The sequence below is a fragment of the Prosthecobacter algae genome (assembly GCF_039542385.1).
In the GTDB taxonomy this organism is placed as follows: Bacteria; Verrucomicrobiota; Verrucomicrobiia; order Verrucomicrobiales; family Verrucomicrobiaceae; genus Prosthecobacter; species Prosthecobacter algae.
Genome location: NZ_BAABIA010000002.1, coordinates 516,137 through 746,822, shown reverse-complemented (window position 1 = coordinate 746,822; position 230,686 = coordinate 516,137). Strand labels below are relative to the sequence as shown.

Genomic DNA, 230,686 nt, shown 5'->3' with positions numbered 1-230,686 from the left:
ATCAGCACCCCATTGTCGCGGGCTTCAAAGCCAATCGGCACCGCAACCTTGCCACCGGTATAACGTACTCTTTGGAAACAACCGTCCTTCGGTGTGTAGCTACCCCAGCCCTGCATGCCCGTGACGTAAAGCTGGCCGTCCTGGGAACGGAAACGCCCGGTCTGGGAGCCGGAATCAAAGCTGCCGGCGATGCGGACGGCAGCCCCCTGCCAGCGGCCCTGAACCTGCTGGCGCATGACCAGCCAGCCGGTGCCTGTGCCCGGGGAAAAGTGGGCAAAGTTGCCTTCTCCCTTGAGCGCCGACCAAGGCTGCCCCGTGATGAAACACTGGCCGCCGGAGGAGTTGTCCTCCCCACGCGGCAGATACATCAAAGGCGGCTCCGGAGGCTGGCCATTTTTAGGCCCTCCAGCGCCGAAATGGGCACCTTCATTCTTGCCCAACTCCACCTGGCAGATGGAAGAAGCGGGAGTCCAGTCCCCCTCCTGCACACTGGTGGTGATGAAACGACCATCGGTTGAAAGTCCGATGCCATTGGGGTTGCGGAAGCCCGTCGCCAGCACGTTCACCTCCGCATCGGCCATGCGAATGATGCCCTGATTGCCCGAGGCGGTGATGAAACGACCTTCGGCATCGGTTTCCAGCCCGGTGATGTAATCATGACCGCCGGGAGAAGTCTCCTGGGCATTCGTCATGCACTCATAAAAATCGGCCTCATCATCGCCATTGAGGTCATGCAGGCGGGTGATCTGGTCACGGCCTAACACATAAAGTTTGTCATTGACGATCTTCACTCCCAGGGGCTGGTGCAGGCCGGTGGCGTAGCGTTTCCAGCGCAGCTTTTCCAGCTTCTCATCAATGCCGCGCACCAGCCAGACCTCACCCGTCATCGTACTGATCGCTGCTGTGCCGTCTTTGAAAAAGTCATGGCCACTGATGAAGAAGAGGGTGCCATAGGGATTATCAAAAGGGATTGTGAGAGTGTCCGTGGTGAAGGGTTCACCTTGACCGATGACGCCCTTGGTTTCGATCCATTGCGGCCACTGGGCTGGACCGCCCTTCAGACAATTCTGAACCAGCTTGTCGTTAGGTTGGCCCACGCCTTCCTGGCCCAGGGTGAAATAGGACTTCTTCTTGTCGCCTGTTTGTTCCGCCACAAAAACCACCTGCGGGCCATGGCGATAAAATCCGCGATACTTTTGGTTGGCGGGTTTGGAGCGCTCGGCATTTTTGGTGATTGCTTTCCCATCCATCACACCGCCGCCCATGAAGCCATGGCGGGCATCACTGAGCTTGATGAAACCCCCGCTCCAGACCACGGGGAATGAGAGCGTTTCTGGATCAAAGACCGCCGATTTGTCTCCCAGCCGCACGCAGACGCCTTTGTTCACGGTGACACCCGCGCCCTTGAAAACGGTGCTGAAGACGGAGCCCAGATCTGAGGTGGCAAAGCGGCCATCCTTCCAGGTGACGGCATCGTTTTGATTCCCCCAGTGGCCCTGCTGGCCGCCATCCAGGCCAGGGAAGCCGGGCAGGAGATCTGGCAGCGGTTTGCCCATGAACTGCACGGCCTGCTTGGCGTAATAATCGAAAACACGCTCGCGGTTTACTTCGGCCTGCCAATGGGCGTAGTCGTCTTCGCGCAGGGGTTTGCGGTCAGGTTTGAATTCGGCAGGAGCCGGGGCCATGGCGATGCCTGCTAGGAGGCTATCTAGATCATCGAAGCTCCAGAGACCGAGGGTGTTGTCCATGCGCTGGCGCGGGTGGTCACCCTTACGCGGTTTCATGGGGCCACGGGAAAGTCGGGCATCGTCCAGCACACCAGCACAACCGACACCACCTTCAACGAGATCGCCAAAGGACAAGTCTCCCGGCTTAGAACTGCCCTGGAGCGGTGGCACGTCTTTCTCCAGCACCAGTTTGCCGTCCACATACAGCATCACTTTATCCGTCCCTATGCTGGCAATGAGGTCATGCCATTGGCCATCGCAGATGTTGACCTTCGTTTGATATTCGCCGCCGCGTCCTGGCAGATACAGGCTGAAAACGCCGCTGTCCTTGTAGCTGTAGATTTCCCAGTGGGTGGCGGAGCTCTTGGGGTCAGAGGCAACGAGGATGTTGAAGCTCTTGGCGCTGTTCAACTTGGCCCGGCACTCAATGCTGAGGGGTAGGGTGCGGTAGGCTTCCTGGCCTTCGATGCGCAGGCTGCCTTTCAATGCTTGGCCAAATTCAGGGCTTAGCGAAGGTACACTCTGGCCCATCATCACGAACTTGGTCTGGATCTCCGGGGCCTTCGCGGCAGTCATTTTCCAGGTGCGATACTTGGGCTTTTCACCCGCTGCTTTGCCTTCGATCTGAGGCAGCAGCCAGGCGAGGCCATCCAGGTTATCCAGCAGGCGGCCTTCAGCATCTTCGTTGGTGTGATTGAGGATGCCAATGACACCCTTGTAACCACTGGCGGCGATGATCTTCAGAACGCGCACGTCTTCGGTGCCAATGCCCAGGGGCAGGATCTTGCGGCCCTTCGCATCGCCCGCCACATCCATGCCATTGAGGTTCAGGCAGAGCAGGTGCGGCAGCATCTGGGGCAGCACTTTTTCCAGTCGGTCCAGGTGGCCGTGACCGTGATGTAGGTTGTAAACCATCCCCGCGTTGCTGAGACCCTGGGCCTTGAGCGCCTCGACGATGGCGATGGCGTTTTCAGGCTCGCCGTACCAGTTGCCGTGATTGTAGAGTGCGACCTGGCAGCCCAGGGGTGCTGCGGCTTCGCAGATGGGTTTCAGTCGTGCCACCTCTCTGGCGATGCGGGCCTGCTGATCGGCGGCGTCCTTCACTTCGATGGGGCCGCCGTTGCCATTGACCCAGAGCTGGGGTTTCACGCCGTGGCGTTTGAAAAGCTCCAGGGTCTTTTTCGCTTCCTCATTGTACGAGGTGGGGAACCACCAGCCGAAGAGCTCGACGTTATGCATTTTGAGGGCGGTTAGTTCCTCATCCCACTGCGGGATGTGCTCGGCACGATAATCATAGACGAATTTTTTGACGCCCATCTTTTCCAGCATGGCGGCACGTGCTTCAGGCCCTCGTTTCCCGGCATCAAAGGGGACGATGCACCAAGCGGCGAGGTTGCTGCGGTCAAACAAAGGCGCGGCATGGCCCAAATTGATGAGGCAGGTAAGGAGCAGAAAAATACGGAAGAACATCACAGGAAGGATTTAGCGTATCTCAGAGACCGTCTCTTTCAGCAAGGAGGAACAAGGGGGGACGAAGGCAGCGAAAAGAAAAGACAGTTTTCTCAAGGGTTTCGCGGCGCGGCGGTGTTGGCCCTGGTGACGGGCATCTCCCGGCTGTCTGTCACCAACCCTACCAACTTAAAAACCATTGTGAAATCCTACCTTTTGACGACCCTCGCGGTCACTGCCCTGTCCATGCTTTCGGGAACAGCCCTCGCCGGAGAGAGCCGCCCAGTGGCGGTGAAATCCCCACCTCCGGCCCCAGCCCCCACGCGGGTGAACATGGGCCAGGCGCATAACCCGAACCAGACGACCATCCTCCTGGATCATCTGGGCCAGGTCATCGCCGTGCTGCCTGCGACTTCACGCTGATCCGGCATGAGTTCTGCTGGCATGAAGGTGCGGCCTGTGAGGGCCTTCCTTTGAATCCACATCCGCCCTTTCCCCGCCACGGGGTGAGGGCGTTTTCTATTCAGCCATGACAGATCCACAGCTCGATCACCTCTTGAACAGCGCGGCCTCCCCGCCGGGCCTGTCGCCAGCTTTTGCCAGCCATGTCTGGCGGGAGATCCAGGCGCGGCAAAACCAGCGGAGTATTAGGTGGAAACAGGCTGTGGACTGGATTCTATGCCCACGTGCGGTGGCTTTAGCCGCCGCCTGTGCGGTCCTGATGGGTACGGTGTGGTGGGTGCAAAAAGAGGTGCCTAGTCAGCCATCAGCGGTGACACCAGAGACTCGCGCCAGCCTCGCCTGGATGCGCAGTGCCCGTGCCCTGAGCGAAGAGGAATTTGCCCGCGAATGTGCTCTACACGAAGGCCAGCGCGCCGAATGTGCCCGGCTGTGTGCCCAGCTACAAGAAGCACGCGAACGACTGCGTCTGGCCCAGCAAACCCATGGGCCGGGGGCTGCCACCACGCAGACCCATGAGCTGCATGTGAAGAGCTGCGAGCAGACTGTACTGCTGCATTTGAAAAAAGTGGCCACGGCCATGAATCCCCAGGCCGCTCAGGCCTACGTCCGGCAGATGCTGCCCCACCTGCCCGCCGATCACGAAACCCTGCAATTCATCACCTCAACCCGCCGCCAGCCCTGACTGATGTCCGACGCTGACGCAGCGGCCATGCAGAGACTGGCAGGGGGAGACGACCTGGCGCTGAATGAGATTATGGCCCGCTGGCAGGACCGCCTGGCCGCCTTTCTGTGGCACATGACTCATGACCACGCGGCTGCCGGGGACTTGGCGCAGGAGACCTTTGTGCGCCTCTACCAGCATCGTCATCGCTACCGCCCACAGGCGGCGTTTTCCAGCTACCTCTTCCGCATCGCCCGCCACCTGCTGGCCAATCACTGGCGCTGGAAAAAACGCCATCCGGCGGCCTCGCTGGATTCACTTCCGGAAGGAGGGCTGGACCAGGCGGCTGCTACTCAGGCCCCAGATGAAAGCCTGAGTCAGGCTGAAACGGCGCGTGAGGTGCGGCGCGCTATTGCCAGCCTGCCGAACGACCTGCGGGAGGCCCTGGTGCTCTTCACCTATCAGGATCTGGGGTATCGGCAGATGGCGGATATTTTGGACTGCTCTGAAAAAGCCGTCGAAACACGACTCTACCGGGCCCGCCAGCTTCTGAAGGAAAAGCTGGCGGCCCTGGCCCAGGGGTGAGTAAGCCTACTGTGTCAGACCCAATGAACGAAAGCGCTGGAGGCCGCGTTTAGCCCTACATGATGAACCTGCTCCTGCCTTTTTCCATGGCACTCACCGCCTGCACCGCCCTAGCTGCCGGGCCTATTCAGCTTACGGTCCATGGCGGTGAAAGCGTGCAGACTCGCGCCATCGTCACATTCACAGCACCCAAGGAATGGCAGGGAGAGCACACGCTTTCAGGCAGGGACGGCACCGTCGTTTCCATGCTACAGGTGGATGCCGAGGGACGGGCCGTGATGATCGTGCCGCAGATCGGAGTGGGGGAGAACATTCACTTTAAGGAAGCCCCGTCCAGCCCGCCTGTCGCGCCCTATGGCCTCACGGTGGAGAAGGCGAGCGACGTTCTGCATTTCACCCATCACCAGGAGGGCAAAAAAAGGCCCGTGTTTGATTACCAGATGGAGGCCGGACCCGTGCCGAAAGGGGTATCGGAGGTGTTCAAGCATGGCGCGCACCTGCACCCTGTTTTCACGCCTAACGGCAAGCTGGTCACGGGCAACCACCCGGCGGACCACCGCTGGCATCGCGGCATCTGGATGGCCTGGACGAAGACGGAATTTGAAGGTGGTCACCCCGATTTCTGGAATCAGGGCAAGGGGCCCGATGGCACCCTCACTGCCGAGGTCCAGTTTCAATCCCTGGTGAAAAGCTGGGGAGGTCCGGTGCAGGCTGGGTTCATCAGCAAGCACCGTTTTGTGGACCGCCCCGCTGGGCAGGAAAAAGCCGTGTTGGAGGAGACCTGGGAAGTCACCGCCTATGCCCTGACGAGCGGGGATTCGTCGGCTTTCATACTGGACCTCGTTTCTACCCAGACTTGCGCGGGTGCCTTGCCCCTGAAGTTGCCCACTTACCACTACGGCGGCCTGGGCGTGCGTGGCCATGCGCAGTGGGATCCGGTGGATCAGGTGACCATGCTCACCAGCAATGGCGATGACCGCAAAACGGGCGACTCCACAAAGGCCAAGTGGGTCCACATGGGCGGCGTGGTGGAGGGGCAGCCCGCTGGCATGGCCATCCTCATTCACCCCAGTAATTTCCGCTTTCCCCAGCCGCTGAGGCTGAACCCGAAGAACCCCCAGCTCTGCATTGCCCCTTCCCAAGACGGGGACTGGTCCATCGAGCCAGGCACGCCTTACGTCTCCAAGTATCGTTTCCTCATCACGGATGGCCCCGCCAAGGCGCGATCCATCGAGGCAGCCTGGGAAAGTTACGCCCAGCCGCTGAAGGTGACGCTGGAGTGAGAGTGATGCAGGCACTACGGCCCACCAAAACAACGGCAAAGCATTGCAAACAGCGGCAAACCACAGCAAACTTGCCGTCCTCCCCCAAACCATGCTACTCAACCACGGCATCCATCTCGGCTACTGCACCAATATCCACCGTGGTGAAACCTGGGACCAAACCTGGGCCACCCTGCGCGACTATACCCTGCGGGTGAAGGAGCGCGTGAGCCCGGACAAGCCCTATGGCATCGGTTTGCGCCTGGGCCATCAGGCCTCGCTGGAGCTGCTGGCACCCGGAAAGATCGCCGAATTCAAGGACTGGCTGGCGGCCAACAACTGCTACGTCTTCACCATCAATGGTTTCCCCTACGGCTCCTTCCACGGCACCCGGGTGAAGGAGCAGGTCTTCCTACCCGACTGGACTTCCAAAGACCGGCTGGAATACACCAAGCGCCTGTTTGACATCCTGGCTCAGCTCCTGCCTCCTGGGGCCAGCGGCAGCGTCAGCACCCTGCCCGGTTCGCACAAGACCTTTAACATCGGCGGGGACGAGATCAGTGCGATTTTTGAAAACGTACGCCTCTGCCGCGAACACATCGAAACAGTCTCCGCCGCCACTGGGCATGACCTCCACCTCGGTTTCGAGCCCGAGCCCCTCGGCCTGTTTGAGACCAGTGGCGAAGTGCTGAAATTCTTCGGCCTCTATTACGACCGCCACCCGCAGGACAAGGACTTCTTCAAGTTCATCGGCCTGAACTACGACACCTGCCACCTCGCCATCGAGTATGAGACGCCCAAGCGTGCGCTTTCCCGGATCTCCGGCGCCGGCATTCGCCTCAGCAAGCTGCATTTCAGCTCCGCGCTGAAGCTGAAACCCACGCCCGATATGGTGGCCAAACTGCGCGCGTTTGACGAGCAGGTGTACTTCCACCAGGTCATCGCCGACTACGGCCCCACCACCCCATTGCGCCGCTTCAAGGACCTGCCAGATGCACTCCAGTTCGCCCAGACGAATCCGGCGGAACTGGGAGACGAATGGCGTGTCCACTTCCACATCCCCCTGCACGCTCAGCCGACGGATGGCTTTGAAAGCACACGCGACCACATCGAAGGAGCCATGGACTGGCTTTCCCAAAATCCTACGAAGTGCCAGCACATCGAAATGGAGACCTATACCTGGGAAGTCCTGCCCGGCGAGCTGCGCACGGGCGATGTCGTGGACCAACTCGTCAAAGAGTATGATTGGACGCTGGGGGCCATGCGCGAACGCCAATTGGTGGAGTAAGTCCGCGCAGTCCTGACTTTGATTTTAAGAAAAAGATGTTCTAAAGAAGGGCTTCAGACATTTCTCAGCCGATGACCGTGAAACATAAACTGACAAAAATCTGAGCCCTCCTCAGAACAATCATCATCTTCCTTCCAGGAAGAGGGAGTGGCCATGAGTAAGGATACTCATTTTCATGGAGGTCTTGTGCCAGGGCCTCAATCTTTGGGCATTGCCCGAGTGGCAGCCGTGCGGGTTTCCACGCCGAGTTTGCGCAGGATGGCGTGTACGTGGTTCGTCACCGTACGGTAGCTGATGCCCAGAATGGTGGCGATTTCTCGGTCTCGTTTACCCTCCATCATCCAGGCAAAGACCTCGCTCTCGCGCCTAGTCAGCCCGGCCCGTCGCAGCGGGGTGTGATCCAGCGAAGAAATCTGGGGCTGCTGCTCCAGCGTGCGGCTCAGCACCCGGTCATTCTGATGGGCGATGACCACTTGGCGGCTGAACAAGCGGATGATTTCCAGATCCTCCTCAGCAAAATCCCGGCTGCCGCCGCGATTGAAAGTCACGCCACCGAGCTGGGTCGCGGACTGCACGGGGGTGACCACCTGATGGCGAATATCCAGCGGCTTGAAGCCGATGTCATAGAGCTCCGTTTTCTGAAACTCGCGTAGGGTGGTCAGCTCGGACAGCCGCATCAGCTCATTTGACCCCGCGGCGATGATGGGAAAGCCCGGGTGGTCCCGCTGCACCACTTCGCCGATCCTTTTCAGCCGCTCTTCCAGGCCCGCAGGCTCATAATCCACCCCGTAGGCCGCCGTCAGCGTGCCTGTCTGGCGGTCCCACAGTTCCAGGCTGCTGCAGCTTTCTGGAAACAGGTGTTGGCAGGCCCGGAAGACCCGGGTCTGAAAGGGGCTTCCGTCTTCCCTTTGGTGCATCATCTCCACGGCTTCCAGCAGCTTGCGCAACCGGGCCTCCATCGTCATTTGCATGATTGAGATATCAGGGCGTTTCAGGGGGCATTCCAGTCCAAATCTACCTGCCCTGCCTACAAAAGTGCCGAGTTTGAACTCACAGTTCGTTTGAGAATGCCACTGAAGCAGAAAGGGCCTTTGCCGCTGTAGCATTGACTAGCGGGGCAGGGGGGCTTTACAACGCTGACATGACTTTGACTTGGCACTTTCTGAGAGTGGCTCTAGGCGTGGTGCTCTTGATGGGGCAGGCCCTGGCTGCGCCAGTGGAGGTGGAACTGGTGATCTATGAGGTGCCGGAGTTGCTGTGGCAGGCGAAATTTGAAGGGCAGTTTCAAGAGCAACCGGCGCTGAAAAAGCGACTGGATGAGGAAATGCAGGCGGGCGGGCTGAAGCAGATTTTGGCCGTGAAAGGGGCTGTGGCAGAGGACCAACCCTGGATCTGGCGGCAGGGGCAGGAGCAGGAGTTTGCTGAAGGCTGGGAGACTCCCGAGAAGCCACCTGCCATCCCGGCGAGCCGGAAGAAGCGCTTTGTGGGTAGTGCCGTGGAGCTTCGGCACGAGGGCCTCACGGAAGGGGGTAGGCTGCTGGTGAGCCTGAAGCTGGAGCACCACCTTAACCCGCCGAAGATGCGCCGCATCAGCTACGCCAATGCAGCGACGGGGGCCGAGCGAGAGAAGCTGTCTGTGGAGTACCCGCAGTTTGATCAAATCGAGTGGGTAGGAAAGCTGGCCGTGTGGCAGCAGTGGCGAAAGGTGACCAGTGTGCTGCGCCTTTCCGGTTCGGAGGCCGGGTTGGGATCCGCCATGCGGTATGTGGTCTTTATCAAACGTCTTTGATCATGAAAGCACATCTAGTTAGTCTTGTTCTGGGAGTGGGTGGGGCAGCCTTGCCTGCGCTGGGGGAGCCGCTGCCCATGGAGGTGCGGCAGGTGGTGATCCGTGCGCCTGAGATGGAGGTGATCCGGCTCATGGTGGGACCGAAAAAAACGGATGCTGAAAGGGTGGTGGAGCTTCGGCGGGCAGTGAAAGAAGGCCGAGCCAGTGTGATCTCGGATGTCAGCAGCGCAGCAGATGACGGGGGCCGGGTGAGTGTGAAGAGCGGGCAGTTGGCCTGGATGCCGAGTGAGCTGGACCAGGAGATGGACCGGCTTTTCATGGTGCCTACGGCCTTTGAGGAACGCTTCATCGGCACGTCCCTGGAGTGCGAACTCCAAGCTTGGGGGCCGCCCGCCACGGAGTCGAAAATCTCGGCACAATGGGTGACCCGATATGCTCCGCGGGGCCCTGAGACCGTACTTTGGCCCACATCCTGGCTGGATGTCTATGACCGCAAGACGAACCAACTGACGGACAAGGCCGTGCATGGCTGGCTGGACTGGCGCGATCTGTTTGAGGAAAGCGTGGTCTGCGGAGTGATCCTGGAAAGCGGTGAACCTAAAATCCTGGCCGTGATGCCACCGGGGGACCAAGTGTGGCCAGGAGACCGAAAGGGGCGCTGGCTGGATGTTTTTATCGCGGAGGCACAACTGCCCGGCCTGCCGAAGAGACCTGTCACCGCCGAAAAAGCAGCGATGGGCAACCATACCTGGGTCTATGGCCTGGCCCTGGACTCAAAAGCGGCGCTAGCGCTGATGCGGGCACGCCAGCCAGCGGAGGATGCGGGTTTGCTGCAAAGGCTGATGGCCCAGGTGGAGGAAGGCCGCGCAAGAATGGTGCTGTGCGCGGGCTCCGCCCAGGTCCAGGGACAGCGCGGACAACTGGTGAGCACGCGCTGGCACGAATACCCGACGGAAATGCCGAGCATCCCCTCCGCGTGGGAGGCTAGGGCTGTGGGAACGAACCTGGAAATGGATGGTGGTGCGCTGTCCTTGCGGCAGGCGATCGCCGCCCCGGCGCGCAGTGAGTGGAAGCTGGCGCTGGATGTGCCTGAGGCCATCATGTGGCAGCCTCGGTTCCGGGATTTTCAGATTCAGACAGAAGCGGGTGCCTCTCCCGGCACCCAGCTGCTGAGTGTGATGCAGGTGCCTGAGGTGATGCAAGGAGAAGGTCTGCCTAAGGATGAAACGCTGCTGGTCTTTTCCCAACGTGAAGGGCCGGGCTGGCCGGAAGCGCCTGCCCCAAAGCCAGGGTATGAGGCGGAAATCATGGTCTTCGAAATCCCAGTCAGTGAGGAGGCGGAGTGGCAGGCCGCTGCCGTCGGCAAATGGGGGCAACCGGACACCCGGAGATTGCAGGCGTTGGTAGACAGTGCGCAGTCCGGACAGAGACCGCTGGTGGCGCATGTCATGCTGCAACTGCAAGGGGGGATGCAGGCCACGGTGGGCATCACTGAGGATTACCCGACGGCGACGGAGTTTGACCCCCCGCATCGCGATGGCTCCCCGCGCATGCGCCCCACGGCGCTGGAGACTTTGCCTGTGGGCAGCCGCTGGGAGTTGGATCTGAACGATGAAAACCTTTCGGTCGCCGAGGATCCGCATCTGCTGCTGACGCACACTTTTCTGCACAGCACCGCCCGGCCGCTGGAGCCGGGATTGAAGGAGACTCTGGCCATCTCCGCCGACCCCGAAGCCGAGTATCCAGGGGCTCCGCACTTGGTGGAGACTTGGTCGGAAGGCAGCCTGAAACTGGTTCCAGGGCAGGTGCGTTGCCTGGGCCTGCGCAGGCCGCCGGGCAGCGCCAGTAATGTGCGCCACGTGGCCTTCATCCAGGTGCGAGAGCTGGTGCCCTGAGCGGCCTAACAAAAAGCTTGCTAAAGCTCGCCGCTCCTTGCCATCAGGGCATCCGCCGGGGTGGTGGGGGGATGGGCGAAATTGAGCTCGAGCTGTCGGGGTGCGGGCAGGAAACGGGAGCGCAGTTGGTCACTTTCCAGCAGGGCGATCTTGGGCGCGTGGTCGGCAGCGATGATGAACGGCAGCACCTTTTTCAATCCCACGCGCATGCGCTGCAGGTCCACCAGCGTGAGCCGGGAGAAACGGCGCGCGGCGAGGATGCGGCCCACATTGGTCACGCCAAGGCCTGGGATGCGCCATAGTAGCTCCTGCGGAGCGCGGTTGATATCCACTGGGAAGAGGGCACGGTTGCGCAGCGCCCAGGCCAGTTTGGGGTCGATCTCCAGATCCAGGTGAGGGTTTTCAGCGGGCAGCAGTTCCTTGACGTCAAAGCCGTAAAAGCGCAGCAGCCAGTCGGCCTGATAAAGGCGGTGTTCCCGCACCAGTGGTGGCGGCTTGATAGGCAGCAGCACACTGGGCTCCGGGATGGGGCTGAAGCCGCTGTAGTAAACCCGGCGCAGGCGGTAGTCGCGGTACAGCTCATCGGCCCGACCCAGCACGACGGCGTCATCGGAGGCATCGGCCCCGACGAGCATCTGGGTGCTCTGGCCCGTGGCGAAGGCGGGCGGTTTGGCCCGTGGAGTGGCTTTGATCTGGCGTGCTTCTTTTTTGGCGGCGAAGGACTCATCAATGCGCTGGCGGATGCCGCCCATGGCGTGCTGGGTGCGCTTTAAATTTTTTTCCGGGGCTAGAGTGTCCAAGCTACTTTGAGTGGGCAGCTCGATGTTGATGCTGATGCGGTCGGCATAGCGCCCGGCTTTTTCGATGAGCTCAGGTGAGGCTTCCGGGATGGTCTTGAGGTGGATGTAGCCGCGGAAGTGATGCACCTCGCGCAACTGGCGGGCCACCTCAATGACCATCTCCATGGTGTAGTCTGCGCTGCGCACGATGCCGGAGCTGAGGAAGAGGCCCTCGATGTAGTTCCGCTTGTAGAAATCCAGCGTCAGTTTCACCACCTCCTCCGGCGTAAAGCGTGCCCGGTTCACATTGCTGCTGCGGCGGTTGATGCAGTAGTGGCAGTCGTAAAGGCAGACGTTGGTCAGCAGGACCTTGAGCAAGGAGACACAGCGCCCGTCTGGCGTGTAGCTGTGGCAGATGCCTGCCCCGCCGGTGGAGCCGACACCCGTGCTGCCGCGCGAATCTTTTTTCGCTGCTCCAGAACTGGCGCAGGAGGCATCGTATTTCGCCGCATCGGCCAGGATTTCGAGTTTGCGGTCCAGTTCCATGATTCAATCGAACAGTATTCAAAAGAACGGATTTGTCACGCCTCGGACTCCATCTTTTCCACAGATTGGCGATTTTCGAACAGCTTGCGGTGCTTCGTGACTCGGCCTGACACGCGTTTTCGCCACAGGCGAAAGCTGGAAGGTTTAAGCTCACGCCGCATGACAGCGATGACTTGAGGCTCGGTAAGGCCCGTACGTTCTTCGATTTCTTCGAAAGTCGTCCGGTCTTCCCAGGCGAGGCGGATGATGAGAGAGGGATCTGGAGTGGACATTTTAAAACCTTTTTGAAGCCCTTGGGTCTTTGTGAAGCCAGCCTTCGGGCGAAAGGCCATCAGGCTCTGGTGGGGACTTCCGTTCCCGGAGATCAATCCAAGGGCATTGCAGGATGGGTTGAGAAGACATTGTAACCTTTACGATCAGAAAGCTTCGGAGGCGACTCTCGGCAAGACGCACGATTTTTTGTATTGTCATTGTATGCGAGTTTGGTCATTATCCCACGTTGAGTCCCTCCCGGCTTTGTCTGTTCACATGAAAACACCCCCATTTAAACCCTTGGCCTCCCTCGTTGGAGCCCTGCTCCTTACGGCGATGAGTTCCATCGCTGATCCTATCGTCCTCAACCCGACAGATCCGCAGACCATCATCGTGCGGGATGGATTGACGGCGACGATGACAGTCACAGGAGGTAGCAATACTGACGAAAAAATCGGCTACCGCTGGTACAAGGTTAACACCGCAGTGGCAGGTCCAGAAGACGATGTGCGTGTGGTTGATGGAGGCGGGATCAGCGGATCTGCGACGGGCACTCTGAAGTTCACAGGGGCAAAGGGGGAGCAATCTGGTGATTATTATGCGGAAGTATTTGAAAGGGTGGAACCATTTCCAGAGATCTCTTCACCCATTTTCACCCTTCAGGTGAATGTGCGTCCAAAGATTGCCACACCTCCGGCGAGCGGCCAACCGCAATCAGCGACAGTCAGCCAGGGGGAAGGGGTGAGCTTGGCGGTTGTCTTGACGCCTGACACCACAACGGCAGGCCTGACCTATCAGTGGCAGAAAAACAATGTGGACATCCCTACGGCGGTGAACCCGACGGCAGATGAGGCCACGTTTGTCATTCCTGTGGCCTCCGTCGGCAATGAGACCACCGAAGGTGCCCAGTGGCCGGATGCTGCCAGCTACCGCGTGAAAATCGTCAGTTCCCTGACCAACACGACCTTGTTTAGCAAGGCCGCTGTTCTGAAGGTGAACAGTCAGCCCTTCATCCTCACCCAGCCTGCGGCTGCGACGGGTGGTACCCTTTATGTGGCCAACAAAGCCACTGGAAAGCTGAGCGTGCTGTCCGGGGGCAATCCCAAGCTGGAATACCAGTGGGAAAAAGTCAATGGCACCGCAGAAACGACGGATGACGATGTGCTGAATGCCAAGGCCAGCTCCCTCAGTGTGAAGGAAGAAGGCACGTATCGCGTGCGTGTGAAAAACTTCCTTTCAGGCACTCCTCTCGGCACCATCAGTAATTACGCCAACGTGGTCGTGCTGAACAAGCCGACGGAAGTGGGCACCATCGTTGCAACTTCTAACAAGCCTGCACAGCCGAATGCCAAAGGTGAGTTTGAGGCCAATGATGTCGGTGGAGACACTGAAGTCACTCTTACGGTGACTCCTAATGTGGATGACACAGGTGTGCTGGAATATCAGTGGCAGAAAGACGGCAAGAACATCTTCGACGAACCTGCCGGCACCGCCGGTGTGACGGGAGCCCAGACCGCCGCCATCAAGTTTGCACCCTTGAGCTGGACTCACCGGGGTGTGTATCGCTGCGTCATCAAAAACAAGGTGGGTGTTTACACCTCCAAGACCTTCGCCCTGAAGGTGAATTCCAAGCCTTTGCTGATCACCCCACCGACAGATCTTCTTGGCATCAAGGACAAGGCCGTGACGTTCAGCCTCGTTGCTGGTGGCAATGCCCCGCTGACCTATAAGTGGTATCGCGAAAGCCAGCCTGAAACGGTCCTCGGCACTGCTGCCAAATTCACTCGGTCCAAGCTCGGCGATTCCGACGAAGGCAACTACTACTGTGTGATCTCCAACAGCTTTGGCACTTTCACGACTGAGTTGGTTAACCTTCAGGTGGATGCGCCAGTGAAGATCGGCCTTCAGCCAGCGGCTGCGGCGGTGACTTCTGGTAACACGCTGACTCTTTCCATCAGCACCAGCCAGGGCGATGGCCCGATCAAGTACCAGTGGCAGCGCAACAATGTGAACCTGACTAACAGCCCCCGCATCACGGGTGCCCAGACCACGGTCACCGGGCCTGCAGGCCTGCGCGATACCGTGCAACTGGTCATTACGGATCTGACCACGGCGGATGCCGGCAGCTATCGTTGCATCGTCAGCAATGTGAACGACACGGTCAAGGTGACCAGCGCGACTGCCAAGGTCACGGTGCTGACAGCCCCTTTCTTCCTTGTCGATGGGCAGCCGCTGGACAAAGAGGTGTTTGAAGACTCCAACGTGAGCTTCATCGTCAAGGCCGGCGGATCTCCCACCCTCAAGTATCAGTGGGAGAAGGCTTCCAGCTTGGCAGGCCCTTGGACCGCTTTGGTCGGCAAGACTGCCGCCACTCTGACTCTGACCAATGTGCAGTTGGACCCCGAGATCGGTAATCAGGGCTTCTACCGCTGCGTGGTGAACAACGCCACGGGCGTGCCCGCCACCTCGAATCCTGCTCAGTTGACGATCAACCTGATTCCAGATCCGGTGATCACTTCCTTCACGCCCCACAAGGCGAGAAAGAACGAAAAAATCCGCATCTCGGGCACTAACCTTGAGTTTGTTAAGAGTGTCCGGTTTAAAAATGCGGACACTGGCACTCTGGTGACTCCTGTGAAAGAACCCGGCGGAACGATCCTGATCCCGGTTCCAGCGGCTGGATTCTTGGATGGTGAGGAAGTGGAGCTGTTTGCCATCTCGAAGAATGGCTCTGATGGAAGCGGTAGCGAAACCTTCAGCCGATCCGCTGCGCAAGTAAACGACCGCAACAATCCGACCATCATTGTGGGCTCGACCTTCCCTGCTACTCAGGGAGCGACGACGGCAGGGCTGGAAGGGGAGTCTCTGACTTTCAGTGAGCCTGAAGTGAGGGGCCTGCCCGCCACGGGCTTAGGCGAAGCCGTTTATACCTGGGTGTTCCCGAAGGCCGGACGTTATGGGGCTGTTGTGAATTCCAATTTCCAGGTTTGGCTTGGATATGATTTCGATGGCACTTATGACGAGGATTATGACTTCCTGAACCGCGTGTATCGCGTGGAGTTCGTTGTCGCCGATGACAACACGCCTGTGAAGTTTTATGTCTTCGGGGTGGATGGCACCGGGTTCAATTTGGAGGACTTTGGCAGCTACGCCTTGCAGGTGGTTTACCAGGGGCCTGTGCTCGGGCCTGCTCCAGTCCAGACCAGCGGTTCCGCTTCCTTGGCCAAATGGCAGACAGATGGTGAGACCGGTAACCTGAGAATGGTGCAGACCGATGAGGGCAGTGAGAAGAGCAGTTTCACCGGCAGCAGCGCCGAAGGTGCGCAGCCCACGGTGCTGTGGACCGATGCCAGCGAAGTCCAGGCAGGCCCGGACAGCGTGGTGCGGACAGAGTGGACGATGGACATCGACCAGGCCGGTGCTGGCACCAAAGGCCACTTTGGCTGGCAGGTCACCGGTTCGAATGGTTCCCCGCTCGGTCAGCTTCAGTTCTCCGTGGAAGATGGGGCGATCTACGCGGTGCAACCCAATGGCACCCGCACGGCTCTTGAGCCGGTGCTGGTCCCTGGGTCCAGCCACCGCTTTGAGATCACCACCGATCTGGGCAATGCCACCTGGCAGGCCCGCATCGATGGCGTGGCCCTCGGTGATCCGCTGCCGTTGCCTGCTAACTCGGGCTTTGGCGATGTGTCAGTGATCTGGTACCCTGCCAGCGGCAGTGCCCAGCCGACGATGACCTTTGACGGTGTGACCGTCACGGTGGACTGAATCCGCTGACGATTAAATGAAAAAGCCCGGTTGCGAAGGCAGCCGGGCTTTTTTGTGGGAACGGTCTCCGTCCAGAGTGGGACGGGCGTCGTTTTAGTGGAGCGTGACTACGCCTTCTCAAAGGCATCGGCCACACGCAGCACGGTCAGTTCATCCAGCGGTTTGCCGATGATCTGTAGGCCCACGGGGAGCTGCTGGCCACCTTCTTCAGCGGTGCCGCAGGGCACGCTGATGGCGGGCAGGCCGGCGAGGTTCACCGGGATGGTGAAGATGTCTTCCAGGTAGGCGGCCAGAGGGTTGTCCTTCAGCTCGCCCAGCTTGTGGGCCGGGGTGGGGCTGGTGGGGCTGATGATGACATCCACCTGCTCAAAGGCTTTTTCAAAATCCTGTCGGATGAGGGTGCGGGCGCGCTGGGCCTTGATGTAGTAGGCATCGTAATAACCGCTGCTGAGCACATAAGTGCCCAGAAGAATGCGGCGCTTCACTTCTGGGCCAAAGCCCTGCTCGCGGCTCAGCATGTAGTGCTCCAGGAGGTTCTTCGGGTCGGCTGCGCGGTGACCGTAACGCACCCCGTCGAAGCGGGCCAAGTTGGTGGAGGCCTCCGCAGGGGCGATGATGTAGTAGGTGCTCACGCCCACATCGGTGTGCGGCAGGCTGATCTCCACTGGGATGGCTCCCAGGGACTCCAGCTTCTTTACGGCAGCGTTCACACTGGCGGAAACTCCGGCGTGGATGCCGCTGATGAAGTATTCCTTGGGCAGGCCGATGCGCAGGCCCTTGATGTCGCGGCCAATGGCGGCGGTGAAGTCTGGGACCTCCACGTCTAGGGAGGTGGAGTCGCGGTTGTCCTTACCGCAGAGGTGGTTCAGCAGCAGGGCGGCATCTTCCACGGTCTTGGTGATGGGGCCGATCTGGTCCAGGGACGAAGCGAAAGCCACCAGGCCAAAGCGAGAGATGCGTCCGTAGGTCGGTTTGATGCCCACGCAGCCGCAAAGGGCTGCGGGCTGGCGGATGGAGCCGCCCGTGTCAGACCCCAGGGTGGCGATGGCCAGATTTCCAGCCACGGCGGCCGCGCTACCACCGCTGGAGCCGCCGGGGATGCGCTCCAGATCCCGGGGATTGCGCGTGGTGCCGAGGGCCGAGTTTTCGGTGGAGGAGCCCATGGCGAATTCGTCCATGTTCATCCGCCCAAAGGGGATGCCACCACCAGCGCGCAGCTTTTGGATGGCCCCGGCATCGTAGGGGGCGCGGTAGTTGGCCAGCATCTTGGAGGCGCAGGTGCAGGGCTCGCCCAGGACGTTCATGTTGTCCTTGATGCCGATGGGGATGCCGCCGAGCGGGTGGGAAAGATCGGCCTTGTCCGCTTCAGCAAGGGCTTTTTCCAAGTCCCAGGACAGGTAAGCACCAATGCTGGGGTTTTGTGCCTCAATAGCGGCGGCGACGTCTTGGACGATGTCGCGAGGGCTGATTTCTTTGGCGGTGAGCCGCTGGCGCAGGGCGGCGATGGTGGAAGTGGCGAGGGACATTCGGGAAAGGGGAATCAAAGGGTCATCGGTCAGCACGGGGCAGGGGGATCATTCCTCCCCTACCACTTTATTGATGCGGAACTGGTCCATGGCGCGCTGGGGTGCATTGGCCAGGGCCTCCTCCTGGGTAAAGCCGGGCCGGGCCACATCGGGGCGCACCACGTCAAAGACGGGCATCGCATGGGCGCTGGGCTCGGCATCCAGAGGGTAATTGCTGAGCTGGTCAATGTGGCCGAGGATCAGGGAAAGCTGGGCGGTATAGGCCGTGGCTTCCTCAGGCGTGAGGGCGAGGCGGGATAGCTTGGCAATGTGCGCGATGTTGATCTCTGGAGTCGGCATGTACCTTTTCTAAACCGCAGCGCCTGGGGTGCAAGATGTACAACCAATTTTCCACCGGGTTCTGTGGGGGAGAATCCGTCCAAAGCATGTCCGATCCGCTCTAAATCTTGTCCGAGAAGCCCCCTTCCTGATAGCGTTGGTCTGACCTGTCGCCCAACCCGCTATGAAAAGTCTGCTTCTGCTCGCCCTCACCAGCGCCTCCCTGCTCCAGGCAGAGACCCTCATCACCTGGAAGCGCGTCCAGTTGGCCGACCAATTTTATGCCGAAGGGGCCAATCATGCGGACGTGAACAAGGATGGTCACACGGACATCATCAGCGGCCCCTTCTGGTATGAAGGGCCCGATTGGCAAAAGAAGCACGCTTTTTACGAGCCGAAAGTATTCAACATCGTTGGTTATTCCGACAACTTCTTCAGTTACCCGCAGGACTTCAATGGCGACGGCTGGTTGGACATCTTGGTCCTGGGTTTTCCCGGTAAGGAAGCCCGGCTGTATCTGAACCCTGGCCAGTTTAAAACCGACACGCCCTGGTCCATGCACATCGTGGCGGACGTGGTGGACAATGAGTCGCCCGTTTTCACCGACATCACCGGAGATGGCAAACCGGAGATTGTGTGCAGTACGGGCGGCCGTTTTGGTTGGTTCGCACCGAATTGGGACAAGCCCACGGAGAAGTGGCCTTTCGTCGCTGTGACGGGTGATATGAAGGTGGCCAAGTTCACCCATGGCCTAGGCGTGGGCGATGTGAATGGCGATGGCCGCATGGATCTGCTGGAGGCCCGCCGCTGGTGGGAGGCTGGTGATGGGCCTAACTGGAAGCAGCACAATTTTGCTGCCGGTCTGGGCGGTGGAGCGCAGATGTTTGCCTATGACTTCGATGGCGATGGCCGCAACGATGTGGCCACGGCTCTGTCTGCCCATCGTTACGGCGTGGCGGTTTTCATGAATCGCGCAGGCAATGACGGGGCGCAGTGGGACAAGCGCACGCTGGTGGGCGAGCAGCCCTGGGAGAATGATTACGGCATCGTCTTCAGCCAACCGCATGCCATGGCCCTGGTCGATGTGGATGGTGACGGCGTGAAGGATCTCGTCACGGGCAAACGCTACTGGGCGCACAATGGCAAAGGAGACCCGGACGAGCACGGCGCGCGCGTGGTCTATTGGTTCCAGACCAAGCGCGATGGCAAAGGCGGCGTGGAATTCATCCCACATCTGGTGGATGCCGAAAGCGGTGTGGGCACGGATGTGCAGGTGAGCGATATGAATGGCGACAAGCTCCCGGACATCGTGGTGGGCAACAAAGCCGGGGTGTATGTGCTGCTGCAAGAGCGCCGAGAAGTGAGTGCATCCGTCGCCCAGCAGATGCAGCCCAAAAAGCTCTATGGCCCCTCCGGCCTCGCCCCGCAGAAGGATTACAAAGCAGGCCAGCCCGCTGCTGAGGCCCTGAAGAATCTGCAACTGCCCACCGGCTTCAAGGCCGAGCTCATCGCCGCTGAACCGGAAGTGGTACAGCCAATCGCCATGACCTGGGATGAGCGTGGCCGCCTGTGGGTGATCGAGGGCAACAGCTACCCGAAACCGCGCGAGCTGGGCGCAGGTCAGGATCGCATCTTGATCTTTGAGGATGCAGATGGAAACGGCAGCTTTGAAAAGCGCACCGTCTTCGCGGAAGGCATCAGCCTCGCCAGCGGCATCGAGATCGGTTTCGGCGGCGTCTGGGTGGGCGCGGCTCCTTACTTCATGTTCATCCCGGATGTGGATCGTGATGATAAACCGGATGCCATGCATGCCGGATACGAAGCCAACCAGACGCCCAAAGTCCCGGGCCTCAAATTCACCGCTTACGCCTTGCTGGATGGCTGGGGCAGCCAGGATACGCATGAGACGCTGAATAGCTTTATCTGGGGTCCAGACGGCTGGCTGTATGGTTGCCATGGGGTCTTTACACACTCAAAGGTAGGTAAAGTGGGCACGCCCGATGACCAGCGCGTGCCGCTGAATGCAGGCGTCTGGCGCTACCACCCGGTGCGGCATCAGTTCGAAGTTTTTGCGCATGGGACGAGCAATCCCTGGGGGCTGGACTATGACCAGCATGGCGAATTTTTCGTCACGGCCTGCGTGATTCCTCACCTTTATCACATTGTGCCCGGGGGGCGTTATCACCGGCAGGGCGGACAGCATTTTAACCCCCACACGTATGAGGATATCAAGACCATCGCCGATCATGCACACTTCGCAGGCAGCGTGAAGGACAACGCCCACTGGGGCGCGCGTAAGGATGGAGGCATCGTGGCAGACGATACGAACCAGGCCGGCGGCGGCCATGCCCACTGCGGCCTCGCCATTTACCAAAGCAACCAGTTCCCCGCCATTTACCGGAACCAACTCCTGTTTGGCAACCTGCATGGGCACCGTCTGGTGAACAATTACCTGGACCCCAAAGGCAGCACCTACATCGGTCGGCACGGCAGTGACTTCATGCGGTCTAACGACATGCATTTCATCCCCGTGACACAAAAGGTCGGCCCCGATGGCTCTCTGTATGTGAGCGACTGGAGTGACAAGCAGGTGTGCCACCGTGGCAGCAACGCCATCGAGATGTGGGACCGCAGCAATGGGCGCATTTATCGAATTAGCTATCGCGAAGGTGGCGTGGGCACTCTTGCCCGCATCGAAAAGAATGGCGGCGAAGCCGCGATATCAAACGAAGTGGACAAGAGTTCCGAAGGCAGCCGTAAGGCAATCCGCGCTCCTCTCAATGCCGCAGCACGCGAGTTCAACTTCCCGAAAGCACCGTTCGACCTGACAAAGGAAAACTTTGTGACGTTGACCAAACTGGCAGTGCAAACTGAAAACGAGTGGTTCTCAAGAATGGCGCGGAGGGTAATCATGGAGCGTGTAGCCGGAACTTCTCCGTTCATCGCTGGAGAGGACTTTCGCGAGGCGGAACAGGTTCTCTTATCTTCAGGGGCGAGCACGGCGGAATCACTTCGTTGTATTTGGGGTCAAGCTGCGTTTGGCTCGGAAACAACAACCGGGGATTATCGAGGCTACCTATCTCATCCCAATGAACGCACCCAGGTTCAAGCAATCAGAATGGTGAAAGAGATCCTTTTGAACAATCTTGTGTCCCCTGCTGGTTCTCCGCGAGAAGTAGCCGAGCCTTACAAGACCTGGTATGGCAGCCTTCGCCCATTGGCCCAAAATTCCCCTTCTGCGATTGTGCGACGGGAGCTCGCCTCGCTTGTCATCGCTCTTCCAACAGATCTGTCTTTAAAGACCGAACTCGCCACCGCCCTACTCCAACGAGCTGAGGACAAAGAAGATCCCTACATCCCACTGCTCATCTGGTATGGTATTGAGCCCGTGGTTGGGGCAGATGCGAAGGTGGGGCTAGAACTGGCGAAGGCATCCAAGATGCCGAAGGTGACGGAGTTCATCTATCGCCGTGTAGGAGCGGAAGAAGCCGGGCGCAAGGCTCTACTGAGCATCGCGGCTGAGTCAGCAGATTCAGCTCAGCGGGAGGCGCTGCTGCGCACCGTGGTGGAAGCAGCGCGGGCAGGCAATAAGGTGATGCTGCCCAATGAATGGGCTTTGATGAAAAGAAAATTAGGTGAGTCACTTCTCATTGCGGAGCTGGAGGCTTTCATGGGGGTGGAGGCGAGTGTGGCGGTGTATCGCCAAAAGCTCAGCTCGCAGGCCTCGTTGACGGAACGGGAAGCAGCGCTGCGCATTTTGATGCAGGTGCGAGATCCACAGACGGCGGGACTTCTGCATCAGGTGATCCAGAGTGGTGACAAGGCGATTTTACGCCGGGCCATTCAGGCGCTGGCCACACTTCCACATGAGGGCACTCCGGCCTTGCTGCTGGCGAAGTTTTCCAGCTTCGATGCCACAGCTCAAAACGATGCCATCAACACCCTGACTACCACTCCGGCTGGGGCGCGGGGACTACTGCTGGCGGTGAAGGACGGGAAGGTTTCGCGTTCCTTGCTTTCACCTTTCCTGGCTCGGCAGATGGATACGCTGAAGGATGAGCAGGTGAAGGCGCTGATCAAAGAAGTCTGGGGCGATCTGAATGCCCCGAAGGCGGACCTGGAGCAGCGCAAGGTGAAGTTCCGCACCACGCTTTCGCCGGCGGCCCTGGCCAAGGCGGACGCCATCAAGGGCAAGATGATCTTCACGGCCACCTGTGGAACATGCCATCGTTTGTTAGGCGAAGGGCAGGACGTGGGCCCGGATTTGACCGGATCCAACCGTGCCGATTTGGACTACCTGCTGGACAACGTGCTGGACCCCAATGCGGTCATCGGCAAAGACTACCAACTCAATGTCTTTGAGCTCAATGATGGCCGCATCGCCAGCGGGGTGATCAAGGAGGAAACAGCGGCCGCTTACCGGGTCACGCTGCCGGGAGGCATCGAGCAGATCGTGAAAAAGGCCGAGGTGAAAAAGCGCACGCTTTCCCCCATGAGCACGATGCCGGAAGGACTCTTTGATGCTCTGCCTGCGGACATGCTGCTGGATCTGGTGAAATACTTGCAAAGCGGGGCCACTTTGGCGAGCAAAGGCGGCTCAGAGACGGCTTTGGTCACGGGTGCCATTGAGGGGGAAAACCTGAAGGTGGAAGCCACAGACGGCAGCACTCGTTCCCAGAATATGGGTGCATTCAAAGGTGGCCAATGGAGCGGCGGCAAGCACCTCTGGTGGACGGGCGCCAAGGTGGCCAGCACGCTGAAGATCACGTTTCAGGTGGCCGAAGCAGGCAAGAAGAAAGTATATGCCGTTTTCACCCAAGCGCCCGATTACGCCGTCGTCAGTTTTAAGGTGAACGGTAACTCCAGCGCCCTCGGTCCCGTGGATCTCTACAATCCTGCGGTCGTCAATACAGCGGAACAACTCATCGGCGAATTTGAGTTCAAGCCCGGAGAACAGACGCTGGAAGTGATGATAGACGGAAAAAATCCGGCAGCCAAACCGGCGCTGATGTTTGCCCTGGATTACCTTCGGGTGGAGTGATGGCTGTCCTCCTTGCTGAGGGGCCCAGAATTCTCCCTGAGGTTTTTCAATGAAGAGTGAACGCCGTTGTGCCCTCAAGGTTCAATGTCTTCACTCTTCATGAAAGACCTTCAAAGCATCTCGGCGATGTGGCTCAAAGGAGTCCTATTCCTTCTCATCGGCATGATGTCAGGCGGGATTCTGCTGATTGATCATGGGAGCTTGCGCATGGCCTTGCTGCTGGGGCTGTGCGTGTGGGGCTTTTGCCGGGCGTATTACTTCGCTTTTTATGTGATCGAGCGCTGGGTGGATCCAGGGTACAAATTCAGTGGGCTGGGCCACTTTTTAACCTATGTGTGGAAGCGGCGAAGAAAGTGAGACACGGAAGGCTTGAAGTTTTGGCGAGATCCTGCGTAGAAGTCTGCCATGTCCCGACTTTCCAGCCTTCTCAGCCTCGCCCTTCTCGCCGCAACCGCTTTTGCTCACGCGGCAGAGCCCGCCAAGGTTCGTCTATGGCCCGAAGGGGCACCGGGGGCCAAGGGGCAGGAGGATAAGGACCAGCCGTTTGTGTACGTCTGGCCTGCGGCGAAGGAAAAGGCGAATGGTGCGGCCTTTGTGGTCTGCCCTGGGGGGGGCTACGGAGGCTTGGCAGCGGATCACGAGGGCAAGCAGGTGGCCAAGTGGTTCAATGGCATCGGCGTCTCGGCCTTCGTGTTGCACTATCGGTTAGGCAGCCAGGGTTATCATTACCCCACCCAGCTCATGGATGTGCAGCGCGCCATCCGCCATGTGCGGGCGAATGCGAAGGAATACGGCATTGACCCGAACCGCATCGGCATCATCGGTTTTTCCGCCGGTGGGCATCTCAGTTCCATGGCCGCGACGCTCTTTGATGAAAAGCCTGAGGGCATGACGAATGATGCCGTGGACCAAGTGAGCGCCCGCCCCGATGTGGCTGCTCCGACGTATGCGGTGATCTCCATGATCGACGACTTTGCCCACTCCGGTTCGCGCAAAAATCTGCTCGGGCCTAACAACACGGATGAAATGGCGCGCAAGGTGAGCACCAACTTGCAGGTGACGCCGAAGACCCCGGCGACTTTCCTTTTCCAAACGGATGAGGACACCGTGGTGCCTGCTGAAAATGCTGTGAGCTTTTACCTCGCCTGCCGCAAAAACGGCGTGCCTGCGGAGCTACACAGCTACCGCCCCGGTCCCCATGGCGTGGGCCTTTTCCTGGGAGACCCCGTGCTGGGCACCTGGAGCGGTCACCTGCGTGACTGGCTGCGCAATCAGGGTTTCCTCAGCCCAAAACCGAAGGCGGCCGTGAGTGGCAAGCTGAAGGTGAACGGCACGCCCGTGAGCTGGGGCAGCATCGTTTTTACTTCGGATGATCCTTCCGCGCCTGTGGCCTGTGCACGGGTGATGCATGGCAACTTCAAGCTGGATGAGAAAACCGGCCCGGTGGTGGGCAAGGTGAAGCTGCGCGTGAGCTACAGTGCTGCCGATGTGGCGGGCCTGAATACCCCCGACGGCACTGCGGCAACGCATGAGCAAAAGCCCGGCAGTGGTGACTGGGTGCTGGAGATCCAGCCCGGTGACAATAAGCTGGAATTGAATGTGGAGCGATAGCGTTCGTAGCTTTGGGGGCTTGTCGCACGCCAATTGTCATAGATGTCTTCTGAGCTTAATGTTTAGCCAGAGAAGGTCTCGAAGAGCTTTTGCAGCTTAGTATCAGTTCAATAATTTGCATTTTGCTTACGCATTATTGCGAGGTTATTTTTGCTAAGATTGTCACATCTTTGGCAATTGCGGGTATAGAACGGGCATATGACCCGTTCATTAACCGATAAGTTGTTAAAATCCGTCTTTTTTCTGTTACTCATGGCGGGGGCGCTGCATGGGCAGGTGCCCACCTTTGTTGTTAGCAATGGCAATAATAGTGGTGCTGGCTCGCTACGTCAGGCGATCGCTGATGCGAACGTTGCGGGTGGTAATCCCACCATCACCTTTGATGCCGCAGCATTCGCCACACCTCAGGTCATCACGTTGGCCTCCAGCTTATCGGTGACCACTTCCATGACCGTTCAGGGGCCTGGCGCTGGCTTGGTGACGATTTCCGGCAACAACTCAGTCCGTGTTTGGGTGGTGAGCGGAGGAGCTTCCTTCACGCTGCGGGATGTGACGGTGAGCAATGGTTCCGACACTGGTGGAGCGGGCCTGTTGATCGGTTCGACCTGTAATCTTACGCTCTTCCAGTGTGTGATTTCCAACAACGTCAGTAGTGCCACGGGTGGTGGAATTTTGCATCAGGGCGGTGGAGGGACAATAACGATCGATAGATCGTCGTTCATTGCCAATGCCACGAGTAGCTCGACTGGCGGTGCCGGGATTGAATCAGCCGCCGTGACCAACAGGATCTCGAACACGACTTTCAGCGGCCAGCTCGCCGATACATCCGGGGCTTGCTATCGCAATTCCGGTGCAGGCGTCGCCAGTTTTTTCACGAACTGCACCTTCTCAGGCAATACCGCCGCAGCCACTGGTGGTGGTGCTATCCGGATTCAAACGGGTATCGGGAATCTTCTGGTGCTGAACCATTGTACGATCACCAATAACCGGGCCGTTACCGGGACAGGCGGGGGAATCAGTGTGGCCTCGGGTGTTCCTTTGCTTCTGAACAACTGCTTGGTGGCTGATAACTACATTGGTGGTTTTCCTAGCACGACCCGTTCTGATGTTAACGGCCCGATCCTTGAGGCGAGCTCCAACAACCTGATTGGCTCAGATAGCGATATCACAGGCATTTCGAATGGGACGAATGGGAACATCCTTGGAACCGCTGGTGTTCCTGTGGACCCACTCGTCGGCGTGCTCAGTGACAATGGAGGGCCCACACAGACTCATGCTTTGTTGCAGGGCAGCCCAGCGATCAATGTCGGCGCGACCCCATCAGAGACCCAGAGCGTGTTTTTGAGCAACAACTCAGGGGGCACCTTCACGCTGACGTTTAATGGCCAGACCACTTCTTCGTTGTCTGGCACCTCCACAGCAGCGGTCGTCCAGGCTGCACTTGAAGCTCTCCCCGCCGTGGGCCTTGGCAACGTTGTGGTGCAACGAATCGGTACACGCTATGTGGTCACTTTCACCGGTATTCTGGCGGCTGCCAACCAGCCTGAGCTGATTAGCAACACCGTAGGCGGACTCACGGTCACGGTTTCAACCTTCGCGGAAGGGGAACTGCCCGCCTTTGATCAGCGCGGCAGCGGCTTTTTACGTGCTGTAGGTGTTGTGGACATCGGTGCCCTGGAAGTAGAACGCGGGTTCAACATCCTTGCGAATACAGTAACTGCCGATGAGGGCACGGGCGGTACGAGCACCGCCTTCAACTTCACCGTGAGCCGCATAGGCTCCACGGTGGGAGCGACCACGGTGGACTACACCGTCATCGGCTCCGGCGTGAATCCGGCCAATGCGGCTGACTTTGGTGGCACTTTCCCCAGCGGCACAGTCACGATTGCGGATGGGCAAATCTCGGCCCCAGTCACGGTGATCAATGTCAGTCACGACTCCCTCGTGGAAAACAACGAAACCTTTGAAGTGGTCCTCAGCAATCCGGCTGCGCTTTACACCATCGCCACTGGCACGGCGACCTCCACCATCACCAATGACGACACGGCGACCGTCAGCATCGCAAAGATCAATGACGGCGGCGAACTGGCTGTGCCGCAAGATGGTCTCTTGCGTGTCACCCAGTCCGTGGTCAGCGCCAGCGACACCGTCCTCAGCTACAGCGTGACTGGCACGGCGACTCCCAGTACGGATTACACCGCTCTTTCCGGCAGCGTCACCATTCTGGCTGGTCAGCTCACGGCAGACATCGTGGTGGATGTGCTCAACGATGCGAATCCCTCAGAAGTTCTTGAAACGGTGATCGTCACTCTCACCGCCGTGACAGGTGGCAGCCCAGGGGTGGCCCTCGGTTCGCCGACCTCCGCCACGGTGGACATTGCGGCAGAAGCGAGTTCCGGATCGGTGACGGTGCCAGTCAGTTCGTTGCTCGGAGATACGGTGACGGGTAATGGCGCTCCAGGAACGGATGGCACAACCAACATTGGCAACTTCGACATTCTTCGTCGCGGGGGCTTCTTTGCGGAAAACGGTGATCTGGTTTTCCCTGGCTCTCTGCAGGTGGGCACGGGGTTGCCGGCAGTGACTTTGAACAATTCCCAGGGCATCTGGAAGCGCACCGGCAGCGGCTTGAGCCTGATAGCCCGCACGGGCACGGTGGTGCCAGACATTGTAGGGACCGTTTTTGACTATCTGCCTATCGTCCCTGCCATCACAGATGCGGGGGAGATCACCATCCTGGCCAGCCTGCGCATTGGCGTCGGCGGTGTGACTGTGAACGACGACACGGGCATCTGGAGTGAAGTCGGAGGCGGCGGGCTTAGCCTCGTCCTTCGTGAAGGAGATGCGGTTCCAGGTCTGGCGGGCGTCCTGGTGGGCCGTCTGGCCACAGGGGCTTATGCCACGGCTACCACGGGTGCGACGACGGGCGAAACAGCCTTCTCCGTTACCTTCAAAGGAGCCAGCACGGATACCGCCATCCTTCGCGCTAGCATCAGTGGCGCTGCGGTCTCCGTTCAGGTGGTGGCCCGCGAAAACAGCCCGGCTCCTGGCACCGCCCTGCAGTTTGGCAACATCGCCGGCAGCTATTCAGACCCTGCTCGCATGGATGCTACAGGGAACCTGGTCTTTGCCGCACTGACAAAGCCTGGCAACAAGGAAGGCCTTTGGTACCAGCCAGTCGGCGGCAGTTTGGCGAAGGTGCTGAGGGCCGATGACATCGCCCCTGGTACCGGTGGAGCTACCTTCAGCAGGATCCAGCGCCCTTCCATCGGCAGCAATGGCCGCATCGCCTTCCGCGCGATGCTGAATGCGAATGGCGACAACAGCGCCAGCCTCCGCAATGACGGTATCTGGTTCGGCGATGCGGCCAATCCGGCCAGCTTCACCTGCATCCTCCGTCGCGGCGATACGAATGCCACGGTGACGGGCCTCACGGCGACACAGAAAGTTGGCAACGTCTGGGGCGGCTGGCTGAGCAATGGCAACCGCGGGGCCTGGAAGGGCTGGGTGGACATGGATGGCAATGGCACCAGTGCCGCGCCTACGGACGTCCACGGTATCTATGCCAACACTTCAGGCACGATGGAGCTGATCGTCAAAGTAGGCGATGCAGCTCCGGGTGTCGCGGGTGCGACTTTCACTGGTTTTGACTTGCCACTCGTCGGCGGTCAGGAGCAGGCGGCATTCCTGGGGATCATCACCGGTCCGGGGGTCACCAGTGCGAATAACCAGGGCCTTTGGTGCGAAGGTGCCAATGGTGGCGGGCTGTCCCTGGTGCTGCGCTCTGGAGATGTCATCACCACCACCCAGGGAGCCAAGACGATTCAGGCGATTGACTTCCCAGGCTCAGGCCAGACGGATCGCCGCTGGGAACAGCCAGTGATGGACAGCAATGGCCGCATCCTGATGAACGTCATCTTCACCGATGGCAGTAGCAGCCAGCTAATCTCGCCTTGATAAGCTGAATTGATGAGTGAGCGCGTTCTGCACCTGGTGTGGGGCGCGCTTTTTTTCTCCCTGGAAGTCTGTGAATGCGGGTGTCTGAAAGGCTTTCGTCACAGGGACTAACAGAAAGTTTCGAAGCGTGTCTCAGAGGTTCAGCAGTTTCAGCGCCCAGGCAATGAGGATCGGGGCGGTGGCCAAGCTGACAATGGTGGTGGCCAGCACGCACTGTACGGCGGTGGGCGCGTGGCCGCCGTAGTGGCGGGCGATCATGATGCTGAACACCGCACTGGGCATGGCCCCCTGAACGATGAGGATGCGTTTGAGCTGAAGCTCCAGCGGCAGGTACATGGCAGCCGCAAGGAAGGCCAGGGGGATGATCGCCAGCCTAAGCACTGGGGCCATGACGGCGATGGACCAGCGCATGCGCTCCTGCCCCCAGATGTCCGCAATGGAGGCCCCAATGATCATGACCGCCAGTGGCACGGCACAGGCCCCCATCATGCCTAGGGTGAGATGCACCACCTCTGGAATGTAACCATGCAGGCCGCTGAAGTTCAGCAGCAACGCGAGCAAAATGGTGATCACGGGCGGGTTCAGCGCCAGTTTCCATGGGGCCTTGTCCAGACCGGTGAGCAGGCCAACACAGGCGGTCCAGCAGGCCAGTTCCACGCCTAACGTAAAGGTAAACATAACGCCCAGCGTGCCCTTCTCAGGAAACAGGGCGGTGACGATGGGGATGGCCACAAAACCATAGTTCTGTAGACCGCAGGACACCGCAAAGGTGCGGCGGCCCTCATGCAGCTTCAAGCCGATGAGGGGGGCGACAAAATAAGAAATCGCGAGGCCCAATACGACAAGGCCAAAACCCAGGCTGGCGGCCACGATGACCGGGCCGGGTTTCATCACCGCCTCATTCCCCACCACCCGTTCCAGGATGAGGCACGGCGTGAGGATGGTGATGGCAAGCCGCATCAGCCCGGCATCCGCTTCTTGAGGAAGGATGCGCAGCTTTCTCGCCGCCGCGCCCGTGGCCATCGTGAGGTACACGGGCAGAACGACGGTGAGGATGCTGGCAAAGTCGAGCATGGGGGGAGGCGCGAAGGTGCCCTGCGGCATCGGGTTTACTCAGCCGCGGGGGTATCCAGGCGTGGGAAGAGCGGCACAGGCGTGCCGAGCTGGTGACCCTCCTTCAGCATGCCCCACTTCAGGTCGCTGAACTGGAAGCCTTCCGGCATCTGCCAGCCGATCTGGGCGCGGGCAGCAGCCATGGCATCGGGCATGATGGGGTTCAGCAGGACGCTCACATGCACCCAGGCCTCAGCCAAATGATACAGCACACTGTCCAGGCGGGCCGCATTCGCGGGATCCTTGGCCAGGGAGAAGGGCTTGGTGCTGTCCACATACGCATTCGCGGCGGAGACGATCTTCCATGCGGCGGCGATGCCGTCGTCCATGACCCAGCCTTCCATCTGCTTGACGTATTCCGGTGTGGCCTGCTCCACCACTTGGCGCAGCGCGGCATTCTCCGCATCGTCATAGCTGCCTGGGGACAGCACGCCGTTGCGGTATTTCTGCGCCATGTTGATGCTGCGGTTCAGCAAGTTGCCCAGGCCGCCGGCGAGCTCCTTGTTGTACGACATGATGATGCGCTCATCGCTGAAGTCGCTGTCATAGCCGGTGGAGATGTCGCGCATCAGGTAGTAGCGCAGACCATCCGGCGTGAAGGTGCCCGCGAGCACATTCGGGTCAATGACATTGCCCAGGCTCTTGCTCATCTTGGATCCCTTCACATTCCACCAGCCGTGGACGATGAGGCGCGGGATCTGCTCATCGCTGAAACCGAGGGCGTGCAGCATGATCGGCCAGTAAACGGCGTGAGCCGGAACCAGGATGTCCTTGCCGATGACGTGGGCTTCCGAAGGCCACAGCGTGCTGAAATCCGGCAGGCCCTGGTTGCCACACTCGTCCGCCATGTAACCGGCGAAGCTGATGTAGTTGGTCAGGGCATCGAACCAGACGTAGTTCACAAAACGCTCGTCGAAGGGCAGGGGGATACCCCAGCTCAGGCGCTCGATGGGGCGGCTGATGCAGAGATCCTGCGGAGTGCCCTCCAGGGCGTTCAGCACATCGTTGGCGCGGTGCGCAGGGAAGATGAAATCTGGATGGCTCTTGATGTAGCCTTTCAGCCACTCCACGTGCTCACTGAGGCGGAAGTACCAGTTCTCCTCTTCCAGCTCCTGCACTTCGCCCCACTCCTCGCCGAATTTGCCATCGGGGCCGCGTTCCTTGTCGGTCAGGAACTGCTCCTGACGCAGGCTGTAAAAACCGGTATAACCTTGTTTGTAGAGTTGGCCGCAGTCGTGCAGCTTTTGTAGCATGGCCTGCACCACACGCTTGTGTACGGGATCCGTGGTGGCGGCCCAGCCGTCATAGCGCACGTTCAGTTTGTCCCAGAGGGCCGTGAAATGCTGAGTAACTCCATCCACGAAATCCTGAGGGGAAAGTCCGGCTTTTTCGGCGCTCTTTTGCACCTTCTGGCCGTGCTGGTCCACCCCGGTGAGGAAATACACCTCGCGGCCGTTTTGCCGCTGAAAGCGGGCCATGACATCCGCCAGCACCTTTTCATAAGCATGGCCGATGTGCGGCGGTGCGTTGGTGTAATCAATGGCGGTGGTGATGTAGTAAGGCTTCACGGTCGGAAAAAAGAGAATCTCAGTGTTAAGCCCAGACATCTCTGAGGGCAAGCGAGGGTGTGAGGCCTGAACCGATCTTCCTGTCACACGCAGTTCGCGTGAAATCGTAAACCCCTTGCACTCCGTCGCACAGCCCCTACCATCGCGGCCCCCTTTTTTCTTTATTCAATGGAACAACCTCTCCCTGGACAACGCTGGGTCAGCGATAGCGAACCTGAACTCGGACTCGGTGTGGTGATGAAGGCCGAATTCGGCCGGGTGGAGATCTTTTTCCCGGCTGCAGGCGGGCATCGCCAGTACGCCATCAAGACCGCCCCTCTCCGCCGTGTACACTTCATGGCCGGTGACACCATCAAAACCCACGACGGCAAAACGCTGGAAGTGGAGTCCGTGGAAGACCGCAAGGGCATGCTCTTTTACATCGGCACCGACCGTGAAGTGAGCGAGGCCGAACTTTCTGATACCATCAGCTTTAGCAAGCCTGAGGATCGTCTCATGGCTGGGCAGATCGACGAGCTGCGAAATTTCGACCTGCGCATCGAGGCCCTGAAACGCCGGGCGGCCATGCGCCAGTCCACCGTTCGCGGTTTCTGCGGGGGCCGTGTGGACCTGTTGCCGCACCAGATGTACATCGCCAATGAAGTGGCCAGCCGTTTGGTGCCACGCGTGCTGCTGGCAGATGAAGTGGGCCTGGGCAAGACGATCGAGGCCAGCCTCATCCTGCATCGCCTGCATCTTACAGGACGGGCCGAGCGCATCCTCATCCTGGTGCCTGAGCCGCTGGTGCATCAGTGGTTTGTCGAGCTCTACCGTCGCTTCCACCTGACCTTTTCCATTTACGACGAAGATCGCTGCGACGTGCTGGAGACCGAGGAAGAAGGCATCAACCCCTTCCTGGAAAGCCAGCTCATCCTTTGCAGTACCAGCTTCTTGGCCAATTCCGAAAGCCGGGCCGCTCAGGCCGCCGAGGCGGGCTGGGACCTGCTGGTGGTGGATGAAGCGCATCACCTGGAATGGAGTGCGCAGGAGGTCAGCCCTTCCTACTCGCTGGTGGAAAATCTCACCTCGAAGATCCCTGGACTCCTGCTCCTCACCGCGACGCCGCAGCAGCTCGGACCTGAAGGGCACTTCGCCCGCCTGCGTTTGCTCGACTCAAATCGTTATGCGGACCTGGAGCAGTTCCTCGCCGAGTCCGGTCACTACGAAGAAGTGGCCAAGGCCATGGATCGTCTGGCCTCGGGCAAAAACCTCACGGCAGCGGATGAAAAACTTTTTGTTAGGAAGTCGCCGCACCTGAAAGAGCAACTCACCGCCCTAAAAAAAGGCGCTGAAGATGCCCGCGAAAAACTGATCTCTTCCCTGCTCGATGAATTCGGCACGGGCCGCGTCATGTTCCGCAACACCCGCGCCGCTCTCACCGGTTTCCCTGAGCGTGAGGCCAAACTGGTGCCGCTGGCAGGTGGGGACGAGCCTTTGGAAGCCAAGGTCAAATGGCTGGCCAAGCTGCTGAAGGAACTGGGCGAAGAAAAAGTCCTGCTGATCTGCCGCACACGCAAGTTGGCCGAGCAGGTGCATGAAAAGCTGCTGCATGAGATCAACGTCAATGCCGCCCTCTTCCATGAAGGTCTCACGCTGATGCAGCGCGACCGCCAGGCCGCCTACTTTGCCGAGGAAGATGGGGCCCGCATCCTGCTGTGCTCGGAGATCGGCAGTGAGGGGCGCAACTTCCAGTTCGCGCATCACCTTGTGCTTTTTGACCTGCCGGAAGATCCAGAATTGCTGGAGCAGCGCATCGGCCGTCTGGACCGCATCGGACAGACCACGACCATCCACATTCACGTGCCTTACATCAAGGCCAGTGGGGAGGAAGTGCTGGCCCGCTGGTATCATGAGGGGCTGAACGCCTTCGAGAAAAACCTGCATGGCGCGACGGAGATCGTCGAGTCCCTGCGCGAAGAACTGGCCCCGCTGCTGGCCTCCATGAAGGCGGCTCCGCTGAAGGCCTTCATCAAAAAATCCCAGGAACAGCGCAAGCTGGTGACCGCGAAACTGGAAAAAGGTCATGACCGCCTGCTGGAGCTGAACTCCTGCAAACCGGAGCGTGCCGAGGCCGTTATCGAAGCCATTCGCGCCCAAGATGCGGACACTGAGTTTGAAGAGTTCTTCATCCGTCTTGTGGACCACTTCGGTCTGCATGTGGAGGAGCATGGCAACCGCAGCTACGTGCTGATGCCGGCCCACCTCACCACCGACAAATTTCCTGCCCTGCCGGATGAAGGTCTCCTGGCCAGCTTTGACCGCACCCGCGCTCTGTCCCGTGAAAACATGGCCTTCCTCACCCAGGATCACCCCATGGTCCGTGGTGCGTTGGATCTTTTGTTAGGCAGTGAAAGTGGCAACAGCAGCTTCGGCCTCTGGCGCAGCGCTGGTAGCGAAGGCCTGATTTTGGAGACTCATTTCGTCGTCGAATGCATCGCCCCCACGGCTCTGCATGTGGACCGTTTTCTGTCTGCCGTGCCCATCCGCATCGTGGTGGATCATACCAACAAAGACCGGGGTGACGACGCGGGCTACATGCACGCGAAGATCGAAAAAGGCAGCCCCACGCGCCTGCTGGAAAACGCCGGCATCAAACGCAAAATCTTCCCTGCCATGCTGGGCAAGTCCCGCAAGCTGGCCGAAGCCGAAATGGCCAAGCTCATTGCCGAGGCGACCGTGACGATGAAGGCTCAACTCCAGGCGGAAGTCGATCGCCTGGAAGACCTGCGCCAGATCAACGACCACGTGCGTCCTGAGGAAATCGAAGCCGCAAAGACCCAGATGACCGCCCTGGAGGAAGCCATCGCCTCCGCCCGCCCCCGTCTGGATTCGCTTCGGCTGGTGCTGCAGAGTACGTGAGAAGAGCTTTGATCCGACCTTTGGGTTAGGCTAGAGTTCTTCCATGACCTCCATCGAAATTGAAGCAACTTTTGCTCTAGGGCATCGGTTGCCACCGCCGGTCGTTGATATATGTGCTTTCTTGGATGTGCAGGGCTATCCGATCAGTGGATGTTTTGAACTTTCTAAAATCGGTGTCGAGTCTTTGAAAGGCTGGTTTCGAAAGGACCCGCTTGCTTATCAATCATTCCTCCCTTTTGGCCGAGGGGCTTGTGGCGATGTTTATGCGTTGTGGCTGACGGAAGGATTGTCTCCCGATGCAGCCCCTGTTGTGATGTTTGGTTCAGAGGGGGCCTTGGTTGTTATAGCCACAGATGCCAAGGAGTTTTGCCGTCTCCTCTGTCTGGGTTATTCGGAAATTGGTCTGGATGATCCGGCTTCATGCCCGGCTGCTTTCGATGAAACTGAGCCGTTTCGCCGTTTTATGCAGGCTCGCTACGGGTTCCAACTTCCCGCTACAGCCGAGTCTATAATGTCCGCCGCCGCAGGGCGGTTTCCAGCTTTCAAGGACTGGGTTTTGGAAAGGCAAGATTGAGGTGTTCTTCTTTGAATTGCATCTCTGGATTACTTTGTGGAGGTTTTCAGCGTCTCCACCAGGATCGTGCGGATATGTTTCCGTTCGGATTCACCGAGGTAGTCGTAGCGCTCGCTGGTGTCTTCGCCTTTTAAGATCGCTTCCAGCCGGGTCAGTACGGCCTGTTTTAAATGGGGCTGCATCTGGGTGAAGGTGCGGCTGTGGATCATGTAGCTGCAGCGGTATTTGAACAGGCGATTGAGGAGCTGAAAGTCCTTCAAACTGCGGCCATCGGCGCTACGTGGAGCCTCTTGAGCAAAGGCGGCCTGGAAGGCTTCGTCGCCTTCGATGCCACCTTCAGGCAGTTCGGCTTCATCTTTGAAAAGCAGGGCATCCAGCACGTCTTCGGCGCTGTGGCTAATAATGCGCTGCGCCGTGCCGACCGGCTGCGGCTGCACGGGTTCGCCTAACTCCTTTTGCAATGAGTGCTGCATGTGCAGGGCGCGGAGCGCCGTGTGGTGAGCCTTGGTCAGCACGTTTTGCGTGGCGGTCTGGTGCTCCAGGACCATGAGGGCGACGATGTCGCTGCTGGCTCGGGGGTAAGGTCGCGTATCGAAAAAGTTGGTTAGGCTGGTGATGTTGGCCCCCTGCTCCTGGGGCATGTCGCAGGTGTTGTCTGCATTTTCAGTGGCGATGACATTGCCACGATGGAGGGCGCTGCCATGTTTGCCCGTGACGTACCAGCCGCCCCAGCGGTTGCTGAAAGGCGTGGTGCTATCCACCACAGTGCTGCCCTGGCTGAGGATAGGGTGGCCGCTGGCACTGGGGAAAACGGAGCGTACCAGGACCCCCGGCACTCCGGGTGTGAAGGGACCGCCGTGGCAGCTCATGCAGCTTTGGTCACGGTGAAATTGCAGCGGCTTTTCCGGCTCGGTCTCGGGTTCCAGCAGATAAAAAATGGGACCTAGGTGAGGATCCACCGCCGCCACCTCGATGGAGCCGCCGAGGGTGTAGCCCACGTAAGCCTCTTCACCGAAATAGATGACGCGAGGGGTCTGCGGCGTGATACGGTCGTTCTGCTTGCTGGTCTTGGAGAACACCAGCACCTGGGATTCCTCGGGGATATGAAAATGCTTCAGCAGATCCCGCAGCAGCGTCCAGGTATCCGTGCGGTTCACCTGGGCCTTGCCTACTTGCATGCGGCGCAGGAGATCCTGCACCACGTCTTTTGGCTGGGTGGCGGAGTAGCGGATGGGCGGCAATTCATACTCCTCCTCGGCCACGGCCAGGAGCGGCAGCAAGGTGAGGAGCAAAAGGAGGCGCATGATAGGAAGTGGACGGTCTTTTAAATAGGCTTTTAAAATACTTATTAAACCAACGCTCCCACGTCGTGGCTTCTTCACGCTGAATTGTCCGTGCCTTAGCCTGCATTGCCCCTCATAAGGCAGCCCGGAGGATATCAAGGAGCTCGTCATGCGTCAGAGGCACCGGATTGCCCTTCATGCTGCTGGCCTTGGCGGCCTGCGTGGCGATGTCGTCCAGGTGGCTTTCAGTGATGCCATGGCTGCCCAGGCTGGGGATGCCGAGGCGCTGGGCCAAACCCTGAAGATAGTCGGTCGCTTGGTCAGGCGTGGCGGCCTCATCCTTCAGGAGTAGCCGAGCGACGGTTTCAAACCGGGCACGTGCAGCAGGGTGCGCCCCCTTTTGAATCACCGCCCAGTTCGCTGCCCAAACCGGGGGCAGCAGGGCCGCACAGACCGCCCCATGGGCTGCCTTGAAACTGCCACCGATAGGCGCGGCAAACCCGTGAACGGCCCCCAGTCCCGCATTGGCCAAGGCCATGCCACTGTAAAGAGCGGCCAGCGCCAAGTCCTCTCGCGCCTCCAGATCATCGCCATGGGCCACGGCTTTTTCCAGGGAGCGCACCGCCCGGCGCATGCCATCCACACAGAGGGCATCCGTCAGCGGCTGGGCCTTGCAGGAGACGTAGGCCTCCAGGCATTGAGTGAGGGCATCCATGCCACTGGCGGCTGTGACAGCGGGCGGGCAATCGCGGGCCAACTCAGGATCCACCAGGGCCAAAGTGGGCAGCATGGAGGCATGGCGCAGGCTGGCCTTCACCCCATGCTCGGCACTGACGAGGACGGCATTGCGGGTGACCTCGGCCCCCGTGCCTGCGGTCGTCGGCACCGCAATGTAGGGCAGGGGTTTTCCCTCCAGGGGCAGACCCTTGCCCACCACCTCCAGATAATGCAGCAGATCATGCGGCTGCCGGGCCAGGGCCGCGATGGCTTTCCCAGCATCCACCGCGCTGCCGCCGCCCAGGCCGATGACCACCTCCGCCCCGCAGCTCAGGGCGCTGGCAGCTCCACGGCGTGCATCGTCTACCGTTGGCTCCGTGGCGATGGGGAAAATGGTGACCTGTAGCCCCGCCGTCTCCAATTGCGTGAGCAGCGGCAAATGGCGCTGTGGATCGCATCCCGTAACGACGAGGACTTTTTTACCGAAAGCGAGAGCCTGTGCAGGCAATTGCGCAGCCGTTCCCCGGCCAAAGAGGATCCGCGTGGCGGTGGCGAATTCGAAGGTCATGAGCGCATTGTTTACGTGGACTCTAGGGACTGCAATCAGGGAAGTCTTGGTCATTCGAGAGCCGAATCTTTCACCAAATTGCCCTTTCACTGGCGGGCTGGCATTCTAACGGCTAGAATGAAGTTCCCGCTGCGCGGCGGGCAAAACGAACACTATGTGCGGAATTGTTGGCTACATCGGCAAGCGGCAGGCCAGCCCGATCCTTTTGGATGGGCTGCGCAGGCTGGAATATCGCGGCTATGACTCAGCGGGCATTGCCCTTCTGAACGGCGGTGACACGGTCGAAATCATCAAGCGGGCGGGCCGCATTGATAACCTGCGGCAGGCCGTGGCGGAGATCGCCCCTCAAGGCTGCACAGGCATTTCCCACACGCGCTGGGCCACCCACGGCGCTCCCACCGATGAAAACGCCCACCCGCATCGCGACCAGGGCGGCAAGCTGGTGCTCGTCCACAATGGCGTCATTGAAAACTACCAGACGCTGCGTGATCAATTGCTCGCGCAAGGTGATACTTTTGAGTCGCAGACCGATACCGAAGTCCTGGCTCACATGGTGGGTCGCTACTTTGATGCCAGCGATGAAACCGATGGTCCTACCCGCCTGCGCACCGCCCTGAAACAGGCCTTGGCCAAGGTGAAAGGTACCTACGGCATCGCGGCCATGCATGCCGAGGTTCCTGGCGTCATCGTCGGTGCCCGCCTGGGCAGCCCGCTTGTCGTCGGCCTGGGCGATGGAGAGCACTATCTCGCCAGCGATGTCTCCGCCATCGTCGCCCACACACGCGACGTGGTGTATCTGAATGACCACGACATCGTGAGCCTCACGGAAGGGCGTTATGACGTCACCTCCATGGATGGCGGCACCGCGCAGGTGAAAGTCAGCCGGGTGGAATTCACCGCCGATGACGCTGAAAAAGGCGACTTCCCGCACTACATGCTCAAGGAAATCTTCGAGCAGCCGAACTCCCTCCGCAACGCCATGCGCGGTCGCCTTTCCCGCGATGACGGCATGGCCATCCTGGGTGGGCTGAACATGACTCCGCAAGAGCTACGTGGCATTGACCGCATCATCCTCAGCGGCTGCGGCACAGCCTTCCATGCCGCGATGGTTGGGGAATACGTCATCGAGACCCTCGCTCGTGTGCCTACGGAGGTGGAAATCGCCAGCGAATTCCGCTACCGCAACGTGCCGGCGGACAAGAACACCCTGCAGTTCGTCCTCAGCCAGAGCGGCGAGACCATTGATACCCTGGCCGCTATGCGTGAAGCGCGGCGCAAAGGCATCAAGTGCCTGGGCATCGTCAACAGCGTGGGCAGCACCATCGCCCGTGAAAGCGACGGCGGCTGTTACATCCATGCTGGCCCTGAGATCGGTGTGGCGGCGACGAAGACCTTTACTTCTCAGGTGATGATCATGACCCTTCTCGGCATGCTTTTTGGCCGCATCCATCACCTCTCCACCGCCGATGGCATGGAGATGATCGACGAGATGGAAGCCATCCCGGACAAGATCGCCAGCATTCTCACCCAGACGGACCGCATCAAGGCCATCGCCGAGAAACACGCGAACGCCGAAGGGATGCTCTTCATGGGCCGGCAGGCAAACTACCCCGTCGCCCTCGAAGGCGCGCTGAAGATGAAGGAGATCAGCTACATCTACGCCAGCGGTCACCCGAGTGCCGAGCTGAAGCACGGTGTCATCGCCCTGGTGAAGCCAGACATGCCCTCCATCTTCATCGCTCCGGATGATGCCGTGTTCGATAAGAACGTCAGCAACATCGAAGAAGTGCTGGCCCGCAAAGGCCCGGTCGTCTGCGTCACCACCGAAGGCCGCACCGAGCTGGAGCGCCTCACCGACGATGTGATCTACGTCCCGGACTGCCCGTCCTACCTCAGCCCGCTGCTCACCGTGATCCCGCTGCAGTTGCTCTCCTACTACACCGCCGTCGCTCGCGGTTGCGACGTGGACAAGCCGCGCAATCTGGCGAAGAGCGTGACGGTGGAGTAAAACCCCAACTGCCGAAATCTCAAAGCGTGGGTGTGGAAGGGTTCCGCGCCCACGCTTTTTTAGAGTGAGGGCACGTAGGTGATTCCACTCGTTCAGTTGAGTGGCACAGACGAGAAGATTCGAGCGGCCTCAATGATGCCGGATTTGCCCAGGCTTCGTTGAAACCCCCTTGGAATAGGCAAGCTTTGCCAAGCCAGTCGGTATGAGTTGCGCTCAGAGGTGCTAGTTTTACATGCGGATGTGATGTGGACAAAGGGGCAAATCTGGCGAAGAGCAGGTGAGTCGAATTATTTTGGTGTTGGAAAAAGAACAGGATTTTGAACAATCCGTTCCTTTCAGGCATCTTAACAAGTCCGACCAAACCCCCACCGTGATTCCATTTTCGAACGTGCTTGTCCTCAGCACGGCGCTTGCCGTCGTGCTCCCGGTCCACGTCTGGAGTCAGGAGCCAGTACCGCCGAATTCCATCGCCGCCAGTGCCGGGGAATTTGTGGCTCGGGTCATTTTCTGGACGGAGGACCAGACGCCGGCGGACTTTTTGGAGATGGCCGGGCAGCACACGAAGGCGCGTTGGCGCACCATGTACCGGCCGCAGCCGCCCTCACCCACGGCGGATCGGAACAAGGCCGCCTTTACCCTGGGCAGCCTGATCGGGGAAACGTTTCTCATCTGGGAGGCTGGAGATTCCCAGCAGTTCCGCAACAACAACCAGGACATCGTCACCTATTGCCGCATGCTGGGCCTGGGAGAAAAGATGAAACCCCGCCTCATGGCCCAGGCCAAAATGGCGGAGATGGATGAGTGGAAAGACCTCCGCCAGGAGATTGTGGACGGCCACCAGGAACTCCTGCGCCTGCTGCGCGAGCAGATGGACGACGACCTCGCCGTGCTGGTGGACATCGGGGCCTGGATGCGCTCTCTGGAGATCGTCTCCAAGCTGGTGGTGGAGATCCCGGATGTGGACAAGCGCCCGCTGTGCATCGGCTCCCCTGCCTTGCTGGCGGACCTGCGGCAAGATTTTGCGACCCTGGGTGAAACGACCCGCCGTTCTGCCCTGGTGCAGCCGGTGATCGGGGTGCTGACGGAGCTGGAAAAAGTCTGGAATGACAAGAACACCGGCCCGCCCACGCAGAGCATGGTGGCCCGCACGCATGATCAGCTCCGTGGCCTGATGGAAGAGCTGACGCTGAAGTAGAAGCCGCACGTGTGGCCTGCATTCAGGCGGATGCTTCTGATTGAGCAAGGACCAGGGTGGTGCCAGAATGGGTGCAAGTTCATCCAAGAGCCTGGCTTGGCCGTTTCCTCTTACATCATGTCCCCCGCCGATCGCATCGCCCACATTCGCCAGAGTTTTCCAGAGGAGGGCATGTTCCGCGACAAGGAGTGGGTACTTTCCCCTGAAGCCTTCGCGCTGGATGCCGCGACGGTGGCGCTGATCGAGAAACTGGGGCCTGCGTTGCGGGCCTTTCAGCGAGCCAGCAACCGGCTGTATTTTGAGAGCCTGGAAAAACCGGAAATCGCCTGGGTGGCCCAGTTGATGGACCAGGGCAAACCCGCCCACGTCATCGCCCTGGGGCGGGAGGCCCGGTGGCGGAATGATCTGCCCGGCGTGCTGCGGCCCGATCTGGTGCTGACGGAGGATGGTGTGTGCATCTCGGAGCTGGACTCCCTGCCGGGGGGCATCGGCCTCACCGGCTGGCTGAATGAAACCTATGCCGCCCTGGGCCAGCCCGTGCTCGGCGGTGGGGCAGGCATGGTGGAAGGGTTTGCCGCCGCATTTCCGAACGAGGACATCCTCATTTCCCGCGAGTCGGGTGATTACCAGCCGGAGATGGAGTGGCTGGTGGGCAAGCTCAACGAGCGCGGCGGCGGTTTCCCCCGCAGTGTGATGAATCCGTGGAACCTGACGCCGCGCGAGCTGGCGGGCTCCAGCGTGTACCGTTTCTTTGAGCTGTTCGATCTCGACAATGTGGACCTCGCCACGGAGATGCTGAAGATGGCGCAGGAGGGGGAGCTGCAGTTCACCCCGCCGCTGAAGGCCTTCCTGGAGGAAAAGCTGTGGCTGGTGCTGTTTTGGTCACCCCCGCTCCAGGACTATTGGCGGGAGACGCTGGGCCAGGCGGACTATGAACTGCTGCAGAAATGCATCCCCCAGGGGTGGGTGGTGGATCCCGCGCCGCTGCCGCCCTTTGCGGTGTATCCGGGGCTGAATATCCAGTCCTGGCAGGAGGCCAAAAAGTTCGGCGGCAAGCAGCGGGAACTGGTGCTGAAAATCAGCGGTTTTTCTGAGGTGGGCTGGGGCTCCCGCAGTGTGTCCATCGGCCATGACCTGTCGCAGGAGCAGTGGGCGACGGCACTGGATGAGGCGCTGGCCAGCTTTCCCACGAACCCCTTTGTGATGCAGCGCTTTCACCGTGCCCGGGTGGTGAATCACCCGGCCTGGAACGAGGAACGGCAGGAGACGGCGATGATGAAGTCTCGCGTGCGCCTCTGCCCCTACTACTTTGTGCCGCAGGGCACGGAGGAGACTCACCTGGGTGGGGTGCTGGCTACGGTGTGCCCGGCGGACAAGAAGATCCTCCATGGCATGCGGGATGCCATGATGCTGCCCTGCGTGGGCTGACGACTTTTCTGAAGCTGTTGTTTCCACTCTTCGCCGCTCAGGCGTAGCCTCAGGCTCCATGAACATTTACGAAACCCGCCGCCTGCTCGATGAATACCTGCTCTTTCACTACGGGGCCGCACAAGAGGTGCTGCCATGGGCGGACGGGCCGCAATCGGCGCTGGGCTTTGCCGTGCGCACGGTGACGGAGCTGGCGGATTTTTCCCGGCCGGTGGAGACGGCCCTGGATCTGGGCTGTGCGGTGGGCCGTTCCTCGTTCGAGTTGGCCAAACACGCCGCTTCCGTCCTGGGCATGGACTACAGCCACAGCTTTGTGGAAGCTTCTGCCCAGTTGATCCGGCAGGACCTGCCCTACCAGCGGCTGGATGAGGCCGCCGCCACCACCCCCCTGGTGGCCCAGGTGCCGGCGGATTGCCCGCGCGACCGTGTCCGTTTTGAGCAGGGCGATGCCATGCACCTGCGGGCGGACCTGGGCAGTTTCGACCTCGTCCATGCGGCCAATCTGCTGTGCCGCCTCACGGATCCCGCACTGCTCATCGCCCGCCTGCCCGAACTGGTGAAACCGGGCGGCCAGCTTTTGCTGACGACCCCCTGCACCTGGCTGGAGGAGTTCACCCCTCGGGGCCAGTGGCCCAAAGGGTCCACCCGCGACTGGCTGAAGCGGGAACTGGCTGCGCACTTCGATCTCGCGGAGGAAAAGGACCTGCCTTTCCTGATTCGCGAGCACGCTCGCAAGTACCAGTGGAGCGTGGCCCTGGGCACCCGCTGGATCCGCAAGGTGGCCTGAGGCGGTTTTTGGCCTCCCTGGCCGGGGAAAGCCGTCTAAGCGCTTGGCAAGAGGCCGGTTCGCACAGACAATGGCGGCTGCCAATGCCACTCCGCGACACGCTGCTCAATCTCGCCATCACTGCGGTGCTGGTGCTGATGGTCGTGCTGGGAGGCATCCTGCTGAAGGAAAGCCGGCCGGCACCGCCGCCTGCTGTGCCGGTGAAGGTGGCGGGCATGCCTGGCGAAACCCTGCCCGATGAAGGCGGCGGAGCCAAGGGCGTGGCAGACAAATTTCTGGTCTTTCCCCGGGCCGTCCTGGTGGAAAGCCGCGCCAATGAGGCGGATACGCTGCGCATCCGCATCGGCAATGACGAGCACATCTTTGTCCTGTATTTTGTGGATGCGCTGGAGGCCAGCATGAACCATCCGCAGCGGGTGGCGGAGCAGGCCCGTTATTTTGGCCGGACGAATGAAAAGGTCATCATCTCCACCGGGATGGAGGCGGCAGCCTATGTGGCGGAACTGCTGAAAACGCGGCCCTTTGAGGTCATCACCCGCTGGGAACGTGTGCCCAATACCCTGCGTTACTACGCGCTGATCCGCTTTCTGCGGGAGGACGGCCAGCCCGTGTACCTCATTGATCTGCTGTTGCGCAAAGGTTATGCGCGGCTGGATGGGGTGGATACGGAGCTGCCGGGAGATTCGCGGGATCTGCCCACTTATCTGGCGGAGCTGATGGCCCTCTCCCGCAAGGCCCGGGAAGAAAAGCAGGGTGTCTGGGCCAAGGTGGCTTTTTAATAAGCCGGGCCTTCGAGATTACTGCGGGGTGTCCACGCCTTCAGTCATTTTGCCCTGCTTCAGGCGCGTGCGCAGTTTGGACCAGAAGTCCTCGTCATCGGCAGAGGGGCCGGATTCCGGCAGATTGGGGCGGGTGGTAGGCAGCGTGGGCACCTTCACGGTGTCTTCACCATCGCTGCGGGCATCGGCCAGGGAGCGGCCATAAGGGGCGAAGAGGCCCATCGGCACCGGGTACTTTTGAAAGCTGGTGGGCAGCACGCGGTGCTTGTTGATGAAGTCCGTGGGGCTGTAGTAATTGGTGTTGTCGCGGGCAAACTGGCTGCGGTTCATGCCGATGCGCAGGTTCTTCCGCATCTCGAAGTGCAGGTGTACGAGGTACATGCCGTTGTTGCCACCCATGGTGCCTATAAGCTGGCCCTTTTCCACGGTCTGCCCCACTTTCACCAGCCGCTGCTGGAGGTGGGCAGAGAGGCTGTCCACCATGGCGATCTTGCCCGTTTCATCGCGGTAGGGATGGCGGATAATGATGCAGTTGCCCCAGCCGACACCGACATTTTCCGAGATGATGACCACGCCGCGACCGGAGGCATAAATGGGCGCGCCGAGGTCGCTGTCGCCGCCGCCTTTGCCGTTCCAGTCCTCGCCCAGGTGGCCATTGGGCCAGTAGCCGCGGGATTTGTAGTAGTTGTCGCCGTTGGGTTTGCCCACGGGGAAGTCAAAACCGTCGGCAAGCTGGCAGCGCACCACGCCATCGGCCTGGAGCAGGCCGGAAAACAGAAGCAGGCCCAGGAAAACAAACAGCCCAGCACACCATGAGACACGGCGTGATGGGCTGGAGTGAAATGCTGAGCCGCCGTTTTTCATGGGGCGGTCAAAGACCAGGTTGTGCTCGAGAATGACGAGCTGGGATTAAGGGTTGGGGGCAGCCGGGGCTGCAGGCGCTGGAGCGGCCGGGGCTGCTGGGACGGGAGCAGCAGGGGCCGGGGCGGCAGGCTTAGGGGCCTCCACCGCTGGGGTGGTGGCGGCGGCGGGTGTAGGGGCAGCCGGGGCTGCGGCTTCACCTGGCTCTTTCATGATCGGTTTGGCAGGTTCAGGGGCCTTGGGGGCTTCCGTGGCTGGCTTCGGTGCGGCTGGGGCCGTGGCGGCAGGTGCTGCCGGAGTCGTGGCCGCAGCCGGGGTGGCTGGGGTCACTTCCACTTTCGGGGCTTCAGCAGGGGTCACAGCAGCCGGGGCGGCGGCAGGTGGCGGGGCATCAAAGATGCGGGCGTTGGCCTTCTGGGACTGTTTGCGGGTGACCAGCAGGGCCAGGCTCAGCGTCAGGACAAAGAGGGCCACGGCGAGGTACACCGTGAACTTTTGCAGGACGTTGGTCGTCTGCGCGCCAGCGATCTGGGACATCATGCCGTCACCGAAGGAAGCGCCCAGGCCTTCCTGTTTCGGACGCTGCATGAGGACGATGAGAATGAGGAGGAGGCAAACGAGTACCTCCACCACGGTAAGGGTGCCAATCAAAATGTCGACCATAAGGGGGCGCGAATATGAGGGATGTCCGCCTTTTGGCAAGCGCGTTCTGGCGGGGAGCTTTTTAAGGTGCTCTCAGAGTCTTGCGGGGAGGGGTCGAAAATGTTTCAAAAGGAGGCTCGGTGACCAGCCCGGAGGCAAGTTATTCACAATGCGTTGGCTTTGAAGGGCTTCTCTACTTTTTGCGAAGATTCTCATAAATGGACATCCCGTTCGCGATTTTAACGCCCAAAAAATTTAATCGATGTGGAACGCTTGGCGCTGCGCTGTGAAACATGATCCAACCCCATTGGATGGCAAAATTGACTGGCTGGCCACAAGATGTAGTGCATAATCACCCCCGGCCCGCGCAACATCTGGTAGTTCGTTCGTTAGTCGATTAATCTCCCAATCCCTCTAAATTCAACCGTTCCGCTCATTTCAACCCGATTCTGACACCTCATGGATAAAATCTACAAAATTGGCAATCGTGAGTTTCCTCTGGACCAAGACAAGGCTGAAGAGGCCTTTGCCGCCAAGAAAGTGATCAATGGACGGCAGACGATGACCTTCAATCTTCTGCCCCTGAAATATCAGTGGGCCTATGATCTTTATCGCATCATGAAGGCCAACCACTGGGAGCCGGAAGACATCCAGATGCAGAAAGATGTGGAGCAGTGGCGCTCCCACGACGTCTCGGAAAACGAGCGCTGGATCATCATGATGGGCATCGGCTACTTCAGCGCCGCTGAAGGCATCGTCGGTGACAATGTGCAGCACGTCGTGCGCGAGCTCGTCACCGCGCCGGAGTTGAAACTGGTGTTAGGCCGCCACGCGCATGAGGAAAACATCCACGCGGATTCCCTCCTGTACATGATTTCCAGCCTGGGCATCAACCCGCATGAGTGCGAGGCCATGTTCGAGCAGATCCCCACGATCGTGAAGAAAAACGAGTTCGTGACCAAGCACTCGAACAACCTGCGTCGCGATCTGGACCTCACCAAGCTGGAGAACAAGCAGCTCCTGGCGAAAAACATCTTCGTCTTCGGCCAGTGCATGGAGGGCACCCAGTTCTACGGCCTCTTCGGCATGATCCTCAGCCTCTACCGCCAGAACAAGTTCCCCGGCATCGGCCAGATGTTCCGCTACACGCTGCGCGATGAGTCCAACCACATCGAAGTCTTCCGCAATCTGTTCATGGACCTCATCGAGGAAAACCCGGACATCTGGACCGCCGACTTCCGCCAGGACCTGGTGGAGACCATGCGCGAGGCCGTGGCCCTGGAAAAGGAATTCATCCGCGACTGCCTGCCCGTGAACGCCGTCGGCCTCAGCGCCGCCGAGTTCGAGCTCTACACCGACTTCATCGCCGACCGTCGCCTCGCCGGTTGCGGCCTGCCTGCCCTGAACCCGGGCGTCACCAATCCGCTGCCCTGGCTGGCGGAAATGATGGACGTGCGCAAGGAGCAGAACTTCTTCGAAGGCAAAGTCACGGACTACCAGAAGTCCTCCGCCCTCGCTGTCTGCGACGACGACGACCTGTAATCTTTTCTCCCTTTCCCGAAGGAACGGACGTTTTCGCTGGAGCCCTCCAGCGCGGATTTCTTATCCTCCAAAACGCCTCGCTGCTCCTAGTCAACCTCATCTCCCGCTCCCGCCATGATCCAGGACCTGCTCCACGAAGACAAAGCCCTCAAAAAAGTCGCCCACACCCCCAAAGACCAGAAACCGCGCTTCGAATGGAGCGCGCTGACGGTCGGCGGATCCGAGTCCTCCTCCGCCATCAAGGTGAAGGTGGGCGGGGACGAACGTGACTTCGACATGGGCGAAATCGCCGATACCGTGGGCAGCGCCCTGGCGGATCTCTTCATGGCCCGCCAGAAGGAGAGCGACATTTACAACGAGAAGAACCAGCAGCTCGTGCAGACCATCGCCCGCGCCGTGGCGGATGAGCTGCACCAGCGCACCGCCCAGATTGCCGAGGGAGCCGGCAGCGCCCTGAGCGGGAAGGACATCTATCACTGCATCGAGCGCGCCCTCGTCCGGCACAATGCCCATGACGTGGCCCGCAGTCTGGCGGAGCGCCGCAAACGTACGGAGTACGACAGCCTTGCCGACAACACCCTGCCCCAGCCGCTGATCGTGAGCACCAAAGTCATCCGCCGCAGCGGCCAGCTCGTCCCTTGGAACCATAACAAGATCGAGATCGCCGTGCGCAAAGCCTTCCTCTCCATGGAGATGGATTCCTCCCCCGCCGTGCAGGTGGCGGAGGCAGCCAGCCGCTTCGTCGCGGAAGAGGGCAAGCAGTTCATGCACATCGAAGACGTGCAGAACATCGTCGAGGAAGAGCTGATGAAGCAGGGCTTCTTCAAGGTGGCCCGCGCCTACATCCAGTACCGCGCCCTCCGCTCCAAAATGCGCGAGCATGACGAAGAAGTGGCCGAAAGCCTCAGCCAGGAGGACCACGATCAGCAGGCCCTCATCGTCGTCCGCGCCAGCCCCACGGAGACCTTCTTCTGGGATGGGCAGGACCTGAAAAAGCGCATCGATTTTGCCATGCTCGGCCTGGATCTCTGCCTCACCCGCAATGAGATCGAGATGGAGCTGCGCCGCTCCCTGAACTCCGACATCACGCTGGAGCACCTGAAGCAGACCGTCATCCTGAATGCGAAGACGCTCATGCAGAAGGACGCCGACTTTGCCCGCTTCGCCGCCCGCATCCGCCTCAGCTACATTTATGAAGAAGTCCTCGGCTGGGACATCGTCCGCGACGGCATCGAGGCCCTGCGCGACTTCCATCGCCGCGCCTTCCGCCGCAACCTCGCCCGTGGCGTGGAGATCGACCGCATCAGCCCTCGCCTGCTCGAGTTCGACCTCGACAAACTGGCCGAGGCCCTGGAGCCCACCGCCGACATGGACTTTGACTTCCTCGGCATCCAGACCCTCTACGACCGCTACCTCATCGTGGACAAAAAGGTGAAGCCCAGCAAGCGCCTGGAGGCTCCCCAGCTCTTCTGGATGCGCGTGGCCATGGGCCTCTGCATTCAGGAAAAGGAGAACCCGGAGGACAAGATCATCGCCCTGTACAAGCTGTACAAAGGCCGCCGCTTCTGCTCCAGCACACCCACCCTTTTCAACAGCGGCACCCTGCACAGCCAGCTCAGCTCCTGCTACCTCTACAAGGTGGACGACAGCATCGAGTCCATCATGATCCGTGGCATCGCGGAGAATGCCTTCCTTTCCAAGTGGGCCGGCGGTCTCGGCGGCTCCTGGACGAGCGTGCGCGGCACGGGCGGCTACATCAAAGGCACCAATGGCGAAAGCCAGGGCGTCATCCCCTTCCTGAAGCTGCACAACGACCAGCTCATCGCCGTGAACCAGGGCGGCAAGCGCCGTGGCTCTGGCTGCGCCTACCTGGAAGTGTGGCATAACGACATCGAGGACTTCCTCCAGCTCCGCGTGAACACCGGCGATGAACGCCGCCGTACGCATGACCTGAACACCGCGAACTGGATCCCCGACCTCTTCATGAAGCGCATGGAGACCCGTGGCACCTGGACGCTCTTCCGCGCCAATGAAGTGGCCGATCTGCATGAGCTCTACGGCAGCGCCTTTGAAAAACGCTACGCTGAGTACGAGGTCATGGCTAAGGCTGGCAAGATCTTCGGCCGCGAAGTTGAGGCCCTGGACCTGTGGAAGAAGATGCTCAAATCCATCTTCGAAACCGGCCACCCTTGGATCACCTTCAAGGACCCTTGCAATGTCCGCAGCCCGCAGGACCACGTCGGCGTCATCCACAGCAGCAACCTCTGCACCGAGATCACCCTGAACACCAGCGCGGATGAAACCGCCGTGTGCAACCTCGGCTCCGTCCTCATCGACAACCACCTCGACGACGCTGGCAACATCGACCACACCAAGCTGCGCGAGACCATCCGCACGGCGGTGCGCATGCTGGACAACGTCATCGACATCAACTTCTACCCCACCGTCGCCGCCAAGACCTCCAACGAGCGTCACCGCCCCATCGGGCTCGGCGTCATGGGCCTGCAGTACGCCCTCTACCGCAAAGGCATCCCCTTTGCGTCCAAGGAAGCCGTCGAATTCAACGACGAATTCATGGAAGCCGTCGCCTACTACGCCTATGAGGCCAGCAGCGACGTGGCTGCCGAAAAAGGCACCTACTCCACCTACAAAGGCAGCAAGTGGGATCGCGGCCTCCTCCCGCAGGATACCGTGGACCTCCTCGCCCAGGAGCGCGGCATGGAGATCGACGTCCCTCGCGGCGGCAAGATGGATTGGAGCGCCCTGCGCGCCAAGATCGCCAAGCACGGCATGCGCAACAGCAACGTCCTCGCCATCGCCCCGACGGCCACGATTTCAAACATCATGGGCTCCAGCCCGTGCATCGAGCCCCTCATGAGCAACATGCTCGTGAAGTCCAACCTCTCCGGCGACTTCATGCTGCTGAACCCCTACCTCATCCGCGACCTCAAAAAGCGCGGCCTGTGGACCCCTGAGGTGCAGAACAAGCTGAAGTACATGGACGGCGAAATCGAAGGCATCGAGGAAATCCCTGTGGACCTCAAGCGCCGCTACGCCACCGCCTTCAGCATTGACTGGAGCTGGCTCATCGATGCCGCCGCCCGCCGCCAGAAGTGGATTGATCAGTCCCAGTCCGTGAACCTCTTCTGCGGTGAGAGCGACATGCGCACCCTCTCCCACATGTATCGAGGAGCCTGGAAAAAAGGCCTCAAGACCACCTACTACCTCCGCACCCGCTCCGCCTCCAACATCGAAAAAGCCGATGTCGAAGTGAAGAAGGAAATGCGCGGCATCGTCGGCCAAGACCCCACCAAAGCCGCCGCTTACACGGAGGAGCAGATTCAAGCTTGTTCCATTGAGGCGATGCGGAACGGCGGGACTTGTGAGGCTTGTCAGTAGCATAGCTCATTTGAAGCAGGCCCCTCTCACCTACCACCGAGATGCCCGCCTCACCAGATCCCTCAGGCCGGTCTGACAAGTCCGATTTGTCAGACCGGTCCAACAAGAAACCCGCTCCCGACCCCAACAGCCCTCTTCTGCCCCACGGCGGTTACGAAAACCTCCGCAGCTATGTCGTAGCCGAAGCAGTCTATGACGCCACCGTCGTCTTCTGTAACCGCTTCATTGAAAAAAGCAGCCGCACCCACGACCAAATGATCCAGGCTGCCCGTAGCGGCGTGCGGAACATCTAGGAGGGCAGCGGTGCCGCCGCCACGTCTCGGAAGATGGAAATGAAGCTGACTAACGTCGCACGCGCCAGCCTGAACGACGAACTCGCCAGAGACTACAAAAGCTTCCTTCTTCAAACGGCCTCCGTCTCTGGCACAAAGACTCCCGCCAATGCCTCGCCATGCGCGAGCGCCTCAAGCACGACCTCTTCCCCAGCCTGCCAGCCGCTCCGAAAGGCAAAGTCATCCTCACCGGACTGGCCGGCCTCGCCGAGTTCGTCGCCAAAGCCGACCCCGAATTTGCCGCCAACGCCATGCTCTGCGCCATCAATCAGGCGACCTATCTTCTCAAACGCCAGCTTCAGAGTCAGGCAGAGAATTTCAAAGAAAACGGGGGATTTACCGAACGCCTCCACACCACCCGCATCCAGTCCCGGGCCGAACAATCCGGCACCCCTCTCTGCCCCCTCTGCAACCAACCCATGCGCCGCCGCACCGCAGGAAAAACCAGCCGCCAATTCTGGGGCTGCCCCGCCTACCCCAACTGCAAAGGCACCCAGGACATCGAAACTTAACCTCCCCTCATCCAACCTACCCACTCCCCCCGACAAGTCCGAAACGTCCGCCCCGTCAGACCAACCTCCGTGCTCTCTTGACCTCTCCGTGGTTTCGATAAGATTCCAGGAACACGGTAAAAACGCCTGCCTTAACCTCAGAGAACCAACGCCTTCTTTTGGACGCCCGTTTAAAAATAGCCCCACTTTTCCCGACTGAGGCCACTCAAAAGCACATTGTCGATGAACTTGGGGACCCTCAGGATCACGGTAAAGGAATGGGAGGCATGACCCTGCTGGCCTACCAGGATAAATCAATTCAGTTCAGTTTCTTGGACGAACGACTGTTCATGTTGTCCTTTTACTTTCGTTCATCTAATGAAGAAGCGAAGTGGCCTCCATGTTTAGACGCACTCCATAACTTTCACGGTAGGACCAGGCCATGTGAGGTGGAGGTTTGGCTGTCGCAAAGCGGCATCCCATGTCGCCTCATCTCAGTCGATGGCGGTGATGTCATCGAGGCACCTGTCGGAGTTCAGTTCTGTTTTGAGTCTGGTCACTTGACTTCGATCCATATCGCCTCGTAAGCGCTTTCCCAGTCTTTCTTGGGCGCGCCAATCCCCGTCAGCTCCTCCCAGCCCCAAAGGGGCGAGACAACCAAGCCCAGGGCATCGCCCTGGGTACCCAGGCCCCCCACCCCACGCTCAAGGAGCCCTAAAAGGGCGAGACACCCTGGCCCGCGTGAACCCCAGACTTGCCTCCTCCTGCCAGAGTCATTACAATCCCCAGCATGTCCGCCGCTGCCCTTCGCCAAGCCTTTTTTCAGTTGCCTGAATCAGAGCAGGCCGCTCTGCTGGACGACCTCATTGTCGGCTCCTGTGATGCTGCCTGGGAGGCACGCTTGGCCCCAGAGATGGAAGACCGCATTGATGCGGTGGAGCGCGGCGAGATGAACCTTCACGGGGCCCATGAAGTCCTGCATGAAATGCGCTCCCGTCTGCGTCCATGACCGTCCTTTTCACTGACGCCGCACGAACGGAGTCTCTGGAGGCGTTCGATTATGATCATGACCGCTCGGAGCAGGCCGCCAGTCGTTTCCTGGAATGCCTCGAAAAGGCCACCGACTGGCTTTCCCGTCATCCTACTACAGGTAGATTGCTGCGAGGTTCAGCGCCTGCCCAATCCGTAGTTGGGATGTCGTTTTTCATGCTTCACGACAGTAACCCGGACCCGGTCAGGCAAGATGCGGTACAAAACCAGGTAGGGGAAGCGGTGCAGCCGGATACGTCGTTTGACCTGGTTGCCCAAATAAAAAGGGAATCTGTGCGGATGCTCCAGAATGTCTTGGAAACGGGCCGTCAGGTCTTCATAAAACCGATCCGCCAAACGTTCTCCGCCCTGCTCGTCATAATAAGCCAGGATCGCGTTGACGTCAGACTGCACGCCTGGATGGAAACTCAGCTTCATGCGGCCCTGCCGGGACGTTGAATGCCAGCGAGGAATTCTTCATAGGACAGCTCTTTGACCTGCCCAGATTCGATTTCAGCATCCCGACGCAGGGCCTCGGCCAGGATCTCATCTGGCTCCATGGCGTCATCCGGCAGACTGTCCAGCATTGACAGGGCAACCGTCGCGCGATCTGAACGGTCGAGTTCCAGCGCAGCCTGGATGATGTCGCTGACAGTGCTCATGCTGAATAATTTACCCGACTCGTCCTAGAAATCCAGATCTCTTTCAAGGGGGATAACAGGCCGCCGTCAGAAATCCGGCACGCTCATGCGGCGGCCTTGGCTTTGAGGCTGAGGTAAGTCAGTGGTTCCGCAAGATCGACGAGCCCTTCGGCCTCGCACCTCTCGGGGGCGGTGAGGCCTGTTTCAGTGTCCTGCTTGTCCAAAAGGTCCGTCAGGCGTTCATTGACCCCCGGAGGCAGCTTGAACCGTGTGAGATCCTCAGGCTTGCTCTCTCCTTCCTGGATCACTACCCTGTGATCAAGAATAACCCGAAGATATGCCCGCCCAAATATACCTCCTTGCATGGCTGCTTGTTGCCTCGCCTCAGCTTGGGCTTGCGGCGGACGTCAACGTGACGCCGCGCCTCGCCCATGTCATTTGCCACAATGGCAAGCCGGGTTCCAGCGGTCACTGCCGAATGGGTTTGGGAACGAGCGGTAAGTTGACCTGCGGAATCGTGGGCAAGGTCTCCGAGATCACCTGGAAATTTGTGGGGCAGCGCCAGGGCAAGGACGTCTATAATTTTACTCGGCGTTTTCCGATTGAGTCAGAGAGCGTCGCCACACAAACCAAGCAGGTGGAGTTTGCAGGCGAACGCGTGGTCCTCTTTGAAGACAAAGATCAAGTCATCGCGGTTCAAAGCCCGAAACCCTGAATGAGACCATCCCATGAAAACCCTCGGATATATCATCGTCGTTCTCGCTTTCGTGTATCTCCTTTTGATGTTTTTCACACCTTTGGGATTCAAGATCTGAGACAACGAGAATGGCGTTTCAGGAAAGGCCGCCGCACTCATCTAAAAACGAACTCCTGGAGCACCCAAAACCCAGCATACGATTTTCATCGTGAAGTGTTTTCTTCCAGGGGATAACCTACCTCGACCAACTTGGGAGTCAGAGGGTTTCCATCCATGTTTACGACAGCGAACTGAAGAGTCTTTTGATCAAATTGAGGTTGAGGGTAATCTTTGTCAGCCGACCGGAAAGGATGGCGATGCCGATCAAAGCCATCAGCCAATATTTCAAAGAGCTAATTAGGATAAGTGTCTTTAGGTTTGGAAATTGCTTCAGCAAAAGTTTGGGAAACATCACCAAGAGCGTGTATCTAATTCGTTTGATGGCCATTTTATGCCAGGCTTCTGTCGATGGAAGGTAAAGTTTTTGTTCAAAACCGATTTTTTTAGCGAACTCAAAGTTCTGGTTCCTAATAGAGGTGATGAGTCGACTCTCAAATATAGAAATGAGTATAAGAAACAGAAGCAATAGAGATATATCCATGTTTAGTTAATTCTGCTTGGCGTAAGGATAAGGTACATCGCCATATTCATTGTCACAGATAACGATAAAATACCTGGGATGAATGGGCAACCACTGTTCGGCACGCCGTGCCCACACGGGACTGAGTGGGCGGCCTCATTTCTCGTTTCCATTCTGTCGCCTCTACCCGTGCGGAATGGAAACGAGGAGTGAATGAGGCCCCGATGCCTGAGGGAAAGTGCAGGCTCCTATTCTCGTTGTTGCATGCATTTCCTGGGGGTGTGAATGCAACAACGAGAACGGGAGGGCGTCTTTCGCGGATGTGACCGGGCCGCATTCCCGCCCGTTCGTTTCTCGTTTCCATTTCGTTTTCCTGACCCGTGAAAAATGGAAACGAGAAGTGGGGGAGGCGATGGGGCTTCCGTGGTCAGGATTCAGCCCCAGGGGAAAGGTGCCGTCTCGTTGTTGCATGCATTTCCAGGGGTGTTGCATGCAACAACGAGATGAGGAAAGCCCGCGAAAGGTAGCCCGCTCAGTCCCTTGAGCGGTGGGCAGCCTCGAAGCTCCTTGGTATGCACCTTTTCCAGGCTTACCGTGCCGATGGCACCCGGTGCGTGCGTCTTCATTCAGGCGCAGGTCTGCCACCTTTCGGCACGGCCATCCGCACAAGGGACTGTGCGGGCTACCTTTTGTCTGTGACTGTTCGACCTTGCTATCCGCTCAGGGACTGAGCGGGCTACCTTCTTGCGCGGGCTACCCTCTGGTGCGGGCGACCTCAATTCCTCGATTCCATTTCGTTTTCCTGACCCGTGAAAAATGGAATCGAGAAAATGAGGGGGTGGGTGGAGCATTTCACTGGCATCTCACGGGTGATGGTTTATGATGATAAATATCCATAAGCACTGATAGTGTTGTGCATCTGCCGCGAGGTGTCGTTAGGCGGCAAGACGGGAGAGGTGGGCCGTAAGGGGCATGAGGGGCTGGCTTTTGAAGACTGGGTGGAAGACCTGGAGGGGGGAGGTATTGTCCGCCCCTGGATCACAGGGGGTGGACCTGGAGCTGCCAGTGCCAGTGCCCAGGCAGGGCTGCCTGCGCCCCTCCAGGGCAAGGCTTGAAGAATGAGCTTCGGCTTCCTGGCCTGAATGTGGGCAAGAGTGGCCACACGCCCTTTTTGGGGCCACGCTGGCTCCAGCACGGGCGTGGTCCCAGGGGCCACGATCTGGAAAGGGGTGTTCCAGCCTGTGCCGATGACGTAGCCGCTGAGGTCGGTGATGGCCTTGGCGTGATCAAGGCCGCCTTTGAGGTGGCGCTTTTGGATGGGCGGGACTGAGGGGGCGTGGATGCTGCCGGTGACGATTCCGGTGGTGACCTGGAGTGCCAGCACCGGTGTGCGGGCGGTGGAACGGAAGATGCATGGGTGCGCCGTGGTGAAGCCGAGGGCCTTCATAAAACTGCCGCCCAGCTCGCCTCCGGCCTCGGTGAAGACCCTCTGGCTTTCTCCATTCCATTTTTCACGGGTCAGGAAAATGAAAGGGAATCGGGGAATCGAGGCCGCTCCGTGCTTGAAGGTAGCCCGCACAGTCCCTTGTGCGGATGGCCGTGCCGAAAGGTGGCAGACCTGCGCCTGAATGAAGACGCACGCACCGGGTGCCATCGGCATGGTGAGCCAGGAGAAGGGGATGATGCCAGGGGTTTCGCGGCTGCTGACCGCTCAGGGGACTGAGCGGGCTACCTTTCTGACCGCTGAGGGGGTCGTGCGGGCTACTTTTGGCATTCCTCGTCTCGTTGTTGCATTCACACCCCCTGGAAATGCATGCAACAACGAGATGGCACCTTTCCCCCTGGGGCTGAATGCTGATCACGGAAGTCTCATCACCCCTGCCGTTTTTCGTTTCCCATTTTCATGGGTCTAGGAAACGTGAGGTGAAACGAGAAATGAATGGCGAGAAGGAGGCCGGGGACCTCCCCCACAGGCGGCCTCTTGTTCTCGTTGTTGCATTCACACCCCCAGGAAATGCATGCAACAACGAGAATAGGAGCCTGCACTTTCCCTCAGGCATCGGTGCCTCATTCACTCCTCGTTTCCATTCCGCGCGGGTAGGGGTGGCGGAATGAAAACGAGAAACGAGGGGGTCCAGCAGAGGCTCCTAGATGAGGTGGGCGGAGGGATATGCGGAAGGATTCGATGCCAGTTGGCTTGCATTCGCGGTGAGATCCCGCAGGCTGGATCCATGCTGGGGCGAATCATAACTATGGGTGAAAACGGCCCTGTCAGGAACATTGACCTGCGGTTTGAAAGCGGCCGCGTGGAGAGTCCTATTTCGATGCCGCGTGGCGAGGTGGGGGCGCGGGAAGTCACGGGCTTTGAGTTGGTGGCCACCTCCCTGAGCCCGCTTCTGTGGGTGGGCTGTTTAGGGTCGCTGGTCATGATGGCGGTGGTCTGGAATGCCCCCTCCGTGCCAGCCATCGCAGGCCTAACGATGGTGGCCGGGGCCACCCTAGGGCTGCTGAAAAATAGGGTGCGGGTGCTCTACACCCTGAACCTCCTGACGGATCATCCACAAAGGCCCAAGATCTTCTTTTACCGCACTCTTTGCCAGTTGGACCTGATGCTGGTCTTGGACGCCGTGACCTGGGCCTTGGGAGATCATCCCAGGCACTGCAAAGGCTCCGGGTGGAAGCCGCAGGGGCTGCAAGAAGTGTCCCCAGTCGACAAAGCGTGAATCCGTGGAGCCGTGAGGGCATCAGGCTGAAAACAAGCTCTCACAGCTAAGGAGCCTGCCTCTGATCCCGAGTGCCTTCAGCCCTCGTTTCTCAGTTATGTCTGTGAAATGAGATATCAATCGACCCCGCAGCGGATGAAAACGAGAAACGAGGGGGTGGGAAAGGTCGTCGCCGTCCCAGAAAGGGGGCGGCATTTACCAAAGCCTAAAGGTAGGGCTTACATCGGCTTTTGACCGATATCGCTATGGACATGACCTATGTTTTGGCCATGCTTGTTGCCCCCCCTTTGGATTTCCCCCCTTCCATGTTTGCGCGTTTTTTCATTCTCTTGGGTGCTTCATGCACGGCTGGCTTTGGCTCGGTGACGCTGCAGCAGGCGGATTCGTTTTGGAAATTTGATGGCGCGGCGAGCGGTGCGGCCAGCAATGCGCAGATCGTGGATTTCACGGGCAATCACACGGCCAGCAATGCGACGCGGCTGTCCTGGAATACCTCGGTGCCAGCCACCAGCCCGGCGGGCGGTGCGCCGCAGGATACGCTGGGGCGGGCGCTGAGCTTTGACCCGTTCGTGACGGTGGTCGGGGCGGGTACGGCGGATGATACGACGGCGGCGGCGACCTTTCAGGTGGCGAACGGGACGGTCTCCGGCAACTTTTCGGTGCTGACCCGGGCGATGTGGGACGGGCCGGTGCTGGGCGCGGATGGCGTGACGCCGAACGATGTGCCGGGCAATTACTGGCTGATGAACAATGGGCTGGGCGGCAATGGCATCGGCTTCCTCTTTGGCCTCCTGGGCAATGCGGATGGGCAGACGGCGCGGCTGGCGTATTACACCAGTGCCGGCGGCAGCTTCACGGGCACCCGCACCTCCACCTCCACCCTGGCGATCACCAAGGGCGTGTGGTATGACATCGGCATGGTGGTGGACATGGGGGATGGCAATGCGGCCACGCCTGCGGACAATTCGGTGACCTTTTACCTCCATGGCCCCGGCGGCCTGCAGACGCAGACGGTGACGGGCATGTACATCAGCGATGCGACCACGACCGCGCCGAGCAGCACGCTGACGGTGGGCTCTGAATCTGGTGGTGTGGGGACGAGCAATCAGCGCAAGTCCTTCGATGGCAGCCTGGACTACCTGGCGATGTTCGATGAAAGCCTGACTCAGGCAGAGGTGCAGGCCATCTTTGCCGCGCCAGAGCCAGGCCGCGCCCTGCTGCTGGGCCTGGGCCTCGCCGGGATGCTGCTGCGCCGACGCCGGGCCTGAAAAGGTAGCCCGCTCAGTCCCTGAGCGGATGGCCGTGCCGAAAGGTGGCAGACCTACGCCTGACCGAAGACGTGCGCACAGGGTGCCATCAGTACGGTGAGCTGGAAAGGAGAGTGTGGGAGCGTCGAGGCTGCTGACCGCTCAGGGACTGAGCGGGCTACTTTTCTGACCGCTCAGGGACTGAGCGGGCTACCTTCCTGCGGGCCGGGGGGGGCGTTCATGTGGGAAATTGGATCTGCCCAAGATCACGTGCTGAATGCAGGACACGGAGCACCTGGATACCTTCTTAGGCAGGCCGGAAGTAAAAGCAGTATTTACCGAAAGGGTAGCTGCGGCAGTCCTTGAGCAATTCGGGGCGGGGCCGCCCGAGGGTCCTCCATCGCGCCAGGTGCTCAAGCTTTAAACGGAAGCGTTCCAGCAGCCGGTCGGCCTGCAGCGGGCTGTCTTCGGCGATGTAATGCCAGATTTCGTCGAGGTCGCGGTCAGCCTCGGGTGAAAAAAGGATTTTCGGCATGGGGGATCATGCCGGGTGACGGGCGGCATGGTCGCGATGCAACCGCGCCCGCTTGGCCTCCCAATCCATTTCGATGCCTTCACCCCGGTCGAGCTGATCCGCCGCTGTCTGGATGTCCTGACGGAGTCTTTCCAGCTTGGTCGCATCGGCTTCACGGAACTGGGATTCGATCTGGTCCTTGTAGATCGAGACGGCATGAATGAAAAACTCATCAGCGGTGGGAAAGTCCCCCGCCTGAACCGACTCGTTCACGAACTGACTGAGGTCGTCCGGAAGTTGAATGGCTACCTGTGTCATGACGTGGCCAGCATAACCATCCGATTCCGACTTGTCGAGCGCCCCCTTTCACGCCTTCAGCCGCTGGACAAACGCGGCAAAGCCGGTGGCCTGTTTTTGCAGGCGGGCGAGGAGGTCCGCATCCTGGATCTCGCCGTCTTTCAGCACCTGGCCGACGCCGGGGATGAAGACGCGGTTCGGGTACAGGTGGGCATTGCGATAGCCGAGGATGTGCTGGAGCTGCTCCACCGACCGCAGGGCGCCCCACATGCCGGCGGCGAGGCCGACGAAGCAGACGGGCCGGTTTTCAAAGCTGGCGGGGAAGGGCAGCATGTCGATGAAGTACTTCAGCACGCCGGGGAAGCTGCCGTTGTACTCGGGCGTCACGATGACCACGCCGTCGCTGGCCAGGATGGCCTCGGCAAAGGGGGCAAAGGCGGCGGGTTTTTCCGCATAGGACGCGGGGTTGAAGATCTCCGGCGGCAGGTCCGCGAGATCCAGCACCTGGCAGGTCACGCCTGCTTGGGTGTACAGGCGCTCGATCAGCGTGGTGAGGAGGCGGGTGTTGCTGCCGGGGCGGTTCGTCGCACTGAGGAGGGTGATCATGGGGCCAATGAAGCTGCTGCGCGTGCTCACGCCAGCAACTTCGGCACCAATTCGCCATGCACATTCGTCAGCCGCATGTCCAGGCCCTGAAATTTCACCGCCAGCTTCGTGTGCTCAAAGCCCAGCAGGTGCAGCAGCGTGGCGTGGAGATCATGCACATGCACGGGATCCTCCGTCACGTTGAAGCCGAACTCATCCGTGGCGCCGAGCGTGAGGCCCGGCTTTAGCCCGCCGCCGGCGAACCACATGGTGAAGGCGTTCGGGTGGTGGTCGCGCCCGTCGCTGCCGCCCTGCACCATCGGCGTGCGGCCAAATTCGCCGCCCCAGATCACGATGGTGTCCTCCAGCAGGCCGCGCTGCTTCAAATCCCGCACCAGGGCCGCCGCAGGCTGGTCCGTCAGGCCGCACTGGTCTTTCAAACCTTTGGTTAGGCCGCCGTGGTGGTCCCAAGCCTCATGGAAGAGCTGCACAAAGCGCACGCCGCTCTCGATCATGCGGCGGGCTAACAAACAGTTGTTGGCAAAGGAGGCCTCGCCCGGCTTGGCCCCATACATGTCCAGGATGTGCTGCGGCTCCTGGGAGATGTCCATCACCTCCGGGGCTGTGCGCTGCATGCGGTAGGCCAGCTCAAAGCTGTTGATGCGGGAGGCGATTTCCGGGTCCCCCATCACGCCCAGGCGCTCTTCATTGAGCTGCTTCAGCACATCCAGCGTGTTGCGCTGCGTGGTGTCGGTGACGCCCTTCGGGTTGCTCAGGTACAGCACCGGCTCCCCACTGCTGCGGAAGGGCACGCCCTGATAGACCGTGGGCAGGAAACCGCAGCCGAAGTTTGACATGCCGCCGCTGGGCCCTTTCTGCCCGCTTTGCAGCACCACATAGCCCGGCAGGTCCTGGTTGTCCGTGCCCAGGCCATAGAGCGTCCACGCGCCAAAGCTGGGCCGCCCAAAGATCTGCGCGCCTGTGCTCATTAGGATCTGCGCCGGGGCGTGGTTGAAGGCATCCGTCTTCATGGACTTCACGATGGTGAGGTCATCCGCCAGCTTCGCCGTGTGCGGCAGCAGCTCGCCGATCTCCGCCCCGCTCTGCCCATGCTTGGCGAATTTGTACTTCGACCCCATCAGCTTGCTGTTGGGATTGATGAAGGCGGCGCGGTAGCCTTTCAAAAGATCCGCCGGGGGCAGCTTGCCATCCCACTTGGCCAGCTCCGGTTTGTTGTCGAAGAGCTCCAGATGGCTCGGCGCACCCCCCATGAAGAGGTAGATCACCCGCTTGGCCTTGGCAGGATAGTGCGAACGCTTCGGCAACAGCGGGTTCACCGCCGTGGGGGACGCCCCCGCCGCCGGGGCCAGCAGGTGCGCGGCTGCCAGGCCCGCCATCCCCACGCCGCATTCTTTGAAGAACCAGCGGCGGGTGCAGTAGCGGGCGTATTCCGCGTGTAGCTCACTTTCCAAATTCATGTCAGGGAGAGTAACGTCCGCCAAGGCCCCCGGCTAGCATCCGGGTGTGCAGGACATGAAATCAGGCCGGATCATCCATGGCCCCTCACTCCGGCTTCACGGAAAAGTCGCTGTCGTCCAGGGAGCGCAGCACCAGCTCGCGAGGCACGCAGAAGTCGTCCATCTCCAGGCAGCGCAGGATGCCATCGGCGATGTGTTCGGGCTTCAGGAAGAGCTGCTTGGGCGCTTCACGCTGGGAGGCATCGTCCCAAAAGGCTGTGTCCACACCGCCGGGAAGGACAGCGGTGACGCGAATGCGGTGGGCGGCGGCTTCTTCGGCCAGGCCCTGGGTAAAACCACGCACGCCCCACTTGGCCGCGCAATAGACCGTCTCGCTGGGGATGCCGCGCAGGCTGGCGGTGGAGATGACGTTGACGATGTGGCCGCTGCGCCCCGGAATCATGGCACGCAGGGCGGCCTGGGAGCCGAGGATGGTGCCCTTCAGGTTCACGTCCAGCATCACGTCGATCTCGCCCTCCGTGTAGTCGGGGATCCAGCGATGGCGGGCCAGGCCGGCGTTGTTGATCCACACCGTGGGGCTGCCCCAATGGGCCACCGTTTCCGTCACGATGCGGGCCACGTCATCGCCCCGGCTGATGTCTGCCGTGATGGCCAGCGCTTGGCTTTCAGGCAGGCTGTTCAGTGCCTGGGTCAGCGCGGCGAAGTCCAGGTCCACCAGCGCCACCTTGGCCCCACGGGCGATGAGGGCCTGGGCGGTGGCGAGCCCGATGCCGCGCGCGGCCCCGGTGATGACGCAAATCTGTCCTTGGAGGTTCATGCCCGGACCTTGCCCAGTGATGGACTCTTGCCAAGCCTGCCTTCAGGTGAGCAGCGTTTCCGGCAAAAAGACGCCCTGATTCACCATGCCCAGATTCGTCACCGTCACGCGGGCGAGAAAAGCCAAAGGTAGCCCGCTCAGTCCCTGAGCGGTGAGCAACCTCGAAGCCTCAAGAACTCTCCTTCCAGGCTCGCCCCGCCGATGGCACCCCGCGCATCCATCCTCACCCAAGCGGAGGTCTGTGACCCTTCGACCCTGCTATCCGCTCAGGGACTGAGCGGGCTACCTTTGAGTGCTCTTGTGCTCCTCTACAGCCGCGTTTCCGGCAAAAAGACGCCTTGATTCACCATGCCCAGATTCGTCACCGTCACGCGGGCGATCTCGCTCAGCGCCTCGCGGGTGAGAAAGGCCTGGTGCGAGGTGACGAGCACATTGGGCAGCGAGAGCAGCAGGGCCAGTGTGTCGTCCTGCAACACCGCGCCGGAGTGATCTTCAAAGAAGATGCCTTCCTCTTCCTCATACACATCCAGCGCCACACCGCCGAGGTGGCCTGATTTCAGTGCCTCGATCAGCGCGGCACTGTCCACCAGCTTGCCCCGGCTGGTATTGATCAGGCAGGCCCCCGGTTTCATTTGCGCCAGCGTTTCCCGGTTCAGCAAATGGTGCGTGCCTGCTGCCAGCGGCAGGTGCAGAGACAGCACATCGCTCACGCGCAGCACCTCCTCCAGCGAGGCATAACGTATTTTGTGTTCAGTCGCCCAGGCCTCCTGGGGAAAGGGATCGTGCGCCAGCACCTGCATGCCAAAGCCCCGGAAGATCTCCGCCGTGCAGCGGCCGATCTTGCCCGTGCCCACGATGCCCGCCGTCTTGCCGTGCAGGTCAAAACCCACCAGCCCCGCGAGGGCAAAATTGTGCTCCCGCACGCGGTTGTAGGCGCGGTGGATCTTGCGGTTAAGCGTCATCAAAAGCGCCACCGCATGTTCCGCCACGGCATGGGGGGAGTAGGCCGGCACGCGGGTGACGGCGATGCCCAATTCCCGCGCCGCGGGGAGATCCACCTGGTTGAATCCGGCACACCGCAGCGCCACCAGCTTTACCCCCGTGGCCGCCAGTTTTTCCAGGCAGGGGCGGTCCAGTTTGTCATTCACAAACACGCACACAGCCTCCGCCCCCGCTGCGGTGGAGGCCGTCTCCGCCGTCAGGCGAAAGTCATGAAATGTCCACTGCAAGGCAGCAGCCCCTTCAGCCGCCAGTGCGGCCTCATGGTCATAGGGTTTGGTATCGTAAAAGGCGACTTTGATCATGGTTGTAAAGGGAGTTATTCAGGGAGGGTGTCTTTGCCACGGCCACCGCCAAAGCGGATCCATTTTTCAAATTCCACGGCGGCAAAGGAAAGCAGGGTGACGATGAGGATCTTCCCCCAGGAGCCCGCGCCCAGCGGCTGGGTGTGGAAGAGCTTGTTCATCACCGGGGTGTAGGTGAAGAGCATCTGGGCAGCGATCATCCCCAGGGCTCCGAGGATGGCCAGGCGGTTGGTCCACAGGCCGATGGAGAAGAGGGAATGGTTCAGGGAACGGCAGCTAAACAGGTAGGCGATCTCCACCATGACGATGACATTGATGACGGCGGTGCGGGCGGCGGCCTCCGTCTGGCCCGGCGTCTGCATTTCATCCATGAACAGCCAGAAGGCCCCGAGGATCATGATCAGGGAGATCAGGCCCGTGCGCATGAAGAGCGGAAAGGTCAGCAAGGGGCGTTTCGGATCGCGCGGTGCCCGCTGCATGAGATCCGGCTCATTCGGCTCAAAGACGAGCATGAGGCCCAGGAACACCGCCGTGGTCATGTTCACCCACAGAAGCTGCACCGGCAGCACCGGGAGGGTGAGGCCAAAGAGGATGGAGACGAGGATGATGGACCCTTCGCCCAGGTTCGTGGGCAGCGTCCAGACGATGAACTTGCGCAAGTTGTCAAAGACGCCGCGCCCCTCCTCCACGGCGGCCTGGATGGTGGCAAAGTTGTCGTCCACCAGCACCATGTCGGCGGCCCCTTTGGCCACATCCGTGCCGGTGATGCCCATGGCGATGCCGATGTCTGCCTGCTTCAGCGCGGGGGCATCATTCACGCCGTCCCCGGTCATGGCGACGACGTGGCCATAGGTCTGCAGGGCCCGCACGAGGCGTAGCTTTTGCTCCGGAGCCACGCGGGCGAAGACTTCCACCCGGTGGGCCACTTCGGGCAGATCTGCTTCGCTGATTTTTTCCAGCTCCTGCCCAGTCAGGGTCTGCACCCCGTCCCCCGTGGCGATGCCCAGCTTTTCCGCGATGGCCCTCGCCGTGAGGGCGTGGTCCCCCGTGATCATCTTCACCAGGATGCCCGCACGGCGGCAGTTCGCCACCGCAGCGATCGCCTCCGGGCGCGGCGGGTCGATCATGCCCTGCAGGCCCAGGAAGGTCAGGCCTTCCTTCACATGTTCGTGCGACAGGTCGCCCTCCTCCGGCACGCTGTGGCTGCGGGCGCAGGCCAGCACTCGCATGCCCTGGGAGGCCATGTCTGCCACCGCCGCACGGATGGCTTCCCGATCTAGAGGGAGGATCTGGCCCTCGCTGCCCAGCATGTCCGGGCAGCGTTCCATCAGCCGCTCCACCGCACCCACCTTGTAGATCACCCGCCCGCTTTCATGCTCATGCAGCGTCGCGCGGAACATGTGCTGGGATTCAAAGGGGATCATGCTGTGGCGCGGTGCATCCTTCACGGAGGCCGCATGGTCCAGCCCCGCCTTGGCCCCCGCCACCAGCATGGCCGCCTCCGTTGGGTCCCCCTGCATGAAATGCCGCCCGTCCTCCATGACGAGCTGGGAATCGTTGCACAGCACTCCGGCGCGCAGGCATTCCAAAAGGGCCGGGTGCGCCGCAGGGTCCAGTTGGTTTCCTCCCGCATCCAGCACGTCCCCGCGCGGCTCATAGCCCACCCCGGAAAGCTGGTACTCCACCCCGCCCGCATGCACGCGCTGCACGGTCATCTGGTTCTCGGTGAGCGTGCCTGTTTTGTCTGAGCACACCACCGTGGTACTGCCCAGGGTCTCCACCGCAGGCAGCTTGCGGATGATGGCGCGGCGTTTGGCCATGCGGCTGACACCGATGGCCAGCACGATGGTGACCGCCGCAGGCAGCCCCTCCGGGATGGCCCCCACGGCCAGGGCGACTGAGGCCATGAACATCTCCACCGGCGGCTCGCCCCGCCCCACCCCCACGGCAAAGGTCACCACGGAGAGGCCTAGGATGACCCAGAGCAGCAACTGGCTGAAGGCGGATATTTTGCGCGTCAGCGGCGTGGAAAGCTCCACCGTGTCCGCGATCAGCCAGGCGATGCGGCCGGTCTCCGTTTTGTCCCCAATCGCCGAGACCAGCCCCTGCGCCGTGCCATAGGTCACGGCAGTGCCGGCAAAGGCCTGGTTCTTCCGGTCCGCCAGGACGACATCGTGGCCCAGCACGTCCGCATGCTTTTGCACCGGCAGGGATTCCCCCGTCAGGGCAGACTCATCCACCTGCAGGCTGTGGACCTCAAACAGCCGCAGATCCGCCGGGGTGCGGTCCCCGCTTTGCAGCAGCACCACATCCCCCGGCACCAATTGGGAGGAGGGCACGCGCTGCTTGCGCCCTTCGCGGCGTACGGTGGCCTCGGTGATGACCAGGCTGTTCAGCGCATCAATGGCCTTTTCGGCCTTGGCTTCCTGGATGTAACCGATGATGGCATTGGCCAAAACCACGCCAAAGATGACGCCCGAATCCACCCACTCCTGCAGCAGCGCCGTGATCACGGAGGCCGCCACCAGCAGGTACACCAGCGGCTGGTGGAACTGCTGGAGGAAACGCCGCCACCCCGGTGTGCCGGCGCGGGCGGAGATGCTATTGGGCCCATACTTGCGTTGCCGCCGTTTCACCTCCTCCTCCGTGAGGCCGTGCTGGCAGTCCGACCTCAGCAGGCGGGTAACTTCCGAAGTTTCCAGCTTGTGCCAGTCAGGTGATTCAAGGGTGGAATCAGATTTCATCGTGGTCATGCCCAGATTTCAATTCGCTCGTGCGCCCATCGTCTAACAAAGTTTGTGCTCAAGTGGCCAAAGCCGACGGGAACATGATTACATGCTCGCGACCCATGTCCGGGGCAATGCACAATCGCCTGTTGGGCGAAAGGGATGCGAAGTTATGACAAGGAAGGCCTGCTGGAACTCAAGATCGGGTTGATGACTCCGGGGAATGCCCAGGGTTTGTGTCATCAGGACCGGCCTCATGATTCGCAGGTGCTTCGTCATCCGGCTGTTCAAAAGGTTTGAGCAGGGCTTCGCGCACTTGGTCCTCATCCACGATGCGGGCCAGGACCGTGACCTGATCCCAGCCTTGGAGGCGGGAGTTGCCTTTGGGGGTGAGGACCTCGTTGTCGCGGGTGATGAGGGTGATGACCGCGCCGGGAGGAAGGTGAAGATCACGGATTTTAGGGCCGGGCCTGCCCTTGGGATCTGGCAGATCCACCACCACCAGATCCAGCTCGCTTTTCGCCATGGTGACGAGTTCCAGCCCATACCGCTGCATGGGGCGGGAAGGCGTGGAAAGCCTGAGCCAGCGGGCGACTGAGCTGAGGGTGGAGCCCTGGATGGAGATGGACAGGATGACGGCGAAGAACACTAGGTTAAAGACATCCTCCCCCACCTCCATCCCGGCGGCGAGCGGATAGGTGGCGAGGACGATCGGCACGGCCCCGCGAAGCCCCGCCCAACTGGTGAAGAGCTTGCTTTTGGCATCCAGCCCCATGCCCAGAGTTCCCAGCCAGACGGCCACCGGGCGGGCGATGAAGGTGAGCACGACAAAGAGGATGATCCCATCCACCCACAGGCTGGCCCAGCGGCTGGGGAAGACCAGCAGGCCCATGAGGACAAAGACGCCGATGTTGGCAATCGTCGCCAGGGCGGCGGAGAAATTGCGCACGCCCTGTTTGTAAATGAAGTGGCTGTTGCCCATCACAAAACCAGCGGTGAAGACCCCTAGCATTCCGCTGGCATGGCACATTTCGGTGACACCATAGGTCAGCAGCACCACCCCCAGAAGCAGCACATAATAGTAGCCGCGATCCTGCGGATTCAGCCGGTTGAAGATGCTGAGGGCCACCCGGGCCAGCACCCAGCCCAGGACGGGCCCCGCCGTGAATTTCCAGATGAACATGCCGATGGTGGCCAAGCCCCGGCTCTCACCTGAGGTCAGGCTTTCAATCGCAGCCATGGTCAGCAGAATGGCCATAGGGTCATTGGCCGCGCTTTCGATCTCCAAGGTGCCGGAAAGGCGCGGCGGGAGAGACTGACGGCGTAAAATGGAGAAGATGGCCGCTGCATCTGTGGAGGAGATGATCACCGACAGCAGCAGCGCCTTTTCATACGACCAGCCCAGCACGCCCCACAGGCAAAGGAAGGAGGCGACAGCCGTGAGAATGACGCCCCAGGTGGCCAGCCCGCCCGCCATGAGGGCCACGGCTTTGAGGTCACTGTGCTTGGTGGCGAAGCCGCCTTGGAAGAGGATGAAGACCAGCGCCACATTGGCCACCTGATTGGTCAGGGAGACATCCTCAAAGTGCCAAAAATTCAGCACATCGCTGCCAAACAAAATGCCTGCCCCCAGCGCGACCAGGATGACGGGCACGCTGAAGCGGTCCAGCCACACGGAGGCCAGCACCACGAGGATGAGCAGGGAAGGAATGAGGATGTAAGCGATGTCCATGAAAGTCAGTGGGGAGCCTCATGCACCCTTACCTCCCTGCGCTGCACCTGACAGCGCCAATTTGCACCCCGAGGCGGATCTGCCGATGGCCGCGCCGCCTCAGCCATCCGTGCGGATGTCCGTCGGCGAGCGGCCGCTCCAGGCCTTGAAGGCGCGGGAAAAATGCGCCGCGCTTTTGTAGCCCAGCTCACTGGCCACCGCCTTCACCTGTGCATCCGGCTGGCGCAGCTTGATGGCCGCCTGGGACAGCTTCAGCCGGGTCAGGCAGGCCAGCGGCGTCTCCTCATCGTAGCGTTTGAAAAGGCGGGTCAGATACGCGGCGGAGACATGGCAATGGCGCGCGGCTTCCTCGATGTTCGCCAGCACCGGGTAGTTCCTCAAAAGGTGGCCGCGACAGCGCAGGTAGGTGGCATAGGCCGGGTCCAGCTTCGTCGCCGCAGGCTGGCGGCTGTCTGCACACAGCACCAGCGCGTGCTCCAGCGCGGCACTGGCCGCCCGCAGGCCCAGGCGGCCCCCGCGCAGCGCATGGTCGATCACCTCTTCCAGCAGGCCGATGACCCGGCTGGCATCCAGCACGCGGATCAGCGCCCCCGCATTCAGCCCCAGCTCCTCCAGCAGCGCGGTGGCACGCGGCCCGGTGAAGTTGAAAAAGTACTTCACCATCGGGTCCTCCGCATCGGACCGGATGACGTGCGGCGTGTGGGGATCAAAAAAGTACGCGTGGCCGGTGCCCAGCTCCTGCATCCGGTTCGCCAGCGTCACGTGGCCCTTGCCGCGCGAGACGAACTCGAAAGCAAGAAATGGAAAGCTCTGGCGGTCCACCACAAAGTCCGGCGCACACCACTCGCAGCCTCCCCCCACCAGGCACAAGCCGCCGCGCTCTCGCTGCCTTTCCTTCCAGTCCGGCAGGTAAAAGCGCCGGGTGCGCATCACCTGGGTGGAAAAGTAGTCGGCTTGTTCAGTGGCGGGCATGAGGGTGGTGGAGACCAAAGGCGGAAGTTCACGGCTTCTTGCGGCCAGAGTCAAGAATCGTCATCCGCCTGCCAAAGATGGGCACACGCAAAATCTTGCCTCTTTGCCCGCCTCTGCGCCAAGCTGCGAGACAACCCCATGTCCTTGCCCCAACCTCTTCGCGGCATCATCCCGCCCCTGGTCACCCCTTTGTCCGGTCGCGACACTCTCGATGTCGCCGGTCTCGAACGTTTGGTCGAGCACCTCATCACCGGGGGCGTGCATGGCCTCTTCATCCTGGGCACCACCGGCGAGGCCCCCAGCCTGAGCTATCGCCTGCGCCGCGAGCTGATTGAGCGCACCTGCCAGCTCGTCAAAGGCCGCATCCCCGTGCTCGTTGGCATCACCGACACCGCCTTTGTCGAAAGCGTGAACCTCGCCCGCTACTCCGCCGATCAAGGCGTCAGCGCCGTGGTCACCGCCCCGCCTTATTACTTCCCCGCCGCCCCGCCGGAACTCCAGCAGTACATCGAGGACCTCGTGGCCGAAATGCCGCTGCCCATGTTCCTCTACAACATGCCCGGCCTGACCAAGGTGAGCTTTGACATTGATCTCGTCCGCCGTGCCTTGGACATGCCCGGCATTTGCGGCGTGAAGGACAGCTCCTGCGACATGATCTACTTCCACCGCCTCATCGAGGTGGCCCGTCAGCGGCCCGAGTGGAGCATCCTCGTCGGCCCTGAAGAGCTCACCGCCGAAGCCGTGCTTCTGGGCGGGCATGGCGGCATCAATGGCGGGGCCAATTTGCACCCCAGCCTCTACGTCAAAATGTACGAAGCCGCCGCTGCGCAGGATCTGCCGCTCACCCGCCAGCTCCACGCCGAGGTCATGCGCCTCGCAGGCAGCATCTACACCGTGGGCCGCCACAAGAGCGCCATCATCAAGGGCATCAAATGCGGCCTGTCCCTCCTGGGCATCTGCGACGACCAGATGGCCGAGCCCTTCCAGCGCTTCCGCGAACCCGAACGCGAGATGATCCGTGAAAGACTCAGCGCTCTTGGCTTGATTCATTGACCGGTATGTACAACCACGGAATACACTGAATACACGGAAAGGATTGAGGAATGGATATGCCTGACTTTTCTTTTCGAGTGTTTGTAGCTTTTCACCACCCCGAGATTCCGGGTAAAGGAGTGCTTATGTCACTCGTTTATGAACAGGAAAGTTACTCCATCCGTGGGGCCGTGTATGAAGTGTACAAGAACAAGGGCTGCGGTTTCGTCGAGCCTGTTTACCAGGAGTGTTTGCAAATCGAGTTTCTGCTCCGTGATCTGCCTGCCGTGCCCCAGCCACGCCTTCAGTTAGACTACAAAGGTCATCCTCTGAGATGCGAATACATTCCGGATTTTATCTGTTACGGAAAAATCATCGTTGAACTCAAGGCCGTCTCAAAGCTCGCGGATGAGCATCGAGCCCAAGTCCACAATTACCTCAAAGCCACCGGTTACAAACTCGGGCTGCTGATCAACTTCGGTCATTACCCCAAAGTCGAACTGGAACGAATCGTCCAATAAATCCAAGCCATCATGCTCCGCAAATCCTTCTTCCTCCTTCCGTGTGTTCTGTGTCTTCCGTGGTTGTCCCTCTCCGCTTCTGAACCCGCCCTGCTGAAGTCCGAGTTCATCTACGATACCGGGCCGTATCCGCAGATCCACGCCACCACGATTGTGGAAACCCCCACGGGCCTGGTTTCGGCCTGGTTTGGCGGAACCCATGAGAAGAACCCGGATGTGGGCATCTGGGTGTCCCGTTTGGTGGAGGGCAAGTGGACGACGAGCGTGGAGGTGGCCAATGGCGTGCAATACACGAAGGCCGATGGCACCGTGGTGCGCCACCCCACCTGGAACCCCGTTTTGTTTCAGCCCAAAGAAGGTCCCCTCATGCTCTTTTACAAGGCCGGGCCCACGCCTGAAAACTGGTGGGGCATGCTCACCACCTCTGCCGATGGCGGCCAGACCTGGGACCAGCCGCACCGCCTGCCCGAAGGCATCCTGGGCCCCATCAAGAACAAGCCGGTGCAGCTTCCTGATGGCAGCATCCTCTGCCCCACCAGCAATGAAACCAAGGAGAAGATGAGCAAGTGGACCGTCCACTTTGAGCGCACTCGCGACCTGGGCAAAACCTGGGAGCTCATCGGTCCGGTGAACGATGGTGTGGCCATCCAGGCCATCCAGCCCAGCATCCTTTTTCTGGGGGGCGACAAGCTGATGGCCCTGGGCCGTTCCCGGCAGGACAAGGTCTTTGAGGTCACCTCCGAAGACAATGGCAAAACCTGGGGCGAGATGCGCCTGGGCACCTTGCCTAACAACAACTCTGGCACCGATGCCGTGACCCTGAAGGACGGCACTCACCTCATCATTTACAACCACATCGGCGGCACCCCCGGCAAATGGGGAGGCAAGCGCACCCCGCTGAACATTTCCGGCTCCAAGGACGGCCGCACCTGGCAGGCAGGCCTGGTGCTGGAAAGCGACCCCGGTGAATACAGCTACCCCTCCATCATCCAGGCTAAGGACGGCCTGGTCCACGTCACCTACACCTGGAAACGTCAGAAGGTGAAGCACGCCGTCATTGATCCTTCGAAGCTGGTCCTCCGCGATCTCGTGGACGGCCAGTGGCCGCAGTAAAAGAACGCGTTTTTTGTTAGGCGATCAAGCACATCACTGCATAAGTCATGAAAACCATCGTCCTCTTTTTTTGCCTCATGGTCTCCCTCTGCTCGGCGGATGAGGCCACCCTCGCCGCAGTCACCGCTGCGGATGACGCCCGCGTGGCCGCCATGAAATCACCGGACCGTGACAAGCTGGCTGCCGTCTTTTCCGATGACCTGAACTATGCGCATTCCAATGGCGTGGTGGATACCAAGGCGGGTTTCATGGACATCCTCACCGAAGGTCGCACAAAATACGCGGGCTACGACTATGAGGAGCGGAAGTTCACCTTTCCCGCCCCAGGCATCGCCCTCATGACGGGACGTGCCCGCATCCAGGCCATCACGGACAAAGGCAAGATGGACAGCGTGCTCAGCTTTCTGGGCGTGTGGCGGCTGGAGAAAGGCCAATGGCGTTTCCTTGCCTGGCAGTCCTGCAAGCTGCCTCCCGCGACCCCGGCGAAGTGAAGCTGCGATGAGAGCCTCCTCCACGATGCGCTGGCGCTGTCTTTTCCTCTTGGGCCTGCTCAGCCTCCCTTTTTGCCTTCAGGCCCAGTCGGTGGGCCAGCCGGTGCGGCCTCTCGCCCAGGATGAGGTGACGCTGTGGGAATCTCCGGATCCTCGCAACGTTTATGGTTATACCCCCGGCCTCTGCCGCCTGCCTTCGGGACGCCTAGTGGCCACGCATGAGGTCTCCTCCACCGGCAAGCCCGTCGGTCCCGAGGCCAAGCCCTTGCACGAGGCCCGCATCCTCACCAGTGACGATGGTGGCAAGACCTGGACGCACCGCGCCAATTTCGACATGAGCTTTGCCCGCCCCTTTGTCGCAGGCAAATCCCTCTACATCCTGGGTCGCCGCAAGAAGGTAGGCATCATCCGCTCCGACGATGACGGCGTCACCTGGAGTCAGCGCGTCTTTTTGAACGACGTCGGCATCTGGCACCAGTCCGCCTGCAATGTCCATTTTGCCAAGGGCAACGTCTATCTTGTCATGGAGAAGCACGCCCCGAAGCGCGGCATCCAGTCCTGGCAGGTAGGGGATCTCGCCCCCGTGCTCATGCGCGCCAAAGCCGATTCAGACCTCACCGATCCGAAGAACTGGACCTTCGCCAGCGAGCTCGTTTTTGAAGACATCTGGGATGCGGAGAAGAGCAACTACTTCGGTCTGCCCTTTCATCCGGTGGATCGTAAAAAGGCCACCTTCCTCGTGCCGCCCAAAGGTCGCAGCATCGCCCCCCTGGGCTGGCTGGAAACGAACGTCGTCCAGTTCACAGACCCGGATCACATCTGGCATGATCCGCAGGGCAAGACCTTCCATCTCTGGATGCGTGCCCACACTGGCTTAACCAATTATGCCGCCATCGCGCAGGTGAAGGAAAATGACGATGGCAGCATGACGACCTCGCTGGTGAAATCACCCGCAGGCCAGACCATGCTCTACGTGCCCTGTCCCGGCGGGCAGATGCGCTTCCACATCCTGTGGGATGAAAAGACAAAGCTCTACTGGATGCTCGGCTCCCAGTCCACCGACTCCATGGTACGGCCAGACCGCATGTCCACGGAACGTTGGGGCACACCCGACAATGAACGCCATCGCCTAGTGCTGCACTTCTCCAAAAACATGGTGGACTGGTGCTTTGCAGGCCTCGTCTGCGCCGGGGCCACCCCCAAGGAATCCCGCCATTACGCCAGCATGTGCCTGGATGGGGAGGACCTCTGCATCCTCAGCCGCAGCGGCAATGAAAAGGCCCGCTCCGCCCACAATGGAAACCTCATCACCTTCCATCGGGTGAGGAAGTTTCGCGATCTCGTTTACTGAATGGCTGGATTTAAAGAAAGTTACAGCGATTTGCACCTTTAGGATTAAGGCAGTTTCATCTAAACAACGCACCACTTTCCAAAATGAAAATTTCAAGATTCACTTGGTGTTTAGTTGCAATTTTAGCTCTGCTACAATCCACCCATGCCGCAGATGCCACGAGCTCATGGAACACCAAGCTGCTCAAACAAAAACCCGATTGGTATTATGGATCCGAAGCTCGTGCTGCGGCTCAAACGGTGTTGCTCTACCAATCAGCCGAAGGTGCGTGGCCAAAAAATCACGATTTATTGAAGCCACCTTCTTCGGCAGAAGAACTCGCCAAGATTCAAAAAGAAAAAGGCAATACCATTGATAACGGCTCGACAACTGCCCCCTTAAAATTTCTAGCTTTAATCGCAGAAGCAGGGGGTGGAGAGCTGTACCAGACAGCGGTCATTAAAGGAATAGATTACCTGTTAGCCTCACAGTACGACAATGGTGGTTTTCCACAGTTCTATCCCCTGCGCCCTTCTGGATATTACTCCCATATCACATACAACGACAACGCCATGATTAGCGCCCTCGAGTTGTTGCGGGACGTTGCAAGCCGAAGGCCTCCTTTTACTTTCGTCGACGATTTGCATCGTGAAAAGGCAGCTCAGGCAAATGAAAAGGGGATCAGTTGCATTCTGAAAACTCAGATTCGAGAGAATGGCAAGCTCACTGTCTGGTGCGCGCAGTACGATGAAGTCACTCTAGAGCCAGCTTGGGCACGAAAGTATGAGCCGCCCTCCCTTTCTGGTAGCGAAAGCGTGGGGGTGGTTCGTTTCCTCATGGAAATCGAAAAACCTACGCCTGAAATAATCGCATCAATTGAAGCAGCCATCAGTTGGCTAGAGGCCGCCGCAATTAAAGGAGTTCGGCTAGAAACTTTTAAAAATGCCGAAGGTAAACAAGACCGTCGGGTTGTGGACGACGCCACAGCCAGCCCAATGTGGGCTCGCTTTTATGAATTGAAAACACATCGTCCTCTCTTCTTGGGACGTGATTCTGTCTTTCATAACAGCATCAGTGAGATTGAGTATGAACGTCGCAACGGTTATTCCTATTACGGCACCTGGCCAGCCTCTTTATTGGAACGAGATTACCCCAGGTGGCGGTCTAAACACGGTTTCAAGTGAAGAGTATTAAGCTGTTTAAGCGCAGAGTGGCCGCTGCAAGCTGGACCTCTTTGACTGGAACCAGGACGGCCTGCTGGACCTGATCATCGGCACCGCCCGGGTGAATTCCATCCCTGACCGTGAGACCGGCCTGCCCATGCCCGGTATCGCGCCTAAGACGCTCGGCACCCCGCTGCTGATGCTGAACACCGGCACGGCGGAGAAACCCCGCTTTGCCCGCCCCGTGCCCTTTCGGGATGAAAACGGCACCCTCATCCAGCCCGGCGGTGCCCATGAAACCGGGGCCGTGGGAACCTGCCTGGGCGGTGCGGGGCCTAACCTGCTCATCTGCAACGAGGCCGGCCGCCTATTCCTGCTGCCAGGGAAGAAACTCCTCGTGAAGTGACGGAAGCGTCAGAGACACGCCCACGGCTTCACGCCGTCTGCATTTGCAAAAAGCGCAGTTTCCCCCATCTTGGCAGCCCTTTTATGCCTGAACTGCCCAAGACCTACACGCCGAGCGAAGCCGAAGAACGCTGGTACCAGCGCTGGCTGGACGACAAGTGCTTTGAAGCCGACCCGGCCCGCGTCAGCGAAAAACGTCCGGCTTACTCCATCGTCATTCCGCCGCCGAACGTCACGGGCATCCTCACCCTGGGCCACGTGCTGAATAACACCATTCAGGACATCCTCTGCCGCCGCGCCCGCATGCTGGGCAAGGAGGTGCTGTGGCTGCCCGGCACCGACCACGCCGGCATCGCCACCCAGAACGTGGTGGAAAAGACCCTCAAGAAGCAGGGTGTGATCAAGCATCGCGACGACCTCGGTCGCGAGAAGCTGGTGGAAAAAATCTGGGAGTGGAAGGAAAAGCATGGCGGCATCATCATCCAGCAGCTCAAAAAACTGGGCGCGTCCTGCGACTGGAGCCGCGAGCGTTTCACCTTCGATGACGACTACAACCGCTGCGTGATGCAGGTGTTTGTGGACCTCTACAAAAAAGGCCACATCTACCGTGGCAAACGCATGGTGAACTGGTGCCCCTCCTCCCTCACCGCGCTGAGCGATGAGGAAGTGGAGATGAAGCAGCAGAACGGCTTCATGTACCATTTCAAGGTACAGGTGGTGGAGGAGCCGGACACCTGGCTGACCATCGCCACCACTCGCCCTGAGACCATCCCGGGCGACACCGCCGTGGCAGTGAACCCGAACGATGAGCGCTACAAGCACCTAATCGGTAAACACATCCGCCGCCCGCTGCCGCTGGAAAACCAGGCCGCCATCCCGATCGTGGGCGATGAGCACGTGGATTTCGAATTCGGCACCGGCGTGCTGAAGGTGACCCCGGCGCATGACAAGGCCGACTTTGAGATCGGTCAGCGTCACAATCTGGAGATCATTGATGTGCTGCATCCGAATGCCGTGCTGAATGATCTGGCAGGGGTGGACCTCGCAGGGCTGGATCGCTTCGAAGGCCGCAAGAAAGCCGTCGAGATGCTGAAGGAGATGGAGGCCCTTATCAAAGAGGAGCCGCATCAGAACAACGTCGGTTATTCCGAACGTGCCGGCGTGCCCATTGAACCTCGCCTCAGCGAGCAGTGGTTCCTCAAGTACCCAAGCGTGCAGGCCTCCCAGGACGTGGTGGCCCAGGGCGAAATGAAGTTTTACCCCGACCGCTGGGCCAAGGTGTACGACCATTGGATGGGCGGCCTCCAGGACTGGTGCATCAGCCGCCAGGTGTGGTGGGGCCACCGCGTGCCGGTGTGGACGAAGCGCATCGCGAACTCAAACCCAATTAACTTTGGTCTCGGTGAAAATATTGGGAAAACTCTTTCCCAAAAACTTTCTTCTTCTGAAGATAAAGAGATCCGATTTGCGGATGCACTTACTTCCTCTGGAACACCCCTAACAGTATTTGACTTGAAGAAGTTGGAGGATGGTGGGTTGGAATTGAGCGTTGCCACTACTCAGCCGAGCGACATACAGGCTCTGGAGCACGCAAGCTTCACCCAAGACCCCGACGTGCTCGACACCTGGTTCTCCTCCTGGCTGTGGCCGTTTGCCACCATGGGCTGGCCTAACAAGACGGATGAACTGAAAGCGTTTTACCCGACCACCGATCTGGTGACCGGGCCGGACATCATTTTCTTCTGGGTGGCCCGCATGATCATGGCGGGTTACGAGTACATGGGTGAGATGCCGTTCAAGAACGTGTACTTCACCGGCATCATCCGCGACAAGCAGGGCCGCAAGATGTCGAAGTCCCTTGGCAACTCACCAGACCCGCTGGAACTCATTGCCACCTACAGTGCGGATGCCCTGCGCTTTGGCATCATGCGCAGCGCCCCGCTGGGCCAGGACATCGCCTTCGACGAGAAGAACGTGGAGCTGGGCCGCAACTTCTGCACCAAGTTGTGGAACGCCTCGCGCTTCCGCCAGATGCAGGGCGGCAGCACGGAGACGGAGATCAATCCAGAGCTGCTCAGCAGCGATGACAAATGGATCCTCCTGCGCCTGAACACCGCCATTGCCGAAGTCACCACCGCCCTGGAAGAGTACCGTTTCAGCGATGCCACCGGCACGCTCTACCGCTTCTTCTGGAGCGAGTACTGCGACTGGTATGTGGAGGCTTCCAAATCTGTCTTATGGAGCACAGGCGTCCCGCCTGTGGCTTCAGAAAACACAGGCGGGACGCCAGTGCTCCATGATCAGCGCAAGGCCAACACCCTGGCCGTGATTGACTTCGTGCTGGGCAACACCCTGCGCCTGTTCCATCCCTTCCTGCCCTTCATCACCGAAGAGCTGTGGCACGGCATGGGCTTCAATGAAGACCTGCCCGAAAACCAGGGTGGCAAGAGCATCATGTTCGCCCCCTGGCCGAAGCCTCTGGACGCCGATGAACTCGCCTACTTTGGCATCCTGCCGGAAGACGAAAAAACGGCCAACGAAAAGTATGAAGCCGTCAACCTGGGCCGTGGCCTGAAGAGCAGCTTCAACATCACCAAGAAGGTGCGCTTCGTCCTCAAGCCGAACAGCGAGCTGCCCGCGCACGAGATCGAAGTCCTGCGCATCCTGCTCAATGCCGAACCCCTGGATGTGGATGCCGCCTACGCCGCGCCGAAAGGCACGCCGAGCGCGCTCACCCCGCTGGGCACAATCTACCTGCCGCTCGACGGCCTCATTGATGTGGAAGCTGAACGCGCCCGCATCACCAAGGAACTCGACAAGGCCAACTCCGAACTCCAGAAAGTCTGCGCCAAGCTCGCGGATGAAAACTTCACCGCCAAAGTCCCGCAGAAAGTGCTGGATGAGCATCAGCAGCGGAAAGCCGACTGGAAAGAGAAGAAGGCGAAGCTTGAGGAGATGATGAGTGCGCTCGGCTGACGTGGTCAGCAGTCAAGAGGGTCAATGGTCAAGAGGTCAAAAAGGTGACGGGCATCCGCTCTCCCTCTTGACCTTCCCTTGACCCCTTGACCCCTTGACCTCCATCTCCATACCCAAGTAACCTCTCTTGACCCTTTCTTGACAGCCGTGCCTTGACCTCTTGACCTCCCTCCAAGCCTGCCTCATTTCGCACCCTCACCATCCCACCATGTCCTACCAAAAAAACGCCGAAGCCCAGGGAATCGTCTTTGAAAAGCAGACTCCCGGTTACCTCAATCTCTGCATCAAGTCTGGCAACCAGCTCATCACCTCCGGCCACGTCAGTGACCTCAAGGGCAAGCTGGGCGATGGCACCACCGTGGACGCAGGTTACCAGGCCGCCCGCAACTGCGTGGAGAAGATCCTGAAATCCGTCTGGAACACTCACGGTACGCTGGATGGTCTGCGCGTGATCAAGGTGCTCGGCTGCGTGAACTCCACCCAGGACTTCACGGATCAGCACCTCGTCATCAATGGCGCCTCCGATCTGCTGCACGTGATCTTTGGCAAGGATGGCGATGGTTACCACGCCCGCAGCGCCCTCGGCTTCGCCCAGCTTCCCACCGGGGCCGCCGTGGAAGTCGAGGCCATCTTTGAGATCGTCGACTGAGTTTAAAAGCCCGCCGTTTTTCACCCGCGTTCCTTCTCAGGGACGCGGGTTTTTTGTGGGTGGATGGTTCCTGCAAATTTCGATGTCAGGCCACCAAGCTAACAAGGTCGCTGCTTGATCGTAAGTCGGATGTGTCCGTCGCGGCCTTAAAGTAGCCCGCTCAGTCCCTGAGCGGATAGCAGTGTCGCTGGGTCACAGACCTGCGCCTGACCGAAGACGCATGCACAGGGTGCCATCGGCGCGATGAGGCTGGAAAAGAGTGATTGCCCAGGGCTTCGAGGCAGCTATCCGCACAGGGACTGTGCGGGCTACTTTTCGGCGAGATCGTCCTGGTCGCGTTTCGCTAAAGATGGTTAGGCGGAGCTACGCCTTAGCCTCGTCCTGAGTCTCTTCTTCACGGTCTTCTTCCCTTTCAGCAGATTCGGCGTCAGGGACCTCGGCGATTTCTTCAGGAGCGGAGTTTTCGTCTTCGGCGTCGGCTTCCTTCACAGCGTCTTCTGCCGGAGTATCGGAGGGTGCGGCGGCTTTTGTCTTGGCTTCGGGAGCGTCGGCTTTTTCCAGTTTGCCTTCCGCCGTGAATTTCATGCCGGCGACTTTGGCCGCCTCGGCCGCAGGGCCACCGAAACCGAGGAGCATGGCCACCTCGTCCTGCATCTGGGCCAGTTCGTCCAGCCGCAGTTCGGGGTCGCGGATCATGAAGACTTCGCTGGTCTTCTTGTTCTCGTAAAAGAGCATCTTGCCCTGCTCCGTCTCCTTGGAGGCCGTGGGGCTGAGGATGCGTTTGCGCTCCAGCATCAGGGCTAGGATGTAGCGGGCATCTTCGGTCTGCGGCTCGTCTTCTTCGACAAAACGCTGCAGCAGGGCCATGGCGCTTTCCTTGCTGGTGACTTCGGGCCGCTGCTCGGTGACGTGAGGCGTGTAGGTGGTGCGCCAGTAGGCGATGGGGGTGCGTTCGGCCAGCTCCGCCTTCCAGGCGTCCAGGCCCACATCGCGGCGCAGGTAGCCGCCAGTCTCAGGATCGAAGTAGATGGCGGTGTGGAACACCTCGCCTTCCACGAAAGGGCGCCCGGAGAGGGCGCATTGGTGGGAGCGTGAGCGGATGGACCAGTTCTGGATCATCGGGAGCGGAGAACGGAGTTAGGCGGCAGACCTGTTGCGGGGCCGGGCGAGCTGCACCTTGCGCTTGCTGAGGAAGCCCAGGGAAAGCTTGGGCAGGTCCTTATTCTGGGAGCGGTAGTGCAGCAGCAGCACGCCGAGGACGCCGAACAAAAGATGCGGAATCCAGGGGCTGAACCAGGGGGGGAGATGCCCTCCTTTGCCCAGGTTCAGGCACAGGTTGTTTAGGAACAGGATGCTGAAGAAAATGAAGATGGAGCCTGCGATGCCGCCCACTGCGCCACGGCGGGAGTAGGCGATGCCCAAGGGGGCTGCCACCAGGGCCAGGGCAAAGCTCTGCCAGGGCATGGCAAAGCGGTGGTAGTAATGCGCCTGGAAGGGGGCCAGTCGCTCGGGGCTGTCCTTCGGATGGGCCTTCAGGTAGGAGACGATTTCCGGCACGCCCATGTAGTCAGGCTTGAGAGCATAGCTGACCATGCCCCAGGGCGTCTCTTCAAAGTTCTTCACCTCCAGTGAATGGCGGCCTTCGGCATCCAGGGGGAAAGGTTTGATCTCGGTCGGCTTGTCATCGGCATAGAAGACTTCCTGGCCATCGTAAAAGCGCCACAGCCCGCCGGGCCACCACATGGCGGAGTCCGCATGGATGACGTGGGCCACTTTGCCATCTTTGCCCACTTCCCGCACCTGCACGCCGCGCAGGCGTTCGCCCCGGAGAGAGAAGGGCAGGGAGGCGACATACCACACGCGGTCCGTCACGGGATCCCGGTGCAGGACGGAGGAGGCCATGATGGAATCCTTTTGTTTCGCCCCCAGGGCGCGCATCACGGCTTCGCGATTGCCTTCGGCACGCGGGGCCCAGTGGTAATTGGCGGCCAGACTCATCGTCGCCACGGTGATCACCACCACAAAGATGGGCTGCAAGATCTGCCCCACACTGCGCCCGGCGCTGAGCATGGCCACGATCTCATTGGCGCGGGACATTTTGGTCAGCGTGTAAAGCACCGCCAGCAGGAGGGAGGCGGGCATCACCGAGACAAAAATGAAGGGCACGATGCTGAAGTAAAACTTCACCACCCGGCCCAGGCCCGATTTGGCATCCTGGAATTCCTTCAGGTTGTCCAGCAGATCCATAATGATCCACAGGGAGCAGAACGCGACAAAGCAGAAAACCAGGGGAGCCAGGAAGGTGCGCAGGGTGTAGCGCTCCAGCGCGCCGCTGCGCACGTAGTAGTGGATCAGCAGCGGCACACAGATGCAGGCGACGTAGATCATCACCATCTTCATCCAGTAGGCCGTCATGGCCAGGGGCTCGCCCATTTCCGTCATCTGCATGGCCCCGAGCTGGTGGGCAATGTCTGAACTGATGGCCCATGCGGCCACTGAAATGGAGGCCACCCATGAGGGAAAGACCAGCTTGGGCGGATTTCCCCACTGGCGGAGGAGAATGAAAAGATACACGGCACCGCCCACCAGCATCCAGCTATCCAGGTAGGGCAGCAGCAAGCTCACCGTTTTCAGCACCGGTCCGGCGGGGCCCACACCCTGCTGGGCGACAAGCTTGCCCGCCTGAATGTCGTAACCGGCGACTTCGGGGGGATGATCCAGGTGATGTCCCTGGGTGGCCAAGAGGATCATGACCAGCAGCGCCAGGGAAAAGGCCGACCGCCCCAGAAATGGCCACGTGCGTACCCGATGGGCGACTGCGCGGAGCTTTTTGAGAAATGGGTAGAGCCAGGTCATGCGTGCGGACCCTCAGAGATGGCGAGGATAAGCCCGGAGGCAAGGGCAGAGGCACACCCCCGGACGCATCTGAAGGGGCCTAGGAAAAAACGAAGGTCGGCATCCCGCTCTCAGGCCGTTTGGGCCAGCCTCTTTTCGACCGCCGCAGCGACCTGCTCCGGCGTGACGAGGGTCATGCAGTCGTAGTGGCCAAAAGGGCACTCGCGTTTGAAGCAGGGGCTGCACGGCACGTGGTGGCGGATGACGGTGTGCTGGGGGCCGAGTGGACCCGTAAGCACGGGCTCGGTAGAGCCAAAGATGCTCACCGTGGGCACGCCTAGGGCAGCGGCCAGATGCATGGTGCCAGTGTCGTTGGTGACCAGGAGCGTGCAGGTGCGCAGTTGCTCGATGAGGCCAGACAGCTTGGTTTTCCCCACCAGATTCACATGCGGGACCTGAGGGCCGACCATTTGAGAAAGCTGCTCCCCCATTGCTGCTTCACCAGGAGCACCGAAGAAGGCCCACTCGATCTGCGGATGGCCGACGGACACCTGTTTCATCACGGCGGCAAAGCGGTCCATGGGCCAGCGTTTGGCCTGGCCGTACTCCGCCCCGGCACAGATGCCGATGCGCAGGGGGCCGCCTGCGGGCAGGGTATTCACAGGCAGGACGGCATCCCAGCCATCCGTCTGCGCTCCGCAACTGCGTGCCACATGCAGGTAACGCAAGGTGTGGTGCATGGGCGGGCCTTCGACTTTCTTTGGCTCCTTGATGATCTGGGTCAGCAGGCGGGAGCGCAGGGAACCTTTGTAACCGACGAGGCGCGGGATGCCAGCGAGCCAAAACTCCAGGGTGCTGCGGGTGGAATTGGTAAGCAGGATGGCGGCATCAAAACGGACACCGGTCTTTTTGATGCGACGGGCCACGCTGAAGAGGCCCTCCTTGTTGTCTTTGCCAATGTAGCGATCCACCTCGGGCTGGGATTCCCACAGCTCGCGGAGTTTTTCCGGGCCAAAGACGGTCAGCTTCAGGTCCGGACGGCCCGCCTTCATGGCACGCACCGCTGGGAAGGCCATGCAGGCATCGCCCAGCCAGTTCGGGGAGCGCACCAGGAGCTCAAAGGGCTGCAGACGGGCGGGATCGTACCCGGCGGGGAAGGCGATGCCGCGTTTGTAGTCGTGCAGGAGGAAGCGGGGTTTCGGTAGCTTCCAGCGATTGTGCACCCAAAACCAGTTTTCTGGCTGGCGACGCACCATCTCCTCCACCCGGCGATTCATCTCCGTGGTGAGGCCTTCCACCGTCTGCTTGGCCTCAGGGGACACCACGGGGGCGCTGCACACCATGCGCCAGCGGCCAGGGCCGTCATCGTAGATGGCCAGGGGCATCAGCACCCCACGGGCGCGATGGGCCATCATGGCCGCGATGGGTGTGGTTGAGGCGAGCCGATCAAAAAACGGAGCCCACACGCCGTGGTCGCCCGCGTGCTGATCCACCAGCACGCCCAGGCAGCCGCCTTCCTTCATGTGTTTCATGGGGCCGGTGAAACCATCCTGGCGATCAAAAAGCGTGTAGCCCAGCTTGCGCCGCCGGCGGATAAGCAGGGCATTCAAAAACGGGTTCCGCAGCGGCTGGTAAACCGTGGCTGGCTGGCGACCGAACACAAACAGGGACGGCACCTGGGTGAGGATCTCCCAGCAGCTCAGGTGGCAGACGAGGTAGAGGATGGGCTTGCCCGCCGCCATGGCCTCATGCGTGTGGTGGATGCCCTCCACTGTGACCCGCTTTTCCACCTCGGCCTGGCTCATCATCGGCAGCTTAAAGCCACACAGGACATTGGAGATCAGGGACTGAAAGTGGGCCTTGGCCGTGTGATGGATCCAGTGCTCCTTTTTCTCGCGGCCAAAAGCGATGCGCAGGTTGTGCTTGGCCAAGTTGCGATACTTCGGCGAGGCGTAAAAGCCAATGGTGCCCAGGATGCGTCCCAGGTACCAGACCATCTCCACCGGCAGCAGCCACAGCAGGCATTCGATGCAGCGAAACAGCGCATACACCAGCCAGTGGCTGATCAATTGGAGCGTTTGGTTCTTCGGTTTCCTGGATTTGCCCATGCGTCGAGCCTCCTATGGCTCAACGCATTCCGTTGCGCAACCTCCGCGCACAGCCGGGCAGGGGATCAGCTCCACCCCATCCACTCTTTCAGCACCTTCAGGTCGCGCAGGTGGGCCTCGCGGAATTCCTTGAGCACGGCGGGGCTTTTGGCATCGCCTTTCAGGTACTCCACGTGCAGGGAGATGGGGCCGGAGTAGCCGTTTTTGACGACCATTTTAGCAAAGTCTGGACTCACCTGCCCCTGGCCCAGCGGGCAGCCTTCGGCCTTGCGGCCCTTCCATTGGAAGTCCTTGAAATAAACGCTGCCCCAGTGCCCTTCGGTGAGCTTGGCATTCATTGGCCAGGAGTAACCGCCCTCGAGAGTGGCGTGAAAAATATCAAACACGAAGGCGAACTGCGCCGGCGTGTACTCGCGCATGATGGAGTACATGTCCCAGATGGGCGCGGCCACGTAGTCCTTGCCGGAGTGGTTTTGAAACAGGGGCTGGATGCCCAGTTCGGAACTGAGCTGGACGAGGTCCTTGATCTTCGGTTTGATCTCCTGGAGCTGCGGCCAGATAGGCTGGGTGAGATCGTACTTGAAGTAGTTCATGCGGTAGCGCTTCACGCCCAGGGCGGCGGCGGTGCGCAGGACTTTTTCCGTGTGCTGTTCGGCACTCACTTCATTGATCCCGGAGGTCATGATGGTGAGTTCTAGCCCCTGCTTTTTCAAGGCCTCGACAAACTTCGGCAGCTCTGTCTCGATGGCTTCGGGCTCCACGTGGCCTTTCGGGCGGATGGGGGCCTCGATGCCGTCCATGCCCATTTCCGCAGCCAGACTGGCGATGTCATCATAGGACAGGCCCTGGAGGTGCTTGGTGAAAAAGCACAGCTTGTTCGGGCGAGCCTTGGCCGCCAGGGCCGGGGTGCTGCTGAGGGCGAGAGAACCGCCGATGAGGGCGGCATTTTTCAGAAAGGAGCGGCGGTCTTGCATGGTGGTAGAGGAAACCCAGGCCCAGCCTAAATCTTGCAACCCTTCATGCAAAGCTTTGCAGCGGGTAAATGCACACATCCACCCCCGCAGAGCCGATGATGTGGTCTGGCGGCGTGGCAGGCACCGGCAGGCCATTGAGGGCGAAGAGTTGCGCATCCCACTCGTCCAAGGTCACCTCCGAGAGAGGATACGGGCGGTGATGTACCCGCCCCAGGCGCAGCCCACTGGGTGTTTGGGAAAACAGCAGGTAACGCTCCGTCAGGAAGAAATCCAGGCTCCCAGGTTCAGCCTCGCGGGTCTCCTGTGACAGACGATAGCGAAAGGTCGCGGTGTGGTCCTGCCCCAGCCGCTGGGACGTGTAGGTCACGCCGCCATCCGGGCTCACGTGCTGGCTCATTCGCGCCCTCTGGTAAGGTAGGTGGAAAAAGGTGCGGGCGATCCACACGGCAATGGCCTGATGGCAATCTAGCGAATAGAACCACACCCCAGGCCGTCCCTGGGCATCGTGCACATAGGTGCGGAGATTCAGCTCTAAAAAATCGCTGAGGCCAGGTACCGTGGGGAGAAAACGCGGACGAATGCCGCGCATGAAAAAAGGCACCACCGCCACCCAGGCGTGGCCATCGAAGGTATCCACCGTCAGCCCCTCCGGCAGGGTCTTCTGGATCAGCGCCGGGTCCATTTTCCAATGCAGAAAAAGGAGCTGCTCCCACCGCTGGAACATGATCCTGGGTAGTGCTGGTGCCAGGCGCTGGCCGTTGCGGAGTTCCGGGGTGGGGGTCATAGCTCGCGACTCGGCCCGTTTTCAGCAGGAGCTAGGACAGCACCGGATTGCTTTCCACCAGGGCGTACACTTCCACGGGCTCAGGCTGGCCTTTAACGGCGTGGATGCCGACGTTTTTGTACTCTTTGGCACCTTCGGACCAGCCTTCAACGAAGGAAGAACCGGCCAGGACTGGGACCTGGAGCTTGCGGGTGAGGCTCTCGATGCGGAAGGTCACGTTCACGGCTTCACCGACGGCGGTGTTGACCCCACGGCCCATGGCACCCAGGGCCACATCGCCGATGTTCAGGCCGACGTGGCAATAGACTTCCATGTTCATCTCGTCGCGCATCATTTTACGCACGGGAGATTCGCTAGCTTCCGGGCTGCTCAGCAGGCGCGCGGCCTCGGTGGCTTGGCTGCGCATTTCTTCGCTGTCTCCCACCCAGTAGGCGAAGACGCCATCGCCGATGAATTTATCAATGATCGCCCCACGGGGTTTCAGGATGCGCTCGCAGTCCGCATACCATTCCCGCAGCATGGTGGCCACCTGCTCCGCACTGAGCTGGGCGGAGATGCTGGTGAAGTTGCGCAAGTCTCCCACCAAAAGGGTCGCCTTCACCGTGCGCATGGGCAGGGCGATGGTGTGCAGCATCTGGGTGCCGCTGCCGGTGTTTTGAACGTGGTCGCCCTCGTCTGTTTCGAAAATGAAGATGCAGGTGCCCAGCTGGATGCGGTCGCCATGGCGGAGGGCGCGTGCCGTGGTCACCGCCACGTCGTTGACGAAGCTGCCATTGGCGCTGCCGAGGTCCGAAACCCAGTAAAGATTGCCATCCCGGCGGATGGTGGCGTGTTGCCGGGAAACGCCTGCATCCGTGAGCCGAATCGTCGCATCCGGGCTGCGGCCCAGGAGAGTGAAGTCCTCGAGTGAGTACTCCACTCCTTTATCGTGAGCTCGGAGAAAGGCAGGCATGATGATTTAGTCGGACAACTGTTGAAGCAACTGGCAGGCGGGAAGTCAAGCCCGCAGGCGGAAGTTTTCCGAAATACGTCCATTCCCCGGCACTTGAGCCGTCAATGGACGCATTTCTGCTCAAAGTTGTTCGAAAAATCAGTCTCCAATCTTTATTTCGTGCCAGTAGGCGAACTCAAAGTGCCAGTCGGTGGCCTGGGCCTCCAACTTCACGGTGATTTTTTGTCCCGTGAAGGGGCTGAGATCCACCGCCACCTCCTTCCAGCGCGGCTTCTCATGGTCCACGGTCATTTCTTTGACCACCTGGCCGTTCACCCGGGCGACGAGTTTCCAGTCTCCCCGGTCATCCGCCGCCACAGCGAAACGCAGGCGCGTTTTTCCCGGTGCGACGTTGAGTATACGCTCAAAGCTGGCGGGTTTCTTGCGGTCCTCAAAGGGGTGAAACATCAGGACATTGCTGCGACCGTAGTAGTCCGCCAGTTTCACCGGAGTGCGCTCGAAATCGGGCGCGTCCACCTTCCAGTCCGGATTCCACAAACTCACGCTTTCCCAGTCAATCGCGCGCCAGTTAGTCTTGGGCTTGCCTGGGGTAGCCGGAGCGGCTTCGACCCCACGAGTGAGCAGGTCTTTTTTCTCTTTCGTCAGCGGACCCTCTTCGGGTGGCGCTAGGATGTACCAGATCATGTCCCGGAACATCTCATCCGGCAGCGCCCCAAAACCCATGGGCATGAGGCTCTGCTTCGTATTCGTCAGAGTGGCCACCTGATCACGCGACACCGTTTGCGCGGCCCCGCCTGCGCCCAGCAGCTTCACATGGCTGGGCGTATCCTCCACCATTCGTCCGGCGAGGGTGCGGCCATCCTTCGTCGCCACGATGATGTTTTCATAGCCGTTGCCGATGATCTGGTTGGGATCAATGACATTGGCCAAAAGGGCATCCAGATTGCTGCGTCCGCTGCCGATGAGGTCTGGCCCCACCTTTTGGCCACCCCCGTGGAACTCATGGCAGACCATGCAGGTGGCCTGGAACATCAGCTTGCCATTGGCTAGGTTCGGCTCGCCCGTCAGAGCGGCTTTTTTCTTCGCGGCAATGAGGGCCTTCACATCCTCCGAGGAGTCTTTCCACACGCCGATGACTTCCCCCGCGCGGGTTTTGATCTGCGGGTCTGAATGGTTCGTCAAAGACCGCGCCACCGTCATGGGCAGATCCCCGCGCGCCACCGTGCCTGCGGCCATGGCCTCCAGCAAAGCGCGCGACCACACGGGCCGCGAAGCCAGCGACTCCGCCGTGGCGATGCGCTCCTGCGGATTCAGCGCCTTCCACAAACCCAGGGCATCCTGGGCAAAGGCGTCGCCCCCCAGATCCACCGCCGCGCGCATGGCCTCAATCATGAGGGCAGGCGCAGGTTTGTTTTTCATCAGCGTCGCATAGCCTGCCTTGGCGGCCTCCGTTTTGACCTGACGCAAAGACTGCAAAGCTGCCCGACGCGCGCTGACAGACTGCTTGCCGTCGAGCAAGGTCTGCACCACCTGACCAATCGCTTCGGGGTCACCCCACAGAACGGAAAGCTGCTGCGCCTGGGCCTTCACCTTGTCATCCTTATGGTTACGCCATTCAGAGAGACTGGCGGAGGCATCCAACGTCGGTTTGATGATGCCGCCTTCCTGGCCTTTCACCAGGCCTTCGAGTGCCTGTGCCAGCAGTGTGTCATGAGCCGCGATCTTTTGACAGAACTCAAGGGCGAGATCGAGGTTCTCCGCCTTCCGCGTGTCGCACAGGCGGCGCATGGCCTTTTGATAAAGGATGGTCAACTTCATAGGTTCTTTCGCCAGCCAGTCGAGCCAGGGACCGGCCATGCTATCAAAGTCCCGTTCCATGGCCATCCAGACGGCAAAAGCTACGAGGGGATCTTTCTTTGCCGCCTCTGATTTGACGATCACAGACAAAGCTGGTTCAATAACCCCATAAGGCATGGTCCATCCGCGCCTTATTTGATTGGCAGTGGATTGACTGAACATGTATCGGGCGGCGTAGGCGACATTGTGCAATCCCGCCGCATCACTCTGCCGTGCTATCTCGGCCAGATTGTTGCTTTCCCATGGGCGATAGGCGTCCGCCAGCCAGCGGGCTACCCAATTGCGGATGACGGGATCTGGGTGCCTGACAAACGAAGCGGGAGTGCTGCCATCCGGGACCGTTCGCTTGGCCCATGAAAAGTCCTGGCGAATCATCAGGGTCCAGAAGGCTTCGCGAGTAAAGGGATCGCTACCACCCTTGGCAATGCGATCTTCCAGGAGTTTCCTTTGATCGCCCAAAGAATCGGCTTCCACCAGCATCCTCCTCGCCATCCGCCGCATCCAGTTGTTCGGATGTTCCAGGGTCTTCACCAGATCCGCCGTGAAGAGTTTTTTCAGGTCGAGATCCGTCTGAGGTCGGGATGAGTGATCGGAGCCGGCTTGGGCCCCGCCCACGTATTCGACCCGCCAGATCCGGCCCCGGTCCCGGTCCACGCCTTCAGGGTTCGCCTTGGCATTTTGGTAGCAGGGATACTTGTCGCACCAGTCCATGACCCACAGGTTTCCATCAGGCCCAGTCTGGGTGGAAACGGGACGGAACCAGCCGTCGTTAGCACGCAGGAAGTCGCGGCGGGGTTCGCACTTGAAGGTGGCACCCACAGGTGTCAGCACCTCCTCATGGATGGCGTTGTCATGGATGTTGCCAATGAAGGCATGGCCATGTGTGTCAGCCGGATAGACACCGCCCTGATAAATCTGCACGCCGGCATAGGCGGCGCGGAAGTGTTTGTGCTTCACGATGCTGGGAATCAGCTCATAGGAGTAGGGGTTCTCTGGTGCACCACCTTGGCGCACATAGATGCCACCGGGAGCCATGTGGAAGAAGTGGTCAATGACACAGGCGCTGATGAAAAAATTCCCCGCCGCATCGTAGTCGCAACCCCAGGGATTGCTGGTGCCATCGGCAAAGACCTCGAACTCCCAAGGTGAGGCGGGCACTCCTGCCTGCCCGTTTTCATGTTTGGTGGATGATGATGTCTGCCCTCGCAGCATCCGCGCGCGCCCAATGCCCGCATCAAATTTAAAGCCCTCTTTTTCCGGTTGCCCGGGGCGGCGCACCTTGCTGTTGGTGAAGACCCCGTGGGTCATGTAAAGCCAGCCGTCCGGGCCCCAGGTGAAGCTGTTCACCAGCTCATGAGTGTCTTCGCGGCCAAAGCCCGTGAGGCACACGCGCCAGGCCTCGGGTTTGTCATCGCCATCCGCATCACGAAAATGAATGAGGTGCGGTTGCTGGCCCACATAAATACCATCGTCCCCGCACAGGATGGCGCTGGCGAGGTTTAAACCCTCGACAAAAACCGTGCGCTTGTCCGCCACGCCATCGTTGTCGGTGTCTTCCAGAATGATGACACGATCCCTCGGGATCGCCCCCTTGGTCTGAGGCAGAGGATGGTATTTGTCATCTTTCACCTCACCGCCAAACGGCGCGGGATGTTCGGACCCATTCGGGTATTCGTAGGCTTCTACCACCCACAGGCGGCCGCGATGATCCCAGGTCATGGCCACGGGATTTTGCACCATCGGCTCATGGGCAAAACAGCGCACCTCAAAGCCCTCGGGAACGGTCATCTTTGCCCGTGCCTCTTCCGGTGTGGGGCAGATCTCGGAGGCCGGGGTGTAAGCCCCCACCAATTCCTTGGCATGGGCGCTGCCCAGGGTCAGCCCGGAGGTCAGCAGCAGTAAAAGGGACGTCTTCATGGTTGAATGGAAGAGTACCGACTTTCGCCTGAGAGCTAACAGACAAATTTTGGGACAAATCGGCCATTCGCATTCATCCCAACACGCTTTGTGCTGGCGCAGTGGGCGCGCGGCGTATGGTATCCCATGCGGTTTGTTTTCCTTCTTCCTCTTTGCGGGCTCAGCCTGTCGCCTTTGCTGGCGGCGGATTGGCCTCAGTTTCTCGGTCCTCAGCGCAATGGCATCGCAGCAGCGGAAGAGCCTGCTTTAAAAGGTCCCTTCAAGAGTGCGCCGGATCAGCTTTGGGAAAAATCGGTCGGGGCGGGATTTGCCGGCCCCGTCGTCAGCGGCGGCAAGGTGATCCTCTTTCACCGCGAAGGCAGTGACATGACCACGGAAGCGGTGGAGGCCAAGACGGGCAAACCCCTGTGGCGCACCACCTATGTGACCGACTACGTGGACAGCTTCGGTTTTGACAACGGCCCACGCGCCGTGCCCGCGGTGGTGGAGGGGAAGGTCTTCACCCATGGTCCCGAGGGGCGCGTCACAGCGCTGGATCTGGAGACGGGCAAGGAACTGTGGGCCTATGACACCGCCTCTGCCGTGAACTCGCAGCCGGGTTTCTTTGGCCGTGCACCCTCCCCTCTGGTGGTGGCGGGAAAAGTCATCATCGCCGCGGGTGGCAGCCTGGACGACAAACCTGCGGGCCTCATCGCGCTGGATACCCAAACGGGCAAACTCGTCTGGAACAGTGTGGAAGATGAAGCTGGTTATGCCTCCCCGGTGATGCTGGGCGAAACCGTGCTGGCCTGGATGCGTAACAAACTTTGGTTAATCAATCCAGAGACCGGTTTTGTGCTCGATTCCCTGCCCCTGCGCGCCAGCATGGAAGCCTCTGTGAATGCTGCGACTCCCGTGCCCTGCGGGGAGGGCCAGTGGTTTGTCTCCGCCGGGTATGGCGTAGGGGCGAATCTCTTCAAGATCACACCGTTTCAACAGCCTGCTTTTGAGGCGGTGTGGCAAAAACAAAAGACGCTGGACTGCCACTACAGCACACCTGTTTTTAAAGACGGGCATCTATACGGCTTCGAGGGTCGCCAGGAAACGGGGCAGACGCTGCGCTGCATCGAGGTGGCCACAGGCAAGGTCTGTTGGGACTCTCCGGGCATCCCCGGCGGCACGCTGCTTCGGGTGGCGGATCAGCTTCTCGTGGTCACGGAGCAGGGCGAGTTGTGGATCGTCAAAGCCTCCCCAGATAAGTTTGATCAAGTGGCCACCGTGCAGATCCTGCGCTCCAGCCACCGCAGCCATGCCGCCTTTGCCAACGGCATCCTGTATGCGCGGGATACGGAAAAGGTGGTGGCCATCCGGCTGGGTGCGGAGTGACAGCATTTGCCCTGCCGCCATCTCCGGCCAAAGTGCGACCATGTCTCTCAGCCGTTTTTATCTTCCCGCCTCCGAATGGAAGCCAGATGCCCTCAGCCTGACTGGGGACGAGGCCGCGCACTGCGCCCGGGTGCTGCGCAGGCAGGTGGGAGATGCGGTGGAAGTCTTCGATGGCGAAGGTCGCGTGGCCCAGGCCGTGATCACGGTGGTGAGCAAGAGCAGCGTCCAGTTACGCCCTACCTCCGAGACCCGGCATGAGCCCCTGCCCTATCGCATCCATCTGCTGCCCGCCATGATCAAGGCCGAGCCCTTTGAGTGGCTGCTGGAGAAAGCCGTGGAGCTGGGCGCAGCCAGCATTCAACCCCTCGTCACCGAGCGCACCGTGGTGCATCTCGCGGGCGAGCATCTGGACAAAAAGATGGCCAAATGGCGCCGCCACATGATCGAGTCCGCTAAGCAGTGCCACACCCCCTTCGTCACCCGATTGGAAAAACCCCGCCCCTTTGCCCAAGTGATCGCCAGCCTGCCCCAAGGTAGCCTCAAGGTCCTGCCCGCCCTCAGCGAGCATAGCCGCACGCTGCACGGCATCGCCAGCGGTCATCGCGAGGCCTACATCGCCATCGGTCCTGAGGGAGATTTCACCCCGGCCGAGGAGGCCCTGGCCCAGCAGCATGGTTTCATCCCCGTGACGCTCGGCTCCCTGATTTTACGCGCCGAAACTGCCGTGGTCTCTGCCTTGGCGGTGCTGGGGCATGAGTTTGGGAAATCTTAAAAACCTAGCTGCCAAAGGCCAAAAGCAGGCTTTGTTGAGGCACCTACCTCATTCATGTCCACACCCGCACTCGATTGGCTCTACAGCACGCAACTTTACGGCATCAAACTCGGCCTCGAGAATGTCCATAAGCTGCTGGAAGCCATGGCATTGCCGCAGGCGGGCATGAAGTTCATCCACGTGGCGGGCACCAATGGCAAGGGCAGCACCTGTGCCTTCATGCACGCCATTTTAAAGGAGTCCGACATCAATGCCGGCCTGTTTACTTCCCCGCATTTGATCCGCTTCAACGAACGCATCCGCGATGCTGAGCGTGAGATCTCCGATGAGGAACTGGAAGCAGGCCTGACCAAGATCCGCACCCTGGTGGCCGACTGGAATCCGCACCCGACGTTTTTTGAAATCGCCCTGGCCCTGGCGCTGGATTGGTTTCGCCTGCGCGGCAATGAATGGGTGGTGCTGGAGACGGGCCTGGGTGGCCGCCTGGATGCCACGAATGCCATCACACCCGAGGTCAGCGTGCTGACCCGCATCGGCCTGGATCACCGGGAGCAACTGGGTGATACGATCGCCAAGATCGCCGGTGAAAAGGCAGGCATCATCAAACAGGGCGTGCCCGTGGTTTCGGCCCCGCAGGAGGAGTCGGCCCTGAAAGTGATCGAGCGCACCGCCAAGTCCCTGAAGGCCCCTTTCACCCTGGTGGATGGTCCTTTGTCGAATGTGAAGTTAGGTCTCATGGGACCTCATCAGGCCTGGAATGCTGCGCTGGCCCTGGAGGGACTGCGGGAGGCAGGCATCCGCGTGCCCGCCGTCGTGCTAGAGTCAGCGCTGCAAAAGGTCCACTGGGCCGGGCGTTTTCATCAGTTGGAAGAAGGCCACGTCATCGTGGACGGAGCCCACAATGGCGATGCGGCCCTGGCTCTGGCCTGGACCTGGAAGACGGAGTTCCCCGGCAAAAAAGCCACCATCATTTTCGGCGGATCGACGGGCAAGGATCTGGTGGACGTGATGTGGCCCCTGGCCGAGATCGCGGAACGCTGGGTGCTCACCCCTTTTCAATCCCCGCGCTCCGTGCCCGTGGAGACCCTTTCCGAAGCGCTGGCCGAAGCCATGGCGGATGCCGAAGGCGACATCGAATCCATGGAGGCCCGCAGCCTGGACGATGCTTACGAGGTCGCGCGTCAATTCCCTGAGCGGGTGCTGGTCACCGGTTCTTTATTCCTGGTGGGTGAGTTTCTCAGCAAGGTCACCACCTCCGGAACTTACCAGCCCAGCGGCCAGTAGTCACAGCAGTTCCTTCAAGCCAGTCCAGCGTTTCCGGCTTTCCTGCCTGCCCACGGCCATGCCGAGGGCGCGCGCATCCCCCACCAGCACCACCAGCTTTTTCGCCCGTGTGACGGCGGTGTAAATGAGGCTGCGCTCCAGCAGCACGTAGTGCTGGGTGCTCACGGGAATGATGACGCAGGGAAATTCGCTGCCCTGGCTTTTGTGAATGGTGAGGGCGTAAGCCAGTTGCAGCTCATCCAGTTCCCCAGGTTCATAGTCCACCAGGCGATCTCCCTCAAAGCGCACACTGAGTTTCAGGGGATCTGTCTCGATGGTGACGATGTGGCCGATGTCTCCATTGAAGACTTCCTTGTCGTAGTTGTTGTGCGTCTGGATCACCTTATCTCCCACCCGGTAGATCGTTTGGAAGCGTTCCAGTTCATACTTCATCTCATGTGCCGGATTGAGGGCGGCTTGCAGAGCCTCGTTGAGGCTGCGCGTGCCTAACAAATGACGATTCATCGGCGTCAGCACCTGGATGTCCTGAATGGGGTCAAATTTGTACTTCGCGGGCAGGCGCTGGTGCGCCAGTTGCACGATGAGGTCGCGGGTTTCTTCGGCGGACTGAGTCTCCAGGAAAAAGAAGTCGCTCTCCCGCTGCGGTTTTAGGTCCGGCACACGACCGCGATTGATCTCATGCGCACTGGTGATGATGCGGCTGGTGGCGGCTTGACGGAAGATTTCCGTCAGTTGCACGCAGGGTACCTTGCCACTGCCGATGAGGTCATTCAGCACCATGCCGGGGCCCACGGAGGGGAGTTGGTCCGCATCGCCCACCAGCAGCAGGTGCGCCCCCGCTGGCAGGGCTGAGAGAAACTGCGCCATCAGCGGCGCATCCAGCATGGAGCACTCATCCACCACAAAAAGGTCGCCCGTCAGCGGATGGCCATTGTGCCGCCCCCAGTTGCCCAGGCCCTGATATTCTAACAAACGATGCAATGTCTTCGCCTCCAGGCCGGTGCTTTCATTCAGCCGTTTCGCCGCGCGGCCCGTCGGGGCAGCGAGCACCATTCTGACCTTTTGATCCCGCAGCAGCGTGAGGATGGTACGCAGAATGGTCGTCTTACCCACACCCGGACCGCCAGTGATGATGAGGCAGCGATTTTTCAGCGCTTCTTTGACGGCGCGCTGTTGGCTTTCAGCCAGCACCTTGCCCGTATCCTGGGCAGCCTTCGCCATCGCGGCATCCACATCCATTCGAGGGTAAGCGGGCGGGAAAGAAACCAGGGTGGCGATGGAACGGGCAATGCTTTGCTCCGCCGCACGCAGGTAGGGCAGGTAAAGAAAGCTCTGCCCATTTAGCGCATGGCGCTCCAGTTGCGAAGTGGTGATGAGCGTTTCCACCTCTGGCTGCAACAACGAATCAGCCGCGCCGAGGAGCTGCGCCGTCTGCTCCATGACGCGCCCTTCCGGCAGGCAGCAGTGGCCGCTGCTGGCCGCCGTCTCCAGCACATGCAGGATCCCTGCACGCAATCGCTCCGGGGCTTCTTTGGCCACACCCATCTGATGCGCAATGCTGTCCGCCGTTTTAAAACCGATGCCGTGGATGTCCTGGGCGAGGCGATAAGGATTCGTCGTCAGCACGGACAGCGCCTCTTCTCCATAGGTCTTGTGGATGCGCAGCGCCCGCGAGGAACTGATGCCATTCTGATGCAGAAACAGCATGATGTTATGCACGGACTTCTGCTTCATCCACGATTCGCGGATCTCCTGCCGGCGCTTTTTGCCGATGCCCTCCACGCCTTCCAGTTTCGAGGATTCGTTCTCGATGATCTCGAAGATGCCTTTGCCAAATTTCTTCACCAGCCGCTTCGCATACGCGGGCCCGATGCCTTCGATCAAACCGCTGCCCAGGTACTTCTCGATGCCCTCGCTCGAGTCCGGCCGTGTCAGCTTCAGCGTGTCCGCTTTAAACTGCTGCCCATAGTCCCGCGTGGCCTCCCAGCGGCCCTCGGCTTCAAACTGCTCGCCCGCCACCACGCGCGGAGATTTGCCGATGAGGCTCACGGCCTCCCGCCGCCCCTGGGGGATCACCTTCAGGATGCAGTAGCCCGTGTCTTCCGTGTGATACACCACCCGCTCCACCAGCCCACGCAGGGTCTCAGTGGGGGCAGGGTTGGCATCGCGGTTCATGTCCGCAGATTAACGTGAACAGTCGCAGAATCGCAAATCTTCAAATGCCCCTCAGCCTCGGTTTACCCACAGCCAAATCCCGGCCAGGATGAGCGCACCGAGAGCGATCAAAACCAGACGAACCTGAAGCTTCACCCGTTGTAGGCGCCGCTTTTCACGCGGATCATTGTCAATCTGCTCCAACTGCTCCATCACCGCGCGCACTTGCTCGTCCACAAACTGCGGCTTTTGCCCTGCCTGGATCTCCCGCGAAATCGCCTCCAGCGTGTCTGGCTTCAAGTAATGATCCGTCGTGATGAGATGCCGCGCCCGATCCTCCAAACCTTCAGGCACATGCCGACACCCCGGACAGGCCTTCCAGGCACCCGTTTTCATGCGTCCACATTCCAGACAAACAGCAGCGGTCATAGGTCTCTCTATAGCTCGATTCCGATCAGCGAAAAGTCATCCGGCAAAGTCGTTCCGCATCGGGTCAAGGTGGCCGCCCTTAAAACAGAAGCCACCTCAGAAAAGGCGTCTGCTTCGAGAGCGTTTTTGACGTTCTCGTGACCTGCATATTTCCACACGCCGTCCGTGACCATTAAAAGTCGAAGCTTCGGAAACAAAGGCCGCGTGAAGATTTCAAAAACTGCCTCAGCACTGCCTACGGGTGGATTTTTCCGCTGTTGGATGGTCAGCTCCTCCATGCTGCCTAGGCGAGTCGTCGCATACACTTTTGAATCTCCCGACGAACCCCCGATGAGGGAACTGTGATCGAAGACCACCGCAATGAAAGTGGTGAAACCTTCCGTCAAAGCGACCGCTTGATCCACTTGATGGAAGAGGTCTTGTTGGGTCTTTTCATGGAACAAGTCGCGGCTGGAAAGACGCGCCGCTTGCTCATAATAAGAGGTGCAGGCCGTCTGAGCTGCGACGGCCCCATTGAAGCGACCTCCCTGCCCGTCGGCGATGCAGGCGATCCATACTGAGTTATCCTGGGGGTGCGGGCGCATGAGAAGGAAATCCTCATTCTCCTCGTCGCCGCCTGCTTCAGTGTGGGTGTGATGTCGCATTGGCCAGATATTCATCCCATTCACGACCTTCGGTAAATCCAAAAAACATCCCGGTTGCGAACTCGCTGGTCATTACACATTCGGCCTTTGTCTGGAATCTGTGTGTCCCGCGTTGCCGTTGGCACAAGATGCGCTAGCATCGGCCCACCTCTCACTACCTATGGATCTCCTCCCTCTCCTCGCCGCCAATGTCTTTGACATGTCTTGGGTCTCCAGCCCGGAGGCATGGATCGCGCTCGCCACCCTCACGGTGATGGAGATCGTCCTGGGGATTGATAACATCGTCTTCATTTCCATCTTGGTAGATAAGCTGCCCATGGCCGAGCGCGCCCGCGCACGCTTCCTGGGCCTCGCCTTTGCGATGATCACCCGCATTTTGCTGCTGCTCTCCATCACCTGGGTCATGCAGCTCAAAAACCCGCTCTTTGCCGTTTTCAGCCATCAGATTTCGGGCAAAGACCTCATCCTCATCCTAGGCGGCTTGTTCCTGCTGTGGAAAAGCACGAAGGAGATTCACCACAAGATCGAAGGGGCCCACGAAGAGGCTCACACAGCCAGCAAGGGCCGCGCTGCCCTCAGCTCGATCCTTATCCAGATCGCCATTCTAGACATCGTTTTCTCGCTGGATTCCGTCATCACCGCCGTCGGCATGGTGGATGACATCATGGTCATGGTCATCGCCGTGATGATCGCCGTCGGCTTCATGATGGTCTTCGCCGGCACGGTGAGTGACTTCATCAGCAGACACCCGACCGTGAAGGTGCTGGCCCTTTCCTTCCTCTTGCTCATCGGCACCACGCTGATCGCGGAAGGCTTCCACGTTCACTTCCAGAAAGGCTACGTCTATTTTGCCATGGCCTTCTCCATCATGGTCGAGTTCCTGAACATTCGCATGAAGAGCAAGGCCGAGAAAAAAGCCGCAGCTCTGGCCGCAGGGAAATAATTTCCCCACTCACCGCCGCGTTTCTTTGAAAAACCCCGGGCCGATTTGGCCTGGGGTTTTTTATGCTTATTCACTGCGTCATTCTGACCATTGAGTGAGACAGGAGGTTTCTATATTAGTGCCAAATTGGCTTTAATAATGGCCACTCTACAAAATAGATTTCATTCAATCCATTGATTGCCAACAGATTAAATCCTGATGCTCCACTTTGGCACAGACGATGCACTACTCTCTAACCGTCTTAACCAGACACAATCAACAAACCCAAACTCATTCAAACCTATGAAACTCGCACGTTACACTCCTTCCTTTGATCTCGGTCGAGTCGCCGACTTTGACCAATGGCTGCGTCATCCGTTTGCTGGTTTCCCCGCCGTGGGCCAGCTCCTCGGTGAATTTCTCCCTGGCGCTGCCGGTCGCCTCGCTGCCGATGTCTATGAGGACCAGGACAACTACTACGCCCGTTTTGAACTTCCCGGCGTGAAGAAGGAAGACGTGAAGGTCGAGGTCCACGACCGCCTCCTCACCGTTTCCACCCAACGCCAGACGAAGGCCGAAGGGCAGGAGGAAGCCTACAGCCTCAGCCGCTCCATCTCCGTTCCGGAAAGCGTCCGACCCGATGCTATCGCCGCGAAGATGGAAGATGGCATCCTCACCGTGACCCTGCCGAAGCAGGAAGAGCGGAAACCCAAGCTCATCCAAGTCAACTAACCCTCACCCCAGGGAGCGCGGGCACACCGCCCGCCTCCCTTCTTCACCCAACCTCGATTCAACAAACGACCTGACCTTTTTATGAATGCTACCTGCTGCAACCCTGCCTCCACCGCCACTCAAACCACTCCTAGCGTGGGCGTGACCGAAAGCCTACAAAAACCCCTCTACAACGTCATCGGAAACACCGACGCCTACGAAGTCCGTGTCGAGCTGCCGGGGGTCGCCAAGAGCGGCGTCAAGATTGACTTGGAGGACAATGTGCTCTCCATCCGTGGCGAGCGCGGGTCGGCCACCCCCGAAGGCTGGAAAACGCTCCACCGCGAGCTCTCCGGCCTCGGTTACCAACTCCGCCTGCGCCTCAACACGCCCGTGGATGAAGACAAACTGACCGCCAACCTCGAAAACGGCGTGCTCACCCTGAAGCTCCCCCTCAAGGAAGCCGCCAAACCCCGCCGGATCGAAGTCCAATAACCTCGAGCATTTAAAACCCCAACCCCACAGCGCAGCATCGGTTTCGGTGCTGCGCTTTTGTGTTGCATCATGTGGCGCGCTTTCGGTTAGGCGTTCAGCGCTTCATCGAAACGGGTGATGAGATCGGCGATGTCTTCCAGCCCGGCGGAGACACGGATGAGGTGGCGGGGCACGCCGCAGCTTTCGGCCCAGTCCAGCTCCTCGTAGTGAGCCAGCAGGGTGTAGGGGCAGACGAGGGTGAAGTCCGTGCCCAGGCTGGGGCCTTTGCAGACTCGCAGGGCATCGTAAAACCGGGCGCTGGTGTTGGCGGCATCTTTCAGCACAAAGGAGAACAGGCAGCCGTAGCCAGCGCCTTCGCGGCGCACAAATTCATAACCGGGGCCACCTTGCTGCTTCGCATGCCACACGCGCTCCACCTTGGGGTGCTGGGCCAGATACTCGGCCAGGGCCAGGGCATTGCGGCTCATGGCTTCGGCACGCTGGACAAAATCGCGTGAGTTTTGCTCCAGCGCCACGGCGTCTTCGAACCACAGTTCATGGTCCGCATGTGCCTTCAGGAAGGCGGAAAAGGCGGCATGATGCGGGGAGGCACGGTTCAGGATGACACTGCCAGCCAGGACATCGCCCGCGCCGGAAAAGCTTTTGGTTAGGCTGCTAGTCACCACATCGGCCACGCGGCAGGCATCGGCATGGACGACGGTGGAAATGGTGTCATCCACAATGATGGGCACATCCGGCTGCGTCTCGGCACGGATGGCCAGCAGGCGCGGCAGGTCCACGCAGCGCAGCAGGGGGTTGCTCGGTGCTTCGCAGAAAAGTCCGGCCAAAGATTCACCCGCCAGGAGGATGCGCAGTTGCTCATACTCGCTCTCTTCAATCAGCGGCAGGAAATGAGCCCCGCTGCCAAAGGTCTGCTGCAGCTTCAGCACATCCACATAGGGAAAGTCGAGCTGCACCGTGCGGCAGCCTGGGCGCAGCGTGGTAAGCATGCGATGCACCGCATAGTTCGCCGCCATACCCGAGGGGAAAAGAAAGACGTCTTCCGGCTGCTGCCCGGCCAGATCAGCCAACCGTTGGCGGATCGCCGCACTGGCTGCAGCCCCGGCCTGGGCGGAGGTGCTGCTGGTCGTCTGGCCCAGCACATGCGCGGCCTGGCGGGTGCTCACCACCTCGCCACAAAAGCGCCAGAACTTGCGCGCTTTCACATAGGCCTCGGCAGGAAACAGGGCCACTCCCAGCTTTTGATCGCGCCACTCCGCCGCACGCCCGGAAAAACCGTCACGAGCGATGAATTCTAGACACCTCTGAGCATGAACCAAACGCGGAAAAACGATGGCACGCTCCCCGTCCTGCCCGATCTCCTTTTCCGCCTGCACAAACAGCGCGCCGATGGCCGGCGGGCAGCAAAAGCGTGGGTAGCCGGAGCGGAATTTCGACACAATGTCCGGGTCGCCCTCTTCATACCCCACCACATGCTTCCACAGCGGCAGCGAGACGCTGACACCGAAGTCGTTGTCGGGCAGGGGAGATCCCAGGGAATCAGCTTCCCAGAGAGGATGGCGCAAAAGGTCAGACATGGCGGGGGATGTCAGCTTTACCCCGCCCGGCGCGGCGCTCAACTGCAATCCTGGGTGTTGAGTGGGTTGGCCCCAAAGAGTGAGGACATTCTGGCCTCAGTTTGAGAATATTTGAGACTCTCACTCATGGCTACCATTGTGGCGTGGACCCATGCCTGATCTTGGGAGGCTTCGCGGCTGCGCTTAGAGAAGTGAACGCTGCGACGGGAAGCGTTTTTTAACGAAAAGGATCGTTGCCGCGCTGCCCTGCATTGGGAGAAGTCTGGGTAGGTGTGACGATTCGTTCCGTAACCAAGTTTTCAGGCACAGATTGTTGCAATCGCTTTAAGGCCTGGCTGGCTTCGTCACGAATGAGAAAGTGCCGCCTTTCATATTCCACGGAGGATCCGCCTGAATGGTTGAAACCTCGTTGTTTGACATAGCCAGGATGCTTTAAAAGGCGGTTTAGCTGAGTGATCAAGTCCGCTTGGCTTATCCCTTCTTCCAGCAGTTTAAAGTTATCCGCTGGAGGTGCAAGGAGGCTGAGGATGATACCAATTGAGTCATCTGATTTCATCTCAAACTCATCGGTTTTTTGATCTCTCTCATCTGCCTTTGCCTTGATGACTGGCAGTAGCTGCTGTTTCAAATACGGCAGGTAAGGAAGGTAAGCAGATCGTGTGGATAGTTGTTGCCATATTACAGCACACTGCACGGGACATGTGCGCAGGCAATGCTTCCAAAAAAGACCTTCATCGGTTTCACGATCCGGATCGCGTAGACCCCCATGGCCATCCATTCCACGGCGATTTTCGGCCTCTTCAGCTCTGAGCAAAGCATTCAGCACAATGATTTGACTGTCAGAGGAGAGCTTCCAAGCCTGCTCCACTAATTTCTGCCAGCGGGAGCGTCGGGAGAGTGCTTGGGCACCCGCTCTCACAACAGCTTTATTGGAACTGGCCAGATAGGATTCAAAAATGGCATCCCCCAGACATTCATCTGCGAGCGGAGCTTGTGCGGTCAGGATACGAAGCATCGCCTCCTGCTCTGCCTCAGGAGCTGTCATCAGACGATTGGCGGCCATTTCCAGAACGGGCTTCAACGATGCGTTAGAAACGGGTTTGGGAAGCGCGTAGCCTGTCCGGGCGGGTTCCGCGAGTGCAGCCATGGCCTGCCAAAGTAAATGCGGGATGGATTCAGGCGAACCAAAAATGGAAGGCTCGGAAGGAGGTTTGATCAGAGCCTGAAAACAATGGTTCAACAATCTTTCCCAATCCATTTCCTCCATCCAGGGACGTGCCAGCACCGCCTTGATTGAGGCCAGGGCTTTGGATTCATCATCGGTGAGGCTTTGTTTGGCAGACTGCCGTGCTACCCATTCCTCGGCCTTTCTTTTTGGGCTTTGGGTTCCCGGTCCTCCCAGAACCCTTAACAGTTCCAGGGAAGCAATTCCCAGTTCCTGGCGGAACACTTCATCTGGATGATCTGAATTGAGGGTATCCAGGTCTAGATGGCGGTAGAGTTCCTGAGGTGTTCCGCGCCACGTGATGCCATCCTTGTTCGCCGCCTCTACATCAGCAGGTGCATAGAGCCCTTTGCCGGTGTTCGAAATAACCTCCACACTCCCGTAACAGGCATAGCGGACGCGGGCTGAATGGCCTTTTTGAGCTCGATAGCCAGACAGTTTAAAATGCTGGCCTGGAGGCAGTACACGCACGCCATAACTGTTTCCACACCAGCTGCTTTGATGCGCCTGGGCGCGTTGCCATCTTCCGTCCGGCAGCTCATGTTCCAGCTTGATGTAAATGTCTCCATCCTGGGACTCGAAAGTCACGCTCGCTTCGGAACGATTGACCAGAAACAGGAGGTTGGCTTTTTCACTCGTCTGAGAAAAGTCGGCGTAGAGCGTCAGTTCGCCTTCAGCCGCGACCACCTGCTTAGGCAGTTCCACATTGGGAATTGGGTTACCTACTCCACCATGGAAAGAGGCTGAGGCATTCGGCTCTTCATTTCGCGACTGCCCCCAGAGCTGTGGGGAAAGCAGTCCCAAAACGAGAAAGAATAGGCGTATCATGCCTGCATGAGTATCCTGGAAGACTGGTTGCGTTCAATCCTCAGGCTTATCTCAGCACCAATCCCGCATGGTCACCATTTTGGCGTGGGCGGCGCCGCGGTCGAGGAGGGATTCGGCGAGGGTTTTGCCTTCGGCGAGGTCGGGGGTGATGCCGGTGATGGCGAAGCCAGCGGCGGCGTTCAGCACGGCGATGTCGCGTTTGGGGCCTTTGAGGGTGGCGCTGAGGATGCCTTCGATGATGGCGGCGTTTTCTGCGGCATCACCGCCCACCAGTTCTTCCAGCGCCCCGGGGCTAAATCCGAGGGTGCTGGGATCGAGGGTGATGTCGGTCACCTTTCCCTCATGCACCTCGCAGATGTGGTTATGGCCCAGGGTGGAAAGTTCGTCCATGCCGCCGCCAGTCTGAGTGGTGCCGTGGACGACCCACGCTTTTTTGCGCCCCAGGGTGCTCAAAATCTCGCCAAAGGAGCGGGTGAGGGTGGGGTCAAACACGCCCAGGAGCTGATAATCGGGCCGGGCGGGGTTCAGCAAAGGGCCCAGGAGATTGAAGATGGAGCGCTGGCCTTCGCTGGCCAGGATCTTGCGGGCCTCGCCCACGGCCTTGAAGGCGGGGTGGTATAGGGGGGCAAAGAAAAAGCCCAGGCCATTGGTCTCCATGCCGCGCGCCACGCGGTCCACCGGCAGGTCAATGCGGATGCCCAGGGCCTCCAGCACATCGGCCCCGCCCGCCTTGCTGGTCACGCCGCGGTTGCCATGTTTGGTCACGCACACGCCGCCCGCGGCCAGGATGAACATGGCGGTGGTGGAAACATTGAAGAGGTGCAGCTTGTCCCCACCGGTGCCCACCACATCCAGCATGGGGCCGGGCAGTTTGGCGCGGTCCAGGCCCGGGTCCACGGCCAGGCGGAGAAATTCCTGGACGAAGGCGGCGATTTCAGCCGGGGTTTCACCCTTTTTGGCCAGGGTGCGGAGGAAATTGGCCTTGGTTTCCGCAGACTCTTCCGCATCCACCAGAAAGGCGGCGGCTTCGCGCACTTGGGCTTCGGTCAGGCTTTTGCCTTCGGCGAGGGGAGTGAGTAAGGTCTGCATGGGACGCGGATGCTGACAGAGGAGACCCCTTTTGGCAATCGCCAGCGCGCAACGATTCCTTGTCTTTCGGCTAAAGGCATGGCTATGAGGAGGAAAGACATGCCTGACCTCTCCCCCATCCTCGGCATTGACCTCGGCACCACGAATTCCCTCGTCGGTGTGGTGGACAGCGGTTTCCCCATTCTGCTAGCGGATGAGGAAGGCCAGCGGCTGACCCCTTCCGCCGTGCATTTCAGCAGCGAGGGCGCACGCATCGTCGGGGCCCCGGCCCTGCGCCAGCGTGCCCTGGACCCGCAGCGCACCGTCACCAGTGTGAAGCGCCTCATCGGCCGCCGGGCGGGGGAGGGGGGCTGGCAGCCGCCCTATGACTTGCGTCAATTGGGCGTGACGCCTGTGGAAGTCTCCGCCGAGATCCTGCGGCGGCTGAAGGCCATCGCCGAAAGGGCGCTGGAGCAGCCTGTGTCACGCGCCGTGATCACCGTGCCTGCCTATTTTAACGATGCTCAGCGCAATGCCACCAAGCAGGCCGGGGAGCTGGCTGGACTGACGGTGGAGCGCATCGTCAGCGAGCCCACGGCTGCGGCCTTGGCCTATGGCCTGGACAAATTGGACGAGCGAAAAAAGATCGCCGTGTATGACCTGGGTGGCGGCACCTTTGACATCAGCGTTTTGGAGATGCGCGAGGGTGTGTTCCAGGTGCTCAGCACCGCCGGGGACACCCAGCTCGGCGGAGATGACATCGACCGCCTGCTGGTGGAGCATGTGCTGCAAGGTGCCAAGCTTTCCAGCCCGCCTGATGGAGCCCGGCTATCATCCCTTTTGGTCGCGGCGGAAGTGGCCAAAAAACGACTGTCCGCAGAGGACAGCACCCTCATTGAACTGCCCTTTTTCGATGGAGCGAACAGCCTCAGTCTGGAGTTGACCCGCGTGGCTTTTGAAAAGCTCATCCGTCCCTTGATCGAGCGCACTCGTGCTCACTGCCTGCGGGCCTTGAGCGATGCCGGGGTGAAACCGGAAGAGCTGGATGAAGTCATCCTGGTGGGCGGCAGCACGCGCATCCCGCTGGTGCATCGTTACGTGGAGGAAATCTTTGGCCGCGCGCCGAACACTTCACAAAACCCCGATGAAGCCGTGGCCCTAGGCGCGGTCATTCAGGCGGGGATTTTGAGCGGTTCTTTGAAAAATGTGCTGCTGCTGGATGTGACACCCTTGTCGTTAGGTATCGAGACCTTCGGCGGCCTGATGAACATCATCATCCCGCGCAATAGCACCATTCCCTGCAAGGCCGGGGAGATGTTTACCAATGCCGTGGCGAATCAGGCCGACATGCTGATTCGCGTGCTGCAGGGCGAGCGCGAACTGGCCAAGGACAACTGGGAACTGGGCCGCGTGGAGGTGCCTTTTCCCCCAGGGCCGAAAGGCAGCGCGCGTGTGGGGGTGCAGTTCTCCATTGATGCCAACGGCATCCTGCAGGTGCTGGCCCGCGATACCGCCACGAATACGGACACTGTACTGGAGATCCAAAACACCGCCGTCAATGTGGACGATGAGCGCGTCGAGCAGATGATCGCCGAGAGCGTGGAATACGCCTTTGAGGACATGAACGAGCGTGTGTGGACGGAGGCCCGACTGAAGGCCGAAGAACTCCTCCCCGCCGTGGCCGCCGCTCTGGAACAGTTCGGCGATGCCGTCACGGCTGAGGAACGCGCCGTCATCGAAACCGCCGCTGCCAAAGTCCGTACTGCTCTGGAGGCTCCCGGGCACGATGCTAAAGCCCTTAAAGCTGCGAACCAAGCCCTCGATGATGCCACCCAGGAACTCGCCGTGCGCCTGGTTGAACAGGCGATGGAAGAGTCGTTGGTACGGCGCGGCTTGATTTAAAGAAGTATCCGAAGTCTCGCGAAGCGTCCCGGAGTGCGGCGGCAGAGAGGCGAGGGCACTCCATGCCTCGGCGACGCCGCTTTCGTGCGCAGTGAAGAGGTGAAGTCACTCCAGAAGATCTCGAAGGTGGCTGCGCTCGTGTTCGGTGGGTGGTTAGGATGCGCGCACCCCGCCCGAGAGCGGTGTCGCCGAAGCCTCACGGCTCCGGCTTCTTTGCCACCGCACTCCGGGACGCTTTGCGACTTCTGGAGTCGCATTGCTCACATAACTTTTAAAGAAAAGAACCCTGCGGCCTGCGATCAAAGCTCGCGGGTCGCAGGGTCCAGGAAGACCTTAGGTTCTCGGAGGTTGAGGCTTACCCCACCAGCTTGCGGGCTTCGGCGAGGGCGGCGTCCACTTTGGAGACGTCCTTGCCGCCGCCACGGGCGAAGTCAGGTTTGCCACCACCTTTGCCGCCGACAATCGGGGCAATGGTCTGGATGATCTTGCCGGCCTGCACCTTGGCCTGATGCTCCTTGGAAACGGTGGCCATGAGAGTCACGTTGCCGCCGCCAATGGAGGCCAGAACAATGACGCCATTGAAGACGCCTTTGAGGGCATCGTTCACGGCCATCGCGTAGTCGCCATCCACATCGCCGAGGTTGGCGATGAGGACGTTGTTTTCAGCGGTGGCGAGGAGTTCCTTGGCCTTGCCGGAGGCTTCGCGCTGCTGGGCTGCCTTGAGGGCTTTTTCCAGCTCTTTTTGTTGGGCCAAAAGGTTGTCAATCTTCTTCTCCAGATCGCTCACGCCCTGGGCGCTGACTTTGCCAGCCAGTAGTTTCAGCAGGTCGGCATCGGCACGGGCGGCGTGGTAGGCTTCCAGTCCGGCGATGGCTTCGATGCGGCGCACGCCAGCAGCCACGGCACCTTCGCCGATGAGGCGGAAGAGGCCGATCTCGCCCGTGTGACGGGTGTGGGTGCCGCCGCAGAGTTCCATGCTGTAACCATCCAGGGCCAGCGGCTTGCCGCCGATCTGCACCACGCGGACATTCTCCGGATACTTCTCACCAAAGAGCTGCATGATGCCCGTGTTGTTCTTGGCTTCCGCATACGGAATCTCGTTCCAGGAAACAGAGTCATTCGCCACGATGCGCTCATTCACCAGCTTCTCGATGTCAGCAAGCTGACCGGCGGTGAGGGCGGCGTTGTTAAAGTCAAAGGTCAGCTTCTCAGCCGTGACGTTGGAGCCTTTTTGAGTTGCCTCCTGGTTCACGACTTCATGCAGCGCCCAGTGAAGAAGATGCGTTGCGGTGTGATGACGCTCGATGGCGTGACGGCGCGGGCCATCTACAGCCAGGCGGACGAGAGCACCTTCAGCAGGAGCTTCTTCACCTTCAATGAAATGTAGCCAGGTATTGCCCACCTTCGTCGTGCTGCTGATCGGGTAAGTATTGGCCCCCAGGATGATCTGGCCACTGTCACCGATCTGGCCACCCATCTCGGCATAACAAACACTGCTATCCAGAATGATGGCCGTCTTGTCCTTCATCGCCACGACTTCCAGCACCTTCGCTTCGGTCTCCAGTTCGTCGTAACCGATGAACTTGGTGGGTTCCTTGGTTTCGATTTCGCTGACAGAAACGACGTTCTTTTTCATGGCGGAACGGGCGCGCTCGCGCTGTTCGGTCATGAGTTTTTCAAAGCCTTCAGTATCAACAGTTAGGCCACGCTCGCGAGCGAGGAGTTCGGTGAGATCGAGAGGGAAGCCGCAGGTATCGTAAAGGAAAAAAGCGAATGCACCACTAACCTGAGCAGGCAAGGATTTGGAAGCCATGATCAGGCGCTCCAATTCAGTGACTTTGTCTTGTTTCCTGCTCATTTCTTCAGGGGATGCACTGTCACGATGCTGAAAATTTCCTGGCTGAATGCCATTGGCAAACCTCATCGCACATTCAGCTAAAGAATCATCCTCGCGAATTCCGACTCGCTCGCAATTAAGCTTCAAGTCGAGAGCTGCCTTATGAAGCTGGTCTGCAATAGACCTCATCGCATCAACTTCGGCATCTTCAAAGACAGCAGTCCTGAGGACTTGAGGTTTAAGTTTACGGAAACTTTCCTCAATAATTCCAATTCGAGGATTTCTTTGCTCTACTTCATAGGCGTAAAAATCGAATTCGATCACGCCCTTATCTAAGGTCCGGTTGAAACTCTCTTCTTCCACCTTCAGCACCGCCTTGATCTGGTCTTTGCGGGCGCGCAGTTCTGGGAACACTTCGCCCATGTGCAGGGCCAGGACGTCCACGAGTTTGTAGAAGAAGGGCTCCTTGAATTCCAGCGTGCGTCCATACTTCACGGCGCGGCGCAGAATGCGGCGGAGGGTGTAGTTGCGGTCGCTGTTGCCGGGCTGGATGCCGTCGGCAATGGAGAAGCTGAGCGTGCGCAGGTGGTCGGCGATGACGCGGAAGGCCACGTCCACTTTCTCCTGTTCCGTCACGGGGATGACGTGGCCCTGTTCATTGGGCAGGGGCAGGGTGCTCTGGTAGTGCTTGCCGCTCAGGCGGGTCAGCTCATCAAAGATCGGCTTGAAGACATCCGTGTCGTAGTTGCTGATCTTCGCGGTCTCGAAGTCCGTGAAGTTCTTCGTGCCCTGGATGATGGAGGTCAGGCGCTCAAAGCCCATGCCGGTATCCACGTGCTGCGCAGGCAGCGGGGTGAAGGTGCCGTCGGGGTTGGCGTTGTACTGGATGAAGACGTTGTTCCAAATTTCGATGCAGCTCGCGTCGCTGCCGTTGACCAGTTTGGCACCTTCGCGCTGACGTTCTTCGCTGAGCTCAATCGGGCCGGGGGTGAGGTCAATGTGGATCTCGGTGCACGGGCCGCAGGGGCCGGTATCGGCCATCATCCAGAAGTTGTCCTTCTTGTTGCCGTTGACGATGTGGATCTCGGGATCAAGACCCACCGCGCGGAATTTTTCGGCCCACAGGTCCCAGCTTTCCTGGTCGCGATCCGCCGGATCACCCTTCTCTTTGTTAGGCTGGTAGATGGTGGCGAAGACACGGCTCGGCGGGAATTTGAAACGCTCGACGATGAGCTCCCAGCTCCAGGAGATGGCCTCCTTTTTGAAGTAGTCGCCAAAGGACCAGTTTCCCAGCATTTCAAAGAAGGTGTGGTGGTAGGTGTCCAGGCCCACGTCTTCGAGGTCGTTGTGCTTGCCGCCGGCGCGGATGCACTTCTGCGTGTCGGCAGCGCGGGTAGGCAGGCCTTTGGAAAGCACGCCCGGCCAGGTATCCACATCGGCACTGCGCTCGCCGAGGAAGATGGGAACGAACTGGTTCATGCCCGCATTGGTGAAGATGCGTGCGCCGTCGCGGCTGGTGTAGCCCACGTTGTCACTGGGGACGATGGTGTGGTCCTTGGACTTGAAAAAGTCGAGGAACGTCTGGCGAATCTGGGCGGCGGTAGGGACGGCGGACATGGCAGAAAGGGCGCGCACTATGGCGGAGGATTGAGCCTTGACCACGGAAAAGAAGGGGGCTGCGTGGGAAGCACGGTCTTGATCCAAACGCTGGGAGGTTGGCGAAGAGGGCGCTGAAAAGTCCTTAAACCCTAAAATGAGAGGGAAAAAATCCAGGTTTTGAATCTTAGGAACGTAAAAAACTTGTAAAATTATCGTACTTAATTAGAATTATCAGAGTGAATATCGGGTCTCATCTTCCAACGACATCCTTGCGCCGGGCTGGATTCAGCTTGGTGGAGATGTTGATAGTCATTACCATCCTGGGCATCATGAGCACCATGGTGATCATCGCCTTTGGCGGGGTGCGTCAGGGGGCTGAGAATGAAAAGGACAAGCGCAATGCCCAAAACATCGCCAGCCTTGCCGCCGTGGCCAGTGCAGCGGATGCGGACTTTGCCGTGCCTGGGAATAAGACCGCCTCGGTAGAAAATCTGCGCGATGGCTGCAGCCCCTCCACGGGGATCTTTAAAGGGCATGTGTACCAGCTTCCCTCGATGACCCGCCATGACATCCAAGGAGCCATCCGCTATCTGCATTTGAAGGGAAACGAATTGGTTTACCACCAAGTGGAGGAATAAGGGCGGTTCCATCCACGCTTTTTCCTCCTGCAACTTGCACAGTCCTGCATCTGGCGGCATCAGCACAACCATGCTCCGTGGCGCTGAACAATGGCTCTGGTCTTACCTCACTCGTGAACGGCACTCTGGCCGCATCTCGCCGGGTCAGCCTGTGCATGCCTGCATCGCCGTGTGCGATCATTTTGAGCCGCTGCACCATACGGACAAGGCGGGGGCCCTGCGGGCCATCGCCGACTGGCAGGCGGCCTGGCCCAGCCTGGTGAAGTCCCACCCGGACAGCGGCGGGCGCGGCCCCCGGCACAGCTTTTTTTTCCCGGTGGAGCAGTATCAGTCGGACCTCCTCGCCCCTGTGGCCGAGCTGTGTGGGGAAACCGGCAGCGAGGTGGAGATCCACCTGCACCACGATAATGATACGGAAGAGAGTGTGACGAAGCTGCTGCTGGATGGCGTGCGCGACCTCGCTAGTCACGGGCTGCTAACCCGAGGTGCCGATGGGCGACCCGGCTACGCCTTCATACATGGCAATTGGGCCCTGGACAATTCGCGCCCGGATGGCCGCTGGTGCGGCGTTTCCAATGAACTGACCGTGCTGAAGCGCACCGGCTGCTATGCGGACCTGACGATGCCCAGCGCGCCGGACCCCTGCCAGACGCGGGTGATCAATTCCGTCTATTACGCCCGTGAAGACGGCTGTGCGAAATCCCACAACACCGGTGTGGCGGTGGAGGCCGGGAAAACGGCGGCCCTGCGGGAGAAAGACGACCATTTGCTGCTGATCCAGGGGCCCCTGGGGCTGAACTGGAGCCGGAGAAAATGGGGCCTGCTGCCGCGCCTGGAAAATGGCGATCTCACGGGAGCAAACCCGCCCACTGCCACCCGCGCCCGCCTGTGGCTGGAGCTCTGCCCCCGGGTGAAAAACGGGGCCCCCTGGGTCTTCATCAAGCTGCACACCCACGCTGGCATCCCGAAAAACTATCGGGCGCTCCTCGGTCAGGCGGCCCAACAATTTTATCGGGGGCTGGCGGAGCTGGCGCAGGCGATGCCTGGCTTTCACTACCATTTTGTCACCGCCCGGGAACTGGTGAATCTGGTCCATGCGGCGGAAGACGGCCACACGGGTTCCCCGGCGGAGTGGCTGGACTATCGTTATTCCAAACCGCCCGTGCTGGGCTAGGCATCCTCAGCCGACGAGGCGCAGGAGGTAACGCACCTCCTCCTGCCAGTCATCGCCTGCTACCATCTGCTGGACGAGGCGCTGGAACTCATGGGCTGCCTCCTTGCGCAGTCGGTGCAGGCTGACTTTGAAGTCAACGATGCTGGGCAGGCCTGCTTTCTCGGCGAGCTCCACCGAGGATAGCGGCTGGTTTTTCATCTCGCACAGGATTAGCGGCTGTAGCGTCTCAAAGACGGTCAGGCGCTGTCGGTAGGTGTAGGCGCAGCGCAGGCTGTCCAGCACCTGCTGCCAGAGTTGGCGAGCAAAGGCGCGATCAAAGGCGCGTTCAGGATCGTTTTGATCCTGCTCGGCATGCTCCTGGTAGCTGGATTCGGCGAGGACAAAGTCCAGCGACACATGCTCCACACCGCCTCCACGGATTTGGGTCTGCTGGCGGGCGATGCTGCTGGAGAGTCGGCGGCGGAAGATGGTGATGATCCAGGTGCGCAGGCGGCCCTGCTGGCCGTCGTAGTTGGCAAAGCCGTCGACGTTGGAGACGATGTGGTGGAAAAAGTCCTGCACGGCATCCGCTGCCGCAGGTTCGCTCATCCCGGTGCGGCGGGAAAAGTCATAGAGCGGCAGCCAGTAGCGCCGGGCGACCAGACCGATGGCCTCTGCCCGCAGGGAGTCATCCGTGCTGTGCAGTCTCCTCACTAGGGTGAGGCTGGTTTCGGGGAAACCTTCGTTGGTCGAAAGGAGGGACATTAATGGATCTTAATCATGAGGGAATACCCATTTGGCACACGATAGGTACAGTTTTTCTGCTAGAGGTGGGTGATACTTGCGTCCTGATAAGCCAATGAATCCGGAATCGTCTCCTCACTACGAAGATGAGATCCCCTCATTTCAGTCCATTGTGGAGAATGATCTGGGGTTGGCTGAGGCCCCGCAGGTCAAATGGCAGGGGCCGAACCTCATTTCGGACGAGGTGCTGGTGCATCTGCTGCCACACTATGAGCGCTGGGTGTTTCTGGGTGCGGGGGGCATGGGGGTGGTGTACAAGGCCTGGCACCGCGAACTCCAACGTTGGGCAGCGATCAAGTTCCTCACGCCCAGGCAATGCTGCGACCCACGGGCCGTGGCGCGGTTTCAAAACGAGGCCAAGGTGCTGGCCCAGCTCCGCCACCCGAACATTGTTCCCGTCCACGATTTCGGCTGCCAGGGGGACCTAGCCTGGCTGGTGATGGATTTCCTGGACGGTGTGCCCCTGCAGGTCTGGGCGCGGGAAAAAAACCGCAGGCCCAGCGAAATCGCCCGCATGATGGCCAAGGTGGCTCGCTCCGTGGGGGTGGCCCATGCCTCGGGTATCGTGCATCGCGACCTGAAGCCCGGCAACATCATGGTGCTGGGTGAGGAACCTGTGCTGCTGGACTTTGGGCTGGCCCAGAAGCACACCTGGCAGGAGGACATCCGCCTGACCCAGGAGGGGGAGCTGGCGGGGACCGTCGCTTATCTTGCACCCGAGCAGGTGGCCCCTGAGCTGGGAGAGCCGTCTCCGGCCACGGACGTGCACGCCTGCGGGGTGATGCTGTATGAGATGCTGGCCGGCCGGCTGCCGAGAGCTGGCCTGGCCTCCCAGATCATCACCCGTCTGCATGAGGATGACCAGCCGCCCCGGCTTCGTGCCGCGATGAAGCCCGTATGCAAGGAGCTGGACGCCATCTGCTGGCACGCCATGCAAAAAAAGCCTGAGGCCCGGTATGCCAATGGCATTTCGCTGGCGGAAGATCTGGAGCGGTTTTTGGACGGCCGCCCCATCCGTGCCAAGAATCCGGACCTGGTGGACATGGCCTATCTTTACCTCCGCCGTTATCCCTGGGTGGCGGCGGCGGGTGCCGTGGCCCTGGCGGCCTTGGCCCTTTCCGCCTGGTCCACCCACCGCATGCAGTGGAGCCAGAACAAGGCCCGGCTGCTCTCCCAGATCAATCGCCAGCTCACCGAGGCGGAATGGACGCCGGATCGGCTGGCCCTCACCGACGGGCTGCTGAATGAGATGCACCGGGTGGACACCGTGCTGGAACGGTACCTGAAGGAGAACGTCCTCAAACGCACGCATCGGCGGGTGGTGGATTTGCTGGAAGCTCCGCGACTGACGGAGGACGAGACGGCGCAGGTGCCGGTGCTGCTCCGTGATCTTATTGCCCGGGGCCATCCGGAAAGCTCGGCCTTGCTGAAGCGCTGGCGTGCCCGGGAATCCGCCTGGCAACCGCTGGCCAGCCTGCGCCCGCCCATCACGCAGTTGGCTGGCGAGGTGATTTTCCAGGCAGGGGCCTGGGATTCCCGGCTGGGGGAACTCCGCGCCCAGCCCAAAGTTCCCGGGCAGACGTGGACTACCCTGATGGGCAAGTTCGATATCGAAGGCTCGGTGGAACTTGAGGCGGAGTTTCATGAAACCTGGCAAGAGGCGAAAACCTGCGGGGTAAACCTGATCCTCCCGGTGCTGGGAGACATCCGTTTCCAGGTCTTTCACCCGGCCCGCTTTGCCACCCACCTGCCGAAATTTGAGAACCCGGGGAATGCGCCCGTCATGGCCATTTTGTCGGGGAAAATGCCCTTGGCTTATGCCTTTCTACCCCAGGAGGTCCGCGCCAGCCCGCATCTCATCCTGCGCTGCCGGTATGAGAACGGCGATCTGTCCTTCTCGGTCAATGGAGGTGAAGCATTGCGCCACACGCGCATTTTCGAACTCACGCGTCCCTTGTCCAAAGCGCAGTTCAGCGTGCTGCTGCCGGTGGAATCCAGCCTGGCCCGCTTTGCACTGCGGGGCCGGGACGTCAAGGCTGCTGCCTCACCCCTTGCCAAGGCGGATGACCTCTTCAGCATCGGCAAACCGCAGGAGGCCCTGGCCATCTATGAAAAATACCTGAACCGAGCCGACGTCAAAGCCGAGTGCCTCTACAAATATGCCGCCTGCCTGGAGGCCCTGCAAAAACAAGCGGATGCCATCGCCACCTGGGCTCAGGTGGCCCAGAACCAAGCAGAGCCCTGGAAAAGCCTGGCCATGTTTCAGATCTGGCGCAGCCATCTCATCCAGGGGGACATGGACAGTGCCAATGCGTGGTTTGACCTGCTGATGGGCACTCGCCCGCCTGAAATCGTCCGCATGGGCATCCCAGCGAGTGATTTGCAGCTACTCAACGAGCATTACCAGCCCATCACCCGCAGCCTCAACTGTCTCAAGGTGGGGCCTGAGGACATGGCGGCATTGGACCGCGCCGTACGGGTGCAGCACTTCCTCGGGGCGGACGACCGCCAGACGGCCGTACGCACCGCCATGGCTTTTCATTTTGCTGGTCGTGACCAGCAGGCGCGCAAGCTGCTGACTCAGGCCGTCACCCAGGTGCGCCCCTCTGCCGCGCTGCCCGAGATGGAAATGCAGCGGACCCTCGCCTGCCTGGACCAGTGGGCTGCCCTGGGCCAGGGCGAGGCGGACCCGGTGCTGCGGGCCACCGTTACCTCCTGGCTGCATGCCCTGGAGGGCAGCCAGAGCTCCAGCCGTGCGATCCCCTGCCTGGAAGATCTGCGGCATGAGATGCGCACCCGCCCGCCCCTGAAAGCAGCGCACCTGGACACATTGCGCCAGCTCACCGCCACCCCGTCCCTGCACGCCCGGCATCGCATTGAGGCCTGGCTGCTCACCGGCCTGGTGGAAACGGACCCCGCCCTGCGCAAGCAAGCCTGGCTGGCGGCGGCGCAGGTGGAGGATGCGGAATCAGCCACTGCCGACAACACCCAGCAAAGGCTGCACTCAGAATTCGTCGCCCGTTGCCTGGCTCAAAATTGGACGGCGGCCAAGGCCATCGAGTGGATGTCCACTTTGCTGGGCAAATCCCGCCCCCTGGTCACGCGAGGCCGCTGGATCGGCCCCATCGTCCAGGCCCTTGCCGGAGATGCCCTGGCGCAGGCCTTGAATCAGGTTTTGCAAAGCGGGCGCGGGCAGCAACTGGCCAAGGACTACATCCTGCGCCGCCGGGCTGCGCGGGAACTCGCCCATGAGACCATGGAGCTTTTCCTCAGCGCCTTGTTTGCTCAGGGCAGTCAGTGGCCAGTAGAAAATCCGCACGTGCAGAAATGTGCGCAGGAGATCGTCTCCGCCTTTTGCCGCCGGGAGTTTTCTGAGGTGGCCCTCATGCAACTATTCAGCCTCTGGAGCGGGGTGAAAAACCAGGCCACTTGGGACCTTCTAGCCGGGGAGCTGAAACCAGCCCTGCGCGAGCCGCTGGCCACTCTCCTGGTCCGGCGCTATGAGGTCCTGGGTCAGCCTCAAGCCGCTGCTGAATTCCGGGCTGCTCCTGCTGAAAAAGAAAAACCCGCGCCGAAAACGACGCGGGTCACACCGGAAGAATTTCCGGACTGAGGCTTACTGGATCTCCAGACACACGCCTTCCTGCGTGCTGCGGGCAAACAGGCGGTTGTAGGCCAGCACTGGGTAGCTCCACACCTTGCCTTCCAGCACATCATTGCGCTTCAGCTCCACGTATTTTTCGGGGTTGGCCTCGACGACGACGATCTCGCCCTTGTCGCTGAGGGCGATCACCTTGTCGCCCGAGAGGATCACCTGACCAGGGCCGAATCCGGCTTCCTTCCACACGTCCTTGCCCGTCTTGATATCCACACAGGCCAGCGGGCCCGCACCGTATTCCTTGAAGCTGAACATGCCGTAGAGGTAGCCGTCCTTCACCACTGGAGTGCTCCAGTGGTTGAAGCACTCGTTCTCACGGCGCCAGATCTGCTCAGCGCTCAGGCCGCTGCCGCTTTTGCTAATCTTGAAGGCACCTGCACCCACCCCATAACCGGCGGAGCAATAGACGATGTCTTCATAAACCACCGGACTGGCGGCCGTGGAGATCTTGAAAGGGAAGTCCCCGCGCCACAGCACCTTGCCATCGGCAGGGTTCACGCCCACGAGACCCACCTGCGTAAAGAAGATGGCCTGGTGCACGCCATGGATGTCGGCGATCACCGGAGTGGCGTGGGTCATTTTGTCGTTCTCGCCTTTCCACACGATTTTGCCCGTGTCCTTGTTCAGACCCAGCAGTGCCTGGCCCTCGCCACCGCCGCACATCATGAGGATGTCGCCATCAATGACGGGAGAGGCGGCATTCTGCCACTTGATCTGCACGCCAGCGTTCTTCTTCATCACGTCGTGGCTCCACACTGGTTTGCCGGTCGCCGCTTCAAAGCAAAATACGCCCAGGTTGGCATCAATCGCATACACCTTGCCCCCATCCACCACCGGGGTGGAACGTGGGCCATCGCCACCTTTGTTATCTGGGGCACCAGCATCACCGCCGCCATCGTACTTGCCGATGACAGTCAGGGGTTTTCTCCAGACTTCTTTGCCGGAGAGCACATCCAGGGCCACCAGCACCTCGCCCGTGTTGCCATCCGTTTCGCCCGTGACGATGGTGAAGGCCTTGGCCCCTGCCACGGCAAAGGAGCTGAAGCCGGTCGGGGTCTCCGTCTTCCACACCGTCTTGATGGTGGCATCTTTCCAGTTGGCGACCTTGGCGGCCGGCGCGGTGCCGTCATTGTTCGGGCCGCGGAATTTGCCCCATTCTGCAGGGGTCTGGGCGGAAAGGCTGGACGCCGCGAGGAGCGAACCACTGACGAAGGTGAGGGTGGGGCGATTCATAAGATGAAGTTGCAGGGCCGTGTGTAACGGGCACGGGCGCATGAGTCTTGCGAAACCCAGCCCTCACGGCAAGCAAAGACGTGGGGAAATCACAGTCCGTCCAACTGGCGGAGCACCCCGCCATAATAGCCCTGCACCATCGAAATGATGCGATAGACCACAAACATCACCACCAGGCCATAACCGATCTTGGGCAGCCATTGGGAGGCGCGCTCCATGGCCTGGGCGGCCTCCACCGTTTCCGCTGCCGCCCAGCGGGTCATTTCCTCATCCAGCTTGCCCACCTCCTCCGCCGTGGCGAGGGCATTGACAAACTGCGGATCGAAGGTGCCCGACTCCGCCAAGGATAGGGCCAGCGGTTCGCCTTCGGCCTCGATCCGGGCCGCAGCACTGGAGGCTCCCTGCCTGAGCTGGCCAGACTGCGAGGCCTCCCCAGCCAGACGGCAGATGGCGGACATGCGTAACGCCGCCAGCAGTCCGGCGTGAAAGACCTGGCAAAAACGCGCCAGTGCCCAGTGATTTCGGGCCTGGCCGATCCAGGGGACTCGGCCCAGCCACCGATCCAATGCAGCGGAGTCCACCGCCTTTTTTTCGAGCCACCGCCAAAGCAGCCAGATGCCAGCCAGTCCCGGCCACAGCACCACGAACCACACCAGCACCCGTGACAGAAAGCCCGGACCTTCGGTGGCGACAAAGGCTGTGGGGATCTCTGGCAGCACGATGGCCATGTGCAGGAGCACCATGGGGTAAATCATGGCGCTGCGCATCTGCCTTGCTGCGGCTTCGGCGGCTGCATAATAGCGGGCCAGATGGGTAAAGGCGGCACTCAGCCTGCCGCTGCTTTCGCCCGCCTCGATAAGGCCCAGTTCCAGGCCGCTGACGAGCTTTTGGTTATGTTGGCGGATGGCTTCGGCGAGGCTCAGACCCTCCGTCAGGCCCCGCTGCATGCCTTCCAGATAGCTGCGCCGCTCCGGGCTGCACTTCTGGGACAGCAGCAGCGCCAGTGAGCGGTCGAGGTGAAAGTCCGCCTGCGTCAGCTTGGCCAGCTCGCGATACAGCACGGTCTTTTCCGCAGATTTCATCGCTGCATCATCGTTAGAGGCAGGAAAGAAGCGAGCTTAAACCGGGCTGCGCCCCCCCATGGCGTGCTCATAGGTGCGCAGAAGTTGTACCACGCTGCGTTCCCAGCTCAGTTCATGGGCCAGCCGGTTTTGGCCGATCTGGCCCATCTCAGCCCGCCGTGGCGCTTGATCCAGCAGTTCCAAAATGGCGTCGCCCAGCCTAGCGGCTGAGTTTTCCATGACATACAAAGCAGCTTTGCCTGCGGAGTAGCGGCCCTCCCGGGTGCCGAACATGACCTGGGCTTTGCCAAAGGCCATGTACTCCAGCGTCTTGTTCATCGTGCAGTGATCGTTGTAGTTGTTGATCGGGTCGCAGGCCACGCCCAGGTCCATCGTTTTCAGCGCGGTAAAAAGGTATTCATTGGAGACCCTGCCCGGCATGGCCACGCAGTCCTGCAGTTCCAGGTCATCGCGCAGTTTCACCAATTCCGCATGCTCCGGCCCGCTGCCCATGAGAACGAACTGCACCTCCTGGCGCCCGCGCAGATTCACGATGTGGCGGGCGGCCTCGATGAGGTAATGCACACCGTCCGCATTGCCCATGACACCGATGTAGCCCACGAGAAAACGCCGTCCGTTCTTCAGCTTTGGGTCGGCCGGCACATCGGTGGGCAGCTTGTTCGGGGCCGTGCGCACGATGAAGACCTCCTCGTCTTTTTTACACCCGCGTTTTTTCACGGTGGAGAGCACGCTCTCGTTCGTCGCCATCACCGCATCGGCCAGGGCCAGGGTGCAGCGCTCCGCCAGGCGGACGGCGCGATAGAGAAGGCCACGCCGGCCAAACTTGGCTTCAAACATTTCCGGCCACAGGTCGTGGACATCGTAGATCACTTTGACCCCGGCCAGCAACTTGAAAGGCAGCGCCACCAGGAACAACAGGTCCGGTGGGTTGCACAGGTGGATTACATCGAACCCGCCACGCCGCCAGGCTTTCAGCGCGCAGCCAAATTCGCCCCACAGTGCCGTGGCGTATTCGTAAATGAAGCCCCGGATGCCGCGTGCCTCGTCACTGATCCAATGCCGGTAAATCCGGATGCCATCCAGCACCTCTTCGGGTTCTGTGTAACCGCGCATCTGCGGGCAGATGACGGTCACCTCATGGCCCGCGTCTCTCAGGGCGCAGGCTTCTTGCCAGACACGCCGGTCCAGCGGCACGGGCAGGTTTTCGACTAGGATCAGGATGCGCAGTCGGGACATCGGGCGCAAGCCTTGCCGTGTCTGGCCGTTTCGCAAGCGTTTGTCCTGGTCAGCCCTCCAGGATGGAGGCAGAAACGCGGGCGATGATGTGGCCCTGCGGGTCCCGAACGATGACCTTGCCATGTTCGACCACGGGGGAATCGCCCATTGCTTCCACGTAGTCGGTCGCCAAATCCTTGCCACAGCCCAGCAGCTGACACAGACGGGTGACGCGGGCTTTGAATTCGGATTCTGTCATAGAGACCTCATCTGTAACCCTGTTCCCTCGCACGCGCTAGCCAAAAGCAGCGGGACCTTTGGCATCCTTGCCGCTTCCGGGCCACGGCGTTTCACCGCCCACCCCCGGAGATGGGCAGCAGGTAGCCTTTCGCCAGCGTCTCATAGTTGCTGACCTGGGCCTGTTCCCAGCTTGCATCGCGGCCCAGTTCCTTGGCCATCAGGCTCGCGACAACCGGGGCGGCCTCCAGGCTGGACCGGGCATCCAGCAGCAGGGCGCGGGTACGGCGTGACAGTACATCTTCCACCGTGCGCGCCATCTCATGCCGCACATGCCAGATGACCTCGGCTTTGAGGAACTCCAGTTTTGGATGGATGACTTCCCCCAGGGTGGGATCATTCAGAATCAAGGCACGGATGCCGGGTGCATCACTGCCGTAGTAGTGCAGGTGGCTGGTTTCCGCCTCGGTGACGTCGGCCCCATGGATTTTCAATTCATGCGTGGCGCAGTAGCGATGGTCCAGCGCACCGATCATCTCCGCGTGATCAATCACATCCTCGGCCATCTTACGATACGTGGTCCACTTGCCACCAGCGAGGGTGATGAGCCCGGAATCGGAGATGGAGATGAGGTGGTCCCGTGAGAGCGCGGCCGTGGAACTGGCGTCCGATTTGATCAGCGGGCGCAGGCCAGCATACACACTCAGCACATCTGCCCGTGTGGGATCACGGGTGAGGTAGCGGGTGATCTGGGTGAAGATGAACTCGATCTCCGCCTCCAGCGCCCGCGGTTCCAGGGAGGCATTCTCGACAGGGGTGTCGGTGGTGCCCACCACCACACGACCATGCCATGGCACCGCGAAAAGCACACGCCCGTCATCCGTCTTCGGGATCATGATAGCGGTATCGCCCGGCAGAAACTCGCGTGGCAGCACAAAGTGAATGCCCTGGCTGGGGCTCAGCATGGTCTTCGCCTGCGGGTCATCCATGCGGCGAACTTCATCGGCAAAGACGCCGGTGGCATTGATCACCACCTTGGCTCGCACTTCAGCTTCTTCCCCGGTTTCCTCATCACGCAGCTTCACACCTGCCACATGAGGGCCTTCTTTGATCAGGCCTGCACAGCGCACGTAGTTCAGCACCACGGCACCCTGTTCAGCCGCCGTCTGGGCTAGATTGATCGCCAGTCGCGAGTCATCAAACTGGCCGTCATGATAAATGATGCCACCCGTGAGGTCCTGCTGCTCAATGTTAGGCAGCAACTCGATGACATCCTCACGATTCAGGTAGCGGGAAGGTTCCAGCCCCAGCTTGCCCGCCAGTCCATCATACACCTTCATGCCGATGCCGTAAAAAGGCCCTTCCCACCAGTGGTAGTTGGGGATCACAAAGGGCAGGCTGTGCACGAGGTGTGGCGCATTCCGGCACATCAGGCCGCGCTCGCGCAGGGCCTCCAGTACCAGGGAGACATTGCCCTGTTTCAGGTAGCGCACCCCGCCGTGCACCAGTTTGGTGCTGCGGCTGGAGGTGCCTTTAGCAAAGTCGGACTGCTCCACCAACAATACGGAGTGGCCACGCACCGCGGCATCCACGGCCGCTCCGAGGCCCGAGGCACCTCCGCCCACGATGACGACATCAAAAGGTTCCGACCGGGAAGAAAGCTCAGTGAGTGAGGCAAGACGGTTCATGATATTTTCAGGTTAACGAATGATGGCAGCTCTGCCGAGCACAATTCCTCGCCTCATCCATTCCTTTCATGCCAGGCACTTACTCAGGCCTCAGGCAGTTCTTTGAGGCCTGCTTGCTCAGCCGCCTGCAAGACGAGTTTTTTAAACCGCGCTTTAAAGTCATAAACGAGCCACATCGTATAAAGACAGGCCATCATCAGGCCATTCCGTGCTAAGGCATACCAGGGCCATGCTGCCCAGTGGCCCGCGATCAATAGTAAAATGACGCCCGCGTAGAGGGCCAGGACTGAATAACGAATGCGAATCAGTGAACGCACCTTCAGCAGTTCCCGCTGCCTGGAGTGATACTCCACCACAGACACTACGGCGCAGGAAACGCACCTTTGCGGATCCAGCTCGATATCAAAAAGCCGCCAGCCATCATCGGTGCGCTGGCTGTATTTTTGCTCGGTCAAAAGAGCCTGCAGCTTCTCCAGAAAGGCCGTGCGTGCCTGGCCGGTTTCACCCCAGAAGCTCCATTCTCCGGTGCGAAACCCTGTTTTTCGTGGCCTCGCCGGTGTGGGGCGCTGGTGCGTCGACTTTCGTCCTGCTGGCCAGGCCTTCAGGCGGGCCATGCCCCGCAGGCGTTCCCATTCCCGCAGCACCGGTTGCAGCCAGCACAGGCCTAACAAAAGGCATGACTCAACCAGATTTAGGGAAAACGGTGCGCGGGTCTGATTCCTCAGCCGGTAGGCTGCCAGTACCAGGGATAGGCTGAAGATGACGGCTGCGGAGAGGGGGGCTCGCAGTAAAAGGGCGAGCAAGACCAGAGCCACCCAGAGCATCCCGCCCATCAAGTCTAACCAGCCACGTGGCCCTTGCCGATAGATGCCCTGAAAGAGCCCTTCCCCCATGGGGCCGTGAAAGATGCTGCCTTCACCCAGATGAAGGGCGGTGGCGCGATCTCCATAGATGCCACCGAACCAGCGGGCTCCGCCCAGCGGCCCGAACCGCTCCGGGTGGTCCTTCATCAGCAGGGCCTCCGCCCGCCCATAACCGCGCTGCTGGCGGAGATAGGCGCTCACGGTGTAGCGGCGGTGATGCCACACCATCGCTCCCGGGATGAAGTGCAATTTGCCCCCAGCCTCGCGCAGCCGCCAGCACACATCCACATCATCTCCCGCCACGCGGTATTGTGGCCGAAATCCGCCGATGGCCTCCAGGGCGCTTTTGCGAATGGCGAGATTGCAGCCAGGCAGGTGCTCTGCCTCGATGTCGGTCAGCAGCACATGCGCGGGTGCTCCAGGGGCAGCGGCGACAACGGCCTCGGTGCGGTTTCGCGGCGGGGGAGGGATGTTCGGTCCTCCCGCAGCCGTCCATTGCGGATTTTCAAAGCCTAACGAAAGGTGTGTTAACCAGTCCTCATCCACAAAGCAGTCATCATCCGTGTAGGCCAGGATCTCTCCCGTGGCTAAAGAGGCCCCCAGATTGCGCGCCACGCTGAGACCTGCATGCTCCTGCCGCACATAACGGATCTCAGGGAAATCTTGGGCAATGCCGGCGATGTCCTTCGTGGAGCCGTCATCAATCACAAGCACTTCAAAATCTGGATATCGCAGCCTTGCCAGGGACTCCAGGCAACCTCTCAGCGTGGCGATGCCATTGTAAGTGCAGACGATCACCGAAATGCGTGGCTGGGGATGCAGCGAGTGTGCTGGAGCCTCCACCTTTAAACGGTCGCAGACGGGTCTTTCCTGCCTAACAGAATCCACCAAACCAAAGCGCCACTGCGTGATGGCTTCGCCGCCACGGAACCATTCGTCGGTGTAGCTGAACCAGACCGTGCCTGCTACAGCAGCCTGCTGGCAGATGGCCTGAAACCAGGCCCAAGTCTGCGCCTGTGCTTCCTCGCCATGGGCCGCCACATCCAGGCCGAATTCGGTGATGACCAGAGGTTTGTCCCCCGCCAGATTTTGTAGGCGTTGCAGATAGGCGGCCAGGGCCTCGGGCTTCTCCAGGTAGAGATTCACCGCCAAGAAATCAGCCTGGGCGGGGATTAGGTATTCCGTGCTGGGATAGTTGGCATAGCTGAAGAGCTGATGCGGAGCCACAGCACGCGCCGTTTCAATCAAGTCATCCAGGAAATCACGCACCCGGCTCGGCCCCATCCAGCGCACCAGCGTTTTCTCGATTTCATTGCCGATCACGAAACCTGCTACGCAGGGTTCGTCCTTCAGGCGTGAGACTGCCCCGACCACAGTCTGCCGGATTTCTTCTTGCTGCGCCTTGCTGCGGAGGAAATCCACATGGTCTGTCCAGGGGATGCCCACCAACAACCGCAGGCCCAAGGCTGTCGCGGCCTGGATCACCGCTGGGGACGGCAGTTCATACAGCCGCACGGTATTGAATCCCAGTTGAGCGATGTGCGTTAGATCCGCTCTCAAGGGTGTGTCTTCGGGGAAAGGTTCTCCGCGTGAGTTGGGCCGGAAGGGGCCGTAACTCACACCACGCATCCGCCATTTTTCTGCACCTTCGCGCAGCCATTTCCCACCCACCGTGAGGCGGGGAAAGGAGAATGAATCTGGCGGGGTGTCGGGCATCGGTTAGGAATCAAGCATGGACGCATGGCCGGGGAAAGCCATTCGCCTGATTGGGGTGCCAGTATTTTCTGCTTGGCCTGCCTGAAGGCCGAAGCCTGGGAACCTTACAAGTTCTTCATGGTGCTGCCGATCTCCCTGGACAGCCCCTGGATGATCTCATTGTGATCCCAGCCTTCCTTTTCATGCAGGGTGACTTTGCCGGGATGCGCTCCCGCGAGTTCACGGCTCATCTCGACAGGGATCACGTTGTCCGCTGTGCCATGGAAGATGACGACTTTGGCCCCTCGGTTCACCACGTGGGCGAGGTGCCTTCGATTGTCAAAGCGGTGCATGTTCACGTAGCAGAGGGGCCAGCCGATGACGCGTTTGCCCATCTCGGTCAGCGTGGTGAAGGGGGAGATGAGGAGCAATTTTTGAATGTGGAGGTCGTCTGCCGCCATCAGACCTGCCGCGCAGCCGATGGAATGGGCCAGGACGTGCAGGCGGGGCTGCATTTCTTCAGGGCTCAGCCGGAGATGTGAGGTGAGGGCCTGAACAGCGGCCTTGGAGCTTTCGCGGATGCGTTGGGGACTGGGCGTGCCTTTGCAGTCACCATAGCCAGGATAGTCCACCAGCAGGTAGGCAAACTCCGGATCCCAGGCATCGTGGTAGTAGAGCCAATCAAAAGCGACCGTGCCATTGCCGCCAAAGCAAACCCAGATTTTTTTGGGAGATGGATCCCCGTTCCGGGCAGGGATGTAATTCGCCACCTGGCGGCCCTGGCCCGTTTCATACGGCAAAGCGACTCCGCGATGGCTGGTCAGCAACTGCCGATACCCTTCATCGTAACCCCGCGGATAGTAGATCATCTTCGATTGGCAGCCGAGCAGCAACAAAACGGGCGTCAGTAAAAGCAGGAAGATCAAACGAAGAAGTCGGGTAACAAGTCTCACAGGCGTATGATAGGCAGGTGCCGGGTAAGATAAACAAATCAAAAAAGCAGCCAACGCTGACAGAGACCGTCTCCGTCCTCTCCGCGTTGCATCCTCGTGTGCAAAAATGGGTGGCGGGTTCCTTTGGCCAGCTCACCCAGGCCCAGGAGCTGACGCTGCCGCACATACAGGCGGGACACTCTGTTTTGCTTTCGTCACCGACGGGAAGTGGTAAAACATTGGCGGGTTTTTTGGGTATCCTGGATCATTTGGTCCGTGCTCATGAGGCGGGAACCTTGGGTAGTGGCATTCATGCCATCTATGTGTCCCCTCTACGGGCGCTGACTTATGACATTCAAAAGAACCTCATGGCCCCGCTGGAGGGGATGGGAATGGCGGAGGATATCCGCATCGGCCAGCGCACGGGTGATACCACCGCCACAGAACGTGCGAAGCTGAAACGCAAGCCGCCGCACATCCTGCTGACCACCCCGGAAAGCCTCGCCATTCTTTTGCCCCAGGCAGGCTGGGCCGAGGCCCTGCAAAGTGTGCGCTTTGTCATCGTGGATGAGCTGCATTCACTGGCAGAAAACAAACGTGGTGCCCACCTCATGCTCAGTTTGGAGCGTCTCCAGCATCGTCTTTCGTGCCCGCTCATCCGCATCGGTCTCTCGGCGACTGCAGCGCCTTTGCCCCTGCTGGCGGAGTTGCTCGTCGGCACGGGGCGTGAATGCCAGATCGTCGAGGCGCGCATGGAACGTCGCCGAAGAGTGGAGGTGCTGTCACCCGTTCGGCGGAATCCCTATCCGCCCTCGGGCTACACCGCGCAGAGGGTCATGCAGGACATCGCGCAGATCGTGGAAAGAAACCGAAGCGTCATCGTTTTCTGCAACGCCCGTAGCATCACGGAAAGCATCTCCATCCGCCTGAAAAATGCTTTGCCGGATCTGGCTCCGAAGATTGAGGCCCACCATGCCTCACTGGACCGGGATGTGCGCCTGGAGGTGGAGGACCGATTGAAAAACGGCGATCTGCGGGCGGTCGTTTGCAGCACCAGTTTGGAGATGGGCATTGATATCGGTAGTGTGGACTGCGTCATCATGATCTCCACGCCCAAAGGCATCAGCCGTGCGCTCCAGCGCATCGGTCGCAGCGGGCATAACATCCACATGGCCAGCCACGGCATCCTCGTCGCCACGAATGTGAACGATCTCATGGAGTGCATCGTCTGTGCAGAGATGACGCGCGCCGTGCAACTGGATGCCGTGCGCGTGCTGGAAAAGCCGCTGGATGTCCTGGCCCAGCACCTGGTGGGCATGGCCATGGAGGGGGGCTATACCCGTGAGGCGGCCCTTGCTACTTTGCGCGCTGCGTTTCCCTACCGTGACCTCACCGAGGAAGAGCTGGACAGTGTCTTGAACTACCTGGAAGGCGGCGGCCGTTCCTTGGAAAAGCAGTATCGCGAAAACTTTGGCAAGATCATCTGGGTGGATGATTGCCTGGCGGTGCCTAACAAAAAGGTGGAGCGCGAGTATCTGGCCAACATCGGTGTCATCCACACGGAGGGCATGGTCACTGTGTATCTGGGGAAAAGGCGGCTGGGCCAGATCGAGGAAAGTTTTCTCAAGAGGCTCAAAAATGGCGACATCTTTGTCCTCGCGGGTCGCATGGTGCGTCTGCTGGAAAGCGGTGTGGGCGAAGCCAAGGTGGAGGATGCCATGGGCCGCCTGCCCACCGTCCCCTCCTGGAATGCAAACAAGATGCCGCTGACCTCGGGCCTCGCCCATGAAGTGGCGCGGTTAAGAACCGAGCTAGCTGCACGGGTGGGAACGGACAGCCACGAAGAAGTCTGCGAATGGCTGGTCGAGCGGTTTGAAATCTCGAACAGCAACGCCCTGGCCATCGTGCTTCATTGCCAAAACCAGCTCCGCGTTTCCCGCATCCCCACGGAGCACACGCTGCTCATTGAGCGTTTTGTGGATGATCGGGAAGGCAGTGAGACCGACCTGGTGCAGTTCTTTTTTCACACGCTCATCGGCCGCAGTGCCAATGATGCCCTCAGCCGCATCATCGCCTATCGGGTCAAAGAAGCCGTGGGCGGCAATGCCATGGTGACCATTGATGATTACGGCTTTTTGCTCACCCTGCGTTCCTTTCAAAGCCTGGGACTGGAAGAGTGGAAAGTCATTTTTGAAAACGGGGATGCGGAGGCGGATATGAAGGCCTCTCTGCAACACAGCGAACTGGTGAAATGGAACTTTCGCGGGGTGGCTCAGACGGGCCTCATGGTGCCACGCAACCGCCCAGGTCAGGACCGCAAGATCAAGCAGTTGCGCTGGAGTTCGGAGATCCTCTTTCGCGTGTTGTCGGAGCACGAGCCCGACCACCCATTGCTCGTCCAGTCCTACCGGGAGGCCACGCACACTTTCCTGGACCTGCCTCGGGCCATGGAGTTCCTCCAGCATGCTCCTACCCTGGAGTGGCAGCTCGTGGAGGTGCCTGTGGTTAGTCCTTTTTCCTTCGGTATTTTCGCCAGCAAGATCAAGGAGGGCCTCATGCTGGAAAACCCTGAGGAGGCCATCGAGCGCCTGTGGCGGGAGTATGAAAAGAAGGTCGGCGGGGCTGGCGATGCCCACTTGCCATAAGCCCCGGCTCCGGCACATTGCTCATCATGTCCGATTCCCTCACTGCCGATATCACCCTGCTGGGCCGCTCCGAGCACCGCCTGCCTGCCTCCCCAGATGAGGCGTCGCTGGAGACTTTCCCCAATCGCACGCCGGGCCGTAACTACACCATCCATCTTAGCGCTCCTGACTTCGGCTCCCTGTGCCCCGTCACTGGCCAGCCGGATGCCGCCCATGTGGAGATTCTCTACATCCCAGATGAGCGCTGTGTGGAGACCAAGTCGCTGAAATTCTACCTGGCCAGTTACCGCAATCATGCCTCGTTCAACGAAGCCATCGTCAATCGTATTCTGGATGATCTTGTCGCGGCCTGTGCGCCGAAGCAGGCCATCGTCCGTGGCCGATTTGTTCCGCGTGGTGGCATCCAGCTCACTTGCGAGGCCCGGCACCCCACCCGTGATGTGCCTCTTGAATGGCCTGCCGCCTCTCTGAGCACGGCTCACTGATCTTATCCCCGTATGTCAAAAGCCATCATCCTTCTCAGCGGCGGTCTTGATTCGACCGTCGCCCTTTACTGGGCGCGCCAGCATCATGAAGTGGTGGGGGCGGTGAGCTTTAACTACGGGTCCAAGCATAATGACAAGGAGATCACCCTCGCCATCTGGCATTGTGGCCAGATGGGCATCCCGCATGACACGGTCTCCCTGCCGTTTGTGAATGATCTTTTTGAGTCCGACCTGCTGAAAAGCGGCGGCGAAATTCCTGAAGGCCACTACGCCGATGAAAACATGAAGCGCACCGTGGTGCCCTTCCGCAACGGCATCATGCTGGCCATTGCCTGCGGCATTGCCGAATCCCGCAAGGTGGATGCCCTCGTCATCGCCGCCCATTCGGGTGACCACGCCATCTACCCCGACTGCCGCGAGCCCTTCATGAAAGCCATCGGCGATGCCATGCGTGAAGGCACCTACGCCCGCACGGAGTTGATGCGCCCTTTCATTGACATGGATAAAACGTCCATCACCAAGCTCGGGCATCAGCTCGGTGTGGATCTTGGCAAAACCTGGAGCTGCTACAAAGGCGAAGACCTGCAATGCGGTGTCTGCGGCACCTGTGTGGAGCGCCGGGAGGCCTTCATCCTGGCTGGGATCGAAGACCCCACCGTGTATTCGCACGACTGGCCATTGCCCAAGGCACCGGGGGCGTGACACCGTTTTTTGGATTCACTCAAAGTTGAGTTCCCTAGCCCATAGGGCTGGCTTTGACGTATGATTCCGGGACAGCTCACCCTACTGCATGATCACCGCCTCCATTCAGCCCACTTTCACCGCTTGGCGTAGCAAGGCGCGTGAGCTGCTGAAGCAAGGCGTGCGGCCAGAGCAGGTGACTTGGGGGGATGTGAATGAGGGGGCGGGTTTGCTGCTGGAAGAGGCCCCTGGAACCTATGCTTCCACAGTGCCGCTGGAGATCAAGGTGCCTCCGGACTTTTTATCCCTGGCGGCCAGTGTCTGCGCCCACACCGATGCGCGGCGCTGGGCCATTTTATATCGTTTGTTATACCGCCTGACGTTGGGAGGCGAGCGGCATCTGCTGCACCTGCCGAGTGATCCGGATACGCGCCTGTGTCAGGTTTGGGCCAAGGCCATCGGGAGGGACATTCATAAGATGCACGCCTTTGTCCGCTTCCGCCTCATCGGCCAGGATGAACAGACCGGGCGGGAACAGTTCGTGGCTTGGTTTGAGCCCACGTATCGCATCGTTCGTCTGGCCACCCCCTTTTTTGAAAAGCGATTCGCAGGCATGGACTGGTCCATCCTCACGCCGGATGAATGCGCGCATTGGAATGGTGAAAAGCTGTTTTTCACCCCAGGGATGGACCGCAGCCAAGCCCCGGCGGCAGATGCACATGATGATCTGTGGCGCACCTATTACCGCAGCATCTTCAATCCCGCCCGCCTGAAGGTGCAGGCCATGCAGTCGGAAATGCCGCAGAAATACTGGAAGAACCTGCCCGAAGCACAAATCATCCGCGAACTCATCGCTGGCAGCCAGGACCGGGTGCAGGAAATGCTGGATACGCCAGAGCGACCTGCGAAACCCATCCCAGACAATGAGTACATCCGTTCTTTGCATGAGCGGCGGGAGGGTTCATAATCCCGGTCCTACCATGAAAAGACGCTTACTCCTCCTCGCTGCCCTCCTGGGTTCTTTCACTTTCTCTGCCGCTGCTGAAGACGGCTTCGTGCCGCTGTTCGATGGCAAGACCATGACCGGCTGGCGCAATGCCTACGAGTGGGGCAACATCGAAGTCGTCAATGGCGAGATCCACCTCACAGGTGAGAAGAAATTCTTCGTCGTCACCGAGAAGACTTACAGCGACTTCGTTTTTGAAGGCGACATCCTGCTGCCCGAAGGCCAGGCAAACAGCGGTTTCATGTTCCGCGCTCATGTGCAGCCGAACAAAGTGTTTGGTTACCAGGCCGAAGTGGATGGTGATGCCAAGCGCAAGTGGTCCGGTGGCCTGTATGACGAAGGCCGCCGCATGTGGTTCATCAGCCCCATCAAAGGGAATAAAGAAAGCGAAGAGGCCTTCCGCGCTCGTGCTGGAGATGCGTTCAAGCGCAACGACTGGAACACCTACCGCATCACCTGCAAAGGCAACAAGCTGAAGATCGAAGTCAACGGCGTGGTCACCACGGATGTCGAAGATGCCACGGACGCCAGCGGTGTCATCGCCATCCAGCATCACGGTGAAAAGGGCGCGACTTACAAGTTCCGCAACCTGCGCATCAAGGAGCTGAAGTAATCTTTTTCGGCGTCGCGGCGGTGGGAGTGTTAGCCTGCCGTCGCGATGTCTTCTTCTTTCTGGGCTTCAGGAAAATGTCCTGTTTTGGCAAAGCGCTGCGTGCAACTGCCATTGCCCCCGCTGAGACGCATTTCGATGCCTGCAGCCTCTCCCATCGCGGTGCTCACGTGGTAACAGTGCTGGCAAAAGAAGGGTGCGATTTCCCGTCCATGCTCGCGCAAAAAACGGATGGCCGGACAAGTCTGGACCTCGACCACCACTTCCTGGTCCACTTCGCTCACTTCCACCTGCGCTCCGGGTTCGGCTGCAAAGAAGGCGCGCCAATGAGCGGCCACGGCACCAAGGCCTCCGGCTAACCAACGTTGCGTCACAGGCGCGTAGTAACCTCGCCCCAGCTCGGCCCAATAGCTCCTCAGGCCTTTCTGCCCGAGCTTTCGTTCGATGAAACGAAAAGTGGCATTCACTGCCGTGTAAAAATCTGCCGCACCGACGGGTTTCACGTCGGTGTACGGCAGCACGGATTTGGCTGGTTCAGCCGAGGCGGTTTCGGAGCTGTTCTCCATGGTTTTGAGGTGATCGCGAACGGCCCAGAATTCCTACTTGCGCTGCGCCATCATTCGGTAGCCTCCAAATACGGTCTCACGGACGGAAATCTCCCAGGTAGAATCCAGCCCCAGAGAATCGGGCAGTTCCTGTCCCCGGAATCCTGCACGGACGCTCACCTGCATGTCGTACCGGGTCACCCAGTTGAGCTGCGCGAGGCTGCAAAAAAGACGGCCCATGTAGGTGTGGATACGGCGGCGTGCAGGCTCGGCGGCAAGGATCAGTCGGGTCTCCGGGGCGATGCGATCGCCCAACAACCGGAGTTGATCTGGTTGAAAGTGGTGCAAAAAAAGATTGGCGATCAGCACCTCTGAACCGGGAAGATTTTGGGCAAACAAGTCGCCTTGTGTCCAGGATGCATCCAGTGGCCAGGAAGTGGGGCGTGGGGCCAGATCAAAAGCATGGAGGTCCTGCGTCTTGCACAGCCTTTGCTGGGCCAGCTTTAGCGACAGGGCCCCGTCCCCTGCGCCCAGTTCCGTGACTCGCCAGCCGGGCTGGCAATGCTGCCGCATCATGCGTGCGATCCAGCGGTGGTTGCCCATGATGCCATTGACCAGCAGCAGGTCCTGGCGGCTGCGCAGGCCGGCCGGGTCATCATGTGCCAGTGTTTCGAGGACCTCCGGCTGGACGCTGCGTGTTTGCATCCCCCTGTCTGCCACAGGCAGCCTCAGCGCACAAGGCGCACCCGGGCAAAGCGGCGGCTTTTGGCCGGAGCAAACGGCACATCTTCCACCGCTACGGCCTGGTAGCTGCCATCCGTGGCCAGCACCGTCGCTGCCTGCGTGGCATTGGTCCAGTTGATGAGGTCACTGCTGAACTGCACCGTGTAGGAAAGGGTGGTGTCGCCAGTGCGCCGCGTGTGTTCCACTCTCAGCTTGCGCTGATTGCCGCTGCCCACCACCCGGACCTGCGGCAATCCATACTGGGTGATGCTGCCGCCCTGGACCTTTAAGTGGGCATGGGAGGCCTGCCGTGGGTTCATTCCCAGCGCGAATTCGGTGAGGTTGGTCAGGCCGTCATGGTCGAAGTCGGTCTCCGGCGTGGCTTCCGGACCCGTGAGCGAGTTTTCCGTCACCCAGAGGGCATAAGTATTCACCGGAGTGGTGTTTTGGACGTTGAGAGTCTTCACGGCGGCTCCCGGCAGGGGCGTCAGCGCCTCCCATCCATAGGTGCTGTTTCCGGGGAAGCTGCCGCTGCCGTTCATCTGCAAATTCCAGCGATACACCCCGGGCGGACTACCTTGTGGGAGGGTCACGCCTACCTGGTACGTCCCGCTGGCGATGTTGCCACTCACACGGTGGGTTTCCCCCCGGAACGGCACGATGACGACTGGGACGCCCGTGGGATTGTACAGGACAAACTGACCCGAGCTGATCTCCTGGTTCGCCTCGATCTCCATCGTGGCGGTGAACACGGCATCGGCGTTGCTTACGTCCACGGTCGCTGGGCTGAAGGAGGCACTCCGGACCTGGGCAAACGGGGTGATGGCCACCGAGGCCCGCACGGCCACCGATCCCTGCTGCGCGGCTGCTCGGCCAGCCACAGCGACTTTGTAAACGGTGAATGGATTGGCGAGAAACCGAATGCGGCTGCTACCCCCTTCGGTCGCCTCGTCATTCACATGGATGAGCGACAGCGGACTGAGGTAGTCGTCACCAGTCCACACGGAAAGCACGGTGTCGAACGAACTACCCACCGTTTCGATCTCGTACCAAGTCTGGTCTGGCGCTGCCAGCTCCAGCCCCCACCAGGCGGTGGCCGTGTAGCTTTGCGCCGTGAATCCTGGCGGGAGGGGCTCGCCCGGCTCCAGCGTGGCACCGATATTGCTGCCCACAGTGGCAGGTCCGCTGGGCGGCAGTTCCACCCAGTTGGCCAGATCATCATTCGGCGGGGCCGCCTGGACTGCCTGAGCCAGAGACCAGGCAGCCAGTGCCAGCAGTCTCATCGCGCACGGCTTCAGCTTCATCCGGCAGCTTTAAGGGCATTTCGGGTAGTGCGCCAGCTTTTCGGAGGGGCTGTTTACTTATTTGCGTTGCGGAACATTTCCATGCCGTTTTTGGTGATGGCCTTCATCTGATCCAGATAGGTTTTCAGGGTCTGCCGTTGGGTCTCGGTCATGAAGGTTCCTGCCCGCTCGGTGATGATCCGGTGGTTGGTATCCAGTTGCTCCATCTGCCTCTGAATGACCTGGTCATTCACTTTCGATGGGTCACCCCCCGTTTGGTCATTCAGGCCGCCGATGGAGTCGGGGCTGCGGCGCACTTCCGCCATCAGGCTCAGTAACTGCTGCTCCTGGGAGCCGGAGAGAGGCTCGGCGGATGCTGCGAACAGGTTGCGGCCCATGGTATCGAAGGCCGTGCGCTCAGGCTGCGTGTTGTCCCATTCCTGGAAGGTCTGGTAGTCCTGTGGTTCATTCAGGAAATCCTTGATGGACGCTTCATAGACAGCGGCCTGCTTTTTGGCTTCGTCGGAGATTTGCTGCCGCCTTTCAGGGGTCAGGTTCGGGTCCATCATCTGCAGGCTCAGATCCGTCTGCACCTTCTGGCGCGCGATCAGCAGCTTTTTGAAGTTGTCCTTGTCCTCAGGACTCAAGCGCAGGATTTCAAACAGCTTGCCGTAGCCCAGCTCCACCTGGGCTGCCTGTTGGCTGTCGATCATCTGGCGCATGGCCGGGCTGGACAGCATCTCCTTCATGTTGCGCGTGTTGGGCATCACAGGGGCCGCTGGCGCAGCCGGATCGCTGGCCGTGGGCGCGGATGAGGCGGTCGCCACAGTTTCGGCCGCCGGTTTGCGGGCCAGTTCCGCCTTCAATTTCGCGATGGTCTGGCGGGCCTCTTGAAGTTCAGACTCCAGTTTGCTTGCCCGTGGGTCCACCGATGGCGGCGTGGCCAGGAGCCAAGCCACCGCGCCGGTGGAGATGATGCTGATGGCACCGAGAATGGGGACGACGATGTTTTTCATGGAAAAAGGGGGGCTGCTAGCCATGACAGTCCCTTTTCTAGGCAGGAGCGTTCATTTTGACCAGCCGAAAAAATGAACGACCTCCTTCGTCTAACCTCACTTGGCCGCAGGGGCCTTTAGCTTAGCGATGAGGTAGTCGTGGGCCTGCGGGTGCTTCACCTCGGTGGCACCAGGGTAAACGAGCTCACAGGGCACCCCCACACTCTTCAGCTTTTCCTCCAGCTTCACGCCAAAGTTCGCGGAGTGAGTCGGGTCCTTCTGCTCCTGGCCTAGGGCAGGCGGGGCGCTGTAGTAGAGGTAAATCGGGCAGTCATCCGCCGTGACGTTGGCATAGGGGGAGTACTCCTGGATCCAGGGTAGGATGCCTTCCCGCCCGGCCAGGAACTCGGCAAACTGGGTGTCTCGCTTTTTGGGATCGGGAGAGATGAAACCGAAGGCGTGGCCGCCATAGCGGCTGTTGGGCGTCCATTCCTTCATCTGCTGAGGATCGAGCGTGGTCTGGGCACCCATGACGGCGGCACACCACAGGCGGGTGGATTCACGGGCGATGGGGTCGCTGCTTTGGGGATCTGCCAGATCGTTGTGAAAGGCTAGCCACAGGCTGGAGCAGGCCCCGGCAGAGCCGCCGGATGCTCCGATACGGGCCTTGTCGATGTTCCACTCGCCCGCCTTGCTGCGGACAAATTGTAGAGCACGGGCCGCATCTTCCAGCGGCGCTTTCACGGGTGGTTTGACCCCTGCGGCATGTGCCTGGGACACGTAGCGGTAATTGATGGAGACGACGGAGATGCCGGCGGCGAGATACTTCTCGATGTTCGCCACACGGCCCTTATCTCCTCCCATCCAGCCGCCGCCGTGGATGAAGAACAGCAGCGGGGTGGGCTGGGCGGATTCAGCTTTCCAAAAGTCCATCACCTGCCGCTCATGTGTGCCATAGGCCACATTCGCCATGGTGGGCGTGGGCATCGGTGGGGCCTTGGGCTTGGCTGGCTGGGCAGTTTTTGGCTTGGTGGGCGCCTTGGCTGGAGTTTCCGCGGCGAAAATCGCTCCGCCAAGGAGGCCGAGAGCACAGAGGGTGAGGAGGGTGGGACGCATGGTCAGGTGGGGTTGGCGGCTCAAGAAACGGCGGGGAAAGACCGTTTCTTCTCCGCAAACACCAACCTGTAGGGAGCCGGGTTACTTCGCCGGGGACTTCCAGTTGCCATCCAGGACGCCCAGATCGGTGATGACATTTTTGCCATCCACCTGCTTCACCAGCCACTTTTTGCGCTGGAAATCCTTCTTGTAGGACCAGCCTGCCTCATACTCCCAGGTATCTGCCGCTAGGGCCTTCATCAGCCGAACCTGGATAACATAGACAGCAATGCGCTGGTCAGGGTCCACAATCATGTTGTCCGGCTGGGCCGTGGTCAGCACACTGGCGCTGATAAGCCGCAGCTTGAGGTCATCAAAGCGCTTGAGGAAGGGAACGCTGGCTGGAGTGTAGTCGCGGTTCGGCACGATCTCACCCAGGGCGATAGAGTAGCTCTTCGGCACGCCGGGATTCGGATCGGGCAGCGTGCGGATGATTTCGCGCACCAGGGCCTCCGTAGATTCCGTTTCGTAGTGGTCCAGCCGCACGCCCTCACGGTCCACCGGTCCGCAGGCGGTAAGGGTGAAAAGGCAGAGGTAGGCGAAAAGACGGCGGATCATGATGTGGGTCATTGCCACGGAATACGCGCCGGAGCAACTGGCGGTGCTTGGCAAGAGGCCTTGCCTCGCTATAAGTGGCCGATGTTCGATATTCGTGAAAAGCCCCAGAACGTAGACCGTGCGTTTCTGGTGGGCGCCTATTTTGACCGCCGCAAAGCCCAGGAATCTGCGGATCTGTTGGAGGAATTGAAAGAACTGGTGGAGACGCTGGGCATCGAAGTGGTGGGGAGTGAACTGGTTTTTGCCCGTGAAATGACCGCCCGCCACCTCATCGGCAAAGGCAAGGCGCAGGAGCTGATGGAAGCCGCCCGCAATGCCGGGGCGGAGTGTATCGTCTTCGACAATGAATTTTCTCCCGGTCAGCAGCGTGCCTGGGAAAGCGAGTCCAAGCTCTGTGTCATTGACCGTCACGAAGTCATTTTGGACATCTTCAACATGCGCGCGAAGACTCGCGAGGCCCGTCTCCAGGTGGAGCTTGCCCGCATGGAATACTCCATTCCGCGCCTCACCCGCATGTGGGCTCACCTTGACCGTCAGGGCGGTGGGGCAGGCGGCGGTGTGGGCGGTGCCGGGGCAGCCCGTGGTGAGGGTGAAACCCAGTTGGAAGTGGACCGCCGCATGGCCTACAAAAAGCTCGACCGCGTGAAGGCCGAGCTGGAGGAAGTGAAGAAGCAGCGCGACACCATGCGCAAGGAGCGCAGTCGTGTGCCTCTTCCACATGCCGCCATCGTTGGTTATACCAATGCAGGGAAATCCTCCCTGCTCAACAAACTGACCGATGCAGACGCCTACGTGGAGAACAAGCTTTTCGCCACGCTGGACACCACCACCCGCCGGATGGAATTGCCCGATGGGCAGGCCATGCTGGTCACCGACACAGTGGGGTTTGTCCGCAATCTCCCGCATGATCTTGTGCAGAGTTTTCGCGCAACTCTGGAAGAGGCCGTGCTGGCGGATTTCCTCATTCACGTGGTGGATGCCAGTTCCCCTCATGCTTACAGCTTTTATCAAACCACCACCGAGGTGCTGGCGGAACTGGGTGCTGGAGATAAGCGGGTGGTCCTAGCACTGAACAAGGTGGACCTCACCGATGACAGCCGCCAGATGGAGCTGCGGCGTCAATTCCCGGAGGGGATCTTCATTTCTGTGAAGACAGGGCAGGGGCTGGAAGACCTCTTCCATCGAATCCATGACATGCTCATTGATCGTGTGGTGCGGCTGGACCTCAGTATTCCGCTAGACCGGATGGACCTTGTGGCCCTGGCGCATCAGGAAGGGAAAGTCCTGGCGGAATCTTATGATCGCGGTGTGGCTGACATTCAGTGCGTGGTGCCCAAGCGCTTTGAATCTCGCTTCACCGAGTTTGTAGCGAAGAAAAAGAAGAGTGCCAAAAAATGAGTCGAGGGTGCTAGTCACCCTTTGACGTTAGCGGCTTGCCGTCGGTTTCGGAGCTTCGGCAGGTGCCGCTATGGGCATGGCATCCGTGGAGGCCAGAATGGTTTGCATCAGGTCCTCCGGTTTGATCATTTCAAATCGGCCCTGGACCCGCAGGTGATCCGTGATGCGGAAGGCGGTGGATTCGGAGCTGGACTTGGCCACCCGGCTGCTCTGCATCATGATGGGGCCTCCGTAGAGCATGGCTTCATCTATGCTGATTGTCGCCTCGTCGCACAGGGCCGTGGCACGGTCTGGGAGATTGATCTCGACAAAGACGTGTCCCTTGGCCTTTACCTTCAAGGCCTTACCTTCATCGTCTTTTTTCAGCACTTCCACGCTGTCTCCCGCCACCCGGTATTGGCCCACCTCTGCATGCTGGGGACTCAGGGCTTTGGCTTCATCAAAAGACATTTCCAGCAGGGACCACTCGGCCATGCTCACTTTGGGTGCAGGCGCCGCAGCGATGGCGGGTTCCTCAGATGGAGAGGCTTCTTCCTTGGGGCTGCCACAACTGGCCAGCGCTCCGGTGACTCCTAGGACTGCCCAAGCACGCATCGTGACCGATGATTTCAGGAAGGAGGGGAGAAAGCACATCATGGAGTTATCTATACACGGAAGTAACGCCACTTCAGGCTCAAAGTGTCTCAGTCTCTGCTTCTTCTCGTCCTACTTCAGCGGCAGGCCGTGGCGCTGCCAGAAGCTATGTAGCGCGGCGGGGGAACCATTGAAGACATTGCGCTCCACCGGGCGGTCCAGGTTGCCAAAGAAAGGACTGAAGCGCCAAGGGCCGTGGTTGTAAACCTTGGGGCGGGAACGGCCACCTTCCCAGTCGACGCCGCCGTATTGCCACAGAGTCCAGTCAGACCACACACGGTATTGGTTTACGAGACCCTTGGGATTGCCAGGGGCAGGGAACTGCGGGCCTGCGCCGCTTTCATGGGAGTAAAGCGCTAGCCAGTAGGGCATGCGGCGGAGTTTGGCCTTGGTGGCCGCATCGGCATTGCCCAGGAGGATCTTCAAATGCGCGCTGTTTTCCAGGTAGGCCACAGGCACAACGCCGGTGCGGGCTTCAACCCGGTCCATGAACCTCAGGATATCGGAAAGACGGGAGTTCGCATCAAAGTCACCGCACAGAAGCAGCGAAGAAGCATTCCAGGAACGGCTGCGTGCCAGGGACTGGGCACGGGCGACGAACTGGTCCGCCTGGGCCACGGCATCCACATGGGTTTGCAGTCGGTAGTAAACGCCTACCAGCATGCCCTGGCGATCGGCGGAAGCCAGGAAGTTAGCGCACTTCGTGTCTAAATTGCCGCCTTTGCCTGCCCGGGCGATGAGGCCGCTGGCTCCATTCGCACGAAGAGCGGAAACATCGTTTTCCGAGTAGCTGCGTCCTTCCCGCTGGCGCTCCTTCGGGTCATAGGCGGAGACATTGACGATTTGCGGCAGACCCCGCGAATTGGGTGGCAGGCTGCTAGGGGTGCTTCCGGGCTGCGGGGAAGTGCAGTGGGCCAGCAACACAATCAGGGGCAGTAGAGAAAGTCGGGTCATGGGGGGCGAAAACGAGGTCAAAAGGAAGGAGGATCTAAAGAACCTCACACATTCCCAATGTGCCCATCCGTTTACAGGAAACGGAGAGTTTTCACGAGAGAAATTGTGCGGTTGAAAAAGGCTCGGGCATTTCGACCTGCACGGCTGGGTAGATTGGTAGGCGTATCCAGCCAGCCGCATTCGTTTCTATGGAGTTATGTCCACGGTCTCAGCTCCATCGCTCGCTCGCAGGCTGCGCGTGCCCCTCATCGTTCTCGCTGTGGTGGCGACTGTGTTGTGGTTCGGCTGCGAGTGGCTAGTCAGTCGCGCCCAGGTGCAGGTGAAGGAAAGCCTGGCGGCCCGTGGTCTTTCGTTGACTTCCAAGAGTGAGTCTTGGTCGCTCTGGGGTGGCATCACGTTGCAAGACGCCGTGCTGAGCCAAGTCTCTGGGAACCGACCGCCCCTGCTCCAGATCAGCGCCCTGCATGTGGATGTGGAGTGGGGCCAGTCCTGGGAACACGGCACTGCCATCACGCGCTGGCTTGCGGAAGACGCCGTGCTCACGCTCCAGGATGAAGAAGGTGCCATCACCGTGAACCCTTTCACCCTCGATTCCGTGGTGCGTGAAGGTCAGGTGGACGTGGCGCACCTACGATTGGGCCAGGGGGCTTTGCTTGTGGATGTGAAAGGCGAAGTTCTCACTTCTACTTCCCCGTCTGAGGGCCGTGACAAGACACCGTTTACTCCCGATTGGCAGTCTCTACGTTCCGTCTTTCGCACGCTCAGCTTCAATTCAGAGGCAGGGCCATTTCAGATCACAGGCGAGTTTGCTGTGGATCTGAGAAACAGCCCGGTCATCTGGAACGCGGACCTTCGAGGAGCGGGCCAGCAGGTGGAGTGGCGCGGTGTGCCCTTAAAAAATGCGATGGTGGAGGGCCAGGTCTCCCAAGGTGGGCTGCGGCTGAGCGGCGACTTCCAGCTCACGCAAGGCAGCGCGCTGATCGAAATGAGCCGTGAGGGCTGGTCGCAGACCCCGCTCAATCTCAGCGGCACCCTCACGGACAGCGCCAACCGCAGCGATGAATTTGAGGCCGCCTATTTGGGAAGAGCTCGCACCCTCACCATCGCCCGCCTCAGTGGGCCGGCGGATCTCCTGGAACTCGCCCGCAATTATCCGTTGCTTGGATCTCAACTCCCCACTGCGCTGACGGTCAAAACGTTTCCAGACATTCTGGCCAAAGACTTTGTTTTGGACCTGAGCCAAGAGCCGCCAGTTTGGACGCTGACCAGTGCCCAGTTACGAAAACCCGCCGCCATCATCGTAACTGTGCGGGATCAACCGTTGGCGATTGAGGGCATCACCGGCCAGATTTCCCGTCAGGGTGGCCAGTGGCACTTCGATGATTTGAAGGGGCAACTCTTGGGGGGACGATTTATGCTGGATGCCAGTTATGATGGGCGCATTCTCACGGATTCGCAGGTTTCCCTCCAGGCTCTGCGGCTTGCACGGCTGAAACCTTGGCTGGGGAAAATCAGTGCTAGTTTAGATGATTCGGATCTATCGCTCACTTACCGCGGAGCCATCTGCAGCAACCCCATCCGCTCCACCGGCAGCGGCAGCCTCATCCTCTCAAACGCGCCTGTGGTCCACATCCCTTTGTTGGAACAAACCTACGCGCTGTTTCCCAAACTGCTGCCAGATCGTGGTCGCGCTGGGGCTGGCGAGTTTCAGGTCACCTTCTCCATGAACAAAGGCGTGGCCACCATTGATCCGTTCAAAGGCCGCAGCGAAGCTGTCACCGTCACCGCCACCGGCACGGTGGACTTGGTGAAACAATACGTTCAAGGCCGCGCCCGGGCGAATCTGCGTGGCGTTGTTGGCCGCATCACTCTGCCGCTCAGCCACGTCCTGACCGACATGGAAATCAGCGGCCCGCTGGATGACATCCGCGTCTCTCCCGAAGGCCCGATCGGCGGTGCCAAAGGCCTCTTTCAAGGCACGGCCAAGGCGGCCAAAGGCAGCGTGAAACTCAGCGGCAATGTCCTCAAAGAAGGACTTACCCTTCCCTTCGAAGCCCTGGGCATGTTCGGAAAACAGAAGGCCGGTGAGTGAGCGGGAATTTTGCTATTTTGCCCGTGGGTAAGTGGTCAAGAATGATTCAGGCGTCATCGCTGGAATCAGGCAGTCGGAAAAGTCGGCAATATTTCAAGTGACGATGATGTCTGCCATTCCCGAAATGGCAGCAGCCACTTGCAGGGCATCTTCAAAATCAGACAACCCGTGTTCTCTCCATCTTGTCGCTTCGGTATGGCCGACGGTGGGCACTTCTAGAAAGCCTAACAACATGTCAATCATGTCTGCTGTCTCTTCCTTTGAGTGCTGCCTGCCATGATAATAGGCGATGATGGGCAAGGTGTGCCAGGCAACCAAACCTTCGTGCATCCCTGTGTCACATAGTCCTAAAACCATGTTGCTAGCCTGTTGTCCGGTTCTCGGAAGCCCCGAGGCTTCCAGAATTAGGCAATCTAGCAGCACATTGGCATCTATGAGAAGCCGCATGTTCAACGAAGGTGCTTCTCGTTGATGTGGGAAAGCCAAAGATCGCTGGAGTCCTCAAGCTTTTGCACGGAACCGCTCCATTTCTGAACAAAACCCGTTGGTTTCCGCACCGATAAAAGCGGCTGTGTCGGGGGAACGGAAGCTTCGACGTTGAAGGAGATCAAACCGTCTTCAACATGGAAACGCACCCAATGGTCACCACTGGGCAATCCAAGCCTTTCAAGGGGGGCAGAAGCTTCCAGTGTCTTCATAGTGACGTGTAGTTTACGTCATGAAGACCACAAATACAAGCCCTCGCTGGGTGTAGGCTCTTCCGCCTATTTCCCCTGCTGCGCCCAGAAGGCTGCGGGAGGGAGGAGATCACTGCCGGTTTCGTCAAAGCGGGTTCCGATTTCTTTCAAGGGCAGGGTCTTGGCGGTGTCCAGGCCGTGGGTGATGGAGGCAGGGGTGAAGACGAGCCGCGTGAGGCCCATGCCTGCGAGTGGAGTGAGATCTGTAAGGGGAGTTTCACCGATGTGCAGCCGCTGGAGGGCGCTGCCACTGAGCGGTGACAGGTCCTTCACTTTGCTACGATGCAGGGTCAGGGAGACCAGGGGCATGCCTTTGAGGCCGGTGATACTTTCAACTGGCGTGCCGCTGAGCCAAAGCATCTGGATCGGACTTTTGGAGAGGGGTGTTACATCGGCGACCTTGGTGTCCACAATGTTTACTTCCGTGAGCGGTGCGCCTTCCAGGGCACTGAGATCAACGACAGGGGTGCGGCTAAGGTAGATCTTTTGCAGCGGCATGCCGCGTAGGGGGGACAGATCCGTGATGGGGCTGTCTTCCAGGTAGAGCTCGATGAGCTTCATGCCCCGGAGTGGGCGGATGTCCTTGATCGGGGTTCCGCTGAGGTCGAGGGCCAGCGGCTTGAATTTTTCCAAGAAGACGAGGTTGGTCACTTTGGCCTCCCGCAGACTGAGGGCTACGGGCTGGCCGTCCTCTATGCTGAACTCGCCATTGCCAGCGTATTCGTGGTTGTGGTACTTGATCTCGGTGTGGAGCTTTTCGGCGGTCCAATAAACGGCCTTGGCAGCTTCGGCGGTGGGTGCCGCCGGAGTCGGGGCAGGAGATGCCGGAACGGCAGGCGCTGGCGTTGCAGGGGCACGGGTGATTTTCTTTTCTTCACCGCAGGCAGTGAGTAGAAGGGCAAGGGCGCAGGCGGAAAGAGGAAGGCGGATCATGAGCACATGGGGAACGCAGACAGCAGGAAAGGATTTCAGCGGGACAGAAGAAAGCCACTTTAATCCCGCAGGGCCACAGCAGGGTCCACGCGCGCCGCAAACCAGGCAGGGATGAGAGCGGCCAGAAGGCAGAGCACGATGGCCAGACCGCAGATAAAAGAGAGGTCCACCATCTGGATGTGGGCGGGGATTTCGCTGAGGAAATAGATGTCCTTGGAGAAGAAATCACGACCGGTTTTTTCAGCGATCAGGTCGCGCAGATCGTTGCGGAAATGCAGAACAGTCATGCCGCCGATGATGCCAAGAATGATGCCAAAGACGGCCACAATTCCCGCCTGTACCAGGAAGATGCCGATGATCTGCTGCGCCCGGCTGCCAAGCGCGGTGAGGATGCCGATCTCACGTCGCTTTTGCACGGTGACGGTGATGGTTGTGTTCATCACGCAGATGGCGGCCACAAGCATGATGAAGAAGAGCAGGAAATACATCAGTGACTGCTGGTTTTCCACATCCCGCAGCTTGGAACCGAGGGTGTTGATCCAGGTGCGCGCATTCCAGTCCATGGGCAGCGCATTGGCCTCAAAAAGCTGCTGCACGAAGTCCTCGGCCTGGTCCGGATTGGCGAGCTCAATCTCCAGGCCGCTGACATCGCCTTCAAGGTTGAAGAGCTCCTGGCCGACATTGAGCGGCGTGTAGCAACGATCCCCGGCCGTGTCCGCCCGGACGATGGCGACGACCGTGAGGTCTCGCGGCAGGACGACGATTTCTTCGCGGGCGGCGCTGGCCTGGGCGGGGTCGGTTGTTTCTTCCGCCTCGCGGAGGTTGCGGATCATTTGACGGATCGTGTCGGAAGCGAGAATGGAGAGCACATCCCCCACTTTGACCTTCAGCTTTTTCGCCAGCTTGTCGGTGATGATGATGTTGTCCTCCTTGAGGTTAAACTCGCCCTCGAGGAGATGTTTGGAGAGCTTTTTCAGCAGGTCGTTGTCCGCCTCATCTCGCAGCCCCAAAAGCTCGGCTGCCTCAGGGTCGGAATCGCCATTGCGGGCAGCGATCATCCCTTCGGCGATGGGGGTGGCGGAAAGAACGCCCGGGCGCTGTTTCATGTCCTTCAGCACCTCACGCCAGTTGGAGCGGAAGGGCTTCGGGGCGCCTTCAGGGAGTTCCCCCACGAAAGGGCTGTCCTGCACCAAAACCACATGCGGCTCAAAGCCGAGGAGCAGTTGCTTGAACTCGACCTGCCAGCCTTTGAAGACGGACATCACCACCACCAGCACGCCCACGCCGAGCATGACGCCAAGCACCGAGATGAGCGAGATGATGGAGACCAGCGACCGCTTGGGCCGGAGGTAACGCAGAGCCAGAAAGAGAGGGGCGTTGGAAAGCATGGGGAAGGTCAGTCTCGCAGGGCCACGGCAGGTTCCACCCGGGAGGCAAACCAGGCGGGGATCAACCCGGCGACGACGCACAGGGCCACGGAAATGAGGCAGGTGAGGGTGACATCCCAGGGCTGGATGTGGGCCGGGATGGTGGAAAGGAACACTCCCTCCACTGCATGTACCTGCCCACCGGTGGCCAATGTCAGAAGGGAACGGATGTCATTGCGTAGCCAGAGCACGATCATGCTGCCCGCGAGACCGACAAAGGTGCCGATGACCCCCACCACGATGGCCTGGAGGAGAAACACATTCACGATCTGCCACGGGCGGCTGCCCAGGGCGGCCAGCACGCCGATCTCGCGCCGTTTCTGTGTGGTGACGGTGATGGTAGTGTTCATCACGGAAAAGGCGGCGACCACAGCGATGATGAGCAGGACAAACTTCATCATCGTCTGCTCATTCTGCATGGCAGCCAGGCGGGATTCGCCTGCATCTGTCCACAGCGTGAAGGTCCAGCTCGGCAGCCCAGGCTTCATTCCGGCGGCGAACTCCTTGGCCTGCTGAGGATCCTTGATTTCCATAGCGATTCCAGTGACCTCCTGGCCTAACTGGAAGAGTTTTTGGCCGGTTTTCAGTGAGACGTAGCCGTTGTAGCCGCCTGTCTCGGACCGTAGCACGCCAGAGACACGCAGGGTCTGCGGGTTCAGCTTGATGGCATCCAGGATCGCCTTTTTTTTCTCCTCGGATTCCTGGTCTTCAGCCAGGCCGTATTGCCGCACGGCCTGGTTCACATTTTGGGAGGCATAGACGCTGATCTCCTCACCCACACGCACACCGAGCTGCTGGGCGTGGTAATCGCTGATGACGATGCTGTCCTCAGGAAGGTCGAGGCTGCCGTCCAGAAGGTGGCGGGTCAGCTTGTTGAGGTTGGCGGCCCCTTCGTCGCGGGACAGGCCAAAGACCTGCGTGCCTGTCTGGTAGTCATCCCGGGCCATGTAGAGAATGCCGCCCGCGTAGGGTGCGGCGGAAACGGTGCCCGCTTGCGCGCGGGCCGCTTTAAGCGCTTCCTGCCAGGGTGGGGCGTTTTGGGCGCTGCTGTCCTTGGCCACCAGCACGTGGGGTTCCGCCCCTACAAGGGTGTCTCGGAAGTCCACTTCAAAACCGAGCATGACGGCGCGCACCACCACCATCATCAGCACGCCCACAGCGACTCCGAGGATGGAGATCGCTGTGATCACCGAGAGAAAGGAGCGTTTGGGGCGCAGGTAGCGCAGGGCTAGGAAAAGGGAGGCGCGGTTCACCATGGGCAAGGGCCACTTTGGAGTCCCCAGCGCAAAGGTCAAAGGGTCTCCTGGGGAGCTTTAGATCTGTTCACCCGATGGGGTCTGCCCAGGTGTAACCTGACCGTTGGGTTCGTAGCGTACCTGTCCATCCTGGATGGTAATGTAACGGGAGGCGGCTTCCAGTTCCTCTTTCCCCAGGCCAGGAAGCTGGAAGGTACGACCCTTCAGGGCACCTTTTTGAATGGTGACGCCTTCCACCAGTCGGCGCAGAACATCCAGCGCGGTCGATTCCTCCGCCGCGAGGTTGATTCCCGCAGCCTCCACGGATTGGCACAGGGTGCAAAGCGTCTGGGCATTCCGCTGGTCACGGGCTTGCCTCACTGCCCCCACATCGCCGCCGAACCAAGCCAGCGCCAGGCTGGTCATGATCCCTAGAATACTCAGGGTCATCAGCATTTCGATAAGGCTGAAACCGGAATGAATGTTCTGGGAATGGATCGCGGCTTTCATGCGCAATAGGATAACACCGTGAATTTATGGAATTTTTAACCCCAAGACAATCCGGAATTTCATAAATATGAGACTCGTTTGAGTAAATTATTATCATTATTGATAATATGATGATCAGGGTTCTGGTAACCTTTGTGTCCACTGACTTCATTGATGGAGAAGCCGTTTTGGTCGCCTTTTACCTTCTGGAAGAACATGGAGCGTGGTATGCTCGTATTCCTCACGACACATGCAGGTTGTCCTCCGCAAAAAAGGTCTGAAACACCGCCTTCCTCTGGCGGTGATGTGTGTGGCATGCCTCATGGCACCGCTGACGGCCCAGGAGCCGCCGAAATCGTGGACGGCCAGGGAAACGCGTCTGGCCAATGAATATCTCTCCCTGCTGGTCAGCCAGCCGGACTATGGCCGCGTGGTGGAACTGCTGTGGGCCCTGTACGAAAAGCACGGGGCTACGCCCTTGCTGCTGGAGAACATTTCTGCCCAGGCGGCAAAGACGCGCCATCCCACTGTCCTGCTGGTGCAAGGGCACCTTTTTCGCCGGGCGGGGAACCTTAAAAAGGCCGCCCAGCTTTATGACGAGGTGCTGGAGACCACCCCGAAAAATGCCGTGGCCCTCCGTTCCCGTGCGGATCTTGCCCGGGAAATGGCAGACCCTTCTCTCGCCTACAGCCTCATCCAGCGCTGGGTGGAAGGGCTGGCTGATAATGATTCCACACTCCCCCAGGCCTGGATTGAACTGGGCACACTGGCCCTGGCCGCCGGTCGTCCTGAAGAGGCGGCCAGGGCCTGGGAAAAAGCCGCCCGGCTGCGGCCTGGGGATGCGGATCTGGCCCGGCAGGTGGCCGAGCTGCTATTGCGTGCAGGCTTTGCAGACCGGGCTGCCACTTTTTACAGCACGCTGGCCGAACAGGGGGACCCGCAAAAGCGCCTCGGTGCCCTTTACGACCTCGCCAGGATTCTGGAGCAGGCCGACCAATTTGCCAAGGCGGATGCGGCCCTGCTCAAAGGACTGGCGCTTCTGGACTTCCGCGATGGGCGTTATGCAGAGTTTTTTCGCCGTCGGGTACGGCTGCATGAACGCTTCGGCAATCTGGACGATCTGCGCCAGCAGTTGCAGGCGACGGTTAACCAAAAGCCCGTCAGTGAAGCCGCTTTGCGGGATCTCGTCAGGTTCTTTGAGATCACGGTGGATCTGGATGAGCAACTTTCCGCCCTGCGCGCCCTGGTCAAGGAAGTGCCCCAGGTGGATGACTATCGCTGGGAGTTGGTGCGGGCACTTCTGGACCATGACGGTGCTGCGGAGGCCGCCACGCTGCTGGATGAGCGTATGAAGGGCGATGGCAGCGACCTGCCCGCCATCGTTTTCCTGCGTTGCGAGGCCGACCTGCGCCAGGGGAAACCTGCCGAGGCGACACTGCGCCTGCAGCAGTTGTTAGGTTCCCAGGGTCAGACGCAGGAAGTGGAAAAGCAGGCCCTTCATTTTGCCCAGACGCGGGCTCTGGATGTGGTCATCGAGCTGATCCTCAAATCCAGGGTGGAGCGGGACCCTGGCAAGGCCGAGGCGGTGTTTGAACTCGCGGGTTTTTACCGGGCACGAAAAGAACTGGCCAAGTCCGAGACCCTGCTGCGGCAGTTCACGGGGCAGGCCCCGACAGAGGTGGAAAAACAGCGACGCCTCAACGATGCGGCGGCATTTCTCGCCTCGGGCAGTGATCTGGATAGCGCCATCATCCTGGCACGTGAGGCTGCAGGGAAACCCAGTGCGGGCCGTGAGGAGTGGCTGCGGCTGGCGGACCTTTTGGCCGAGCATGGGGACAGCGATGAAGCTGCGAACCTGCTCGAAAAAGCCTGGCAGGCGAGCACTACAGATGAAGACCGCTTGGATGTGGATGAGCGGCTTTTCTCGGTGCTGATGGGGGAGCAGAAGACCGAGGCTCGTCAGGTTCAAGGCACCGCAGGCGACTTCAGGCTGCCCGATGCCTTCACTGGCAAGGGCTTTGCCAGCAGCGGAACAGAAGAGAAAATGGAGACGCCCCTTCCGGCAGCAGTCATCGGGCAGGCCAAGCGTTTATTCGACCCCTTGGTTCAAGAGGCGGATTCGCCCCAGTTGAAGGCAGTCGGCCGGGACGAGGAAGTCTTCCGTGCCGCTTGGTGGGCCATCCGCACAGAAAATGTGCCCATAGCCTACGTCTTATTCAGGCGTTTGCAGACGGACCCCGTGACGGGACTCTTGCGCGAGCTTTCGCTGGAGGCGGAAAAGCTGCTGTTGGACCTCGCTATCACGGACAAAAACAATGCCCTGGCCATGCGCTTGCTGCGGCACCTGCTGCAGCGAGATGCTTCCGGCAAAGTTCGTTATACCCTGCGTCTGGGCGAGCTGCTGATGGAGGCGGAGCAGTCAGCCGTGGCCGTGACGCAGAACAGCCGCTGGCTCTACGGCGGGGCATCCATCCCGCCCGCCACGCAGGCGGCAAAGCTGCTGGAAGAGGCCTACCGGGAGATGCCCGAGTCGGATCAGCTTCTCTCGGCCCTCACCCAGACCTACATCCTCCAACGGCGGATGGATGATGCGCTCAAACTCTGGCGGGAGGCCGTGAAAAAGGCCAGTGGCACGGCGGCGATTCCCCTCCTTGAACGGTATGGGGACCTTTTGCTGCGGCAAAACAGGCTGGAGGAGTATGTCCAGGTGCAGATTCAGATCGTCGAACGTGAGACGGATGTGAAGCGCCGCCGAGAAGCCTTCCGTCGGTTTGCGGACCGTCTGCTTTGGTCGGCTCAAGGAGGGGAGCTAGCGCCGGATGTCTCCAAGGTCCGGTTACAGCTTCTCCAAAAGGCTCTCACGGAACAAATGCGAAAGCACCCCTTTGATGGCTTTTACCATGAGGCCCTGGCTCTGGTGTATGAACGGGATGGTGATGATGCCCGCGCTTTCCAGGCCATGAAGCAGGCCTACTACACCTCACCGGAGACACCGTTTTCGTTAGGCCAGCTCCGTGAGGCTGCTTTACGGGTATCGGACCTGAAGGCGGCCATTTATTTCCAAAAGCAAATCGCCGCCACCGCACCGGCCGCGGAGTTGGCCGCCGAGTCGCGCCGCCTCGTGGAACTGCTGGAGCAGACCTTCCAAATTGCCGAGGCGGATCGCGTGCGCCGCCGTCTGGAAAGCCGCTTTTCCCAGGATGCTGCCGCCTTGGAAAACTTGGCGGAACACTACAAATCCACCGGGCAGGATGAGGCGGAGCGGCGGGTGTATGAGCAGGTGGCCCGCGTCCGTCCCTGGGATGCACGGTCGCGGCTGCGCATTGCTTTGAAAAGCCTCCGTCTCGCCGATGATGCGGCGGCTGCGAGAGATCTGCGGGAGATCCTGGAGCGCACCCAAGCCCTGGCTCCTCCGCTACAGGCTGGCAGTCCGGAGCGGCTGCCCTGGCCGCTTTCAGACCTTCGTAAATCGGGCACACCCGGCCCCGTCTCGGAAATCACGGGCCTATTAGACACGGTGCCAGGCCTGGACACCCCGGAAGTCAGCCGACTGCGCGCCTTTTTGAACCTGCCTCGGCCTGAGTTCATGGAACTGCCGGAACCGGTCGAACTGGTGCGGCTGCGGGCCATTGAAGAAATGGGGAGGTTGCTGGTCCGGCAGAAGGATGAGGCAGCCTTGCAAGTCTGGGTGAAGGAATGGAGCCTGCCGGAGAAGCTGCCAATGGAGCGTCTGTGGGCCCTTTATTATGCCGAGGCGGGACCCGACTTCCGCAGCCTTTTGCGCCAGACCTTCAAGGATACGCCGACGCTGGAGTCGCGCTTTTGCCTGCTCTGGCTCACTCTGCGTTCTCATGGGATGGAAGATGCCATCGCCTGGACACGGCAGGGCGGGCTGGCGGCTGGTATGATGGATGAGCGCAAACGGCTGATGCTGGCTGTGGTGGCGATGCTGGGAGATCTGGACACATTCCGTTTTGACAAGGGCGAGCTGGCAGGACTGGGAGCGGCACGGCTGCTGATGAATGCTTCCATTCTTGAAATCACCAGGGATTTGCAGGACCAGCAACGCTACGCGGAGGCGCTGGAGCTGGGCGAAAGCCTGCGGCGCAACTCCACGGCCCTGGCCGATGATTATGCTTTCTTCCTTTCACGCATCGCGGAATCGGCGGAACGCTGGGACCTGGCCCGCCAGTATCTTGGCATGGTGGTTCGCGGGCCTGTGCTGCCTGGAAACTATCGTGGCACCTACGATCCCTACCTTTACAGCCTGAGCACGGCAAACCGTCTGGCCAGCTCTGGCCCGGAAAGGGAAGAAACGCTGCGTGTGGCGTGGAAGCGGCTGCAGAGCATCCCGGATTCGGCCCTCACCAGATTGCGGAAATCGGCCGTGGCGGGCCTGGCCGGAGCGCAAGACACCGCGGCCAGTGAGCTGCAGGATTTCATCGCCGGAGACTTCCTGGGCGCACGGCGTATGGGGGAAACGCAGGGCCTGCTGATGCCGCAGGGATCCACTCGCAACGAAGAGCCGATGCACCTGCGCGCGCTGTGGGAGGAGACACGGGAGATCCAGGCCAGCTTCGTGCAGCAGGGGCTGGCAGGCGTGGTTCAGCAGGCCAATGAGGGGCTGGCAGCCACCTGGGGTTCCGTGGGGCTCAGCTCCCGGAGTGGCATGGAGTTTGGCGAGTGGCGGCTGGGGCACCTGATGCGCCAGCTCCGCGAGGTGGACTATCCCACACGGCTGCGGATGATCCGCGAATTTCTGGCCAGCGTGGATATGCGGCTGGAGGTCTCGGTGGATACGCTGAGCGAGTTGGGCGGTCGTCTCGAATCCCAGGGAATGGCGCGTGAGGCCATTGATGTGTATCGCCTGCTGCCGGATCGCGCGCCGGCCAATCCCGAGTATGCTCAATGGCTCATCCGTGCCAGCGAGTCGGCGCGGGAAACCCAGATGGGGCTGAAATTTACCCTTCAGCTTCTCCTGGCCGAGCCGCCCATGAAGCCGCCACAGCCAGGGAATGAAGTGCTGAGGGAAAAACATGCGTTCTTTTTGGCGCAGGACTTTGATGTGCCGGAGTTGCACCGTCGCGGCTTTTTGCCGGAGGTGACACGTGTCTTGCAGGGGCGTATCCCACATGAGGTGCCCTACCTGCGAGAACTGGCCTTGTTGCACGAGCGGTTAGGTCAGGACAAGGAGGCCCTGGCCGCTTGGGACCGGTTGCACCTCGCTTTTTCAACGAATGCGGAAAGCGGCATCTTGGCCGATGCCGAAAGCTGTCTGCATCGGGCGCGTCTCCAGCAGAAGATGGGGCGGGCGGGTGCCGCCTTGGAATCTCTGCGCATCGTGCCGCTCACGGAATCTTCAGGGGCTCTGGGGCGGGAGGTGCTGAAGCTGCGCGGCACGCTGCTGGCGGAGCAGGGCGCGTGGGAGGAATTCAACGGTCTTATGGCGGTGGCCGTGGAGCGAAAGTCCCTGGATTCCATGGCACATCTGGCTGAGCTGCTGCGTGCCCACGGTCGTGCGACCGAGGCCCTGAACCTGCTGACGCAAGGCGAGCGCCGAGTGCAGGAAAACGGCGACCGTTTTTACCTGAGGCTGGAGATTCTGAAACTCCTGGCCCACGAGTCCACCTGGACGCCGGAACGGGGACGTGCGCAAGTGGCCTCACTGTTCCGTGTGCGTAGCCGGGACCGCGAAATCCTGAAGCAGTTCACCGCCTGGATGGAAGCCCAGGCCAAAGGGGCCAATCAAAAGAACTGGGTAGCCCTCCTGCGCGCAGAAGCACGGGCCGGGCTGGACCGTCCTTTGGCGGCTCTGGCGCTCTGTGCGCTGGCTTCTGCCCTGCCTGAGACGGCAGGTGATGACATCGCCTATGGCTGGGCTGCGGCTGCGGAGGGTGACCGAGTTTGTTTGGAGTTGGGGGCGGAAGCTTTGCTGAAAGGCGGCCGTGCCCGCTGGGCTTGGGATGCTTGTCTGGCTTTGCAGGATCTGCCTACGCTGCGGCTGGATGGCCGCAAATTGCCCCTGATGGTGCGCGTGGCGCATGCCATGGGCGAGAGGGTGATCGTGCAGGAATTCTTTGCGGAAGTCATTCGCAGGAGTGTTCCTGGGGGCGTACAGCCGGTGGAGTGGGCGCAGGCGTTTGAGGATGCCGGCGAGCCTGGGCTGGCCCGAGAGCTTTACCAGGAGGCTTTACAAAAACTGGAGAGCACGCAAAGCATGCAGCCCGATCTCAGCGTGGCCTGGGTGCGTTTCCTCATCCGTCATCAGGAACCTGAGATGGCGGAGATTTATCTGATGAAGCATCACTGGGCGCTGGTGAATGATTCGGCCAGCCTCATTTTTGAGCTTTACCAAGCCTGGGGTAAGCTGGCATCAATAGAGACGGAGCTGCCAAAGTTCCACCTGCCGGTGGGTGTGGAGAAGGAAGTGCTCTTTCTCAGCCGCCGTGCGCAGGGCCTGCCTCCCCCCACCCCCCTGCCATGAAGTCACGTCTCTGCCTGCTTTTCATCACTGCCCTGATGGCCGCCTGCTCCACTGCTGAGGAGAAACAGACGCCGCCTGTCATGTCCCAGCGCATGTCAGACCGCATCGCCTCATCGCGGCGGCGGATGCAGGACCAGAATGACCGCAGTATCTATGACAAGGCCATGCAGTCCAGCATCACCAACGGCAAGGACACCGGTGGCTGGCTGGGGCGTAAGAACTACAAGTCGAACCAGTTTTCTGGCAGCAAGGCCTACACCAACACCAAGGACTTCAAAACGGGCTCCTTTGCTGGATCCTCCAGCCAGAGCAGCATGGGCAGGCAATCGTTTGCGCAGGCGGGCAAAAAATCTTCGGTGGCAGACACCACCTTTAAGACGGACTCGAGCCGTTTTGCCGGGCAGAAGGCCCGCGAGGACAGCCAGATGTTTTCAGGGTCGGACGATGTGTTTAAGACAGGCTCCGTCCGAGATGCCCTGCGCAGCCAGCAAAAGAACGACACGCCGAAATTCATCGAGCTGGAGGAGCATAAACGGGACCCGGCCTACTCCGAGGCCCAGGTGCGTCGTTTGTTAGGCCGCGAATAGCGGTTCCTGGGAAGTCCTGGCCAGCCTGGAGTCGTCATCTGCATGCGTCGTCGCCGTCGTTCGTTGCCGCTTTCGTGGCTGGGCCTGCTTCTGCTGGTAGCCTTGGGAACCCAGGCCTGGAAAGAAGTGCAGAAGCAGCAGCGGCTCCCAGAGATCCGGACTGGCAAAGCGGCTAAAGTTTTCGAAGTGATGCTGGGTGCCCAGCTTCTGGACGATAAGAACAACGACGGCGACAGCTTCAAGATCAGATACCGGGGCAAGGTGCACGAGCTGCGGTTGTATTTTGCGGACTGCCCCGAAAAACGTCGGCATGCCTACAATGCAGAACGGCTGCAAGAACAGGGGCAGTACTTTGGCGGCCTAGATGAGGCCCGCACTGTCGCTTTGGGGCAACAGGCCCAGACCTTCACCCGCCAATGGCTGCAGGGGCGTCCCTTCACGGTCTATACCAAATGGCAGAGCGTCTTCGACAGCGGCCGCCATTACGCCTTTGTCGTTTTTCCGGATGGAGAGGATCTTTCGGCCAAGCTGGTGCGCGAAGGCTTGGCGCGCATTCACACCACGGGCACCACGCTGCCCGATGGCCGCAGTGCCACAGCCTATGTCCAGCACCTGCGGGCGATTGAGTTGGAAGCCCGAGCCGCCGGACGTGGGGGCTGGGCCCGATAGTGGGCTTCAGTCACGGCCTACCTGGCGGATCAGCGCCTGCATCACGCCCTGAATCAGGAGTTCGTTGGCAGGGATCAGGTCCGGGAAATCAGGATTTTCAGCCTGGAGATAGGGCTGTCCATCTTTGACCACAAAACGTTTCAGGGTGGTTTCACCATCAATGAGAGCGGCCACGATGTCGCGCGGACGCGGTTCTTTGGCTTCCAGAATTACCATGTCCCCATCGCAAATGTTCGCACCGATCATGGACTCACCGCGAACTTTGAGGGCGAATGCCTTGGCATTGCGGCCCAGTCCCAAGGTGTTCACATCCACGGCAATGGATCCATCGGCTTGCTGTTCCTGCGGGCTGGCATAGCCTGCGGGGATCATCCCATACAGAGGAATGTCTAGGATCTCGGCCCGTTCCAGGTCTTCTGGAAACACTACGGCACGGGCCTTGTGGGAATGGCGCTGGATGACTCCTTTTTTCTCGAGAGCCCGGAGGTGACTCATCGCCGCCGTCTGGCTGGAGAAGCCAAAATGACGCTGAATGTCACGCGTGCTGGGCATGACACCGTTTTCGCGCTGGTACTGGCGCAGGTATTCCAGCAATTCGCGCTGGCGGTCGGTGAGTTTGGTGCTGAGGTCGAACATAAAAGCGTTTGTTCGCCTGAACACTTAATCCTAACAGCAGAGGACGCAAGAAGATTTCCTTATCCTTCTTTTTGTCAGGAATCTTCCACATCTGGCACATCCAGTGCATCGAATCTTTGCACCCGTGACGTTTTGCATGAATCTTTCGCCTGTGCCCGCCCTTCACTCCATCCGTTTTCTCCTTTTGCTCTCGAGTGCTGCGTTTGGCCTGATCGCCCAGGAACCTGCAGCCCCTCCAGCCCCGGCAACGCCGCCTGCAGCTCCAGCTTCTCCTGAGTCCCCAGCACCCCTGCCACCTGCTGCGGCACCTGAAGCCTCTGCCCCGGCTGCCAAGCCGCCGATACCTGCTGCCGTGCCCAACATGACCCTGGTTCCCCCCGGGAAAACGGTCGGATTGCCAGACAACACCACCGTTTTGGCGCAAAAGGCTGCCACGGCTTTTGGCGAACAGAAATGGGAGGAAGCCCGCGCTGCCTATGAAGAGATGCTGAAGCTGGACGAGCGCAATGCGCTGGCCTGGGCCAACCTAGGCGCGGTGGAACAGCAGGCGGGGAAAACCAAGGAGGCGCTGGAGTGCTTTGAGAAGTCGGTGATCATCAATCCGAATCTGGCGCAGTCCTGGAGTGCGTTGGGGCTGATCTATTCCTCCAACGGCGACACTTATCGGGCCATCTCCTGCTTTACCCGGGCCATTCATGAAGAGCCGACCGATGCGCGTGCGCACAACTATCTGGCCATCGCATCGAAAAATCTCGGCTGGATTGATGCCGCGCAAAATGAACTGCAGCGCGCCATCGAACTGAATCCTCAGTATGGCATTGCCCATTTCAATCTGGCCTTGCTTTACCTGGACCAGAAACCCCCTGCACTGGAGCTGGCCAAACGGCACTATGAGAAAGCAGTCTCCCTGGGGGTGGAAAAGGATGAGATCGTGGAGCGGAGGCTGAAGGAGTGAGCTGGGAGATCCAGCCGCAACTGGATCAGCTCCGCGGAGAAGGGCTCTGGCGTGAACTGCGAACGATGGATTCGCCGCAGGGACCCCTGCTGGAGCATGAGGGCCGGGAGTTTCTCAATTTCTCCTCCAATGATTACCTGGGGCTCGCCACCTCGGCGGAGCTGAAGGCAGCCTTGCATGAGGGCGTGGAACGTTATGGAGCGGGCTCGGGTGCCTCGCGTCTCGTCTGCGGCAGCCTGCGTCCCCATGCAGATCTGGAGGCGGCACTGGCGGACTTTAAGGGAGCTGAAGCCGCGCTTACTTTTTCCAGCGGCTTCGCTGTCCCGGTCGGCACTTTGCCAGCCCTAATGAGTCCAGGCGACACCATCCTGATGGATAAGCTGAGCCATGCCTGCCTGGTGGATGCGGCACGTCTCAGCGGGGCCACCTTGCGCATATTTCCGCACAATCATCTGGGCAAGCTAGAGCGCCTCCTGAAAACGGCCCAGGGCCGGGTGCTCATCATCACGGAATCCATCTTCAGCATGGATGGAGATGCCGCGCCTCTGCGTGAAATCGTGGAACTGAAAGATCGCTATGGCGCTTGGCTGCTGGTGGATGAAGCGCACGCGGTGGGAGCACTCGGCCCGCAGGGCAGGGGGCTCGCCGCAGCCCTGGGGCTGGAAGGGCGCATCGAGCTGCAAATGGGCACGCTGAGCAAGGCCTTGGGCCTCAGTGGCGGTTATCTGGCCGCTTCTCGGCAGGTGATTGACCTGCTGATCAATCGCGCCCGCAGTTTCATCTACACCACCGCCGCGCTGCCAGCCGTGGCCCATGCGGCACTCCGGGCTCTGGAATTAATTCGTGGTGCCGAGGGGGATCGCAGACGCAGCCTGCTTCATGCGCATGTGGAGAAAGTACGCTCTTCTCTGGGGCTGGAGCATACCTCCTCCAGTGCCATTCTTCCTCTGATTCTGGGCGATGAAACCGCCGCTATGGCCGCCAGTGCGACCCTGCGTGACGCAGGACTGATGGTGCCGGCGATCCGTTTCCCAACGGTGGCCAGGGGCAGTGCAAGACTGCGAATCACGCTTTCTGCTGGCCATCAGCCGGAGCAGGTGGCCAGATTGATCGAGCAGCTTAAGCTGTTAGGGAGTTGAGCCTGGCTCGCCCCGCAGAAGCTGCTTGCCATTGAAGCGCTCACCGGGATGGAAGAGCCAGCCTGGAGAAGTGTTTTTGACCTCGTAACGCTGGAGCACAAATTCAGGCAGGGACAGGTTGCTGTTCGGGTCATAGACACGGCGGCCAGAGTAGTGGCCCCACATGCGATATTCGCGGTTGTGGTCGCTGCCAAAGGCCGGGCCATCGCCCTGAGGGAGCTCTGGGTAGCGGTCTGGCTGGCGCATGAGCTTCTCACTCATCATGACCAGCTTGGCCTCATGCCAGGGCTGCCCCGGCTTGCGCAGGTAGCCCCAGATGTGGGTGCGTTCGATGTGGAAACGGCGGGCGATGTAGTAGTCCCCTGGCGTCTCGGCTGCGATCTCCATACGCCGATAATCAATGAGCTGCTGCTGGCGCGGGCTGGTGGAAGAACTGCAGGCCGTAAGGACGACAGCTAGACCCAACAAAAGGAGGTGAGCAAGACGGGACATATGACAGCGAGAGTGAAACACGAATGCCTGCACGCAAACGAAACCTATCAGAGAGCCTTCTTCTTGAGGGCCTCGACCTGTTTTTTCGTCGCCTCTAGCTTCTTTTTAGTGGCTTCCGAACGGAGACGTACTTCTTCCAGACGTTTTGCGGCCTGGGCGGCGGTACTGTTGGGGTTCGCCGGATCGGTGATCATGGGGAAGTCATCGGTGCGGAAGGGGTTCACGGGTAGGCCCTCGGCGGAATAGACATTGGCCACCGGATTGTCCGCCCAGGCAAAGCGCACGGCCACAGGCTTGGCCACTTGTTTGCTGCTCACGGCAATCTGGTTGCCCCGTGGGGTGCGAGGACTTTGCTTGTTGTCTGGCAGGATCACCGCATCCGCCGCCACCCACTGGCGGTCTTCACCGCAGATGGCAAAACCGCGCACTTCATCCACATCCACCACACGCAGGCCAGACTCGGCATGGTCAAAGGTGAGGATGGCTTGTCCGTCTTCAAACTTCACGCTCTTGTAGGTCGGGCTGCGGTAGGGGAGCTTGAATCCATAGTCCTTCACCAGCGCCCAGCGGGCGAGGCGCTCGGCCACGTCGCGTTTATTTTTGGGGTGGATGTCATTGGCTTCACCTAAATCGGTGATCACGCACTCACCGGTGTTAGGCAGCTTGCTCATCGTCAGCGTCTGCGCTTCACGCAGCTCGGCCCACTCACTGTCGCCAGGGGCGGTCACATAGTCTTTGAAATCGGCCAACTGCACCCAGTAGAAAGGGAAGTCGCCCTGCTTCCACTCATTGCGCCAATGCTGAATCATGAAGGGGAAAAGATCGCGGTATTCCTTGGCGCGGCTCGCATTGCTTTCGCCCTGGTACCAAATCACGCCCTTGATGCCGTAGCCGATGGTCGGGTGGAGGACGCCTGCGTACAAATTGCCGGGGCGGTGTTGGCCCTTCATCGGATTTTGTGGGGCACGGGAAAGCGGGGGTGGCAGCGGCTTGCCTGCTTTGATAGCTTCTTTGCGCGCAACGGCCCAGGCCTCAGCTTTGGCCTGATGAGCAGCCACTTGTTTGTCGAAGTCTTCCTGAGTGAAGGTGGACTCAGTCTTTTGCCAGCGCTCAATGATGTCTTTGAAACGCGCATCTTTTTCCAGCAGATCACGTTTCACCCAGGCCTCGGCGGCGCTGCCACCCCAGGCGTTGTCAATCAGGCCCACTGGCACGCCTAACATCTCATGCAGCACGCGGCCATAGTGATAACCCACCGCGCTGAAGCTGCCGACCGTGGCAGGGGAGCACTCCTCCCACTGACCTTGGAAGTTATCTTGAATATCTTGCGTGCCTACCTGTGGCACGGAGATGAGGCGAATGAGTGGATATTTGGCCTGGGCCATGTCCAAATCCGCCGTCCAGGTGCGGTCCACTGTAAAACCCATGTTGGACTGGCCGGAGCAGATCCATACTTCTCCCACCAGCACGTTTTTCAGATCTTTGGCCGTCGTGCCTTGGATGGAAAGGGTCGCAGGTTTGGCATTCGCAGGCACGCTATCCAGCTTCACAGTCCACTTGCCCTTGTCATCTGCCTTTGCGGTCTTGGTTTGGCCCGCGAATTTGACGGTGACCTCGGTTCCTGGTGTGTCCCAGCCCCAGATGGGGTTGGCTTGCTTTTGCTGTATCACCATATTGTCGCCAATGACGGCGGGAAGGCGCAGCTCAGCGTGTAGCGACAGCGTGGATAAGAAGAGAGAAAGACTCGGGGCAAACTTCATGGCAGAGCATGAACGTGATCACCTGAGCCTTCATTGCGAGGAAAACCTTTAGCGCGCGGCCACGCCCGCCTCTTTGCGGATTTTTAGCAGGACGGGAAAGCTGGTGACCACCCCTGCACTGTCTTGTTCCGCTCGGGCAGAGGCCATGGCCACGTGACAGAGACGATCCTGATCCGCCACCCAGTTGGAACAGCGGAAGTAAATCGGCCGCTCGTTTTCCTTCGCCCGCACCTGCACCCCATTGAGACCGATATCGTCAATGATGACGCCATGCGGGAGGTTGTGGACATCGAAGTTGATGAGGTCGTCAAAGCTGTTTCTCTCCACGCGAATCCACGCCTTTACCGTCTGGCCCGGAACAAGGGTAATCTCCAAAGGCTTGGCCTCCTGCGTGTCTTCCCGCTTCACGGGCTTGCCATCCACTTCAGGCTCCAGGTATACGATGAACTTTGGCGCAGGACCCAAAGTGAGTTTGCCAAAGTTGGGGATGTTGTGAGAGACAGCTTTGCCTCCGATGTCTGCCGTGGCGGTCACCGTGACCTTGCTCCAATCCGCATCGGCCTTCGCCGTGGGTAGAGCATGCAGACTGCCCGTGGCGAGGGTGTGGCCTTCTTCAATGAAAACCGGTGACGAGGCGTAGTAACCCTCAGGCACATTAGCGATGTCCACACGGATGGGGCCTTCGAAGCCATCTTGGCGGTCTGCCTTGACGGCAAAACCGATGGAGGAGCGGGCAGGGATGGCAATGACCTTGTTTGTATCTACGGTAAGGGTGAAATCAGGTGCGGGTTGGCGGATGATCAGTGAATACACAAAGCGTTCGCCTAACAAACTGCGTGTATCCGTGACGCGGACGATGTAACGGCCATCCGCTGGGGCTGTGAAGGTGAGTCGTGAATCGCGACCCAGCTTGCGGGTGCCTTCATCGTCATTGCTGTAGTTCAGGGTGAAGACAGGCAGGCCATTTGGGACCAAGGCGGTGCCAAGAGGGTGTGGGAGGACGGTATAACAAGCCTCATCCAGCGCATGACTGGTGGTGCTGGTGTCAAAGTAGGAGCGGCGCTTGCCGTCGGTCGAGTAGAACAAAAAGCCGCTGTCTGGTCCGCGCGGCATGCGGAAGGTCTTCATGATGTCGCCATTGAAATAAACGTACTCGTTGAGCTCCATCTCCTCCCAGTTTTGCAGGCGGATGTCTGGGTTATTTGCATCCACGCTGCGGAAGTTGTTGTAGCTGTCGCGCACCGCCTGCATTAGCATGCGTGGCACGGGCTGTCCTTGGGCGTCCAGCACTTCGATTTTCGTGTCAGCGGGTGAGCCTGCCATGGCAGCGAGGGTTTCAATGATCCAGGACTCCCCTTTCTTTGCCTCGAAGACAAAGTGATCCGTGTCCCCAAGAGGGTTCTTGGAAAGCAGCCGACCGTTCATTATACCAGGGGCAGTTAAAGTTTGAGCCTTGGCAAATTCGTCATTCGGTTCTGTCTCTTCAGCCTGCGGCAGCGCCTTGACCTGCACGCTCGGCGAGACTCGCAAACGCACGCCCTGTGAAGGCATGGGCACGCTGAGTGATCCTACGGCTTCGCCTTTCACCTTGATCTCGGGCACTTGGTCCAGATGGTGTCCTGTCAGTCGCACGGATGTCTCTTGATAGAGTGCCACTGAGAGCGGCTGCCAGCCTGTGACATAGGGTAGGGTACCCACGGTGAGGCGATAGAGATGCCCCGCACTGCCATCTAGGGTGGTGTTGCTGACACGGACCAGATAAGTACCATCCTTCGGCGCTTTCCAGGCGATGAATGGATCGCTGCCGGGATCCAAACCGCGATTGAGCAGCAGCACGTTGAGGTCAGGATCCAGAATCTCCAAGCGCGGAGATTTGGCCGTGCTGCCGATCTGCTGAACGGCGAGGTCAAAGACGAGTTCTTCCTCTGCCTTGACGCTGATCTGATAAACATCCTGTTGGCCCGTTTCCGCAAGCGTTCCCCACAAGCTGGCGGGCAGTTGGCTCACGGTCAGCGGTCCCTTTTCAAAGGTCGTGGCGTTGGTGGCGACAGGGGAAAGATCATCCGCATAAACCTTCATCCGGGCGGTCTCACCATGCGTCGTTTTCAGCCACATTTCATAAACTCCGCGTGGAAGCGTGGCAGGCGCTGTGGCGCGGATTCGCAATTGAGTGGGCTTGATGGAATCAGCCACGATGACACCCTTGATCTCAGGGTGATTAAACAGTACCTGCGGGTTGGCTTCGAGGTTCTTGCCCTGCACATTCAAGGTCACTGTGCCGCCGCTTTGCAGCGCGGGCATCAGGATACGGGTCAGCTCAGACTTGACGGCCATCTTGGGTTTGGCGGCAGGCTTTGCCATCACGATGGGTTGACCTGTGGCGGTGTCATACACCCCAAGGCTGCCATCGGCGCGACCGCTGAAGAGTTGCCCGTTTTCTGCAAAGGCCAGTGCGGGTGTCCAGTCAGGCTGTTTTTCCAGCACCTTCTTTTCGGTTAGGCTGGCAGCATCCCAGACTTTCATGGAGCGGTCCGTGGCACTAGTGGCCAGGGTCTTGCCATCGCGAGATAACGTCAGCCCAAGAATGCCACCCTCATGAGCAAAGCGAGAGGTGGTGATGCTGTTGCTGCCTTCCTTCGCCTTGGTGCTGATCTGCCACACGCGAATGCGGCTGTCCATGCCGACTCCAAAAATCTCTTTGCCATCCGCACTGAAAAGTACGGCGGTCTGTTCCTTCAAGGGCTGAGAAAGGGTATCCAATCGAGCGCCATCGGGCATGCTCCAAAGCTTTACTGTGCGGTCCGCACTGGCGCTCGCCAGAACCTTCCCGTCCGGCCGAAAAGCCAGGCCATTGACACTGCCATTGTGACCCTTCAGCAGCTTGATTTCAGATCCGTTGGCAACATCCCAAAGGCGGATCTTTTGATCATAGCCCCCTGTCACCAAGACTTTGCCATCGGGAGATAAAGCGAGCGAATAGCAGGCATCTGTGTGGCCGACAAAAGTTTTTAATTCAGCGCCGTCCACTGTTTTCCACGCACGCACATCGCCTGCAATCCCTGCCTCACCACCGGCGGCATAAAGGGTCGCCCCATCGGCTGAAAAGGTGAGGGCATTAACTCGACCTTTGAAGCCTGCCAATTTCCGAATCACTGCCCTCGTGACTGGATTCACCAGTTCCACCTCGCCATATCGGCCAACGGCGATGAGCTTTACCGCATCCGAAAAGGCCACCGCTTGGATGGATCGCTTCGGAGCCACCTGAGGAGCAATTTTGGGCGTGATGACTTCACGGGGTGCTGCTGGTTTATCCGCTAAGATCGGTCCTTTGGCCCCTCCATTGATCCAAGCTTTGATGAGGGCGATTTCTTCTGCCTTCAGCTTGTCGCGCTTGCCTGGAGGCATGAATTCATTCTTGCCACCACGTCCCGAACGACCTTCCAGAAACTTCACCAGCAGGCTCTCATCCGCCTTGCCTGCCACCACGGAGACTCCTTCCTCGCCGCCCTTCATCAGGGCCGCAAAGGTGTCCAAGGCAAAGCCTCCATCTGGATCATCCGCGCCATGGCAGTCCATGCAGTAAGCATCCCAGATCGGCAGGATTTGCTTTTCATAGGAGATGGGTTCCTGGGCGAAAACTGTGCTGGAAAAGGTCAAAACCAGCCCTGAAAGCAGCAGTTGAAAGTGGAAGAGAAAAGGGAGATATTGAGTCATGACTCTGGCTGACTTCTCACAAGTGCGTGCACTTCCAGTGCGCGAAAAGCTTTTGCTCGTGGATGAAATTTGGGAATCCATGATGGATGTTGAATCAGAACTGGAAGTTTTGGATGCCGAGAAGCGAGAGCTGAATGCACGCTGGGAACGTTTTGAAAAAGATCCTTTGCGTGCGCTCACATTGGAAGAATTCCAGGCTCGGATAAATGCGAAGCGCATCTGATGAACTTGCGCATTCTTCCTGAGGTCTTGGAGGACATCGAACAAGGGGTCGAGTGGTATGATCACTGTGGGGGCAAAACCCTTGGAGATCGTTTCCTCGCCTCGTTTTACAGTTATCTTCCCGAGATTTTGCGGGATGCTCCTATTCACAGACCCGTCTATCGTCAGTTCAGACGTATCCTGATCAAGCCATTCCCTTATGCGGTTTACTTCCGCATTCATGAGGGATGGGTGGTCGTGGTTTTGGTCTGGCATACGGCGAGAAATCCAATGGATTTGAAAGAGCGACTGGATGAGCGAACTCCAGACGAGGGGGCATGATTCAGTGATTGAACAAAAACTCCTTCGAGCTCATGAGGCTCCAGAAGAGATCTTCGAGAGTGGCGCGACGGTCGGTGGGGGGCGCGCTAGCGAGGAGCTCAGTGGCTTTGTTTTTCTCGGTGTCGGTCGGCTGTCGTGCCAGGGCAATGAGGTAAGCGTCTTGAACCAGCTTCTCGTTAGGCTGCTGGGAGTTTAGCAGTTGGTCCACACGGTTGTCCTTAGCGGCAAGTTTGTCATTCAAGGTGTCGCCATTGGCGATGTGCAAGGCCTGGGCCATGCTGGGTTCATTGGTGCGTTCGCATTCGCAGGTGGCGATGCGGTCGGCGCGGCCAAAGCTTTTCAGGAAGTAGCTGGCGATGTTGGAATCGGGAAGCTGCAAGGCACGGAAACCCATGGGATAGGTGTCCTTGGTGCCTTTGTTGGCATTGCGACGGTCAATGTTGAAGGTTGTGGGCACAGCGGTCACCTGGGCCACCGAATCCAACAGGATTTCAGCTTTCAAACGACGTGGGTAGAAGTGGCTGTAATAGCGGGTGTCCTTCTCGTTTTGATAAATCGTCTCGCTGCTGCGCTGATAGGTCTCGCTTTGCAGGATGACACGCATCAGTGACTTGAGATCAAACTTGTGGTTAACCAGGTGATCACATGCGGCATCGAGAAGCTTTTCATTGCTGGCAGGATTGGTGATGCGGATGTCGTCCACAGATTCGACCAAGCCGACGCCGAAGAAATTCGCCCACACGCGATTGGTGATCGTCCGCTTGAAGAGCCGGTTGTCGGGAGATGTCAGCCAGGCCGCCATGGGCACACGGCGATCTTCAGGCGCGGTCATGGAGACTGCTTGCGTGACTTCAAGGGCTCGCGGCGGCTGAGGTTTGCCTGTGAGAGGCTGTACCAGATCGCCCTCTGTGGCACTGAAAACGACTCGTTCATCGGCGGTGGCCCCATTCTTGGTGCGGACCCGTGAGAAGAGATTGGCAAAGGCGAAGTACTCATCATTGGTCCATTTTTCCAATGGGTGATTGTGGCATTTGGCGCAGTTCATGGCCGTGCCGAGGAAGGCGACGGAAACGGTTTCAGAAAGGCGCGTCGGCTCGTCATGCAGCAGGAAGAAATTGCCCGCGCCATTTTCCAGCGTGCTGCCCGTGGCGGTGAGCAGGCTTTTGACCATGACATCCCAAGGGGTATTCGCGGCCACACGGCTGCGAATCCAGTGGTAGTAGGCCCACATGCCTTCTGGAGTGAGTTTGTCACTGTTCACCAGCAGCAGATCACTCCAGCGGTGCGACCAGTAATCCACGAACTCTGGGCGTTTGAGCAAGGATTCGATCAGGCGATCTCTTTTGTTAGGCTGGGTATCCGCCAAGAAAGTGCGAGTTTCTTCGGCGGTGGGCAGCACACCAATGGTGTCAAGATGCGCGCGACGGATGAATTCGCCATCCGTGCAGCGCTGAGACGGGGGGATGTTTAGAGCGCGTAGTTTTTCCAACACCAACTCATCCACAAAATTCCGCGGCTTGAGCTGGGCGAAGAGCGTCTCATCCGCTGCACCTTCCTGCGGCACGCTAACGATGGCGATGTCCAGCCGGCTGAGGTACCACGCGCTGACGGTGCCTTCACCGGAGCCCGTGACTTTCACCAGCCCCTGATCATCCACGGTGGCCACGCTGGCGTTCACCGCATTGAATTTGGCCCAGCGGGTCACGTCTTCGCTGCGACCATCGCTGAATTTGGCCAGCACCTTGAGCTGCTGTTGGCTGCCCGGTTTGCTAAGAACTTGTTTGGGCGAAACTTCAAGAGAGACCAAACGCGCATCTTCTTTCTTCGGACCGGGTGCCCCATGGGCAATCCAATTTACCAAAGTTTGGTAGGCCTCGGAGTCCATATCAAAGCGTTTGTCACCCTTGTGCGGCACGGTTTTGATCGCCTTCAAAAGCAGCAGGCTGCGCGCTGGATCATCGCCATTGATGCGTCGGCCCATGGCTGAACGAGTGACGGACAGGTAATCGCCTTCATCATCAAAGCCGCGTAGGGAAAGCCGGAAGCCGCCCTGGCCTGCTGCTGCACCGTGACAAGCCCCCATGTTGCAGCCAAAACGGGTCAAAATGGGCTGCACCTCATTGCGAAAGCTGGGCGCTTCGGCATGGCAGATCATCTGCCCGGCGGGGGCGATCAGTGACAAGAATAATAGACGCTTCAAAAGCATAACGGAACAGTCGGAGACGGGAATGAATGAGGGCGTTCCTTGGGTTAGGCGAACAGCTCCTTGATGCTCTGCTTGCCAAAGTCCACGACGGGATACGGCCTGCCTTGCGGGCCAGGGAGTTCCGTGTGGAGGTCAATGCCGAGGCTCTCGTAGATCGTCGCGACGATCTCACCTGGGTCCACCGGACGCTCCGCAGGATAAGCGCCGATCTCGTCGCTTTTGCCGATGACCTGACCGCCTTTGACACCGCCGCCGGCGAAGTTGACGGTCCAGCAGTTTGGCCAGTGGTCGCGGCCACCCGCAGGATTCACTTTCGGTGTGCGGCCAAATTCAGCCAAGCAGGTCACCATCGTATCATCCAGCATGCCGCGTTGAAAAAGGTCCTCAATCAGCGCTGTGTAGCCCTGGTCATACATGGGTGCCACGATGTCGCGCATGCCTTCGATGCTGGTGAAGGGCTTGCTGCCGTGGATGTCCCAGGTGATCTCGCCAAAGACCGTGATGAAGGTGTTCACCGTCACCATGCGCACGCCACGTTCGACGAGGCGACGGGCGAGAAGGCAGCTCTGGCCAAAACGATTCAGGCCGTAGCGTTCGCGCACCTTCATCGGCTCTTTGGTCAGGTCAAAGGCCTCACGTGCCTGTGAACTGGTCATGATGCGGTAGGCCGAAGCAAAGTTTGAATCCATCAGCTTGGCCTGTTCGCTGGATTCGAAGTTTTTCACGGAACTGTCCACCAGTTCCCGCATCTGGCGTCGGCGTTCCAGGCGCACCTCGCCGATCTCCTTCGGCGGCAGCAAGTCAGGCACTTTAAAGTCGGCGGTGGAGGGATCGGAGTTCAGGACAAAGGGATCGTAGGCCTTGCCCAAAAAGCCGGCGTCCTGGCCATGCGGCATGTTGCCTCCCGTGGGGCCCATGGTTTCTGGCAGAATGACGTGTGCGGGCAGGTCGGAACGGCGGCCTAACAAAAACTCCGCTGCGCAGCCAACGTGCGGTGTATTCACCCCACCGGTAAAAAGGCGGCCGGTCTGCATCATCTGATGGCCCGTGTCATGTACCGCCGCCGCATTGTGATAACAGGAACGCACGAGGCTGAATTTATCCGCGATCTTCGCATGCATGGGCAAGATCTCCGAGACCTGGAAGGCATCGTTGTTCGTGCGGATGGGCTTGAAGGGGCCGCGAATTTCACTGGGCGCATCCGGTTTCATGTCCCAGAGATCCAGTTGGCTGGGAGCCCCCAGGTTAAAGATCATGATGCAGGCGCGTTGGCTCTTTTTTGAGTCCACCTTGCCTGCGGCCTTCAGGGCCTGGAACCTGGGCAACGTCAGCCCCAGGGCACCGAGCATGCCGACTTGTAAAAAGTCGCGCCTTGTCACACCATCGCAGGTGGTGATGGAGCCATCGCCGGAAAATTTAAACATAAGGTTAGATCGTGCGTTCCAGAGTTATACGCTGCCCATTGAAAAATCTAAATGGACAATCCTGCTATGGGTTTGGGATGTTCTGATTCCCTGGATCACTGGGTTTCAGGAATCGAGATGGACTAATGAACCATGGATATAAAGGCTTCGGAACGATCTCTCACAGGCCGGTTTACAATCGGGCGGATTGCCTTCACACTTTCCATGCCCATGAAATTCCTCTTTTTCGCCCTCTTGTCCTTGTTAGGCAGCGCCTCCGCCATCGCTCAAAACAGCGCCCCGGCCACCCCCGCCAGCCCTAACCAAGAGGAGGTCACCCGAGACGGGCTGTGGGATGGCAAACTGTCGGGTGGCAGTTACCTCGTTCGCTGCACGCAGATTTTGGCACTGTCCAAACACGAGTACGTGGCCGATGGCACCGCCCGTGTGGTGGAGGTGAATCTCACCATGAACTCCAACATGACCGTGCGCTTTTATTACCTCGAGCCCGTGCGCCTGGAGGGCGGCGGTGTCATCGGGGCTGGGCAGCAGGCCATTGATAAGGCGCGTGAGATGATGAAGGACGCCGCCTCTCGCGTCTCCCCCACTTTGACCACGCCCAAGGTGGTGAAAAGTTACCCCATCTCCACCCATGCGCACACCGTGGAGTTCGTCTTGTCCAGCGAGGAACGACTGAACTCTCTGCACGCCAGTCTGGAGCGTTCCTTCCGCACTGGCCAGGGACGGCTGTGGCGCGAGTAGGCTCTCACTCCTTGCTGCGCAGATCCTGGATCAGCACAAAGCGGAACTTCGCATCATACTGGCCGCCATTGTACTTGCCGCAGCACTCGCGACAGGCCGTGTAACGGCTGAATTTACGCACCCGCTGGACGGTGAGGCCACAGTGGGCGCAGGCATAGGCGTAGTTCCTTTTCACCTCTCGGCGGGGTAGGGGCAGGCGATGGCGCGCACTTTCACCGGGGATGCCCAGGTCAGCACAGGCCTGCTGCCACTCTGGACCGTGAGGTTCGATGCGTCGGCGTCCTGCCCGGTGATAGGCCACCAGATGGGCCAATTCATGCCGCATCGTGCGGTCTACCTGGCCCTCGAATTCCTGCAACTTCGGATTCAGCTCAATCTTCCAAGAGGGAAAGCTGGCGTAACCGGCGGTGCTGCGCAGCCGGCTGTTCCATTGTACGGAGACCAGCTTGGCCGCGCCCGCGAGATCAATGCTGTGCAGCAACTGCTGGCACAGTTCCGTCAGCTCAACGTCCCGCAGATTGCCATTTTCTTCCTTCACTGGGGCAGCCGGGGCCTCGGGTGCAGGCTCTGCATACAGCGGGCGGGCCAGGGCACGCTCGGCTAGGCTGCCGCGGATGCCGGCTTGAAAGTCGAGAACGAGCTGGGAAAGGTTCAGCATGGACGGGGGCATCAGGCCTTATCAGAATCGGCCGTTTTAGGCACTTTGGTCAATGGTGTGTTCTTGCGGTCGCGGATGCGGTGCTCCTGGTCACCCAGGGCGTAGATCATATCTTCGGCCACGCTTTCCATCAGGAAAACGTTCGCGCCGATGGTGCTGCGGGCACCCACCACCGTATCTCCACCGACAATCGTGGCCCCAGCGTAAATGGTGACGTTATCTCCGATGGTGGGGTGGCGTTTCTTCCCAGCCAGCGCTTGCCCTTGGGCCAGGGAGCGCGCCACGAGACCCACGCCTTGGTAAAGCTTCACCCGGGTGCCGATGCTGCACGTCTCGCCGATCACCACACCCGTGCCGTGATCGATGAAAAAGTGGCTGCCGATCTGGGCCCCGGGGTGGATGTCGATGCCTGTGCGGCCATGGGCCCATTCCGTCATCATGCGGGGGATCAGCGGCACGCCCATGCTGTAAAGCTGGTGCGCTGTGCGCTGGATGGCGATGGCCTCCAGGCCTGGGTAGGCCAGGATGATCTCCTCATAGCTCCGCGCCGCAGGGTCGCCTTCATAGGCAGCCTGCACGTCCGTTTGCAATAGCCGCCGCACCTCGGGCAGCTTCACCATGAAATCACAGACCAGCTTCATCGCCTCCTCGTGGTGATTGCCCGTCTGGTCACGCAGGCGCAGACTTCGGCGGATCTCCGTGCGCAGCCGCTCCCGCGTGCTGGCCACCAGCTCATGCGTCATCAGCTCCAGGTCATGGGAGGAGACCGCATCTTGAGAGTAAAACCCCGGGAAAAGCACCTGCAGCAGGTCTTCACAGAGCGTGGCGATCGCCTGTTTGGACGGCAAAGCCCCGCAATCCACGTGGTTGATCCCGCCGACCTCCTTGTATGAGGTCATGAGGCTCTGAACGATCTCTTCCTGTCGGCAATCCATGTCTTGTCCCCGAGATTAGAGGCGAAAGGCCTCTCTGGCAAATGGCGGGGTGGGGGAAAAGAGGTCCATCTCCCTGTGATTGGTGAGGAGACTCATGGGGAAGAAAGCTGTGAGGTAATCTGCAAACAAATTCGCCGCTACCGCTTGCGGGGCTTTTTAGGTAAAATGGAGATCGAATCGTGCTATGAAAATCCTCCGCATCTCAGAAACCGCGCAGGGGTGGATTGATTTTTTTGCAATCGCCGGACCTTGGCTGTCATGCCTGATCCTGGCTGTGTCGATGAATCCCATGATCGTTTGTGGACGCGGCCTAGAAGCCGATTCGATATTGAACTTAATCACCGTTTTTTGGCTAGCTTTGCCGGGATTGCTCCTGGGGGTGCTGTGCACCAAGCCCCTGGAACGTTTGCTAGGTTGGGCAGGCTTTGCTTGGATGACTTACATGGCCGTCCTTGCTTTAAAGCAAAATTTCCCAAGAATGTCACCCTTCTGATTTACCCCCTCACCACCCACCCCCCAGTGCCTTGATAAGGCGGACGGTGGAGATGTGGCGTTGGGCGGAGATTTGGGCGGTCTGGCGTTCCGTCTGGAGGCGGGTGCGTTCGGCGTCGAGGTACTCGAAGTAACTGAGGGTGCCGCGCTCGTAGGATTCCTGGACGAGGCCGGTGGCCTTGGTGGAGGCGGCGAGGGCTTCGCTGATGGCACCGGCTTGCTCGCGCAGGTAGCGGGTTTGGGCAAGGCTGGTTTCCACGTCGCGGATGGCGCTGAGCACGGCCTGGCGGTAGTTGGCGATGGCTTCCTCACGCGCGGCCTTCTGGCGGCGGACGTTGAACTTGATGACGGTGAGGCCGCTGATGGGCAGGCTGACGCTCGGGCCGAGGCTCCAGACGCGGCTGTCGGCTCCTAGCAGGGTATCCACTTCATTGCTGAGGTATCCAGCCGTGCCGGTGAGCTTCACGGCGGGGAAGTAGGCGGAGATGGCCACGCCGACATCGGCATTGCGAGCGGCGACTATGCGCTCTGCGGCGGCGATGTCAGGACGGCGCTCCAGCACAGAGGCGGGCAGGCCTGCGGGGACCACAGGAGGGGCCTTGGCACCGATGGGGTTTTCCCGCACGGTGAAGCTGCTGGCGGGTTGGCCGCAGAGGAGGGCCAGGGTGTCGCTGGCCTCCTGGCGCTGGCGTTTCACATCGGCCAATTCGGCCTTGGCGGTGGCCACCTCGGTGACGGCGCGGGCGTAGTCGGTTTCTGGGATGGCTCCGGCCTTGAACTTGTCATTCAGGAGATTTTTAAACTTGTCCCGCAGGGCGATGGTGCGGCGCAGGGCGCTCAGTTCGGCATCAGCAGCGCGTAACAAAAAGTATTGCGCAGCAACATCGCCAGTCAGAGTCAGGATGGCATTATGATAGCTGGCGGAGGTGGAATCGGCCGTGGCGCGTGCGCTTTCCACTTCGCGGCGGATCTTGCCCCAAAAGTCGATTTCATAACTCAGGTCCAGAATTGTGCTGAAGCTATTCACCCGCCCGCGTGGGATGTCCACCGGGATAGGGGTGGGTAGGTTGCCGGAGGTCTGCTCGCGCTTGCCGTCACCATTGAGGCGCACATCCGGTAGCCAGGAGGAGGTGCTGATGCGGGCGGCGGCGCGGGCCTGGTCCACCCGGGCGGCGGCGGCCTGCAGGGAGGGGCTGCTTTGCAGGGCGAGGGCCTCTAGGCGGTCCAGCTCAGGCTCGCGGAAAATCTTCCACCACTCGCCACGTGGGGCGTCGTCACGCGGCACGGCGGTCTGCCAGCGCCACTTGGCGGGGGTGATGTCCGTGAGGTCCGGCGGAGTGTGGTCGGGCCCGACGGTGCAGGCGCTAAGGGTTAGGGCGGCAATGAAAAGCGAAGAGCGTTTGAGCATGGCGCTGGGGGTGAAAATTAGACGGAGGCGGTGCCTGAGACAGGCGCGGCGGACTTCGCTGCCGCTTTGGCCGCGCGTTTATTCCGGCGATTTTCGCGGAAGTGGATCATGTCATCAAAGAGCGAATAGATGACAGGCGTGGCCAGCAGGGTGAGCAGCAGGGAAAGGCTCTGTCCGCCGAGGATGACGCCAGCGGTGGCGTTGTTATACGCAGCGCCCACGCCTGTGGCAGTCATCATCGGCACCATGCCAGCGACGAAGGCGAGGGTGGTCATCAAGATAGGGCGGAGACGTTCCTTGTTGGCCAAAAGAATGGCTTCCAGGCGATCCATGCCTTTTTCACGCAATTGATTCGTGTGATCAATCTGTAGGATGCCATTTTTCTTCACCATGCCGAAGAGCACGAGAATGCCGAGCATGGAAAATATATTCACGGACTGGCTGAACAAAATGAGTGACAAGATGGCGAAGGGCAGCGTCAGCGGCAGCGCCAGCAGGATGGTGAAGGGGTGGATCCAGCTCTCAAATTGGGCAGCGAGAATGAGGTACATGAAGATAAAAGCCATCAGGAACGCGACGCCAAAGGCTTTGCTAGCTTTGGCAATTTCCTTGGACCTGCCCGTGCTGCCGCTGGCATAGTCAGCTGGGAGATTCAGACGATTCACCGCGGCGGAGATGCCGTCCATGATCTGGGTTTCACCCACGCCAGGGGCGTTGTTCGCGGTGATGGTGACCTGGCGGCGGCGGTTGAGACGATTGATCTGTGAGGGGCTATCCGTATCGTCCAGGGTGAGCAGGTTAGAGATGGCCACTGGGCCTGCTTTCAGTGAAGGCACGGTGAGCAGGTTCAGGATCTCACTGGTGTTGCGGTAAGTTTCTTCGGCCTGAAGATGAATGTCATACTGCTCGCCACCATCGTCATAGGTGGACACGTCCACACCTCCGACAAGCAGGCGCAGGGTGTTGGAAATGTCGGCGATACTGGCCCCCATTTCCCCAGCCTTGTTGCGGTTCACCGTGCCGGAGATTTCGGGTTTGCCCGCGATGAGGGAGCTGTCCAGATCTCGCAGACCGGGCAGGTCCTTCACTTCTTCCATCACCTGCTGAGTGGCGCGGGTGAGCACGTCCAGATCTGGACCCGCAATGAAATACTGTACGTTAGCGCTGGAGGCCCCTGTGTTGAAAGGCGGCACGGCCAGCACGCTGATGCGCCATTCTTTGGGGAAGTTCGGCACGATCTCCTGACGCACACGATCCATGAGCGTCTGCTGGTCTTGGCGCAAAGCGGGGTCATTGAGGCGGACAAAGATGCCTGCTAGGTTGGGCGTGCGCTGGTCATTGTCACCGATGGTGAGGAGGGTGCCATCCACACCGGGCAGCTTGCGCACCTCACGGGCAAAGCGCTCCACCATGAGGTCCGTCGCGGCGAGGCTGGTGCCTTCGGGCGTGCGGATGTTCACCACGAACTCGGCCTCTTCCACCGGCGGCAGGAAGCTCTTCTGCACGGTCTTCATCAGGATGGGCATGCAGGCCAGGATACCGATGCAGGCCAGCACGATGACCCAGCGGTGGCGCATGGAAAAACGCAGCAGCACCATGTACACCTTTTCCACGGGCTTGTAGAAGATATTCACCAGATGCTCCAGCCAGCGGTCAAAACGGGTGCCGTGACCGTTCTTGAACATGCGGGCGGAAAGCGAAGGCGTGAGGGTGAAGCTAACCAAAAGTGAGACCGCGATGGCAAAGGCCATGGTCAGGCCGAAGCTCTTTAAGAACATGCCGACGATGCCGCTGAGGAAGGCCACAGGGACAAACACGGCGAGCAGAGATAAGGTGGTGGCCATGACGGCGAGGCCGATCTCCTTCGGCCCTTCAATGGAGGCCGTGTACGAGTCTTCCCCTTTGTCCTCCATGTGACGGAAGATGTTTTCCACCACGATGATGGCGTCATCAATCACGATGCCTACCGCTAGAGCGAGGGCGACGAGGCTGATGACGTTCAAGGTTACGCCTTGCGCCCACATGATGCCGAAGGCGGCAATGATGGACGTGGGAATGGCGAGCGCAGAGATGAGGGTGGCGCGGGAGTTGCCCAAGAAGACAAGCACCACGATGGCAGCAAAAAGGGCCCCGAGAACCAAATGCTCTTTCACCGCATGGACGCTGGTGCGGATGACGGTGGAGGTATCTCGCACGACCTCGACATTGTAGCCCTCCGGCAGCAGTTTTTTGACATCGGCCAGTTTTTCATTCACCGCATCCACCACCGCCACGGTATTGGTACCGCTCTGCTTACGGATGGACAGGACCACGGAGGGAACGCCATTGTTGCGGGCGACGGTGAGCTGTTCTTCCGCCCCGTCTTCCACGCGGGCGACATCGCGCATGCGCACCAGGCCGCCACTGTTTTCGGTGACCACCAGCATGTTGATTTCATCCATGCTGCGCGCCTTTCCCAGCACGCGGAAGCCAGCCTCACTCGCGGCGTTTTTCACGGTACCAGCAGGGATCTGCACGTTCTGTGCGCGCAGGGCCCGCTGCACATCCGTCGCGGTCAGGTTGTAGGACCGCAGCCGCATGGGGTCTAACCAAACATTGATCTGCCTCAGGCGACCCCCTAACAGGGTGATCTGCCCCACGCCGGGAACGCTCTCAAGCTGGCGGCGCAGGATCTTATCGGAATACTCGGTGATCTCGCGCACCGGTTTGTTGGCGACCAGGGCGATGTTCAAAATGGGCGCGGCATCGGGATCCAGTTTCTCGATGATGGGTGCATCCACATCCTCCGGCAGTTCCGGAATGACACGGGCGATGCGGTCACGCACCTCCTGGGCGGCCACATCGATGTTCTTTTCCAGAACGAAGGTGACGAGCACCTGGGAGATGCCCTCACTGGAGATGGAACGCAGCTCGTCAATGCCTGCTACGGTATTGACGGCCTCTTCGATCTTGTCGGTGATTTCTGTTTCAATTTCCTTCGGCGTCGCGCCGTCCTGGCGCGTGACGATGCTGACCGTGGGGAAGTCAATTTTGGGGAATCGGTCCACCGGCAGTTTCGTGTAACCCAGCACACCCACGACCACGAAGACGAGGATGAGAACGCTGGCGAAGACCGGGCGTTTAACAGAGATTGCGGCGAGCCATTGCATGGGGGGAGGGGGCGCTAAGTTTCAGAGTCAATCTCAAGCCTTCGGTTGGAAGGGCAGGCCATCGGTGGCTTCGGCTGGCGGTTTCACCAGCACGGCTTCGTCCTTCACCACGCCCTTACGGATCTCAGTGAAACCTTCGCGGGTATCGCCCACTTCCACGAGCCGCTCGGACAACGTATTGGATTCTGGCGTCACGACAAAAACCTTGCGGCGTGAGCCTTCAATGCGCAGGGCATCTTCGGGCACAGCCACGGCCTTTTCCTCGCGCATCTGAATGCGCGCATCACAAAAGAATCCCGCGCGCAGCTTGCCATCCGCATTGTCCACAGCGGCCTCGATGACGAGGTCACGCGAGGCCTCGCGCATGGCCGCGCCGAGGAACTTGAGTTTGCCCTTAAAAGTCTGACCGGCAAAAGCAGCCGTGGTGAACTCCACCGTCTGGCCGATCTCCAGCCCGCCCACCTCCGTCTCGGGCACATTCAGCACCAGGCGCATCGTGGATTGATCCACCACACGCGCCACGGCGGAATCCACGCGAACGTATTCGCCCGGGTCCACCATGCGCTCCGCCACCACGCCGCCAGCCACCGCGCGGATGGTGCAGTCGTCCAGGGTCTTTTGCGCCTGTTCCTGGCGGGAAACAGCCCCCGCTAACTCTGCCTCACGGGCGGAGACTTCGGTCAAAAGTTTTTGATAATCCGCATCGGCCACGGCCTTTTTCTCCGCCAGAGGTTTGTTGCGCTCCTGTTCGTTTTTAGCCAGGGCTAAACGGGACTTGGCCAGCTCGGCGGAGGCGTTGGCTTCTGCCAGGGAAAGCTTGGCCTGGCGGTCATCCAGAGTGGCCAAAACATCGCCCGCTTTCACGATGGATCCACGCTCCACCGGGGCTGTCATCACTCGTCCGGTGGAGTCCGCCGCCACCACGGCATCACGCTGCCCGGTGAGCTGGCCCGTGACTCGCAAAAAGCGCGGGAAACTGCGCTCGGTGGCCTTGACGGTTCTGCCTTGGATCGGGGGAGGCGCGGCTTTGGGCGCAGGAGCCGCCGCGGGATCGGGGGTGGTCTTTTGGCAAGCTACCACGCAGTATGCGGCGGCCATCAGGAGGATGAGGGAGGTCCTTTTCATGCAATGGGGGGAGTCTTTTTGGAAAGGGCGGTGCGTGCCTTCGGCGCGGTAGATTTACCGGAGGCTGGGTTGGCTGTGGCAAGCGTTTTGTACTTGTTTCCGGTTAGGCCATACAGGGCCATGTCGGCGATGCTATCGGCCAGGCGTGCGAAGTCAGCCTCAGTCTCGGGCGCAGGGAATCCCAGCAAACCCACCACTTCACGACTGTGGTCAAAGTGCACGCACATCGCGATGATCTGATGGGCCGCCATTTCGCACTCGCCTTGAGTTCTTGTGGGATCGGCGACGGCGGTGACGAGGCCGATAAGGTCGGCGAATCGGGGTTTGATGACCAGTCTCACCAGTTCGCCCAGCGCCGCTGTGGGTTGATGCATCTCATGGGCCATCAGGCGGCCCAGAACGGGGTGAGCCTTGCGTTTCATCAGGACAAAGCGCAGACAAAAGTGAATCCATTCGCGCAGGGCTACTTCTGGATCTTTGGAAAGATCTGGTAGCACCTGCTGCTCCAAAGCGTGGGCGTGAGCCGCCAGCAACACTTCCCGATACAGGCCTTCTTTGCTGCCAAAGTAGTAATTGATGGAGGCCACATTCACCTGAGCGATCTGGCTGATCTCACGCACGCTGCCATCGGCAAAACCCGTGCGGGCAAAGACTTCGCCCGCCGCAGCCATGATCCGCTCTTTCCGCGCATCAGGATCACGCTCGCGGGCAGCAGCAGAGGGGGGAGGAGTCTGGCGTGACTTAGGCATTGGAAGTTAAACGACTGTTTAAAACGAGCGTTTAATAACGGGCGAAGTTGAAGCCGTCAATCACGATCTCTAGCATTTCGTGTCGTGAGCAAAGTCTGACCGCGTCTTGTGGCACGGGACGTTTTCACACCCTCTTATTCATGAGAGCGCACTCTTGGGTCGGTGGGAAACAGACAACCTAAATGAGTAGGCTACGCAGATAGGGGATAATCCGCCCCTCAAAAAAGATCTCCCGTTCTGCTTCTGCACCTCCGCTTGTAAAATCGACCAAGACCAAGCGGGGGTGCAGTGCAGTAACTAGGAAAGTTGGCCTTCAATCAGATCACACACGTGAAGAGCTGAGAGTCAGCAGACCGTATATTGAATTGGATTCCTAGCCCTTAGAGGACGTTCAAAAGATTTTCAGAAAAAGAATCTTTTTTTCAGGCCCTGGGATGAAATTGCCGATGCACCTGCTTCAGACGCTTCTGATCCACGTGGGTGTAGATCTGAGTGGTGGCGATGTCGGCATGGCCCAGCATCTCCTGGATCACTCGCAGATCCGCCCCGTTATTGAGGAGGTGGGTGGCAAAGGAATGACGAAGGAGGTGGGGGTGAATGTGAGAGCCCAGTCCTGCGAGTTCGGCCCGTTTTTTGACGATCTGCCACACCCGTTCCCGGGTCAGGGGACCGCCCAGTTGAGAGAGGAAAATGTGGCTCTGGGTCTTTTTGGTCTTTACCAGAGTGGGCCGTGAATGGGTGAGATAGGCTTCCAGGGCCTCCCGCGCGGCTCCGCCCACTGGGGAAAGGCGAGTTTTGGCCCCTTTGCCTGTCACGCGGATCCAGCCCTCCTCCAGGCTCAGGTTTTCCAGACGAGCGGTGATGAGTTCGGAAAGCCGCAGACCGCTGGCGTAAAAAAGCTCCAAAATGGCGCGGTCCCGGCGGTCGAGGGGATCATTCCCCGTGATGGATTCCACCAGCGTCCGGGCATCCTGCTCATTCATCGTCCCTGGAAGGTGCTTTTCCATGCGCGGCGGCAGGATGGGTTCCGCGGGATCCCCCACGCGCTTGCCTCGGGCCGCCAGCCAGCGGAAGAAAATCTTCACCGCCACCAGCTCCACCCGAGCGCTGGAGGCCGCCAGCCCATCCTTTTTTCGTCGGGCGAGGTAGTCCGTCAGGTGCAGCGTGGTCACGGCGGCTGCTTCTTCGATCTGCTGATCCTGCTTCAGCCAGGAAGCCAGGGCCTCCAGCACCCGCCGCACCAGCAGTTGGTAGTTCGTGGACAACCCGCGCTCGGTGGCCAGATAAAGAATAAAACTGTCTATGGCATCGAGCATCGGTTGAGTGACTGTCATGCAAAGCTAAGGACCTGTCATCTCCTGCGTTTGATTGCATGACCCCTTGCATGAAATTTCTGCCTGCCCTCCTTCTCACCGCCTCTGCTGCGGCCGCTGCCGACTTCAAAAAGGACATCGCCCCCATTTTTGAAAAGCACTGCTATGAATGTCACAGCGACAAGACCGGGAAGAAAAAGGCCGGTTACGTCTTCGATGACCTCGCCACCCTGAAGCTGGATATCAACCCCAAGGGTGGAATCGTCCCCGGCAACCCTGGCGAAAGCCACATCTTCAAAGTGGTGGCCGATCCCGAACACGAGGCCCACATGCCACCGAAGGACAACCTCTCCAGCAAGGAGATCGAGACTCTGCGCGAGTGGATCACCGAAGGAGCCCCGCTAGACAAAGATGCCCCCAAACCCGCGATGGCCCCCGTGCAGAAAAAGCTGCCGCCCATCCTCACCTGGACCAACTTTGAAGGCAAAAAGATCAAAGCTGGTTTTGTGAAACTGGAAGGCGACACCGTCTATCTGCGCATGCCCATCAACGCCCAAGAAGTGCCCTACCCGATGAGCAAACTCGATGCCGCCAGCCAGCAACTGGCCAAGGAATGCGCGGCTCCGTGAGGGGTTCGCGACCTTTGGTCCGGGGCAAAACGCAGAAAGGGAAACCCCCGATGGGGTCTCCCTTTCTTGGACTCTTTCAAAACCTCCAGCTCACTCCACCGTGATCGTGTGAGTCACGGCTTTCAGGCGCTTGCGGACGTTGGCGTCATACTGTTGCTGTTTAGCCATGCTTTTCTTTTTCAGGACATCGAGGGCAGCGGAGAATTCGGGGTCGCCTTCGGCTTCTTTGCCCAGGCTGCGGAAGTGGGTGATGAGGTTTTTGATCATCGTGGTTTCAAAGGACTGCTTGCTGCCGATGGCCCCCAGGAGATCGGCAAAGTCGGCGTCGAAGGGGGTGGCGGGGAATTCGGCGGCGAGGTTGATGCCGGCTTCCAGTTGGGCCTTGGTGAACTCCTTGCTTGCCGCGCCCCAGGTGACTTTGGCCTTGTCCTTGGTCAGACCTTTCACCACTAGCGTGTAGCGGTTGAGGTCCTGGTTAAAAGCAGTGAAGGGGAGGATGCTGCGGGTGCTCCAGGAGGTCTTTGGATCGGCGTCAAAGCAGAAGGGCCAGGTGGTGCTTTCCAACGTCACGCTGCCGGCCTTGCTGGCGGTGATCTTGTGGCCCGTGCTGGCCGTGGATTCGCCGCCGACGTTGATCGTGATGGTGCCGATGTTGCCATCCAGCTTCAGGCCTTTGAGAAAGGCTTCGGCCATCAGCAGGTGACCGTTGGGGCCGGGGTGAAAGCCATCCGCACCGCAGACATCGTAGTTCTCGCCTAGCACAGGTTTGGCCTTGGCCATGGCGGCGGTCATGGTGTCGTGCACGTTGGCAAAGCTCTGGCCGTATTCACCCGCCAGCTTTTTGGCAATGTCACGCAGGTGGGCGAGGTTGTCGTTGTAGATAGCAGGCTCAAAGCGAGTGAAAAACTTGGTGTCCACTGCGCCTGGGGAACCGACGGCGATGTTCTTCACGCCCACTTCCTTGAGGCCGTCCAGCACCAGGCGCATGTTCTTCTCATACTCAGCGCCGATGGCGTCGGTGTAGGCCACGTAGCTGCCGTCATTCATGCCATAGCAAGTGGTAGCTACGGTGGGATTGAAGACGCTGAGATCGTTCTTCAAACGGGCAGCAAAACCGCCAGCGCGCTCGCCGCTCCAGCCAAACTGAAATACGGTGATGTCCTGGCGGCCCGTGCAGGCGAGGAGGTAGGCCTCAATGTACTTGGAGTACAGTTTCTGCTCCGTGATGCTGTCGCCAATCACAGCCACGCGAGCATTGGCAGGGAGGAGATTTTCAGCGCGGACCAGGGAGGCGGCGAGGGCGAGAGAAACAAAGAGGCTGCGAAGGATCATGAGGGTCGACAGATAGCACCACAGTTCAAAGACTGATGTCAACTCCTCCTGATTGTTCACAAATAAATTAAAAATGAATTATTTGTGAATCATATTTGACATGTTAATTATTTCATTTATGAATTGTTATGGCCTAGCTGCCACCATTACACATGAATAAAATCGAAGAACTCATCAACAGTCGGAAACTCAGCACCTCAGATTTGGTAGCTACAACGGTAAGAATCTCACCGGAAGTGAACTCGTTCGTCGAAGAATTGGCTGAGCAACTTGGACTTTCAAAACAAGAGACGCTCTCCACTTTTATTTCGGATGGAGTGGCTTCGGCTAGGAAGGCTCTAAGGTTGGATATCCAGGAGAGTGCTTATCCTGAATGCAATTTTCATCTTCTTAACACCAACAAGAGGCACAACATTAACGATAGCGGCATCATGTTAAATGAGGGAATTGCTGCCGCTTTCTATGAGCCATGGAAGCTTAACATCGACCGGATCCAGGAAGGTGATGTTGTCTTTTTGTATGACAACGGTGTTGGAATCGTCGCCTATGGGAAGGCCACTGGAGATACGTTGAAGAGGGACTACGCAGGTGACAAGAATGAAATGCACTACCAAAAGCTCAATGATTTCGTCGCCTTGAAGACTCCTCTGAAAGCAAAGGAAATTAAAAAGATCCTTGGTCGCGAGGTTGTCTTTCTGAAGACTATGACATCCCTTCCAGACGGAGAAAAGCTGATGGATGTTTTGAAGCCTTAACCCAATCACCCCTGAATCAGCCACACTGCGGCGACGAGTGTGAGAACAAAGAGCGTCCACTCGAAGGGCTTTTGTGGGATGCGTTTGAGGATCTGCCAGCCGAGCACGATGCCCAGCACGACACCTGGTAGCAGTACGAGGTTGGTCATGAGCGAGCGCGGATGGATGATGCCCAGATCGGCAGAGAAGGGGACTTTGAAGAGATTGATGAACAGGAAAAAGCGGCTAAAGACACCCAAATGCTCCTTTTTCTCCAGCTTTTGGGAGAGGAGGTAAACGGTCATCACCGGCCCGGCGGCATTCGCCAGCATGGTGGTGATGCCCGCGCAGAGGCCCATGGCCCAAGAGAAAACGGGGTGGCCGGTGAGGATCTCTAAAGCTCCCTTGCTGGCATCCAGCAGCAGCTTGAACGCCAGCAGGCCGATGATGAGCCAGCCGATGACGGTGCGGGCGGAGGCATTGTCAATTTCTCCCAGGAGGAAGTACCCGGCGATCACGCCCGCAATCGCCGGTGGGGCCATGGGCAAAACGCGCCGCCAGCTCCCGCCGTGGCGGTTCAGGTAAAAGCCCATGAAATCGGCCACGATGAGCAGTGGCAGCACCAGCCCCACGGAGGCCTTGGCCCCGAAGGCCTGGGCCATCAGCACCACGTTCAAGGTGGCAGTGCCTGAGAGACCGCTTTTCGACAAACCGATGCACAAGGCCGCCAGGGCAGCCATGAGGAAGATCTGCGGATCTGCCGTGAAAAGCGTGGTCTGCTGCAGCCAGTCGGGAATGCTCAAGCAGAAAGCAGACTAGGGGACAATGGTCACCCGGGTACCTGTAGGGGCGACGGAGTAAAGCTGCTGCGCCATGGTGTAAGGCAAGCGGATGCAGCCGTGAGAGGCGGGGGAGCCAGGATTCGGGATTGGCCCCGCGTGCATGCCCACACCATTGCTGGTCAGGCGCATCCAGTAGGGCATTTTGGCCCCTTGAAACCGGCCCCCTGAGGCACTGTGTACCCCGGCGGTGGCACTGCTACGCAGCACGCGGCCATTGGCATCCACGATGCTGCCATATTTGTTGGATCGCTTGTTCACGACCTTCTCAGAGATAACAAAGGTCCCTGTAGGAGTGCGGAAGCCGCTGCGGCCGGTGGCCACATAGCTCCAGCCCACATTTTCACTGTTGCGGAAGATGTAGGCCTTCTGCTCACTGAGGTCGATGGTGACCCGCACAGGGCCTGGCTGGCCGCTGCCATGCCAGACATAGAGCGGGCTGCTGGAAGAATTGACCGGCTGAACCAGGATGGGTTTGCGGATGACTTCCTGCCGGACAAACGAAACGGGCATCTGGCAGGCACTGAGAACACAGCCCGCGAGCAGGGCAAAGATGAGTCGTGCAGTATTCATGGCAGGTTCCATCTTAGCGAAAACGACCGTTTTGCAACGCGGCTTCGAAAAAAGACGTGGGTGTTTTGGCTGCTGATTATTGCCGTAAATTCCAGTAAATCTTGATATTCTTGGTTCCTCGACCTGCTGCGATAAGGTCGGTGTCCCGGTCGCCATCCAGATCGGCCCCCATGAGGTCTTCACAGGCCATGGTGTTGTCGTCCAGAAGCTGCTGCTGCCAGCCATTGCCATCCTCCTTGGTGGTGTAAAACAGTTTCACCCCCACCCGGGTCCCAATTTTGTGATGTGCCCGCCAGCCAACGGCGATCTGGCGATTGTTGAGGCCCAGATAATCATAACAGGCGAGGGCATGCCCATCCACGAGGGACTCATCGAGCACTTTCCGCTGCCAGAGGCCATCTTTAGGGCCCTCTGGCGGGGGCGTGTAGATCACGACCTGGTTGCCATGCATGGGCTCGATGGTGGCGACGTAAGGTTGGCCACCAGCAAAGGCGCCCCAGCGCAGTTCGCCCACGCCTTTGAGTTCCGGGGTGTCATGGCGGGCCACCCAGTGGGCCTTCCAGCCCGCATCGCTGGGGGTTAGGCGCACAATGCCTTCGCGGCCACCCAGCAGCAGGGGCTCGGCCTCATTGGCCGGGCTGGGCACGACTTCGAAGTTATGGGTCATGTGCATGCCGTCGTAAACTAGGGTCGTGTTCCAGGGCCGGGTCACATCATCGGGCTTGTGGTAAGCTAGGATGTGGACACTGGCACCTTCGCCATTTTTGTTTCCACGTCCGTGGAGGGGCGCGACGATGAGGTCATAACGGCCTGCACGGTTGCGCACCCAGCGCATGCGGTGGGTGGTGGGCTCGTGGGTGAGCTGTACGGGTTTCCACCGTTGGGTGCGGTCCGCCGGGGGCTGAAGGTAAAAAACGGCCCCGCTGGTCTCCGTGTCTCCAGGGTTCCACTGGGCCCCCACGGCGATTTCGGCCTTGCCATCGCCATCGATGTCTCGGGCCGCGATGCAAACGTGGTCTTTATCAGTGAGTTTTTCGGCGATCACGTGCTTGGTCCAGGAGGGGTTCTGGTACCAGACGATGGTGTCCTTGTCCGCCAGCAGGATGTCCGTTTTACCATCGCCATCCACATCTGCCGTGGCTAGGCCGTAGCCTATTCCGACTTGGGTGTCGATTTCCTGTTCTCGGAACTGCGGGGTGACCTGGGCCGCGAGAGGGAGGGCGGCGAGGAAGAGCGGTAGAAGAACCTGAATTCGCAACATAAAGCCGGATTTTGCGGCTTTGCGGTGAAATGGGCGAGCAAAAGCTGACACGGGATCGCAAATAGATTGACGATGTAATGACAAAAAGGCTATTTTTGTCGAACAAACTTTGCCCTTAGAGACTCTGTACTACAGAGCCATTCTTGGGTTCCTCCATCTTCGCCTTCACCCCTATGCTGTTTTCCCCCAATTCTCTTGTCTCCAAGGCCCGCGCCTGGGGGCTACCGCTGATCGCACTCGCGGCCAGCATGGCGGTGCCAGCCTTTGCCACCCCCCCGAAGGCACCGACGAATCTGAAATTGAGAACGACGCTTTTTGCAGAGCCTGGACTTCCACCTCCCGCTCCTGCGACAACCACAGCGCGTTACTACCAAGTGACTTGGGATGACAATTCCTTGGACGAGTCAGGCTTCCGCATTGAGGTCCGTTTTGGCAACGTCGGGGGGTTCAGCTATTTGGACGCGGTGGCGGCTGATGTTGAGGAATACGTCATCCCTTATGATTTTGGTGACAACGTGCTGGTTCAGTTCCGTGTGGTTGCTTACAAGCACAATGGCAGTGCCATTGAATCAACCGCCAGCACCAGTCTTGGCGAATTTGTGAGCACATTGAAGGCATCCACCCTCAATGCCCCTTCGAATTTTCGGGTCGCAGAAGTGAATGACGGCCAATTGAGATTCACCTGGAAGGACAACAGTACGGCCGAATGGTACTACCAGATTTTCTACAAAAAGAGCGGGGATGCAGACTCCACCTACGCGACACTGGGTAGCCTGCACTTGTTTGACAACAAGGAAGGCACCGCCGCGACGGATCTGACCTCGGTGACGGTGAAGCATAACCTCCAGCCTGGGCAGTCTTATCATTTCCGTCTCCGGGCGACGCGCAAGACAGACGGTACCTTTGCCACAGCGGTTTCCGCCAGTCACAGTGCGATTGTCGCCCCTGTTTCCTATCCGGTGGCGGCGTCGACCTCCTACATCGTGCCGCGTCTGAACGCCCCAACAGAACTTTCTGGAGAGGCTGTGGACACCGAGCGCATCGTGCTCCGCTGGAAGGACAATTCCTTCAATGAAACGGGCTACGAGGTGGAGTACCGTGCGGCAGGCAGCACCGGAACTTGGCAAAAGCTGACTCTGGGCGCCAATAGCAACAGCTTCACCATCAGTGTGGGCCCTGGCGGAACCTATGAGTGGCGAGTGCGCGCCGTGGTGACCGGTGTCAGCGATCCTGGCGACTACTCAAACGTCCATACAATTGTGATGAACTTCGTCAAGCCTCAGGGGCTGGTGGCGACCACATCGGGACTGTCGGGAGCCGTTGAACTGACCTGGCAGGACACTTCCCTTTCGGAAACCCATTATGACATTTACACCCGCTTGGCTGATGAGGAGACCACGAATGACCAATGGTTTTTTGCCCAGTCCATGCTGGCTGATACTACCCGTGCGACCGTCAAGACCCGGGTGGAAAACAGCGCCGAGGTTCCCCTGGCATTGAACGTTGAGCATGAGTTTGTGATCGTGGCGCGTTATGCGGGCACGGGGGCAGAGTCCGAGGAAAGCAACATCGCCAAGGCCTTTGTCCGCCATGGATTTACCAGTCGCACTTACCAGCCCGCCAAAAAAGGACAGCCGTTCACTTACACCATGGCCGTCTCCAACGCTGTCGAGCGAGTCTCCTGGGGTGTCACGGGTCTCCCTGCTGGTCTCACTTTCAATGCCGAAACAGGGGTGATCAGCGGCACCCCTGAAGTGGATGGCGTGGTGACCTGCCCCATGACGGTGACCTACCAGACAACTTCTGCCATGGTGCCCCTGACCCTGCGCATACTCAAAGAGGCCGCACTGCCTACCATCGTCAAAGACATCCCCGACATTACCATCGGCACAGGTGCGCAGTTCCCGGTCATTTTGAATGACAAGTTTGCCGATGCAGATTCCGAAATGGCAGTGCGCCTGCGGACGAACCGGGGTGACATTGACCTGCTACTTTATCCGAGCCTGACCCCAGAAGCGGTGGAGAACTTCATGGGCTATGTGGAAAGCGGTGCCTACAACGGCGTCATCTTCCATCGCTCGGTTCCGACCTTCATTGTGCAGGGCGGAGCTTATGTGCCTGTGAGCGCACCGAATGTCTTTTCCTCCTTGTTGAAGCGGCCCGCCTCCATCAATGAGCCGGGTATTTCTAATGTTCGTGGCACCGTTGCCCATGCCAAAGTGGGGGGCAACCCGGACAGCGCCACGCATGATTTCTTCTTCAACCTCGAGGACAACAGCCTCAAGGCAAACATCGAGCTGGATAATCAGAACGCAGGTTTCACGGTCTTTGCCCGCGTGGCTGGCAGCGGCATGAGTGTGGTGGATGGCATCGCGACGCTGCCCATCGGCGTTTACAAGGACTACAACACCTCCGGTGGGACGACGGCAAGCCTGGACCGCCGGGTAGTGCTGGACGGCAGCAAGGTCGCCTTTGAAGAAGTGCCCATGAATGTCACGAACGGGACCGCCCCTACCGATATGGATGTGAGCCGCACCGTGCAGATCCTGGATGCACGCCAAGTGAGCCCATTCAAATACGAAGTGGTGGATACTCCAGAGAGCAACGAGACCGTGGTGCGGGCCACCGTCATGAATGATGGCACCCTCCGCCTGGAAGGTCTGATAGCCGGGACCAGCACCATCACTCTGCGTGCCCGAGATCTGGATAACAACCCGGTGGAGCAGTCCTTCAATGTCACCGTGGTCAAAGGTCATGCCGCACCTGTGATCACCCGCCAGCCGGTTTCGGTGGCTGTGCTACCCGGTGGCAAGACCTCGCTGACGGTGACGGCTACTGGCACCAATCTGGAATATCAGTGGCGGAAAAAAGTGGCTGATGCTTGGGTGCCGATTGCCGGTGCCAATCTCAAGACCTACAGCCTCACCAATATCCAGGCTGAGGATACAGGAGCCTTCAGTGTCCTGGTTGGTAATAGCACCACCACTCTCACCAGTGCCGAGGCGCGGGTGGACCTGCGGACAGCGCCCGAAGTCACCGCTCATCCAGTGGCCAAGGTGGTGGAGGTCGGCCAGCCGCTCGTGCTCGAGACGACTGTCACCGGAGCCCCTGCGCCTGTGATTTCCTGGCTGCGGTCTGGCAAAGCTGTGGCAGGGCAGAAGCTGGCAAAGTTGGATATTCCCGCTGCTAAGGTCACCGATGGCGGTACCTACGTGATGCGGGCTACCAATTTGGCTGGCAAGGATGACAGTGATCCGGCCAATGTCATCGTGGTGGACAAAGCCACCCGACTTATGATTGCGCTGCCGGCAAAGACGGTGGTGCTCAAGGCTCAGGCATCCGGCCCAGCCATGAATTACCGGTGGCTGCGCAAAAAGCTTACCGATCCCCAGCCTGTTGATGTGACAGATGAACTCGACCGCATCACCGGGGCCACAACAGCTACCCTGACCATCAAGCTCCTCACTCCCAATGACGCAGGAGACTACACCTGCTATGTGGAAGACCAGTCCAATCCCGCGCTGAACGGGACCACCGGAGCCTGGAAAGTAGGCATTGCCGGGGGCGTTCCTTCATTGACTGCCTTTACGCCGGACTCCGCTTATGTCGGCATTGAATATGGCTACACCATCCCTGGGGGCGGCAGCAGCAATTCGACGATTTCGTCCTTTGCCATTTCCGGCTTACCACCCGGTCTGAAGCTGGATGTAACGACCGGGCGCATCAGCGGTTTTGCCACCAAGCCAGGTGAGTACAAACTGAAGGTGACCGTCAAAAACCCGAAAGGCAGCTCGACCCTGAGCAATGTGCCTTTCACCGTGCTGCCTTTGCCTGAGGCGGTGGTGGGAGCCTTCATCGGTCAAATCGGAAATTCCGCAGCGCTTAATGGCAACAAAGGCGGCCGCATCGACATGACCGTGACCGAAGGCGGGCTCATCAGTGGCAAGCTGACTCAGGGCAAAGACATCTTCAGCTTCACAGGCAAGATGGATCAGAACCCAGGCAGTCTCCGCACCTCCGGCCAGGCTACCGTCATTCGCAAAGGCAACACCCCTCTGCAAATGAGCCTCACGGCCTTGGCTCCGTCCGGCTACAGTGACAGCGGAAATGTCACCGGCTCTCTTACAGATGGCTACGATGCTGTGGGCTTCACGGCCTACCGGAATGTTTACAGCCTCTCCAAAAGCCGTCCTTCACCCTACATCGGCCGCTTTCACATGGCCTTTAATCTGACCGATGAAGACAAAGGGGACGACGAAACGCCCCAAGGCACGGGTTACGCCGTCGCCTTGCTGGATAACAACGGCATCGCCAAAATCTCTGGACGTTTGGCCGATGGCACCACGCTGACTGCCAGCTCTTTCCTGGGCGGCCAGCAGCAGTTCCTGGTTTACCAGTCTCTTTACAAAAACACGGGCTCCTTTGTGGGGCTGGCTTATCTGCAGTTTATCCAGGCTATCACCGAGGATGAAAAGAAGCTGCCGAACCGCTTCCGAGTCGAAGGCCAAATGAACTGGACTCGGGATGCCCAAGCCTTGGCCACGGAGCGCAGTTACAAAGCTGGCTTTGGTCCGGTGGCCCTTTATGCCCTTGGTCGCAACTATCTGCCAACGGACGCCCAGCCGCTGATCATGGGGCTGCCACGCATCCCTCGCAATGCCAGCCTCATCTTTGCAGAAGGCGGTGTGGAGGAATCTGATACCAATCCCAGCGTGGCTGCGCTGTCTATCGGCAGTGTGTCCGTGATCCCTTCTGGAGTAGCTAATGAAGGCGGCATTAGCCTCATCACCAATGGGGCGACGGGACTCTTCAGCGGCAGCTTCAAGCTCACAGATCCTGAACTGCCGACACCGCGGTCGGCCAGTTACTTTGGCATCATCATTCCGCAAATTCCTGCCCGCACCTATTCCGATGGCAGCGGGTTCCCGCAATCGGATGCCGGCGGCTATGGCTTCTTCACTCTCGCGCAGTTGCCTTCGGCTGATCCACCGACGACGGCGAAAACTTCGCCCATCCTGTCGGGCAGGGTGAACTTCAATCCAGTGCCGATCAATATCACCCAGCACCCTCTTTCCCAGACGGTGAATCCGGGGGTGAGCGTCACCTTGACCGTGGCGGCCTCGACGTCCGCCAGCACACCGATCACCTATCAGTGGCGTAAAAATGGCGCGAACATAAGCGGACAAACCAACACCAGCTATGTCATCAATCCGGTGACCGAAGGTGCCCAGGGTAATTATGACGTGGTGGTCAGGACCACTTACTCGACCGTGATCAGTAACAAGGCCGTTCTGGATGTGAATGACCCAGTGAGCGGTGTGACGGTGACTCGCACCCCCTCCGCAAACCCTGTGGGGGTCGGAAACAATGTGACGTTCACGGCCACCTCCCAGGGGGTGGGTCCGTTTACTTATCAATGGCGGAAGAATGATTCGGACATTCTGGATGCCTCTGCCACGGGTGCTTCCTACACCATTAATTCAGTCGGGACGGAAGCTGCAGGAACCTACAGCGTGCGTGTCAGCAGCGCGATCACACCTGCGGGGGTGACAAGTGCTGGCAATGTGCTGACGGTGGCCAATCCGATCAGCGCCGTGGTGGCACAGCGCACACCGACGACTGAGTCCGTCAACATTGGTGGCAATGTCACCTTCAGCGTCCCCACGATCTCCGGCAGCGTGGGCCCCTACACCTATCAGTGGCTGAAGAATGATCAGAACATCGAAGGTGCCACCGCCTCCACCTACGTCATTGACTTTGTGAATGCGGTGGACATCGGCGTTTACACCGTGCGGGTGAAAAATGCCATCACTCCTGAAGGAGTGCTGAGCAATACGGTGCCTCTGGATGTGAGCACGGCCGTGGCGAATGTGAATGCTTCCCGCAATCCATCCGCTGAGGGTGTGGCGCTGGGCACGCCGGTGACATTCCTTGTCAGCACCCAGGGGGCAGGACCGTTTTCCTTCCAGTGGAAGAAGGGCGGGGTCAATATTCCGGGGGCCACCCTGGCCAGCTACTCCATCAGCGCTGTCACAGCGGAAGATACTGGCAGCTACACGGTACTCGTTTCGAATGCGACCACGCCTGCAGGCGTGCTGAGCAACATCGTGCTGCTGTCCGTGCAGTCCCCAGTCACCGCCGTCGGCATCAGCATCAACCCGAACACGTCTGTCCTGGAAGCGGGACAGTCCATCGAGTTTACCGCCACGCCAAATGCACCGGGCCCATACACTTACCAATGGTACAAGAACAATGAGCCCATCTCGAATGCAGTGGATGGAACCTACCTTATCAACGGACTTCAGGAGTCCGACAGCGGCAGCTATCGGGTGGATGTCGGCAACGCCGTGACTGCATCCCCGGTGGCCAGCCAATCGATTACCATCTCCGTGGTGACTCCTTGAGGCCCTGAGTTTGAAGCCGTCCGCTGATCCTGAGATCACGGGCGGCTTTTTTCTTGTCTGAAGGTGAGGGGCTCGGCATCACAGGATCCATGCTGCCCCATTGCAACGTGGTCGAAATTCCCAAATGCAACTCAGGGAACCAGCTTCGCCTTGGCGAGGGATCTTGGAGATAGGGGCGGAATTATGCCCGGCTCATCATGGTCACCACGCGATGCACGATCTGGGTCAGTTCACCGGCCTCGTAGGGCTTGGGTAGAACACCGACGAAACCTTTTTCCAAATAAGTGAGCTGGACGTCTTCATTGACGCTGCCACTGGTCACGACCAGTCGGGCTTCGGGATCAAAGCGCAGGATTTCTTCGGCGGTTTCGCCGCCGTTCATGCCGCCGCGGAGGGTGAGGTCCATGAGAACGACATCGGGAGGCGTGCCAGTTCGGGCGAGGCTGTGGTAGATCTTCACCGCGTCCTGGCCGTTGTCGCATTCGACAACATCATAACCGCAGCGTTTCAGAATGAGGTTGGCCACTTTGCGAAGGTCGTCTTCGTCATCCACGATGAGCACACGGCCCCGGCCTTTTTTCAGGGGCACAGGCGCGTGATCTTTTTCGCCGCTTCCGGCATGGGCCGTCATGGCGGGCACGGCCGGGAGATAGACGGAGAATTCGGTGCCTACATTGAGCCTCGAAGACACGCGGATGTCACCTTCGTGCGCCTTGATGAAAAGCTTGCAGGTGGTGAGGCCGATGCCGTTGCCATCGGGTTTGGTGGTGAAGGTCTCTTTAAAAAGGCGCTCCATGTTTTCCGGTGCAATGCCGCAACCGCGGTCACGCACGGTGACACGGACGTAAGGGCCGGGTTTCAGCACCTCATCCTGGCCGATGCCGATGTCCGTATTCTCCGCATCCACATCCATGTAGCCGCCCTGGGGCATGGCCTGGATGCCATTGAGGATGAGGTTTTGCAGCACTTGGCTGATCTTGACACCGTCTGCCACTGGCCAGCGGAGGGCGCTGCCCAGCCGCACCCGAAGCTGTGCATTGGATCCCGCGCCGGCAAACTTGACAGTGTCATGAATGATGGCGGCCAGATCAATCGGCTGCTTTTGGTTAGGCTTGGCCTTGCAAGCGGTGACGACCTGGGAGGTGAACTGGCGCGCGCGCTTGAGTCCGCTGAAAATGAGCTGAAGCTCCTCCTGAAGGGCAGGCTGCCCCTGAACCTGCTGGAGCAGATCAGACAGGCGCATGGTCACGGGGCCTAACAAATTATTCACATCATGGGCGATGCCCTGGGCCAGTGCCGCCAGGTTGTCCTGTTTGAGCTGGTCGGACTGGGTGTCCAAATCTTCGCCACGCAGGGGCACTGTTTTTTGTGGGGCGGGAGCTGCAACAGCCTTCAGGGGAGTGATGACCAAGGTGAAGTTGAGGAGCTTGCGGAGGCTGTTGAAAACAGCACGGACACGCCAGTTGCAACGCTGCGGGGGATGGCCGTAAAAATTCTGCACGAGGGCCTCGCACTCATAAGCACCGCCGTCTTCTACAGCGCGGTTTAGGCTGTCCAAAAGAGTGGCGGCATCCAGATCACCAGCAGCCAGATCTCCAATGCCCATGCCACGCAGGCCCTTTTCTGGCTCCACGCCCACCAGCACAGCAGCGGCGGCATTGCTGAAGAGCACTTTGGGCCCTGAGTTTTCCGTCTTTTCAGCCTCGAGGATCAGCACCGCCTCCGGCACTTGATCCACCGCAACTCGGAGGAAGTAGTTGGCCGTTTTCATCTGGTGCAGGCTTGCTTCCAGTTCGGCCAGTGTGTCAGGACGCAGTGTATCGGGAGAAAGTGTCATGGCAGCCACAGATAATTATGGCCCCATTTAGCTATCTTAAATTATTAAGTAAACTTTAATTTTCGGGAAACCGATCTTTTGTGCATCTCATTTTTGAAACTCTCAAAAATTTAGAGCCCACCTCCCTGGGAATTTAAGACAGACAGGCTTCGGATGCGGATGGCTCACAGATTGGTCTGTAGCCAAGCCGTGCTACGCTGAAGTTCAGCCTTTTGGTAATTGATCTCGGCGTCCTTTTTACCTGGGCCATCCGGGGCCTTGAAGCTGGGAATGGCCTTGCCCTTTTTCGACATTTCCACCCAGGCTTTGAAGGCAGCGGTATCGCGGTACTCTGGGTAGGGCTTCCAGAACTCCTCATTTTTGTAGTTCATCGGGCGGGCAAAGCCAGAGATGGTCTCCACTTGGAGAGGGACGCCCGGGGCCAGCTCGGCAAAGCGTTTGGCGTAGGCTTTGAAATCCACCAAGCCTTCACCCACGGCGGTCCATTGTACCACAGCCCCTTCTTCGGTGTCCCACACCATGCTGTCGCGCACGCTGGAGCAGACTGTGAGAGCCCCCAGAGCTTCGAGATGAGCCATCGGCTCTTCCATCGCCCAGACGGCATTGCCGGGGTCAATGTTAGCCCCGACATAGCCCTTGCCTGCTGCCTCAATGAGAGCCTTCAGTTCGTGGGATTGCATGTCGCCAGCGTGGTTTTCGATGGCGATTTTGATACCCTCAGCTTCCGCGCGGGACTTGTTCGCCTGGATGACCTTGAGGGTTTCTTCAATGTGCTTCTGAATGCCGCCATCCGTCGCACGGTCCTTGTTATTGCCCAGGTAACAGCGGGCCACGGGCGAGCCCAGGGCCTTAGCCACACGGATGGTCAGCGCCAAATGTTCCTCCGGTGTGCCATAGGTGTCCTTCCAAGTATTCGAGGTGGGGCAGACGGAACCGGTGCCCACATATAGCTTGAGCCCGGCTTTGTCGGCCTGCTCTTTCAGGGTCTTGAGGTAGGTCTCTTCGAAGTTTTCAAAGATGTGCAGTTCCGAAATGAAGCAGGTATCCAGCTTCAGGCTCGCGGCGTGGTCAATGTACTGGCCCGCCTTCCAACCCGTAGCGCGCACGGAAAAGTGATCCATCCCGATCAAAGGGCGCGAGTCCGAAGCCTTCAGCTTGGAGGCGGTGAGGGCAGCAGTGATGAAGGCGGACTGGTGAAGAAAGGCGCGGCGGTTCATGCAAACGGGAGTGAAGAGAGTCTGACATCAACGGTCAAGCCCACACTTCCCTGTCAGACATCCTGAATGAAAGCCGCCTTGTCTGCCGGGACAGGGCGCGTTATGAAACAAGCTAGCCATGCCCGCCCTGAACCCCGAATCCGACCTCCACTGGATGAGCCTCGCCCTGGAGCAGGCGCGCCAGGGCATCGGCTTCACCAGTCCAAATCCAGCCGTAGGGGCGGTGATCGTGGCCGATGGCGAGCTCATTGGCCAAGGGTTCCATCGTCAAGCAGGGCAGCCCCATGCGGAGATCGAGGCGCTGAAGGATGCCCACATTCGCGCGCCGGAGCGCATCGCGGGCTCCACCATTTATGTCACGTTGGAACCGTGCAGCACGCAGGGTCGCACAGGCCCCTGCACCTCCGCGATTCAGGCCGCAGGCATCACCCGCGTGGTGTGGGGCGCGCAGGACCCGAATCCCAGCCACGTCGGCCGTGCACAGCAGCTTTTAGAAAGCGCAGGTATTGCCGTGACCACTGGCATCCTGGAAAGCGAGTGCCAGGAAATCCTGCGTCCCTTTGCCAAGTGGATCACCACGGGTCTGCCCTACGTCATTGCGAAAGCCGGGCAGAGCCTGGATGGCCGCATCACCCGCCCACCCGGTGAAGGCCCCTGGATCACCAGCGAGGCCGCCCGTGCTCATAGCCAGGGCCTGCGCGCTCGGGTGGATGCGATCCTAGTAGGAGCGGAAACGGTGCGGCAGGACAATCCCCGCCTCACCCTGCGAAACGGCAGCCTCAAGCAGCAGCCCTGGCGCATCATCCTCAGCCGCAGCGGTCACCTGCCCCCTGATGCGAACGTCTTTACCGATGCCTATCAAGACCGCACGCTGGTGCTGCGTGATTTGGCCTTCCCCGAGGTCCTGCGTGATCTCGCCGCCCGTGGCATCACCAGTGTGCTTATTGAGGGCGGTAGCAACGTGCTCGGCCAGGCCTTTGCCGCACGCTGTGTGGATGAGGTATGCTGGTACATCGCCCCGCGTCTCTGTGGTGGCGGGCTGCCGGTCATTGGCGGCCCGGATTGGAAAAGCTCCGTCGCGTTGGAGAACGTTACCCTCTTGCCGATTGGCGATAACCTCTGCCTCACGGGCCGTCCCGTGTGGCCTAACATAGAATCTGATCACGCATGAGCCGCCCGGCTGTTTTTTTTGACCGCGATGGAGTCGTAAATCTTTCCCCAGGCGCCGGATACGTCCTCCGCTGGGCAGATTTTCATTTCAGCCCAGGCATTGTCGAGGCATTGGCCTTTTGCCGAACTCGTGGTTATGCCACCGTTTTAGCCACCAGCCAGCAGGGCGTGGGTAAGGGGCTCATGTCCCAGGCCACGCTGGATGACATCCACGCCCGCATGCAGGTAGAACTGGCTCTGCATGATGCTGCCTTTGATGGCATCTACGCCTGCACCTGCCTTTCCAAAGATCCCGCCTGTACGTGCCGGAAACCCAGTGCTGAAATGCTTCTGCGCGCCGCCCAGGAGCACGATCTCGACTTCAGCCGCAGCTTCATGATTGGCGATGCCGACCGTGATATCGAAATGGGCATGAACGCGGGAGTCTCCGTTACCATCCGCATCGAAAGCGAAAACCCTCACCTCGTTTCAGCGACCCATACACTGCCCGATACACGCGGGCTGAAGGCACTGCTGGAAACTCTCCTTTGAACGAATGACTTCTGTTACCATTTACACCGACGGAGCCTGCAGTGGCAATCCAGGCCCAGGCGGCTATGGGGTGCTGTTGCAAGCTGGCACGCACACCAAGGAACTCTCTGAGGGTTATCGTCGCACAACGAACAATCGCATGGAGTTGATGGCTCTCATCAAGGGACTGGAACTGTTGAATCGCCCCTGCACGGTCACGCTTTTTTCCGATTCCAAATACGTGGTGGATACCGTGCAAAAGGGTTGGGCTAAGAGCTGGAAAGCTCGGGGCTGGGTGAAGGCGGACAAGCAGCCTGCGGTGAATGCCGACCTCTGGGATCGCGCCTTGAAAGTGCTGGAAAAACACAAGGTCACCATCCGTTGGGTGAAAGGCCATGCTTCCAATGCGGGCAACAACCGATGCGACGAACTCGCCGTCGCTGCTTCTAAATCCGGTGGGCTTCAAGCCGATGATGGTTATGAACTGGCGAAGGCGAAACCTGCGTCGTTGCTTTAAACGAAAAGGTGAGGGTTTCATGCCCTCCGTATCTGCCATTACGAGCGATACGGTGTCACTACACATCCATCGGGATGTTATCTCCTCCGAGCCCGCAGGGCTCTCCATTAATAGCCAGAGGTGAAGCGAGCTTTGGCGAGCTAACCTCTGGTCTTGGATAAAGATCCTGCTATCCTTATGCTACCCGGAGGGTAGGCCCATCGCCTGCTTTCCTCATGAAGATAATGAAGATGCCCCTTGCTGGTCTGAACCGGTCAACTGGCGTAGGCTCTCCCAGAACACGTTGACTTCTAAATACGGGTGTACCACTCATAATAATCGACGACACGTGGCTACCTACACCCAGATCCTTTACCATATTGTCTTTTCGACCAAACATCGCGAGCGAGTCTTAGACCAACCACGCCGCGAGGAGCTTTTCCGGTTCATCTGGGGTGTGCTGAAAAATCGCCAATGCCATCTCTATCGGATCGGAGGAGTGGAAGATCACCTGCACATGCTGATCAGCCTCCACCCAAGTGTGGCTCTTTCGGATTTGGTCAAAGAAGTCAAAACGGCTTCATCAGCCTGGATCAAGGGCCAGAAGGTATTTCCTGCCTTCACTTATTGGCAAGAAGGTTATGGTGCCTTTACCTGCTCGTTGGACCAGAAGTCGGCCTTGATTGACTACATTCGAAATCAAGAAGCCCATCATCGGCAAGAAACGTTTCGGCAGGAATACGAACGTCTCCTGTCTGAAGTCGGTTTATCCATCCATGAGCGTGACAAAGAATGGCAGTGGGCTGAAGAGCAAACAGGCTGATGGGGCAACCCTGCGGCTTGTCTCCAAATTGGGCATCCCAATGGATGTGCGTCCGGAGGTTGGCTCGCCGAGGCTCGCGGCACCTCCGGCTATTCATGGGTAGCCCTACGGGCTGAAGAATGGGAACCTGCATCGCCATCAGTGGGGATGGCCTCACGCCATGAGTTAAGGCTCTTTGTGGAAAAGTCCTCCGAGCTCCACCTCTCTACTCCTTCCACAGAATCCTAGCCGCATACACGCTATTGTCGGCACCAAAAGCATTTTCCTGTGGGATGATGATGTTTGGGGGCGTGTTTTGCATCCACTCGGCCACGGTGACCCAGGTCTCGTTTTCACTGACTTCGGTGATGGCAAAGTTGCCCAGGCGCACGCCGCGCTCGGGCACCAGGATATGCTCGGTGGAGCGAATGACTTTAAGCGTCTCAGGATTGACCTGGGCCATTACCAGCGGGGCCCGGTGGCGGACGATGTGGTCGTTGTGCAATCCTTTGCGGTTGTAAACGAGATACAATCCCTTGTTATGCGTGACCCAGTGCTGCTGGGTGTTGTAATTGCCCAGATCACTGCCGTCTTCGAACTGCCAGGGCTGGATGGGGCCGTAGTTCAGGCCATCGGTGCTGGTGGTGACATAGGCGGCGGTGTCGTTGCGCAGGGTCAGGTAAAACTTCCCCTGGTAGCGGGTGAGTGAGGGCTCATACACACCCCGGCCTGATTCCAGCTTGAGGTCGTTGCCTTGGCCGAGGCATTTTAAAGTTTTCCCGTCGAAGCTGCAACGTAGGACGGTGACGCTGTAATACCTGTCACCTTCGCCCTTGAAATAAACGGGCAGGAGGATGTCGCCATTTTCAAGATCGTAACGCTGCACGCAGCCCGCACCGGAGTTGAAAAACTTGGCCTCCTCGGGCATTTCAAGCGAGGCCCAAGGCGACCAGGTTCGGGTCTTTTCATCATAGACGGCATAGCTGGTGCCGCGCTTTTGGTCATGCATCACCTTGTCATTTTGATAGTGAACGGTATGGCCCGTGCCTAGCAGCTTGCCAGACTTGGCATGCCACTTCGGAGTGAAGTCACAGGCCGCCACGATGATGTCTCCCGGCAGGTTTCGGCGGCCTAACGTTTCATCATGTTGGGTGATCTGGCTCCAGGTTTTCCCCAGGTCATCTGTGTGTAAATCATTGAGGGCAAAGAAGACATCGCTGCCAGTGAGCAACAGCTTTTGCATGGTCATCACCACGGTAGGAGTGGGGCCTGGGATAGCGCCAGCACGTGGATGCACCCAGCAGGTTTTGCCATCGTAACCGCTGGTCACCGTTTCCAGTTTCACCTCATAGGGAAGTCCTTTCGGGGGTGGTGGCAGGAGTTGAACATGCTCGCGCAGCTCAGGAACTTCACGCTCTAGACCTTCGGCCACAAGGCGTGCGATCATGCGCGCGCCTTCTTTGTTAAAGTGGGTGCGATCAGTGTCGGAGGGGGCATAACGCAGGCAGAACTTTTCACCCATTTGATTGCCAAACCAAAGGCTGCGCTGATGCAGATCAATGACGGGCACTTTCATCTCTTGGCCCACCGCCTTCACGGCCTCCACATAAGGCCAGAGGGTGGAAACCAGTTTGCCCTTTTCATACACACGGCGCACGACGGAGGTAATGAGCACAGGCTGACCACCAGCGGTGCGGACTTCTTCGATGAAGCGACGCAAATTATCCCGGTAGTCGCCTTTGGGATCGGTGGTGCGGTCGCCCTTACCGGGCTGGTCATTGTGGCCGAATTGGATCAAAACGTAGTCAGGCTTTTCTGTGATGACCTTGTCCCACAGGCCCAGGCTGCGAAAGCTTTTGGAGCTGGCTCCACCACGTGCGTGGTTGATCACGGTTGCCTGCGGCAAGAACTCGGGCAGCATCTGCCCCCAGCCTGCTAGGTCCGGTCGGTCCTTCTTGGTCTGTGTGACCGTGGCGACGGTGGAGTCACCTGCCAGGACGATGCGGGGGGCGTTCTGGGCAAAAGCCAAAACGCTGGAACCCAAGGCGAGAGCGAAGATCAAAAAACGCATGGGCCTATTAACGTTCACCAAAGGTTGTTGCTCTCAGCGACGTCGGTGGCTTGGTCGCCAGAGTTGATACTTTTTATACTGATGAATGCTTTCAGTTGCTTCGTCTTCGGGCTTCTTATGATCGTGGGTGGGCCTATTACCACCGTGGCTGCCGATACGCGGCTCGTGCGTGAAAAGGAGGCTCTGACACCTGAGCAAGAACGCGCCGCACTGCATGTGCCCGAGGGGTTTGAGATCCAGCTCTTTGCCCGTGAGCTGATGATCAACAAGCCCATCACATGAGCACCTGGGGTGTGGTTTTCTCCTCCTGCAAATAAGTCCTTCCCTGATAAAACCTAACGACAAAGACAAATAGCACAGTCGTGACAGCCATGCATTTCACAAAGAACCAGTAGTAGGCAGGCCCGTTTAGGTTGCTGGCCAGTCCCGTTTTCTCAATGGACCAATTGACGGCTGCGGTGAAGACATTGCCCAGAAAGACGCTCGCGTAAAAGAGACCCATGATGAATGACTTTAAACGTGCAGGGGCCTGCGTGTAGCTGAACTCCAGTGCTGTGATGGAGATCATCACCTCCGCGCCTGTGAGGAGAAAGTAAGCGAGCACCTGCCACCAGATGGAAGGTTTTTCACCCGCTAAGATCCAGGCTTCCACCCAGGCAGGAATCATAAAAGAAGCGGCGGCTAAGGCAAACCCAAGACCGATTTTTCGCAACGGAGTCACCGCCATTAGCCGACCCAGCAACGGATAGATCACCAGAGAAAAGATGGGAATCAGAAGCATGATGAAGGCGGGGTTCACGCTTTGTAACTGGTCGGGCAGCACCGTCACCCCGAGCAGATTGAGATCCATGCGAGAGGCTTGAGAAACCCACCGAGAGGCGGTTTGGTCGAACAAAGACCAGAACATGGCGATGAAAAGGTAGATGCCCAGTAGCCCCACCAATGATCTCAGCACCTGAGGCTTGCGGAGTTCGTCCAGAAACTCGCGCGGCTCCGGCGGAATATGGGCAAACTGATGACGCCCCAGCCAAAAAATAAACGTCGCCAACGCCATGAAGAGACCTGGAACAGCGAAGGCCACATGCACGCCATGATGGTGTCTCAACCATGGAGTGAGTAAGATGGAGAGAAACGAACCGACGTTGATCGCAAAGTAAAACCAGTAGTATATGCGTGGCAGTAACCGAGCATTACTGGTTCCGAACTGATCCCCAACATGCGAAGCAACGCAGGGCTTCATGCCGCCCGCGCCTAAAGCCACCAAGGTGAGGCCCCAAAAGAGACCCTGGCGAGTATTGTCCAGATACAGGACCAAATGACCCAGACAACAGAGAAGTGACAGGAGGATGATGGCGCGATATTTGCCTAACCAAATATCTGCTAATAAACCTCCCAAAAGAGGGGTGAGATACACGGCAGCAACGTAGATGTGGAGCCACTTGGTGGCTTCGGCCTCACCCATCAGGTCAGGCGCACCCGCGTGATTCAGCAGAGCTGTGGTCATGAAGACGAAAAGAATCGCCTTCATGCCGTAGAAACTGAAGCGCTCTGCGGCCTCATTCCCGATGATGAAAGGAATGCCTGGAGGCATCTTGGAGGTGGCGACGGGAGCAGTGCGGTAGGGCATGGGACTGGTTTCAGTGTTAGCAGGCTTCTTTCCTTTGCGCCCATTTCTTTCCTGCAGCGAGTGCGCGCAGGGTTTCATCCAGGCGTTTGGCGATGGTCTCAGGCTGTTTCGCCGTGCCGACCCACACCTTGTATTCGCGCTGGTAGGTCGGCTTTAGTTGGTCATAAAACGCGGCGGCGGCCTTGTTCTTTTTCAGCCTGGCGGCCAGCACCTCTGGCATCGGCCATTCTTCGCGTGGGGGAGCAGGGGGTTTGCGCTGCGACGGCTCGGCATCCAGCAGCACGGCGGCGTGGAGCAGCTTACGAAGGGCCCGCTGGTTCAGCCCCTCCAATCCGTGAGGTAGGTCAATGCTGTGGATGGAGGCATTCTCCAGGCCATGATTAAACAGTCGCATCGGGTCGGGCAAATCGCTGCCCCGATAAAAGGTGAGCTGGGCGTGATCCTTAAACCCGCTGATGCCGCAGACCCGTTTCTTCAGACTGTAGCAAAGCATGTTCGAATTGATGGATTCCTTGAGGTCTGGCTCCCAACGAAAAATCAGTTCGCGTAATTCTTCGCACACGGCTTTGGAACCCTCCGGGCAGGTGGCGATCCATTTTTCGGGGTCAGTGGTGCGGGAGCGGCGGCAGTCCATGCAGATGCTAAAGAGGATTACAGGTCAAGCTGGGTTGTGTGACAAGACTTTCGTCGAGGCTGCGCCATTTAGGCTGGGCGAAGGGTGGGTTTTTGGAAAAGGCTGGGTCTTGCCTCACGTAGCAAAGAGGCCGCTGATTGCTCACCACCATGAAAAAACTCGCTCTGCTCCTGCTCACCGCCACGCCTACCCTCTGGGGTGCGGAGGTTTTTGAAGCCAATCTCGGGCGTGAAAAGGAACTGCCCGGAGGCAAGGAGGCGGATGGGATTCGTGGGGACTTTGTGCTGCGCAATGATTTGGTGGAGGCCGTGATCTCCCACAACGCACCTAACCGAAGGGCGAACATGAGCACTTTTTATGGTCCCGAGGGTATGTCACCCGGTTGCCTTTATGACCTGACTCTACGGGGGGCGGCGAATGATCAGCTCACCGCCTATTGCCCGGCAGGATACGGCCCCGTGTCCTATGTGCGCATCGTCGAAGGCACGCCGAAAGGCGAATCCGCCGTCGAGGCCGTGACCACGGCTGCGAGTCATGGTGGCATCTACAAACGGAACGAGTATCGCGTGAAGGATGGTCAGCAGGGCGTCTTCATCACCACCACGCTTCGCAATGAGACGGACAAGCCGCAGAAGGTGGGCACTAAGTCTGAAATGACACGGTTTAACAACAAAGGTGACACGGTGGATGGCATCTTTTGGGCGGATGCGGTGAACCCAGCGCATCGCTGCGGGTATGCCATCGCCAGTCTGAAAACGGAGGGTACGAAGACATGGGGCGGCGATATCGAAATCGCCCCAGGTCAGGAAGTGGTGGCCACGCGTTTCTTTGCCGTGGGCAATTCCCCGGCGCAGGCCGTGGGCGAGGCCCTGGCGGCCCAGGGTAAAAAGGTGGGCTGGGTCAAAGGCCGCCTCAAGTCTGAAGAGGGCCCTGTCACGACGGCTACGGTAGCGGTGCCTTTTTCAAAACTGCCCGTGCCTGCGTATCCGAATGACCAGGGTGAGTATGCCTTTCGTGCTCTGGCGGGCAATCTGGAGCTGACCGTCGCCGACCTGGGCCGTGCCGAAGTGAAAGTGCCCGTGAAGGTCAAGGCTGGCGCAGACAGCCAGACGGAAACAATTCTCACTGCCGCTGCACGTATTCGATTTGAAATCGCGGATGAGGCCGGAGTCTCTATCCCATGCAAGGCTCACTTTGAGCCTCTGGACAAGGATGCGCCGAAGCTGGATCTGGGCCCGAAGGAGCGCGCCAACGGCTGTGTGGACCAGTATCACAGCGAGAAAGGCCAATTCACTGTTCAACTGCCTCCCGGCAAGTATCGTGTGGTGGTGGTGCGTGGGCCCGAGTATGGTCATCTGGCGCAAGAGGTCTCGGTAGAGCCTAACAAGGAGTCTGTTTTTAAAGGCGTGCTGAAGCGACTGGTGGATACCACTGGCTGGATCAGCGCGGATTTCCACAATCACAGCACTCCCAGCGGTGACAACGTTTGCGATACGGACGGTCGCCTCATCAACATTGCGGCAGAGCACTTGGAGTTCACGCCCACGACGGAACACAACCGCTTCTTTAATTGGGAGCCGACCATTGAGGCGCTGGGCCTGAGTCCGTTCGTCAAGACGGTGAAAGGGGTGGAAATCACGGGTTCTGGCCAGCACATCAATGCGTTCCCTTTTGAGCCGGAAGACTTCGTTCAAGATGGCGGGGCCCCCGCGTGGAACAAAGATCCGCGAGTTACCGCCTTGACTCTCCGCCGCTGGCAGGGGGAGCGAACCGACCGTTGGATCCAGTTCAATCACCCAAACCTCACTGACATGTTTGTGGACCGGGATGAGGACAACGTGGTGGACGGTGGTTTTGTCGGCGTGGGTGCATTGATTGATGGGATAGAAGCACAGAATGGCGGTAGCACAGACATCCTCTATGATGCGCCATTCAAGCTCGGGCGATCTGGCAAATCCCTGGCCACAAAAGTGACCCAGTGCCGCGAATTCATGTGGCGCCAGCTTTTGAATCAGGGGCACCGACTGGTGGCCGTGGGCGTGGCAGATGCCCACGCGGTGTATGGCAATGGCGTGGGCTGCTGGCGCGTCTACCTGCCTAGCAGCACGGATGATCCCGCCAAGATTGACTGGGCGGAACTGTCCCCGAAAGCGAAGGGTGGCAACATGGTGCTGACCACGGGGCCTTTCCTGCAAGTGAGCACAGCAGATGGCAAGATCGCCGGCAGTGATTTGACAGCCGCAGGTGGCGTGGAACTTAAAGTGAAGGTGCAGTGCACCGACTGGCAAGACATCAACCGCGTGCAGGTGCTGGTGAACAGCCGCCCAGACCCAACGCTGAATTTCACCCGCGAAACTCATCCCCAAATGTTCAAGGATGGCGTGGTCAAATTTGACCAGACCTTGCAAGTGCCGCTGAAGGAGGATGCCCACCTCATCGTCGTCGCCATGCATGAGACCATGGATCTGAAGACAGGCTACGGCACTAGCAGCTACGCCAGCATGCGGCCCTGTGCCTACAACAACCCCATCTATGTGGATGTGGACGGCGGTGGTTTTAAAGCCAATGGCGACAACCTGGGTTTTGACCTGCCGATGTCGAATCTGACGGTGGACCAAGCCAAGGTGCTGCTGGAAAAGAAACCATAAACGGGTCCGTAGGCACGCTGCCTCGCAGGCGGCTGGGAGTGAAGTCCCTGTCGTATTGAGGCAGCGCAAAAGTAGCCAGAGCTTTAGCTCGCCCAGGTAACCACCTTTGATTCGGCTCGTTATGTCTTCAGCCCAGCATAAGCGCAGGTCGAGTTCCTCAAAAGGTACGCTTTTTCCCGAACAGCCAGATCGTTTGGCGGTGGGTTTGGCCTGAATGAGACGGATTTTCCGTGCTCGTTGTTAGCCTTTTTCTAGCCGATTTGGGGGCCGTCATCCTTGCGCCATATTTTAGTATGCTGGCGCAAGGTGCATGCGAATCTTCGCTTACCAGCCGTTCTTCTTGATGACGGCTTTCTTGCGAAGACCTTCCATCCACTTATCAATGACGACCTTGGATTTTTCGTTGGAGATGGCGCGTTCAATCTCCTGCCGCACTTCGTTCATGGGCTTCGAATTGCCGTACTTGATGGCATCGCAGGCGATGATGATGTAGGCGGCTTCGTCATCAATGACTCCGCTGAGGCCACCGGTCTTCAGGTTGAAGGCCACGTTGGCGATGGAGGGCTTCATCTGGTCGCGGGGCATCCAGTCCCAGGCGCCTCCGTCTTCCGCATGGCTGTCCTGGGAATAGGTCTTGGCGGTGGTGGCAAAGTCAGCGCCCTTTACCAGTTTGGAATGGATTTCCTCGGCCATCTTTCTCTGGCTGGCCGGGGTGGCACTGGCCTCGCCGCTGAACTTGGCGATGGTGATCGTGCTGATCTTGATCATGTCCCCACTGCGCCATTTGGCGACGTTCTTCTTGTAGTAGGCTTCCACTTCTGCGGGGGTTGCAGGGGGCTGTTCGGCGGCCTGTTTGCCACGCATCGCCTGGACGATCATCATCTTCTCGCGCATGTCGCGGAACTTTTTCAGGGTCATGCCAGACTCCGCCAGTTCTTTGACGAAGGCTTCGCGGTTGCCCTTGAAGCTTTCACGAATGATCCCGTTCACATCATCATCCACCCACTGGCTTTTGATGGCGGCACCCATGCGTTTGAATTCTGCGAGGACCAGCTCCCGGTCAATCAGACCGTCCAGGGCGGTCGCCCGCATGCTGGAAAGCTCACGCTGGAGGGCCCCCGGGTCGTTTTGGTACTGCATGCGCAGCATTTGCTCCTGCGCATTCACGGCATCCCGCACTTCGGACTTGGTGATGACATTTCCGTTCACAATGGCTGCAATGCCATTGCTGGAGGATTGCGAAAAAGCGGGCACTGCCGAGAAAAGCAGCGCCGCAAGGCAGGTAAGATGGCGCAGGGAAACAGACATGTACTTGGAATTCAGCGCACGCTTAACCGCTGGTGCCCCGGTGGCAAGGGCAAAACCAGCGGGTTCAGGGGGCGGTCAGTTTAGCCAGCATGGGCTGGATGAGGGGTAAAACGTGCGAATAATGGGTGCTTCCACCTGCCCGGCTGAGCTGGGAGGCGATCAGATCCGCATCACTCACGACATCGGCCGGCAGGATCTCCTCGTGGCTGTGGCCTTCGCAGGACGCATGGGTGTGGACAAAAGCTGAGGCCCCATCCCGGGTGATGGACACCTCCAGGCAGGGGGCGATGAGGCGCAGGGACTGGAGCGCACAGCCCTCGGCCGTGTCGAGGAGCTTCACGCGGATCTTTTTTCCATCCGCCTTGGTAAAGGCGAGATCGGGTGCCGCTTCATCTAGGCTGGCCCCCAGGCGCTGGGCGATCCAGCCGCCGAGCAGAAGGGCCGCGCAGGTCTGGCTCTTGGAGTGGGTGATTTCGATGGTTTCCACCATCGGCAGGTGCTCACGGGCCTTCGCATCTTGAAAGCTGTTGGCCAGTGCGGTGCGCAGAAAGTGGCTGCGCGTCCAGCTCAGGTCGCGCACATCAAAGGAGGCTGTCGCACGGGCCTCCCGCAACATGGCAAACTCTGAAAGCGGGGCGGACCAGCGGCTGCTGTCAATGATGAGGGTGCCGATGCGGCTGTAAAAACGCTCCTCGAAGTTTTTGGTCAGGTCACCCTGCCACCAGATGATCAGCGGGAGATCGGAATCCAGGTGGGCGAAAACGATGTTTTGCACCTGGGCTGCATCGCCTCCTTCCAGGACAAAAGAAATCTGCTCGCTGCAGACGATCTGCTTCCCCTGGTACGGGCGGCACAGTGCATTGATCCAGGCGCGGGCACGCGGGGGTTTGGCCTCAGGCAAGCAGGTGATCAGCAGGGCGCGGCAGGCATTGTCCGCCGTGATGCGGGCCATTTGCTCATTGTTTTTCGCCACGCTGTCAGGGTCTTCGCTGTAAATGGCGAAATTGATCAGCGAGGCTCGCGTCTTGGCCTCATCGCTGGACCACAGGTCCTTGAGCGCACGGTCAATCTTCGGCAGCGGAACTTCGGTGCCGAGGCAGGAAAGGGTGTCTTCAGTGAGAGGCATGAGAGTTAAAGGGAGCGTTTGAGTTCGCGGCGAATCCATTGGGGGTCTCGGCGCAAGTCAATGACCCGGTGGATTAAAAGGTGATCGGATTCGACGGTGTAGTAGATACCTCGGTGGAATTTTTTCAGAAGCAGGCGGTAGAACCGGCCTTGGTGAGGATGAATCCCGTAAGTGTCAGGCAGGCCGCGAATGCCAGTGAGGGTGGATTGAAGGAAAAGATCGCCGGCCCCCTGTTTTTGATCTTCATAGAAATGCCAGCCGTCTTCGAGATCCATCTCGGCAGAACTGAGGATGATCAGCTTCATCGAGACTGAAGCTTGGTCTTGAGACGGGCCTCCACGGCGTCAATCTCATCACCCGTTTCGAGGCCTGCGTGGTAACGATCATTTTGTTCCTCAAGATCCTTCACTAGCCACTCAGGAAAGGCGTCTGCCTCGGCCGGCTCTGGGAAGAGCCGATCCACAAGGGCATGGAGCAACTCTTTTTGTTCCTCAGGGGTGAAACTGCGGATCATCAACGAGGCGTTCATGGGCACATGTTTCGTCCAAAAAGGGGTGAAAAACAACTCTGAGTTCCTACAGCGTGCGCCACTCGCGCCCGTCCTGGCGCAGGAGGTCGTCGGCTTCTTTCGGGCCCCAGGATCCGGCTGGGTATTCGCACATGGTCGGAGGGTTTTCCGTCTTGTGCCAGGCGTGCTCGATCTCATCAATGAACTTCCACGCGCTCTCGACTTCGTCGCGACGGGCAAAAAGGGTGGCGTCACCGGCCATGGCGTCCAGCAGGAGGCGCTCGTAGGCCTCCGGGCTGGCTTTGCCAAAGCTGCTGCTGTAGCGGAAGTCCATCTTCACCTGCTGCATGGACAGGGCCTGGCCTGGTTGCTTGGCAAGGATGCGCAGGGCGATGCCCTCATCCGGCTGGATGCGGATGACCAGGGTGTTTTCGCTGCTGCCGGGGAGACGCGCGGTGGCGAAGGGGACCTGCGGTGGCTTTTTGAAATGCACGCTGATCTCCGTGGCCTTTTTGGGCAGTTGCTTGCCCACACGGATGTAGAAGGGCACTCCCTGCCAGCGCCAGGTATCAATGTAGAGACGCAGGGCCACGTAGGCTTCCGTTTTGGATTCCGGATTCACTCGATCCTCCTGGCGGTAACCCACACGGGCCGCACCATCCACACTGCCGGCGGTGTATTGGGCGCGGATGACGTTGGCCCCCACGGCTTCGGGCCCCACCAGCGGGCGCAGGGCGCGGATGACCTTCACCTTCTCATCGCGCACGCTGTCCGCGCTGAGGTCGGTCGGCGGCTCCATGGCCACCAGGGAGAGGAGCTGGAAGAGGTGGTTTTGCACCATGTCACGCAGAGCCCCGGCCGTGTCATAGTAGCCACCGCGGCCACCTTCCATGCCCAGGTTTTCGGCGCAAGTGATCTGCACATGGTCAATGTAGCGGCTGTTCCAGTTCGGCTCAAACAGGGCATTGGCAAAGCGCAGCACCATGATGTTTTGCGCAGTTTCCTTGCCCAGGTAATGGTCAATGCGGTAGGTGTCCTTTTCTGCAAAGGTGCCCGCCACGGTTTCATTCAGCGCCCGGGCGGTGACCAGATCTTTGCCGAAAGGTTTTTCACAAACCACACGCGCCCACTTGCCATTCACACCTTCGTGCAGCCCGGCAGCGCGCAGCATTTCCAGGATGGGTTTGAAAGCTTCCGGAGCGGAGGCGAGGTAGAAAAGACGGTTGGCTGGGGCACCCCTCTCTTCGTCGAATTGGTTCAGCAACTCGGCCAGGGCCTTGTAGCCTTCCAGGTCCTCGAACTCGCTGCGGTGGTAGTGGATGCTTTGAGCAAAGCTGGCCCACAATTCGTCACTGTGGCCTTGGCGGCTGTTCTTGCGATTGCCTTCTTCCAGCTCCTTGCGAAAGACTTCGTCCGATTTGTCCCGGCGGGCAAAGCCGACCACCTTGAACTGGGGAGGCAGGTCTCCCTCAGCCGCCACATTATACAGCGCGGGGATGAGTTTGCGGTTCGTCAGATCGCCCGTGGCGCCAAAGATGACCACGGTGCAGGGCTCCGCACGGTGGCGTTGGAGCAGCGTTTCTTGAAAGGGATTTTCCAGTTCAGGCATGATGGGAAAGGGCGTAGAGAGTAGCGCACCCCCCACCGCTGGCAACTGGCGATGCAGTCTCTGGGCCAGGACATGGATGAAAAGCGTTCATGGATGGGATGAAACGCGTGACCCGGGAGGCGGGACTTTTTGCCCCGGATGGTTGCATAGATGGCCAGATGATGAGAAAAGTTCTCATCCTTACTTATGGCGACTCCTCAATCCAACGGCAATGAAACGGACGGTGCCGCCGTTCGAAAATATGCATTCATCCTGGTTGCCACCGTTCTGGCGACGGGAGGTTACGCCTTCTGGAAAAACCAGAAAAAGTCCTCGTCTGCTGAGAATGTGGCCACCCAGTCTGGCGACAAGGGCGCTCCACGGCCCGCTGCCAGCAAGCGCCCCTCGGTGAAGGCCACCTTCAAACTGGACGTCCCGGCGAGCGCGGTCACGACCGATTCCGTACGTCAGGAAGTCAAAGAGTGGTTGGACAGGACGTTCCAGTCAGAGGGGCTGACGCCCGAACCAGCGCACCTGCCCAAGGATCGCTGGGTGCCTTTTGTCAAAGGTGCCATCGCGCTGGAATGCGGTCTGCCGCAGGCTCTTTCTCGGCAGCAGGTGGCGGACATGGCGCGGGATCTCGTACCCGTGGCACATGAGCATCCTGTCAGCGCATTTCTGGTGGGGATGATCACCCTCCGGCAGGAAGGCAGTGAAGCTCTGCTGGAAAAGGCGTTTCAAGAACTGAGCGCACAACCCGGCATGGAAACGCTGGCCTTTCACGCGGCTGCGGGCCTGGCCCTGGCCACCGGAGAGGCGGCGGGAGCGGAAGCGGTGAAGAAACGGGTGGATCAGACCCTGAAAGCCCTGCGCAAAGCCCTGGATGCGGAGGCGGGTTATTCCAAATATCCAGACCGACTCTGTGCTTACCTGCTCATGAGCGGGCACATCAAAACCTTTTTCGAGGCCATGCACGAGCCCTTTTGGGACGAGGTGTCCAAGACAGAGGCCGCCAAACCCTGGGTCAAGAAATGGATCGAGGGCCTTCACTGCCTGCAAAAGGGCTGGGACGCACGGGGCGGCGGTTACTCAAATTCGGTCTCAGATGATGGCATGGCGGTCTTCAAGCACGAGTCTGAAAAGGCGCGCCGCCTGCTGGCGCAAGCCTGGGAGCTGAAACCGCAGGATCCCAGCCCGGCTGTCACGCTCATCTACAGCTCTCTTTCGATGAGTCGCAGTGTGGCGCCCACAGAAATGCGCCGTTGGTTTGATGAATCACTCAAGCTCCAGGTGGATGTGGCGGAAGCCTCCCAGCACATGCTTTGGGGCCTGCGCCCACGCTGGTTTGGCAGCCACAAAAAGATGGAGGACTTCGGCCTCGCCTGTCTGGAGACGGGACGCTTTGATTCCAACCTGCCCTGGGTGCTTCTGCAGGCTCATCGCGATGCCGCCTCCGAGTGGGACGTGCCGGATGAATACTTTCAGGAGATGCATTGTTATGACCGCCTTCAGGCTCTGTTTGAAGGGGCGGAAAATGAACCCAAGCGCGAAGCCTGGCGCAGCGTGGACCGCACGCATGCTGCCATCGCCAGCTTCAAATGCGGTGAGTATGCGGAAGCCCAGCGGTGGCTGAAAAAATTGGATTTCAAGCCTCATGCAGATGTGCTCGCCTCCTGGGGAGTGGAGGCGGAGTTCCTCCTGGGCAAGACCGCTGCTTATGCGGGGGAATCTGGGGCCCGGCTGCGGCAGGCGGAAGCCGCCGCCAAGAGCTTCGACTCAGCCAAAGCCCTCGACCTCTATCAGCAGGCTTTGAAGCCGGGCACTACGGAGATCTCCACGGCTGGTCATGACTACCTGGAAAAGCAGATCGCGGTCATGAAGATTGAAAAAGCCCTCCAGGCGGGTGAACCCGTTTCACTCATGCAGGAGGGGAACTTCCGTGCCTGGACCCATGAGGGCAGCGGTTGGAAGCTCGACAAAGGAGTTTTGGAGCATTTGGGCCGTGAAGTCATCCGCACCACGACCTGTCTGGCACGCGTGGGGCCATCTTTCACCCTGGAAGGTGAAATGGAGATCACTGATCCTGGAGAAGCCACCCAGGTCTGGCTTTCCTATGGTTATCCTGAACGCACTGACAAGGACCGCTGGATCGCCTTGCGTTTCGCCTATGATGGAAAACAGACCTTGGCTCTGCTCTCCAATGGCATGGGCCGTCCGTTGGAGCATCCCGCCATCACGGTGGAGTCCCGATTCAAATTCAAGTTTAGCGGCAGCACTTCTGGCATCAGCCTTTTCGTCAATGACAAGCCCGTCTTTGAAAACGCCCCTGTTCCCGAGGACTTTGTGGAGGAACGCTACAGCCAGGTCGGAATCGGTGCTGCGACAAAAAGTGAGAAGACCCGCGTGAAGATCCATGCTCTCAGCGTGAAACGCTGAGTTCAGTCATCCACGCCTTCCCCTCTCGCAGAAGCCTTTGGCAAGGCGCTGTTGGATCGTCACCAGACGGATTCGCAGATTCACTGGGGCAATGAAGGTTTCTGTGTGGATGTGGCCTGTGTTCACCCGCTGATGCCGGCGGATGTGACCGTGGGCGTGCTGACCGATTTCAGCCGCTTCCACAAAACGCCGGACCCCATCGAGTGGGACATTTTCCGCACCCGTGTTTTGCGCAGTCAGGGCTGGGAACTGCAACGGCTCTGGTCCCCTGTACTGTTTCGTCGGGCTGAGGAATTGCTACAGCACGTCAAGAACGAGCACTGCCAGCTATCTCTACCGCCAACGGACAAACAGGTGGCGGCGATGGTGGACCAGGCTCACCCACCCGGGGCAGTGAGGGGTCTGCCATTGTCCTTCGGTCCCAGCTTGATGAAGAAGGGCACCGCTGTTCGGGCCCACTCCTCGGGGGTGGGGTAGGCGTCGGCGGATTCGCCAAAGCAACTGCGCAGCATGCGGGTATCGATGATCCCCGGGTTCAGCGGAATCACGGCCACCTTTCCGCCTGTCTCTTGAGCCACCGCTTGCGATAGGCCTTCGATGGCGAACTTCGTTGCGCAGTAAGGGGCGACTCCGGGGGAGGTGCTGCGGCCCCAACCCGAAGAAAAATTCACCACGACGCCGCTACCTCGTTTCAGCATAGCGGGCAAAAGATGGCGCATCACGTTGGCAGAGCCTTTGACATTGATGTCCACTACCCGGCCAAATTCCTCGGCCGAAATCTCCCACAGCGGCGCATTGGCATTCACGATGGCGGCATTGTTCAGCACCAGATCCGGCACGCCTTGTTGATCCAAGACTCTTTGGCAAAAGGCCCGGACTTCGGCGTCATTTGCTACGTCACAGGTCGTGAAGTGATGCGGGGCAGGGAACTGTTGTTGCAGTTGCGCCACCTTTTCGGCATCACGCGCACAGCCCGCCACCGTCCAGCCGCGCGTTAAGAATTCCGAGATCATGGCGCGGCCTAGCCCACGGCTACAGCCTGTGATGAGGACAAGTTTTTGAGAATTCATGGCAGTTCCTGGGGTAATCCTCCATTGGATGCCTTAAAAATTGAAAAAGAAAAGCGCGCCCAGCCATTCGCAAAAAGCCGTATTCGCCTTTACCCAAACACCACATCCTCTCTATGATGAACGCTCCCATGCCCACCGTTCAAACGACGGCCAACGGCCGCAAATTCCCGAAGTTCGATCTCTATCGCCTTCTTCATACCGTTTTTCAGCCCACTTTTGGCTGTAAAATTTGTATCCTCATTGATCTCCCTGACCTGGCCGAGGCCAAGGACATGGCCTTTTTGAACAACCCCGCCCGCGCCGTCCAGCGCAATGCTCACAAGCACTTCTACCTGGGGCTGCAAAACGGCGTCATGGAAGAACTGGCCATGAAAGGCGGTGAAATTTACGCCTACACCCAGACCACTGGCAGCAATCTGGACCTGCCTGATGAATGCGTGGACATGGCGGGCAATCCGCTGAGCCTGGAGAAGGACATTTACACGAACTACGACATCATTCTCTGCATCTCCACCTTCTCCGCCACGGCACCTTTGACTGCCTTTGCAAAGCAGTATGGATTCCGCGGTGCGACGCTGCACGGTCTGAACGACATCATTTTGAATACCGGTCTGGCCGTGGATTACGATGAAGTCAGCCGCGACGCCGAAAAACTGCGTCTCGCCATGACCCAGGCCGATTCGGTGGAAATTGATTTCGCCCTCGAAACAGGAGAGGTGCTGACGGCCAAACTGGAACTCAGCGCTCAGGAAGCGCAGAAGAGCCATGGTCTCTGTCGCGGAACGGCCCCCGATGTGGCTAACCTGCCTGCTGGCGAAGTCTATTTCGTGCCGACCGGTGCGGAAGGCTTCTTCCCAATGAAGTATGAAGACGGTACCCTCGGTAAGCTCACCGTCACCGGTGGCTGCATCATCAAGAGCGAGCTCATCGCTGGCGACCAGGCCACCATTGACGCTCACAATGCCAAGCTGCTGGACGATCCGATGACGGGTGTTCTCGGTGAACTCGGTTTCGGCACCCAAGTGCTGCCCGTTTCCGGTGCCGACATCCAGGACGAAAAAGTCCTCGGCACCTGCCACCTGGCCACAGGTCGTGACGACCATCTCGGCGGTCACATCACCCCCGCCCAGTTCAAGCGCCACCAGAACGCCACGCATGATGACATCTTGTTTGCGCCTCACAAAACGCCGAACTTTGATATCAAGCAGGTGCGCATGAATCGCGGCGGCCAGCAGGAAATCCTCATCGAGCACTTCCAGCCTGCCAAGTACCTGCTGGATGCGCTCGCTGCTGAGTAATCCAGTCTAACAAACTTTAACGCCCTGCCTCCGATCTGGAAGCAGGGCTTTTTTGTTGGAGAACATTTTGTTATGGAGAGGTTAAAAAATGATTTAGCCCTTTTGTGCAGTGTGAATTTCTGGGTGGTTCTTACCTTGTTCGATCTCTCATCAAGAGCTTCCCAAAGCGCATTCCCTCTCCCCCAAGAATTGGGGGAGAGGCCAAGGTGAGGGGGTGGTCGCAGCACGCAGGAAGTTGCGTTCGCAAAAGGTGCACTCATCCAAAAAACGACGCTTTCTTCGATTCCCGAGACCACTCGACCACCCCTCACCACGGGCCCTTTCGCTTCGCGACTTCGCAACCCCGCAAGCGGGGCGAGGGACGTCTTTTCGCCCTCTGTGCTAAAGACTTAAAGAGAATTGAAAATGAACGAGGCTCGGCAATCCTGCGCCATTCGGGAATTCAGTTTTTAGCGTGGATTGCACAATGATTGAGACTGCTTTGATGGCCCGCGAACTCACGTCTCCGGAAACGAGAGCTTCAGATCCAGGGGGTCATCCATCTTTTGCTGGAGGGTGAGCAGCTGTTTGAAGAGATCTTTGAGACGGGTCTGTTGGTCGGGTTGGGCGGCGAGGTCGCGGAGTTCTTCCGGATCTTCGGCAACGTGGTAGAGGCGGAGCTTTTTGGCTTCAGGATAGGCGATGAGTTTCCAACCATCGGCCAGGATGGCGCGCTGGAGTTCCAGGTAGGCGCCATATACCGGGCTGGCCGTAGGCTGGGCGGACTGGCCACGGATCAGCGGCAGCAGGCTTTGGAACTCGACTTCGTCAGGCTTGCCGCCGGCGAGGTCCAGGCTGGTCGCCATGACGTCCTGAAGGTAGATGGGCGCGCTGATCTTGCCGGGCTTCACGCCGGGCCCCTTCACCAGAAAGGGGACACGCAGGCTGTGCTCATACATGTTTTGTTTGCCTAACAAACCATGCTTACCCACGGCGAGGCCATGGTCCGCCGTGAAGAAGATCCAGGTGTTGTCGCCCTGGCCGCTGGCCTCCAGGGCGGCGAGCACCCGGCCGATCTGGGCATCAAGGTGAGTGATGAGCGCGCAGTATTCGGCACGATGGGTCTTGATGGCGAACTCTGTGCGGGGGAAGGGGGCCAGTTTTTCATCCCGTAGGCTGGGGCCGCAGCCCATCTGCTTTTGATAAGGGTACTCGGGCTGGTAGCTGGCTGGAATCTGGATGCGGTCCAGCGGATACTTGGCCACATACTCGGCCGGGGACTGGCGGGGATCATGCGGGGCGTTGAAGGCCACGTACATGAAGAAGGGCTTGGCCTTGCCGAGGCCGCTTTGGAAAAAACCGATGGCGTCATCCGCAGTGACCTCGCTCCAGTGTTTGCCGCCTTGCCAGTAACCACCGAGGTCCGCATCAGACGGGCTCCAGGCATCGTGCTGACCAGCGATGGGGCGATGGTAACTGGCAGGCGTATCTTTGGGCATGCCGGAGCGGACGGTGCCTGTGCGGGCGAAGCACTTTTCCGCTGGCACGGCGACGTGCCATTTGCCTGTCATGAGGGTTTCGTAACCCCGTGCGGCCATAAGTTGCGGCCACAGTTTTCCTCCAACCTGCGCCTGGGGCAGGGCCACCTTTTGCGCACGCCACACGTGCTTGCCGGTGTTCAGCATGGTGCGGCTGGCTACGCAGACGGCACCGCTCCAGGAGCCCATGTTATAAGCGTGGGTGAAGACTTTGCCGCTTTGTGCTAGGCGATCCAGGTTCGGCGTCTCAATGTCCGTTTTTTCAAAGGCGCGAATGGCATCGTAGGTGAGGTCGTCGGCAAAAAGAAAGAGGATGTTCGGTTTCTCCGCCGCGCTGAGGTAGGTGTGCAGGAGGCAGGCGCAAAAAAGCAGGAGCTTCGATTTCATGGGAAGAGAGCAAACGAACGAGAATCCTGGTCATTTCAGCACATCGTTCTGGCGTGCTGTGTGCTTGTTTAAAGCTTGAACATCGTCTATCGGAAAACATGACTCCCCCGCCTACGACTGATACCAAGCGTCCAGAAGAAGTGGTGATCCTCGGCGGGGGGTTCGCTGGACTGACCTGCGCCAAGGAATTGAATGATCCGCGCTACCACGTCACCTTGGTGGACCGGTGGAATCACCACCTTTTCCAACCCCTGCTTTATCAGGTGGCCACCGCGGGGCTTTCCACCACGGAGATCGCCCAGCCGCTACGCTCCATTTTGGCCGAGCATAAAAATGTGACGACGCTCATGGATGAGGTCACGGAAATTGACCTGCCGAATAAAAAGGTGGTCATGAAAGGCCACACGCTGGCCTATGATCACCTCATTATTGCCCTCGGGGCCAAGACGGGATTCTTTGGTCGCAATGAGTGGGAGCCTTTCACCTTGGGCCTGAAGAGCCTGGAGGATGCCATGGAGATCCGCCGCAAGGTGCTGCTGGCTTTTGAAAAAGCGGAAGCCACCAATGACCCGGCGGAAACCAAGCGGCTGCTGACCATGATCGTCGTGGGTGGCGGACCCACAGGCGTGGAGATGTCGGGGTCCTTGGCTGAGTTGGCCAAAGTGGTGCTGCGTGAGGACTTCCGCCGCATTGATCCGACCCAGGCGCACGTCCACCTCATTGAGGCGGGACCCAAGCTGCTGCCGATGTTTTCGGAGAGCCTGATCACCTACACCCGCGAGCACCTGGAGGAGATCGGCGTCACCGTGCACCTCAATTGCCCGGTCAAGGAAGTGGGGAAAGGTTACGTCATCGCCGGTGAGCAGCGCATTGAGGCCGACATCATCATCTGGGCCGCTGGCGTGGAGGCCAGCCCAGTCACCAAAACTCTTGCAGGCGTGCCGTTGGATCGCGGTGGGCGTATCCAGGTGCAGCCAGATCTCAGTCTGCCGGGCTACCCGCAGGTCTATGCGGCGGGGGATCTGGTGGCCCTCACCGATGTCAAAGGTGTGCGTGTGCCTGGGGTCTGCCCCGCAGCCATTCAAATGGGGCAGCACATCGCCAAGGTCATCAAAGTAGGCGACCGCATCCCTTATGCGTATTGGGACAAAGGCAGCATGGCCACCATCGGGCGCAAGGCTGCGGTGGCGATGTTTAAAGGCATGAATTTCAGTGGGTTCTTCGCCTGGCTGATGTGGCTCTTTGTCCACCTGCTGTTCCTGGTAGGCATGCGCAATCGCGCCGCTGTTTTCCTGCACTGGGTGTGGGGCTACTTCACCTGGCAGCGCGGCGCGCGCATCATCTTGAACCGAGACGAATGACCTTACTTTTGCCGCATGGCCCGCACATGGGCCAGCGCCGCTTCGGTCATGAAGGCACTGGCTTCCGGGCTGCTCTTGTGGCCCGTCAGCGGCATGGTGTGTAGGGTCTTGGGCATCGTCAGCACATTGTAGGCTGCATAGACGCTGCTCGGTGGGCACACGGTGTCGATGAAACCGACGGTCACGGCGGCTCCTTGGCACTTGGCGCGTAGGGCAAAGTTGACGTTGTCAAAGTAACGCGCCGTTTGCAGCTCCGCTTCCACGGCTTTGCCGTCGGTGATGGTGACCAGCTTGGGCCAGCCATTGATGCGGCCTGCGGCGATGCCGGTGTGATCACAACCTGCCGGTACACCTGCGCAGAAAAACGTGACTCGTGGGTCCAGCCCCGCCGCCGCAAAGGCCTGAAAACCACCCTGGCTGCTGCCATAGACGATGAGCGTCTTGCCATCCCACTCCGGCTGCGCGGTGAGGAAATCCAGCGCGCGGATGACGCGCAGGAACATGCCTTTGAAATAGCATTTTTCGCGATCATCCCGGCCCTGAAAGCGGTAGTCCTTCAGAGCGCCTGCGGCTTGCTCATCGTAAAAGGCCTTCGGTTTGCCATTGGGCAGGCCGTGGGCATTGATGTCCATGGACAGCATGCCGCCTTCGCGTTCTGACCAGGCCACCGCGCCCAGGCTGGAGCCACCGACGCCTGCGCCATGGACAAAGAGGATCGCGGGGCAACTCTTGGCCTTCGCATCCTTCGGTTTGCCATAGTAGCCGGAGACAGGCGCGCCCAGGCAGGTGATCTGCGCATCATACACAGCCACCTTCGGCAGGGTGCTGGTCACCGGGGTGAGGGTGGATTTCATTTCTACTTGAGCGAGAGCAGCTTTTTGCGCTGCCCAAAAGGCATCAAAGTCATCCGGCACGGGCAGGCTCGGTTTGATCTCCTGCGGGCTGAATCCGGCGCTGGCCTGGGCGAAATCTTTTTGGCCAGCGATGCTCGCACGCAGCAGCAGGAAGCCCGGCTCGCCCAGTGTCCCAGTCAGCGTGGCCTTGCCATCTTTAATCTGTACGGTCTCTTCGCGCCTCGGCTCCACGCCATCTTTAGAGAGTGAGCACTGGATCTGCCCCTGGGCCAGCGGCTTGCCATCCTGGGTCACCGTGAGGTCAAACCGGGCGGTCTCTCCCGTCTGGTAGAGGGCTTGGGGGCGATCCGTCACGGCTTTGATCACCAAGGCGGGAGTCTGGGCAGCGGCTGCGCTGGCAAGAGCAAGGAAAATAAAGGAGCGAAACATGGGCAAAAACAACGGACGTACAGGTCAGGTTCTGTCTTTCCGGAGGGGCTCACGCAAGATCCCATGCCATTCTCGCTGAACATTTAACAAAGTTTTACAGTCAAAGCCCCGGCTTGACCCTTTCTCCCTCGCGTTGCAGGATTTGAGTTAACCGCGGAATACAGCGTTTTCCTTTACCATCATCATGACAACCCCTGCCGCACGCCTTGCATGAGTTTGCCGGATATCGCTGGACATGAATTGCAGGATCTGATCGGCAGCGGGCGCTGCGGAGCTGTTTACCGGGCCAGCTGTGGTGGCAAAGCCTGTGCGGTGAAGGTCTTCTCCTCCATGGCCATCAACCGCAAGGCCCTGGCCACGGCGCTGAGTGCGCTGCAGCAGATGCCGCATCATCGCGGGGTGCTGCCGGTGGAGAATTTTAATTTCGACCGCAGCCCCTACTACGCCGCCATGCCGTTGGTGGGCGTGATGATGAAGGATGCCCAGGGCCGCCGCCTGTGGCAGACGCCCACGCTGGAGTCACTTTGCAGCCAGCCAAACCCAGACCTGGCCTGGAACTGCATCTACCAGCTTTCGGATGCCCTCGCCTGGCTGCACAAGCACGGTATCCCCCATGGCAATCTCCGCCCCTGCAACGTGCTGCTGGAGGACGATGCTGAAGCAAGCATCCGCCTCACCGACATGGCCCAGGGCTGGGTAGGCGGCATCCATCATCTGGAGCTCACCGATCATTTTGTACATCTCTGCCCGGAGCAGGCTGAAAATCCCGAAGGTGTCTTCAATGGTTATGGGGCCAGTTGGGATGTGTACAGCTTTGGCGTTCTCGCCTTTCGCCTCCTCACCGGTCAGCTCCCCCGCGGAGCCCGGGCCTGGGCCGAGCAGGTAGCCTTTGTACAAAAGAAGGTCGCTTCCGGCCTCGCCTATGGGATCGACAGTGCGGCCCTCATCACCGCCGTCCGCTCGCAGCCAAAGATTGTCTGGCCGGATGCCTCGCAGTCCAAATGGGATGAACGCCGCCGCAACATCATCGAGCGGGCGCTGGACCTGAACCCCGCCGCGCGCTGGACCGACATGCGCGAAGTGGTGCGCGAATTCGAGATTCTCGAATCCGACTACCTCCTGGAAGAGTCGCGCGAGCAGACCACCCTGGAGCGCAAGCGTCAGGCGCTCAAGGTGAGCATGCTGCAGGTCACCGCGCTCAGCTTGCTCGCCACCTTGGTGATGTGCGCCATCTATGCTTTCACCACCTTGCGTCGGGCGCAGAAGGCAGAGGTCGTCATCGGCGAAAATGAGGTCGTCTTGCAACGGGAGATCCAGGCCCGTGAAGAAAAGATTTCCACCCTGACCGGTCAGCGGGACAAATCCATCGAGCAAAAGAAAACGGCGGATGCCAATCTCCAGCACTCGCAGACAGCGGTGGATCAGTTTCTCACCCAGCTTCTTCAGTCCCCCACTAGCAACGAACTGGACACTGAGTTTTCCAAAAGCCAGTTGCGCGATGCCCTGGCCTTTTGCATGGCAGGTCTACCCATGCTGGAAAAAGATCCCGCCCTCGGGGTGGAGCGTCTGCGGGCCTACGGCAACATCGGCCAGATCCACCTTCGCATGCGCGACCATGAACAGGCCCGTGTGTACCTGGAAAAAGCCCGCGACCAGGCCGCCCTGCTGCTGAAGGATGGCAAGTCCGATCCCAAGCTCCCATTGTTTCATCAATGGTTCGGCAAATACAGCTTGCTGCTTTCGGACCTCTCCAACCGCAAGGGCGACCGCGCTACCTCCCTCGCCTTTCTGCGGGATGCCACCACCAGCCTCACGGAAGGGTTGGCTGCCGATTCAAAAAATCGCCTCGCCCGCAATGAATGTGCCCGGGCCTGGATGGAGTATGGCCTCCGCATGCAGGAAAGTGGCGACCTCATCGAAGCCGAAAAAGCCTTGGCTCACGTGCCGGAAGTGCTCGACCCCAAGCTGCTTGGCGCCGAACCCATTCCCGACGAACGCTTCCTCCTCGCGCGTTCCAAATTTGCCAAAGGCCTTGCCCAGCGGGATGCTGGCCGTGTGCAGGATGCCCTGACCACCCTCATTGATGCCGTCACCGAAATGGGGGAACTCGTCATGGGGTCCTCGCCGCGCAATCAGGAGCAGGCCTTGCTGCTGGCCGATGCCTACACCGAGCTGGCCGAATTGATTGGCAAAAGCATCGGTGCCAAGGAGGCCCGCGAGGCCCACCAGCAGGCCATCCCCATCCTGCTGGAGCTGAACCGCCTGCTCCCAGAGTGGGCGGAGGTGAAATACCTGCTGGCCAAAAACTATGGTGGTCTTTCCCTTCTCGAGCGTGACGAGGGCAACAACAACGACGCCATCAAAAAGAAGCAGGACGCCATGGAACTGCTGAATGAGATCCTGGTGGATGAGCCGGACAACCTCTCCTTCGGCTTCCTCCAGGCCAAGCTGCGCGGTGAATATGCGGAGCTGATGTCCGACCTCGGCAAGCCTGCCGCCGCCCTCCCCATCGTCCAGCAGGCCGTTACCTCCCTGGAGGCCATTCTTTCCAAGGAGCCCGATGCACGTCTCTCCCCGCAACGCAAAGCCCAGGAGGTGCAGCTCGCCCAGCTCTATGGCGTGCTCGGCCACACCAGCCAGTCTCTCAGCAAAAAGGAGGAGGCCAAAAACGCCTTCGGTTTTGCCGTGAAACGTTGGGAAAAACTCGCCGCCCTCATTCCCGGGGATGACACCATCCAGCAAGGGCTCACCTGGGCCAAGGACCGTCACGCCAAGCTGAAATAACTCTCATGCCTTTCACCGCCTACGACCAGCTCCAATCCCTCGTCCAAGAGGTCAGCCTTCTCACTTCCACGGAGGCCACCCTTTCCTGGGATCAGGAGACCTACATGCCCGCCAAGTCCCTGGGCCATCGCGCCCGGCAGATGGCCTACCTGAATGGCAAGGCCCATGCCCTGGCCACGGGCACCGTTTTCCGCAAACTGCTGGAAAAGGCCGAGTCCGAAAAACGCCGTCAGCCTAAGGCCATCGCGAATCTGCGAGAATTGCGCCGCGACTACGACCGTGCCGTGAAGCTGCCGCAGAAGCTCGTCATCGAAGAAAGTGAAATCTGCGCCCATGGCAAAGCCGCCTGGGCCGAGGCGCGAAAGAAATCCGACTTCAAGCTTTTCGCTCCCCACCTTCAAAAGCTCGTCACGCTGGCCCGCAAAAAGGCCGACCTCTGGGGTTATGCAGATGAGCCCTACGATGCCCTGCTGGAAACCTATGAGCGTGGAGCCCGCACCTCCGAGGTGGCCTCCCTCTTCGCCAAGCTGAAGCCCGAACTCACCCAGATCGCCCGTCAGGCCGTGGAGAAGAGCGCTTCTGTGAAGCCTAACCTTTTGCGTGGTCATTACCCGATTGAGAAACAACAGATCCTCAATGCCGAAGTGGCCGCCAGTCTGGGCTTTGATTTTGAGGCCGGCCGCATCGACACCACAGCGCATCCTTTCTGCACCACTCTGGGTCCTGCGGATATCCGCCTGACCACGCGCTATGATGAGGCGGACTTCACCTCCTCCCTCTTCGGAGTTATGCATGAGGCTGGTCATGGCCTGTACGAGCAGGGCCTGCCGCAGGATGACTTTGGGCTGCCCTCTGGTCGCGCCTGTTCCCTCGGCATTCACGAATCTCAGAGCCGCCTGTGGGAAAACCACGTTGGCCGATCCCGCAGTTTCTGGGAAAAGTGGCTGCCCCGCACCCAGGAGATCTTCCCGCACCTCAAAAAGATCAAACTGGAGACCTTCCTCCGCGCCATCAACCGCGCCCAATACTCCTTCATCCGCGTCGAGGCGGACCAGGCCACTTACGATCTCCACATCCTTCTGCGCTTCAGCATCGAGCGACGCATCATCAGTGGTGAACTCGCCGTTAAGGACGTTCCTGCCGCTTGGAATGCCGAGTTCGAAAGTTTGTTCGGCATGGTCCCGCCTGATGATGCCCACGGCTGCCTTCAGGACATCCATTGGAGCATGGGCGGCCTCGGTTACTTCGCGACTTACACCCTGGGAAATTTGAATGCGGCCCAGCTCTTTGGCACCGCCCGCAAGCAGAAGAAAATCGCCACCGCTCTCGACAAGGCCGACTACGCCCCCCTCCTAGCTTGGCTCCGCGAGAAAGTGCACTCTCAGGGCGGCACACCGCTCCCTGGCGAGATCATGCTCCACGCCACTGGCAAACCCACCGATGCCAAATGGCATCTCAAGCACCTGCGTGATCGATTTGCAGAGTAACGGGCACCGTCGAAGATTTGGGTGGCCGGAGTGTTGAGAGATCATGCTGCTGCGGCGTACCCGGTTGCTTAGCCAGAGTCGCTCAGGACCTTTGATTGCTTTTTTGGAATGTGCTGCAACGCAAAAGGCTGGAGTACAGGCCCAACGGCGGAAACCTCGGAAGGCGCTGAAAGGTTTGTCTCGATGGGTATCGGGGAGGGGTGAGAGGCAAATTGAAGTAAAATTGAATAGGAGGGCCGACTGGTGCGTCGGATAGAGTGATGAAACTGAAACTTTTTTCTATGAATTGGGGCCCAGGTGTCGCTTCCCTGCTGGCCGCGTTGGTTGTGGGTCAGCCGATGGCTTCGATGGCCGCCCCTGAGGATTCACGTCGCGACCGGGCTCCGAGCCCGGCGCGTCCTTCCTCTTCCAGCCGCCCTGCGCCTTCCCGTGCGGCCCCTCCTGCCAGCCGGCCTGCGCCTTCCCGTGCGGCCCCTCCTGCCAGCCGGCCTCCGGCAGCACGTCCTTCCGTTTCACGCCCTAGCACGCCTCAGCGGCCACCGACCGTGACCCGCCCGAGCGTGCAGCGTCCGCCTTCGGTCACTCGGCCCAGCGTTACTACTCCTCAGCGCTCTGCCACGGTGACGCGCCCCAAGACCCCTTATGAAAAGGCCTATCCAGGGCGCAGCCCGCAGCGGCCATCCGTCACCACCCGCCCAAGTCCTGAGCGGCCTTCGGTGACCCGCCCTACCACCCCTAGCCGTCCGTCCGTGGTCACCCGCCCCACACCCAGCCGCCCTTCGGTCATTTCACGGCCAGATTCGCAACGGCCACCAACTTCGGTGACCCGTCCTTCGGTGCGGCCCAGCACCCGCCCTCTGACACCTTATGAAAAGGCCTATCCAGGGCGTCGCCCAGGTGTGGTGGCAGCCGCTCATCATCGGCATTTCACGGACTCATCCCGCTTCGCGAGGATTGACCGTCATGTGGCCTATCGGTCCTATCCCCGCAGCCACTACCGCCTGTGCCACGGGCAGGGCTGGCGTGGTCTGGGCTGGTACTTCGGCCCGCCGAACATGTCCTACTATTATGAGACACCCGGCGTGTCCTATTACAGCTCCCGTGACTATGCCCCTGCCAGCTATGTCAGCCTGACGTATTCGCCCACCAGCTCCCTGGACTACTCCGTGCAGGAAGCCCTGGCCAACCTGGGCTACTACGATGGCCCCCTGGACGGCGACATCGGCCCGATGTCCCGCTTGGCAATCGCGAACTTCCAGGCAGACAACGGTCTGGAACCCACCGGGATCATTGACGAAGTCCTGCTGGACTATCTGCAAATTCAGTAAAGTGCTTTGGCAATAGCCTGAGTTGACCTTTAAAGCACCCAGTCATCTCCGGATGGCTGGGTGTTTTTTTGTGTGTGGTGAACAAGCCGTTCTTTGAGTGTCGGGCGAAAGCTCTTACCTCACCAGGTCAAAGCCGCTTTGAGCCAGGGTTTCGCCGTTGATCTGGAGGTCCACTGCATGGTGGCCGGGATGGTGGAGGCGGGTGGTAAAGTCCTGGATGGTCTGTTGCCGGCGGAGGGTGAGGGATTCGCCGGGGGCGAGGGAGATCTCCTTCCATTTGAAGACTTTGGCGGAGGTACTGCCGTTCTTTTTCACGTAGTGCAGGCCATAGTCCACCACGAGGCGCTGCGGGGTGGTGGCCTGGGATTCGATGCGGAGTTCCAGGCTGAGCTTTTGGCCTAACTGAATGTTTGCAGGGCTGGCGGCAAAGTGATGGATTTTCACCTCCGGTTTGCCGCTGGCTCCGATGAGGGCGAGGGCACGGGGATCTCCTTTTTTGATGAGAGTGCGCAGGGCGTGGCGGGCGATCCAGGCGGTATGCGGGTTTTCCTGGAGAGGCCAGGTGTGGAGCAGATCCAGCACGAGGTCCGGATGGTCCTTGGTGATATCGTTGAGGTGGTTGGCGACGGATTTGCGGACGTAGAGGCTGGGATCGGTGCGGAGGTTTTCCAGGATGGGGAGGACGGGCGTCGGATCGGCGATGAGGGGCTCCAGCCGGAAGGACCAGGGGAGGCGTGGGCGGCAGCCTTCGCTGGCCAGGCGGCGGACGTGATCGTTCTCATCCCGCGACCACGTTTCCATGACGGCGAGTGTGCGCGAGAGATCACTCTTCAGGAAGTGACGGATGGCGAACTCCGAAGAGCCAAAGGGGGTGAAAAACTTGAGGGCTTCCAGGGAGAGATCGAAATGACGCTGACCGTAGAGGGCGATGTAGTCAGGCAAAACGAGGCTCACGAAGCTGTGGCCTAGACGAGGGGCGAGCTGGCGAAGGATTTCCAGCGTGCGGGGGTAGTCAGCCGGGAGGGTGGCATGAAGACTCTCCGTGGTGCGGCGGAGTCGCTGCATGAGGGAGAGGGAGTCGAGATCGACGAGGGCCTGCTTGAGAAATTTTTTCGAATCAAAGCCAGGGTGAATGGCGGCGACCTCCTGGGCGATGTGGCGGTAGCGGGCTGGATCGAACCAATCTTTGAGGGCAGGGGCGGGATCTGGCATGGGGCTGGGGGATGGAGGAAGAATGGGGGCGGCGACAGCCACAGGAAGCTGGTGACTGCGAGGGCCGAAGATGACGAAGGATAACATGTCTGCCCCAGACATTGTCGAGGGCACTGACAACCGTATGTCAGGAGGGTTTTCCTTGAAGGAAGTTTTTTGTGGGCACGCTTTTCACCCTGCTTCGTTCCCCTGTCTCCCGCATGACTCACAGGTCAGTCTTTGCGCACCTTTTCGGCGATCTGGAAGATGGCCAGAATGACCTCCATGATGACGCGGGCGGTGAGCACATAGATCACAAAGGCGACGGGGCCGGTGACGAGTGTGAAGAGGCCGTAAAAGAGACCCACACGGAAGCCGCTGAACATCCAGCCAAGGGCGGCGAAAACGGCGGCGATGAGGCTCAGGGCGTAGAGAATGCGGATGAGGTGCGGTGTCACAAACTTCTGAAAAGAGAAGTCGAGGACGAGATCCATGACCGCGCGGACCTCGGACCACAGGGAAGTGGCACCAGCAGCAGGTTTTTCCAGGGTGGGATCGCTCATCAGGAGAGGTAACGTGTCCCACAGACCTGTTTGCGCAAGAGAGTCTGTGAGGGGCTGGTGTGCAGCTACGGGTTGCCAGTTTCCAGATTCTGCGCCCTCCTTGGGCCGGGGGACGTTTACTCCCCACTGCTTCGTGTCAGACACTGTCCCGGCCAAAAAGGCGGCCCGCAAATCCGCCCCTGCAAAACGCAAACCCATCCCCCGTGCTGAACGGTCGGACAGGAAGGATGTGCATGCCCTGGTGGCTGCCGTTCTAGACACGGGTGAGTTTGCTAAAAAACTGAAAGGGCTCGGCGGGAAAAAAGAAGTGGTGCTGGATCACGTCACCCCTGAGGCCCGGGCCTTTGCCGTAGCGCTGGTGATGGGGCACATGGCGCAGGCCCAGCCTGGGCGTAAGCTGTGGGTGCTGTGCCCAGATGTGCGGACGCAGGACCAGGTGCATGCGGAGCTGATGGTGTGGCAGTGCCCGGCGCTGTATTTTCCCCGGCACAGTACTTCGGACTTGGAGGTGCTGCCGGACCCGGAAAGCCTAGCGGAGCGAGTCTCGGTGCTGAGCCGTTGGCGCGAGCTGGGACCCGACTGCCCACGCGCCCTGGTGATCTGCGCAGACAGCCTGGAGGAAACGGTGCCTGCCGCCCAGGAGATCGAAAACCAGCGCCGCACTCTGGAAGTGGGGGCAAAGCTGGACGTGGAGAAGTTCCTCGAGGACCTGGCTGGCGCAGGCTATGAGCGGGTGCCCGTAGTGATGGAGCGTGGCCAGTTTGCCCGCCGGGGTGGCATTGTGGATTTCTTTTCCTGGCAGGCGGAGGAGCCGCTGAGGCTGGAGTTTTTCGATGACGAGATCGAATCCATCCGCGCCTTTGACATTCATCACCAAGCCTCCATCCGACGGATGGAACGCGCGGGCATCATCTTGCAGATCAGCGAAGCTGAAGCCGATGAAGGCAAAGTGGCGGACTACTTTCAGCCGCAGGATTTCGTGCTCGTCATCGGCCATGATGAATCGCGGCCATGTCAGGTACGCATCGTGGAAGATGCCGCACCGGGGGAGATGGTGGAGGACTACGCCACGGCCATTCATGAAAATCCGCTGGGCATCTTTGATGCTTCCGATTTTGTGCTGCATGAGGCGCGGCGAAAGCAGTTCCAAATGCAGGTGAAGGAGTGGCAGGGGATGGGCTGGCGCACCTTCATCTTTTTCCACAATGAAGCGGAGCGTGAACGCTTTGCGGAACTGGCCAGTACGCTGACGGTGACTCCTCCGGAAAGTTTGTTAGGCCTGCTGTATCGCGGATTTACTATCCCATCTGCCAAGCTGGCGGTGCTGACCGGGGCGGAGATCTTTGGGCGTCACCAGCATACGCGGCGGGTGCGGGGATCGAAGCTGGATGATCCCGAGACATTGCGGAAGGCGCGCGATGTGCTGCGAGAGCTGAAGGATGGGGACCTGGTGGTGCACTCGGATCACGGCATCGCCCGCTATGCCGGGGTCTCCACCCGCATCAGTCCCGGTGGCCGGCGGGAGGAGGTGCTGGTGCTGCACTACGCAGATGAGGCGAAGTTCTTCGTGCCCGTGGCACAGGCGCACATGGTGACGCGTTACGTGGGCGTGGGCGGCAAGGCCCCGGCCTTGAGCAAGCTGGGCGGGGCCTCCTGGCAAAAGACCCGCAAGAGCGCGGAGAAGAGCGTGGAAGAATTCGCTGCGAAGATGCTGACCATCAGCGCGGAGCGACAGTCGGTCACAGGCTTTGCTTACCCCCACGATACGAAGTGGCAGGTGGAGTTTGAAAACTCCTTCCTCTACCGCGAAACGCCGGACCAACTGCGCTGCGTGGAGGACATCAAGCAAGACATGGAATCCCCCAAAGCCATGGACCGGCTGCTTTGTGCAGACGTGGGTTTTGGCAAAACGGAGGTGGCCATCCGTGCGGCTTTCAAGGCGGTGATGAGTGGCAAACAAGTGGCCATTCTGGTGCCCACCACGGTGCTGGCCCGGCAGCACTGGGTGAACATCCGCGAGCGCATGAGCGAATTCCCCGTGACGGTGGAGATGCTTTGCCGACTGACGCCGAAGAAGAGTGAAAAGAAGATCATCCAAGGCGTGCGCGAGGGCAATGTGGACATCGTGGTGGGGACGCACCGGGTCATCTCCAAGGACGTGAAGTTCAAGGACCTGGGCCTCGTAGTGATTGATGAAGAGCAGCGTTTCGGGGTGAAGCATAAGGAACGTTTCAAGGAGATGTTCCGCTTTGTGGATGTGCTGACACTCAGCGCCACGCCCATCCCACGCACCCTTTACCTGGCCCTCATGGGCATGCGGGACATGAGCACCATTGAGACGCCACCGCCTAACAAACAAGCGGTTCAAACGCTGATCTGTCCGTATGACGAAAGGGTGATTAAGCAGGCGGTGGACATGGAGCTGGACCGGGGTGGGCAGATCTTCTTTCTGCACAACCGGGTGATGACCATCGAAAAAGTGGCCCAGCGCATCCGCGAGCTATGTCCTCGCGCGAAGGTGATCATCGGCCACGGGCAGATGGATGAAGAACTGCTGGAGGATGTGATGCACACCTTTGTGGATGGGCGGGCGGATGTACTGGTGTGTACGACCATCATCGAGAGCGGCGTGGACATCCCGAATGCGAACACCATCATCATTGATCGCGCGGACCGCTTTGGCCTAGCAGATCTGTATCAGCTCCGGGGTCGTGTAGGCCGTGGGGGGCAGCAGGCGCACGCTTACTTGCTGCTGCCGCGCGATGCCGTGACAGCGGGCGATGCCCGCAAGCGTGTGAATGCCATCAAGCAGTATGCCGGACTCGGCAGCGGTTTCAAAATCGCGCTGCGAGATCTGGAGATTCGCGGCGCGGGCAATCTGCTGGGAACGGAGCAGAGCGGCCATATCGCGGCTGTGGGCTTTGACATGTACTGTCAGATGCTGAAGCAGGCCGTGAACAAGATGCAGGGGCGACGCGTGGCACGGCCAATCGAGGTCGCGCTGCGGGCTGATTTTCTCGTGCAGACGGAGGCCCTCATGGTGCAGGCAGCGCCTGGGGCGACCCCCGCGTTTTTGCCCAGCACCTTCATGGAAGACACGAGGCTGCGCATCACCGCCTATCGCCAACTGGGCGAGGTGATGACACGCAAGGAACTAGACGAGCTGGAAAGCCAGTGGCGAGATCAGTTCGGCGACAAGCTGCCCCATGCCGTGCAGAACCTCATCACCTGCGCCTCCATGCGCCTCGCCGCCGCCCATGCAGGCATCACCGATGTGGAAATCAAAGACCGCAAGCTGATGCTCACCCGCAATGGCCAGATGGTGATGATCCACGGCAAATTCCCGCGTTTAAACGAACGCCAAGGCCACAAGCAACTGGCTGAGGCCCTGACGATGCTGCGGAGTTTGTGATCTACATCATCGCATGGCAGCAACTCGGCACCGCCTCACTGCCGAAGTCCAGGGTGCCACGCAGACGCCAGGCCATGACCACGGCGGCGATGAGGGCGAGGCTGCGCTGCACCCGGCGCAGGGTGACGGGCTGGAGGCGACCGCCTAACCAATGAAGTTGCGTTTGTGCCAGCCAGAGGAGCGGCAGGGTGCCAAGGCCGAACGCGATGGCGAACTCGGCCCCTTTGAAGGAGCTTCCATTGGCCATAGCCAGGGCGAACATGACATACAAAGGCCCGCAGGGGAGTAAAGGAGTGGCCAGACCTAACAAACTGGCTCGCCACCCGCTTTTCATTCGGAAAGCGGCTGTCTGAATGTGGCGCAAGCCACGGCTGAGGACTTGGGGCTTGGGCAGGTATCGATCCAAACCCATGCCCACCAGGGCAAAGGCGATGACCATGAGCCAGGGCAAGACGATGCCTGCTCCGTGCTGAAACCAACTCAGCGGGATGAAACCTGCCGCACCTGCAATGGCCCCGACCAGCCCGTAAGACAACAGACGGCCCCCATGATACAGCGCGGTGTTTCGCAGGAAGCCTGCCGCGCCTGGTTTGGACGAAACAGCCCAGGAGCAGGACAGCGGGCCACACATGCCCACGCAGTGGACACTGGTGACAAGTCCGGCCAAAAAGGCGGCAGCGCTGGTATCAATGACAGGCATTTGGAAAACGGGGATCAGCGGGCCAGTTGCAAGACACGCTCCACTTCCTGCGGGCGGTTTTGGATGGCGAAAATGATGAATGCGAGCCAGCCCGTCACAAAGGTGACGAAGGCCAGCACCGGCAACAGCCAGGGCTTATTGAATAAAATCTTTCGGATTGAGAGGGGCATCGGATTGGAGGTGTGAATCGGGGCCGAGGAATTCCATGACACGAGTCGTCACAGTATCTCCACGGGTGGTATCGGTGACTTGGACCTGAAGCTTGAATGGCTGAGTGAAACTGGCTTCGGGCAGGGACAGCACGAGGGTCTTTTGCTCTTCGCCCAGGGGGCCTAGCGTCAGCGTTTCGGTGAGGCCGGTGATGCTGAGCTGCGGTGGTAGGGAGCCTACCAGTTTGAGTTGGTAAGAGGCTGGGCTGTTGCGCTTGTTGATCACCCGCACCAGAAACTGATTTCGCAGCGTGCCATCGGCCACATAGAAAGGCGCACCCACCATGCGAACCGCACTGGCGCGAACGGGCGAAAGTTGCAGGGCAGACACAGCGAAGGCACCGATGCCCAGAAAAAGAAGGCCCGTGTACAGCAGAATGCGAGGACGCAGCCACTTCGTTTGACCGCCCTGCAGGCCGACATGGGAATCGTAGCGCACCAGTCCGGTCGGACGCTTGAGCTTCAGCATGATGTCATCGCAGGCATCCACACAGGCTGCACAGCCGATGCAGTCGAGTTGCAGACCGTTGCGGATGTCAATGCCCGTGGGGCACACCTGCACGCAGCGGCGGCAGTCCACACAGGCTCCAGTCGTGCTGCCTGCCTTTCCGCGCGGTTCACCGCGCTTTTTGTCATAGCCGATGACCACGCTGTGATCATCCGTGAGCGCGGATTGAAGACGACCGTAAGGACAAAGGATGACGCAGAACTGCTCGCGAAACCAACTGAAGGCGAAGTACAAAGACCCCGTGAGGAAGGCCATGATGGCAAATACAGTGAGGTGCTGCGCGGGAGAGCCCTGCATCATTTGATAGAGCTTTTTCAGCGAGACGAAATAACTCAAAAAGATGTGTGCGATGACGGCGGAGATGAGCAGGTAAATGCCATGCTTCACCACCCGGCGCGTGATCTTACCCGCAGACCATGGAGCCTCATCCAACCTGCGGCGGGCCGTAGCATCCCCATCCACCCAGCGCTCGATCCGGCGATACACATGCTCCAGAAATACAGTGTAAGGGCAGGTCCACCCGCACCAGATGCGGCCAAAAAGAGCCGTGATGTAAAACAACGAAAAGGCCAGGCCCGTGATGAGGAAAAAGCCCACCCACAGATCCTGCGTGGCCAGGGTGAGCCCCATGAAATGAAAGCGGCGCTCCTGCACATCCAGAAACACAGCCGGGTAACCATTGATGGGAATCCAGGGCAGCGCGATGTAAATGACCAGCAGCAGCAAAGCAGACCAGCGCCGCCAAGCCGTGAAGCGGCCATGCACATCCGCCGGATGAATCGTGCGGTGCGATCCATCTTCGTGAATGGACGACAACGATTCCAAAGAGGGGGATTTCATGAGCTACTCACACCTTCGGTGGAAACACCTTCTTTGCTCCTCGCACCTTGCGGAGGGTAGGGCGGATTTTGTGAGGACTCTTCAGTTTTGGCCTGCGGCCATCACGTCTTCAGTGCCATAACCGTTTTAGAATCCTGCTTCAAAACTAACGTCTTTGAGCACCAAAGTTGGGATGACGTTTCTCGTGACGAAGGCAGAGGATTTTGATTCGGTCTTTCCTGATTTCGTAAAGGAGATCGTAAGGAAATCTTTTCAATTTTAACCGACGAACACTTTTAGACGCGAGCCAAAAACCACATCTTTCTGGATGTGCCTCGACCTGATTGAGACCTTCCAGAACTTTGGTGAAAAAATCGCTTCCTAGACCTTCGCTTTGTTTCTCATACCATTCCACAGCCTCGTTTACTTCACCCTGAACACGGGTGTGGAAGGTCAGTCTCATTGACGGGCGCGATGGATGTCAATTCCTGCGAGAAACTCTTCATGAGAGAGCTCGGTGGAGGAATCCGTCTCCATTTCAGCAGCCCGCCATTCGGCCTCCTCTAACCATGCTTGATCCACCGTCTTTTGCCAATCTTCGGGCACACTCGCATAGAGGCGATCTGCTATGGCCACCCGTTCGGCAATCGGTAGGGCAAACAGTGTCTCGGTTAATGTAGCCACACTCATGATGAATCCATCATCACCGATAATCCTCAAAAATCCACTCTCAATTTAGTCAACCGCTCCCAAAAGTTCCCCCTATAACTCAAGCCTCTTTACGGATTAGCCACCTTCAATGGCGAGTCGGTGGCCAGGGTTACAGGCTCGCCCTTTTGATGTTTGCTCAGGACGAAGGCGACGACTTCGACCACGCGCTGGAGGCCGAGCTGAGGTTCCCAGGGAGGCATGCCTTTGGTGACATCAGGCGCACCTTTGCGGACGATGGTGAGGAGTTGGGTGGGGGTGCCTCCATGCTTCCATTCCTGGTCATTGAGAGGCAACCCTGGCAGCTTGGCCCCAGCGATGTGGGCGCTCAGATCTGCGGCGTGGCAGGCGATGCAGGTGGTGCTGTAAGTGGCGGCCCCTGCAGCGACGATCTTCTCATCCTTCGACATTTCCCAGAGCTTGTCATCGTCTATCAGCTCCAGTTCCTTCTTCTGGTAGTCGGCGATTTTGGCCATAGCCGTCTCGATGTTTTTTTCATCGGACATGCCGAGCCCGAACTGGTAGTAACCCACCCAGGCGACGACAAAAAACACCATGGTGATGTACCAACTGAACAACCACCAGTTAGGCAGTTTTTGGTCATACTCCTGGATGCCATCGTATTCATGAGGACGGAGAATGGGGCCTTGATTAGAGGAGTCGGGAGGCATGATGAGGAAAGGCGGTTAGTTATCCAACGGCAGGCTGGAAAGGTGCTCTGCGCGGTCTTTGCGCATGATGAGGGCGTGGATGGAAAAGGTGATGAAGACGAGGGCGGTAACGCCAAAGGCGACGTAGGGCACCCAGTCGAGCCAGCTTTCGTAGATGACGTATTTGTACATGGCAGTGGCTGTGGGGGGTTATTCTCCGGTGGCGGTGGAACGGCCTTTGTCCGGATTGATGGGGCCGGGGATGAGCTCGGGCTTCACAGGGATGGGCGGCAGTTTTCCTTCCACCTCAGGGGTGTCGTATTTGCCCAGCTTCTGAAGGTAGGCGATGAGGGCGACGATCTTCGTGTCGGGAGAGGCGCTGATCTTGTCTGCCTTCAAGGTGTTGACGATTTCGATGCCTTGTTTGATGGCGTTTTCTTTGATCTCCACCGCCGTCATCATCGGGTAAGGCACGCCGAGTTGGACCATCGCGGCGATCTTTTTCGGCAGGGTCTTCTGGTCGAACTTTTCCGTGAACAGGTGCGGGTAAGCAGGCATGTTAGAGCCGACGGAGGTGCTGCGGGGTTCCATCATGTGATTGTAGTGCCAGCTATGCGGGTACTTGCCACCTTCGCGGGCCAGGTCCGGGCCCGTGCGTTTGGACCCCCACTGGAATGGGTGATCGTAGATGCTTTCGCCCAGGCGACTGTAGTCGCCATAGCGCAGCACATCCGGCAGCATTGTGCGGATCATCTGGCTGTGGCAGTTGTAGCAGCCTTCCGCCACGTAGATGTCACGCCCCGTGAGTTCCAGCGGAGTATAGACCTGCTGGATGCGGTCCTCCATGTTCTTGGCCCGGTTCACCATGACGGTGGGGATGATCTGAATGAGGCCACCGAGAGCCACCGCAATGAAGGTCAGCACGGTGAAGGGCAACCAGTTTTCTAACAAACGTTCATACCACTGCGACCAGGTGTGATGCGAGGTGGCAAATTTCCGCACTGCGATGGCCCCGAAGATAAGGGCACAGACCAGGGCGGTGATATCGGCCCCACGGGGGAGAAAGATCCAGCCCATGAGCAGGAACAGACCGCCAAAGAAATAGGTCACCGGATCGGAGAGGAAGGTCTCCTTTGCGCCCATATTATCTACTCTGCCGCGTTCGATGACGGCGATTTCACGGCTTTCATTCACCGGCTTGCCACTGCGGGCAGTCATCCAGAGATTCCACAGCATGAGCCCCATGCCCACCAGATACATACCACCGCCGATGGTTCGAAAGGCCATCATCGGCCGAATGGCGGTAAGGGTCTCGATGAAGTTCGGGTACGTCAGCGCAGTGCCTGCTGCGTTGGTAGAGTTCAGCATCAGGCCCTGCATGATGCCGGAGACCCACATGGCGGCGACGTAGAGGAGGATGCCGACAATGGAGATCCAGAAGTGGAAATTGGCCATCGCAATGGAGTGCAGCTTCGTTCCGTAAAGACGTGGGGTGAGCCAGTAGAATAGGCCGGCGGCCATGAGGCCGTTCCAGCCCAAGGCTCCGGCATGAACGTGGCCGATGGTCCAGTCGGAATAATGCGAGAGGGCATTGACCGCACGGATGGAAAGCAGCGGCCCCTCAAAGGTGGCCATGCCGTAAAAGGTCACTGCGGCGATAAAAAACTTCACCACAGGATCGGTGCGCAGCTTATCCCAGGCCCCACGCAGTGTGAGCAGGCCATTCAACATGCCGCCCCAGCTTGGGGCCCAGAGCATGAGGCTGAAGAACATGCCCAGCATCTGCAGCCACTTGGGCAGCGCTGTGTTTAACAAATGATGCGGACCTGCCCAAATGTAGATGAACACCAGCGACCAGAAGTGGACGATGGACAGGCGATAAGAATACACGGGCCGCTCCGCTGCTTTGGGCAGGAAGTAGTACATGATGCCGAGGATGGGCGTCGTGAGGAAGAAGGCTACGGCATTGTGCCCATACCACCACTGCACCAGCGCATTTTGCACCCCGGCAAAAAGGGTATAACTATGAGTCCAACTGGTGGGTATGGACAGGTGATTGACGATGTAGAGCATCGCCACCGTGATGATGGTGGCGATGTAAAACCAGAGAGCCACGTAGAGCGAGGGCTCATTGCGCCGGGCCAACGTCCAAAAGAAATTCACCGCAAAGACCACCCAGATGAGGGCCACAGCGATGTTGATAGGCCAGATGAGTTCCGCGTATTCCTGCCCACGGGTGAAGCCTAAAGGCAGGGTGATGGCCGCCGCCACAATAATGCCCTGCCAGCCCCAAAAGTGG

Annotated in this window: 180 protein-coding genes (2 of these 180 cut by a window edge); 79 read left to right on the top strand and 101 right to left on the bottom strand. The window is 59.5% G+C overall.

Features of this window, described 5'->3' with window-relative positions; translation table 11 throughout:
- A protein-coding gene (locus tag ABEB25_RS06390) for a plastocyanin/azurin family copper-binding protein (protein ID WP_345735553.1) crosses the window boundary here: on the bottom strand, positions 1 to 3,197 show its 5' portion. The gene continues 778 nt to the left of window position 1, outside the view; only the first 3,197 of its 3,975 coding nucleotides appear in the window; its start codon is at positions 3,195 to 3,197; its stop codon lies off the left edge, out of view.
- A 180-nt stretch (positions 3,198 to 3,377) separates the two neighbouring features.
- On the opposite strand from ABEB25_RS06390, the gene ABEB25_RS06385 reads away from it, so the two are divergent.
- From ABEB25_RS06385 to eboE, 5 genes are all read left to right on the top strand, one after another.
- Positions 3,378 to 3,599 (top strand): hypothetical protein, encoded by a 222-nt coding sequence (locus ABEB25_RS06385; protein WP_345735552.1) that lies wholly within the window; start codon positions 3,378 to 3,380, stop codon positions 3,597 to 3,599.
- A 106-nt stretch (positions 3,600 to 3,705) separates the two neighbouring features.
- Positions 3,706 to 4,320 carry a hypothetical protein gene (locus tag ABEB25_RS06380; protein ID WP_345735551.1) on the top strand — a complete coding sequence of 205 codons (615 nt, stop codon included), beginning with the start codon at positions 3,706 to 3,708 and terminating at the stop codon, positions 4,318 to 4,320.
- Positions 4,321 to 4,323: 3 nt separating this feature from the next.
- Complete coding sequence (locus tag ABEB25_RS06375; RefSeq protein ID WP_345735550.1) at positions 4,324 to 4,884, top strand: RNA polymerase sigma factor; 561 nt, start codon at positions 4,324 to 4,326, stop codon at positions 4,882 to 4,884.
- 59 nt (positions 4,885 to 4,943) lie between these two features.
- Entirely contained in the window at positions 4,944 to 6,167 is a 1,224-nt protein-coding gene (locus tag ABEB25_RS06370) for a DUF6807 domain-containing protein (RefSeq protein WP_345735549.1), read from the top strand.
- A gap of 91 nt (positions 6,168 to 6,258) precedes the next feature.
- Positions 6,259 to 7,434 (top strand): metabolite traffic protein EboE, encoded by a 1,176-nt coding sequence (gene eboE / locus ABEB25_RS06365; RefSeq protein WP_345735548.1) that lies wholly within the window; start codon positions 6,259 to 6,261, stop codon positions 7,432 to 7,434.
- Between the two features lie 197 nt (positions 7,435 to 7,631).
- On the opposite strand, the gene ABEB25_RS06360 is transcribed toward eboE, so the two are convergent.
- Positions 7,632 to 8,399 carry a helix-turn-helix transcriptional regulator gene (locus ABEB25_RS06360; RefSeq protein ID WP_345735547.1) on the bottom strand — a complete coding sequence of 256 codons (768 nt, stop codon included), beginning with the start codon at positions 8,397 to 8,399 and terminating at the stop codon, positions 7,632 to 7,634.
- A 176-nt stretch (positions 8,400 to 8,575) separates the two neighbouring features.
- Here ABEB25_RS06360 and ABEB25_RS06355 point away from each other — a divergent pair, with 176 nt between their 5' ends.
- Both ABEB25_RS06355 and ABEB25_RS06350 read left to right on the top strand, forming a co-directional pair.
- Positions 8,576 to 9,223 (top strand): hypothetical protein, encoded by a 648-nt coding sequence (locus tag ABEB25_RS06355; protein ID WP_345735546.1) that lies wholly within the window; start codon positions 8,576 to 8,578, stop codon positions 9,221 to 9,223.
- Positions 9,224 to 9,225: 2 nt separating this feature from the next.
- Positions 9,226 to 11,118, top strand: a complete 1,893-nt coding sequence (locus ABEB25_RS06350) for a hypothetical protein (protein ID WP_345735545.1) — start codon at positions 9,226 to 9,228, stop codon at positions 11,116 to 11,118.
- A gap of 20 nt (positions 11,119 to 11,138) precedes the next feature.
- Here the strand turns inward: ABEB25_RS06350 and ABEB25_RS06345 are convergent, their stop codons facing one another.
- The gene (locus ABEB25_RS06345; RefSeq protein ID WP_345735544.1) at positions 11,139 to 12,443 is read right to left on the bottom strand and encodes a putative DNA modification/repair radical SAM protein; all 1,305 of its coding nucleotides are present in this window, start codon (positions 12,441 to 12,443) and stop codon (positions 11,139 to 11,141) included.
- Positions 12,444 to 12,478: 35 nt separating this feature from the next.
- Positions 12,479 to 12,715: a TIGR03643 family protein gene (locus ABEB25_RS06340; protein ID WP_345735543.1), complete on the bottom strand. Its 237-nt coding sequence runs from the start codon at positions 12,713 to 12,715 to the stop codon at positions 12,479 to 12,481.
- A gap of 256 nt (positions 12,716 to 12,971) precedes the next feature.
- Between ABEB25_RS06340 and ABEB25_RS06335 the strand changes: the two genes are divergently transcribed.
- Complete coding sequence (locus ABEB25_RS06335; RefSeq protein WP_345735542.1) at positions 12,972 to 16,463, top strand: immunoglobulin domain-containing protein; 3,492 nt, start codon at positions 12,972 to 12,974, stop codon at positions 16,461 to 16,463.
- Between the two features lie 107 nt (positions 16,464 to 16,570).
- On the opposite strand, the gene gatA is transcribed toward ABEB25_RS06335, so the two are convergent.
- Both gatA and gatC read right to left on the bottom strand, forming a co-directional pair.
- Entirely contained in the window at positions 16,571 to 17,989 is a 1,419-nt protein-coding gene (gene gatA, locus ABEB25_RS06330; RefSeq protein WP_345735541.1) for an Asp-tRNA(Asn)/Glu-tRNA(Gln) amidotransferase subunit GatA, read from the bottom strand.
- A gap of 48 nt (positions 17,990 to 18,037) precedes the next feature.
- Positions 18,038 to 18,328 carry an Asp-tRNA(Asn)/Glu-tRNA(Gln) amidotransferase subunit GatC gene (gene gatC / locus ABEB25_RS06325; protein WP_345735540.1) on the bottom strand — a complete coding sequence of 97 codons (291 nt, stop codon included), beginning with the start codon at positions 18,326 to 18,328 and terminating at the stop codon, positions 18,038 to 18,040.
- A 163-nt stretch (positions 18,329 to 18,491) separates the two neighbouring features.
- Between gatC and ABEB25_RS06320 the strand changes: the two genes are divergently transcribed.
- The 4 genes from ABEB25_RS06320 to ABEB25_RS06305 all read left to right on the top strand — a co-directional run bounded on the left by ABEB25_RS06320 (position 18,492) and on the right by ABEB25_RS06305 (position 28,916).
- Positions 18,492 to 23,348 (top strand): PVC-type heme-binding CxxCH protein, encoded by a 4,857-nt coding sequence (locus tag ABEB25_RS06320; RefSeq protein ID WP_345735539.1) that lies wholly within the window; start codon positions 18,492 to 18,494, stop codon positions 23,346 to 23,348.
- A gap of 99 nt (positions 23,349 to 23,447) precedes the next feature.
- Positions 23,448 to 23,705, top strand: a complete 258-nt coding sequence (locus tag ABEB25_RS06315; RefSeq protein WP_345735538.1) for a hypothetical protein — start codon at positions 23,448 to 23,450, stop codon at positions 23,703 to 23,705.
- A 48-nt stretch (positions 23,706 to 23,753) separates the two neighbouring features.
- Positions 23,754 to 24,959 carry an alpha/beta hydrolase gene (locus tag ABEB25_RS06310; RefSeq protein ID WP_345735537.1) on the top strand — a complete coding sequence of 402 codons (1,206 nt, stop codon included), beginning with the start codon at positions 23,754 to 23,756 and terminating at the stop codon, positions 24,957 to 24,959.
- A gap of 198 nt (positions 24,960 to 25,157) precedes the next feature.
- Positions 25,158 to 28,916 (top strand): beta strand repeat-containing protein, encoded by a 3,759-nt coding sequence (locus ABEB25_RS06305; RefSeq protein WP_345735536.1) that lies wholly within the window; start codon positions 25,158 to 25,160, stop codon positions 28,914 to 28,916.
- 132 nt (positions 28,917 to 29,048) lie between these two features.
- On the opposite strand, the gene ABEB25_RS06300 is transcribed toward ABEB25_RS06305, so the two are convergent.
- Both ABEB25_RS06300 and metG read right to left on the bottom strand, forming a co-directional pair.
- The gene (locus ABEB25_RS06300; protein ID WP_345735535.1) at positions 29,049 to 29,990 is read right to left on the bottom strand and encodes an AEC family transporter; all 942 of its coding nucleotides are present in this window, start codon (positions 29,988 to 29,990) and stop codon (positions 29,049 to 29,051) included.
- Between the two features lie 35 nt (positions 29,991 to 30,025).
- Entirely contained in the window at positions 30,026 to 31,597 is a 1,572-nt protein-coding gene (metG, locus tag ABEB25_RS06295) for a methionine--tRNA ligase (RefSeq protein WP_345735534.1), read from the bottom strand.
- Between the two features lie 168 nt (positions 31,598 to 31,765).
- Here metG and ABEB25_RS06290 point away from each other — a divergent pair, with 168 nt between their 5' ends.
- Both ABEB25_RS06290 and ABEB25_RS06285 read left to right on the top strand, forming a co-directional pair.
- Positions 31,766 to 34,495, top strand: a complete 2,730-nt coding sequence (locus ABEB25_RS06290) for a helicase-related protein (protein ID WP_345735533.1) — start codon at positions 31,766 to 31,768, stop codon at positions 34,493 to 34,495.
- A gap of 43 nt (positions 34,496 to 34,538) precedes the next feature.
- Complete coding sequence (locus ABEB25_RS06285; RefSeq protein WP_345735532.1) at positions 34,539 to 35,069, top strand: hypothetical protein; 531 nt, start codon at positions 34,539 to 34,541, stop codon at positions 35,067 to 35,069.
- Between the two features lie 29 nt (positions 35,070 to 35,098).
- Here ABEB25_RS06285 and ABEB25_RS06280 read toward each other — a convergent pair whose 3' ends face one another.
- The gene (locus ABEB25_RS06280; protein WP_345735531.1) at positions 35,099 to 36,373 is read right to left on the bottom strand and encodes a hypothetical protein; all 1,275 of its coding nucleotides are present in this window, start codon (positions 36,371 to 36,373) and stop codon (positions 35,099 to 35,101) included.
- Positions 36,374 to 36,485: 112 nt separating this feature from the next.
- Positions 36,486 to 37,637, bottom strand: a complete 1,152-nt coding sequence (locus tag ABEB25_RS06275; RefSeq protein ID WP_345735530.1) for an iron-containing alcohol dehydrogenase — start codon at positions 37,635 to 37,637, stop codon at positions 36,486 to 36,488.
- Between the two features lie 154 nt (positions 37,638 to 37,791).
- Between ABEB25_RS06275 and glmS the strand changes: the two genes are divergently transcribed.
- The 5 genes from glmS (at position 37,792) to ABEB25_RS06250 (ending at position 43,834) form a co-directional block, all read left to right on the top strand.
- Positions 37,792 to 39,645 (top strand): glutamine--fructose-6-phosphate transaminase (isomerizing), encoded by a 1,854-nt coding sequence (gene glmS / locus ABEB25_RS06270; protein WP_345735529.1) that lies wholly within the window; start codon positions 37,792 to 37,794, stop codon positions 39,643 to 39,645.
- Positions 39,646 to 40,015: 370 nt separating this feature from the next.
- Positions 40,016 to 40,840 carry a hypothetical protein gene (locus tag ABEB25_RS06265; RefSeq protein ID WP_345735528.1) on the top strand — a complete coding sequence of 275 codons (825 nt, stop codon included), beginning with the start codon at positions 40,016 to 40,018 and terminating at the stop codon, positions 40,838 to 40,840.
- A gap of 117 nt (positions 40,841 to 40,957) precedes the next feature.
- A complete protein-coding gene (locus ABEB25_RS06260) occupies positions 40,958 to 42,268 on the top strand; it encodes a hypothetical protein (protein ID WP_345735527.1) in 1,311 nt (436 codons plus the stop codon).
- A 58-nt stretch (positions 42,269 to 42,326) separates the two neighbouring features.
- On the top strand, positions 42,327 to 43,055 hold the full coding sequence (locus ABEB25_RS06255; RefSeq protein WP_345735526.1) for a methyltransferase domain-containing protein: 729 nt from the start codon (positions 42,327 to 42,329) through the stop codon (positions 43,053 to 43,055).
- A gap of 83 nt (positions 43,056 to 43,138) precedes the next feature.
- Positions 43,139 to 43,834, top strand: a complete 696-nt coding sequence (locus tag ABEB25_RS06250; RefSeq protein WP_345735525.1) for a thermonuclease family protein — start codon at positions 43,139 to 43,141, stop codon at positions 43,832 to 43,834.
- A gap of 18 nt (positions 43,835 to 43,852) precedes the next feature.
- Here ABEB25_RS06250 and ABEB25_RS06245 read toward each other — a convergent pair whose 3' ends face one another.
- Positions 43,853 to 44,698 (bottom strand): M23 family metallopeptidase, encoded by an 846-nt coding sequence (locus tag ABEB25_RS06245; protein WP_345735524.1) that lies wholly within the window; start codon positions 44,696 to 44,698, stop codon positions 43,853 to 43,855.
- 45 nt (positions 44,699 to 44,743) lie between these two features.
- Complete coding sequence (gene secG, locus ABEB25_RS06240; RefSeq protein WP_345735523.1) at positions 44,744 to 45,358, bottom strand: preprotein translocase subunit SecG; 615 nt, start codon at positions 45,356 to 45,358, stop codon at positions 44,744 to 44,746.
- 438 nt (positions 45,359 to 45,796) lie between these two features.
- On the opposite strand from secG, the gene ABEB25_RS06235 reads away from it, so the two are divergent.
- From ABEB25_RS06235 to ABEB25_RS06215, 5 genes are all read left to right on the top strand, one after another.
- Complete coding sequence (locus ABEB25_RS06235) at positions 45,797 to 46,879, top strand: ribonucleotide-diphosphate reductase subunit beta (protein ID WP_345735522.1); 1,083 nt, start codon at positions 45,797 to 45,799, stop codon at positions 46,877 to 46,879.
- 114 nt (positions 46,880 to 46,993) lie between these two features.
- Positions 46,994 to 50,278 (top strand): ribonucleoside-diphosphate reductase subunit alpha, encoded by a 3,285-nt coding sequence (locus ABEB25_RS06230; RefSeq protein WP_345735521.1) that lies wholly within the window; start codon positions 46,994 to 46,996, stop codon positions 50,276 to 50,278.
- Between the two features lie 41 nt (positions 50,279 to 50,319).
- Positions 50,320 to 50,571 (top strand): hypothetical protein, encoded by a 252-nt coding sequence (locus ABEB25_RS24465; protein WP_425571979.1) that lies wholly within the window; start codon positions 50,320 to 50,322, stop codon positions 50,569 to 50,571.
- Positions 50,572 to 50,729: 158 nt separating this feature from the next.
- A complete protein-coding gene (locus ABEB25_RS06220) occupies positions 50,730 to 51,122 on the top strand; it encodes a four helix bundle suffix domain-containing protein (protein ID WP_345735520.1) in 393 nt (130 codons plus the stop codon).
- A gap of 769 nt (positions 51,123 to 51,891) precedes the next feature.
- Positions 51,892 to 52,110 carry a hypothetical protein gene (locus ABEB25_RS06215; RefSeq protein ID WP_345735519.1) on the top strand — a complete coding sequence of 73 codons (219 nt, stop codon included), beginning with the start codon at positions 51,892 to 51,894 and terminating at the stop codon, positions 52,108 to 52,110.
- Positions 52,111 to 52,268: 158 nt separating this feature from the next.
- On the opposite strand, the gene ABEB25_RS06210 is transcribed toward ABEB25_RS06215, so the two are convergent.
- The 3 genes from ABEB25_RS06210 to ABEB25_RS06200 form a co-directional block, all read right to left on the bottom strand.
- Positions 52,269 to 52,568 carry a type II toxin-antitoxin system RelE/ParE family toxin gene (locus tag ABEB25_RS06210; RefSeq protein WP_345735518.1) on the bottom strand — a complete coding sequence of 100 codons (300 nt, stop codon included), beginning with the start codon at positions 52,566 to 52,568 and terminating at the stop codon, positions 52,269 to 52,271.
- Positions 52,565 to 52,792: a hypothetical protein gene (locus ABEB25_RS06205; RefSeq protein WP_345735517.1), complete on the bottom strand. Its 228-nt coding sequence runs from the start codon at positions 52,790 to 52,792 to the stop codon at positions 52,565 to 52,567. Before ABEB25_RS06205 ends, ABEB25_RS06210 begins: the two co-directional genes overlap by 4 nt.
- A gap of 83 nt (positions 52,793 to 52,875) precedes the next feature.
- Positions 52,876 to 53,079 (bottom strand): hypothetical protein, encoded by a 204-nt coding sequence (locus ABEB25_RS06200; protein WP_345735516.1) that lies wholly within the window; start codon positions 53,077 to 53,079, stop codon positions 52,876 to 52,878.
- 29 nt (positions 53,080 to 53,108) lie between these two features.
- On the opposite strand from ABEB25_RS06200, the gene ABEB25_RS06195 reads away from it, so the two are divergent.
- Complete coding sequence (locus ABEB25_RS06195) at positions 53,109 to 53,486, top strand: hypothetical protein (protein WP_345735515.1); 378 nt, start codon at positions 53,109 to 53,111, stop codon at positions 53,484 to 53,486.
- A 1,478-nt stretch (positions 53,487 to 54,964) separates the two neighbouring features.
- Here the strand turns inward: ABEB25_RS06195 and ABEB25_RS06190 are convergent.
- Positions 54,965 to 55,747: a hypothetical protein gene (locus ABEB25_RS06190; protein WP_345735514.1), complete on the bottom strand. Its 783-nt coding sequence runs from the start codon at positions 55,745 to 55,747 to the stop codon at positions 54,965 to 54,967.
- 592 nt (positions 55,748 to 56,339) lie between these two features.
- Between ABEB25_RS06190 and ABEB25_RS06185 the strand changes: the two genes are divergently transcribed.
- Together ABEB25_RS06185 and ABEB25_RS06180 are read left to right on the top strand one after the other, a co-directional pair.
- Positions 56,340 to 56,810: a hypothetical protein gene (locus ABEB25_RS06185; protein ID WP_345735513.1), complete on the top strand. Its 471-nt coding sequence runs from the start codon at positions 56,340 to 56,342 to the stop codon at positions 56,808 to 56,810.
- Positions 56,811 to 57,115: 305 nt separating this feature from the next.
- Positions 57,116 to 58,078, top strand: a complete 963-nt coding sequence (locus ABEB25_RS06180; RefSeq protein ID WP_345735512.1) for a PEP-CTERM sorting domain-containing protein — start codon at positions 57,116 to 57,118, stop codon at positions 58,076 to 58,078.
- 286 nt (positions 58,079 to 58,364) lie between these two features.
- Here the strand turns inward: ABEB25_RS06180 and ABEB25_RS06175 are convergent, their stop codons facing one another.
- The 9 genes from ABEB25_RS06175 to ABEB25_RS06135 form a co-directional block, all read right to left on the bottom strand.
- Positions 58,365 to 58,592 (bottom strand): type II toxin-antitoxin system RelE/ParE family toxin, encoded by a 228-nt coding sequence (locus ABEB25_RS06175; protein WP_345735511.1) that lies wholly within the window; start codon positions 58,590 to 58,592, stop codon positions 58,365 to 58,367.
- A gap of 6 nt (positions 58,593 to 58,598) precedes the next feature.
- Positions 58,599 to 58,889: a hypothetical protein gene (locus tag ABEB25_RS06170; RefSeq protein WP_345735510.1), complete on the bottom strand. Its 291-nt coding sequence runs from the start codon at positions 58,887 to 58,889 to the stop codon at positions 58,599 to 58,601.
- A 48-nt stretch (positions 58,890 to 58,937) separates the two neighbouring features.
- Positions 58,938 to 59,504 carry an NADPH-dependent FMN reductase gene (locus ABEB25_RS06165; RefSeq protein ID WP_345735509.1) on the bottom strand — a complete coding sequence of 189 codons (567 nt, stop codon included), beginning with the start codon at positions 59,502 to 59,504 and terminating at the stop codon, positions 58,938 to 58,940.
- The gene (locus ABEB25_RS06160; RefSeq protein ID WP_345735508.1) at positions 59,501 to 60,931 is read right to left on the bottom strand and encodes a DUF1501 domain-containing protein; all 1,431 of its coding nucleotides are present in this window, start codon (positions 60,929 to 60,931) and stop codon (positions 59,501 to 59,503) included. The genes ABEB25_RS06165 and ABEB25_RS06160 overlap by 4 nt, the downstream gene beginning before the upstream one ends.
- Before the next feature lie 85 nt (positions 60,932 to 61,016).
- Positions 61,017 to 61,748 carry an SDR family oxidoreductase gene (locus tag ABEB25_RS06155; RefSeq protein ID WP_345735507.1) on the bottom strand — a complete coding sequence of 244 codons (732 nt, stop codon included), beginning with the start codon at positions 61,746 to 61,748 and terminating at the stop codon, positions 61,017 to 61,019.
- Positions 61,749 to 62,056: 308 nt separating this feature from the next.
- Positions 62,057 to 63,049 (bottom strand): 2-hydroxyacid dehydrogenase, encoded by a 993-nt coding sequence (locus ABEB25_RS06150; protein ID WP_425571982.1) that lies wholly within the window; start codon positions 63,047 to 63,049, stop codon positions 62,057 to 62,059.
- A 17-nt stretch (positions 63,050 to 63,066) separates the two neighbouring features.
- Entirely contained in the window at positions 63,067 to 65,796 is a 2,730-nt protein-coding gene (locus tag ABEB25_RS06145) for a cation-transporting P-type ATPase (protein WP_345735505.1), read from the bottom strand.
- Between the two features lie 178 nt (positions 65,797 to 65,974).
- On the bottom strand, positions 65,975 to 67,510 hold the full coding sequence (locus ABEB25_RS06140) for a potassium/proton antiporter (protein WP_345735504.1): 1,536 nt from the start codon (positions 67,508 to 67,510) through the stop codon (positions 65,975 to 65,977).
- Positions 67,511 to 67,609: 99 nt separating this feature from the next.
- Entirely contained in the window at positions 67,610 to 68,482 is an 873-nt protein-coding gene (locus ABEB25_RS06135) for a helix-turn-helix domain-containing protein (RefSeq protein WP_345735503.1), read from the bottom strand.
- Positions 68,483 to 68,620: 138 nt separating this feature from the next.
- Here ABEB25_RS06135 and ABEB25_RS06130 point away from each other — a divergent pair, with 138 nt between their 5' ends.
- From ABEB25_RS06130 to ABEB25_RS06090, 9 genes are all read left to right on the top strand, one after another.
- Complete coding sequence (locus ABEB25_RS06130; protein ID WP_345735502.1) at positions 68,621 to 69,535, top strand: dihydrodipicolinate synthase family protein; 915 nt, start codon at positions 68,621 to 68,623, stop codon at positions 69,533 to 69,535.
- Positions 69,536 to 69,660: 125 nt separating this feature from the next.
- Positions 69,661 to 70,035 carry a GxxExxY protein gene (locus ABEB25_RS06125; protein ID WP_345735628.1) on the top strand — a complete coding sequence of 125 codons (375 nt, stop codon included), beginning with the start codon at positions 69,661 to 69,663 and terminating at the stop codon, positions 70,033 to 70,035.
- A 63-nt stretch (positions 70,036 to 70,098) separates the two neighbouring features.
- Positions 70,099 to 71,148 (top strand): sialidase family protein, encoded by a 1,050-nt coding sequence (locus ABEB25_RS06120; protein WP_345735501.1) that lies wholly within the window; start codon positions 70,099 to 70,101, stop codon positions 71,146 to 71,148.
- A 47-nt stretch (positions 71,149 to 71,195) separates the two neighbouring features.
- The gene (locus tag ABEB25_RS06115; protein ID WP_345735500.1) at positions 71,196 to 71,639 is read left to right on the top strand and encodes a nuclear transport factor 2 family protein; all 444 of its coding nucleotides are present in this window, start codon (positions 71,196 to 71,198) and stop codon (positions 71,637 to 71,639) included.
- 7 nt (positions 71,640 to 71,646) lie between these two features.
- The gene (locus ABEB25_RS06110; protein ID WP_345735499.1) at positions 71,647 to 72,990 is read left to right on the top strand and encodes a beta propeller repeat protein; all 1,344 of its coding nucleotides are present in this window, start codon (positions 71,647 to 71,649) and stop codon (positions 72,988 to 72,990) included.
- 83 nt (positions 72,991 to 73,073) lie between these two features.
- Entirely contained in the window at positions 73,074 to 74,153 is a 1,080-nt protein-coding gene (gene pelA, locus ABEB25_RS06105) for a pectate lyase (protein ID WP_345735498.1), read from the top strand.
- 100 nt (positions 74,154 to 74,253) lie between these two features.
- On the top strand, positions 74,254 to 74,538 hold the full coding sequence (locus ABEB25_RS06100; RefSeq protein WP_345735497.1) for a hypothetical protein: 285 nt from the start codon (positions 74,254 to 74,256) through the stop codon (positions 74,536 to 74,538).
- Positions 74,539 to 74,621: 83 nt separating this feature from the next.
- Entirely contained in the window at positions 74,622 to 77,513 is a 2,892-nt protein-coding gene (locus ABEB25_RS06095) for a valine--tRNA ligase (protein ID WP_345735496.1), read from the top strand.
- Positions 77,514 to 77,721: 208 nt separating this feature from the next.
- Positions 77,722 to 78,162, top strand: a complete 441-nt coding sequence (locus ABEB25_RS06090; protein ID WP_345735495.1) for a RidA family protein — start codon at positions 77,722 to 77,724, stop codon at positions 78,160 to 78,162.
- Positions 78,163 to 78,525: 363 nt separating this feature from the next.
- Here ABEB25_RS06090 and ABEB25_RS06085 read toward each other — a convergent pair whose 3' ends face one another.
- The 7 genes from ABEB25_RS06085 to ABEB25_RS06055 form a co-directional block, all read right to left on the bottom strand.
- The gene (locus ABEB25_RS06085) at positions 78,526 to 79,281 is read right to left on the bottom strand and encodes a hypothetical protein (RefSeq protein WP_345735494.1); all 756 of its coding nucleotides are present in this window, start codon (positions 79,279 to 79,281) and stop codon (positions 78,526 to 78,528) included.
- A gap of 18 nt (positions 79,282 to 79,299) precedes the next feature.
- Positions 79,300 to 81,018 (bottom strand): LptF/LptG family permease, encoded by a 1,719-nt coding sequence (locus ABEB25_RS06080; protein ID WP_345735493.1) that lies wholly within the window; start codon positions 81,016 to 81,018, stop codon positions 79,300 to 79,302.
- 110 nt (positions 81,019 to 81,128) lie between these two features.
- On the bottom strand, positions 81,129 to 83,105 hold the full coding sequence (gene waaF, locus ABEB25_RS06075; protein ID WP_345735492.1) for a lipopolysaccharide heptosyltransferase II: 1,977 nt from the start codon (positions 83,103 to 83,105) through the stop codon (positions 81,129 to 81,131).
- Positions 83,106 to 83,170: 65 nt separating this feature from the next.
- Positions 83,171 to 84,079, bottom strand: coding sequence for a sugar phosphate isomerase/epimerase family protein (locus ABEB25_RS06070; RefSeq protein WP_345735491.1), 909 nt, complete (start codon positions 84,077 to 84,079; stop codon positions 83,171 to 83,173).
- Between the two features lie 43 nt (positions 84,080 to 84,122).
- Positions 84,123 to 84,863: a YqjF family protein gene (locus ABEB25_RS06065; protein WP_345735490.1), complete on the bottom strand. Its 741-nt coding sequence runs from the start codon at positions 84,861 to 84,863 to the stop codon at positions 84,123 to 84,125.
- Positions 84,864 to 84,894: 31 nt separating this feature from the next.
- On the bottom strand, positions 84,895 to 85,815 hold the full coding sequence (locus tag ABEB25_RS06060; protein WP_345735489.1) for an FHA domain-containing protein: 921 nt from the start codon (positions 85,813 to 85,815) through the stop codon (positions 84,895 to 84,897).
- Positions 85,816 to 85,953: 138 nt separating this feature from the next.
- A complete protein-coding gene (locus ABEB25_RS06055) occupies positions 85,954 to 89,589 on the bottom strand; it encodes a PVC-type heme-binding CxxCH protein (protein WP_345735488.1) in 3,636 nt (1,211 codons plus the stop codon).
- A gap of 126 nt (positions 89,590 to 89,715) precedes the next feature.
- Here ABEB25_RS06055 and ABEB25_RS06050 point away from each other — a divergent pair, with 126 nt between their 5' ends.
- From ABEB25_RS06050 to ABEB25_RS06040, 3 genes are read left to right on the top strand one after another with little or no spacing between them, the layout of a single operon-like run.
- Positions 89,716 to 90,954, top strand: coding sequence for a PQQ-binding-like beta-propeller repeat protein (locus ABEB25_RS06050; RefSeq protein ID WP_345735487.1), 1,239 nt, complete (start codon positions 89,716 to 89,718; stop codon positions 90,952 to 90,954).
- 40 nt (positions 90,955 to 90,994) lie between these two features.
- Positions 90,995 to 91,726, top strand: coding sequence for a 16S rRNA (uracil(1498)-N(3))-methyltransferase (locus tag ABEB25_RS06045; protein ID WP_345735486.1), 732 nt, complete (start codon positions 90,995 to 90,997; stop codon positions 91,724 to 91,726).
- A gap of 54 nt (positions 91,727 to 91,780) precedes the next feature.
- Entirely contained in the window at positions 91,781 to 93,010 is a 1,230-nt protein-coding gene (locus ABEB25_RS06040; RefSeq protein ID WP_345735485.1) for a bifunctional folylpolyglutamate synthase/dihydrofolate synthase, read from the top strand.
- On the opposite strand, the gene recD2 is transcribed toward ABEB25_RS06040, so the two are convergent.
- From recD2 to ABEB25_RS06025, 3 genes are read right to left on the bottom strand one after another with little or no spacing between them, the layout of a single operon-like run.
- A complete protein-coding gene (gene recD2 / locus ABEB25_RS06035; protein ID WP_345735484.1) occupies positions 93,011 to 95,185 on the bottom strand; it encodes an SF1B family DNA helicase RecD2 in 2,175 nt (724 codons plus the stop codon).
- A gap of 51 nt (positions 95,186 to 95,236) precedes the next feature.
- Positions 95,237 to 95,593 carry a hypothetical protein gene (locus ABEB25_RS06030; protein ID WP_345735483.1) on the bottom strand — a complete coding sequence of 119 codons (357 nt, stop codon included), beginning with the start codon at positions 95,591 to 95,593 and terminating at the stop codon, positions 95,237 to 95,239.
- 8 nt (positions 95,594 to 95,601) lie between these two features.
- Positions 95,602 to 96,279 carry a SpoIIE family protein phosphatase gene (locus tag ABEB25_RS06025; protein WP_345735482.1) on the bottom strand — a complete coding sequence of 226 codons (678 nt, stop codon included), beginning with the start codon at positions 96,277 to 96,279 and terminating at the stop codon, positions 95,602 to 95,604.
- A 157-nt stretch (positions 96,280 to 96,436) separates the two neighbouring features.
- Between ABEB25_RS06025 and ABEB25_RS06020 the strand changes: the two genes are divergently transcribed.
- The 3 genes from ABEB25_RS06020 to ABEB25_RS06010 all read left to right on the top strand — a co-directional run bounded on the left by ABEB25_RS06020 (position 96,437) and on the right by ABEB25_RS06010 (position 98,365).
- Positions 96,437 to 97,180, top strand: a complete 744-nt coding sequence (locus ABEB25_RS06020) for a TerC family protein (RefSeq protein WP_345735627.1) — start codon at positions 96,437 to 96,439, stop codon at positions 97,178 to 97,180.
- Between the two features lie 282 nt (positions 97,181 to 97,462).
- Positions 97,463 to 97,891: an Hsp20/alpha crystallin family protein gene (locus ABEB25_RS06015; RefSeq protein WP_345735481.1), complete on the top strand. Its 429-nt coding sequence runs from the start codon at positions 97,463 to 97,465 to the stop codon at positions 97,889 to 97,891.
- 81 nt (positions 97,892 to 97,972) lie between these two features.
- On the top strand, positions 97,973 to 98,365 hold the full coding sequence (locus ABEB25_RS06010; protein WP_345735480.1) for an Hsp20/alpha crystallin family protein: 393 nt from the start codon (positions 97,973 to 97,975) through the stop codon (positions 98,363 to 98,365).
- A gap of 86 nt (positions 98,366 to 98,451) precedes the next feature.
- On the opposite strand, the gene ABEB25_RS06005 is transcribed toward ABEB25_RS06010, so the two are convergent.
- The 3 genes from ABEB25_RS06005 to trpD form a co-directional block, all read right to left on the bottom strand.
- On the bottom strand, positions 98,452 to 99,942 hold the full coding sequence (locus tag ABEB25_RS06005) for a PLP-dependent transferase (protein WP_345735479.1): 1,491 nt from the start codon (positions 99,940 to 99,942) through the stop codon (positions 98,452 to 98,454).
- Between the two features lie 217 nt (positions 99,943 to 100,159).
- On the bottom strand, positions 100,160 to 101,995 hold the full coding sequence (locus tag ABEB25_RS06000; RefSeq protein ID WP_345735478.1) for a hypothetical protein: 1,836 nt from the start codon (positions 101,993 to 101,995) through the stop codon (positions 100,160 to 100,162).
- Between the two features lie 51 nt (positions 101,996 to 102,046).
- Positions 102,047 to 103,084, bottom strand: a complete 1,038-nt coding sequence (trpD, locus tag ABEB25_RS05995; protein WP_345735477.1) for an anthranilate phosphoribosyltransferase — start codon at positions 103,082 to 103,084, stop codon at positions 102,047 to 102,049.
- Positions 103,085 to 103,183: 99 nt separating this feature from the next.
- On the opposite strand from trpD, the gene ABEB25_RS05990 reads away from it, so the two are divergent.
- Positions 103,184 to 104,965: an Hsp70 family protein gene (locus ABEB25_RS05990; protein ID WP_345735476.1), complete on the top strand. Its 1,782-nt coding sequence runs from the start codon at positions 103,184 to 103,186 to the stop codon at positions 104,963 to 104,965.
- A gap of 355 nt (positions 104,966 to 105,320) precedes the next feature.
- On the opposite strand, the gene alaS is transcribed toward ABEB25_RS05990, so the two are convergent.
- Positions 105,321 to 108,419, bottom strand: a complete 3,099-nt coding sequence (alaS, locus tag ABEB25_RS05985) for an alanine--tRNA ligase (protein WP_345735475.1) — start codon at positions 108,417 to 108,419, stop codon at positions 105,321 to 105,323.
- Between the two features lie 218 nt (positions 108,420 to 108,637).
- Here alaS and ABEB25_RS05980 point away from each other — a divergent pair, with 218 nt between their 5' ends.
- Both ABEB25_RS05980 and ABEB25_RS05975 read left to right on the top strand, forming a co-directional pair.
- Positions 108,638 to 109,039: a type II secretion system protein gene (locus tag ABEB25_RS05980; protein ID WP_345735474.1), complete on the top strand. Its 402-nt coding sequence runs from the start codon at positions 108,638 to 108,640 to the stop codon at positions 109,037 to 109,039.
- Positions 109,040 to 109,109: 70 nt separating this feature from the next.
- Entirely contained in the window at positions 109,110 to 110,213 is a 1,104-nt protein-coding gene (locus ABEB25_RS05975; RefSeq protein ID WP_345735473.1) for a hypothetical protein, read from the top strand.
- Positions 110,214 to 110,219: 6 nt separating this feature from the next.
- On the opposite strand, the gene ABEB25_RS05970 is transcribed toward ABEB25_RS05975, so the two are convergent.
- Complete coding sequence (locus ABEB25_RS05970) at positions 110,220 to 110,957, bottom strand: RNA polymerase sigma factor (protein ID WP_345735472.1); 738 nt, start codon at positions 110,955 to 110,957, stop codon at positions 110,220 to 110,222.
- Between the two features lie 94 nt (positions 110,958 to 111,051).
- Between ABEB25_RS05970 and ABEB25_RS05965 the strand changes: the two genes are divergently transcribed.
- Positions 111,052 to 114,609 carry a protein kinase domain-containing protein gene (locus ABEB25_RS05965; protein ID WP_345735471.1) on the top strand — a complete coding sequence of 1,186 codons (3,558 nt, stop codon included), beginning with the start codon at positions 111,052 to 111,054 and terminating at the stop codon, positions 114,607 to 114,609.
- Between the two features lie 3 nt (positions 114,610 to 114,612).
- Here the strand turns inward: ABEB25_RS05965 and ABEB25_RS05960 are convergent, their stop codons facing one another.
- The 7 genes from ABEB25_RS05960 to ABEB25_RS05930 all read right to left on the bottom strand — a co-directional run bounded on the left by ABEB25_RS05960 (position 114,613) and on the right by ABEB25_RS05930 (position 123,536).
- Positions 114,613 to 115,887 carry a PQQ-like beta-propeller repeat protein gene (locus tag ABEB25_RS05960; RefSeq protein ID WP_345735470.1) on the bottom strand — a complete coding sequence of 425 codons (1,275 nt, stop codon included), beginning with the start codon at positions 115,885 to 115,887 and terminating at the stop codon, positions 114,613 to 114,615.
- Between the two features lie 89 nt (positions 115,888 to 115,976).
- A complete protein-coding gene (locus tag ABEB25_RS05955) occupies positions 115,977 to 116,969 on the bottom strand; it encodes a type II secretion system F family protein (protein WP_345735469.1) in 993 nt (330 codons plus the stop codon).
- A gap of 36 nt (positions 116,970 to 117,005) precedes the next feature.
- Positions 117,006 to 118,205 carry a glycosyltransferase family 4 protein gene (locus ABEB25_RS05950; RefSeq protein WP_345735468.1) on the bottom strand — a complete coding sequence of 400 codons (1,200 nt, stop codon included), beginning with the start codon at positions 118,203 to 118,205 and terminating at the stop codon, positions 117,006 to 117,008.
- A gap of 49 nt (positions 118,206 to 118,254) precedes the next feature.
- Positions 118,255 to 118,443, bottom strand: coding sequence for a hypothetical protein (locus tag ABEB25_RS05945; protein WP_345735467.1), 189 nt, complete (start codon positions 118,441 to 118,443; stop codon positions 118,255 to 118,257).
- 91 nt (positions 118,444 to 118,534) lie between these two features.
- The gene (locus ABEB25_RS05940; RefSeq protein ID WP_345735466.1) at positions 118,535 to 120,109 is read right to left on the bottom strand and encodes a glycerol-3-phosphate dehydrogenase/oxidase; all 1,575 of its coding nucleotides are present in this window, start codon (positions 120,107 to 120,109) and stop codon (positions 118,535 to 118,537) included.
- Positions 120,110 to 120,192: 83 nt separating this feature from the next.
- A complete protein-coding gene (locus ABEB25_RS05935) occupies positions 120,193 to 122,688 on the bottom strand; it encodes a glycosyltransferase (RefSeq protein WP_345735465.1) in 2,496 nt (831 codons plus the stop codon).
- A gap of 104 nt (positions 122,689 to 122,792) precedes the next feature.
- A complete protein-coding gene (locus tag ABEB25_RS05930; protein ID WP_345735464.1) occupies positions 122,793 to 123,536 on the bottom strand; it encodes an alpha/beta hydrolase in 744 nt (247 codons plus the stop codon).
- A 182-nt stretch (positions 123,537 to 123,718) separates the two neighbouring features.
- Here ABEB25_RS05930 and ABEB25_RS05925 point away from each other — a divergent pair, with 182 nt between their 5' ends.
- The 5 genes from ABEB25_RS05925 (at position 123,719) to ABEB25_RS05905 (ending at position 129,029) form a co-directional block, all read left to right on the top strand.
- Positions 123,719 to 126,244 carry a DEAD/DEAH box helicase gene (locus ABEB25_RS05925; RefSeq protein ID WP_345735463.1) on the top strand — a complete coding sequence of 842 codons (2,526 nt, stop codon included), beginning with the start codon at positions 123,719 to 123,721 and terminating at the stop codon, positions 126,242 to 126,244.
- A 26-nt stretch (positions 126,245 to 126,270) separates the two neighbouring features.
- A complete protein-coding gene (gene queF, locus ABEB25_RS05920) occupies positions 126,271 to 126,729 on the top strand; it encodes a preQ(1) synthase (protein ID WP_345735462.1) in 459 nt (152 codons plus the stop codon).
- 12 nt (positions 126,730 to 126,741) lie between these two features.
- Complete coding sequence (gene queC / locus ABEB25_RS05915) at positions 126,742 to 127,431, top strand: 7-cyano-7-deazaguanine synthase QueC (protein ID WP_345735461.1); 690 nt, start codon at positions 126,742 to 126,744, stop codon at positions 127,429 to 127,431.
- 88 nt (positions 127,432 to 127,519) lie between these two features.
- Positions 127,520 to 128,377 carry a TIGR03915 family putative DNA repair protein gene (locus ABEB25_RS05910; RefSeq protein WP_345735460.1) on the top strand — a complete coding sequence of 286 codons (858 nt, stop codon included), beginning with the start codon at positions 127,520 to 127,522 and terminating at the stop codon, positions 128,375 to 128,377.
- 13 nt (positions 128,378 to 128,390) lie between these two features.
- On the top strand, positions 128,391 to 129,029 hold the full coding sequence (locus tag ABEB25_RS05905) for a 3-keto-disaccharide hydrolase (RefSeq protein WP_345735459.1): 639 nt from the start codon (positions 128,391 to 128,393) through the stop codon (positions 129,027 to 129,029).
- Between the two features lie 29 nt (positions 129,030 to 129,058).
- On the opposite strand, the gene ABEB25_RS05900 is transcribed toward ABEB25_RS05905, so the two are convergent.
- From ABEB25_RS05900 to ABEB25_RS05875, 6 genes are all read right to left on the bottom strand, one after another.
- Complete coding sequence (locus ABEB25_RS05900) at positions 129,059 to 129,592, bottom strand: hypothetical protein (RefSeq protein ID WP_345735458.1); 534 nt, start codon at positions 129,590 to 129,592, stop codon at positions 129,059 to 129,061.
- A 33-nt stretch (positions 129,593 to 129,625) separates the two neighbouring features.
- On the bottom strand, positions 129,626 to 130,276 hold the full coding sequence (locus ABEB25_RS05895) for a class I SAM-dependent methyltransferase (RefSeq protein WP_345735457.1): 651 nt from the start codon (positions 130,274 to 130,276) through the stop codon (positions 129,626 to 129,628).
- Positions 130,277 to 130,299: 23 nt separating this feature from the next.
- A complete protein-coding gene (locus ABEB25_RS05890; RefSeq protein ID WP_345735456.1) occupies positions 130,300 to 131,577 on the bottom strand; it encodes a hypothetical protein in 1,278 nt (425 codons plus the stop codon).
- 74 nt (positions 131,578 to 131,651) lie between these two features.
- Positions 131,652 to 132,593, bottom strand: coding sequence for a hypothetical protein (locus ABEB25_RS05885; protein WP_345735455.1), 942 nt, complete (start codon positions 132,591 to 132,593; stop codon positions 131,652 to 131,654).
- A gap of 96 nt (positions 132,594 to 132,689) precedes the next feature.
- Complete coding sequence (locus tag ABEB25_RS05880) at positions 132,690 to 133,688, bottom strand: alpha/beta hydrolase family protein (RefSeq protein ID WP_345735454.1); 999 nt, start codon at positions 133,686 to 133,688, stop codon at positions 132,690 to 132,692.
- An 81-nt stretch (positions 133,689 to 133,769) separates the two neighbouring features.
- Positions 133,770 to 134,285: a hypothetical protein gene (locus ABEB25_RS05875; protein WP_345735453.1), complete on the bottom strand. Its 516-nt coding sequence runs from the start codon at positions 134,283 to 134,285 to the stop codon at positions 133,770 to 133,772.
- Positions 134,286 to 134,345: 60 nt separating this feature from the next.
- Here ABEB25_RS05875 and hflX point away from each other — a divergent pair, with 60 nt between their 5' ends.
- Complete coding sequence (gene hflX, locus ABEB25_RS05870; RefSeq protein WP_345735452.1) at positions 134,346 to 135,683, top strand: GTPase HflX; 1,338 nt, start codon at positions 134,346 to 134,348, stop codon at positions 135,681 to 135,683.
- Between the two features lie 27 nt (positions 135,684 to 135,710).
- Here hflX and ABEB25_RS05865 read toward each other — a convergent pair whose 3' ends face one another.
- Both ABEB25_RS05865 and ABEB25_RS05860 read right to left on the bottom strand, forming a co-directional pair.
- On the bottom strand, positions 135,711 to 136,319 hold the full coding sequence (locus ABEB25_RS05865) for a hypothetical protein (RefSeq protein WP_345735451.1): 609 nt from the start codon (positions 136,317 to 136,319) through the stop codon (positions 135,711 to 135,713).
- A gap of 69 nt (positions 136,320 to 136,388) precedes the next feature.
- A complete protein-coding gene (locus ABEB25_RS05860; RefSeq protein WP_345735450.1) occupies positions 136,389 to 137,270 on the bottom strand; it encodes a GH25 family lysozyme in 882 nt (293 codons plus the stop codon).
- A gap of 196 nt (positions 137,271 to 137,466) precedes the next feature.
- On the opposite strand from ABEB25_RS05860, the gene ABEB25_RS05855 reads away from it, so the two are divergent.
- Positions 137,467 to 139,362, top strand: a complete 1,896-nt coding sequence (locus tag ABEB25_RS05855; protein ID WP_345735449.1) for an AsmA family protein — start codon at positions 137,467 to 137,469, stop codon at positions 139,360 to 139,362.
- A gap of 93 nt (positions 139,363 to 139,455) precedes the next feature.
- Here ABEB25_RS05855 and ABEB25_RS05850 read toward each other — a convergent pair whose 3' ends face one another.
- The 6 genes from ABEB25_RS05850 to ABEB25_RS05825 form a co-directional block, all read right to left on the bottom strand.
- A complete protein-coding gene (locus ABEB25_RS05850) occupies positions 139,456 to 139,809 on the bottom strand; it encodes a PIN domain-containing protein (RefSeq protein ID WP_345735448.1) in 354 nt (117 codons plus the stop codon).
- Positions 139,810 to 139,811: 2 nt separating this feature from the next.
- A complete protein-coding gene (locus ABEB25_RS05845) occupies positions 139,812 to 140,060 on the bottom strand; it encodes a hypothetical protein (RefSeq protein WP_345735447.1) in 249 nt (82 codons plus the stop codon).
- Between the two features lie 66 nt (positions 140,061 to 140,126).
- Positions 140,127 to 141,032 (bottom strand): leucine-rich repeat domain-containing protein, encoded by a 906-nt coding sequence (locus ABEB25_RS05840; protein WP_345735446.1) that lies wholly within the window; start codon positions 141,030 to 141,032, stop codon positions 140,127 to 140,129.
- Positions 141,033 to 141,091: 59 nt separating this feature from the next.
- Positions 141,092 to 142,420, bottom strand: coding sequence for an FtsX-like permease family protein (locus ABEB25_RS05835; RefSeq protein ID WP_345735445.1), 1,329 nt, complete (start codon positions 142,418 to 142,420; stop codon positions 141,092 to 141,094).
- A gap of 8 nt (positions 142,421 to 142,428) precedes the next feature.
- Positions 142,429 to 143,715, bottom strand: coding sequence for an FtsX-like permease family protein (locus tag ABEB25_RS05830; protein ID WP_345735444.1), 1,287 nt, complete (start codon positions 143,713 to 143,715; stop codon positions 142,429 to 142,431).
- A gap of 57 nt (positions 143,716 to 143,772) precedes the next feature.
- Positions 143,773 to 144,204 carry a type II secretion system protein gene (locus ABEB25_RS05825; RefSeq protein WP_345735443.1) on the bottom strand — a complete coding sequence of 144 codons (432 nt, stop codon included), beginning with the start codon at positions 144,202 to 144,204 and terminating at the stop codon, positions 143,773 to 143,775.
- 229 nt (positions 144,205 to 144,433) lie between these two features.
- Here ABEB25_RS05825 and ABEB25_RS05820 point away from each other — a divergent pair, with 229 nt between their 5' ends.
- From ABEB25_RS05820 to ABEB25_RS05810, 3 genes are read left to right on the top strand one after another with little or no spacing between them, the layout of a single operon-like run.
- Positions 144,434 to 150,667, top strand: a complete 6,234-nt coding sequence (locus ABEB25_RS05820; RefSeq protein ID WP_345735442.1) for a hypothetical protein — start codon at positions 144,434 to 144,436, stop codon at positions 150,665 to 150,667.
- A complete protein-coding gene (locus ABEB25_RS05815) occupies positions 150,664 to 151,254 on the top strand; it encodes a hypothetical protein (protein ID WP_345735441.1) in 591 nt (196 codons plus the stop codon). The genes ABEB25_RS05820 and ABEB25_RS05815 overlap by 4 nt, the downstream gene beginning before the upstream one ends.
- Before the next feature lie 42 nt (positions 151,255 to 151,296).
- Positions 151,297 to 151,923: a thermonuclease family protein gene (locus tag ABEB25_RS05810; protein WP_345735440.1), complete on the top strand. Its 627-nt coding sequence runs from the start codon at positions 151,297 to 151,299 to the stop codon at positions 151,921 to 151,923.
- Between the two features lie 6 nt (positions 151,924 to 151,929).
- Here the strand turns inward: ABEB25_RS05810 and lexA are convergent, their stop codons facing one another.
- The gene (lexA, locus tag ABEB25_RS05805; protein WP_345735439.1) at positions 151,930 to 152,559 is read right to left on the bottom strand and encodes a transcriptional repressor LexA; all 630 of its coding nucleotides are present in this window, start codon (positions 152,557 to 152,559) and stop codon (positions 151,930 to 151,932) included.
- Positions 152,560 to 152,695: 136 nt separating this feature from the next.
- Between lexA and ABEB25_RS05800 the strand changes: the two genes are divergently transcribed.
- Positions 152,696 to 153,514, top strand: a complete 819-nt coding sequence (locus ABEB25_RS05800; protein ID WP_345735438.1) for a tetratricopeptide repeat protein — start codon at positions 152,696 to 152,698, stop codon at positions 153,512 to 153,514.
- Positions 153,511 to 154,653: an 8-amino-7-oxononanoate synthase gene (bioF, locus tag ABEB25_RS05795; protein ID WP_345735437.1), complete on the top strand. Its 1,143-nt coding sequence runs from the start codon at positions 153,511 to 153,513 to the stop codon at positions 154,651 to 154,653. The genes ABEB25_RS05800 and bioF overlap by 4 nt, the downstream gene beginning before the upstream one ends.
- On the opposite strand, the gene ABEB25_RS05790 is transcribed toward bioF, so the two are convergent.
- Genes ABEB25_RS05790 through ABEB25_RS05780 form a run of 3 tightly spaced genes read right to left on the bottom strand, consistent with a single transcriptional unit; the run spans position 154,642 to position 160,619 of the window.
- Complete coding sequence (locus tag ABEB25_RS05790) at positions 154,642 to 155,145, bottom strand: hypothetical protein (RefSeq protein ID WP_345735436.1); 504 nt, start codon at positions 155,143 to 155,145, stop codon at positions 154,642 to 154,644. The genes bioF and ABEB25_RS05790 overlap by 12 nt on opposite strands.
- Before the next feature lie 47 nt (positions 155,146 to 155,192).
- On the bottom strand, positions 155,193 to 156,905 hold the full coding sequence (locus ABEB25_RS05785) for a sialate O-acetylesterase (protein WP_345735435.1): 1,713 nt from the start codon (positions 156,903 to 156,905) through the stop codon (positions 155,193 to 155,195).
- A 48-nt stretch (positions 156,906 to 156,953) separates the two neighbouring features.
- Positions 156,954 to 160,619: a c-type cytochrome domain-containing protein gene (locus ABEB25_RS05780; protein ID WP_345735434.1), complete on the bottom strand. Its 3,666-nt coding sequence runs from the start codon at positions 160,617 to 160,619 to the stop codon at positions 156,954 to 156,956.
- On the opposite strand from ABEB25_RS05780, the gene ABEB25_RS05775 reads away from it, so the two are divergent.
- Both ABEB25_RS05775 and ABEB25_RS05770 read left to right on the top strand, forming a co-directional pair.
- Complete coding sequence (locus ABEB25_RS05775; RefSeq protein WP_345735433.1) at positions 160,618 to 160,842, top strand: addiction module protein; 225 nt, start codon at positions 160,618 to 160,620, stop codon at positions 160,840 to 160,842. The two genes, ABEB25_RS05780 and ABEB25_RS05775, sit on opposite strands and share 2 nt — an antisense overlap.
- Positions 160,842 to 161,162, top strand: coding sequence for a type II toxin-antitoxin system RelE/ParE family toxin (locus tag ABEB25_RS05770; protein ID WP_345735432.1), 321 nt, complete (start codon positions 160,842 to 160,844; stop codon positions 161,160 to 161,162). Before ABEB25_RS05775 ends, ABEB25_RS05770 begins: the two co-directional genes overlap by 1 nt.
- 1 nt (position 161,163) lies before the next feature.
- Here ABEB25_RS05770 and ABEB25_RS05765 read toward each other — a convergent pair whose 3' ends face one another.
- Positions 161,164 to 163,344, bottom strand: a complete 2,181-nt coding sequence (locus ABEB25_RS05765; RefSeq protein WP_345735431.1) for a DUF1553 domain-containing protein — start codon at positions 163,342 to 163,344, stop codon at positions 161,164 to 161,166.
- A gap of 68 nt (positions 163,345 to 163,412) precedes the next feature.
- Positions 163,413 to 164,792, bottom strand: coding sequence for a DUF1501 domain-containing protein (locus ABEB25_RS05760; protein WP_345735430.1), 1,380 nt, complete (start codon positions 164,790 to 164,792; stop codon positions 163,413 to 163,415).
- A gap of 210 nt (positions 164,793 to 165,002) precedes the next feature.
- Between ABEB25_RS05760 and ABEB25_RS05755 the strand changes: the two genes are divergently transcribed.
- Positions 165,003 to 165,533 carry a hypothetical protein gene (locus ABEB25_RS05755; RefSeq protein WP_345735429.1) on the top strand — a complete coding sequence of 177 codons (531 nt, stop codon included), beginning with the start codon at positions 165,003 to 165,005 and terminating at the stop codon, positions 165,531 to 165,533.
- 4 nt (positions 165,534 to 165,537) lie between these two features.
- Here the strand turns inward: ABEB25_RS05755 and ABEB25_RS05750 are convergent, their stop codons facing one another.
- Together ABEB25_RS05750 and epsC are read right to left on the bottom strand one after the other, a co-directional pair.
- A complete protein-coding gene (locus tag ABEB25_RS05750; RefSeq protein ID WP_345735428.1) occupies positions 165,538 to 166,191 on the bottom strand; it encodes a SprT family zinc-dependent metalloprotease in 654 nt (217 codons plus the stop codon).
- An 11-nt stretch (positions 166,192 to 166,202) separates the two neighbouring features.
- A complete protein-coding gene (gene epsC / locus ABEB25_RS05745) occupies positions 166,203 to 167,090 on the bottom strand; it encodes a serine O-acetyltransferase EpsC (RefSeq protein ID WP_345735427.1) in 888 nt (295 codons plus the stop codon).
- A 220-nt stretch (positions 167,091 to 167,310) separates the two neighbouring features.
- Here epsC and ABEB25_RS05740 point away from each other — a divergent pair, with 220 nt between their 5' ends.
- On the top strand, positions 167,311 to 167,619 hold the full coding sequence (locus ABEB25_RS05740) for a hypothetical protein (RefSeq protein ID WP_345735426.1): 309 nt from the start codon (positions 167,311 to 167,313) through the stop codon (positions 167,617 to 167,619).
- Positions 167,620 to 167,628: 9 nt separating this feature from the next.
- Here the strand turns inward: ABEB25_RS05740 and ABEB25_RS05735 are convergent, their stop codons facing one another.
- From ABEB25_RS05735 to ABEB25_RS05715, 5 genes are all read right to left on the bottom strand, one after another.
- Positions 167,629 to 169,026, bottom strand: a complete 1,398-nt coding sequence (locus ABEB25_RS05735; RefSeq protein WP_345735425.1) for an efflux transporter outer membrane subunit — start codon at positions 169,024 to 169,026, stop codon at positions 167,629 to 167,631.
- A gap of 17 nt (positions 169,027 to 169,043) precedes the next feature.
- On the bottom strand, positions 169,044 to 172,175 hold the full coding sequence (locus ABEB25_RS05730; protein ID WP_345735424.1) for an efflux RND transporter permease subunit: 3,132 nt from the start codon (positions 172,173 to 172,175) through the stop codon (positions 169,044 to 169,046).
- Positions 172,176 to 172,208: 33 nt separating this feature from the next.
- The gene (locus ABEB25_RS05725) at positions 172,209 to 173,300 is read right to left on the bottom strand and encodes an efflux RND transporter periplasmic adaptor subunit (protein ID WP_345735423.1); all 1,092 of its coding nucleotides are present in this window, start codon (positions 173,298 to 173,300) and stop codon (positions 172,209 to 172,211) included.
- Positions 173,297 to 174,049, bottom strand: coding sequence for a TetR/AcrR family transcriptional regulator (locus tag ABEB25_RS05720; protein ID WP_345735422.1), 753 nt, complete (start codon positions 174,047 to 174,049; stop codon positions 173,297 to 173,299). Before ABEB25_RS05720 ends, ABEB25_RS05725 begins: the two co-directional genes overlap by 4 nt.
- 422 nt (positions 174,050 to 174,471) lie before the next feature.
- Entirely contained in the window at positions 174,472 to 175,383 is a 912-nt protein-coding gene (locus ABEB25_RS05715; RefSeq protein ID WP_345735421.1) for a tyrosine recombinase, read from the bottom strand.
- Positions 175,384 to 175,433: 50 nt separating this feature from the next.
- On the opposite strand from ABEB25_RS05715, the gene ABEB25_RS05710 reads away from it, so the two are divergent.
- Entirely contained in the window at positions 175,434 to 175,991 is a 558-nt protein-coding gene (locus tag ABEB25_RS05710; protein ID WP_345735420.1) for a c-type cytochrome domain-containing protein, read from the top strand.
- A gap of 90 nt (positions 175,992 to 176,081) precedes the next feature.
- On the opposite strand, the gene ABEB25_RS05705 is transcribed toward ABEB25_RS05710, so the two are convergent.
- Positions 176,082 to 177,323, bottom strand: a complete 1,242-nt coding sequence (locus ABEB25_RS05705) for an SGNH/GDSL hydrolase family protein (RefSeq protein ID WP_345735419.1) — start codon at positions 177,321 to 177,323, stop codon at positions 176,082 to 176,084.
- A gap of 152 nt (positions 177,324 to 177,475) precedes the next feature.
- On the opposite strand from ABEB25_RS05705, the gene ABEB25_RS05700 reads away from it, so the two are divergent.
- Positions 177,476 to 178,078 carry a hypothetical protein gene (locus ABEB25_RS05700; RefSeq protein ID WP_345735418.1) on the top strand — a complete coding sequence of 201 codons (603 nt, stop codon included), beginning with the start codon at positions 177,476 to 177,478 and terminating at the stop codon, positions 178,076 to 178,078.
- Between the two features lie 5 nt (positions 178,079 to 178,083).
- Here ABEB25_RS05700 and ABEB25_RS05695 read toward each other — a convergent pair whose 3' ends face one another.
- From ABEB25_RS05695 to ABEB25_RS05685, 3 genes are all read right to left on the bottom strand, one after another.
- A complete protein-coding gene (locus ABEB25_RS05695) occupies positions 178,084 to 178,860 on the bottom strand; it encodes a sulfite exporter TauE/SafE family protein (RefSeq protein WP_345735417.1) in 777 nt (258 codons plus the stop codon).
- A 12-nt stretch (positions 178,861 to 178,872) separates the two neighbouring features.
- Positions 178,873 to 179,469, bottom strand: coding sequence for a L,D-transpeptidase (locus ABEB25_RS05690; protein WP_345735416.1), 597 nt, complete (start codon positions 179,467 to 179,469; stop codon positions 178,873 to 178,875).
- A gap of 76 nt (positions 179,470 to 179,545) precedes the next feature.
- Positions 179,546 to 180,730, bottom strand: a complete 1,185-nt coding sequence (locus tag ABEB25_RS05685; protein ID WP_345735415.1) for an FG-GAP and VCBS repeat-containing protein — start codon at positions 180,728 to 180,730, stop codon at positions 179,546 to 179,548.
- A gap of 173 nt (positions 180,731 to 180,903) precedes the next feature.
- Between ABEB25_RS05685 and ABEB25_RS05680 the strand changes: the two genes are divergently transcribed.
- A complete protein-coding gene (locus ABEB25_RS05680) occupies positions 180,904 to 187,134 on the top strand; it encodes an immunoglobulin domain-containing protein (protein WP_345735414.1) in 6,231 nt (2,076 codons plus the stop codon).
- A gap of 181 nt (positions 187,135 to 187,315) precedes the next feature.
- Here ABEB25_RS05680 and ABEB25_RS05675 read toward each other — a convergent pair whose 3' ends face one another.
- Positions 187,316 to 188,971 carry a hybrid sensor histidine kinase/response regulator gene (locus ABEB25_RS05675; RefSeq protein ID WP_345735413.1) on the bottom strand — a complete coding sequence of 552 codons (1,656 nt, stop codon included), beginning with the start codon at positions 188,969 to 188,971 and terminating at the stop codon, positions 187,316 to 187,318.
- A gap of 164 nt (positions 188,972 to 189,135) precedes the next feature.
- The gene (locus tag ABEB25_RS05670) at positions 189,136 to 190,188 is read right to left on the bottom strand and encodes a sugar phosphate isomerase/epimerase family protein (protein WP_345735412.1); all 1,053 of its coding nucleotides are present in this window, start codon (positions 190,186 to 190,188) and stop codon (positions 189,136 to 189,138) included.
- A gap of 118 nt (positions 190,189 to 190,306) precedes the next feature.
- Here ABEB25_RS05670 and ribD point away from each other — a divergent pair, with 118 nt between their 5' ends.
- From ribD to tnpA, 4 genes are all read left to right on the top strand, one after another.
- The gene (ribD, locus tag ABEB25_RS05665) at positions 190,307 to 191,359 is read left to right on the top strand and encodes a bifunctional diaminohydroxyphosphoribosylaminopyrimidine deaminase/5-amino-6-(5-phosphoribosylamino)uracil reductase RibD (RefSeq protein ID WP_345735411.1); all 1,053 of its coding nucleotides are present in this window, start codon (positions 190,307 to 190,309) and stop codon (positions 191,357 to 191,359) included.
- Positions 191,356 to 191,889, top strand: a complete 534-nt coding sequence (locus ABEB25_RS05660) for a D-glycero-alpha-D-manno-heptose-1,7-bisphosphate 7-phosphatase (protein ID WP_345735410.1) — start codon at positions 191,356 to 191,358, stop codon at positions 191,887 to 191,889. Before ribD ends, ABEB25_RS05660 begins: the two co-directional genes overlap by 4 nt.
- A gap of 4 nt (positions 191,890 to 191,893) precedes the next feature.
- Positions 191,894 to 192,385, top strand: a complete 492-nt coding sequence (gene rnhA / locus ABEB25_RS05655) for a ribonuclease HI (protein WP_345735409.1) — start codon at positions 191,894 to 191,896, stop codon at positions 192,383 to 192,385.
- A 328-nt stretch (positions 192,386 to 192,713) separates the two neighbouring features.
- Positions 192,714 to 193,187, top strand: coding sequence for an IS200/IS605 family transposase (tnpA, locus tag ABEB25_RS05650; protein ID WP_345735408.1), 474 nt, complete (start codon positions 192,714 to 192,716; stop codon positions 193,185 to 193,187).
- 205 nt (positions 193,188 to 193,392) lie between these two features.
- Here the strand turns inward: tnpA and ABEB25_RS05645 are convergent, their stop codons facing one another.
- Positions 193,393 to 195,237, bottom strand: a complete 1,845-nt coding sequence (locus ABEB25_RS05645) for a GDSL-type esterase/lipase family protein (protein WP_345735407.1) — start codon at positions 195,235 to 195,237, stop codon at positions 193,393 to 193,395.
- Positions 195,238 to 195,318: 81 nt separating this feature from the next.
- On the opposite strand from ABEB25_RS05645, the gene ABEB25_RS05640 reads away from it, so the two are divergent.
- Positions 195,319 to 195,519: a hypothetical protein gene (locus ABEB25_RS05640; RefSeq protein WP_345735406.1), complete on the top strand. Its 201-nt coding sequence runs from the start codon at positions 195,319 to 195,321 to the stop codon at positions 195,517 to 195,519.
- Here ABEB25_RS05640 and ABEB25_RS05635 read toward each other — a convergent pair.
- Both ABEB25_RS05635 and ABEB25_RS05630 read right to left on the bottom strand, forming a co-directional pair.
- On the bottom strand, positions 195,512 to 196,864 hold the full coding sequence (locus ABEB25_RS05635; protein WP_345735405.1) for a POT-type proton-dependent oligopeptide transporter: 1,353 nt from the start codon (positions 196,862 to 196,864) through the stop codon (positions 195,512 to 195,514). The genes ABEB25_RS05640 and ABEB25_RS05635 overlap by 8 nt on opposite strands.
- Positions 196,865 to 196,880: 16 nt before the next feature.
- Positions 196,881 to 197,498 (bottom strand): YdeI/OmpD-associated family protein, encoded by a 618-nt coding sequence (locus tag ABEB25_RS05630; RefSeq protein ID WP_345735404.1) that lies wholly within the window; start codon positions 197,496 to 197,498, stop codon positions 196,881 to 196,883.
- Between the two features lie 149 nt (positions 197,499 to 197,647).
- Here ABEB25_RS05630 and ABEB25_RS05625 point away from each other — a divergent pair, with 149 nt between their 5' ends.
- Positions 197,648 to 200,146: a CehA/McbA family metallohydrolase gene (locus ABEB25_RS05625; RefSeq protein ID WP_345735403.1), complete on the top strand. Its 2,499-nt coding sequence runs from the start codon at positions 197,648 to 197,650 to the stop codon at positions 200,144 to 200,146.
- Between the two features lie 324 nt (positions 200,147 to 200,470).
- On the opposite strand, the gene ABEB25_RS05620 is transcribed toward ABEB25_RS05625, so the two are convergent.
- The 5 genes from ABEB25_RS05620 to zwf form a co-directional block, all read right to left on the bottom strand.
- The gene (locus tag ABEB25_RS05620) at positions 200,471 to 201,454 is read right to left on the bottom strand and encodes a peptidylprolyl isomerase (RefSeq protein WP_345735402.1); all 984 of its coding nucleotides are present in this window, start codon (positions 201,452 to 201,454) and stop codon (positions 200,471 to 200,473) included.
- A 64-nt stretch (positions 201,455 to 201,518) separates the two neighbouring features.
- Entirely contained in the window at positions 201,519 to 202,580 is a 1,062-nt protein-coding gene (locus ABEB25_RS05615) for a glucose-6-phosphate dehydrogenase assembly protein OpcA (protein ID WP_345735401.1), read from the bottom strand.
- 5 nt (positions 202,581 to 202,585) lie between these two features.
- The gene (locus tag ABEB25_RS05610; RefSeq protein ID WP_345735400.1) at positions 202,586 to 202,885 is read right to left on the bottom strand and encodes a type II toxin-antitoxin system RelE/ParE family toxin; all 300 of its coding nucleotides are present in this window, start codon (positions 202,883 to 202,885) and stop codon (positions 202,586 to 202,588) included.
- A complete protein-coding gene (locus ABEB25_RS05605) occupies positions 202,882 to 203,109 on the bottom strand; it encodes a hypothetical protein (protein WP_345735399.1) in 228 nt (75 codons plus the stop codon). Before ABEB25_RS05605 ends, ABEB25_RS05610 begins: the two co-directional genes overlap by 4 nt.
- Before the next feature lie 46 nt (positions 203,110 to 203,155).
- On the bottom strand, positions 203,156 to 204,697 hold the full coding sequence (gene zwf, locus ABEB25_RS05600) for a glucose-6-phosphate dehydrogenase (protein ID WP_345735398.1): 1,542 nt from the start codon (positions 204,695 to 204,697) through the stop codon (positions 203,156 to 203,158).
- 186 nt (positions 204,698 to 204,883) lie between these two features.
- Between zwf and ABEB25_RS05595 the strand changes: the two genes are divergently transcribed.
- Both ABEB25_RS05595 and ABEB25_RS24460 read left to right on the top strand, forming a co-directional pair.
- Positions 204,884 to 207,112, top strand: a complete 2,229-nt coding sequence (locus ABEB25_RS05595) for a hypothetical protein (protein ID WP_345735397.1) — start codon at positions 204,884 to 204,886, stop codon at positions 207,110 to 207,112.
- Between the two features lie 51 nt (positions 207,113 to 207,163).
- Positions 207,164 to 207,589, top strand: a complete 426-nt coding sequence (locus ABEB25_RS24460) for a hypothetical protein (RefSeq protein ID WP_425571976.1) — start codon at positions 207,164 to 207,166, stop codon at positions 207,587 to 207,589.
- Here the strand turns inward: ABEB25_RS24460 and ABEB25_RS05590 are convergent.
- Positions 207,490 to 208,182 carry an SDR family oxidoreductase gene (locus ABEB25_RS05590; RefSeq protein WP_345735396.1) on the bottom strand — a complete coding sequence of 231 codons (693 nt, stop codon included), beginning with the start codon at positions 208,180 to 208,182 and terminating at the stop codon, positions 207,490 to 207,492. The two genes, ABEB25_RS24460 and ABEB25_RS05590, sit on opposite strands and share 100 nt — an antisense overlap.
- 128 nt (positions 208,183 to 208,310) lie before the next feature.
- Here ABEB25_RS05590 and ABEB25_RS05585 point away from each other — a divergent pair, with 128 nt between their 5' ends.
- On the top strand, positions 208,311 to 209,480 hold the full coding sequence (locus ABEB25_RS05585; RefSeq protein WP_345735395.1) for a M29 family metallopeptidase: 1,170 nt from the start codon (positions 208,311 to 208,313) through the stop codon (positions 209,478 to 209,480).
- 497 nt (positions 209,481 to 209,977) lie between these two features.
- On the opposite strand, the gene ABEB25_RS05580 is transcribed toward ABEB25_RS05585, so the two are convergent.
- Positions 209,978 to 211,384 carry a sulfatase family protein gene (locus ABEB25_RS05580; RefSeq protein WP_345735394.1) on the bottom strand — a complete coding sequence of 469 codons (1,407 nt, stop codon included), beginning with the start codon at positions 211,382 to 211,384 and terminating at the stop codon, positions 209,978 to 209,980.
- 98 nt (positions 211,385 to 211,482) lie between these two features.
- Between ABEB25_RS05580 and ABEB25_RS05575 the strand changes: the two genes are divergently transcribed.
- Positions 211,483 to 212,745, top strand: coding sequence for an NAD(P)/FAD-dependent oxidoreductase (locus ABEB25_RS05575; protein ID WP_345735393.1), 1,263 nt, complete (start codon positions 211,483 to 211,485; stop codon positions 212,743 to 212,745).
- A gap of 2 nt (positions 212,746 to 212,747) precedes the next feature.
- On the opposite strand, the gene ABEB25_RS05570 is transcribed toward ABEB25_RS05575, so the two are convergent.
- Positions 212,748 to 214,028 (bottom strand): acetylxylan esterase, encoded by a 1,281-nt coding sequence (locus tag ABEB25_RS05570; protein WP_345735392.1) that lies wholly within the window; start codon positions 214,026 to 214,028, stop codon positions 212,748 to 212,750.
- Positions 214,029 to 214,238: 210 nt separating this feature from the next.
- On the opposite strand from ABEB25_RS05570, the gene ABEB25_RS05565 reads away from it, so the two are divergent.
- The 3 genes from ABEB25_RS05565 to ABEB25_RS05555 all read left to right on the top strand — a co-directional run bounded on the left by ABEB25_RS05565 (position 214,239) and on the right by ABEB25_RS05555 (position 219,627).
- A complete protein-coding gene (locus ABEB25_RS05565) occupies positions 214,239 to 216,812 on the top strand; it encodes a protein kinase domain-containing protein (RefSeq protein WP_345735391.1) in 2,574 nt (857 codons plus the stop codon).
- Positions 216,813 to 216,817: 5 nt separating this feature from the next.
- Complete coding sequence (locus tag ABEB25_RS05560; RefSeq protein ID WP_345735390.1) at positions 216,818 to 218,299, top strand: carboxypeptidase M32; 1,482 nt, start codon at positions 216,818 to 216,820, stop codon at positions 218,297 to 218,299.
- 281 nt (positions 218,300 to 218,580) lie between these two features.
- Positions 218,581 to 219,627: a peptidoglycan-binding domain-containing protein gene (locus tag ABEB25_RS05555; RefSeq protein ID WP_345735389.1), complete on the top strand. Its 1,047-nt coding sequence runs from the start codon at positions 218,581 to 218,583 to the stop codon at positions 219,625 to 219,627.
- Between the two features lie 114 nt (positions 219,628 to 219,741).
- Here ABEB25_RS05555 and ABEB25_RS05550 read toward each other — a convergent pair whose 3' ends face one another.
- Together ABEB25_RS05550 and ABEB25_RS05545 are read right to left on the bottom strand one after the other, a co-directional pair.
- Positions 219,742 to 220,839 carry a DNA alkylation repair protein gene (locus tag ABEB25_RS05550; RefSeq protein WP_345735626.1) on the bottom strand — a complete coding sequence of 366 codons (1,098 nt, stop codon included), beginning with the start codon at positions 220,837 to 220,839 and terminating at the stop codon, positions 219,742 to 219,744.
- Positions 220,840 to 221,051: 212 nt separating this feature from the next.
- Positions 221,052 to 221,381 (bottom strand): DUF4282 domain-containing protein, encoded by a 330-nt coding sequence (locus ABEB25_RS05545; RefSeq protein WP_345735388.1) that lies wholly within the window; start codon positions 221,379 to 221,381, stop codon positions 221,052 to 221,054.
- A 133-nt stretch (positions 221,382 to 221,514) separates the two neighbouring features.
- On the opposite strand from ABEB25_RS05545, the gene mfd reads away from it, so the two are divergent.
- Complete coding sequence (gene mfd / locus ABEB25_RS05540) at positions 221,515 to 224,793, top strand: transcription-repair coupling factor (protein WP_345735387.1); 3,279 nt, start codon at positions 221,515 to 221,517, stop codon at positions 224,791 to 224,793.
- A 1-nt stretch (position 224,794) separates the two neighbouring features.
- On the opposite strand, the gene ABEB25_RS05535 is transcribed toward mfd, so the two are convergent.
- The 8 genes from ABEB25_RS05535 to ccoN form a co-directional block, all read right to left on the bottom strand.
- Positions 224,795 to 225,493 carry a sulfite exporter TauE/SafE family protein gene (locus ABEB25_RS05535; protein WP_345735386.1) on the bottom strand — a complete coding sequence of 233 codons (699 nt, stop codon included), beginning with the start codon at positions 225,491 to 225,493 and terminating at the stop codon, positions 224,795 to 224,797.
- A gap of 14 nt (positions 225,494 to 225,507) precedes the next feature.
- Complete coding sequence (locus ABEB25_RS05530) at positions 225,508 to 225,663, bottom strand: hypothetical protein (RefSeq protein ID WP_345735385.1); 156 nt, start codon at positions 225,661 to 225,663, stop codon at positions 225,508 to 225,510.
- Positions 225,629 to 227,050 carry a cytochrome c oxidase accessory protein CcoG gene (gene ccoG, locus ABEB25_RS05525; protein WP_345735384.1) on the bottom strand — a complete coding sequence of 474 codons (1,422 nt, stop codon included), beginning with the start codon at positions 227,048 to 227,050 and terminating at the stop codon, positions 225,629 to 225,631. Before ccoG ends, ABEB25_RS05530 begins: the two co-directional genes overlap by 35 nt.
- Before the next feature lie 145 nt (positions 227,051 to 227,195).
- Positions 227,196 to 227,492: a type II toxin-antitoxin system RelE/ParE family toxin gene (locus ABEB25_RS24455; protein ID WP_425571975.1), complete on the bottom strand. Its 297-nt coding sequence runs from the start codon at positions 227,490 to 227,492 to the stop codon at positions 227,196 to 227,198.
- Positions 227,489 to 227,713 carry an addiction module protein gene (locus ABEB25_RS05520; protein ID WP_345735383.1) on the bottom strand — a complete coding sequence of 75 codons (225 nt, stop codon included), beginning with the start codon at positions 227,711 to 227,713 and terminating at the stop codon, positions 227,489 to 227,491. The genes ABEB25_RS24455 and ABEB25_RS05520 overlap by 4 nt, the downstream gene beginning before the upstream one ends.
- Positions 227,714 to 227,808: 95 nt before the next feature.
- On the bottom strand, positions 227,809 to 228,408 hold the full coding sequence (locus ABEB25_RS05515; RefSeq protein ID WP_345735382.1) for a cbb3-type cytochrome c oxidase N-terminal domain-containing protein: 600 nt from the start codon (positions 228,406 to 228,408) through the stop codon (positions 227,809 to 227,811).
- Between the two features lie 15 nt (positions 228,409 to 228,423).
- Positions 228,424 to 228,579, bottom strand: coding sequence for a hypothetical protein (locus tag ABEB25_RS05510; RefSeq protein ID WP_184204719.1), 156 nt, complete (start codon positions 228,577 to 228,579; stop codon positions 228,424 to 228,426).
- An 18-nt stretch (positions 228,580 to 228,597) separates the two neighbouring features.
- Positions 228,598 to 230,686, bottom strand: partial view of a cytochrome-c oxidase, cbb3-type subunit I gene (ccoN, locus tag ABEB25_RS05505; RefSeq protein WP_345735381.1) — the 3' portion only. The gene runs 296 nt beyond the window's last position; 2,089 of the gene's 2,385 nt are visible here — the last part of the coding sequence; its start codon lies off the right edge, out of view; the stop codon is at positions 228,598 to 228,600.

What these genes read in the sequence shown, in the direction of transcription:
- ABEB25_RS06375 (WP_345735550.1), top strand. Translation starts at nt 4,324, where the DNA reads ATGTCCGACGCTGACGCAGCGGCCATGCAGAGACTGGCAGGGGGAGAC.
- ABEB25_RS06040 (WP_345735485.1), top strand. Translation starts at nt 91,781, where the DNA reads ATGTCCACACCCGCACTCGATTGGCTCTACAGCACGCAACTTTACGGC.
- ABEB25_RS06320 (WP_345735539.1), top strand. Translation starts at nt 18,492, where the DNA reads ATGAAAAGTCTGCTTCTGCTCGCCCTCACCAGCGCCTCCCTGCTCCAG.
- recD2 (WP_345735484.1), bottom strand. Translation starts at nt 95,185, where the DNA reads ATGAACCGCGATGCCAACCCTGCCCCCACTGAGACCCTGCGTGGGCTG.
- secG (WP_345735523.1), bottom strand. Translation starts at nt 45,358, where the DNA reads ATGGTCGACATTTTGATTGGCACCCTTACCGTGGTGGAGGTACTCGTT.
- ABEB25_RS05770 (WP_345735432.1), top strand. Translation starts at nt 160,842, where the DNA reads ATGAACTTGCGCATTCTTCCTGAGGTCTTGGAGGACATCGAACAAGGG.
- ABEB25_RS06085 (WP_345735494.1), bottom strand. Translation starts at nt 79,281, where the DNA reads ATGATCCAGAACTGGTCCATCCGCTCACGCTCCCACCAATGCGCCCTC.
- ABEB25_RS06315 (WP_345735538.1), top strand. Translation starts at nt 23,448, where the DNA reads ATGAAAGACCTTCAAAGCATCTCGGCGATGTGGCTCAAAGGAGTCCTA.
- ABEB25_RS06335 (WP_345735542.1), top strand. Translation starts at nt 12,972, where the DNA reads ATGAAAACACCCCCATTTAAACCCTTGGCCTCCCTCGTTGGAGCCCTG.
- ABEB25_RS05580 (WP_345735394.1), bottom strand. Translation starts at nt 211,384, where the DNA reads ATGAAATCGAAGCTCCTGCTTTTTTGCGCCTGCCTCCTGCACACCTAC.
- ABEB25_RS05730 (WP_345735424.1), bottom strand. Translation starts at nt 172,175, where the DNA reads ATGCAATGGCTCGCCGCAATCTCTGTTAAACGCCCGGTCTTCGCCAGC.
- ABEB25_RS05775 (WP_345735433.1), top strand. Translation starts at nt 160,618, where the DNA reads ATGACTCTGGCTGACTTCTCACAAGTGCGTGCACTTCCAGTGCGCGAA.
- queF (WP_345735462.1), top strand. Translation starts at nt 126,271, where the DNA reads ATGTCCGATTCCCTCACTGCCGATATCACCCTGCTGGGCCGCTCCGAG.
- ABEB25_RS06355 (WP_345735546.1), top strand. Translation starts at nt 8,576, where the DNA reads ATGACTTTGACTTGGCACTTTCTGAGAGTGGCTCTAGGCGTGGTGCTC.
- queC (WP_345735461.1), top strand. Translation starts at nt 126,742, where the DNA reads ATGTCAAAAGCCATCATCCTTCTCAGCGGCGGTCTTGATTCGACCGTC.
- ABEB25_RS05725 (WP_345735423.1), bottom strand. Translation starts at nt 173,300, where the DNA reads ATGAAAAGGACCTCCCTCATCCTCCTGATGGCCGCCGCATACTGCGTG.
- ABEB25_RS05550 (WP_345735626.1), bottom strand. Translation starts at nt 220,839, where the DNA reads ATGCCAGATCCCGCCCCTGCCCTCAAAGATTGGTTCGATCCAGCCCGC.
- ABEB25_RS06020 (WP_345735627.1), top strand. Translation starts at nt 96,437, where the DNA reads ATGTCTTGGGTCTCCAGCCCGGAGGCATGGATCGCGCTCGCCACCCTC.
- ABEB25_RS06155 (WP_345735507.1), bottom strand. Translation starts at nt 61,748, where the DNA reads ATGAACCTCCAAGGACAGATTTGCGTCATCACCGGGGCCGCGCGCGGC.
- ABEB25_RS06275 (WP_345735530.1), bottom strand. Translation starts at nt 37,637, where the DNA reads ATGACCTTCGAATTCGCCACCGCCACGCGGATCCTCTTTGGCCGGGGA.
- ABEB25_RS05555 (WP_345735389.1), top strand. Translation starts at nt 218,581, where the DNA reads ATGAATTGGGGCCCAGGTGTCGCTTCCCTGCTGGCCGCGTTGGTTGTG.
- ABEB25_RS05990 (WP_345735476.1), top strand. Translation starts at nt 103,184, where the DNA reads ATGCCTGACCTCTCCCCCATCCTCGGCATTGACCTCGGCACCACGAAT.
- ABEB25_RS05960 (WP_345735470.1), bottom strand. Translation starts at nt 115,887, where the DNA reads ATGAATCGCCCCACCCTCACCTTCGTCAGTGGTTCGCTCCTCGCGGCG.
- ABEB25_RS24455 (WP_425571975.1), bottom strand. Translation starts at nt 227,492, where the DNA reads ATGAGACTGACCTTCCACACCCGTGTTCAGGGTGAAGTAAACGAGGCT.
- glmS (WP_345735529.1), top strand. Translation starts at nt 37,792, where the DNA reads ATGTGCGGAATTGTTGGCTACATCGGCAAGCGGCAGGCCAGCCCGATC.
- ABEB25_RS06130 (WP_345735502.1), top strand. Translation starts at nt 68,621, where the DNA reads ATGTCCTTGCCCCAACCTCTTCGCGGCATCATCCCGCCCCTGGTCACC.
- ABEB25_RS06215 (WP_345735519.1), top strand. Translation starts at nt 51,892, where the DNA reads ATGTCCGCCGCTGCCCTTCGCCAAGCCTTTTTTCAGTTGCCTGAATCA.
- ABEB25_RS05935 (WP_345735465.1), bottom strand. Translation starts at nt 122,688, where the DNA reads ATGCCCGACACCCCGCCAGATTCATTCTCCTTTCCCCGCCTCACGGTG.
- ABEB25_RS06235 (WP_345735522.1), top strand. Translation starts at nt 45,797, where the DNA reads ATGGATAAAATCTACAAAATTGGCAATCGTGAGTTTCCTCTGGACCAA.
- ABEB25_RS06000 (WP_345735478.1), bottom strand. Translation starts at nt 101,995, where the DNA reads ATGATACGCCTATTCTTTCTCGTTTTGGGACTGCTTTCCCCACAGCTC.
- ABEB25_RS05515 (WP_345735382.1), bottom strand. Translation starts at nt 228,408, where the DNA reads ATGCCTCCCGACTCCTCTAATCAAGGCCCCATTCTCCGTCCTCATGAA.
- ABEB25_RS06310 (WP_345735537.1), top strand. Translation starts at nt 23,754, where the DNA reads ATGTCCCGACTTTCCAGCCTTCTCAGCCTCGCCCTTCTCGCCGCAACC.
- ABEB25_RS05810 (WP_345735440.1), top strand. Translation starts at nt 151,297, where the DNA reads ATGCGTCGTCGCCGTCGTTCGTTGCCGCTTTCGTGGCTGGGCCTGCTT.
- pelA (WP_345735498.1), top strand. Translation starts at nt 73,074, where the DNA reads ATGAAAATTTCAAGATTCACTTGGTGTTTAGTTGCAATTTTAGCTCTG.
- ABEB25_RS06175 (WP_345735511.1), bottom strand. Translation starts at nt 58,592, where the DNA reads ATGCCGAAAATCCTTTTTTCACCCGAGGCTGACCGCGACCTCGACGAA.
- zwf (WP_345735398.1), bottom strand. Translation starts at nt 204,697, where the DNA reads ATGCCTGAACTGGAAAATCCCTTTCAAGAAACGCTGCTCCAACGCCAC.
- alaS (WP_345735475.1), bottom strand. Translation starts at nt 108,419, where the DNA reads ATGTCCGCCGTCCCTACCGCCGCCCAGATTCGCCAGACGTTCCTCGAC.
- ABEB25_RS05510 (WP_184204719.1), bottom strand. Translation starts at nt 228,579, where the DNA reads ATGTACAAATACGTCATCTACGAAAGCTGGCTCGACTGGGTGCCCTAC.
- ABEB25_RS05535 (WP_345735386.1), bottom strand. Translation starts at nt 225,493, where the DNA reads ATGCCTGTCATTGATACCAGCGCTGCCGCCTTTTTGGCCGGACTTGTC.
- ABEB25_RS05790 (WP_345735436.1), bottom strand. Translation starts at nt 155,145, where the DNA reads ATGTCCCGTCTTGCTCACCTCCTTTTGTTGGGTCTAGCTGTCGTCCTT.
- ABEB25_RS05865 (WP_345735451.1), bottom strand. Translation starts at nt 136,319, where the DNA reads ATGATGTGCTTTCTCCCCTCCTTCCTGAAATCATCGGTCACGATGCGT.
- ABEB25_RS05635 (WP_345735405.1), bottom strand. Translation starts at nt 196,864, where the DNA reads ATGCCCTACCGCACTGCTCCCGTCGCCACCTCCAAGATGCCTCCAGGC.
- ABEB25_RS05875 (WP_345735453.1), bottom strand. Translation starts at nt 134,285, where the DNA reads ATGATCCGCCGTCTTTTCGCCTACCTCTGCCTTTTCACCCTTACCGCC.
- ABEB25_RS05840 (WP_345735446.1), bottom strand. Translation starts at nt 141,032, where the DNA reads ATGATCCGCCTTCCTCTTTCCGCCTGCGCCCTTGCCCTTCTACTCACT.
- ABEB25_RS06050 (WP_345735487.1), top strand. Translation starts at nt 89,716, where the DNA reads ATGCGGTTTGTTTTCCTTCTTCCTCTTTGCGGGCTCAGCCTGTCGCCT.
- ABEB25_RS05750 (WP_345735428.1), bottom strand. Translation starts at nt 166,191, where the DNA reads ATGCTGAACCTTTCCCAGCTCGTTCTCGACTTTCAAGCCGGCATCCGC.
- trpD (WP_345735477.1), bottom strand. Translation starts at nt 103,084, where the DNA reads ATGCAGACCTTACTCACTCCCCTCGCCGAAGGCAAAAGCCTGACCGAA.
- ABEB25_RS06380 (WP_345735551.1), top strand. Translation starts at nt 3,706, where the DNA reads ATGACAGATCCACAGCTCGATCACCTCTTGAACAGCGCGGCCTCCCCG.
- ABEB25_RS06245 (WP_345735524.1), bottom strand. Translation starts at nt 44,698, where the DNA reads ATGAAAAACGGCGGCTCAGCATTTCACTCCAGCCCATCACGCCGTGTC.
- ABEB25_RS06145 (WP_345735505.1), bottom strand. Translation starts at nt 65,796, where the DNA reads ATGAAATCTGATTCCACCCTTGAATCACCTGACTGGCACAAGCTGGAA.
- ABEB25_RS06010 (WP_345735480.1), top strand. Translation starts at nt 97,973, where the DNA reads ATGAATGCTACCTGCTGCAACCCTGCCTCCACCGCCACTCAAACCACT.
- ABEB25_RS06305 (WP_345735536.1), top strand. Translation starts at nt 25,158, where the DNA reads ATGACCCGTTCATTAACCGATAAGTTGTTAAAATCCGTCTTTTTTCTG.
- ABEB25_RS05955 (WP_345735469.1), bottom strand. Translation starts at nt 116,969, where the DNA reads ATGAAATCTGCGGAAAAGACCGTGCTGTATCGCGAGCTGGCCAAGCTG.
- eboE (WP_345735548.1), top strand. Translation starts at nt 6,259, where the DNA reads ATGCTACTCAACCACGGCATCCATCTCGGCTACTGCACCAATATCCAC.
- ABEB25_RS05715 (WP_345735421.1), bottom strand. Translation starts at nt 175,383, where the DNA reads ATGACAGTCACTCAACCGATGCTCGATGCCATAGACAGTTTTATTCTT.
- ABEB25_RS05740 (WP_345735426.1), top strand. Translation starts at nt 167,311, where the DNA reads ATGAAAATCCTCCGCATCTCAGAAACCGCGCAGGGGTGGATTGATTTT.
- ABEB25_RS05570 (WP_345735392.1), bottom strand. Translation starts at nt 214,028, where the DNA reads ATGTTTCGCTCCTTTATTTTCCTTGCTCTTGCCAGCGCAGCCGCTGCC.
- ABEB25_RS06350 (WP_345735545.1), top strand. Translation starts at nt 9,226, where the DNA reads ATGAAAGCACATCTAGTTAGTCTTGTTCTGGGAGTGGGTGGGGCAGCC.
- rnhA (WP_345735409.1), top strand. Translation starts at nt 191,894, where the DNA reads ATGACTTCTGTTACCATTTACACCGACGGAGCCTGCAGTGGCAATCCA.
- ABEB25_RS05820 (WP_345735442.1), top strand. Translation starts at nt 144,434, where the DNA reads ATGCAGGTTGTCCTCCGCAAAAAAGGTCTGAAACACCGCCTTCCTCTG.
- ABEB25_RS05930 (WP_345735464.1), bottom strand. Translation starts at nt 123,536, where the DNA reads ATGATCTACTATCCGCGGGGTTACGATGAAGGGTATCGGCAGTTGCTG.
- ABEB25_RS05780 (WP_345735434.1), bottom strand. Translation starts at nt 160,619, where the DNA reads ATGACTCAATATCTCCCTTTTCTCTTCCACTTTCAACTGCTGCTTTCA.
- ABEB25_RS05885 (WP_345735455.1), bottom strand. Translation starts at nt 132,593, where the DNA reads ATGAAAAACATCGTCGTCCCCATTCTCGGTGCCATCAGCATCATCTCC.
- ABEB25_RS05660 (WP_345735410.1), top strand. Translation starts at nt 191,356, where the DNA reads ATGAGCCGCCCGGCTGTTTTTTTTGACCGCGATGGAGTCGTAAATCTT.
- ABEB25_RS06360 (WP_345735547.1), bottom strand. Translation starts at nt 8,399, where the DNA reads ATGACGATGGAGGCCCGGTTGCGCAAGCTGCTGGAAGCCGTGGAGATG.
- ABEB25_RS05735 (WP_345735425.1), bottom strand. Translation starts at nt 169,026, where the DNA reads ATGCTCAAACGCTCTTCGCTTTTCATTGCCGCCCTAACCCTTAGCGCC.
- ABEB25_RS05855 (WP_345735449.1), top strand. Translation starts at nt 137,467, where the DNA reads ATGTCCACGGTCTCAGCTCCATCGCTCGCTCGCAGGCTGCGCGTGCCC.
- ABEB25_RS05825 (WP_345735443.1), bottom strand. Translation starts at nt 144,204, where the DNA reads ATGAAAGCCGCGATCCATTCCCAGAACATTCATTCCGGTTTCAGCCTT.
- ABEB25_RS05910 (WP_345735460.1), top strand. Translation starts at nt 127,520, where the DNA reads ATGATCACCGCCTCCATTCAGCCCACTTTCACCGCTTGGCGTAGCAAG.
- ABEB25_RS24465 (WP_425571979.1), top strand. Translation starts at nt 50,320, where the DNA reads ATGCCCGCCTCACCAGATCCCTCAGGCCGGTCTGACAAGTCCGATTTG.
- ABEB25_RS05905 (WP_345735459.1), top strand. Translation starts at nt 128,391, where the DNA reads ATGAAAAGACGCTTACTCCTCCTCGCTGCCCTCCTGGGTTCTTTCACT.
- ABEB25_RS05620 (WP_345735402.1), bottom strand. Translation starts at nt 201,454, where the DNA reads ATGTCTGTTTCCCTGCGCCATCTTACCTGCCTTGCGGCGCTGCTTTTC.
- ABEB25_RS05615 (WP_345735401.1), bottom strand. Translation starts at nt 202,580, where the DNA reads ATGCCTCTCACTGAAGACACCCTTTCCTGCCTCGGCACCGAAGTTCCG.
- ABEB25_RS05975 (WP_345735473.1), top strand. Translation starts at nt 109,110, where the DNA reads ATGCTCCGTGGCGCTGAACAATGGCTCTGGTCTTACCTCACTCGTGAA.
- ABEB25_RS05755 (WP_345735429.1), top strand. Translation starts at nt 165,003, where the DNA reads ATGAAATTCCTCTTTTTCGCCCTCTTGTCCTTGTTAGGCAGCGCCTCC.
- ABEB25_RS05800 (WP_345735438.1), top strand. Translation starts at nt 152,696, where the DNA reads ATGAATCTTTCGCCTGTGCCCGCCCTTCACTCCATCCGTTTTCTCCTT.
- ABEB25_RS05530 (WP_345735385.1), bottom strand. Translation starts at nt 225,663, where the DNA reads ATGCCCCTCTCAATCCGAAAGATTTTATTCAATAAGCCCTGGCTGTTG.
- ABEB25_RS06110 (WP_345735499.1), top strand. Translation starts at nt 71,647, where the DNA reads ATGAGAGCCTCCTCCACGATGCGCTGGCGCTGTCTTTTCCTCTTGGGC.
- gatC (WP_345735540.1), bottom strand. Translation starts at nt 18,328, where the DNA reads ATGCCGACTCCAGAGATCAACATCGCGCACATTGCCAAGCTATCCCGC.
- ABEB25_RS06205 (WP_345735517.1), bottom strand. Translation starts at nt 52,792, where the DNA reads ATGAGCACTGTCAGCGACATCATCCAGGCTGCGCTGGAACTCGACCGT.
- ABEB25_RS06300 (WP_345735535.1), bottom strand. Translation starts at nt 29,990, where the DNA reads ATGCTCGACTTTGCCAGCATCCTCACCGTCGTTCTGCCCGTGTACCTC.
- gatA (WP_345735541.1), bottom strand. Translation starts at nt 17,989, where the DNA reads ATGTCCCTCGCCACTTCCACCATCGCCGCCCTGCGCCAGCGGCTCACC.
- ABEB25_RS05625 (WP_345735403.1), top strand. Translation starts at nt 197,648, where the DNA reads ATGAAAAAACTCGCTCTGCTCCTGCTCACCGCCACGCCTACCCTCTGG.
- ABEB25_RS05705 (WP_345735419.1), bottom strand. Translation starts at nt 177,323, where the DNA reads ATGATCCTTCGCAGCCTCTTTGTTTCTCTCGCCCTCGCCGCCTCCCTG.
- ABEB25_RS05610 (WP_345735400.1), bottom strand. Translation starts at nt 202,885, where the DNA reads ATGAAGCTGATCATCCTCAGTTCTGCCGAGATGGATCTCGAAGACGGC.
- ABEB25_RS05565 (WP_345735391.1), top strand. Translation starts at nt 214,239, where the DNA reads ATGAGTTTGCCGGATATCGCTGGACATGAATTGCAGGATCTGATCGGC.
- ABEB25_RS06095 (WP_345735496.1), top strand. Translation starts at nt 74,622, where the DNA reads ATGCCTGAACTGCCCAAGACCTACACGCCGAGCGAAGCCGAAGAACGC.
- ABEB25_RS05680 (WP_345735414.1), top strand. Translation starts at nt 180,904, where the DNA reads ATGCTGTTTTCCCCCAATTCTCTTGTCTCCAAGGCCCGCGCCTGGGGG.
- ABEB25_RS06125 (WP_345735628.1), top strand. Translation starts at nt 69,661, where the DNA reads ATGTCACTCGTTTATGAACAGGAAAGTTACTCCATCCGTGGGGCCGTG.
- ABEB25_RS05835 (WP_345735445.1), bottom strand. Translation starts at nt 142,420, where the DNA reads ATGCTTTCCAACGCCCCTCTCTTTCTGGCTCTGCGTTACCTCCGGCCC.
- ABEB25_RS06230 (WP_345735521.1), top strand. Translation starts at nt 46,994, where the DNA reads ATGATCCAGGACCTGCTCCACGAAGACAAAGCCCTCAAAAAAGTCGCC.
- ABEB25_RS06160 (WP_345735508.1), bottom strand. Translation starts at nt 60,931, where the DNA reads ATGAATTTGGAAAGTGAGCTACACGCGGAATACGCCCGCTACTGCACC.
- ABEB25_RS06015 (WP_345735481.1), top strand. Translation starts at nt 97,463, where the DNA reads ATGAAACTCGCACGTTACACTCCTTCCTTTGATCTCGGTCGAGTCGCC.
- ABEB25_RS06045 (WP_345735486.1), top strand. Translation starts at nt 90,995, where the DNA reads ATGTCTCTCAGCCGTTTTTATCTTCCCGCCTCCGAATGGAAGCCAGAT.
- ABEB25_RS05900 (WP_345735458.1), bottom strand. Translation starts at nt 129,592, where the DNA reads ATGGAGAACAGCTCCGAAACCGCCTCGGCTGAACCAGCCAAATCCGTG.
- ABEB25_RS05675 (WP_345735413.1), bottom strand. Translation starts at nt 188,971, where the DNA reads ATGACACTTTCTCCCGATACACTGCGTCCTGACACACTGGCCGAACTG.
- ABEB25_RS05950 (WP_345735468.1), bottom strand. Translation starts at nt 118,205, where the DNA reads ATGTCCCGACTGCGCATCCTGATCCTAGTCGAAAACCTGCCCGTGCCG.
- ABEB25_RS05640 (WP_345735406.1), top strand. Translation starts at nt 195,319, where the DNA reads ATGAATGCTTTCAGTTGCTTCGTCTTCGGGCTTCTTATGATCGTGGGT.
- ABEB25_RS06345 (WP_345735544.1), bottom strand. Translation starts at nt 12,443, where the DNA reads ATGGAACTGGACCGCAAACTCGAAATCCTGGCCGATGCGGCGAAATAC.
- ABEB25_RS05690 (WP_345735416.1), bottom strand. Translation starts at nt 179,469, where the DNA reads ATGAATACTGCACGACTCATCTTTGCCCTGCTCGCGGGCTGTGTTCTC.
- ABEB25_RS06140 (WP_345735504.1), bottom strand. Translation starts at nt 67,510, where the DNA reads ATGGACATCGCTTACATCCTCATTCCTTCCCTGCTCATCCTCGTGGTG.
- ABEB25_RS05890 (WP_345735456.1), bottom strand. Translation starts at nt 131,577, where the DNA reads ATGAGACTGCTGGCACTGGCTGCCTGGTCTCTGGCTCAGGCAGTCCAG.
- ABEB25_RS06260 (WP_345735527.1), top strand. Translation starts at nt 40,958, where the DNA reads ATGTCCCCCGCCGATCGCATCGCCCACATTCGCCAGAGTTTTCCAGAG.
- ABEB25_RS05970 (WP_345735472.1), bottom strand. Translation starts at nt 110,957, where the DNA reads ATGTCCCTCCTTTCGACCAACGAAGGTTTCCCCGAAACCAGCCTCACC.
- ABEB25_RS06060 (WP_345735489.1), bottom strand. Translation starts at nt 85,815, where the DNA reads ATGCCTGCCTTTCTCCGAGCTCACGATAAAGGAGTGGAGTACTCACTC.
- ABEB25_RS05845 (WP_345735447.1), bottom strand. Translation starts at nt 140,060, where the DNA reads ATGAAGACACTGGAAGCTTCTGCCCCCCTTGAAAGGCTTGGATTGCCC.
- ABEB25_RS05830 (WP_345735444.1), bottom strand. Translation starts at nt 143,715, where the DNA reads ATGGTGAACCGCGCCTCCCTTTTCCTAGCCCTGCGCTACCTGCGCCCC.
- ABEB25_RS06080 (WP_345735493.1), bottom strand. Translation starts at nt 81,018, where the DNA reads ATGACCTGGCTCTACCCATTTCTCAAAAAGCTCCGCGCAGTCGCCCAT.
- ABEB25_RS06210 (WP_345735518.1), bottom strand. Translation starts at nt 52,568, where the DNA reads ATGAAGCTGAGTTTCCATCCAGGCGTGCAGTCTGACGTCAACGCGATC.
- ABEB25_RS05945 (WP_345735467.1), bottom strand. Translation starts at nt 118,443, where the DNA reads ATGACAGAATCCGAATTCAAAGCCCGCGTCACCCGTCTGTGTCAGCTG.
- ABEB25_RS05785 (WP_345735435.1), bottom strand. Translation starts at nt 156,905, where the DNA reads ATGAAGTTTGCCCCGAGTCTTTCTCTCTTCTTATCCACGCTGTCGCTA.
- ABEB25_RS06005 (WP_345735479.1), bottom strand. Translation starts at nt 99,942, where the DNA reads ATGTCTGACCTTTTGCGCCATCCTCTCTGGGAAGCTGATTCCCTGGGA.
- ABEB25_RS06185 (WP_345735513.1), top strand. Translation starts at nt 56,340, where the DNA reads ATGGGTGAAAACGGCCCTGTCAGGAACATTGACCTGCGGTTTGAAAGC.
- ABEB25_RS06170 (WP_345735510.1), bottom strand. Translation starts at nt 58,889, where the DNA reads ATGACACAGGTAGCCATTCAACTTCCGGACGACCTCAGTCAGTTCGTG.
- ABEB25_RS06255 (WP_345735526.1), top strand. Translation starts at nt 42,327, where the DNA reads ATGAACATTTACGAAACCCGCCGCCTGCTCGATGAATACCTGCTCTTT.
- ABEB25_RS05670 (WP_345735412.1), bottom strand. Translation starts at nt 190,188, where the DNA reads ATGAACCGCCGCGCCTTTCTTCACCAGTCCGCCTTCATCACTGCTGCC.
- ABEB25_RS06220 (WP_345735520.1), top strand. Translation starts at nt 50,730, where the DNA reads ATGCGCGAGCGCCTCAAGCACGACCTCTTCCCCAGCCTGCCAGCCGCT.
- ABEB25_RS06065 (WP_345735490.1), bottom strand. Translation starts at nt 84,863, where the DNA reads ATGACCCCCACCCCGGAACTCCGCAACGGCCAGCGCCTGGCACCAGCA.
- ABEB25_RS06030 (WP_345735483.1), bottom strand. Translation starts at nt 95,593, where the DNA reads ATGACCGCTGCTGTTTGTCTGGAATGTGGACGCATGAAAACGGGTGCC.
- ABEB25_RS06290 (WP_345735533.1), top strand. Translation starts at nt 31,766, where the DNA reads ATGGAACAACCTCTCCCTGGACAACGCTGGGTCAGCGATAGCGAACCT.
- ribD (WP_345735411.1), top strand. Translation starts at nt 190,307, where the DNA reads ATGCCCGCCCTGAACCCCGAATCCGACCTCCACTGGATGAGCCTCGCC.
- ABEB25_RS06190 (WP_345735514.1), bottom strand. Translation starts at nt 55,747, where the DNA reads ATGCCGATGGCACCCGGTGCGTGCGTCTTCATTCAGGCGCAGGTCTGC.
- ABEB25_RS06340 (WP_345735543.1), bottom strand. Translation starts at nt 12,715, where the DNA reads ATGTCCACTCCAGATCCCTCTCTCATCATCCGCCTCGCCTGGGAAGAC.
- ABEB25_RS05685 (WP_345735415.1), bottom strand. Translation starts at nt 180,730, where the DNA reads ATGTTGCGAATTCAGGTTCTTCTACCGCTCTTCCTCGCCGCCCTCCCT.
- ABEB25_RS06135 (WP_345735503.1), bottom strand. Translation starts at nt 68,482, where the DNA reads ATGCCCGCCACTGAACAAGCCGACTACTTTTCCACCCAGGTGATGCGC.
- ccoG (WP_345735384.1), bottom strand. Translation starts at nt 227,050, where the DNA reads ATGAAATCCCCCTCTTTGGAATCGTTGTCGTCCATTCACGAAGATGGA.
- ABEB25_RS05965 (WP_345735471.1), top strand. Translation starts at nt 111,052, where the DNA reads ATGAATCCGGAATCGTCTCCTCACTACGAAGATGAGATCCCCTCATTT.
- ABEB25_RS06090 (WP_345735495.1), top strand. Translation starts at nt 77,722, where the DNA reads ATGTCCTACCAAAAAAACGCCGAAGCCCAGGGAATCGTCTTTGAAAAG.
- ABEB25_RS06370 (WP_345735549.1), top strand. Translation starts at nt 4,944, where the DNA reads ATGATGAACCTGCTCCTGCCTTTTTCCATGGCACTCACCGCCTGCACC.
- ABEB25_RS06250 (WP_345735525.1), top strand. Translation starts at nt 43,139, where the DNA reads ATGCCACTCCGCGACACGCTGCTCAATCTCGCCATCACTGCGGTGCTG.
- ABEB25_RS06195 (WP_345735515.1), top strand. Translation starts at nt 53,109, where the DNA reads ATGCCCGCCCAAATATACCTCCTTGCATGGCTGCTTGTTGCCTCGCCT.
- ABEB25_RS06115 (WP_345735500.1), top strand. Translation starts at nt 71,196, where the DNA reads ATGAAAACCATCGTCCTCTTTTTTTGCCTCATGGTCTCCCTCTGCTCG.
- ABEB25_RS06055 (WP_345735488.1), bottom strand. Translation starts at nt 89,589, where the DNA reads ATGAAGACGTCCCTTTTACTGCTGCTGACCTCCGGGCTGACCCTGGGC.
- ABEB25_RS05590 (WP_345735396.1), bottom strand. Translation starts at nt 208,182, where the DNA reads ATGAATTCTCAAAAACTTGTCCTCATCACAGGCTGTAGCCGTGGGCTA.
- ABEB25_RS05880 (WP_345735454.1), bottom strand. Translation starts at nt 133,688, where the DNA reads ATGCGTCCCACCCTCCTCACCCTCTGTGCTCTCGGCCTCCTTGGCGGA.
- epsC (WP_345735427.1), bottom strand. Translation starts at nt 167,090, where the DNA reads ATGACCTCATACAAGGAGGTCGGCGGGATCAACCACGTGGATTGCGGG.
- lexA (WP_345735439.1), bottom strand. Translation starts at nt 152,559, where the DNA reads ATGTTCGACCTCAGCACCAAACTCACCGACCGCCAGCGCGAATTGCTG.
- ABEB25_RS06285 (WP_345735532.1), top strand. Translation starts at nt 34,539, where the DNA reads ATGACCTCCATCGAAATTGAAGCAACTTTTGCTCTAGGGCATCGGTTG.
- waaF (WP_345735492.1), bottom strand. Translation starts at nt 83,105, where the DNA reads ATGGGCAAATCCAGGAAACCGAAGAACCAAACGCTCCAATTGATCAGC.
- ABEB25_RS06180 (WP_345735512.1), top strand. Translation starts at nt 57,116, where the DNA reads ATGTTTGCGCGTTTTTTCATTCTCTTGGGTGCTTCATGCACGGCTGGC.
- ABEB25_RS05605 (WP_345735399.1), bottom strand. Translation starts at nt 203,109, where the DNA reads ATGAACGCCTCGTTGATGATCCGCAGTTTCACCCCTGAGGAACAAAAA.
- ABEB25_RS05815 (WP_345735441.1), top strand. Translation starts at nt 150,664, where the DNA reads ATGAAGTCACGTCTCTGCCTGCTTTTCATCACTGCCCTGATGGCCGCC.
- ABEB25_RS05645 (WP_345735407.1), bottom strand. Translation starts at nt 195,237, where the DNA reads ATGCGTTTTTTGATCTTCGCTCTCGCCTTGGGTTCCAGCGTTTTGGCT.
- ABEB25_RS06280 (WP_345735531.1), bottom strand. Translation starts at nt 36,373, where the DNA reads ATGCGCCTCCTTTTGCTCCTCACCTTGCTGCCGCTCCTGGCCGTGGCC.
- ABEB25_RS05575 (WP_345735393.1), top strand. Translation starts at nt 211,483, where the DNA reads ATGACTCCCCCGCCTACGACTGATACCAAGCGTCCAGAAGAAGTGGTG.
- ABEB25_RS05585 (WP_345735395.1), top strand. Translation starts at nt 208,311, where the DNA reads ATGCCCACCGTTCAAACGACGGCCAACGGCCGCAAATTCCCGAAGTTC.
- ABEB25_RS05850 (WP_345735448.1), bottom strand. Translation starts at nt 139,809, where the DNA reads ATGCGGCTTCTCATAGATGCCAATGTGCTGCTAGATTGCCTAATTCTG.
- ABEB25_RS05860 (WP_345735450.1), bottom strand. Translation starts at nt 137,270, where the DNA reads ATGACCCGACTTTCTCTACTGCCCCTGATTGTGTTGCTGGCCCACTGC.
- ABEB25_RS05560 (WP_345735390.1), top strand. Translation starts at nt 216,818, where the DNA reads ATGCCTTTCACCGCCTACGACCAGCTCCAATCCCTCGTCCAAGAGGTC.
- ABEB25_RS05940 (WP_345735466.1), bottom strand. Translation starts at nt 120,109, where the DNA reads ATGAACCGTCTTGCCTCACTCACTGAGCTTTCTTCCCGGTCGGAACCT.
- ABEB25_RS05720 (WP_345735422.1), bottom strand. Translation starts at nt 174,049, where the DNA reads ATGCCTAAGTCACGCCAGACTCCTCCCCCCTCTGCTGCTGCCCGCGAG.
- ABEB25_RS05710 (WP_345735420.1), top strand. Translation starts at nt 175,434, where the DNA reads ATGAAATTTCTGCCTGCCCTCCTTCTCACCGCCTCTGCTGCGGCCGCT.
- ABEB25_RS05630 (WP_345735404.1), bottom strand. Translation starts at nt 197,498, where the DNA reads ATGGACTGCCGCCGCTCCCGCACCACTGACCCCGAAAAATGGATCGCC.
- ABEB25_RS05545 (WP_345735388.1), bottom strand. Translation starts at nt 221,381, where the DNA reads ATGAGCGATCCCACCCTGGAAAAACCTGCTGCTGGTGCCACTTCCCTG.
- ABEB25_RS05595 (WP_345735397.1), top strand. Translation starts at nt 204,884, where the DNA reads ATGGCGACTCCTCAATCCAACGGCAATGAAACGGACGGTGCCGCCGTT.
- ABEB25_RS05760 (WP_345735430.1), bottom strand. Translation starts at nt 164,792, where the DNA reads ATGTTTAAATTTTCCGGCGATGGCTCCATCACCACCTGCGATGGTGTG.
- ABEB25_RS05895 (WP_345735457.1), bottom strand. Translation starts at nt 130,276, where the DNA reads ATGCAAACACGCAGCGTCCAGCCGGAGGTCCTCGAAACACTGGCACAT.
- ABEB25_RS05700 (WP_345735418.1), top strand. Translation starts at nt 177,476, where the DNA reads ATGAATAAAATCGAAGAACTCATCAACAGTCGGAAACTCAGCACCTCA.
- ABEB25_RS06070 (WP_345735491.1), bottom strand. Translation starts at nt 84,079, where the DNA reads ATGCAAGACCGCCGCTCCTTTCTGAAAAATGCCGCCCTCATCGGCGGT.